We start from the raw sequence: 230,686 nt of genomic DNA, 5'->3' as shown, positions 1-230,686 counted from the left end.
GATTCAAGCTTGAAAAATCTCCTCCTCGATTCATATTTTAAAGAGATTGTGGAGAACTATCAGACTTCATTGCGTGAAATTGTCGCTCATAGTGTGCAGACCGGAATTCCAGTACCATGCTTTTCCGCGGCACTAGCCTATTATGACAGCTACCGGACGGCGGTACTTCCGGCTAATCTGCTTCAGGCACAGCGCGATTATTTCGGTGCCCATACGTACCAGCGCACAGACCGCGAAGGGATTTTTCATACCAACTGGCTTGATTAAATTTAAGGCTCAACTAATAGATTACATATTTCCAAATTTAAAAACCTCTGAATATTTCAGAGGTTTTTTGCTGTAAGCAATTGGGCATTGCTTCTGGAAGAGGCGAGACCCGCCCCGCTGTTTAATTACAGTTTGATTCCACTTCAAGCTCTGAAATCGGCCACCAGTAATACCCGTCCTTGGCGAGAAGAATATCGCTTTCCTTTGGTCCTACCGTGCCTGACTCATAGTTAGGGAAATGAGCAATCGAGCTCTCCCATACATGAGAAATATTATCGACAAAATTCCATGATAATGCCACTTCATCCCAATGAGTAAAATTCGTGGCATCACCGTGCATGCAGTCATAGAGCAATCGTTCATAGGACTCCGGTGTATTGTAGCCGTTGATCCCGCTATTAGCATAGCTGAGTTTTACCGGAGTAGCATTTATACCTTGCCCGGTTTTTTTCGCATTTAAATGCAGCGTAATTCCTTCTTCAGGCTGAACATGAATAACGAGCAAATTCGGATTTAACTGCTGCTCCGCGTTATAGTACAAATTCATCGGGATATCTTTAAACTGGATGACAATTTTCGTTGATTTCGTCCGCATTCTTTTACCCGTCCGGATATAGAAAGGAACGCCAGCCCAGCGGAAATTATCAATTAACAGCCTGCCTGCTACGAATGTTTCCGTATTAGAATTTGGATCCACCATTGGCTCATTGCGATAAGCCGGAATTGCTTCTCCATTGATCTTTCCGGCACCATACTGCCCGCGGATAAAATATTTATGTACCTTGTTTCCCTGAATCGGCCGCAAGGCACGCAGCACCTTGACCTTCTCGGAACGAATTTCCCGCGGTTCCAGCTTGATCGGCGGTTCCATCGCTAATAATGCCACAATCTGGAGAATGTGATTTTGCACCATATCACGCAAGGCTCCGCTTGTTTCGTAATAACGTCCGCGTTCCTCGACGCCAAGCACTTCGCTGGAAGTGATTTGAATATTCGAGATATAACGGTTATTCCAAAGCGGTTCAAAAATCGCATTGGCAAAACGGATAACTTCAATATTTTGCACCATTTCCTTGCCAAGATAATGGTCAATCCGGTAAATATCCTCCTCATCAAAAGCCGTCCGAATTTGCTGATTTAACTCCTTTGCAGAATCCAAATCGCGTCCGAATGGTTTTTCAATGATGAGCCGTTTAAAACCCTTTACATCCGTAAGACCGTCTTGTTTTAAGTGGACGGCAATGGTGCCGAAAAATTCAGGGGCCATCGCCAGGTAAAACAGGCGGTTTCCTTCTGTACCGTATTGCTGGTCGAATCCATTTGCTAAATCATTTAATACCATATATGAATTCGAATCGGACACATCATGGGAATGATAATAAAAATGAGAAGTAAATTCATCTAATTTGCTGTTCTTACCGTTGGCATTCCCGATGGATTTTTTCACCTTTTCCTGAAACTGTTCGTTCGTTAATGCTCGTCTTGCCACCCCGATCACAACAAAATGCTCAGATAGCTGATTTTTTTCATATAGCTGATAAAGAGAGGGGAAGAGTTTTCTGTTCGCTAAATCTCCGGTTGCACCAAAAATCATGATCAGTACTTTAGGCTTTTCAGTGTGTTTCACAATATATGTACCTCACTTTGCAGGAATAAATTTATCGTAAAAATGACATTCTGGTGAGAATTGAATTTTAGCCCTTTTACGCTGTTTGCGCAAATATTTTGTTTGTCACGCCCCATGGATAACAGTTTCATCACTTCACTTTTTTATTTTTGTCAAATATAACAGAACTATCCTGTCATTTTAAAAGTTCCTTTTCTTCTCATGTCAATGTTCGCTATAATTAGCTTAATGTGTTTTGCTTGAAAGGAGAAGATTTATGGAGGTATTTTTTTTAGGAACAGGAGCAGGCATTCCGTCCAAAGGAAGAAATGTAACGGCGATTGCCTTAAAGCTGCTGGAAGAACGGGGCGCCATTTGGCTGTTTGACTGCGGCGAAGCGACGCAGCATCAAATTTTACATACATCGATTAAACCGGGGCGGATTGAAAAAATCTTTATCACCCATTTGCACGGAGACCATATTTACGGGCTGCCGGGGCTGCTCGCAAGCCGCTCATTCCAAGGCGGTGAATCGGCTTTAACGGTATACGGCCCTGCCGGAATTAAAGAGTATATCGAGACAAGCCTGCGGGTGAGCGGTACCTATTTGAAATATCCATTGGAAATTAAAGAGATAACCGAGAAACTTCTGTTTGAGGACGGGCAGTTTACCGTAGAGGCCCGTGAATTGGAGCACGGAATTCAGTCATTCGGCTTTCGCGTTGTGGAAAAAGATCGGCCTGGAACATTGCTGGTCGACAGGCTAAAGGAACTTGGGATTAAACCCGGACCGCAGTATCGGCAAATTAAGGAAGGCACTCCGGTTACACTGGAAGATGGAACCGTGCTTGAGGCACATCATTTTCTTGGTCCGCGTCAATTGGGGCGAATTGTGGCGATCCTAGGTGATACGAGGAAATGTGAAGCAGCCCTGGAATTGGCGCAGGAAGCGGATCTGCTTGTACATGAAGCAACTTTTGCTGCTAATGACAGCGCGATGGCCTATGATTATTTTCATTCGACAACAGAACATGCAGCCCAAACGGCGAAAGAGGCCGGAGTGAAAAAGCTTTGTCTGACTCATATCAGTTCCCGCTATGACCGCGATGCAGCTCTGGAATTGCTGCTGGAAGCGCGGAAGATTATTCCCGAAACCGAAATCGCGGAAGATTTCAAAAGTATTATCGTTCCTCGAATTTAAGAGACCGTTTTACGCCTCTTGCTGTTAGCGGTTACCTCTTGGCAGATACGATAGAATAGATGAAATGACTCCGGCACAAGACCGGAGTCATTTAATCCCTGTTTGATCCAAGCAGCTTCCTCATATCATTTTCTCTTCTCAAAGTACCTTTCTCCAAGAATTTCCTTCATTTCATAACTGCCTGGTGTTAATTCTTTTTCGATTAATGTTTGTATTTCTGATTTATCAAGATCGTACATCACTTCAATTTCTTTTGAAAAGAGCAGTTTTTCTTGTTCAAGCAGAACGGAAAGTGATGGCTGCGGTTTTGGCTGCAGATCTTCCTCATTTAACACTTGCTTTAATCCGGTAACATAATAGTCAAATGGGCGGCCGCCAACCACTTTGACGCCTTTATTTTCTTCATTCATGATAATGACCGTTGGAAAACCCCTGACACCCAGTTTTCTTGCCAAATTAAAATCTTCATTTAATAATTGCTGTCCGCTTGGTTGTTCGGCTTCTTTGACGATGGCTTCTCCATCAAGACCAAGTTGATTCACAATGTCAATCATCACGGATGGCTCCGAAATGTTTCGATTAAAAGCGAAAAGAGCTTCTCTGGCACGGCGTAAATATTCATAGGCCATTGCATGGTTATGATGTTTTTGAATCACTTTAAATACACGGGATGGAGGAAAAGACGATTGAACGGGATTGTCAATCATGAGTGACCCATCAATCGGCATGCGGGAGTATTCACCAACTTCTCTCCAGTGACCAGCAACGTCAGCAGGTTTATAAATGCCGTTAGCGGGATCAATAGGGCCGTCATGCCATTTTTCGAGCAATCCACCCATAACGGTATGAAAGTGAAAGTAGTGGCCATACTGCTCTTTAAAGCGGCGTAGAACGGGTTCAATCGCCCAGCAATGAGAACAAATGGGGTCGGTCACATAATAAAGATCGATTGCTTTCTTCGCTGAATTAAAATCAATCATCTCCATTTCTTCCTCTTCAGCTGGTCCGCATACACCTGTTTCTAAATCGCAAATCATAGGATTATTTTTCATCATTTTCATTTTCCTCGCTTTCGTTTGGAGTCTCACATTCCACATGTAAGTATTGAATGGCCCATTCCTGAATTGATTTTAAACTTTCAGCCAGGGCTGCGCCTTTTTCTGTTAATGAATAAGAAATCGCAACAGGTGAAGTGTTTGTTACATTTTTTTCGAGTAATCCAATTTCGATTAGTTCGGAAAGTCTCATGGATAATGCTTTCGGTGTAATTCCAGATACGTCTTTTTTAAGATCTGAAAAATGCGCGCTTTGATTCTCGCATAAAGATAAATAATGAATTAATTGCCCATTCCACTTTTTACCGATTATTTCAAAGGAAGCTTCAATATAAGGACAAATTTTCGTACTCAACCTTTGTCACACCTCCAATACAAATAATATATCAGATATAAAAAATATATCAACTATAAATATTATATCTTTATACAAGCTCCTTTTTAAAAACTAAACTGACTTTCTCATAATCCATTTTTGTTTCATAGAAACGGTGGGCATCTGCGCGATGCAGTCCGGATGATAAAGCGACACAGGTATAGCCGTTTTCCTTTGCCCATTCCTCCACATACTGTAAGAGTTTTTCCCCATAGCCCTGCGAGCGTTTACCTGCATCCGTCACCAAATCACAAACCCAGATAAAGCGTCCGTAATATAAGGTAGTCATCGACATGAATCCGATAACGGCAGCTAGTTCATTCTGATCATAAAGGGCCAATATACGATAGTGTTCCTTTTCCTGTGCCTCCCGGACGAACTCCAGGTACGCTGAGAGAGTGAGATGAGGGCGCAGCTGCCTCATAATAGGAAATGCATCTGTCCATTCTTTTTCATTCGTAAGCTCTTTGATATGAATCACTTGGGAAATTCCTCCTTTTTCTTTGATTTTATCAATGGGCTGGCATCGTTAAAAGTGCCAGTTATGGTATAATTTATCGGGCCAGTTTTTCGAAAGGATGATAGAAATTGTACGAGCTTACTCCTTTACTCGATCAGGAAAAAGAAGAGCCATTATACATACAGCTGTATCAATATTTTAAAGATGAAATCCAGAGTGGCAGGCTGGAAGCGGGTGTTAAGCTGCCCTCGAAAAGAAGACTGTCACAGCATCTTGGGATCAGCCAAAATACCGTGGAAAATGCCTATGGACAGCTGCAAGCCGAAGGATACATTCACTCAGAGCCGCGAAAAGGAATTTATGTGAAGAAACTGGAAGGGGATCTTTATCCCTATCACAGCGGAATCCCACTAAAGAGCGAAAGAGTCATGGAAAAGCATGACGAGGAAGAGATGATTGATTTCAGCCATGGGCAAGTAGATCTGGCGCATTTTCCTTATGCGGTCTGGCGGAAGCTCTCGATGCAGGCTTTATATGAAGAGGAAAGCGTCCTTTTTTTGAATGGGGATCCGCAGGGAGAACTTGAACTTCGGCAGGAAATTACTCATTATCTATTTCAATCAAGAGGTGTTAGGTGCAAAGCGGAGCAAATTGTCATCGGAGCAGGGACACAGTACTTAATTGGTCTGCTGACCATGATCATTGGAGAGAGAGCGGTCTATGCTGTGGAAAATCCCGGTTTTCACCGCACAAGGGCAGTACTGGAGGATCGTGGGTTCCACCCTGTTTCTCTTGCACTTGATGAGGATGGAGTGTCTCTAAAGGATTTAGAGGCCAGTGGGGCGAATGTGATCTATGTGACCCCGTCACACCAGTTTCCGCTTGGCATGATTATGCCAATTTCGCGCAGAAGAGGGCTGTTAAAATGGGCGGAAAAAGAGGGGCGATATATCATTGAGGATGATTATGACGGTGAGTTCCGTTATAAAGGAAAGCCTATCCCGTCTCTGCAGGGATTGGATTCTGCAGGGAGAGTGATTTACTTAGGAACTTTTTCGAAGTCATTGATTCCTTCGCTGCGAATAAGTTATCTGGTGCTCCCGCCGCTGCTGCTTGAAAACTATCAGCAATCCTTTACGCTTTATAAACAAACGGTATCACGACTTCATCAACACACTCTTGCACAATTTATGAAAAATGGACATTGGAGCCGCCATTTAAATAAAATGCGGGGGATTTATCGAAAGAAACAAAAGACTTTGCTTTTGGCGATTGCAGAATATCTGGGAGAACATGTTCAGGTCATTGGTGAAAAATCAGGGCTGCATATTCTCTTGCAGGTGAATAATCAAATGTCTGAGGCAGAACTGATAGAGACGGCAAAGAAGAATAAAGTAAAGGTTTATCCTGCTTCCATTTATTATGAAAAGAGTACGAAGCAACATCCGCCAATGATTCTATTAGGTTTTGGCGCTTTAGCAGAAGAAGATATAAAGGAAGGCATTGCATTATTAGCGCATGCCTGGTTAAGGCGATGAAATGCGCAGTCCATTGCGGGCTGCGCATTTGTATGATTTTCTATGCTAATCTTTACACATTCCAGCCGCGTTCATACTGCACCGGCGCTTCAATGCTGAGCCGCAGTTCTTTGGCAGCAGTTCTTGCCCAATATGGATCGCGCAAGAGTTCACGGCCAAGGATAATCACATCAGCACGGTCGCTTTGGAGGATTTCTTCTGCCTGCAAACCAGTCGTGATTAAGCCGACTGCACCTGTGGCAATCTTAGCACCATGTTTGATTTTGTCTGAATATGGCACCTGATAGCACGGATAAACATTGATTTTCGCCGGAATCACCGCACCTGTACTGACATCAATGAGATCCACGCCCTGTTCTTTCATGTAAGAAGCGTATTGGATATAATCCTCTACATGCAGCCCTTCCTTATGATAATCTTCAGCTGAGATCCGGACGAAGAGCGGACCGTCCCATACTGTTTTCACCGCTTCAATAATTTCTTTTAGGAAGCGGTAGCGGTTTTCTGCACTGCCGCCGTATTCATCCTGGCGGTGATTGGCAAGCGGGGAAAGAAACTGATTAATTAAATAGCCGTGTGCACCATGAAGTTCAATGACATCAAACCCGGCTTTTTTTGCCCGTTCTGCGCCTAGTTTGAAGGCGTCAATGGCATGGTGGAGATCTTCAACCGTCATTTCCTTCGGAGTTTTGAACTGGTCGTTAAAAGCAACAGCGGAAGGGGCAACGATTTCTCCTTCTAATTGAGCTTTACGACCTGCATGCCCTAACTGGATGCCGGTTTTGCAGCCATAAGCTTTAATTTGCTCGGTTAATTGCTTCAGTCCTTCGATATGTGCATCATCCCAAATGCCTAAGTCTTTTGCTGAAATGCGGCCTTCTGGCGCAACCGCTGTTGCTTCTTGAATAATTAATCCGGTTTGTCCGACAGCACGGCTCACGTAGTGTGTGATATGAAAGGGCGTGACGATGCCGTCTTCCGCAGCGGAATACATGCACATCGGTGCCATAACAATCCGGTTCTTTAAAGTAAGATTTTTAATCGTATATGGTGAAAATAGTTTTGCTTCCATTTTTATCAAGTCATCTCCCTTTGCAGCTTTTCAAGATTTATTATAGCAGTTTTCACGAAAAATAATGAAAAAGAGGCACCACAAATGTGTATACTAGCATTTGTGGTGCCCCTTTTTTATGGCAACTTCGCTTCTATTTCTTCACTGATTACTTTTCCCATTGATTTGGATTTCTCCGCTGCCGTTTTAATGCACTCCATCACGGCTTTGTCTACTTCATGCTCAGCCAGTATGTTTAATCCGGCTTCGGTTGTACCGCCGGGACTTGTTACTTCCTTACGCAGCTGGGAGGCGGATTTTGTTGATGTGGCGAGCATTTCCGCTGCTCCCATTAATGTCTGCACGATAAAATCCTTCGCCAAATCTGCTTCCAACCCAAGATCAACGGCACTTTTCTCCATTGCTTCAAAAAGATAATAGATATAGGCTGGTCCGCTTCCAGACAGCCCGGTAACGGCATCCAGCTGTTCCTCCTGAACAAGTCTGGCAATCCCTGCTGTTTGCAATATTTTCTGTACCAATTCAATTTGTTCCGCTGAAACGTGCTCGTTCACGGCAAAGCCTGTCGCTGATTTTCCGATTGCCGCGGATGTATTTGGCATTGCCCGTACAATCGGCATCGCTTTTCCTACTAATTTTTCCATGCTCACAAGCGACACACCGGCAAGGACGGAAATAAGCATCGTTCGGTCCGACAACAAATGTTTAATCGCAGTCAAGGACTGTGCTGCATCCTTCGGTTTCATCGCCAGCAGTACAGCATCGACCTCCTTCAGCATATCCGCTGTATCATAGGAGGTGGAAACACCGTATTTTGTTTTTAATTCGTTCAGTCTTTCCTCGTTGCTGCGGTTCGTCACCCAAATATTTTGCGGCTCCAGCAATTTGTTTTCCACCATGCCTGAAATTAAGGCTTCTGCCATCGAACCGGCACCAATGAACGCTAATTTTTTCATCTAATCGCTCCTTCTTGAATCTTATGTAGATAATAGTATTGCACATATTTGACAATAGCGAAGTGAAACTTTTATTCTCATTATGTACCTCATATACGAATGCGTGAGGCAACCCTATTAGTATAAGATACTTTTGCGAGTTTTTTAACAGATTTAGCTGAATATTATGTCCATGACAAGCCATTCCTTAGAAGGATATGGAGTTAGAGTAGAGGGTGAATCAATTTGGCAGCAGAAAATTTGAAAAATAAAAACATCATTATTACCGGTGCTTCAGGCGGGATCGGCCTCTCCGTTGCGCAACAATGTGCCGCACGCGGGGCAAACCTAGTACTTCTCGCAAGGCGCCTGGAAAGGCTGGAGGAAATCAAGCAGGATTTACAGGAGCAGTTTAACATTAAGGTGCATATCTATCAACTTGATGTCTCTAAGACAGAGGAAATCAAGCAGGTTTTTTCTAAAATTATCGCCAAGCTTGGCAGAATTGATGTATTGCTCAATAATGCCGGCTATGGCATCTTCCGCTATGCCCATGAAACAGCAATCGATGAAGTGAAGGGTATGTTCAGCGTTAATGTTGTCGGCTTAATGGCCTGCACGAGCATGGTGCTGCCGGTGATGAAGCAGCAAAGATGCGGTCACATTATCAATATTGCTTCCATGGCGGGGAAAATTGCGACTCCGAAATCGAGCGTGTACTCGGCGACAAAACATGCTGTACTGGGCTATTCCAACAGTCTGCGGTTAGAATTGGCCGATGACCAAGTATTTGTGACAACGGTGAATCCTGGTCCGATTGCCACGAATTTTTTTGACATCGCTGATGAACAGGGGACGTATGTGAAAAGTGTTCAGCGCTATATGCTGCAGCCGGAATTTGTCGCAAAAAAGATTACCGATGCGATGTTAACGAAAACGAGGGAAATTAATTTGCCGCGCTGGATGAATGCCGGAAGCATCTTTTTTGCTCTGTTTCCTAACCTGTTTGAAAAAGCCGGTAAAAAGGCATTTAATAAAAAATAAGGAGTCAAAGGGGTGAGACTTATTGGAGTTTCATTCCTTTTTTATTATTCAAATGAACATTTGAATAATAACTGCATATGATCTATACTATATTCAAATCGATATTTGAATAAGAAAGGGGGGTGGACATGAGTCAAAAGGATACTTGCGATATTTATTGTTATGACGAAGAAAAAGTGAAGCGAATACAGGGGGATTTGCAGAAAGTAGACATCGTTAAAACGGCGCGGGTCTTTAAGGCATTGGCGGATGAAAACCGGGCGAAAATCACTTATTCCTTATGCATGGATGAAGAGCTGTGTGTCTGCGATGTCGCCAATATCATCGGCTCCACCGTTGCGACTGCCTCCCATCATTTGCGCACCCTGCATAAACAGGGGATCGTCAAGTATCGCAAAGAAGGAAAATTGGCTTTTTATTCGTTAGATGATGCACATGTTAAACAATTAATTGAAATTGCGCTTGCACATGCTGCGGAGGTGAAGGTGAATGACTGACATGCAGGCTAAAATAGAAGAACAAGAAGCAAAAACATACCGCGTGCAGGGCTTTTCCTGAGCAGGCTGTGCCAAAACATTCGAGGAGAATGTGAAACGCCTGGATGGCGTTGTTGATGCCCGGGTCAACTTCGGTGCTGCAAAAATTACGGTATATGGGGAAACCTCGATTGAAGCACTGGAAAAAGCAGGGGCTTTTGAAAACTTAAAATTGCGTGGAGAAAAAGAACAAAAAATGGAGGCTATTCCATTTTGGAAGCAAAAGGAAACGATTAAAGTCTATCTTTCCGCCCTATTGCTGCTCTTCAGTTGGTTATTAGGCAGAACATTCGGGGAAGAACATCTTACTCCTATCATCGGATACGGAGTAGCGATTGTTATTGGCGGTTATTCCTTATTTTTAAAAGGATTTAAAAATCTGATCCGATTCAAGTTTGATATGAGCACCTTGATGACGATTGCCATTATCGGTGCGGCATTAATTGGCGAATGGAGCGAAGGGGCGACGGTTGTCATCCTTTTTGCCATCAGTGAAGCGTTGGAGCGCTTTTCGATGGATAAGGCACGCCAGTCGATCGAGTCGTTAATGGATATTGCTCCGAAAGAAGCATTAGTTGTACGAAACGGACAGGAGTTTACAATCCCTGTTGAGGCAATCGAAATTGACGACATCATGATCGTCAAACCGGGACAGAAACTGGCAATGGACGGGGTTGTGGTAAAAGGAACCTCGGCTTTAAATCAGGCGGCGATTACCGGAGAATCCGTCCCTGTCACAAAATCACCGGGTGATGAAGTATATGCCGGGACGTTAAACGAAGAAGGACTGTTGGAAGTACAAGTAACGAAATTGGTTGAGGATACGACTCTGGCAAAAATCATCCATTTAGTCGAAGAAGCCCAGGCAGAACGGGCACCATCACAGGCTTTTGTCGACAAGTTCGCCAAATATTATACTCCTGTCATCGTCGCACTTGCCCTTTTGATTGCCGTTGTGCCGCCATTATTCGGCGGGGATTGGAGCGAATGGATTTACCAAGGACTGTCTGTATTAGTCGTCGGCTGTCCCTGCGCCTTAGTCGTTTCGACTCCGGTATCGGTTGTCACGGCAATTGGCAATGCCGCAAGAAACGGGGTCTTAATCAAAGGCGGGATTCATCTGGAAGCAGCCGGGTCCTTAAAGGTTATTGCTTTTGATAAAACAGGGACGCTGACAAAAGGGGTGCCCGCTGTCACCGATATCGTTTCATTTGACAGAAATGAACGGGAATTGCTGGCGGTCACCGCGGCATTAGAAAAAGGGTCGCAGCATCCGCTTGCTTCCGCCATTATAACGAAAGCAGAAGAAATGGACATCCGTTTCGAAAGTACTGCTGTGCTTGATTTTCAATCGCTGACAGGCAAGGGAGTAAAGGCAAATGTCAATGGCGAAATCTACTATGCCGGCAGCCCGAATCTGTTTCAAGAGCTTCTGCCGCAAAAAATGGATGGGGAGCTGAGGGAACGGATTGAAAGCCTGCAAAGGGAAGGAAAAACGGTTATGATCCTTGGCACGATCAATCAAATTCTGCTCTTGATTGCGGCGGCTGATCAAATCAGAGAAAGCTCCCGTGAGGTGATTCAAAAGCTGCACAAGCTTGGTATCGGAAAAACAGTGATGCTGACTGGAGATAACAAACGAACAGCAGAGGCGATTGGGAAATCTGCCGGAGTGTCTGACATCAAAGCGGAATTGCTTCCCGAAGATAAATTAAACGCTGTAAAAGAGCTTCGCCGCCTCCATCACAGCGTTGCCATGGTCGGAGACGGAGTGAATGATGCGCCGGCACTTGCTGCATCGACGGTAGGTGTGGCGATGGGCGGAGCGGGAACGGATACAGCCCTGGAAACAGCGGATATTGCCTTAATGTCCGATGATCTCAACAAGCTGCCATTTACAATTCAATTAAGCCGAAAAGCACTATGGACCATTAAGCAAAATATTACGTTTTCTTTAGTAGTAAAGGCCATCGCTTTACTGCTTGTGATCCCTGGCTGGCTGACTCTTTGGATTGCCATTTTTGCCGATATGGGCGCGACTCTTCTGGTGACATTAAACAGCTTGAGATTGTTAAAGGTAAAAGAGTAGTGGAGCATGGGTATGTAACAAAATAAGGCAGGCATATTTATGCCTGCCTTATTTTGTTACATCACAGAAAGATCATACTGAAAGAATATGCACTGTTAGGTTAAAGTAGGCATTCTAAACAAGTCTTTCAGCCATCGGGCAATATGGCCGGCAAAGAATGCCGTTTTCATGCCCATAATCATGAGAGTTGAGAGAAAAGCAGATAGAATATTCAAAGTATTTCCCTCCGTATCTGAATTTGTGTTGGGAACGAACACGAATGTTACTATGGTTTGAACAGCCAATTTATTCATTCGCTCTTGGGCAGCTTCTTATCCCTTTTTCCTTTGCTGTTTTCCGATGGAGATATGATCCGGCAGCTGTGGAAATGGCTGTTCACCGGGGGTTGACCCGGGCCCTGTAAGGGTATTTCGCTGATCGAGGACTTTTCCTGAATATTCAACAGGTCTTCTTGTTGCCATCATTTCACCTCCATTTTATTAGCATGGTTCGAAAAAAAGAGTCCATAACAGGTAAATTAAGAAAAATCGTTTTCGCATAAAAAAAATCATGCAACAAATACTGAATGTACGAGCGTTTGCGCAGAGGGATGATGCAGTGCACCATTCCGTGAACAGACGGCCAAAAATATGAAAGGTGATGACCATGAATAAAGCACAATTCAATTTTGCTAATTTATCTCAAAGTGACTTGGAGCAGATTAGCATGCTGGAAAAATCGCTAAGCCAAAAAAAAGGAGAAGAAGTCATCCTTGTAGCTTATCAGGATAAGCAAAAACACTAACTCTGTCTATTTTTATTGGGAGTGAATGAATGAGGCCATATGACATTACAGCTATGATTATTGATGACGGTTTTGCTGGTGAAGAATACGTAACGGCTGATTTTACGAGTCAGAACGAGGATTACAGCATTACATTTAAAAAAGCGGACCTCGAAATCATCAATTCCTGGGTTTTCAAAAATGGGACATCGCTTCCTGCGAATTTGCCGGATCAGCTGATCGAGTCGATACGCGAGGATATTAAAATGAAAATAGAGTAAAAGGGGCTGCTATTTATCAGCCCCTTTTACATATTTTGCTGAAAAAAGCTTAGGGAAGAAGTCTCTAAGCTTTTTTCATTATTTATTAAAAGTCAAATTCTGCGCCGTTGTTTTGTCTGTGCTGCATAAATAAAATACAGGGCTAAGGCAATCATGGATAAGAGGACCCCTGAAATATAAGGCAGTCCGATCGAGATGCCGTAAAGTGTGCCGCCGATTGGCGGTCCGGCGATTCTGCCAAGCGAATCGAAGGAGGACAGGAGTCCTGTGGTACTGCCATGCCCGGAGTCTGCTGCCTTCGTTAGTAAAGCCGAAACAGCCGGACGGATAACGCCGTTGCCCATCCCGAAAATCGATAAATAAACGGCGGCAGTGGTAAAGCTGTCAACGAGCAGGATCAGCCCGAAGCCAATGGCGGAAATGACAATCCCTGCTTTGATAACGAGCCCTTCGCCATATCTTTTTGCTGCTTTTCCCATCACACCGCCCTGAATAAAGGCGCTAACCAGACCCATGATCATAAAAACATAACCAAGCTGCACCGTTTCTAACCCTGCCCTTTTTGCCGCAAAATAGGCAAAGGTTGTTTCCAAGCCGGCTAATGACAAGGAGATAAATAACTGCAGAAAGAAGAGGAGCGATTGTGAACCCTTAAAGGATTGCCACATGGAGGACTTTTCCTTTGCAGCCTGTCCTCTGGATTCCTTTGATAATGACTCCTTGAGGAAGAACAGCACAAGGAAAAAGGTAAATAGAGAACATCCTCCGGCAACAAAAAACGGGACACTTAAGTCTATTTTCGAAAATATGCCGCCGATAGCCGGTCCAAAAACAAAACCTAATCCGGTAGCGGCACCGATGATCCCCATGCCTTTACTGCGGTTAGCCGGTGTCGTAATATCGGCAACATAGGCCATCGCCGTCGGCATATTTGCTGCAGATAACGCTCCGCCGACAATTCGTGCCACAAACAGCATACCGAGTGTGTCAGATGCCCCTGTAAGGAAAAAAGAAAAGGCTAGGCCGAGAATTCCAATCATAATGACAGGTTTCCGCCCGATTCGATCTGATATCCGTCCCCACATTGGGGCAAAAAGCAGCTGCATCAGCGAATATACTGCCATGAGATATCCTAGTTCAGTTGGTGAGGCACCAATATTTTCCGCATAAAAGGGCAGAACTGGGATGATGATGCCAAAACCGGCCATGACCAAAAACATAATCGCAAATAATATAGGCAATGCCCTTTTCGTATCGATCATTACATTCACTCCATTTCCCGATTATTATAATGATTATATATATTCAGAGTCAATTTTGATCATCTCTATTTTTGGACAAAGTCTGAAAAGCCTTTCATATCCGTATATAAAGGAAAGGAAAATATTTGTTTCACATAATAAATCCTTGAAAGTACAAAATAATGTAATTCTCTGCGTTAATGTTATAGTAATATTCTAAAGATTTAAATGATATTTTGGGGCTATGCTGAAAAAGGCAGATGTGATATCTTATTACTGTAGTAAAGTGTTAACGTAATAATATTTTAAAATAAAGGTGGTTATCCTTGTTCATGAAACGTTTTACCATGATGTTAATGATAGTGGTATCCTTATTTGTTATTCTAATAGGATGTTCGAGTGGAGCGTCTGATTCCAAGTCAGAGGCAGGTTCCGATACAGAAAAAACGAAAGAAAAGGAAACATTGATTGTTGGAATTGATGATGCCTTTGCGCCAATGGGATTCCGTGATGAAAAGAATGAAATTGTTGGTTTTGACATTGACATGGCAAAAGCAGCTGCTGAAAAAATGGGTGTAGAAGTGAAAATTCAGCCAATCGATTGGAAAACAAAGGAAAATGAGCTAAACAGCGGACGGATTGATTTGATCTGGAATGGCTACACTATTACGGATGAGCGTAAAGAAAAAGTATTATTTACAAAACCTTATCTAAAGAATTCACAGGTGGTTGTCACATTAGCTGATTCTAATCTTTCCAAGCTGGATGATTTAGCTGGCAAAAAGATCGGGATTCAGGCGCTTTCTTCTGCAGTTGATGCTTTAAATGCTAATCCGATAAAAGATAAAATTGACTCAACCACTGAGTATGATACAAATGTACTTGCTTTGACTGATTTAAAGGCAGGCCGCACAGATGCTGTTGTCATTGACGAAGTAGTTATCAACTATTACATGACAAAAGAAAAGGGAACTTTTAAGCTTCTTGATGAATCACTTGCCCCTGAGGAGTACGCAGTCGGCGTGAAAAAAGGCAATCAAGAGCTGCTTGACAAACTTCAACCAGCTCTTGATGAAATGAATGAAGACGGCACGGCCGCTGACATTTCAACCAAATGGTTCGGAGAAGATAAAGTCTTAAAATAAACCATCGGAACAAATATTATGAAGCAAAGGGCTGTCCTAAAAGAAAAGGTATCAGATACCACGAGAGAAATTCCGCTATCTATTAGGAAACATTGATAACGGTGTTCCAGAGTGGATGTCAAATATCTTTCAGGGCAGCTCTTTTGCTTTTTTGGAGGATTCCATCGTATGTCAGGAGACTATTTTATTTCCATATTGAAGCCAATGTTCGAAGGGGCACAAACCACAATTCTGCTGTTTCTCATTGCGATTGTGGTATCCATTCCGTTAGGCTTTCTATTAACATTGGCGGTAAAAAGCCGATTTAGGCCGATATCCTGGATCGCGCAAGTCTATATTTATGTGATGCGCGGTACCCCGCTCTTGCTCCAGCTTTTGGTGATCACTTTCGGGCTGCCGATGATCCCGGTGATCGGCGAATACTTAATTCTCGATCGGTTTGTCGCTGCATGTCTAGGTTTTATCCTTAACTATGCTGCTTACTTTGCTGAAATCTTCCGAGGGGGTCTGCTGGCGATTGATAAAGGTCAATATGAAGCCGCGAAGGTGCTTGGTTTTAATAAATGGCAGACCACAATGAAAATTATCCTGCCGCAAATGTTTCGCATTGCTCTTCCTTCCGTTGCCAATGAGTCCGTTACACTCGTGAAAGATACTGCATTGCTGTATGCTGTTGCCGTTCCGGAACTGCTGCACTTTGCCCAAACTGCTGTTAATCGTGACTTTACCATCATGCCATTCTTTGTCGCAGGTGTGATTTACCTGCTCATGACAATGGTATTAACGTTTGTTTTTAAATGGCTGGAAAAACGATTCAAATTTGAATAGATGGGGGGAGAAAATGTGGCGCTTATTGAAGTAACGAACTTAAAAAAATCATTCGGACAGATAGAAGTGTTGAAACAGATTACCTTCGAGGTGAATAAAAATGATGTCGTGGCCGTGATCGGTCCATCCGGTTCCGGGAAAAGCACGATGCTCCGCAGTCTTGTTCATTTGGAGGAGATTAACGGCGGCAGTATCTGTGTCTCAGGCGACTATTTAGTGAAGGACGGTATCTATGCCAATCCGCAGAAGCTGAAACGGATTACCGGAAAAATGGGAATGGTCTTTCAGCATTTCAATCTCTTCCCGCATCTTACTGTGAAGGAAAATCTTGAGCTGGCTCCAAAAATGGTGAAGAAGGAGGCAGCAGCGGTTGTGGCACAGCGCAGCAAGGAGCTTATGGAAAAAATCGGTTTGACCGAAAGAGCTTCGGCCTATCCGGCCAATCTGTCTGGCGGTCAGAAGCAGCGCGTGGCGATTGCCCGGGCCTTGATGATGAATCCGGAAATTATGCTGTTTGACGAACCAACTTCAGCGCTCGATCCGGAGCTGACCGGTGAAGTGCTTCAGGTCATGAAAAATTTGGCAAAGGAGCATATGACGATGATCGTTGTCACGCATGAGATGGAGTTTGCCCGTGAAGTGGCCAACCGGGTTATGTTCATGGATGGCGGGGAAATCGTTGAGTCCAGTCCACCAGAGGAAATTTTTACGAATCCGAAGTTTGAACGAACGAAGGCTTTTTTAAACCGGAGCTTAAAATAATATAGGTCAAAAGAACCCGGCAAGGCGTTTGCTTCCTGCCGGATTTTTTTGTGGGAAAAACATCTCTTAAATGTCTGGTCTGGGAGGTGTTTTTTTCTTGCAAAATAACAGGTCGGTCTTAAGTCTTACAGGAAATTCAATCCAGAGCTCCTACGTCATATAAGGAAATAAATGTTAATATAAAAAAAGGACTTGTTCATAATACGCAGAACTTCTTCTAACATATTCCGAGATTAAAAGAATAAGGAGATCATAGAATGGAGAGAAAGGTCTATCTGATTTTGACGGATACGGGCACGTTTTTTACCAGAATGATTAAGCTCTATACGAAAAAACCATACAATCATGCCTCCCTTTCCTTTGATCCCCATTTTTCTGAAATCTACAGCTTTGGCAGGAAGAAGCCAAGAAATCCGTTCATCGGGGGATTTGTGAAGGAATGTATCTACACAGGTTTACTAAAGCAGGCCGACTGTGCCATTTACAGCTGCTGTATTTCTGAACAGCAGTACCAAAAAATGCTGCATTTTATTAAGGAAATAGAGGAAAAAAAAGAACAGTACCGCTATAATTTTCTTGGTTTATTGGCGATTCCTTTTCATAAAACGGTTCATAGGGAACATGCCTACTTTTGTTCCCAGTTTGTCGCTGCAGTTTTAACAGAAGGAAACGTGATTCAATGTTCGAAACAGCTTTCTCATATGACTCCACATGATCTGCAGCAGGTGGCATCTTTTCATTTACTTTATCAGGGAACAGTAGAAGGCTTTATTAAGAAAAATAGTTTGATGAGGAAGGTACGGACAGAGATGAAGACACACGCTGCATTGGGGAAGCTGCGGCAAAAGATCGCAAGTGCCTGCGTATTCTTTTTTTGGTATTGACAAGCTTCATCGCTATGTTGCAGCACTGACCCTTAACCAAACAAGCCAGCAAATGGAACGATTCCTGAAAGACCAGAAACTGGTAACCCAGCCTGGTCTCTTTTTCTGTCTAAAAGATTGACAAGAAAGACACAAATGATTAAAGTTATACACATGAATAGTTCAACTATTTAACTATTAAACGATAGAATCTTTTGAAAGGAGGGGAAATAGAATTGTGTGAGCAGACGCTGAAGGACTTAGTTGATCGGTATACCGCCGTATCGTTTTCGGTTACGACGCTGGCCGGCTCACTGGTAAAAGAAGAAATCGGCAGTGAAATCACGAGCGACCAATATTATACGCTCAAGACGATCTATCAAACCGGTTCCTGTACCTCAACCCATCTGGCTGAAGTTTTTGCCGTGAAAAAAAGTGCCATCACCGCGATTATTAACCGGATGTGGGACAAGGGACTGATCAAACGCACCCGTGACGAAAACGATCGCCGCATCGTGTATTTAACGTTAACGGAGCAGGGAGAAGAGATCTATTTCATGTTGGAAAGGCGAATTTACAAATTGGTAGAATCGTTCATTTCCAAATTTGATGAAGCGGAAATCTCTCAGTTTTTAAAGACTTATGAAAAATTGAATGAAGTTTTAATAGAGATAAAGGAAAACAAGGTGGAGAAACAATCGTGAATTTTATTATCAAACGTAAATGGTTTGTTATGATTGCCTGGTTTGTTGTTGTCGCTGGACTATTCCTGATGGCTCCGAATATGGCCGATCTTGTCCGCGAAAAGGGGCAGATCACCGTGCCGGACGAGTACTCCTCAACGATGGCCTCTAAAATCCTCGCGGATGCCGAAGAGGACGGAGATGGCGATGCGGCAGAGACCGCATTAGTTTTTTACAATGAGAATAAATTAACGAATGCTGAAATCAAGGAGGCCGAGAGAGCAGTTCGGCTTCTGGAAAAGAATAAAAACGAACTTGGCATCAACGAAATTCTGACTCATTTTAATGAAAAAAGCTTACAGGATCAGCTCGTGTCAAAAGACGGGAAAGCGATTCTCGTTTCGGTCAGCGCTTCTTGGAACGGACGCGAAGCAGGCGAGCTGAGTCAGGACCTTTATCAGGCGATTAAGGATGTCAAAGTCGATCATTACTATACAAGCTCCTGGATGATTAGCGAGGATTTAATTCAGACCTCACAGGACGGAGTCAAAAAAACAGAAGGAATTACGGTTGTTTTTATCCTTATCGTGCTCCTTGCCGTGTTCCGATCTTTCGTGGCACCGATCATTCCTCTCTTGACGGTGGGCTTTAGTTATTTGGCGTCACAGTCGATTGTATCGATTTTAGTTGATAAAGTGGATTTTCCGCTTTCGACGTATACACAAATCTTCTTAGTGGTTGTTCTGTTTGGAATTGGCACGGACTATTGTATTTTGCTGCTAAGCCGTTTTAAAGAAGAGCTTGCCCTGCATGAAACGACAGCGGAGGCGATTGTCGCTGCCTACCGCAATGCCGGGCGGACGGTCATCTTCAGCGGGATTACGGTCCTGTTCGGATTTTCGGCGATTGGCTTTTCACAGTTTATCCTCTATCAGTCCGCTGTAGCTGTCGCCATTGGGGTTGCGATTTTGCTGCTTGCTTTATTTACGATTGTTCCGTTCTTTATGGCAGTGCTCGGCAATCAATTATTCTGGCCATCCAAGGCAAAAGCAGAGCATGGCGACAGCAAAATCTGGGGTGTTGTCGGGAAATTCTCCTTGGCACGCCCTGTCCTGTCGCTGTTGCTTGTAGCCGCGGTCTGTACCCCGTTCCTCATCACCTATAACGGGGAGCTTTCTTTCAATTCATTAGAGGAAATGAGTGACGATGTTCATTCGATCAAAGCTTTTAATGCTATTGCCGGAAGCTTCAGCCCTGGCGAATCGATGCCGACAAAGGTCGTTATCGAAAATGACGAAGCGATGGATTCAGTGGAATATATCGACCTAGCTGAAAAAATCAGCCGTGAACTGGAGCAGGTTAAATTAGTCTCCGCGGTTCGATCTGTGACAAGACCGGCAGGAGAGCCGATTGAAGACTTCCTGATCGCCAAACAGGCTGAGAAGCTTCACGAAGGACTTGGTGAGGGAAAAGACGGTCTTAATCAAATCAAGGACGGCTTAAATACAGCCAGTACGGAATTAAAGAACTCAGAACCTGAATTGAAAAATGCCACAGCAGGAATCAATGACTTGATTTCCGGCACGGATGAGATTCACAGCGGGTTAAACGAAGTCGGCACGAATCTCGCCAAGATTGAAGCTGGAATCCGTCAGGGCTCAGCTGGTTCCGATCAAATGAAAGCAGGGCTGGTGGAAGCGGAAAAAGGAGCCGAAGAATTACTCCTCGGCTACACAGAACTTCAAGGCGGATACGTCGCAATGCAAGGCAAAATTCCACAGCTGCTCACAGGTTATCAGCAGATCGCAGGCAGCACTGCTGGTCTTGCCGACAGCATCAATCAAGCTAATGGCGCATTGTACGGCTATGTCGAGCAGAAATATACGGACCTTTTAGCAGATCCAACCTATCTGGCGATGAAGGGGAATGCGGATAGTCTGCAGGGGCAATTTGCTTCTTTGGTGCAAGGATTGAATGAATTAAATAATGGTCTATCAGCTATTAATGACGGGTTGAGCACGGCGAATGCCCATTTTGAACAGGCCTTAGCCGGGCAGGCGAATCTTGTTTCCGGTTTGCAGCAATTAATTGCCGGCATTGAAGCGCAGCAGGCCGGTTTGAATCAGTTAGCTGACGGTCAGGGGCAACTAGCCGGAGCTATCCCTGAGCTTTCAAATGGGGTCGCGCAAGTAAATGGCGGTCAGGAACAGCTGCTTGAAGGATTTTCCGATTTAGGAGGACAAATCACACAATTATCTGATGGCCTTGACCAGAGTGTTGATGGCTTAAACAAAGTGTCAGAAGGTTTAGGATCGGCACAGGATTATTTATCAGGACTTTCACAATCAGATAGGAGCGCCGGTTTCTATCTGCCGCAGGAAGTGCTGCAAAGTGAAGATTTTGCCAAGGTACTTGATGTTTATTTATCAGATAACCGCAAAGTGATGACACTTGATGTCGTACTCGAGGAAAATCCTTATTCCAGTGAAGCAATGGCTCAGATTCCAGAATTGAAAAAAGCGGTCGAACGGGCTGTGAAGGATACAAAACTGGAAAATGCTCATATTGCTTTTGGCGGGGTTTCCAGCATGAATGCCGATTTAGACACGATGTCAGGGAATGATTTCTCGCGCACGGCGATTCTGATGCTTGTCGGAATTACGCTGATTTTATTCTTCTTATTCCGCTCGCTCATCATGCCGCTGTACATTATCGGTTCGCTGATCGTGACCTATTACACGTCGCTTGCTGTTAATGAAATGATTTTCGTTCATATCATGGGTTACTCAGGCATCTCCTGGGCTGTACCGTTCTTTGCCTTTGTTATTCTGATCGCGCTTGGAGTGGATTACAGTATCTTCCTGATGGACCGCTTTAATGAATACAAAAGCTTGTCAGTTACGGATGCGATGCTCCTGGCAATGAAGAAAATGGGCACGGTAATTCTCTCGGCTGCTCTCATTCTTGGAGGAACATTTGCTGCTATGATTCCGTCAGGGATGCTTTCCTTAGTGCAGATTTCAACCATTGTTGTCGTTGGACTTCTGCTCTATGCTGTCATTATCCTGCCGTTATTTATTCCGGTCATGGTAAAAGTCTTTGGCAAAGCCAACTGGTGGCCGTTCAGAAAATCACAAATGGAATAAGTTTATATGTCAAAGGCTGTCCTTACAAGGGCAGTCTTTTCTAATCCGTGCCAGGCACCGTAAAAATACAAATGTGTTTCTGGAAGAGACAGCATCTTTCTTATCGCAGCCAGTCTTGCCCATGGTTATTTTTGCAGGAAAAAATTGTCGCAAAAAACTCATTGAATCAGAACGTATATTCGTTTAAAATAAGAATATACTAAAGAAGAACAAGTGTTTGAATTTGTGATTTGCGGGGGTTTATCTTTATGATTGATTACAGCAGAATGCCGCAACAGCAAATTTTATGTATTGACATGAAAAGCTTTTATGCAAGCTGCTCTGCAGTGATGGCGGGACTCGATCCGCTGGAATGCTATTTAGTCGTCGTCGGTGATAAGGAGCGTGAAGGCAGCGTTGTCCTCGCTGCATCGCCGAAGATGAAAAAGGAATTCGGCATTAAAACGGGGGCACGTCAATTTGATATCCCGGAAGATCCGCGGATCCATGTTGTCGAACCGAAAATGGGCACCTATGTCCGAATTTCAATGGAGATTCTCCGTGTCTTTCACCGCTATGTGCCGAAAGAGGCGATTCATGCCTACAGCATCGATGAAAGCTTTCTCAAGGTAGATGGGGCTGATAAGCTTTGGGGCGATGCGGAAACAATTGCCTGGAAAATCAAGCGGGATCTGGAGCGGGAATTTCAGCTCCCTAGCGCTGTTGGGATTGGTCCTAATATGCTGATGGCAAAGCTTTGTCTCGATTTGGAGGCGAAAAAACACGGCATCGCCCGCTGGAGATATGAAGATATCCCTGAGAAACTATGGCCGGTATCGCCGCTTCGCGATATGTGGGGCATTGGGCGCCGCTTGGAGAAAAAATTAAATGGCATGGGGATTTTCACCATCGGTCAGCTCGCCCATTATCCTTTAACCGAACTCGAGAAGAAATTCGGTATTATGGGCAATCAGCTGTACCACCATGCCTGGGGGATTGACCTTTCTGAAATGGGAGCACCGATCATGGACGGTCAAATCAGCTTCGGTAAAGGGCAGGTGCTTTTGCGCGATTACAAGGAAGAGGAAGAAATCAAAAGCGTCATACTTGAGATGTGTGAAGAGGTGGCTAGAAGGGCGCGCGTACACCGCAAAGCAGGAAGAACGATCAGCTTTGGTGTCAGCTACAGCGAGGATGAATTTGGCGGTGGCTTTTACCGTTCGCATACAGTTGAACATCCGACCAATCGAACGATGGATATATACCGGGTGTGCCTTGAGCTTTTCCGCGAGCATTATGAAGGAAAAACTGTCCGAAAAATAAATATCGCCCTCGGAAATGTTGTTGACGATACAGCATTTCAACTGGATTTGTTCGATTTGGATAGCTGGAAAAAGCATGAACTAGGCTATACGGTCGATAAAATCCGCCGTCGTTTTGGCTCTGATTCGCTGCTGCGCGCCGTCTCTTATACGGCTGCCGGCACCGCGAGACAGCGGGCGAAACTGGTCGGCGGACATAAAGCATAAATCACGTGCTTAAAAAAGCAGGGATAGCTGCCCTGTCTTTTGCGATAGAAAGGGGGTAATGAAAACATGATTCGTGACAGAGGGCGGATGAAGTGGGTATCGATGATGCTGCCTGAGCATGTAAAGGTGCTGCGCGAATGGGCCGAGGAAGATTCATATAAAGTAAGAAAAGAACTGGATGAACAGCAGCTCGAACTGATGGATGGAATCATCGCTGAAGCGATGCAGTTGGGGCGTGGTGTGACGGTAACTTATTATCGCAATAAACACTACGAATTATTTACAGGCTGGATTGAGAACTGGGATGCCCTGACAGGCTGTCTCCAGCTGACAGACGCCTCCGGCGGGGAGCACTGCCTTCAGCTGCAGGATATCATGGATATCCAATGGGCAGATAAATAGAATATCTTCTCATGAAAGAAAGCACGCTGCTAACCGCAAAAACCGGCGGGACATCTCCCAAGCCGGCACATCTCTTATTTTTTTTCCAGAGAAACAAATTCTGTTAAAAATTCATCAACTGCCGCCACGTATAATTCTTTGTTCTGATTCAGCGACTGGGCATGCCCACCCTTAGGTGCCAAGAATAGTTTTTTCGGCCCTGTTTTTTTTTCATAAAGGTCCTTTGACATCTGCGGCAGAATATAATCATCTTCCATGCTATGGATAAACAGCACCGGTTTCTTAATCTGCTGAATAACGGAAATCGGTGAAATATCGCGGAGAGAATATTTTTCCCGTATCCGCAGAAAGATGTTTGCGACAGGAATCAGAGGACGTGCCGGCAGCTTCATGTCCTTTTTAAGCAAATAGGATAGCTGCTCGCTGAAATCGGAAAATGGGCAATCGGCGATATAAAAATCAGCTCCGTCTTCGACCATACCGGCATACAGCAGCATTGTCGCGGCCCCCATTGACTCGCCGTGGATCCCTAACAGTAAATCCGGTTCTTTTTCTTTTTTTAACCAATGAACGATCGTCTTTAAATCAAACTTCTCATAATAGCCGTAACTGGTTGTCTTGCCGCCTGACTCACCGTGCCGCCGGTGATCGTACAAAACGGCATTAAAGCCTCTTTCCAGGAAAAGATTCATATATTTAACGGAATTGATTTTGTTTTCCGTTACACCGTGGGAAAAAATCATATAGCGGTTCGTGGAATGGGGTTCAACAAGAACAATGGTTAAATCATAGTCAAAAGGAGAGGGAATCGTCACTTTCCGATTCGGAATATGGTGGAAATCGTCGGGATTATAGCGACCGGCTTCCTTTTCCCTTTTGAGAATAACCTGATCATCCTTTTTCTTGATGTACATCATTCGGTTTGTAAAATAAACACCAAAAGATGTTAAGAAAAAAATGAAGGAAAAGAGAAAACGAAATATTTTTCTTAACCTGTTCACATTGTGATCCCTCCGAATAATCATAATCAAAGCGTTGCTTTCAACTTTATTTTATCACTGTCAAATTGTAAAACAAAGGAAAAACCGCTTGCTAAGAAGCGGTTTATTGCTTGGCGTTCTGTCTCTTTGTCGGATGGATCGCTGTTTCCAAATCTTCCGCAGCAATGACTGGCTTCACCGTATCTGCAGACGGTTTTCCTTTTTGGCTGTAGCCCTTGTCTCGTTTTTGGCTCATAAAGATTCCTCCTTGTCTACAACAATAAATCCTACAAATCATAAGATGACACAATGGGGAGGAGAATATACGGCCATGTTCAAGAATGATCCTGGAGATTGATTTCTGGTATAATAGATTATTATCACTAAAAAGAGGGATTTGGATGAAAAAGAAACAAGTTAAAAAAGCTGCAGCAGATAAACCGGTAACCCTTGGAGATCTTCTCAATAGCGACCTTGTTAACGAGTTGAAGGAACGAAAAAAAGAAATGGAAAAACAAGAGGAAGCAAAAAAGCTTGCTGAAGAAGAACGAAAACGCGAAGAACGCAGATTAAAAGACAAAAATAAATCATTCGAAGAATTACTTAATGAAAGCAGTTTTAACTGGAAGGATTTTAAATAAAGAGGTAAGAAAGGGTGAACCCATGCCGGGCTTCACCCTTTTCCATTTCAGCGGTGCGCATCATAAAAAGAGGGCGTGCATTTCTGATGATCCCGCAGCAATTCTTTTACAAACTGGTAGTCCTTTGTACAATCCTTCAGCTTTTCTTGAATTTCCCAAACCTTTCCTGATAAGAGCAGTCCGGTCCCGCCGTAATATATCTTCATCATCTTTTCCTCCCAATAGAGTATGATAAAATGTATGAGCATACGAAAATCGATTAGAACAGGAGTGTTCGAAAAAATGAGTTCTCTCGAAGAAAAAACAATTGCGACGGAAAAAATATTTGAAGGACGGGTGATCAGCCTGCAGGTAGACGAGGTGGAACTGCCCAATGGGAATAAGACGAAACGCGAATTAGTTAAACATCCCGGTGCTGTAGCAATAATTGCCCTAACGGATGATAAAAAACTTGTGATGGTGGAACAATACCGTAAAGCACTGGAAAAAACGATCGTTGAAATTCCTGCCGGGAAGCTGGAAAAGGGCGAAACGCCGGATGTTTGTGCCAAAAGGGAGCTGGAGGAAGAAACCGGCTATGATTGTGCCAAGTTGAAGCTGCTTACTTCTTTTTACACATCTCCCGGATTTGCCGATGAAATCGTTCATGTCTATCTCGCAACGGGCTTGTCGAAAAAGGAAAATGCCGCCGGGCTTGACGAAGATGAATTTGTCAATTTGCTGGAACTGACATTAGACGAAGCTCTTCATGCCATCACTGAGAAAAAGATTTATGATGCGAAAACGATCTTTGCAGTGCAATACATACAACTACAAGAGGCGTTGAAAAAATAAATGAATTTCTACTATACCGATTTACACATTCATATCGGCCGCACAAAGAGCGGCAGAGCCGTGAAAATCACGGGAGCGAAATCGTTAACTTTCTCCAATATTATTGCCCATGCAAGAGATCAAAAGGGGCTTCATATCATTGGAATTATTGATTGCCATTCACCGGAAGTCATTATGGAAATGGAAGAACTAATGGAGAGAGGTGAACTAGAGCAATTAGAGGACGGGGGGCTCCGCTACGGCGGACTAACGATCATTCCGGGCTCCGAGCTCGAAATCTATGATGAAAGCTGCCAAGGACCGATCCATGTTCTAAGTTTCTTCCCCAGCCTGCCCATCCTGAAGGAATTCTCGAACTGGCTTTCAGGGCATTTAAAAAACATTCATCTCAGCTCGCAGCGAATTTATGTAAGCGGCAGAGAATTGCAGCGGAAAACAAAGGAGCTCCAGGGAATCTTTATTCCTGCCCATGTCTTTACGCCGTATAAAAGCTTATATGGCAAGGGTGTGCAGCAAACGCTTGCGGAAGTATTGGATCCAGAACTCATCGATGCCGTTGAACTGGGATTAAGTTCCGATACGTATATGGCGGACGGCATCAAGGAACTTCACTCCTATACATTTGTCTCAGATTCAGACGCTCATTCGCTTGGGAAAATTGCCAGGGAGTACCAAACGATTCAGATGCAGGAACCCACGTTTTCTGAGTTGAAAAAGGCCCTCGCCAACGAAGACGGGAGGAGGATCACGGCCAATTACGGTTTGGATCCGCTGCTTGGCAAATATCATCAAACCGTTTGTGAAAAATGTCTTGATCCCTTTGATCCAGCGGCAGGTCAATGTGAAAACTGCGGTCACGGAAAATATGTTAAAGGGGTAGCGGACCGGATTGCCGAACTATCGGAGGCAGAAGGATCGGCTCCCGAAAGACCGCCCTATATTTATCAGATTCCGCTCGAATTTATTCCCGGTCTGGGACCAAAGCTAAAAGAAAAACTATTAAATCACTTTGGCACGGAAATGGCCATTCTTCATGATGTAAGCTTTGAACATTTACAAGAGGTCGTCCCGCTTAAAATAGCCGAACTTATCGCTGCAGCCCGTATAGGAGAACTAAAGCTCCATGCAGGAGGCGGAGGAAAATACGGAAAAGTGGCCCAGAAGGACAAGGACAAATAAAGCAAAAAGCCGGCAGATTCGCTTAAATGCCGGCTTTTTGCTATTCAAGAAACTCAGGTGACCCCGCGCTTTGCTGAATTCCCCGCGCTCGAAAAATCATCCTTCCTCAACCGGCATCGCCCTAATGTTTCTAGCAATATCCCGACAAATCTAGCAAATCACCGTCATACATCCAATCCTCCTGCATAAAATGTAGTACCAGATCAATCCAATTGTTCATTTATATACACCTAACTAAAAGGGAGTAACTGAAAATCAGGAGGAAGAACAAATGAAGAAAAAGATGTACCAGAACATTGCCGCCGCACATCTCCGTGAACATTCCTCAATCTATTTATTTGTAATTGTCCTGTTTTTAATGGGAGTCATCTTTGGCGCAGTGGTGGTGAATAGTTTAAGCTTTACACAAAAAGAAGACCTGTATTATTACTTAACGCAATTTTTTGGACAAGTGGCCAATGAAAAAATTGCGACTCCGAATGATGTATTCAAGCAGAGCTTTTTACACAATGGTAAATTCATCGGCTTAATGGGTCTATTGGGGATCTCAGTGATTGGTCTTCCGCTTATCTTAATCTTTTTATTTATGAAAGGAATGGTGGTCGGCTTTACTGTCGGATTTTTAGTGAATCAAATGGGATGGAGTGGTTTTCTGCTCTCGTTTGTCTCGGTTCTGCCGCAGAATTTCATAATTATCCCTGTGTTCATTATCATTACGACGTTGGCCGTCAATATTTCATTGAAAATGGTACGGCGCCAATTTATGAAAAAAATCAGCGACCCTATTCTGCCGCTCTTAGGGAAATATCTCATCAGCCTGTGTATCGCGATGCTCTTTCTTGCCGGAGCCGCTGCGATTGAAGCTTATCTATCGCCGTCCCTTATGAAAGCCGTCATTGATTCGATTAATTGAAAATAAGAATGAGTATTTAAAAAAAATAATTATAAGTGACTATTTATAATCATTTTAGTTTGACTCTATCCTCCCATCTGATATAATGAGAATGAAATGAGAATGAGAAATATAAGATGTGGTGCAGGAGGACTTTCGGTATGGAAACGAGAATTGAGCGAGTAAAAAAGCAACTGCATTCTTCCAGCTATAAATTAACCCCGCAGAGGGAAGCGACAGTTCGTGTGCTGCTAGAACATGAAGAAGACCATCTGAGTGCTGAAGATGTCTACCTCCTAGTAAAAGAAAAATCGCCTGAGATTGGTTTAGCAACCGTTTATAGAACACTAGAATTACTGACGGAACTAAAAATTGTCGATAAAATTAATTTTGGAGACGGCGTTTCCCGTTATGATCTTCGCACAGAGGGCGCTGATCATTTCCATCATCACCTGGTATGTATTGAATGTGGCACGGTTGATGAAATCCAAAAAGATCTATTAGAAGATGTAGAAGATGTTGTGGAAAAAGAGTGGAACTTCAAGATTAAAGACCATCGCCTTACCTTTCATGGCGTCTGCCATCGCTGCCAGCAAAAGCAGCTTCAAGAAAGTAAATAGTGATATAACCTTTTCTATTTATTGTTAATAGAAGAGGTTTTTTATTTTTCCAAGATGTATAAAACCTGTCCAATTTGGCATATGTATAACTAATACAAACAAGAAAGGTTGTACGCTTGCGCCTTTCTTTGGAGGCAGAAGGAAAAATGAAGAATCTATTTTCAACTCTTTTGAAAACAATCAAGGTGTTTATTCTGTTCACAGGATGCACAATCCTTTTTTATTATGGCATTATGTGGTTAAATGAAGAGTATACAGACTATCACCGTTATGATGAGCCCAAGGGCTCAGCCATCAAAGTGACAGCGACAGGAGAGGATCAGGATTCAGCCTGGCTGAATCGCTTAATCTTGTTTTATTTAGATGGGGAGTAGATTTGAATGGAAGATGAATTGAAAGATTTTACCCATTATTTAATCGTCGAAAAAGGCTTAGCTTCTAACACGATTGTTTCATACGAGCGGGATTTAAAAAGCTATATGAAGTATTTGCAAAATGTAGAAACGATGAAGAGCTTTAACGAGGTTCAGCGCGTTCATATCGTGCATTTTTTAGCCCATTTGAAGGAGCAGGGAAAGTCATCACGGACATTAGCCCGCCATGTAGCATCTGTCCGCTCATTCCATCAATTTTTACTGCGGGAAAAAGCAGCGGACCACGATCCGTCCGTTCATATTGAACCGCCGCAGTTGGAGAAAACGCTGCCAAAAGTCTTAAGCCTAGAAGAAGTGGAAACGCTGCTCGACTCTCCCGATGATAGTACGCATTACGGTATCCGCGATAAAGCGATGCTTGAATTATTATATGCAACGGGAATCCGGGTTAGTGAGTTGATTGGCTTAAAAGCAGGCGATGTTCATTTATCGATGGGATTTGTCCGCTGTATCGGAAAAGGAAATAAAGAGCGGATCATTCCGATTGGACATACCGCTATTGAGGCAATAGAGAAATACATACAAAAGGGGAGACCCGCCTTTGTTTCGAAAAAAAATCATGATGATGCTCTGTTTTTGAATCATCATGGCAAAGGACTGACGCGGCAAGGCTTTTGGAAAATACTAAAAGGGCTGGCACGAGACGCCGGTATTCAAAAAGAATTAACGCCCCACACCTTAAGGCATTCCTTTGCGACGCATTTATTGGAAAATGGAGCGGATTTGCGTGCCGTACAGGAAATGCTCGGACATGCTGATATCTCAACGACACAAATCTATACGCATGTGACGAAAACGAGGCTGAAGGATGTGTACAAGCAGTTTCATCCGCGTGCCTAAAAGACTCATGAGTCAATCCTTCGTCAGGAGGTCAAAACAGCTAGGGAATCTTCTTCCCTGGCTGTTTTTTTGTCCAAAAAAGCGGACGCCAATTCGATGGGGTGAATTTCTACAAGCATCAAAAATATAACGAAAAAATATTCATTTTGATCCTGTATAAATTTACCTGATTAGGAAAAAATGAAAAACGATAGAAAGAATGGAGGGTTTTGTGATGAAGCGACTTGTTTCTATAGTACTTACAGCATTCTTGTCTGCCGCCTATATGATACCCCATGTATTCGCTGAGGAAGAAAAAGGGACGCAATTAACAGAAAATGTTAAGTCTGCGATATTAATCGAACGCGATACAGGTGAAGTATTATATGAAAAAAACAGTGAGGAACAGCTGCCGCCGGCGAGTATGACAAAGATTATGACGATGCTTTTAATTATGGAAGCATTGGATGAAGGAAAGCTAACGATGAAGGAAAAAGTACGTGCCAGTGAATATGCCGCCTCAATGGGAGGATCACAAATCTTTCTTGAGCCTGGTGAGGAAATGACCGTGGAAGAGATGCTCAAGGGGATTGCGATTGGTTCAGGAAATGATGCATCCGTTGCGATGGCAGAAAGAATCGCCGGCTCTGAAGAAAACTTTGTTTCCATGATGAATAAAAAGGCAAAAGAACTTGGCCTGAAAAATACAAAGTTTCAAAATACAACCGGTCTGCCCGTGGAGGATCATTACAGTACAGCCCATGATATGGCCATTATGGCCAAGGAATTATTAAAGTATGAAGATATCACAAAATTTACGGGCACCTATGAAGCTTATTTACGAGAAAATACAGATAAAAAATTCTGGCTCGTGAATACGAATAAGCTCGTCCGTTTCTATCCGGGTGTAGACGGATTAAAAACCGGGTTCACGAAAGAAGCAATGTACTGCTTAACTGCAACCGCACAGAAAGACGGCATGCGGGTGGTTGCTGTTGTTTTTGGTGCACCAACTTCAAAGGAAAGAAATGCACAAGTTACCAAAATGCTTGACTATGCCTTCAATCAATATAAAACAAGCCCGTTATTTGAAAGAAACCATGTACTAGGAAATGCCAAAGTAGGCAAAGGGGCTAAGAAAACAGTTGAAGTCGTAACAAGTGAAAGAATCTCCTTATTAACGAAAAAAGGGGAAAACATTGAAGGCATTAAACAAAAAGTTGCCATTCATAAAAATTTAAAGGCACCAATCAAAAAAGGCGACCAGATTGGAACTTTAACGGTTGAGAAACAGGGTGAAACATTAATTAAGAGCCCTCTCTTAGCAAAAGAGGATATTGCAGCAGCTGGCTGGTGGACATTGTATAAGCGTTCCATAGGAATGTTTACAAAAACGAAATAATATACAGGCATGATGAACTTCATCTTATATGCTGATTCTAAAGTCTACTAGTATTTCAACAGCTGCATGAGCAGTTGCTTGCTGGTTGTCGAAAGGAAATAAAATGATCATTATTTTTAGCGAATGAACACTAGTTTTGTTTTGATGAAGGAAATTGCAAAAACACTATCGAATAGACTCACTACAAAGAGCCAATCATGAATCTGTTTCACAGGAATTTTTCCGGCTGCAAACGAGGAGAAATTCATGTGTACCCATGCGCAAAAAGGAAAAGGATTCGTGTAAAAGCCCGGAAAGACCATTTCGGGACATGAAACAAGGAGGCTGTCGAGTAGTGAGTCTGCATATTGAGATGGAAGTAAAACAAGATGTTCTATGTATTCGGTTGTCAGGAGAACTGGATCACCACTCTGCTGACGGACTGCGGGACCAGGCAGCAACAGCGATTGAAAAGAAAAAAATTCACCATATTATCTTAAATTTAGAAAATCTATCTTTTATGGACAGTTCAGGTTTAGGGGTCATTTTGGGTCGTTATAAACAAATCAAGCAGCTTGGCGGCGAGATGATCGTCTGTGCCATTTCCCCACCAATTCAAAGACTATTTGAAATGTCAGGTTTATTTAAAATTATTCGTCTTGAACTGACAGAAGAATATGCTTTGCAAAGTCTGGGGGTTGCCTAATATGAAGAATGAAATGAAGCTGGAATTTAAAGCGCTTAGTCAAAATGAATCATTTGCCCGTGTCACCGTGGCTGCTTTTGTCGCGCAGCTCGATCCGACAATGGATGAATTAACCGAAATCAAAACGGTCATTTCTGAGGCTGTCACGAATGCCATTATTCATGGTTATGACAGCGACCCGGACGGCATTGTCAACATTATAGTGACAATTGATAATGGTTTGGTTGAAATCACGATTATAGATAAGGGAAAAGGAATTCTGGATGTAGAGGAAGCGCGCACACCCCTCTATACCACAAAACCTGAATTGGAAAGGTCCGGGATGGGTTTTACGATTATGGAAAACTTTATGGATGACATTGAAGTTCTTTCAAAGCCGGATAAAGGTACCGTGGTCCGTTTAAGAAAGCATTTATCAACGAGCAAAATGATATGCAATTAAGGAGCCATGCCGATGGATGTGGAGGTTAAATCAGATAAGAATCAATCTTATTTAAAAGACCATGAAGTCAAGGAACTGATTAAACAAAGTCAAGAAGGCGATCAAGACGCGCGGGATTTAATTGTTCAGAAAAATATGCGTCTAGTCTGGTCAGTTGTGCAGCGTTTTTTAAATCGGGGCTACGAACCAGATGATCTATTTCAAATTGGTTGTATTGGATTGCTGAAATCAGTTGATAAATTCGATTTATCTTACGATGTAAAGTTTTCCACCTACGCAGTTCCGATGATCATCGGCGAAATCCAGCGATTTATCCGTGACGACGGGACCGTGAAGGTGAGTAGATCATTAAAGGAAATGGGAAATAAAATCCGCAAAGCGCGGGATGAACTGTCAAAAACACTTTGCCGCATTCCAACTGTAGGCGAGCTGTCGGAATATCTGGAAATTCCGCCGGAAGATATCATCATGGCCCAGGAAGCAAGCCGCACTCCTTCATCCATCCATGAAACAGTGTATGAAAATGATGGAGATCCGATCACATTGCTTGATCAAATCGATGACGGCAATGAAGGAAAATGGTTTGATAAAATTGCCTTAAAAGAAGCGATCCGGGAATTAGAAGACAGGGAAAGGCTCATTGTCTACCTGCGCTACTATAAAGATCAAACGCAGTCAGAGGTAGCCGTAAGACTCGGTATCTCCCAAGTACAGGTATCCCGTCTTGAAAAAAAAATACTGCAGCAAATGAAAGACCGTATGGACATTTAGTCCCATGCGGTTTTTTCTATTATGAGCTTTTTATTCAGCAAATATTCTTTGTTTTTTTTCACTATCCATTTATTGGATTTCATGAAGTGATTCTTCTTTAGAAATACTAGCAATACAAGGAAATCACTGTGTAGGATGTGAACATATTGGAAAATACAGCCTATATTCGCCTGCACCATCGTGTCCTGGTTCAACCGAACCAAAAAATCTATCTTCATGACATCGCACAGATTATTGTAGATCCCGAGGTGAAAGAACCATTAAGCAAGCTGATCATTTATGAAGCGTCGGAATCAGACCGAAATATTATCATTATAGATGTCATTCAAGTGGTCCAAGAAATTTCCCGGCATTTTCCTAAGCTTGGAATCGAAATGCTTGGTCCGACGCAAACTATTGTAGAAGTTGTCTACAAAAAGAAGAAATATTCTTTGCCCTTATTTTTCATAACTTGGTTGTTATTATTTTTTGGAGCGGCCCTGACGATTATGAATTTTCATGAGGACGTCGGAATGGAAGCGGTACATCAAAAGATTTATGAAATAATGACTGGGCGGAAGAATGAAAAACCTCTTCTTTTTCAAATTCCGTACTCCATCGGCTTAGGTGTCGGTATGATCCTATTTTTTAATCATGTATTTAAAAAGCGTCTCAACGAGGAGCCAAGCCCGCTTGAAGTGGAAATGTTTAATTATCAGCAAGATCTCGATCAGTATGTCATTATGCATGAAAATAAAGAAAGTATGAAAAAAATTGATGGTCATTAATCTTATATTTGTCATCTTTCTCGGCTTTGCCGGAGGAGTGTCAGTAGGTGCCGGTTATGTGGCATTTTTGACGGTCCTTGGGATTATCCCAAGGTTGACACAACTGACAAAAACGATGAAAATGATTCATTTATATGAATGGGGAATTGTTCTCGGGACTTGTTCCGGTACCATCCTAATGATTGAGGAACCTCATTTTCAACTGCTCCCGGTTGTTATTGTGGTTTTAGGGTTAGCGGGAGGTATTTTTGTCGGCATGATGGCGGCAGCTTTGACAGAAGTCTTAAATGTGTGGCCGATTTTAGCGAAGCGGGTGGGAGTTGATCGGAAAATTGTCATCCTGCTGATGGCGCTTGTATTTGGCAAAATCGTTGGTTCATTATTTCACTGGATCTATTTTGTTGATATCAGCAAATAAGCTATGGACACAGAAAGGGTATGGAAGAATGAATGAGGCGAGACGGATTATCTTAATTACTGATGGTGATGATTACGCACGAAAAGCATTAGAAATCACAGCAAAACAAATTGGCGGAACATGTCTTTCCCTTTCGCATGGAAATCCAACAAACTTAACTGGTCCTCAACTGGTGAAACTGATTAAGAAAGCAGAAAAAGATCCCGTCTTCGTGATGTTTGATGACAGCGGTATCATTGGGGAAGGTCCGGGGGAAAAGGCAATGTTATATGTAGCGAATCATCCGGAAATCGAGGTACTTGGCGTGATCGCTGTGGCCTCCAGAACAAGGAAGGAAGAGTGGACGAGAGTGGATGTATCCATTGATCGGGATGGGGTGTTGACTGCCAATGGGGTGGATAAATATGGGATCCAGGAATTGGAACCCGGCAGATTGTATGGCGATACGGTGTACAGTCTCGATCAGTTGAAAGTACCGCTGATCGTCGGAATCGGTGATATTGGGAAAATGGCTGGAAAGGACCATTTTGAGAAAGGCTCCCCGATAACGAAACAGGCAGTTGAACTTATTTTAGAAAGGAGCGGATATTATGACAACAAGTAAGAAAGAAAAAGAAAAAATCCCGTTGCCGAAATCAGTTCATGAAATTGAAGAATTGATGAAAAAAAGGGTTGGTCTTGGTGTAAGTTTTGATTTAGGCGTTAGAAAATTAACCATTCTTCGTAAAGATGTTCACATTTATTATGTCAATGGTTTATGCGACTCCAGCTACATTATTGAACTGCTTGAAGAATTGGTCCGGATTAATGACCATGAAAAAATCTCGGCCAATTTGCACAGCATCATTGAGAACCGGCTCGTTAATCAATCAGTAAACCCTTTAAAGACGCTGGATGAATTAGTGGATCAAGTCCTTTCCGGTCTGATTGCCATTGTGATCGATGGCTGTGAAACAGGCTTTCTTGTTGATGTGCGCGGCTATCCTGGTCGTTCTCCAGAGGAACCGGATACAGAAAAAGTAGTGCGGGGTTCAAGGGATGGATTTGTGGAAAATATTATCCTGAATACAGCCTTGACAAGACGCAGAATCCGCGATGAGCGGCTTCGCTTTGAAATGATGCGTGTCGGTGAGAGGGGGAAAACTGATATTTCCATCGCTTATATCGAAGGATTAGCAAATCCGGATTTGATTGATGTCGTTCGCAAAGAATTGGAAGGCATAAAAATTGACGGGTTAACAATGGCAGATAAGACGGTGGAAGAATTTTTGCTGAAGCAAGGTTATAATCCATACCCGCTGGTCCGCTATACGGAACGGGCGGATGTCGCGGCGACCCATTTGCTTGAAGGTCATGTTTTGATTTATGTAGACACATCGCCAAGTGTCATTATTACCCCGGCAACGTTGTTTCACCATATGCAGCATGTGGAAGAGTTCCGTCAGTCTCCTGCGGTTGGTACTTTTATCCGCTGGGTCCGTTTTATCGGGATTATCTCTTCACTGTTCCTGCTGCCTTTATGGTTTTTATTTATTCAGGAACCGGATCTGCTGCCGAAAAAATTGGAATTTATCGGTCCGAATGATAGAACCAATATCCCGATCGTAGTGCAGATATTCCTTGCTGATATTGGAATTGAGTTTCTTCGCTTGGCCGCCATTCATACGCCGACGGCACTCTCAAATGCTATGGGTCTAGTTGCAGCCGTTTTAATTGGCCAGATTGCTATCGATGTCGGCTTGTTTGTCCCTGAAGTCATTTTGTACACGGCTGTAGTCGCAATTGGAAATTTTGCGACACCAAGCTATGAACTGGGGATTGCCAATAAAATTGCCCGACTCGTTCTTCTTGTTTTGGTCGCTGCTTTCCATGTACCTGGATTAGTAATCGGAATAACCGCATACATTATTTTTCTGGCCAGTATTCATTCCTTAAATACTCCTTATTTATGGCCGTTTATACCGTTTGCCCCAAAAGCATTTATGCAAATTCTAGTTAGGAGAGCGATTCCAGGATCACAGTTAAGACCGCAGATTATGAATACGAAAAATAGAGTGAGACAGCCTCAGCAATAAACAGAAGCAGCCTGCTTCTGTTTTTTCTATAATATATAGTAGAACGGAAAAATGTTGGAACGAGATTCGTTAATGTATGATTGGACATTGCGCAATAAATAAGGTTATGATAAAGTATTTCTACATTAGTCAAAATTGTTAACGAAATACTATTCTTGATTTAAATAGAGGAACGAGGGAAACAAATGTATTATTATGGAACGACCGCGGTAAATGATAAAGGTCATTTGGAAATCGGCGGTGTGGACACAGTTGAATTAGTTCGTGAATATGGTACACCGCTCTATGTATATGATGTAGCGCTGATCAGACAACGGGCCAGAAGTTTTAAAGCAACATTTGAAAAATATGGAGTGAAAGCACAAGTATCTTTTGCCAGCAAAGCCTTCTCTTCTGTAGCAATGGTGCAGCTGGCAGATGAAGAAGGTTTATCTCTTGATGTAGTGTCTGGCGGAGAGCTGTATACAGCGATTGCCGCAGGTTTTCCGATGGAACGCGTTCATTTCCATGGAAACAATAAAAGCAGAGAAGAACTCAACATGGCTTTAGATCATAAAATTGGCTATATCGTTGTAGATAATTTCTATGAATTGGAGCTTTTAGAGGCTTTATGTGCCCAAAGAGAGCAGCAGATAGATGTCGTATTGCGAATTACTCCGGGTATTGAGGCTCATACTCATGATTATATCATGACTGGGCAAGCAGATTCTAAGTTTGGCTTTGATTTGCAAAATGGACAGGCGGAAAAGGCATTGCAGCAAGCGATGCAATCATCTTGGCTTTCCATGAGCGGGATTCATTGTCATATTGGATCACAAATTTTTGAAACGACAGGTTTTACGATTGCCGTGCAAAAAATATTTGAAAAGCTTTATCAATGGAAAGAAAGCTTTTCTTTTAAAGCATCTGTGTTAAATCTTGGCGGTGGCTTCGGGATTCGTTATACGAGTGAAGATGATCCAAAGCCTGCTTCTGAGTATGTGGCTGAAATTATTGCTGAAGTGAAAAAACAGGCCGCACATTATGATTTGAGTATTCCGGAAATTGGCATTGAACCGGGTCGCTCATTAGTCGGTGATGCGGGAATTACTCTATACAAAATTGGATCGAGCAAAGAAGTACCGGAAGTACGCAAATATCTTGCTATCGATGGCGGTATGACGGACAATATCAGACCGGCACTGTACCAGGCGAAATATGAGGCTGTATTAGCCAATAAGCCGCTGGAACAAACAACAGAGGTTGTATCCATTGCAGGAAAATGCTGTGAATCAGGAGATATGCTGATTTGGGATCTACCGCTGCCAGAGGCCGGGGATCAGGATATACTGGCCGTCTTCTGCACGGGAGCATATGGTTATTCCATGGCAAATAATTATAACAGGATTCCTCGCCCGCCAGTTGTCTTTGTTGAAAATGGAGAAACGAGACTCGTGATCAAACGCGAAACATATGAAGACCTTGTTCGTTTGGATTTTCCCTTAAGAGAAACAGCAGAAGCTAAGCATCAATAATCGATGCTTAGCTTTTTTTTTGTCCAGCTCCAGCGCCTAGCGACTAGTGTACTTCACTCTTCCTCCCTACGATAAGTCAACATCGAATCGCACTACGTGCTCTTCGTGTTTCCTTTATCTCAGTCCGGAGTGCTCCAGTCCATACGTCGCTGACCAAGGCGCTTCCGCTTTTCTTATTATTTTGCAAACAGTCCCTTAATCCAATCAAACAAGCTGATAAAGAGTTGTTTGATCGATTCAAGAAATCCCTGGCCTTCTTCGCTGCCAAGGTAATCGGCAATCTTATCCTTTGCCGCCTGGAGTTGACCGTTGACCTGATTCCAGTCGATATTTAAATCCTTCAGTTTGTTAAAGAGATCGATTAAGCCTTGAATTTGTTCCTCTGTCAGCGTTAGACCTAAGTCTTTTGCGGCATTTTCCACTATTATGCGTATTTCTTCGATCGTTTGCGGCGGATTTTTTGCCATTTCTTCTTTTATTTTTGTCATTAAAGCTGAGGCATTTTCCGTTCCAATTGCATCTCCGAGCTGCGCGGATTTGACCATTTCCTCATTTGCCGCCTGTTTTACATCCTCCGGTATCACTTCATCAGTCGAAACTTCATATGCTTTAATGAGACCGGTTAATGCGGCCGTACCTGACACCTCGAAAGGAGCGGTAATGTATATTTTTGCATCTTTCACACCTGCTGTGCTCAGCGCATTAATATACATTTCATCGGTTACCCAATTGATATTTTTCGATTCAACCTCTAAACCTGAGTTTTTTTCCGCAATGGTTATTGCTGAAGAAGAGATCGCCTTTGTGCCGATTAGTGATTTGGCCACATACTTGCCGAGATATTGATGCTCCTCGGCGTTTGAGACCGTAATAATTTGGGCATCTTCAGGCGCGTTCATTTCGGATAATAGGGCATTCTTTTGTTCTTCCGATAAATTTTCGCCAAGGGTGATAATCATATCCCCTGCTGCAGCATCTGCTAGAGCTGCCAATGGCAGAATGAAGAGCGACGATAATAATAGAATAATAATTTTTACATTCTTCATGTTGTATCCTCCTTCTGTTTATCAAATAACTAAGCTTAAAGTGGAAAAGTTTCTCTCTATATCTTCTTTTTTTCCTGAGTTACAATATATATGATAACCAGCGAAAAGGAAAGTCACACGATTTTGTGAAAGTTTGGGGAAATGTCGTAATAAAAATAAGTTTAATGGAATAATTTTGCATATTCGTGTAAAATAATGTCGTAGAATGAATATGAAACTAGTTTTTAAGCGGCGGGAGGAGAATGAAGGAAAATAATGAAGTGCTGTTCGTGCTAATGTTGCACCTGTCATCTGGCAGGAAAGCATTTTATGGCACATTCATGCATAATATTCAAGATTGAAAGATAATGATAGATTATGTATGATGATGATAATGTGTTAGTAACGAAATGATATGAGCAGATCATCGAATACTTCAGTTTAAAATTCTTTTGAAACGTTAAAACTAGATTTAATGTTTTACTAATGAGGGATTAATCATGCTAATACGGTACAAAAAAACTTTTGAAAAAATTGCCATGGGTTTATTGTCTTTTATGCCTAGTGAAAAGGATTTAAAAAGATTACTGCAGACCATCAAGCAATATGAAACAGAAGAGAAGTGGCAATTATTCTTATGGAAAGTGGATGAGGATATTATCGGGCTGCTCGGCGGTGTCTGGGTCGATAATCAAACCTTTCAAATTCAGCATATATCGGTAAATCCATCACATCGTCAGCTGGGTGTTGGGAAAAATATGGTAAAGGCTTGTAAGGAGCTGTTTCCTGAAAATGAAGTGACGGCGAATGACACGATAAAAGCATTTTTAAATAAATGTGACAGGGAAGAGGCTGACTCATAAGGTGTCCGACTCCCAACGAATGTTTGTATCTAGATGGAAGTTTAGATAGATTTTGTTGGGGCTTACTCCTTTTTTTCCGAGTTAGTCTCTTTTATTTGTCTTTTCTTGATTGCCAGGTTTCTCTCTTCTATCACCTGTGTCCGGTCTCTTTCCTTGTGGCGGTGAACCAGAGCGGAATCTGATACATCACTGCGGCTGCCCCATACCATGTTTAATTCCCGGCTGCGCTGCATGCACTTTTTTCTTAAATCATATGATAGGATAGGAAGGCAGATGCTCTCATAGCTTTGGTGCTGTTCTATTTTCTGCAGCAGTTCTTTGAGCTGTTGTGTAAGAGCGGCATGATCGATTCCCAGCCGCGATACAGCTGCTTGATCTAATAAGAAAATTTGCAGTGATTTCTGCAGTGTTTTAAAAGCCCCTTTTAGATTGCCTCTGCGATAATGGTATTGGGCGACTGCCAGCTGGATAAAACCAACCCAGATCGACTGTTTATGATCAAGGTCTGTCCGCTTCCAATATTCTTCTAATATTTCATGGCATTCAAAATAATCCCGGTTCCCATGAAAATGAACCAAAAACTCAATATATTCCTGGGGATATGTCATTAGAAAGGTCTCCTTTCTTTATTAACACGATTGTTTTTTAGCAGTTAACCTATTGTAACAAAAATATTAAAAGTTTTGGTGGAATGTATGCAATATAATGTAAAGATTGATGCCTTTGAAGGACCGCTCGATTTGCTCCTTCATTTAATTAATCATCTTGAAATAGATATTTATGATATACCGATGGCGGAAATTACGGAACAATATGTAAGCTTTATCCATACAATGAAAGAACTTCAGCTAGATGTAGCCAGTGAGTTTTTGGTCATGGCAGCAACACTGTTAGCGATCAAAAGCAAAATGCTCCTGCCCGTTCATGATGCAGAGTCACTGGAAGAGGATATTTCCCTGGAAACGGACGAGGATCCGCGCGAGGAGCTTGTGGAACGGCTGATTGAATACCGGAAATACAAAGAGGTAGCACATGATTTAAAATCTTTGGAGCAGGAACGGGGATTAATGTTCACAAAGCCGCCAAGCGACCTCGCGGAATATGCAAAAGAAGCTGATGTTGAAAAAACAAGAGCTTCGGATGTTTCACTTTATGATATGCTGGGAGCCTTGCAAAAGCTTTTACGCAGGAAAAAATTACAAAAGCCGATGTTAACGAAAATTGCGCGGCAGGAAATTCCGATTGAACAAAGAATGACTGAAATTATGGTTAATTTGAAAAAAACAACACGCCGGGTGCGCTTTGAGGATCTTTTTCCTATTCCCAATAAAGAGTATATTGTTGTCACTTTTCTGGCTGTGCTGGAACTCATGAAGCGTCGGGAGATTACCGTCATACAAGAAGGCAATTTCGCTGATATTTTTGTATCAGCAATGGGAGGTGCAGACAACAGTGGGAATCGTTAATTGGAAAGGAATCGTGGAGAGTCTTTTATTTGCTGCAGGTGATGAAGGTTTGTCTCTAAAGCAGATAGCGGAAGTGTTGGAAATCGATTCTATTATCGCCGAGAGCGTATTAAAGGATTTACTTGCGGAATATAATGAGAATGAAGAGAGGGGGATTACGATTGTTGCATTGGCAGGGACTTATCAGCTGGCAACGAAAAAGGAATTCTCCCCTTATTTAAAAAAATTAGTCGAATCACCACATACTTCAGCACTTTCACAGGCTGCTTTAGAAACATTAGCGATCATTGCCTATAAACAACCGATTACAAGGGCGGAAATAGAGGAAATCCGCGGCGTGAAAACTGAAGGACCGCTTCATACATTAATGGCCAAGGCGCTGATTAAAGAGGCCGGTCGTGCCGAAGGAGCCGGACGAGCTAAATTTTACGGCACAACAAAGGAATTCCTCGATTATTTTGGTTTAAAGAGCATTGAAGAACTTCCGGAACTTCCGGAAAAAGTCGATGATGAATACGTGCAGGAAGAAGCGGATTTATTTTTTGACCGTTTTTAATTTCTATTTCTGACAAGTGGCGGGGATCTATGGTAAAATAGAGAGAATTTCACACTGCCTTTTTTTGATACATAAATTTCCCGTCGCTCATTATTGAGCCCGCAGAGGATTTACACGAAACTGACTAATTTATGGGGTGAATTTATATGGGGAACACACTTGTTCATACGCAAATGGAGGATGTAAAGTCGTTTCTAGAAAAATCAGTCACTGAATTTGAAACTTTTCTCAATCAGACAACCTTAAGCAGCCTCGTTCAGGAAAAAACAAGCGGCTCTGATTACTATAAAATATTGTTATCTTCCCTAAGAAAACTTTTGGTTTATTGTGAAGAAGGGCTGGATTCCTGCCAAGTCATTTTGAAGAATGATCCATTTGTGAAAGGGGCAGCAGAAAAAATTCTCTATCGCATTTACCATCAATGTATTGAAGAATTCTTTTCACCAAGCAGTGATGTTTGGTACGAAGACAGCCGATCGGCATATACAGGAAGAAATTCAATTAAATTCCGCCAGGACGTTCCTGACAGTGTGAAGGCAGTATTCAAAAACCTCGAAAGTTCGTTTCAACAGATCCGTGAAGAACTGGAATATTATGAAACCGATTATCGGACGAAAATGATTCAATCGAAATAATGATTATTTAGGGTCTGATTCTAGATGACAAATCCGCTATGCTTCAGCTTGAGGCAGCTCGGCGTTGTACTTCTGAATCAGACCCTTTTTGCTTTTTTCGCCCGGATTAATGCTCGCTTTTCAGGCAAGATTCCTATTTCGCTCTCATAAGATAGTGACGAAATGGAAATGAGCAAGAGTCCGGGAGGAGATGTGCGTGAACAAGTTCTATGACTATGTAAAAGACGTGTCAAAATGGAATGATGACTTGAAACATTTTCTTGAATCCGAGAATGTAGACGAAAATGACGAGCTTTGGTCCCGATTAAATCAGTTGACGAATATTATGGACGGAATTCAAAGAAAAAACCTGAACGAGGAAGATATTCAGCAAATTCAATTCGAGGTTGAGGAGCTTCATGACAATATGGAGCAATATTTCTCCCGGCGGCAGCAGGTGGGAATGGTGTTTCAACAGGCCCCGTTTGTCCCGATTGGAGGTCATCAACTGCCACAGCTGCCCTATGCGTACGATGCCCTTGAGCCGTATATATCAGAGGAAATCATGAGGCTGCATCATACAAAACATCACCAATCCTATGTCGATGGGCTTAATAAAGCAGAAAAGGAGCTTGAAAAGGCAAGAGATAAAGGTGATTTTTCCCTTGTGAAGCATTGGTCGCGGGAATTAGCTTTTCACGGGTCCGGTCATTATCTGCATACGATTTTTTGGAATAATATGGTCCCAAAAGGCGGCGGCAGCCCAAAGGGTGCATTGTTAAGGGAAATGGAAAAATATTTTGGCAGCTTTGCTTCTTTCAAAAAACATTTTACAGAAGCAGCAAAAGCGGTGGAAGGTGTTGGCTGGACCGTTCTTGTCTGGTCACCGAGATCGCATCATCTTGAAATTCTTCAGTCTGAGCGGCATATGCTCCTGACCCAATGGGATACTATCCCGCTCCTTGTGCTGGATGTTTGGGAGCATGCCTACTATCTGCAATACAAAAACAATCGCGCTGACTATATTAACAATTGGTGGAATGTAGTGAACTGGAACAATGCCGCGGATCGCTTCAATCAGGCTGTTCACTTAAAATGGAAAATGGAATAGTGAAATAGAAAGGCTGTTTCAATTTTGAAGCAGTCTTTTTGTCATAACGGGTTTTCCTTCGCATAGACTTGTACAAACCCATTATTGAGAAGAGGGATTTCTCCATGAATGTAATAAGGCTTTTGATTATTTTTATCCTCATCATTTCATCCATTGTCCTGTATCTTCCCCTGAAAACGGAGGCAGGCGTCAATGTAAGTGCCGGCAGTGCCATATTAATGGAGCAGCAGTCAGGCAGAGTCCTGTATGAAAAAGAGGCCTACAAAAAGCGAAGAATTGCCAGTATTACAAAAATCATGACCGCTATTTTGGCGATAGAATCAGGGAAATTAGATAAAACGGTGACAGTCAGTGCCAATGCCGTAAGAGCTGAAGGGTCTTCTATCTATTTAAAACCTGGGGAAAAAATAAAATTGGAGGATTTGGTCTATGGCTTAATGCTTCGTTCCGGAAATGACGCAGCCGTAGCCATAGCTGAATATGTAGGAGGCAGTCTGGATGGCTTTGTTTATTTAATGAACCAAAAGGCAGAGGAAATCGGCATGAAACATACAAACTTCGCCAATCCGCATGGACTGGACGACCATGAAAACCATTATTCAACCGCTTACGATATGGCGCTCTTAACGAGATATGCGATGACAGATGATACATACAGGAAGATTGCCTCTACAAAAGTTCATCGTGCGCCAAACCCAACGGAAAAGTGGGACAGGGTTTGGAAAAACAAAAACCGCCTTCTGACAGAGTTATATGACAATACAACAGGGGGGAAAACGGGATATACCAAGCGCGCTAAGAGGACGTTAGTAACCACTGCATCGAAGGATGGTCTTGATTTAATTGCGGTGACCTTAAACGGACCGGATGACTGGAACGACCATATTAATATGTATGAGGAGGGTTTTAAGCACTATCAACTCGTAAAGGTGTTAAAGAAAGGAATCATGAAGGATTTAGAAGCTGACGAGTTTTACAAGAAAAAGGTTTATATAGAGCAGGACTTTTATTACCCCGCAGCCAGCAATGAACGGGATGAATTTAAGGTTGAAATAAAACTTCAAGAACCGAAAAATGAATGGCGAAACGATGAGGCTGTTCCGAATCACATCGGCAAGGCCATCGTTTATTTTGAGCATCAGCCGGTCAAAGAGATACCGCTTATATATAAGCATCCACAAAACAAAAAAGATCGCTCTTTCCTTGAGCTGCTCCGTGATCTCTTTTTCATCCAAATTGGTGTGAAAAGCGATGGTTAATATTATTTGGGTCTGTTTGGCAGTCATAGGCATCATTTTTGCGATGTTTAACGGCACAATGGAGGAAGTGAATGAAGCGGTATTTAACGGGGCAAAAGAAGCTGTTACTTTATGTTTTGGCTTAATCAGTGTGCTGGTCTTCTGGCTGGGAATGATGAAAATTGCGGAAGATGCAGGCCTTTTGCAAAGACTCGCACTGCTGTTTCGTCCGCTTGTCAAAAAAATCTTTCCAGAGGTACCGGGTGATCATCCTGCTATGGGTTATATTCTCTCCAATATGATGGCCAATCTCTTTGGTCTTGGTAATGCCGCTACACCGCTCGGGATCAAGGCAATGGAACAGCTAAAAGAACTGAATGGCGGCAAAATAGAAGCGAGCCGCTCCATGATCACTTTTTTGGCGGTCAACACTTCGAGCATCACGTTAATCCCAACCACGGTCATTGCCATTCGCATGAATTATCATGCCGCTTCTCCGACCGATATTGTCGGACCGACGCTCTTGGCCACCTGTATTTCCGCGGTTGGGGGTATTTTAATTGACCGCTGGTTTTATTACCGCCGAACACGGAAAGGAAAAGGATGATGTGTAATGGAAATCGTATCAATTATTTCCTTATGGTTTATTCCTGTCCTAATTGCCTTCATTTTACTTTACGGTACATATAAAAAAGTACCAACTTATGAACGCTTTGTTGAAGGAGGAAAAGAAGGCATTAAAATTGCCTTTGATATTATTCCTTTTCTTGTCGGGATGCTAGTAGCGATTACCGTCTTCCGAGCTTCCGGTGCATTGGAATTTGTTATGAGTCTCATCAGACCGTGGCTCGAGGCAATCGGAGTGCCTGCCGAGATCGCTCCGCTGGCCATTATCCGTCCTATTTCCGGAACAGCTGCACTTGGTATGACGAGTGATTTAATTGCTTCACACGGACCTGATTCTTATATCGGCCGGCTGGCATCTGTTCTCCAAGGGAGTACAGATACCACTCTTTATGTTCTGACCGTCTATTTTGGAGCCGTTGGAATTCGCAAAATGGGTGATGCCTTAAAGGTCGGTTTACTGGCCGATGTTGTGGGAATTATTGCAGCCATTGTTGTCGTTTTGCTTATATGGTAAATGAAAGAGTCCGTTTTTAGCGGACTCTTTTTTGTATCTAAAAAGACATTTTGCATATGACTCCTTAAGAGCAACTTTTATTTTGAAAACGGCGTAACTTGTGTCATAATTCAAGAGGAGTAATTTGTGAAAAACGGGAAAGGATTCATTGAGGTGATAGATATGGAAAGATTGCAAAAAGTGATTGCTCATGCCGGCATCGCGTCGCGAAGAAAGGCAGAGGAATTAATTCTTGCCGGGAAAGTAATGGTTAACGGAAAAGTTGTAAAAGAATTGGGAGTGAAGGTGTCCTCCTCCGATAGGGTGGAAGTAGAAGGAATTCCTGTAGAAAGCGAGGTTCCGGTCTATTTTCTTTTTTATAAGCCGCGCGGCGTAATCTCGAGTGTAAAGGATGAAAAAGGGAGAAAAGCCGTAACGGATTACTTCCCGGAAATCGAACAGCGGATTTATCCGGTTGGACGCCTCGATTATGATACATCAGGGCTATTGCTGCTCACAAATGACGGCGAATTTGCCAACCTGTTAATGCATCCTTCAAGTGAGATTGAAAAGGTGTATATCGCCAAAATAAAAGGAATTCCAACACGGGAACAACTGCGCAGTCTGGAAAAGGGAATACAGCTGGAGGATGGAAAAACAGCGCCGGCCCGGGCCAAAATGCTTTCCCTTGATAAAAGGAAAGGATCGGCCATTATCGAATTGACCATTCATGAAGGGCGAAACAGGCAGGTAAGGAGAATGTTTGAAGCGATCGGGTATCCTGTCATGAAACTGCGCAGGGAGCAATATGCCTTCCTTACGCTGCATGGTTTAAAGTCTGGAGATGCTAGAGAGCTAACCACACATGAGGTAAAGCAATTAAGAGCACTTGCTCTTACAAAAAAGTCATAGAAGATTCACAATTCCTGTGCGATATTAAACAATACGAAAATATTGCTAATGATATAATAAGGGCAAAAAGGGTCTGGCAGGAAAATAATCAGGATAGAAAAATTGTCATGACTCCAAGAAAAGATGTTTTGTTTGATATCACAACGTAGTTTCATGCAATACACAGCTAGGGGGAGTATATGGTGAAAAAAAGGCGTTTGCTTATCCGTACGGTTATTTTAGTCATTTTGCTTGCCGCTGTCGGCTATACGCTCTATGCAAATTTTACAAAAGATGAGGGGCAAAAGGTGGCCATTGGTGAAAAGGCCCCTGATTTTGAACTAGTCGATCTAAATGGTGAAACGCACCGTCTTTCCGATTATGAAGGTCAAGGTGTGTTCTTGAATTTCTGGGGAACGTACTGTAAACCATGTGAAAAAGAAATGCCTTATATGGAAGAGCAATATCAGCAATTTAAGGATAAAGGAGTTCAGGTCCTGGCAGTCAATGTCGGCGAGTCTGAGTTTGCCGTCAAAAAATTTGCCGAAAGACATCAATTAACTTTTCCAATCGTCATCGATTCAGAAAATGATGTTCAATCAGCTTATGGAATTAATCCATTGCCCATTACGTTTCTGATCGATAAGGATGGAACGGTTATTAAGTCCTTCACAGGTTCATTAACAAGTGAGAAAGTAGAGCAGTTTATGAAGGAAATACAACCTTGAGAAAACGGGGAGAAGATAAATGGAAGCGGTAAAATGTGAATGTGGACATGTGAACCCGCATGGAACGGTACTATGTGAATCCTGCGGCAAGGTTCTGGAGGAATCAGAGGATAATGCTCTTTTAGTGGATATGAGATATGAAGGCAGTGCACGCCGGTCGCAAACCTATAATAAAACAATTATCGATAAAATATGGAATTTTTTCTCATCGGTAAAAGTTGGAGTAGCACTCATTGTCATTACACTGATTGCTTCGGCGCTTGGAACGGTTTTTCCGCAGGAGATGTATATCCCGTCCAATGTCCTGCCGGTTGAATTTTACGAGGATCAGTATGGTTTTCTGGGCAAACTTTATTATGAACTCGGCTTTCATAACTTATACGGCTCATGGTGGTATTTATTATTAATTGCTTCCATTGGGATATCCCTTGTGATCTGCAGTCTTGACCGCGTCGTGCCGCTCTATCGGGCACTGAGGAATCAACAAGTAACGCGGCATGAAGGATTTTTAAAGCGTCAAAGATTATTTGGCGCGACAGCTGTAAACGAGTTCGATGGCGATTTCCAGAAGGTCAAGGAAAAACTAAAGGCAAAGCACTACCGCATCAGGGTAGAAGACGGGAATATCCTCGCTGAAAAGGGACGTTTTTCCCGCTGGGGTCCTTATGTCAATCATATCGGTCTGATTATCTTTTTAATTGGCGGGATGCTCCGTTTCGTTCCCGGTATGTATGTCGATAAATTGCTTTGGATTCGGGAAGGTGAAACAAAGGTTGTTCCGGAAACTAACGGGGAATATTACTTGACCAATAATGAATTTATTTTAGATATCTATAATAAAGATAAGGATAATCCTGCTTTCGGAATGGCGATTGAAAAGGCGGGGGGAATGGTTCCGAAAAACTACCAATCTAACGTTACTCTTTCGAAAAAGGTCAGCGATACCGTTGCCGGTCAAGAGAGGAAATTGGAAAAGGTCGAGGATTATGGCATTAAAGTCAATCATCCGCTAAAATTTGAAAATTTTGCTGTCTATCAATCGCAGTACAAACTGAATGAATTAAGTAAAATGACATTTGCTTTGACCAATAAGGCAACACAAGAGACCTATGGCGAAATGACCATCGATTTAAATAATCCTCAATCAACATATGAAATAGCGCAGGGTTATTCGGTTGAACTCATTAGTTATTATCCTGATGTGAAATTTAATGACAACGGAGAACCGACGACGATTTCCAAGGTTCCAAACAACCCGGCCTTTATTTTTAAAATGCGGACACCGGATAAACCTGATGGAGAAGTCAGTTTTACCGCTATCCGGCAAACGCTTGAGCCATACGGGGACAATATTTATAAAATGCAGTTTAAGAATGTCGAAACAAGACATGTCTCGGGTCTGACCATCAGAAAGGATTTAACGATTGGTGTGCTGATCTTTGGCGGAATCATTTTTATGATCGGGGTCGCTCAGGGGGCCTATTGGAACCATCGGCGTATCTGGCTTCGCAAGGTTAATGGAGAAATCTGGGTTGCGGGTCATACGAATAAAAACTGGTATGGATTAAAACGCGAAATCTCCGGTATTTTAGAAGGAACCGGCATTAATGAACCATATGATCAATTAGATGGAGAGAAGAATGGATAAGGGGGATTTTGGTTGGTTAGCTTAAGCAGTAATTTATTATATACAGCCTTTATTCTTTATTTAGTTGCCGTGCTTGTGTTCGGAGGCGCCATTAGGCAAAAGAAAGGGATAGAGTATAACAAATCCGGATTAAATGCGTGGTCGAAGGTGGGAATCGCGATCACGATCATTGGATTTATAAGCCAGCTGGGCTATTTTATCACTCGCTGGATTGCATCGGGACATGCTCCTGTCAGCAACTTGTTTGAGTTTACGACATTCTTTGGCATGGCACTCGTTGGAGCATTTATCGTGATCTTCTTTATTTACAAAACACCGGTTTTAGGATTATTTACCCTGCCGGTTGCGCTCTTAGTCATCGCCTATGCCAGTATGTTTTCGCGTGATATTTCGCCGCTCATTCCTTCATTACAAAGTGACTGGCTTCATATCCACGTAACCACAGCGGCACTTGGACAAGCGATACTTGCCATCAGTTTCGCTGCTGCGTTAATCTATCTCGTTAAAGCTATTGATCAACAGCAGAGAAGTAATAAAACAACCTGGCTTGAAGTGATTATGTATGCCCTTATCAGTACACTAGGATTTATCCTTGTTACCAGTACGTTTTCTTTTATGGATTACAAGGCTGATTTTAACTGGGTAGATAAGAACGATAATCCGGCACAGATTCAGTACGTGATGCCGGCATTAATCGGTCCGAACGAAGGAGAACTGCTGACTGAGGGGAAATTTGAACCACTCATGGAAGTGCCTGGAATCATCAATGCGAAAAAGCTGAATACGGTTGTTTGGTCCGTTAGTACGGGGCTCGTTTTATACATCCTTATGAGGCTTATTTTTAGAAAACGTATTGGAGCATTGCTAAAACCGCTCACGAAAAATATTAATTTGGATTTAGTCGACGAAATCAGCTATCGTTCTGTCTTAATCGGATTTCCGGTTTTTACGTTAGGTGCATTAATATTTGCCATGATCTGGGCGCAGATTGCTTGGACCCGTTTTTGGGGCTGGGATCCAAAGGAAGTATGGGCATTGATTACTTGGCTGTTTTATGCGGCATTTTTACACCTGCGCCTGGCAAAAGGCTGGCATGGTGAGAAATCAGCCTGGCTTGCGGTCATCGGCTTTGCCATTATGATGTTTAATTTAATATTCGTTAATTTAGTCATTGCCGGTTTGCACTCATATGCCGGCTGATCATTCTTTTTTACGTCGGTCTTATGAACGGGGGCTGCTCGAAAATGAATCAATACTGTCACTTTTCGGAATGCATCCCTGCTTAAGACCGGCGTCCTGCATTTTATGCATCCGTTTTACTAGGAAAGTACTTGTAAACAGGAGCTGGAAGGAAACCTCTAGTAAAATGGTATAGTATTTTGTTAAAATATCTACTAGGAGGGAAGATTATGGACAACGATGTAAAAGTATTAGTAGTGGATGATGAAGAAAGAATCAGACGTTTATTAAAAATGTACTTAGAGAGGGAAGGATACATAATTGAAGAAGCGGAAGACGGCAATGAAGCATTAGCTAAAGCGCTTGCAAACGATTATGATGTGATTCTGCTTGACTTAATGATGCCTGGCAAGGACGGGATTGAGGTTTGTCGTGAATTGCGTGAGAAAAAGGCTACTCCTGTCGTCATGCTGACAGCAAAAGGCGAGGAAGTAAACAGAGTTCAAGGATTTGAAGTAGGTACTGATGACTATATTGTGAAGCCGTTCAGTCCGCGTGAAGTTGTATTGCGTGTAAAAGCTTTGCTGCGCCGTTCTTCAAAAACAAGCTTTTTACAAACGGAAACAACAACGAAAGATGTGATTGTCTTCCCGCATTTAACCATTGATAATGATGCCCACCGTGTTTTGGCCGATGGAAAAGAAGTAAGTTTAACTCCGAAGGAATATGAATTGTTATTCTTCCTTGCAAAATCCCCGGATAAAGTATTTGACCGCGAACAGCTGCTGAAGGAAGTATGGCATTATGAGTTTTTTGGAGACCTGCGTACGGTCGATACCCATGTAAAAAGGCTGCGGGAAAAATTAAATAAAGTTTCTGAATCTGCTGCTAAAATGATTATCACCGTTTGGGGTGTCGGCTATAAATTTGAGGTAATCAATGAATGATGTTCTGGCGAAGTGTAGTTGTTAAGCTTTGGTTTACCATTCTGCTGCTTGTTTCGTTTATCCTTTTTATCGTTTCCATCACCATCCTGGAATTTTTGCAAAATAATTCACAGGAAAAAAACGAAGCGGTTTTACAGGGCACTGCTGAAAAGATCGCTGCTATTGTAGAACAGCATGAACTCGATACGGCATTGGAAATATCATGGGAATTAATCAATGATGTATCCAGTGTATCGATTATGTTAAGCCCGTCGGAGTACTATTCTTCCCCGGATAAGAAAAATATGAAGGAGCTGCCAATTTCTTATTTTATGAAGGACAGGGAGCTCTCAAAAGTTTATACAGAAGGGGTAACGAAGAAGGTAGTTGATACGTTTACAAAGGATGGACAGAATGAAGATCCGCAACTGCTGATTATTGGAGTTCCGATCGAAAATGTAAATGGTAAAACCGGAGCGGTATATATATATCAGTCATTAAGTGCAGGCGAAGAAACGACGAAGGAAACAACGAAATTTATTCTTCTTGCAGCCGGTGTCGCAATTATTTTAACAACCTTTTTTGCCTTCTTTTTGTCGACAAGAATTAATGCCCCATTAAGGAAAATGAAGGAAGCCGCTTTTGAAGTGGCAAGGGGAAAATTTGATACAAAAGTTCCCATTCTGACGAAGGATGAAATTGGGGAATTGGCAACAGCTTTTAACCAGATGGGAAGGCAGTTGAAATTCAACCTAAATGCTTTAAATCAGGAAAAAGAACTGCTTTCAAGTATCTTAAGCGGGATGGCGGATGGTGTCATCACCTTTAACCAGGATGGAATTATCCTTATTACGAATCCGCCTGCAGAAATCTTCCTGCAGAACTGGTATTTTGAGACAAAGGATCAGGATAAAAATGTGGAGGCTATTCCATCGAAAGTAATGGAATTGTTTGAACAGGCAGTCAGCACGGAAAAAGAACAAATCGGGGAAATTTCCCTCCAGGGTCATCATTGGGTGATGATTGTCAGCCCATTGTACTCCCAGCAAACGATTCGCGGAGCAGTCGCTGTTGTCCGTGATATGACAGAGGAACGAAAGCTTGATAAGATGAGAAGTGATTTTATTGCCAATGTTTCTCACGAGCTGCGAACTCCGATTGCTATGCTTCAGGGCTACAGCGAGGCGATTGTCGATGACATTGCCCAAACAGATGAAGAGAAGAAGGAAATGGCTTCGGTTATCTATGATGAATCGCTCAGAATGGGGCGGCTTGTCAATGAACTGCTTGACTTGGCAAGAATGGAATCAGGCTATTTTAATCTATCCATTCATGAAGTAGAATTGCCGCCTTTCCTGCAGAAAATAACGCGGAAATTCCAGGTCCTTTCAAAAGAAAAGGATGTGGTTGTTTCTTGTGAAAGCGACATGGCAGAAGACTTCTTTACTTTTGATGCCGACCGGATTGAGCAGGTTTTAACCAATCTGATCGATAACGCGATCCGTCATACCGCTGCAGGTGGTTCTGTGGCGCTGAAGGTTGATAGTGTACCAGAAAAGGGACTTTATTTTTCAGTAACCGACACAGGTTCAGGGATTCCGGAGGAGGATTTGCCGTTTGTATTTGAACGGTTTTACAAGGCCGATAAGGCAAGAACACGCGGCCGCTCCGGAACCGGTCTCGGATTGGCCATTGCCAAAAATATCGTCGAAGCACACAAAGGAACCCTTCATGTTCAAAGTAAGCTAGGCGAGGGAACAACCTTTGCCTTTTTCCTGCCGCGAAATGTGGTCAACAGTCTGATTGAATAGCATGCAAAGAAGGGTCTGGTTCCTAAACAACTTTTGTTGTACAAGGAGCACAGGCCCTTTTTCTCATCCAGCTGCAGTGCCTTTTTCTGATTCTAACGGTATAAAACAAGTGAATTTGATCCATTCTAGTAAATGTGTTTTTTGTACTGTCCGAATGCATCTAAAGTGGAGCTGATGGTCACTCTTGTCTAGCATGGAAACAGTTCTATTTAGAAATGGACATTCATAGTGTGAAAAGAGGTACAAGAACAAGGAGGAAAAAAATGCAGGATTATTTACGCCGCTTTTTAATTGCCGGTATTATGGCTGTTTGTGTCGGTTTATTATTTTTAGGGGTCAAGAATGTTCAAGCAGAAAGCCCCCCTATTCATGAACTGACATCAGAATGGATGTGGCCTTCCGAAGGAGTCTTAACAGATTCCTTTGGAACCAGAAATGGTGATCATAAAGGAATTGATATTGCTGCACCTATTGGTTCCCCTGTGTATGCAGTTGACGAGGGAATCGTCACAAAATCCTATTATTCTGATACATACGGCAATGTTGTGTTTGTGAAACATGATTATGGGATGGAGACCGTATATGCTCACTTGCAGGAAAGAATCGTTCAGGAAGGAGTAAAAGTAGCTCAAGGAGATATCATCGGCAAAATGGGAAATACCGGAGACTCATCAGGGGTTCATTTGCATTTTGAAGTACATACGAAGGAATGGACTTTTGACAAAAAAAACGCTGTTAACCCTATGACCGCCTTGGGTTATGTTGAAGTTGGACAGGCAATAGCCGCTGCTTCGCACAAGCAGCAAAAGGCAATAGAAACATCAGCTCGGCCTCATTTCGCGGAAGTAAAGACCTATATCGTGCAGCAGGGGGAGACATTATTCTCGATTGCTAGAGAAAATGGGATGAGTGTCACTGAATTAACAGAGCTTAACAACCTAAATGACAGCCTGATAAAACCGGGGCAAAAATTGCTGTTAAAGAAATAAATGAATTAGGATAAAAAACGGGACAAAAATACTGCAAATAGGGAAATTTGTAGTGTTTTTCACGAAAAACTGTTCACAGCAAATTACGCTTTATGTATAATAGGGTTATAACAAAATATGGTCTATCTTCGGGGCGGGGTGAAATTCCCCACCGGCGGTGATGAGAAACAAAATCTATTTGTTCTCTCTCAGCCCGCGAGCCTGATTTACAGGCAGGATTTGGTGCGATTCCAAAGCCGACAGTATAGTCTGGATGGGAGAAGATGGAGGTTTGGCACGTTCTTTGGCGACATGGAACGTTTATTAAGCAATCCTTCGAATAATACTCCCTCAAGTATGAAGCTTGAGGTTTTTTTAATGGAATTCTTTGAGGGATTTAAAGGCTGAACTTCCCTTCTTAGGTGAGATGGATCCTAGAAAGGGAGAGAATAGGATGAAGAAAAGTAAAGTAAAAGTTTTAGTAACCATTGCCATGCTGAGCAGTATTTCCTACATTTTAATGTTATTGAATTTCCCAATTCCGCCGTTTCCGTCCTTTTTAATGATTGATTTTAGTGATTTACCTGCATTAATCGGAGCTTTAATCTTTGGACCGGCGGCTGGTATTTTAGTAGAATTATTTAAAAATGCTTTAGATTATTTAATAACTGGCAGTGACACGGGGATTCCAATCGGTCATATGGCTAATTTTGTCGCAGGTATTGTCTTTATTCTGCCGGCATATTATATCTACAGTAAATTAAAAACGAAAAAAGGAATGACATTTGCCTTAGTTGCCGGTTCTGTCATAATGGCAGTCATTATGAGTATTCTCAACTATTTCGTCCTGATCCCGGCCTATTCCTTTTTCTTAAATTGGCCGGCAATGAGCGGTGCTGAAATGCGTCAATATATTGTTACAGGAATTCTTCCGTTTAATATTATTAAAGGTTTAATCATGTCGATTGTCTTTCTGCTTTTATTTACAAAATTACGTCCTTGGTTAAACAAAAAAGCAGCGCTGCAAATGAAAGAATCGGGTTATACCACTCTTTCTAAATAAAAATGAAAAGCACCCCTTTGGGGGTGCTTTTCATTTTGACAGCTGCCGGCAAAAATAAAAAGAGGCTAACCATTAGGTTTAGCCTCTTTTTATTCAAATGTGGATTATTCAAATTTATTTGGATTGCCATCGAAAGCTTCGTCAGCTACTTTAATGGAATCAGTTGGACAACCGTCAAATGCATCCATCATATCATCGATTAAAACTTCAGGAATTTCAGCAACTCCTTGGTTTTCATCGATTGTTACGAATGCTAGTCCTTCATCATCATAATCATAGATGTCTGGTGCTGCAGCTCCGCAAGCACCACATGCGATGCAAGTTTCTTTGTCTACGATAGTATATTTTGCCATGTAAAAAAACCTCCCGAAATAAGTCAGCAATTTATTTTATCGTCTTAACGAATTTAAGCGATAAACGTTTCCACAATTCCTATTGTAATAGTGTCTGGTTAACTTTTCAATAGAAAATATTCATGAGAATGTTTATCAGTGTAATGAGGTATCAATAAACATGGAAATTTTTGAAATATAAATCCATATTCCATGTTTCATGATATGATTAGCATAAGCAATTGTACATAATCATTGCATACTTATTTTTTCCAAACTATCCAGTCAAGGCAGAAGATAAAATGGTGATCATGATGAATGTTTCTTTTAGACAAATAATCCTTTTATATTGTTTGCAAAAATTAAACGGTGAACGGACGATTTATTCGATTTATCACTTATTGCAGGGAAAAAAATCTTCGCAAACCATTCAAGACGCCCATTTATTTCAGCTGAGCGCTTTTTTTCATACGGACACGAACATCACGCGGCAGCAAATCGCTGATCACGCACATGAACTAAAAAGGAACTCCCTCATTGCTGAAACACTAGATCAGCACTTCATCCTGACTGCGGAAGGGGAAAGGGTGCTCAAGAGAGGTCTTTCGATTTCTCCGGTGCCGTCATACTTAAACGGCTGGAAATATGGACGGGCGGGCTTGCTTTTATGGGAGAGGCTGTCCCTAGCGGTACAGGTGCTCTCACATTTGCAGCATCGGGAAACGAAATACATACCTGTTCAAAGAAGGCCGGAGACTTTATTATGGGTCAAAGAATTTGTCCAAACGTACGGCTTAAACCGCAAGGACCTTTCAGAGAATTTATATACAGAATTAACATCCTTGCTGGAAAGCGGGTTGAATATCGATCCCAATCTTCTTGTCGTACGCTTAAGTGGCTGCGGCAGGATTGGTTTGACAGAAATTCAGGCAGCGCAGGAAATGAAGATGGACCCAGTACATTATCATTATCAATTTTTAAATATTATCCATTATCTTGCTTTAAGAATAGAGGAAGACCATTTTCCGATTATGTCTGCTTTTCTTGAGCGGGAGACGGATATATTGTTAACGAAATCAACAGAAAAAACGTATACGCTTCTAAAAGATGGCCATTCGCTTGACGATATTATCCATATACGCCGCTTAAAACCAAGCACGATTGAGGATCATATAGTCGAACTAGCGTTAAATATTCCGCAGTTTTCCATTGCCGAATATGTTAATGCCAAGAAACAAAGGCAGATTAAAGAGGCCATAAAAGCGGCAAATACAAAGCAATTAAGAGAAATCCGCAAATATGCGCCAGAGGCAAGTTATTTCGAAATTCGAATAGTCTTGGCGAAGTTTGGTGATAACAGTTGAACTTAGAAGAATTATTACATAAATATTTTCATTTCCCCTCCTTCCGCCAGGGTCAGAAGGAAGTGATTCAATCGATTTTAGCGGGGGTTCATACGATGGCGATGCTTCCAACCGGCACAGGCAAATCACTTTGCTATCAGCTTCCGGGATATTTGCTGGAGGGACAGGTGCTTATTGTTTCCCCTCTCTTATCTTTGATGCAGGATCAAGTAGAGCAAATGAAAATGAACGGGGAAAAACGGGTGACCGCCATTAATTCCTTCCTCACAGGAGCAGAAAGAAGAAGAGTGTTGCAGCATTTAACTCAGTATAAATTTATCTTTATTTCACCGGAAATGCTCACCAATGATTCGATGCTCACCCTTTTTAAAAAATTAAAGCCGGCACTATTTGTCATTGATGAAGCACACTGCATCTCCCAGTGGGGTTATGATTTTCGCCCTGATTATTTAAAGCTCGGTGAGATCCGCGCACATCTCGGCGAACCGCTTACGCTGGCATTAACCGCTACGGCGACCAAAGAAGTGGTCCGTGATATCATTACCTCTTTGAAACTCAAGTCTTGCCGTCAACACCTTTATTCGGTCGATCGTCCTAATATTGCTTTAGCGATTGAACGCGTTGAAGACCATCGGGATAAGCTGAAAATCTTGTATCGTTATGTGTCCCAACTGGATGGACCGGGCATCGTTTATTTTTCCAGTAAAAAAATGGCTGAGCAGGCCGCGCACTTTTTACTGGGAAATGGAGTGAAACGGGTTATGGCTTATCACGGGGGCATGGATCAGGAATCGCGAATCTTGATTCAGCAGCAGTTTCTCTACGGGCAGCTGAATATCATCTGCGCCACAAGTGCATTTGGCATGGGAATCAATAAAGACAATATCCGTTTTGTGATTCACTATCATATGCCACAGCAGATGGAGTCCTATCTTCAGGAAATAGGCCGGTCCGGCAGGGATGGGAAGCCTAGCATAGCGGTATTGCTCTATGCGCCAGGCGATGAACAAATTGCTTATCGATTAGCCGAAGCGGAAATTCCGGCAAATGAACAGTTGGACTTACTTGCAGCCGCACTCACAGAGACAAACATTGCGCTCGAACAAATGGATGACGAAGAATGGATGAGAATCTGCGGCTTTACGGATATTCAATGGCGGATTGTATCGGAACACTTGCTGAAAAATGCCGATAGAAAAGCAAAATGGAATACTATTGTCGAAGAGCTAAAACGAGATCTCGATCAGAGAAGAAAGTTGAAACAGAGAAAAATTGCTTTTATGACTGACTGGTGCCGTACAGACCAGTGCAGGAGGGAACCGATCCTTCGTTACTTTGATGAAGAACAGGAGCCGGTGAAACCTAAAAATTGCTGTGATGTCTGCGGCATTGATCAAATCAATTACAAGCGGGGACAGACCGAGAAGAGGGAAGGGACTGAGTATAACTGGAGGCAGCAACTGGCCAATTTGCTATTAAAAGAGAGCGTAAACAATGAAGAAAAACTATTTTGAACTTATTAAAGAAATCCCTGATAAAGAATTGTTAAAATCTTTATACGTGACACAAATTTTACTTTTAACGATTGCTTTATTATTAGGTGTATTTTTATTTGACAGCTTTCAAGCATTTGTCGACTTAATTAACACTGCGGATCCCAGCATTCTTCTTTTCGGGGCTGGGGGAGGTCTTGCCGTTGTCATCGTGGATGTGATCCTGATGAAATTGCTGCCCGCCAAATGGTATGACGATGGCGGATTAAATGAGCGGATTTTTCAAAAAAGGTCATTTATTGAGATTGCCGTGATTGCTGTTTTCGTCGCAGCAGGAGAAGAGATTTTGTTCCGCGGCGTGATCCAGACTCATTTTGGACTAGTTCCTGCAAGCCTTTTATTTGCTCTTGTACATTATCGCTATTTATTTCAGGTTTTTCTTTTTATAAATGTGACTGGGCTAAGTTTCTTTATCGGCTTTATTTACCTTCAGACAGAAAACCTAGCCGTACCGATTGTTATGCATTTTATTATCGATTTTTTATTAGGCTGCTTGATTAAAATCAAATATGAAAAGAACAAAAAAGAATAGGAAGGGAAATTCGATGAATAAAGAAGATCCTTATAGAGACCAGGCAGAGAAATTAAGGAAAAAAATAGAAAAGTCAACATTTGCAGAGGGACAGAGGGTAGAGAGGGAAGATCTTCCGCCGCGAAGCGCAGTCCACCAAAAGGGCAGGAAAAGGAAAACAAAGTTAAAGGTTAAATATCCTCTTATCCGCCTTCTTGCGCTGTTCTTTATCCTCCTTCCGATTACTGTTATCAGCATCTATTCCACGATTGCCAAAGATAAGATCAGTGGCATTAAAGAGACGATTAGTGAATCGACGGAAGAGTTTGAAACGATTGAAATCGAAGATAAAGAGAATCAAATCACGGAAGATGAAGAAGCAGTGCCGGAGAAAAACCCGGAGGTCCAAAGCGAAGATTCATCGGAAAACACACAGTCAAGTATCGATAAAGGATCAGATTTAAGCGCAGCGGACCGCCATACGGCAGCTGCTCCGTTAACTGTGCATGAAAAAGATATCATTTATCATAAGGTAAAACGGGGAGAAACCATTTACAAGATTTCCATGAAATATTATAAATCAAAAGCAGGAATTGACATGATAAAAGCGGCCAATAATCTGACCAGTAATGAAATATTAGCCGGTCAGGTATTGACGATTCCATTAAACAAATAAACCGGTGTGAGAACCGGTTTTTATTCATATTCAACCGGACAAGTTCATACATTGGTATGGGGGTGTCAGAAGGCAATGGAATCACCAATCCTGATGTTAGATGGACGGACCGATCAAGCGACAAAGAAAATGCTCTTAAAGGTTGTAGAGCGAAAGCAAAAGTATGACCAATTAACAAACAGACATTTGCTTTTGATGTGGAGTACGATTTTCATTACCTTTTGTTATTTTCTTTATCTTTACTATTTTCTTTTTGTCCCATACTCCTATTCATTTGCCGCCGTGTTTTCCGTATTCGTTGGCAAGTCTTGGAATGTTTTTCTCCTTATGCTGGTCATTGGCTTGTATGGCTGGATGAATATCCTGCGTGAGAAACGGGATAAAGCTGAAAAGGAATTCCATGCTCTTCGCTGTGAAATTATCGATAAAAGCAAAGATTTATGGAAAAAGGAAGATCAATGGCAAAATAGGCATCTTGTGTTCGATATGATGAAAAAGAATTTTGACATCAATTTATTTCACGAAAACAAATAAGAGTATTAGCTGTGAAGCTAATACTCTTATTTGTCTCTCACCTGCTGCGTCTTTAAAAAAACTTTTTCTGATCCCGTTCGTCTTTGAGAATCTCTACTGCCTCGCGGAAACGCTGGGAATGGATAATTTCCCTTTCCCTTAAGAAACGCAGGGAGTCGTTAATATCCGGGTCATCACTTAAATTGATCAGCCACTGATAAGTAGCCCTCGCCTTTTCTTCTGCTGCAATATCTTCATACAGATCGGCGATTGGGTCACCCTTTGCCGTGATGTAAGTTGCTGTCCACGGCACACCCGCAGCATTATGATAATATAGCGCTTTATCATGGTCGGCATAATGGCCTCCGAGTCCGGCCGCTTCCATTTGCTCCGGTGTGGCATCCTTCGTGAGCTTATACACCATAGTGGCAATCATTTCTAAATGTGCAAATTCTTCTGTTCCAATATCGGTTAATAAACCCATCACCTTATCGGGAATGGTATAACGCTGATTTAAGTAACGCAGAGCAGCAGCTAGTTCTCCGTCGGCGCCGCCATACTGCTCAATTAAGTATTTGGCTAAATGAGGATTACATTTACTGACTCTGACTGGATACTGCAATTTTTTTTCGTAAAACCACATGTATGTTCCGCCTCCTTTATACTTGCCATGGCCATGGTGAATCGTCCCAGTTCCACGGATAGCCGGAATAACTATTGCCAAATTGCTGCAACGGTCCGAATTTGCTTTCCATCAATTTCTTTAATTTCTTTCGCTCCCTGGCACAATGATTAAACTGCTTGATCGCATCGGCATCATCATTATGGGTATCGAGATAAAGGGCCAAATCCACCAGGACAAAATCGATCGCCTGCAGCTGTTCCAGCAATTGATAATATTCAGGAGGCATCTGCTTCATAGACTAGATCCCTCCCGTTGGTTTTTCATATGGACTGTAGTAGGGGTCATAAAAGACTTTCCAAAGGGTGCCGGCCCGTAATGCCTCTTGGGGAGAGAATTGTTCCAGATTCGACGGCTGAAACCCCAGGTATAAATGAGGCGGTGTAGAGAAGCTTTTAACTTGCATCGGCGGGCATGGATCAAACGGGCTTATATAGGGATGATATATTTTATATCTTGTATTCAAATGAATCCCTCCTAGGTGTTCGTCTTTACAGCATATGAATGGAAGATTATGAACATGTTATTTTTCTTCTTTTCTGAAATCTGTGGTATGATTTATTGAGATTAAATTGAGAACGTTTGAAGTGGATGGACGTCAATTGGGGGATTTATGGAAATTTTGTTCATTTTCGCTGCTTGTCTTCTGCTTGCAGCTTGTCTAATAACCTATATGTACAGAGAAGCCTTTACAAACAGGGTGATTTATCATGATTTAGAGTTTGCTGCTTTTCCAAAAAGCTTTGGCAAAGTTCGGATCTTTTTTATTTCAGATATTCACCGCCGCGAGGTTTCACATAAAGTCATTGAAAAAATAAAGGGGAAAGCCGATATTGTGATTATTGGCGGAGATTTAACAGAAAAAGGGGTGCCGTTCGAACGTGTGCAAGAAAATTTACAGGCGCTAAAAACTTTGGGACCTGTATTTTTTGTCTGGGGTAATAATGACTATGAGGTAGAGGCTCCCCTTTTAGATGCGCTGCTATTAAATCAAGGAGTGAAGGCCCTTTCCAACAGCTCTATTACCTTCGAATCCGAGACAGGGGATCGACTGTTTTTATTAGGGGTGGATGATATCAGCACAAATCGGGAGGACCTGGAAGAAGCCCTGAGTGAAACGAAAGAGGAAGGGTTTCGCCTATTTGTCAGCCATAATCCGCAAATCAGAAAGAGAATTCGTCCTGAGCATGGGATTCATCTAATGCTGTCAGGACATACCCACGGAGGACAAATCCGCCTATTTGGCTTTGGTCTTTATGAAAAAGGCGGGTTAATTTGGGAGCACGGGCGAACGATACTCATCAGCAATGGATATGGAACAACAGGAGTTCCGCTTCGCTTAGGAGCAAGGGCGGAAACACATCTTATAACACTTTCACATCCATCAGAAATAATATGAGACGAGTCACCAACGAGGCGGGCAGGTCATAAACTAAATTAAGAGTTTGCTCATGGCAGGGGGCTTTGTAATGCGATTAGAACGATTGAATTATAATAAGATAAAAATATTTCTTACACTAGATGATTTATTCGATAGAGGGTTAACGAAGGAAGACATCTGGAAGGATTCATTAAAGTGGCATCAGCTGTTTCACGATATGCTCGAAGAAGCAAGTGAAACGTTCGATGTAGATATACAAGGTTCAATTGCAGTCGAGATTTTTTCCATGCAAGCTCAGGGTATGGTGATGATTTTAACCATGGGTGAACAACAAGATGAAGTATTTGCGGACGGTTTTATAGATATGCAGGTTACTTTGGAGGGGAATACGGAAATCTTATTCGAAATGGATGATTTTGAACATGTTATCAGCCTAGCCAAGCGTCTAGCCATTATTGGATTCTTTGGGGGAAGTCTTTACTCATTGAATAACTCCTATTTTCTACTAATTGAAAACGTATGCCAGGATTCGCAAGTACAAATTGCGGCAATTATGGCTGAATTTGGAATACCAAGCTTTATTAGTAAATATATCTTAATGGAATATGGAAAAACCATTATAGAGGAACAAGCAGTTACTAAAATAATGACCTATTTTAAGTAGCTTATGGGATATGAAAGAAATCTCAATATTGAAATATGGAAAAAAATCTCCTATCATGAATGGATAAGGGGATTTTTTTAAGTAAAGATTCCATTCGGAACAGTGTGTTTAGGAGTGAACAAGATGAAACAAGAGGATGTAATAATTGTTGGCGGCGGTCCGTGCGGTTTAGCCGCAGCCATCTCACTGCAGGAAAAAGGAAAAAGTGCGCTCGTTATTGAAAAAGGAAATATCGTCAATGCGATTTATCATTACCCAACACATCAAACCTTTTTCAGCTCAAGTGACAGACTGGAAATTGGGGATATTGCTTTTATTACAGATAACCGAAAACCGAATCGGAGTCAGGCGCTTGCTTACTACAGAGAAGTCGTGAAAAGAAAGCATCTGCGCATCCAGGCGTTTGAAAAAGTAACAGAGATTAAAAAGATAGACCATGCTTATCTTGTTTTAACGGATAAAGGGCAATATCAGGCAAAAAATATTGTCATTGCCACGGGCTATTATGATCATCCAAATGAGATGAATGTACCGGGTGAAGCTTTGCCGAAGGTCAGTCACTATTTTAAAGAAGCCCATCCATATTTCGATAAAGATGTCGTCGTCGTTGGATTGAAAAACTCCGGTGTGGATACTGCGCTCGAATTAGTGAAGGCGGGAGCCCGTGTAACCGTTCTATACCGCGGCAGTGAATATTCACCTAAAATTAAGCCGTGGATTCTTCCAGAATTTGAAGGACATGTACGTAATGAACGTTTAGAAATGCATTTTGAAGCAATCGTGAAAGAAATTACAGAGGATACAGTAGTCTATGTGAAGGACGATAAGGAATATTCCATTAAAAATGACTTTGTTTTTGCGATGACCGGCTATCACCCGGAACATGAGTTTTTGCAGAAGATGGGTGTGCTGATTGATGCTGAAACAGGACGTCCGGTCCATGACGAAGAAACAATGGAAACCAATGTCAAAGGGATTTATATTGCTGGAGTAATCGCTGCCGGGAACAATGCCAACGAAATTTTTATTGAAAATGGCCGTTTTCATGGTGAAAAGATTGCTCAGTCCATCCTTGCAACAGAGGAAAATAGTGTGAAGTTGAAATAAGTCCTTTAACTTCAGTCAGCGTCTCGGTCTTTTCATGTAATGTTAAAAGAAAAACTTGTATACAATAAGATAGAAAGGGGTGGATGATTTGGTCAAAAAGGTTGCGTTAATGACGACTGGAGGCACGATTGCCAGCAAGGAAACGGCGCAGGGTTTATTAGAATCAGGAGCCATGACTGGTACTGAACTGGCCTCGTTATGCAAGCTTCCAGACGAGATAGAAATAAAGGTTGTGGATGTTCTGCAGGTGCCGAGCATGCACATTCACTTTCAATCGATGCTTCTCTTGCGCCAGGCCATATTGGATGAATTAAAGGATCCGTTGATTTGCGGAATTGTGGTAACCCACGGTACGGATACGCTGGAGGAAACTTCCTATTTCCTTGATTTAACCATTCACGATCATCGTCCGATTGTTGTAACAGGATCACAGCGCTCACCCCAGCAAATTGGAACGGATGTTTTTTCCAATCTGAGAAATTCGATTTTTACAGCTGTCGATGAGCGGTTACACGATGTGGGCGTTGTTGTCGTATTCAATGAAAGAATTTATTCGGCGAAATATGTAAAAAAAGTCCATGCATCGAATTTACAGGGCTTTGAATCCTTTGGTTATGGTTACTTAGGGATTATTGATAATGAGAATGTCAGCATTTATCAGAAGCCTGTGACGCGGGAGTGCTACTCGCTCAGCAAGGGGATTCCAAAGGTAGAGATTATTAAATGTTATACAGGCGCAGATGGAACATTTATTGATGCCGCCGTGGCGTGCGGTGCGAAAGGGATTATAATAGAAGGTGTGGGCAGAGGACAAGTCTCTCCCTTCATGATGGACTCGATCAAAAAAGCGCTTGAAAAAGGAGTGGTGATGATTGTGACCACCAGTGCGGAAGAAGGAAAGGTTTATCCTGCCTACAGCTACGTCGGCAGCGCCTTTGATTTGCTTAAGCAGGGGGTCATTCTCGGCGAGGACTATGACAGTAAAAAAGCAAGAATCAAATTGGCTGTCTTGCTGGCTTCCCAGGACCATATCAATCAAGAACTGTTTACATAGAAAAAGCATTTTCTTTATTTATAGAACATGATAGGATTAAGGAAACAGGTAAAAAAGGAGACAGCGAATGCTGGGGATACTTTCTGCCGGGATAGCCCCCGGTTTAGCATTATTAAGTTATGTTTATCTCAAGGATCAATATGGCGCAGAGCCGATTTCTATGGTGAGCAGAACCTTTTTCTTCGGGGCTTTGCTTGTTTTTCCGATTATGTTTATTCAGTATGTGCTGGAAACGGAAAATATTATACAATCTCATTTATTAGATGCTTTTCTTTCTACTAGTCTGCTTGAGGAATTTGTTAAATGGTTTATTGTCTTTTATGTAGCCTACCAGCATGCTCATTTTGATGAACCGTATGATGGTGTGGTCTATGGTGCCTCTGTCTCACTTGGTTTTGCTTCCACAGAGAATATTCTTTATTTGATCGGTAATGGAGTTGAACACGCGCTCGGCCGCGCGCTGCTTCCGGTTTCCAGTCATGCTCTGTTTGGTGTGATCATGGGGTATTATTTTGGCAAAGGAAAATTCTCGCCTCATAAGCGTAAATGGCTGATTCTCTCTCTTCTCTTCCCGTTTCTATTACATGGAATATATGATTATATTTTAATCTCGCAGACCAATTGGCTTCTGATTATGGTGCCATTTATGGCGTTTCTTTGGTGGCTCGGTTTGAGAAAGGTAAAGAAAGCACGTCTATTAAGTGCTCAATATGCCGAAATGCAAAAAGAGGCTTTCCATTAATGTGACCAGTTGGTAAAAAGGATACAGGACAAACGATTCACTTCGTTTCTCCTGTATCCTTTTTCTTTTGGCAAAAACTTTCTGCTTTTTTGAAGATAAAACTCTTTTTGCATAAAAAGGGCACTTTTACAAAAAATAGGGTTAATGTGAAAAAGATTTACAATTGGGGGTCGCTTAACCATGAAAAGAAAATTATTTCATTTACAGCTTGTATGGATGTTCTTGATATGCTTACTTATGGTCACGCCGCCGCATTCGGCATCTGCTTTTTCCAATCAGGTCATCCAGCAGGGCGCTGTCGGCGATGACGTCATTGAACTGCAGTCTCGTCTGCAATATTTAGGCTTCTATAATGGCAAAATAGACGGAGTGTTCGGTTGGGGAACTTACTGGGCATTAAGGAATTTTCAGTATGAATTTGGCATGCCTGTGGACGGATTGGCCGGTGCCAATACAAAAGCAAAGCTTGTGAAAGCATCCAAATTCGACAAGGCACATGTCCATGAACAAATTAAAAAAGGGAATAAATTTACACACTATGGCGGCACAGATTTAAAAAAACAAACGAAGCCGGCTCCAAAAGGGAACGCAAATCAGCAGCAAACAGCTCCAAAACAGCAGGCACTAGCCGCCCCAACCGCTGCCAATATACCAAATGGTTTCTCGCAAAATGATATCCAATTAATGGCCAATGCCGTTCATGGCGAAGCAAGGGGAGAGCCGTATATCGGGCAGGTAGCCATTGCCGCAGTGATTTTAAATCGCGTGAACAGCTCATCGTTTCCGAATACTATTTCAGGTGTCATTTTTGAACCACGAGCCTTTACTGCTGTTGCAGATGGACAAATCTGGCTGGAACCGGATGAAAGTTCAAAGAAAGCGGTATTGGACGCGATAAATGGCTGGGATCCGACCGGTGAAGCACTTTACTATTTTAACCCGGATACGGCAACAAGCGGCTGGATTTGGGGCAGGCCGCAAATTAAACAAATCGGAAGGCATATATTCTGTAAATAAAAGAGGTGAGAGACATTGTTTAGAGGAATCTTAATCACGGTATTATCATTAGCGGTCACGGGGACAGCCTTGTGGGGCTATCAGGAACACCGCGAAAAAAATGCTGTCTTAATTAATGCTGAAAACAACTATCAAAGAGCATTTCATGAACTGACCTATCAAATTGATTTACTCCATGACAAAATTGGTACAACCCTGGCGATGAATTCTCGTGAATCGCTGTCTCCAACACTGGCAGAAGTGTGGAGAATTACATCTGAAGCACATAATGATGTCGGTCAACTCCCGTTAACGCTGCTTCCTTTTAATAAAACGGAGGAATTCCTCGCGAAAATTGGGGATTTTAGTTACCAGACGGCGGTTCGTGATTTAACTAAAGAGCCATTAAATGATCAGGAATATGAAACATTAAAGTCATTGTACGGTCAGGCTGAAGAAATTCAAGATGAATTACGCAATGTTCAGCATATGGCGATGAAAAATAACCTGCGCTGGATGGATGTAGAATTGGCCTTAGCGACAGGAAAGGAACAGACCGATAATTCAATTATCGATGGTTTTAAAACGGTGGAAAAAGCGGTTGAAGGCTACAGCGAAACGGACTTAGGGTCCACTTTCCTCAATCTGAAGTCCAACGATAATAACTATAACCATCTTGGCGGAAAAGAGATTACCAAAGAAGAAGCGGTGAAAATAGCACGAAAATATGCTGGTGTCGGAAAAGATGCCAGGATTGAGGTAACAGAAAATGGTAAAGGATCGGACTATGGTTTTTACAGCGTTTCCATGGAGAATAAGACCACAGGGTTGACATCCAATATGGATATCACGAAAAAAGGCGGTAAACCGCTTTGGTACGTTCTTTCAAGAGATGTGAAGGAACAGAAAATCAGTTTAAATGATGCGGGCACTAGAGCAAAGCAATTTTTGCTTGACAATAAATTTAAAGATATTGAGTTAATTGAAAGTACGCAATATGATAATATTGGTGTTTTTACCATCGTGAAATCGCTGGATGGTGTCCGGATTTATCCAAAATCGGTCAAGGTTAAAGTCGCTCTTGATAATGGGCAGATTATTGGCTTTGCCAATGATGATTACTTAAAAGCTGTTACATCTGAGACAGAGATTGCAAAACCCGGTATATCACTTGAAGAAGCCCGTAAGAAAATCAATCCACAGGTTAAGGTCCAGGAAGACCGGTTAGCGGTCATTATGAACGATATAAACAAGGTAGTTCTCTGCTATGAATTTATGGGAACGCTGGATCATGACACCTATCGTATTTTTATTAATGCAGAAACCGGCATGGAAGAAAAAGTGGAAAAAATGAAAAATGCCGAACCGATTTATGCCGACGTCATTTAAATAACCTGTAGATATTAGCGTGATGCACGGTGCACAAGCTGTTTTCGTCTGAAAAGCTCATGTGTCCATGCTCACGCATTTCTTTTTTTGCAAAAAATTACTTCGGTTTTCAAGATTGAGTCTGAAAACTTTTATTTCACATTTCCCTTGCCACATGGCATAATTTACATATGAATTCTGGGTATAAAGGACAGTGTTGTGAGTATGTTGACAATTGGGAATGTGTTGCTGCTTGAACCAAAAAATACCGTTCAGGCTGAAAAGTATAAATGCCGTCTTGTGGAGCAGAGAGGGGACATGCTTTATATTGATTACCCGATTAAACTCAGTACGAATAAAACGGCATTTCTGTTGGATGGGACTCAGCTAAAGGCTGTGTTTGTCCACGGGCATTCAGCATTTTCCTTTGACACGGAAGTGACGGGAAGGGTGAAGCAATCGATTCCTATGATGAAGCTTCATTTTCCTGGCGAGGAATATGTCATGAAAATTCAGCGGCGTCAATTTGTCCGCATTGATACAGCGGTGGATGTTGCGATTCACCCGCTGAATGAGGAATTTGAACCATTCACAGCGGTTACAGATGATTTTAGTGCCGGAGGAATGTTAGTTCACGTTCGTTCAGACAAGGGCGCAAAGCTTGATCAGGGAATGGATATAAAAGCGGTTCTTGTTCTGCCGATGCAAAGCGGCGATTATCATTATGTGCAGATTCACAGTAAGATTGTCCGAATCCTTCAAGATAATAAAACAGGCTTTTCAAAGTATTCGCTTCAATTTAAGGAAGTGGCACCGCGGGAGCGCCAGCAGCTCCTTAGGTTTACCTTTGAAAGACAGCTTGAAATGAAGAAAAAAGGATTGGACTATCTGGAATAATCCTTTTTCTTTTCTCCCATAATAGGATAGAAATACTATATTTAAGGACGAAGCAAAATGAGATTAATTGAAAGATGGTTAATAAAGATCATTATGATTCAAGTGATTCTGTTACTCTTGGTACAGCTTGTTTTTCATAAATGGAATATACTGCCTGAGCTGCAGCAAATCACACAGTATGAAGGGGTAGCAAATAACAGTTTTACAGAATTATTGGAGACATTTTCTAAAAAATAAAAAGGCTGATCTCTAACTTGTGTTAAACTATAATAGAAAAGAAGAATTTGGATGATACATCACGAAACTTTAGAGCGTCTTTCGTGAATGTAAGTTCAGGAGGAAATATGAAGGGGAAAATTTCTATCGCCATTGACGGACCTGCCGCGGCAGGAAAAAGTACAGTAGCAAAGATTGTTGCAGCAAAATTATCTTTTATTTATATCGACACTGGTGCCATGTACCGCGCGATTACATATAAAGCACTGCATCAGCAGGCTGAACTGGAAAATGAAGAGCAATTGGCCGAAATATTAGCACAAACACAAATTGATCTTGTACCGGGGCAGGGCGGTCAAGAAGTCTACCTGGATGGCAAGGATGTAACCAAGGAAATAAGACAAACTGAAGTAACTAATGTAGTATCAATCGTTTCCAAACACCGACTCGTGCGCGAGGAGATGCTCAAGAGGCAGCAAAGCTTTGCTGCAAGCGGTGGAATCGTCATGGACGGACGTGATATCGGGACCCATGTTCTGCCAAATGCCGAAGTAAAAGTATTTTTGCTTGCATCCGTAGAAGAGCGGGCCATGAGACGTCTCGCGGAAAATAAAGCGAGGGGCATCCCGTCCGATTTGGAAAAGCTTCAGGAGGAAATAGCCTTGAGGGACAAACTTGATTCAGAACGTGAATTCGCTCCATTAAGAAAAGCAGAGGATGCTGTAGAGATTGATACGACCAGTTTAACCATCGAGCAGGTAGTGGAGAAAATCATGGAATTGGCAAGAGAAAGGATTGGAACGCTTTGAATTTGTATCCGTTAGGCCGTGCAATATGCGGCATCGTTTTCTCTCCTATTTATCAATTTAAAGTGATGGGCAGGGAGCACTTTCCTGCAAAAGGCGGTGTGCTCCTTTGTGCCAATCATATTAGTAATTTTGATCCCGAAGTAGTTGGAATTACCGCACCTCGACCGATTTATTATATGGCAAAAGAGGAATTATTCTCCGTACCTGTACTGGGAAAAATCCTTCCCCATATCAATGCCTTTCCTGTCAAAAGGGGAATGAGCGACCGGGGAGCATTAAGAAAAGGACTTGAGATTCTGAAGGAAGGGAAGGTACTGGGTCTCTTTCCAGAAGGCACAAGAAGCAAGACAGGGGAAGTGGGGAAAGGGCTGGCCGGCGCCGGATTCTTTGCTCTCCGCTCCAATGTTCCTGTCGTTCCATGTGCCATCATTGGGCCGTATAAAGCTTTTAGAAGATTAAAGGTTGTGTTCGGCCAGCCGATTGATATGGATGAACTACGGAAAAATAAAGCCTCTGCAGAAGAGGTGACTGATATCATCATGAATGAAATCAAAAAGCTGATTGCAGAGCATCAATAATTCATCTTGCTTGACAAAAACCGTGGTTTATAAGAAGTTAATAAGAAGAGATTCATTTTGGAAAATTCTTTCGCTAGAATTTTTGCCTTTCGTTTGTGATGTCAAAACATCACAGTTGAATAATAAAACTCGAGAGCCTGTTGGGTGGATTAAGGAGGAATACATATGTCAGAAGAAATGAATCAAGTAGAAGTAAATAATTTTGAGGTTGGCGATATTGTAAAAGGTGTCGTTACGAAGGTTGAAGAAAAACAGGTGATTGTGGAAATTGCAGACAGTAAACTTGATGGAATTATCCCAATCAGTGAATTATCGAGTCTTCATATTGAAAAATCAAGCGATGCCGCGTCTGTTGGTGACCAGCTTGAACTGCAAGTGTTAAAAGTGGAAGATGAAGCTCTTATCTTATCCAAACGAAAAGTGGATGCTGAGAAATCATGGGATCAGCTTGCCATCAAATATGAAAACGGCGAAACGATTGAAGCTGAAATTAAAGATGTCGTAAAGGGCGGTTTAGTCGTTGATTTGGGAGTCCGCGGATTTGTCCCTGCTTCCTTAGTTGAACCACACTTTGTAGAAGATTTCTCTGATTATAAAGGCAGAATGCTTACTTTTAAAATCGTAGAAATTGATAAAGAGAAAAATCGCTTGATTTTATCACATCGTGCTGTTTTAGAAGAAGAGAAAAGCAAGCAAAAACATGACCTTCTTCATACCCTTGAAGCTGGTCAGGTGCTGGAAGGCACGGTGCAAAGATTAACTGATTTTGGTGCATTTGTTGATATTGGCGGCATCGACGGTCTTGTTCATATTTCGCAATTATCCTACCAGCATGTTGACAAACCATCTGATGTCGTGCAGGAAGGGCAGCAAGTAAAAGTGAAGGTTTTAAGTGTTGACCCGAACAATGAACGTATTTCATTATCGATTAAAGATACACTGCCCGGACCATGGGATCATATTGCTGAGAAAGCGCCAAAAGGCTCTGTGCTTGACGGTGTTGTCAAACGCATTGTGTCCTACGGTGCATTTGTAGAAGTATTCTCTGGTGTAGAAGGTCTTGTTCATATTTCGCAAATCTCACATAAACACATTGCAACACCACATGAAGTGTTAAAAGAGGGGCAGGCAGTGAGTGTTAAGGTTCTTGATGTGAATGAGGCAGATCAGCGCCTGTCATTAAGCATTAAAGAATTGGAAGAAAAAGAAGAAGAAGTAACTGAATTTGAGCTTCCTGAAGAAAGCAAAGGTTTTCAGTTAGGCGAAATACTTGGAGACCAACTAAAGAATCTGAAAAAATAATGGTGATTTAATGTGTCCAGAGCAAAAAGGAAATGGGATCATATTCAGCTTGCACTGGCGGCAGGGCAGGCAGGATTAACCGGTTTAGAGGATATTGCATTCATTCACCAAAGCTTACCTGATATCGGTATACAGCATATTTTATTAAATACTAAAATTGGCGGACTGGATTTAGGTTCGCCAATTTTTATCAATGCGATGACAGGCGGCGGCGGAGAAAAAACGATGCTGATTAACCAGGAATTAAGTATAACGGCAAGAGAAACCGGAATGGCTATGGCGGTCGGTTCTCAAATGTCAGCGATAAAAGATAAGACGGAAGAGAAAACATATCGAATTATCCGTGAAGAGAACCCTAGAGGTGTCGTGATTGCGAATCTTGGCGGCGAGGCAGCGCCCGACGAAGTAAAAATGGCCGTTGAGATGCTGGAAGCAGACGCTCTGCAAATTCATTTGAATGTCATTCAAGAACTTGTCATGCCTGAAGGTGACCGGGACTTTACGGGGACACTGAAACGCATCGAGAAGATCGTAAAGGAAATCGATCTCCCGGTTATTGTGAAAGAGGTCGGCTTCGGCATGAATAAAGAGACGGCTGCGCAGCTCGCTTCAGTTGGTGTGCAGGCCGTGGATGTCGGTGGATATGGAGGTACGAATTTTGCCCGTATCGAAAATAACCGCCGTGACAGGCTGCTGAATGTGTTTAATGAATGGGGAATCCCAACGGCTGTGTCCATTGTTGAAGCAAAAATGAGCGGCGGCAAAATGAATATCATCAGTTCAGGCGGGATCCAAACAAGTCTCGATATTGCCAAATCGCTTGCTCTCGGTGCCGATATGGTTGGAATTGCGGGGCACTTTTTGAAAATTCTCATCAAAGAGGGTCTGGAAGCTCTGATAAGTGAAGTGAGAATCATTCATGAAGAACTCACATTTATCATGACAGCGTTAGGAGCTAAGACGATACACGAACTGCAGCGGACACCACTGATTATTCAAGGGCAAACTCATCATTGGCTCACAGAACGCAACATTGATACAAAACAGTACAGCCAAAGAAGGATATATGATTAAAGAGAACGGGCTGACCCATTTTGGGTCAGCCCTATTTGTCTACGTACTTTGTTTCCCGTCATTTAACTTTCTTGCTTCAGCAGGACTTTGCAGCTTGGTGGAACCGGGGAAATGAAGCGCCTGGTCTCTGTCAGATTCCGTCCGTCTGCTTTTGCGTAATTTACTCTCTTGTCTGTCTCTTCCCATTTTGACACCTCCTCTCTTTAACATGGTAAATCTGGCGCAGATTATGCATGAATTGTATAAGGTCTTTACCTCAAGAGACTGCAAAGGATTAAAGTACATAAATTTTAGCCATAATGGAAAAGATAGGAGGTGACTGGAATTGGATGGTTTATTATTTTATTGGATATTTTGGCTTGGGTGGGTCATCACAACCTTCTTTTATCGAAGGGATCATCCGCATCGCCTGACTGTATCCGCCTGGATTCTGGGGGCAGTCATTTTGGCCTCTGTCACATTTAACATTCTTGGCTTGCAATGGAACGGGGCGGGCTTATTTTTCATCGTGACGGTTTACCTTTATATTGCCGGGTTACAAAGCAAACAGGCTTTATATTTCCTGCTATCCTCCTTTATCTTAATGGTATTGACCGTCAGTTTTCTGCTGTTTGAACTGTTCGATCCTGTCTGGATCATCATTGAGCGAAAGTGGCTGTTGGCGGTACTCGTTGTGTATGGCACACTTTTGCTTCATTCTGATAAAAATAAACGCATCCTGTCATTGTTATTTGGTATGGTTCACGGAGAAATTTTTTACGCCTATATTTTAAAAAAATTCACCTTTTCCTATCCAATTTCTAGTCCTGCATTTCTCGATGCTCTTGCATTAGCTTGTGTTCTCGTTCTGACCTGGAACAGCTTGGAACTGATTACAGCGTTTTTTAATAAATATTTTCAATCTGTCGAAAAGGGGAAACAAAAATACCATGAGTGAATATACTTATCCCATTATTTTGGGGATTACAGTCGGCACGCTGGCAAGAATATATATGCTTCGCACCGATTATCGTCAGTATCCAACTTATCTGCATGGGAAAATTATTCATATCGCGCTCGGGTTTATCGCGGCGGGATTGGGAACTGTAGCAGGACCATCGATTATGGAGGCTGATTTTACGGCGGTTACATTTTTAACTCTTGCGGCCTCACAGTTTCGCGAGGTACGTAATATGGAGCGGAATACCCTGACAGAATTGGATAATCTCGAAATGGTGCCGCGCGGCAAAACGTACATTGAAGGAATTGCCATTGCATTCGAGAGTCGAAATTATCTCGTGATTTTCACCTCTTTAGTCACCACGCATCTGTATTTGTTCTTTAATATCTGGGCCGCCATCGCCGGGGCCATCGCCTGTATATTAATCTGCCGCAAGTTGATGGCTGGCAGCAAACTAAAGCATATTGTCGAGATTGAATTTGTCCAGCCTAGATTCGAAGGTGCCGGACTGCTTGTTGATAATATTTATATCATGAATATTGGTCTGGAAAAGAGGCGGGAAGAGATCCTGAAGTATGGCATGGGCTTTATCTTAAAACCGCTCAATTTTAATGCACGGGAAACGATCGCTAATCTAGGGCAGCGGCAGGCTATTCTTCACGATGTTTCAACGGCAATGGGAGTGTATCGTGATTCCGGTACTCCCGCATTTGTACCGCTGGCGAAGCGGGACTTGGAAGACGGCAGAGTAGCGGTGTTTATCCTGCCAACAGAAAGGGATCCGCAAAAAGCGCATAAGATCATCGGCGAAGTACCTGTTTTGGAAAATGCGATACGGATGCCGAAAGAAAGAAAGCATCCGGAAACGGAAGAAGGTTTTAAACAATGAATATCGAAAAATTTATCTTGGCAGTTGTGACAACGAATCCGGCACGGGTACTAAACGGTGCAACTGTATTTGTCTGTGACGATAAAACGCAAATGGAAGAATACGCTGCCCATTTGGAGGCCATTTTGGACGGGATTGCCCATTCCTTATCAGAAGAAGTCTATATTATCGTCAAACATTGATATTCTCAGCACCCTTTGATAAACTTATTAAGTTAGACCCTTCTGCTGTATAGAAGGGTTTTATTACTGATTATTAAGGAAATTATTGGTGCTATAGCCAAAACTAAATAGATAGAGAGAGGTGCAGTACATGGCCAAACCAGTTATTGCCATTGTCGGAAGACCGAATGTAGGGAAATCTACAATCTTTAACCGTATCGTAGGAGAACGGATATCGATCGTTGAAGATATTCCCGGTGTTACAAGGGATAGAATTTATAGTTCAGCAGAGTGGCTGAATCATGATTTTAATATTATTGATACGGGCGGTATCGATATCGGGGATGAACCGTTTTTAGAACAAATCCGGCAACAGGCGGAAATTGCCATTGATGAAGCGGATGTCATTATTTTTCTTACCAATGGGAGAGAAGGGGTCACCGCAGCGGATGAAGAGGTAGCGAAAATTTTATATAAAGCGAAAAAGCCAGTCGTTTTGGCAGTGAATAAAATTGATAATCCGGAAATGCGCGATATGATTTACGATTTTTACACTCTCGGCTTTGGCGAGCCGTTTCCGATTTCCGGTTCCCATGGTCTTGGTCTCGGTGATTTATTGGATGAAGCAGCGAAGCATTTTCCAAAAGGAGAAAGTAAGGACTATGATGATGATGTCATTTGCTTTTCTCTTATTGGACGACCGAATGTGGGAAAATCCTCGCTTGTCAATGCGATTCTTGGTGAAGAGCGTGTCATTGTCAGTAACATTTCCGGCACAACAAGAGATGCGATTGACTCCACGTTGACCTATAACGGACAAAAATATGTCATTATCGATACAGCCGGTATGCGAAAAAAAGGCAAGGTATATGAAACAACTGAAAAATACAGCGTACTCCGTGCCTTAAGAGCAATTGAACGCTCTGATGTTGTCCTAGTCGTCCTTGACGGTGAGGAAGGAATCATCGAACAGGATAAAAAAATTGCCGGCTATGCTCATGAAGCCGGACGGGCTGTCGTCATTGTGGTCAATAAATGGGATGCGGTGGAAAAGGATGAGAAGACGATGAAGGAATTTGAGCAAAATATCCGCGAACATTTTCAGTACCTGGATTATGCTCCAATTGTCTTTTTATCGGCGAAAACGAAAAAACGAATTCATACACTGATGCCGATGCTTAATCTTGCCAGTGATAATCATTCCTTAAGAGTAGAGACGAGCGTTTTAAATGACGTGGTAATGGATGCGGTTGCGATGAATCCGACTCCGACTGACAAAGGGAAGCGTCTGAAAATTTACTATACGACACAGGTTGCCGTCAAACCGCCGACATTTGTTGTTTTTGTCAATGATCCAGCCCTCATGCATTTCTCATATGAGCGCTTTTTAGAAAATAGAATCAGAGACGCATTTGGTTTTGAGGGAACACCGATAAAGATTTATGCTAGAGAAAGAAAGTAATTTGTAAAAAGGTCGTGAAATCATGGAAGGGTTAAAGGAAACTGTCGCTGTAATAGGTGCTGGAAGCTGGGGAACAGCATTATCAATGGTGCTTGCTGATAACGGTCATGAGGTTCATCTGTGGAGTCATAATCCGGAACAGGTAAAGGAAATCAATGCAGAGCATACGAACGGCAAATATTTACCGGGGGTCGTGCTACAGGAAAATATTCATGCGTATTCTTCACTGGAAGAGACGCTCGCTGGATTGGAAATATGCGTGATGGCTGTTCCGACGAAGGCGATTCGCGAAGTGCTGGGGAAAATCAGGGGGATTCAGAAGGAACCTTTACTGATTGTTCATGTCAGCAAGGGAATTGAACCGGATACGTTATTGCGTATTTCCGAAATGATTGAAGAAGAAATGCCTGCGGAACTTGTTGACAGCATAGTTGTACTATCTGGACCAAGCCATGCCGAAGAAGTGTCATTGCGCCGTCCGACAACGGTTGCCGTCTCAGCGAAAAAGATCGAGGCGGCGGAGAGAATCCAGGATCTATTTATTAATGGTCATTTCCGTGTTTACACCAATCCTGATATTATCGGGGTTGAAATTGGAGGAGCGCTAAAAAATATCATTGCCTTAGCTGCGGGCATCTCGGACGGTCTCGGTTATGGGGACAATGCTAAAGCAGCCTTAATGACAAGAGGTCTGGCTGAAATATCCCGCCTCGGCACGAAAATGGGGGCTAATCCAATGACCTTTGCCGGACTGGCCGGTCTGGGGGATTTAATCGTTACCTGTACCAGTGTTCATTCACGTAATTGGCGCGCGGGGAATTTATTAGGGAAAGGGAAGAAACTCCAGGAAGTGCTCGATAATATGGGAATGGTCGTCGAAGGGGTACGAACGACAAAAGCAGCCTGGCAGCTGGCGAAAAAATATGAAGTGCAAATGCCGATCACGAATGCGCTCTTTGACGTTTTATTTCATGATGTCGATCCAAAGGATGCTGTTGATGCCTTAATGTCGCGTGGAAAAACCAATGAGATGGAGCAATTTAACGCTAATTTTGAGCAGGATTAAATAAAACTTGGAATTTATAGGCATTCGATGATGCGGCGGTAACACTATTTGCATACAATGCATACGAAGCAAACTGTTGGAATGAACAAGGACAATGGGATATTTAGTCATAATTTTATGCCCAGAATAAAGAATCTGCCCCTTCTTTATTCTGTTTTTTTGCCCGGAAAAGGGGCGGAGCTGTGAAAAATGCCGGCAGACGTATGGAAAAGTTTTATGATATAATACTCGCGAGCAAAGGAGAGGATGAAATGTCACCGGCATTAATGAAAATGTGGGTTTCACTGTCAGGAATGGGGTTTATGGTCATTTCAGTGGTATTGATTTATTTAAGCCGCTACAAGTTTAAAAATGGGGTATTGAAGACGATTACAGCTATTATTGCGTACATATTATTGCTGTTAGCGGGTTTAATTATTTTCTTTATTGTTTTGGCAGGACCAACAAATGAATAGTACTTTCATAGGCTTAAAGGAATGATAGAATGAGGAAAAAATATTTACAGCTGTTTATTATATTACTGGCTTTCATCTTATCAGGATGTATGTATCCGGAGGACAAGCTCGTACAAAACCAGACACCGTACATAGACCAGGTCCAATCCGTACAAACGGCAGTGACAAAATACAGGGAAGATAACGGCGGAATTCTTCCGATTAAAAATTCCGCAGAGAGCACGCCGATTTATCAGAAGTATAAGGTGGATTTCAAAAGGCTTGTTCCGGAATATTTGGCCGAGCCGCCGGGAAATGCCTATGAGTCAGGTGGGGTATTTCAATATGTTATTGTGGATGCAGAAGAAAATCCGACGGTTAAAATCTTTGACCTCAGGATAGCTGAAATTATTGGTGAAATCAAGCTTCGGATTACAACCCAAGGTTATCCGGCATTTAAGGAGAAAGTTGCCGACAATGTCTACACGCTCAATTTTAAGGAACTTGGCTATGCGGAAGAACCGTACGTTACCAGTCCATATACAAATAAAAATCTTTCCTTTGTCATTACCGGTGATGCTGAAGTTTTTGTCGATTACCGGTCGGACTTATATGAAATCATGAAAGATAACGATCTCAAGCTGAATCCTGGTGATGATATCAGGGATATTTTATGGCAGGATTCAATGTTTGTCCCAGCCTATTCCCTGCCATATACGATAGATGAAGAGAGCCGTGAACCGATCTTTTTAACGAATTAGTCATAACCCTTCTTTTACAAAATATATTGTAGGAGAAGGGTTTTTTATTTCCCTCTTTACTTAAAGGCGGCAGGAAAGGTATGACGTCCAGCTGAAAATCAACATAACCGCAAATGGAGAATCTAAAGTCTCCTTTACAGGGGAATGTAAAAATATGAACATGGAAAGTGCAGGACTTTTCCTTTAAGGAGGTAAAAAATTAGAAAATTGTCATAACGATATAGGACAACATCATATTTATAAAGTGTCACAAACCAGCAGAGTTAACTTTATTCAGCAGAGGCCTTCCACTTCTATAAGTGGTGGGTGAATATAGTAATTTTACTCATTCAGTGGGGTACAAATAACGGCTGAATAAAGTTAGCCTTCGGCGGATGCCTCGATTTTTCAAGGGAAACTTTTCGAGCAAGCGCGCGAGTATAGGGCGCAAATACGCCAAGGCGAATTTGATTAAATCCCACTAATGCAGGGAATCTGGAGGGGATCACTTGGAAAAGGTTGATATTTTTAAAGATATTGCCGAGAGAACCGGCGGCGATATATATTTGGGAGTGGTTGGAGCTGTACGTACCGGTAAATCGACTTTTATTAAAAAGTTTATGGAACTGGTCGTTTTACCAAACATGAATAATGAAGCCGAACGGGCTCGTACCCAAGATGAATTGCCTCAAAGTGCAGCAGGAAGAACGATTATGACCACAGAACCAAAATTTGTTCCAAATCAAGCTGCTACTATTCATGTCGATGATGGTTTGAATGTCAATATCAGACTGGTAGACTGTGTTGGCTATACCGTCCCTGGAGCAAAAGGATATGAGGACGAGAACGGTCCTCGTATGATTACAACGCCTTGGTATGAAGAGCCGATACCGTTTCATGAAGCGGCGGAAATCGGCACCCGTAAAGTGATTCAGGAGCATTCCACCATCGGGGTTGTCATTACAACAGACGGCTCGATTGGCGAAATCTCGCGCAGTAACTATTTAGAAGCTGAAGAACGGGTTATTAATGAATTAAAAGAAGTAGGAAAGCCCTTCATTATGATTATTAACAGCGTTCAGCCTCATCATCCGAATACAGAGGCGTTGAGAGTGGAGCTGAGCGAAAAATATGATATTCCGGTTCTTGCAATGAGCGTTGAGGGAATGAAGGAATCTGATGTGATAAGCGTCTTGCGGGAGGCCTTGTATGAATTCCCGGTGCTCGAAGTCAATGTCAACCTACCGAGCTGGGTCATGGTGCTGAAGGAGAACCATTGGCTGCGTGAAAGCTATCAGGAGGCGGTAAAGGAAACGGTGCAGGATATTAAGCGCCTTCGCGATGTTGACAGGGTTGTTCAGCATTTCAGCGACTTTGAATTCATTGACCGGGCAGGGCTTGCCGGAATCGAGATGGGGCAAGGGGTTGCAGAAATTGACCTTTTTGCACCAGATGATTTATATGATCAAATTTTAAAAGAGATCGTCGGTGTTGAAATTCGCGGCAAAGATCATTTACTTGAATTGATGCAGGACTTTGCCCATGCAAAAAAGGAATATGATCAAGTAGCGGATGCATTAAAAATGGTGAAACAAACTGGATATGGCATAGCGGCGCCGTCGCTAGCAGACATGAGTCTCGATGAACCGGAAATTATCCGCCAGGGGGCTCGATTCGGGGTCCGCTTAAAGGCAGTTGCTCCTTCCATTCATATGATCAAAGTAGATGTAGAGAGCGAATTTGCACCGATTATCGGGACAGAAAAACAAAGCGAAGAACTTGTGCGCTACTTAATGCAGGATTTTGAGGACGATCCATTATCCATCTGGAATTCAGATATCTTCGGCCGTTCTTTAAGTTCGCTTGTCAGAGAAGGCATACAGGCAAAATTATCCTTGATGCCTGAAAATGCCCGCTATAAATTAAAAGAAACCCTCGAGCGGATTATCAATGAAGGCTCAGGCGGACTCATTGCCATTATTCTCTGAACTCTCTTTAAGAGAGTTTTTTTGTTTTGCAAAGCAAAGAATCATATCGAATGATTCGGCATTATGAAATCTTCTGAAAGGACTGGATATAACAGTGGTTTTTCCCGGCAGGGGTGGAAATGTAGACTGAATATTCCAAGATTAAATGAAAAAAGGGAAATTTTCTTGATAACGAAATTTGATTATGATAATCTTTTAACAGAATCACTGCTATACATGCCTTAAACCCTTGAAAATAAAGGCTTTTTGACAAAAAACAGTTGAATTATCCTACTCTCTGTTTTAAGATAAGGCTTGTTACGAAAATTTTCTGCAGCGATGTATAGAATTTAAGAAATTTGTTTACAAATGTATGTAAGTATCCAATTTTCGAATGTTTAAGGAATTTTGGGAGGAGGTGAAAGGCATGAACAAAACAGAACTTATTAACGCAGTTGCGGAAGCAAGTGAACTTTCTAAAAAGGATGCAACAAAAGCAGTTGATGCCGTATTCGATTCCATCTTAAACGCTTTAAAAGATGGCGATAAAGTACAATTGATTGGTTTTGGGAACTTTGAGGTACGTGAGCGTGCTGCGCGTAAAGGACGCAATCCTCAAACAGGTGATGAAATTGAAATTGCAGCAAGTAAAGTCCCTGCATTTAAACCAGGTAAGGCACTAAAGGATGCAGTTAAATAATTACATAAAGTGCTTATAAACCGCGAGTAATCGCGGTTTTTTTATGAGAATATACACGGCAGGACAAAAAAGAGGTAAGCATCTGTTCTTCTTCCATTTTTACTTTTTGCCCGATTGAAAAAAAATATGCTAATATGGATAGGAAAGTTGAGACTGTCGCAGTGTATCTGCTGCAACGTTATATGTCAGAATTATTTTCTGGTCTCAAAAGGAATTTAAGGGTAAGCTCTTTATGGAGCAAGTTTAGGAGGTAATATACATGTCAAATGTGAATCGTGCCCAGATTGAAGAGGCGGTACGTTTAATTATAGAAGCAATCGGGGAGGATCCGAATCGTGAAGGTCTTTTGGATACGCCGAAACGGGTAGCGAAAATGTATGAAGAAGTGTTTAGCGGGTTGAATACGGATCCAAGGCAATATTTTAACACTGTATTTTCTGAAGATCATGAGGAATTAGTGTTAGTGAAAGATATTTCGTTTTACTCGATGTGTGAACATCATTTAGTACCTTTTTTTGGAAAAGCACACATTGCCTATATACCGAGAAATGGGCAAGTGACAGGCTTAAGCAAGCTGGCCAGAGCGGTTGAAGCGGTAGCAAGAAGACCGCAGCTCCAGGAACGAATTACCTCCACGATTGCAAACAGTATCATGGAGACACTTGAACCATTTGGCGTGATGGTGATTGTTGAAGCAGAGCATATGTGTATGACGATGCGCGGAGTAAAAAAACCGGGTTCCAAAACAGTCACTTCTGCGGTGCGGGGGATCTTTTTGAAAGATGTGTCAGCCCGTTCGGAAGTATTATCCTTAATAAAAAATAGTTGAGAAACAGATCAAGGAACTTTTCATTAAAGATTATAATCAAAATGGAATATGTAAATGGAAAGGAATGACTTCATTTCTTCCTTTCCATTTAAGAAATGCAGAAAGGATTTGAACATCTTGGAGGAAAATAATAAAGCGGTTACAAATGATTATGTTGTGATTAAGGCGAAGGAAGACGGGGTACATGTTATCGGTCTTACAAGGGGTTCAGATACCCGGTTCCACCATTCAGAGAAACTAGATAAGGGTGAGGTGATGATTGCCCAGTTTACCGAACACACTTCGGCCATTAAAATCCGGGGCAATGCCTTGATTAAAACGCATTATGGCGATGTAGAAAGCGAAGGAAAAAAATAGCCGGAAATGTCTTGAAGCAATGTCATAATGACTTTTTTATGATATAATTGTGTCTGTTTATTGTGTACTGATTAAAGTTAAAACATAAAAACATCTCAATGATTCATAATAAAGATAATAGGATTCCGGATGGAAGAAAGAATCAAAGCGCAAAGAAATTTTGGGGATACAAGGGTGATATGATTGTGTGAATATGAAAAAAAACTAGCAGAAATGAGGGAAAGGATCGAGAAGCAAGTGCTTCATCCTTATCTACGGCAATATATTGTTTCCCCAGTTATTGATGAAGACAAGATTCTTATCCTCGTTTCGATCTTAGACAAAATCGAACTGTCCCCCCGTGAAAAAGACACCTTTATCATTGCCATCATGCTCATGCAGGTCGCTCTTGATACCCATGATTTGGTGTCTGTTAAGCTGACAGATGAGTCCAGTATGAAGGTAAGACAGTTGACTGTACTCGCTGGCGATTATTACAGTGGATTATATTATAAATATTTAGCGGGAATCGGTGATATCCGTATGATCAGACAATTGTCTGAAAGTGTGAAGAATATCAATGAGCATAAAGTATTCGTCTATCATAAAGACCCGAATAGTATAGAGGGCTTAATGAACAGTATGAAAGTGATTGAATTTTCATTGTTTGGAGCACTGTTGGAATACGGTGGAGCAACTTATTGGAAGGAGTTAATTTCCAATCTCTTACTTGTTAAACGGCTGCATTCTGAAATGAAACAGTTTAAAGAAAAAGGCCGTTCTTTTGTCTTTGATGCATTGGAAAAAATCATTTTTGCGAAAAAGACACAGGAAAAATCTACTGAACAAAAAAATCATTTGCTGTCGGTTTGTGAGCGCTATATTGAATATGCTGAAAGTATAATTGAAAAAGAAATTCATAAATTTCCGCAGATCAATACTTGTTTAAAACAACGAATGCAAAAAGTCCTTTCTGTTCAACATTCGGGGGCAAAAACCTTGGCGGAAGAAGGGTATTAACATGCAGCAATCAAAAGAAGAACGAGTCCATCATGTTTTTGAGAAAATTTACGGATCTTACGATAAAATGAATTCTGTCATAAGCTTTCAGCAGCATGTAAGATGGCGCAAAGATACGATGAAACGAATGAATGTAGAAAAAGGATCCAAGGCACTGGATGTTTGCTGCGGTACAGCAGACTGGACCATTGCGCTGGCTGACGCTGTTGGGAAAGATGGAGAAGTTGTTGGTTTGGATTTCAGTAAAAATATGCTGAAAATAGGCGAGGAAAAGGTAAAGAACTATAAGCAGGTTAAATTGATTCATGGAAATGCGATGGAACTGCCATTTCCTGACAATACCTTTGATTATGTCACGATTGGTTTCGGACTCCGAAATGTCCCTGATTACATGCAAGTATTAAGGGAAATGACACGGGTGGTGAAACCAGGGGGAAAGGTCGTTTGTCTCGAAACATCACAGCCTACGTTATTCGGTTACAGGCAAGTCTACTATTTTTACTTTCGCTTTATTATGCCGTTTTTTGGGAGACTTTTCGCAAAAAGCTATGAGGAATATTCTTGGCTTCAGGAATCAGCACGTGATTTTCCTGGCATGAAGGAGCTTTCCGCTATGTTTCAGAAAGCAGGATTAGAAAATGTCACGTATAAGCCATATACCGGCGGGGTTGCCGCCGTTCATATCGGTATTAAATAAAAATATATAGAGGTTTCTGTTTGTTGATCATATAGGAAAGTTAAGTTTGGCAGGCAGGGGTTTTAGCAAGGTGGATACGGTAATGAAATTTAAAATGATGTATTCATTTTTAAAGTCTGATTTAGATATCATCGAAAAAACATTGGAAGAGGCTGTCCAGGCAGATTCAGCACTGTTAAGACAGGCTTCTCTTCATCTGCTGCAGGCTGGAGGAAAACGGATTCGTCCAATTTTTGTTTTGCTCGCAGCTAAATTCGGAACTTACGATATCCATACCATTAAAAAGGTTGCAGTATCTCTCGAATTAATACACGCTGCTTCTTTAATTCACGATGATGTCATTGACGATGCTGACATTCGGAGAGGGAAGCCGACAGTAAAAGAAAAATGGGATAATCGTGTCGCCATGTACACAGGAGATTATATTTTTGCCCGCTCCCTTGAATTGATGACACAAATTAATAAACCAGAAGCACACCGTATATTGTCCAATACAATGGTTGAGTTATGTGTTGGAGAAATCAAGCAGATGGAAGATAAGTACCGCTTTGAGCAAAATATTAAAGATTATTTGCGCAGAATCAAAAGAAAAACAGCCCTGCTTATTGCTGCCAGCTGCCAGCTCGGGGCGATTGCCGCAGATGTAGAAAAAGATGTCCAGCAAAAGCTGGCACATTTTGGTTATTATGTGGGCATGTCGTACCAAATCATTGACGATATTCTTGATTTTACTGGTACAGAAAAGGAATTAGGCAAGCCGGCAGGGGGCGATTTGCTTCAGGGGAATATTACACTTCCTGTTTTATTTGCTATGGAGGACGAATCGATTCGCCGTGATATTCTCAAAGTTCATGAAAATATGCCAAGGGAAGAAATCGATAGTCTAATCATAAAAATCAAACAATCACCAGCAATTGAACAGGCCCGGAAGGTAAGCGGTAATTATTTAACTAAAGCCTTGAACATTTTAGAAGAATTGCCAAAGAATAAAGCCAATACGTCTCTAAAAAATATTGCGGCATATATTGGAAATCGAAAATTTTGAGTTGTTGCGAAAATTTTGAAAAAATGGTACTATTTCCATGGACTATTATTTGTAGAAGATTGGCAAGAAGGTTGCAACTCTTTGGCAAAGAGTCTGTTTATACATAACATTCAGTTATAGGGGTTGAATTCATGGAAAAAACATTTTTAATGGTAAAACCAGATGGTGTGCAACGCAATTTAATTGGTGAAATCGTTTCCCGCTTCGAAAAGAGGGGATTTCGTCTTGTTGGCGCTAAATTAATGAGCATTTCACCAGAATTAGCCGGTGAACATTATGGTGAACACAAAGAGCGTCCGTTCTTTGGGGAATTAGTGGATTTTATCACTTCTGGTCCTGTTTTTGCGATGGTATGGGAAGGAGAAAACGTGATTGCCACTGCACGTCAAATGATGGGTTCAACGAATCCAAAAGATGCTGCACCTGGTACAATCCGCGGTGATTTTGGCATAACAGTCGGCAAAAATGTCATTCACGGTTCTGATTCTCCAGAAAGTGCTGTTCGTGAAATCGGCTTATTCTTCAATGAAGACCAACTAGTTGCATATGACAAATTAATCAATCAATGGATATATTAATTTAAAGTCAGCTAAAGGGACACTTGCATTCGCAAGTGTTTTTTTATAGGCTCTACTATATTTTTCGCTATTTTTCGCAAATTTATCACCAATTTCTTTATTTTTCGCTATACTATAGTTATCTTACTAGAGGAGTATCAGCATGTGTTCAGATGATTACGCAAATTTTATCAGCGGAATAAAGAAAATAACGGGGATTGATCTATTCCTTTATAAAGAAGCACAGATGAAAAGGAGAATGACTTCTCTCTATGAGAAAAGAGGTTTTACCTCCTTCCGGGAATATTATAAAGCGCTGGTTCAGAATAACGAGCTGTTGAATGAATTTCTGGATCGAATGACGATTAATGTTTCTGAATTTTACCGCAATAGGAACCGCTGGGATGTACTGGAAAACAAAATAGTACCAGAGCTGCTGCAGCGGACAAAAAGACCGAAAATCTGGAGCGCAGCCTGCTCCACAGGTGAAGAACCCTATACCATTGCCATGATCTTGTCCAAATTTATGCCCCTGTCACAGATAGATATACTGGCCACGGATATTGATGAAAATGTCCTGTCACGGGCGAAATGGGGGATTTATCCGGAACGCGCTCTAAATGAAGTGCCGCCTGAGTTGAAAAGGGAATTTTTTACACTGGATGGGAATATGTACAAAATTTCCTCAGAAATCATCCGCGCGGTAACCTTTCGCAAACATAATTTACTGTCGGATCCGTTTGACGGTCCATTTGACTTAATCGTTTGCCGAAATGTGCTCATTTATTTTACTGAAGAAGCAAAAGTCATTCTATATGATAAATTTTCCAAGGCAATGAATGTGGAAGGGATCTTTTTTGTCGGCAGTACAGAGCAGATTTTTAATCCGGGAACTTACGGTTTAAAACCAATTGATACTTTTTTTTATAAGAAAACTAATGAGAAAAAATAGTAAGGATAAGCTAAATTTTAAATGGATACGTATCGTGTAATAAAATTTTATTAAAGTAATTTTTAAAAAGTTACTATTCTATTTTTTAATCGTATGTTATATTGATACATAATCCTTTAACGCTTTGAAGGGAGAAAGAAAAGATGAGATATTTAACAGCAGGGGAATCACACGGACCCCAATTAACAACAATTATTGAGGGATTGCCTGCGGGAATGCCCCTATTAAAAGAAGACATTAATGAACAATTGGCAAGAAGACAAAAAGGACACGGCCGTGGCCGTAGAATGCAGATTGAAACAGATACAGCAGCTATCACGAGCGGGGTAAGACATGGATTAACCCTTGGCTCTCCGGTTGCTCTTGTCGTTGAAAATAACGATTGGAAGCATTGGACAAAAATTATGGGTGCTGATCCTTATGAAGGAAATGAAGAAGAAGTACAAAGACAAATTTCACGTCCCCGCCCGGGTCATGCTGATTTAAACGGTGCTTTGAAATACGGACATCGTGATATGCGAAACGTCCTAGAGCGTTCTTCCGCAAGGGAAACAACAGTTCGTGTTGCGGCAGGAGCAGTAGCAAAAAAATTATTGAAATTATTAGGAATTGAAGTGGCATCGCATGTAATAGAAATAGGCGGTGTTCAAGCCAAACCAATCGGATATGAATCTATTCAAAAGCTGCAGGAAATCACAGAAGCTTCACCGGTGCGCTGTCTTGATCCGGAAGCGGAAAAAGAAATGATGCAGGCGATCGATACGGCGAAGGAAAATGGCGATTCCATCGGAGGGATTGTCGAAGTAGTGGTCGAAGGCATGCCAGCAGGGGTTGGCAGCTATGTTCATTATGATCGCAAGCTTGATGCGAAGCTTGCCGCGGCGATTGTCAGCATTAACGCTTTTAAAGGGGTTGAAATCGGTATTGGCTTTGAAGCAGCCCATATCCCTGGCAGCCAAGTGCATGACGAAATTGCCTGGGATGCCGAACAAGGTTATTACAGAAAAACGAATCGCTTAGGCGGTCTTGAAGGCGGTATGACAACAGGAATGCCATTAATTATCAGAGGCGTAATGAAGCCGATTCCGACGTTGTATAAGCCGCTGCAAAGCGTTGATATTGAAACAAAAGAGCCGTTTTCAGCAAGCATTGAGCGCTCTGACAGTTGTGCCGTACCAGCTGCAGCCGTCGTAGCAGAAAGCGCTGTGGCATGGGAATTAGCCGCAGCCATTGTAGATCAATTTTATGCAGATCGCTTTGATACGTTAAAAGCCTCCATCGAAGAGCAACGTCAATATGTGAGGGGATTTTAATGGTTGAGTTAACGGTGCAAACTCCTTTAAAAACGTATCCCGTATACGTTGGCACAGGGGTTATAAGCCGCCTGCCGGAAATCATTAGGAATAAATTGCCAAAGTTAACCAAAATTTTCATCATTACAGATGAAATGGTCGGTCCTCTTTATTTAAAAATGCTGAAAGACACTCTATCCGGCTTTACTCTGGAGCAGTTTATCGTTCCAAGCGGGGAAAAGGCAAAAACTTTTGCTGTGTACTATGAGTGCTTAACAGCAGCTTTGGAGAATAAACTTGATCGTCATTCGCTGATTCTCGCATTGGGCGGCGGTGCCGTCGGTGATCTTTCAGGCTTTGTCGCTGCTACCTTTATGCGCGGCATTCCCTTTATGCAAATTCCGACTACGATACTCGCCCATGACAGTGCTGTCGGAGGAAAAGTAGCGATTAATCATCCCGCCGGAAAGAATATGGTAGGTGCATTTTATCAGCCGGAAGCAGTTGTATACGATATGCAGTTTTTAACTAGTCTAAGCCTTAGTGAAAGACGATCCGGTTTTGCCGAAGTGATTAAACACGGACTGATTCAGGATGAAGCCTTTTATCAATGGCTGCTGGAAAACATCAAGTCTTTAGAACAGCTGAATGAAGCCGCTTTGATTCACTTTTTAGCGAGAGGAATTGAAATTAAAAGCGCAATCGTTTCCCAGGATGAGAAAGAAACGGGCGTCAGGGCCTATCTAAATTTCGGTCATACACTTGGTCATGCCATTGAAGCGGAAATGGGATACGGCAGAATGACGCATGGAGAGGGCGTTACCATCGGTATGCTATTTGCCTTAAAACTAAGCATCAAGTATGCAGGACTTTCCTTTGACATGGAGCCTCTTGTTCAATGGCTAAAGGAGTTAGGCTATCAGACGGAGATTCCTGGTGGGCTTGCAGCAGAAAAACTGGTGCGGTGGATGAAGGGCGACAAAAAATCAGTTGGACAGCAAATTAGAATGGTGCTGTTAGAACAGATCGGCACGCCTATTCTCCATGAGATGACAGAAGAAGAGATTCTGCAAGAATTAGCAGCGTTTTAAGTTTTAACTTCATTCAGCAGAAGTCCTCCACTTCTGTAAGTGGGTACGAATGCAAATAAGTTTTCCAATTCAGTGGGGGCTTAAACCCTGGCTGAATGGAGTTAAGCCTCGGGCGGATGCCTCGATTTTTCAAAGGGGATTTTTCGAGCGGGCTCGAAAAAAATCGGGCGCAAATTCGTCGGGGCGAATTTGATTAAGGGAGGGGATTCTGTGTTTCGCGGTGTACGAGGAGCCATTACAATCCAAGAGAATACAGAACAAGGTGTTCTGCAAGCAACAGATAGATTATTTACACAACTAATATCAGAAAACGGGATCGAGCCGGAACAAGTCGCGTCTGTGTTTATCTCTGTGACAGATGACATCACAACGGAGGCCTTCCCTGCGAGAGCGATGCGGACAATGGAAGGCTGGGAGTATGTACCGGTTATGTGCATGAAAGAAATCGATGTGAAGGGTGCATTGGAAAAATGCATCCGCGTCATGATGCATATCAACACGGACAAAGACCAGAGGGAAATCAAGCACGTTTATTTAGAAGGGGCTCAAGTGTTAAGGCCAGACTTACAAAGCTAAATCAATTTTTAGTATAAGAGGTGTTTCAACGATGAAATGGAAAGAACAAATTTTAGATCTTCCTCCTTATAAACCGGGGAAACATATGGATGCGGTGAAAAGAGAATACGGACTTGAGAAAATCGTGAAACTTGCTTCCAATGAAAACCCATTTGGCTGTTCACCAAGTGTGAGGGAAGCCCTAAGCAAAAATGGATTCGAACGCTATCCGGACGGCTATGCAACGGTTATTAGAAGTGAATTGGCGCAATTTTTGCAGGTAGAAGAAAATCAATTAATTTTTGGAAATGGTGCAGATAATTTAATACAAATTATCTCTCGTTCTTTATTATTTCCTGGACGTAATACGGTCATGGCTTCACCTTCATTCTCTCAATACAAGCATAATGCTGTTATTGAAGGGGCGGAAGCAAGGGAAATTCCGCTGCTTGAAGACGGGCAGCATGATTTAGATTCGATGATCGCGGCAATTGATGCAAACACAGCAGTTGTCTGGGTTTGCAGTCCAAATAATCCTACAGGAAATCATATTCCGAACGATAAATTAACTGCTTTTATTGATAAGGTACCTGAGGATGTCCTAGTCGTCATTGACGAAGCATATCATGATTATGTTGTAGCGGATGATTATCATCATTCTCTGGAATTGTTAAAGAAATACAAGAACTTAATTGTTTTAAGAACATTTTCAAAAATATACGGTATTGCAGCGCTGCGCGTAGGGTACGGTATTGCTCAGGCTGACACGATTCATGCCCTCGAGCCTGTCAGAGAACCATTTAATGTCAGTACATTAGCGCAAATTGCAGCTGTAGCAGCGCTTCACGATCAGGACTATGTAAAAGACTGCCGCGAAAAAAATCGTAAAGGTATGGCGCAATTTGAGGCTTTCTGTACTTCGAACCAATTGAACTTCTTCCCGTCCCAGGCCAATTTCATTTTAATTGATTTCGGAACGAGCGGAGATGAAGTATTTCAATATTTGATTGAAAGAGGCTATATTGTCCGTTCCGGAAATGCATTAGGCTTCCCAACATCTGTACGGGTAACAGTTGGCTCGAAGGAAGAAAACAGTGAATTAATCGAGATCATGGAGCAGTATTTACAAGAGAAAAAATTGCTATCAAAATAAATCAGTCATACTCATGATAAATATTGGAACAAAAAGGGTTAAATTAAGAAAATTTTAGGCGGTGATCCGATTTGAAAGGCCGTGTTTTTGTCATTGGATTGGGTCTGATTGGCGGTTCGCTCGCATTATGTGTGAAAGGGCAGCATCGTGACTGTAAAGTAATCGGCTTCGATGTTTACGAGGAGCAGGGGAAACTGGCGAAGATGCTTGGCGTTGTTGATGAAGTGGCAGATAGTATTGAAGATAGTGCCAAGGATGCGGATTTAATTCTGATTGCCACACCTGTACAGGAAACTGAAAGAATATTGGCGCTGCTGGCAAATATTCCGTTGAAGGAAAATGTGATTATTTCTGATACCGGAAGTACGAAGGCTGCGATTGTCAGCAAGGCTCAAACGCTGATTCGTAAAGGTGTGGCATTTATTGGAGGGCATCCGATGGCAGGCTCCCATAAAAGCGGTGTGGCTGCTGCCAGGGAATTGCTCTTTGAAAATGCTTTTTATCTCCTGACCCCTCCTGCAGGGGTTGCGGAGGAAAAAGTGAACCTGTTAAAAGAATGGCTGAAGGGGACAAAGGCCAAGTTTATTACGATTTCTCCGGAGGAACACGATTATTTAACAGGGGTCATCAGTCATTTTCCTCATGTCATTGCCGCCTCACTTGTTCATCAAGCGGAAAAAACAAGCCATGAGCAGGAACTGGTGACGAGACTTGCAGCGGGCGGGTTTCGTGACATCACGAGAATTGCTTCCAGCAGTCCGGCCATGTGGAGAGATATTCTGTTACATAATAAAGCAGTCCTGCTGCAATTATTAAATGAATGGCAGCAGGAGATGGCTGAAGTAGCTTCCATGATAAAGGACGAGGATAGTGAGAAAATCTATCACTTTTTTTCCGATGCTAAGCAATTTCGTGATGAGCTTCCGCAAAAGGAAAAAGGTGCCATCCCTTCCTTTTACGACTTGTTTGTCGAAGTGCCGGACTATCCAGGGGTTATTTCAGAAGTTACCGGATATTTGGCTAAGGAAGAAATCAGCATCACCAATATCCAAATACGGGAGACAAGAGAAGATATTATCGGAGTGCTTGTCATCAGCTTTCAAACAGAGGCAGATCGCAATCGCGCCATTAAATGTCTAGACCATTATACAAACTTTGAAACTTCGACAGGTCCGTGACAACTAGTCAGGGCTAGAATGAGGAGGAGCAGATTGAAAACTTATCCGTTACAAACAAATGTGAATGGTTTACAAGGAGATATTACTGTTCCCGGCGATAAATCGATTTCTCACCGCTCGGTCATGTTTGGTGCTGTTGCACAAGGCAAAACAACGGTGACTGGCTTTTTAATGGGCGAGGATTGTTTAAGTACGGTAGCCTGCTTCAAACAGCTGGGTGTTAAAATCGAACAGAATGAAGAGAAGATGGTTATTTACGGGAATGGCTGGGACGGTCTTCAAGAGCCTTGTGAAGTATTGAATGTCGGCAATTCAGGTACGACTATCCGCCTGATGATGGGGATTTTGGCCGGTCGTGATTTTCACACGACTTTAATTGGAGATTCTTCCATTGGGAAAAGGCCAATGACAAGGGTAACGATCCCTCTTTCACAAATGGGCGCCAAAATTGAAGGAAGACAGAATGGTGAATACACGCCGCTTTCCATTCGCGGCGGTGGAATCCACGGGATTACATATAAAGCGCCAGTTGCCAGTGCCCAAGTGAAATCATCCATTTTACTAGCCGGGCTTCAAGCTGAAGGGACTACAACTGTCATAGAACCGGAAAAGTCCAGAGATCATACTGAGAGGATGATTCGTCAGTTCGGCGGTATTGTGGAGGAAGACGGTCTCGCAGTTTCTGTCCGCGGCGGACAGCCTTTAAGAGGTACAGATGTTCATGTTCCCGGTGATATTTCCTCTGCAGCGTTTTTCCTAGTTGCAGGTGCGATTGTACCAAACAGTATAATCCGATTAAAAAATGTCGGCTTAAATCCGACGAGAACGGGCATTATTGATGTGATGCAGGAAATGGGTGCGGATATAACCATTACCATGCAGGAAGACTCACTGACTGAACCGATCGGTGACATGACGATCAAAGCATCGGCATTAAAAGGAACTGTCATTGGCGGCGATGTTATCCCGCGCTTGATCGACGAAATTCCGATTATCGCCCTGCTCGCTACTCAGGCAGAAGGAACAACGATTATCAAGGATGCAGCAGAACTAAAGGTAAAAGAAACAAATCGAATTGATACCGTCGTAAATGAATTAGCGAAACTAGGGGCTGCCATAGAAGCAACAGAAGACGGAATGATTATTCATGGAAAACAGGCACTCTCTGGCGGAACCGTATCAAGCCATGGCGATCACCGCATCGGAATGATGCTGGCTGTTGCGGCATTAATCTGCAAAGAAGAGGTCGCGCTTGAAGGGAAGGATGCTATTTCTGTGTCCTATCCGCAATTTTTTGATCATTTAGCAAGCTTACTATAATATCTGTTTAAAAAACTGCAAAAACCTTGCAGTTTTTTATTTTTTACCTGATATGGTATAATTTATATTTTCTATCATTGTTTTTTTCAATGGAACCTAAAGTAAAGGGTCATCCATTTTGTAGAATTTTTAGTATGAGAAAGGGATAAAAAAATGGAAACAATAAATACTATCGTGACACTATTGGAAACCGGTCGCCATGAACAGGCACTAAAAGCTTATGAGCAGATTCTGCTCCAAGGTTCAAATGATGAACGATATTTCCTTGCAGAAGCGTTATTCAACTTCGGTTTTCTTGAGGAAGCTAGAAAACTCTATCAATGTCTCTTGGCAATCTTTCCGAATGAAGGGGAGCTCATTGTTCTCCTAGCGGAAGTATTGATGGAGCTTGGCGAGGAAGAACAGGCCATTTTGGAGCTTGAGAAAATCCATGAGGACGATCCCGCTTTCGCTGAGTCCATGCTGCTTTTAGCTGATCTCTATCAAATGGAAGGACTCTATGAAGTCAGTGAGAAAAAGTTACTGCAGGCCAAGTCCTTATTGCCAGATGAAGTAGTGATTGATTTCGCCTTGGGTGAGTTGTACGCCGAGGAAGGGAAATTTATCCAGGCCATTGACTGCTACGAAAAGGTGCTGAAGAAAGAAGATGAAATAGCCGGTGTCAATGTGAATCTGCGCATGGCAGATTGCTTAAGTGGCGGTGGAGCGTTTGAAGAGGCTTTGAGTTTTTATGAAAAGGCCTTAGAAAAGAAATTGGAGATCAATACTCTTTTTCATTATGGATTTACTGCACTGCAAGCAGGGTATAATCGAAAGGCGATTGAAAAGTTTCTCGAATTAAAAGAACTAGACCCGGATTATACCTCGATGTATGTCTATTTAGCACGTGCTTACGAGCGAGAGGAGGAATCTGAAAAAGGATTCGAAGTGATAAAAGAAGGCTTAAAGTATGATGAATTTAATAAAGATTTATATGTCTACGGCGGGAAGCTTGCTCTGAAAACAGGTAATGAGCAGGAGGCCGAAACACTTTTCCGGGAAGCGCTCGCTATTGATCCTGAAATGACCGAGGCGGCATTAACGCTTAATAAACTCCTTCTGCACCAGGAACGATATGAGGATGTTCTCGAGGTTGTGAACATGATGGAGGGAGCCGGTGAAACAGAGCCGCAGTTTAAGTGGGATGCCGCTATCAGCTATCAAAAACTTGAAGAATATTCACAGGCATTAAACCGATACGAGAGTGCATATACTTACTACAAAGACACAACAGACTTTTTAGTGGATTATGGATATTTTTTAATGGAGGAAGGAAAAAGGGAAGGCGCTGTCGAAGTGTTTAATAAGTTGTTAGAACAAGACCCTAGCAATGAAGAATTTCTGGATATCAGGCAAAGATTGTTGGATGACGGTTACTAATCTCACTAAAATTAGTTGAAAGCAGAGGAGGGAATACAATATGAACGCCCCTGTATCTGTCAATGAGAAAAAAGATTTTATTCGTTGGTTTCTCAATCACTATCAATTAAAAAGACGTGAATGTGTCTGGATTTTAAACTATTTAATGAGCCATGATAAGTTAATGGAAAAGGTGCACTTTGTTGAACAAGCACAGTATTGCCCTCGCGGAATTGTCATGTCCACACATTGTGTAGATGAAGTTCCCTTCCGTTTTTACAAAGCAAATGTGATGACAACAGATGCGGAGAAATCGTTTCATGACATTCGCTTAAACCGTGAAGAAGATATTTACATTCAATTAAACTTCCATGCATCCTTCCAGGCTCCGCAGTTTGCAGCCGTTTTAGAAGAAAATCCGTACATGCCGAAAAATCTGCAAATCAGTGATAAGGACCGGCAGATTGCCGAGCAGTTTCTATCCTCAAGTATTGATAAGTTTCAGAGAGAAAAGCTCATTCAGCAAATAGATGAAGCTCTTGACAGGCATGATGAAGAAACCTTTATCAGGCTGACGGATCTACTTAAACAATTATAACAAGAATAGACAGGCCTGCCGTAAAGCAGGCTTTTTGTTTTTTTATACAAATAGCGGCAAATAATCTGTTTCACTATTGGACAGGCGGAATGGTTTTTTGCACTTATTCTTGCCTATCTTTCCCATCATGTTAAAATAAAGAAAAGTGAAAAGTGATGGAGTGAACATAATGAAATGGAATCAAGAAGATATGGACATGTATTTGAAAGCCCGTGAGTATGTCGATACGATCGTCCTCCCGCTGTTCCCGGTTTCTTTTGCTGAAAAAATGAAGCAAAGTGCGGGAATGTCTGAATTCGTTCAGCTTTTATCCCTGCAATTAGAAAGAAAATTCAAGGGCCGCCTGCTTTTACTCCCTGGTTTCATTTATGCAAAAACAGCTGGAGAAAATGAAGATGTGGTGGGCGCAAATCTGCTGAAATGGGAGAAAGAATTCTTTGAAAATGGCTTCAAATATGTTTATTATTTAACTTCAGATATCGACTGTAAAAAGGTGGAAAATGTTATACAAGGATCATTAATTTGGCTCCCGTCTCTGCCGCTTGCGCAAATGGATGAACGCACCCGTAACACAGTTTTCGAAGATCAGGTCGCACAATTAGTTGAAATATTTGTACAAAAATGGAAAGCTGCCGAATAAGTGAGATTTATGTCACTATTATTTTCAGATTTTATTGACCTAAAGAAAATATTGAGATATTATTGGTATGTCCTAGTATTTTGGATTTTTTGGGTATTTTATGTTCAATTCTTAGAGATAAGGGGGGAGAAGTATGAGCAAAAAACATGTATCTAGACGTCAATTTCTAAATTATACATTGACAGGTGTAGGCGGTTTCATGGCTGCAGGAATGTTAATGCCAATGGTTCGATTTGCCGTTGATCCAGTGCTGCAAAAGGAAGCAGGCGGTGATTTCATTGCTACACCGCAAAAAGTTGCTGAAATTACAGAAGTGCCGACTCGTGTAGACTTTTCTTTTACACAAAAAGATGCATGGTACGAGTCAGAAATGACAAATTCAGCTTGGGTTTATAAAAATGCGAACGGTGAGATTGTTGCTTTATCACCAACTTGTAAGCATTTAGGCTGTACTGTCGACTGGAATTCGGATAAGGCCAATCCAGAGCATTTCTATTGTCCTTGTCACGGAGGATTGTATAAGAAAGATGGAACGAATGTTCCGGGTACTCCACCGACTGCACCATTGGATGTATATCCTATCAAAGAAAAAGACGGTTTACTATATTTAGGTAAAGCTGAACCGCGTAAGAAGGAGGCGTAAAAAATGTTAAATAAGCTGTACGATTGGGTTGATGAGCGCTTAGACATTACGCCTTTGTGGCGGGATATAGCGGATCACGAAGTTCCTGAACATGTTAACCCGGCTCATCATTTCTCGGCATTTGTCTATTGCTTTGGTGGTTTAACCTTTTTTATTACAGTTATTCAAATTTTATCAGGAATGTTCTTAACCATGTATTATGTGCCAGATATCAAAAATGCATGGGAATCTGTTTATTATTTACAAAATGAAGTCGCTTTCGGGCAAATCGTCCGCGGTATGCACCACTGGGGCGCAAGTTTAGTTATTGTTATGATGTTTTTACATACACTGCGTGTATTCTTCCAAGGAGCCTACAAGAAACCTAGAGAGTTAAACTGGATCGTCGGCGTATTGATTTTCTTTATCATGCTTGCTCTTGGTTTAACAGGTTATTTATTGCCATGGGATATGAAAGCGCTATTTGCGACAAAAGTAACCATCACCATTATTGAATCTGTACCGTTTATCGGAGAATATCTGAAGATTTTACTTGCCGGCAGTTCTGATATTGTTGGTGCGCAAACGATTTCACGCTTCTTCGCGATCCATGTGTTCTTCCTGCCTGCGGCTTTATTCGCTTTAATGGCAGCCCATTTCATGATGATTCGTAAACAAGGTATCTCAGGTCCATTGTAATACTCTAGTTTAAATACTATTTAATAAAGGAGGGAGACTATTCATGCATCGTGGAAAAGGGATGAAATTTGTCGGGGACTCACGCGTTCCTGCTGATAACAGAATGCCTAATATTCCAAAAGATTACTCTGAATATCCAGGGAAAACGGAAGCCTTCTGGCCAAACTTTTTGCTGAAGGAATGGATGGTTGGAGCTGTCTTTCTTGTTGGATTTCTATGTTTAACCGTTGCCCATCCGTCTCCGTTAGAAAAAATAGCCGATCCGAGTGATACAGCATATATTCCGATGCCGGACTGGTATTTCTTATTCTTGTATCAAATGTTAAAGTATACTTATGCATCAGGTCCTTATAATCTAATTGGAGCACTTGTTATTCCAGGTTTAGCATTTGGTGCGCTATTGCTGGCACCGTTTATTGACCGCGGGAAAGAGCGCCGTCCGTCTAAACGACCATTTGCTACTGGATTTATGCTGCTGGCCATTGCGGCGATTTCCTACTTAACTTGGGAATCGGTTGTAAACCATGACTGGGAGGCTGCGGCTAAGCAAGGGAAGATTGTAGCAGAGGCAGATATTGATACAGAATCTGAAGGCTACAAAATTTTCCAAGCACAAGGTTGTGTGAGCTGTCACGGAGACAATCTTCAAGGCGGTGCAGCGGCACCTGCTTTAGTTGATACTCAAAGAACAGCTGAAGAGATTGCCGATATTGCGAAAAATGGTTCTGCAAACGGAAAAATGCCTCCTGGACTATTTAAAGGTACAGATGAGGAGTTAACAAAACTCGCAGAATTTATTGACAGCGTTGAAAGTAAATAATGGAAAACTTTAGCCGGTGAGTGATTTCGCCGGCTTTTTCATGCTTTATAAAATGAAAAAACAGTGGCAAATATAGTAAGATGGATTAGTAAGTTAACTTCATGATAGAGATGAGGGAGAATAATGAGATGGTTATACCCTGTTTTAGGGAACCGGCAGTTTTTATGGCTGCTGCTGATCGTAAATATACTCGGGACGATATACGGCTACATTTGGTATGGGTGGCAGCTGCGGGAGACCCCTGCTATTTTTCTTCCCTTTGTTCCGGACAGCCCGACCGCTAGTTTATTTTTTGTTTTTGTCCTGATCGCCTTTTTGCTTGGAAAAAACTGGCCGCTTTTAGAAGCGTTGGCGATCGTGACCCTGATGAAGTATGGAATATGGGCAGTAGTGATGAACTTTCTCGTCTTTTTCGAGACAGGAGAGCAGCAGCTTACCGCTTGGATGCTCATTTTCTCTCATGCTGCCATGGCAGTTGAAGGCCTCTTATATGCCCCTTTTTACCGGATAAAAGGCTGGCATTTAGCAGCTGCAGCAATTTGGACCTTACATAACGATGTGATAGACTATGTCTTTTTTATGCTTCCTCGTTACAGTATGCTCGATCAAATAACGCCGCAAATCGGCTATTTTACGTTTTGGCTCAGTATTGCTTCCCTTTTGCTGACTTATTATTTTTGTTTAAGAGAGCGCCGCTTCGAATTAAAGATTCGGCAATAATTTGGTCTATCTTCATCCCCCCTTTCATAAATTGGTATAAATAGAGGGGGGACAAGCATGAGGTTCACGATTTGGATAGCTGCTCTTATATGTTTATTATTCATACCTTTACCCATTGTTGCTGCACAGGATCTTTCGCCAATCGATCAGTTAAGTCATATGTCTGATGAAGCGCTTCAGTTAACCAAGTCGCAAAGGTATGAAGATGCGAAGAAAATATTAGATTCTTTTTCAGATAAATTTTCAACTGCGGCATTAAGGGAGCAATCGTTTACGATGGATGAAGTTAGAATTGTCACGATTGCTCATAATGAGGCTGTTGAAGCAATGACAAATTCCGAAATGAATTTCGATGAAAGAATCAACATAGTGACAAAATTCCGTTTAGTCATAGATGCCATTTCTTCAACAAAGGAACCCCTTTGGACAGAAATGAGGGAACCGATCTTAGAGGTATTCAATGAGGCCAAAGAAGCTGCGTTAAACGGAGAAAAAACAGTGTTTTACGCGAAGCTCAATTCGTTTTTATCTTTATATGAAATGATTTATCCAAGCATGAAAATTGATGTGCCGGTAGAAAGAATTCAAAAGCTCAATACAAGAGTTCGTTTTGTCGATGAATACCGGTCGGAAATATTAACGGAGCAAACGTCCGTCCAGGAGCTGTTTGCCTTAGAAACCGATCTGCAAACCATTTTTGACGGTGTTCTGGAGGATGAAGCAGACCCTTCGCTCTGGTGGGTGATCATATCTACCGGAAGTATTATTGTTCTGACCTTATCCTATGTGGGCTGGCGCAAGTTCAAGGGGGAACGTGAACGAAGAAAAACTCCGTCAAGGTAACGGGGCTTCTCGTTTTCCCCTGGTTAAACACAGAGTGAAACTTCACTTTATTTGACATAGTTCTTCTCTTTTTCTTACAATAAGATTATCACAACACGAACAAATGGAGGAAATCATGTATTTTATCTATTTTGCCATCATCATTCTCGTTCCGATTTGGGCGCAGATTAAGGTGAAAAGAGCCTATTCGAAATATTCCCATGTACCTTCTTCTTCAAATTTGATGGGAGCAGAAGTAGCGCGGAAAATATTGGATGCTAATGGTCTTTACCATGTCAATATTGAAGAAGTCAGAGGTGTACTATCCGATCATTATGACCCGCGGACAAAAACAGTGCGTCTATCATCCGGTAACTTCCATGGCCGCTCAATTGCGGCTGCCGCTGTTTCGGCACATGAATGTGGACACGCGATTCAGGACGAAGAGGCTTATGCATTTCTCCGCCTGAGGCATACGCTTGTACCAGTTGCCAATATCGGCTCGAATTTCTCCTGGATATTAATTATTATCGGCATGATCGCTGGAATGAGCGGTCTGTTGCTTTTAGGAATTATTTTTATGGCTGCGGCCGTATTGTTCCAGCTTGTGACACTGCCGGTAGAATTTAATGCTTCTTCCCGGGCGATGGATCAATGTGTTGCCGTTGGCGTCATACGAAATGATGAAGAACGGGAAACAAGAAAAGTATTAAATGCCGCTGCATTAACCTATGTAGCTGCCGCCGCAGTAGCTGTGTTGGAATTGGTCCGTTTAATTCTAATTTATACTGGCATGCAAAGTGACGATTAACGAAAAAAGTTTAGACTGCGGTCTAAACTTTTTTCCTTTCAATGTACAATTGGTTTTTTATTTTCGTCCAGTGTGAAGCCTTCTCCCATGACATCATGAACGAAGCTGACCGACACGAAGGCATGCGGGTCGACAGAAGTAATAACGCTTTTAAGACTGACAATCTCATTTTTAGGGACAACACAATAAAGTACTTCCCGATCGCGCTTCGTATAGGAGCCATACCCTTTCAGCACCGTGACCCCCCGATTCATTTCCTTTAGAATACGCTCGGCTATTGCTTCGTTTTGATCGGAAATGATCAAAGCCCCCCTTGCGGAATAAGCGCCTTCCTGCATAAAATCAATCACTCTTGCTCCGATAAAGACAGCAACAAGTGTATACATCGCTTCACGATAGGATAAATAAAAAATTAATGACAGTACTATTACGCATGCATCAAACAAAAACATCGTTTTCCCCATGCTCCAGCCGTAAAACTTATTCATGAGGCGGGCAATGATATCGACACCGCCGGTTGTGCCTCCAAAACGAAAAATGATACCAAGGCCGATCCCGATTGCGCTTCCGGCAAATAAAGCAGCAAGAGTCAAGTCATCCTTTAAAGGCATATCAATCTGGTAACGCTGAAAAATCCAAAGGAATATAGAGACGCTAACGGTACCAATCACCGTATATAAGAAGGCATTTTTGCCAAGCACCTTCCAGCCAATAAAAAAAAGCGGGACATTTAAAATAAGGTTTACATAAGAAGGATCCCAATGAAAAAGGAAGAAGAAGAGAAGTGTAATTCCTGTAAATCCGCCTTCGGATAAATTATTCTGCATGTTAAAATGAACAATACCAAAGGAAAAAATAGCTGCACCAATCAGGATAAAGAAAATGTTTTTTGCCCGGATAGTTTGTAACATATGACTACCTCCAATTCCATGGATGCTTTCCAAACTCTTTCAATTAAGTTTAACAAAAGTAGGTGGATTCATTCAAAGTCAAAAACGCTCAATTTCCTGACAAAGCTATTGAAATGATGAAAAACATTTGTAAAAGTTGTCTTGATTAGCTAACATGGTAAATGTATAACATTCATATGGTCATTTTAGAGGTGATAACAGTGGAGAAGGGAAAATCCATGAAAGAGCTTCAGCGAGAAGTGGATGCCTATATCAGCCAATTTAAAGAAGGATATTTCAGTCCGTTGGCGATGACAGCAAGGTTGACAGAGGAACTGGGAGAGCTTGCCAGGGAAGTGAACCATTATTATGGTGAAAAACCAAAAAAGGGCACAGAAGATGAAAAAACGATTGAGGAAGAATTGGGCGATCTGTTATTTGTCCTTATCTGTTTTGCAAATTCCTTACATATCGACCTGGAAGGAGCACATGACCGGGTCATGAATAAATTTAATACAAGAGATAAAGATCGCTGGACAAGGATTGAGGAATAGGGGAGAAAAACAAAACAATGGGAAATACAAAAATTGTCATAGCAGGACCGCGCGGCCGAATGGGCTCTGAGGCCGTAAAACTTGTTGAACGAACGGAAAATTTTGAACTAGCTGCGGTTATAGACCACAAACATAACGGCAAATTATTAAGTGAACTTGGGGTATCAACATTAGCTGTACCTGTTTATAGTGATATTATAGAATGTTTGAACGTAGTGAAGCCGGACGTATTGATTGATTTAACGACTCCGGAAGTCGGTATGTACCATACAAAAACGGCTTTATCGCTTGGAGTTCGTCCAGTCGTAGGCACAACAGGCTTCACAAAAGAAAATTTAGCTGAGCTAGAAACCTTATGCCGCGAAAGAGAATTGGGCTGTGTTATTGCGCCAAATTTTGCGCTTGGTGCCGTTTTAATGATGAAATTCGCTCAAGTTGCGGGTAAATACTTTCCTGATGTGGAAATTATTGAACTGCATCACGATAAAAAGTTAGATGCACCATCTGGAACATCGCTTAAAACAGCAGAAATGATTGCCGAAGTAAGAGAAGAAAAGAAGCAGGGACATCCAAACGAGAAAGAGACACTGCCAGGTGCAAGAGGTGCAGATTTTGCCGGCATGCATATTCATTCAGTTCGGCTTCCAGGATTAATTGCCCACGAGCAGGTCATGTTTGGTGCAGAAGGGCAATCCTTATCCATCCGTCATGATTCATATGATCGCGTTTCCTTTATGTCTGGTGTAAAACTGGCAGTAGATACGGTCATGAAACTTAATACATTCGTTTACGGCTTAGAAAATATTATTGACTAAAGTGGAGGAAGTAAAATGAATATAGCATTAATTGCTCACGATAAGAAAAAGGACGATATGATTCGTTTTGCTACTGCGTATAAACCCGTTTTTGAACATCATACATTATATGCCACTGGAACAACAGGGTTGAAAATTATGGAAGCAACCGGTCTTGAGGTTCATCGATTTCAATCCGGACCATTTGGCGGTGATCAGGAAATCGGAGCGATGATTGCCAATAATAAAATGGATATGGTCTTCTTTTTCCGTGATCCACTAACGGCTCAGCCGCATGAGCCGGACGTAACTGCATTAATCCGTCTTTGTGATGTATATGCGGTTCCGCTGGCGACTAATATGGGAACAGGTGAAGTATTGGTTAAAGGTTTAGAACGTGGCGATATCTCTTGGCGTGATATTATCCGTGGCAGAACTCCTTCTAAAGAGTCGCTGTAACCAGTAGTCTCACATGCAGTAAGAAGGAGATTTTTTTTGGATGAGAAATAAATTGAAAATTGGCATAACATGCTATCCAACCGTGGGGGGATCTGGAGTCGTAGCCACGGAACTAGGCAAAATGCTGGCGGAAATCGGACATGAAATCCACTTTATTTCCTCGAGCATGCCTTTTCGTTTAAAAAGAATGTATCATAATATCTATTACCATCAGGTAGAAGTCAATCAATATTCCGTTTTCCAATATCCTCCATATGATATAGCGCTCGCCAGTAAAATGGCAGAAGTGATTAATCGGGAGAAACTGGATGTCCTTCATGTGCATTATGCCATACCGCATGCCGTATGTGCAATCTTAGCGAAGCAAATGAGCGGAAGGGATATTAAAATCGTGACAACATTGCATGGCACCGATATTACGGTGCTGGGTTATGATGAGTCCTTAACCGCTGCGATTAAATTCGGCATTGAAGGTTCTGATGCCGTGACGGCTGTATCTCAATCATTAATCTCGCAAACATACGAGCTGATCCATACGGAAAAGCGGATTCAAGCGATCTATAATTTTATTGATGATCGCATTTACAAAAGGATTCCTTCTTCCGTCCATTTGAGGGGAGAATACAATATCCGCTCATACGAAAAGGTGATTATTCACGTTTCCAATTTCCGCAAAGTCAAACGAGTACGGGATGTGATCAAAACATTTGCTGAAATTGTAAAAAATGTTCCGGCAAAACTGCTGCTCATTGGCGACGGACCGGAAATGGGGATCGTAAGCAGGATGGTAAATGAACGAAAGTTGAATGAATATGTACTATTCCTCGGAAAACAGGATAATCTGGAAGAACTATATTCAATCAGCGACCTGCTGCTTCTTTTATCGGAAAAGGAAAGCTTCGGTCTTGTGGCCCTGGAGGCCATGGCATGCGGGGTTCCTTGTATCGGAACCAGGGTTGGCGGAATTCCGGAGGTTATCCTTGATCGGGAAACGGGATTTATTTGCAACCTTGGCGATATTGAGGAAATTGCCCGGAAAGCAGTTCAACTCCTGACGAATGAACAGCTTCACCGTCAGTTTTCGCAGCATGCGGTTAAAGTTGTGCAGGAGAATTTTCATTGTGAAAAAATAGTTAGTCAGTATGAAGAGATTTATTATCAGTTAGTGAAATGTGGTGAAGGATAAATGATGCCGATTTTTCTCTCAGCTGTCCCTGTTCTTAAGAAAATGGAAGATGCCGGTTTTGAAGCGTATTTTGTCGGAGGGTCTGTCCGAGATTTCGTGCTTGGAAAAGAAGTTGCCGATGTTGATATTGCGACATCGGCAACACCGCAGGAGGTTAAGCAGATTTTTCCTAAAACCGTTGATGTCGGGATTGAACATGGGACCGTTGTGGTGATTTGGGGGAAAGATACATACGAAGTGACAACCTTCCGTACGGAAAGCGAATATATTGATTTCCGCAGGCCTGCGGAAGTTACCTTTATTCGTTCGCTTGAAGAAGACTTAAAGCGGCGTGACTTTACGATGAACAGCATGGCTATGGACAAGGAAGGCCGGCTGATTGACCCTTTTAGCGGGCGGGAAGCGATTCAGAACAAAATCATTGAGACAGTTGGATCTGCTTCAGAGCGCTTTCATGAGGATGCCCTTCGCATGATGCGGGCTGCTCGTTTTGTCAGTCAATTATCATTTACGGTCGAAAGGAACACTTATCAGGCTTTAATTGAGAACGCGCCCATGCTTGCGAAAATTGCTGTCGAAAGAATAACCGCTGAATTCGAAAAATTACTCCTGGGTGAAAACCGTTGTCCTGCCCTTAAGCTGCTCATTGATACCGGTCTGTATCAGTACCTTCCACACTTGCGGGAAAACAAAGCGCCATTGACAAAACTCCTCGAACTGGAGCTGGGATCGCTCTCATTAATAGAAATGTGGACCCTTCTCCTGTATATTCTCGGGATCAAGCAGGAAGAAGCAGAGGTATTCCTGAAGCAATGGAAGCTGCCGGTAAAAAAAATAAAAGCTGTGAAAGGCATTCTTTCCTGGCTTCGTTTCCGCTTGCAATCAGCATGGTCACTGGAATCAGTGTATGAAGCCAAGCTTGCTCAAGCCATCCATGCAGAAAAACTGTATAACACGGTGAAAGGTCAGCCTGCAGCCCTTTCCATTGAAGCATTAAAGCAGCTGTACGATACATTAGTGATTAAAGACCGCCAGGAACTAAAGGTAGGCGGATACGATTTAATGGAATGGGAAAAGAGAAGAGGCGGTCTGTGGGTGAAGGAAAAACTAGACTCCATTGAAAAGGCTGTTTTAAACGGTGAAGTGCAAAATGAAAAAGAAACGATAAGGGAGTGGCTCTACAAGTGCAATCAGAATTGAGAAAACGATTGCTTGAGGCATTCACAGAGAATGAAAGTGAATATCTCTCGGGACAGTATTTGGCAGATTTAATTGGCTGTTCCAGAACAGCTGTCTGGAAGCATATCGAAGAATTACGCAAAGAAGGCTTTGAACTCGAAGCAGTACGGAGCAAGGGATATCGCATTATTACCATACCGGAGAAAATTACCGCAAATGAAATTGCCCTCGGACTGAAAACAACGACACTCGGATCTCACATCCATTACGAGGAAACGGTCGATTCTACGCAAAAAATCGCCCTCCGTCTGAGTCTGGAAGGGGCTCCGGAAGGAACAACCGTTATTGCCGAAGAACAGACAGGCGGCCGGGGCAGAATGGGACGGCAGTTTTATTCTCCCAAATATTCAGGCGTCTGGATGAGTATTATCCTGAGACCGAAGCTCCCGCCGCAAAAGGCACCGCAATTGACCCTAATTACGGCTGTTGCTGTTGTCCAGGCCATCGAAGAAGTAACTGGATTGAATCCACAGATTAAATGGCCGAATGATATCTTAATCGACGGTAAGAAAGTGACGGGGATTCTGACGGAGATGCAGGCGGAAAGCGATCGGATTGATTCGGTCATCATTGGCATCGGGTTAAATGTGAATCAGGAAATAGAGGACTATCCTGAAGAACTCCGTTCCATTGCGACCTCCCTTTTCATCGAGTCTGGAAAAAAAGTCAACCGTGCGGAGCTGACAAGACAATTGCTGCTAAACCTGGAAAACTTGTATTTTCTCTATCTTAAAGAGGGTTTCTATCCAATCAAACTACTATGGGAAAGCTATGCGGTCAGCATCGGGAAAATGATTACGGCGAGAATGCTTCAGGGAAGTCTCTATGGCAAGGCGCTCGGGATTACAGAAGACGGTGTTCTATTAATGGAAGATGAGACAGGAAAGGTTCATCAAATTTATTCTGCTGATATTGAACTTGAAAAAAGGAAGTAATTTGTCTGAAATTTTATGACAATATTATAGTCACATTTCGCTGTTTCTGTTATAATTCTGTCTAACGGGCGGTATCATTGTCGTGAACTGCACCATTCTGTATCAATTTGACAATAACTATATCTGCCTAGATCCTAAAAATGGACCAGGACAGAGGGATATAACAGCGAAATGAGAACCCAATCCTTCTGTGCTTAACAGAAGGATTTTTTATGTTTAAATCTGTTATGACCTCTTCCTTACAGGAGGAAATGAAATGAAACAGACAACTGATTTTTTAAAAATGAAAAAAGAAGGCAATCGCATCGCCATGTTAACGGCGTATGATTACCCATCAGCGAAACAAGCGGAACAATCTGATGTGGATATTATTCTAGTAGGTGATTCCCTGGCGAATGTCGTTCTCGGTTATGAGTCGACCATCCCTGTCACACTTGAGGATATGATTCACCATACAAAGGCTGTAAGACGCGGGGCTATTGATACATTTGTCTTAGTTGATCTCCCTTTTATGAGCTATCATTTATCGATTCGAGATACATTATTAGCAGGGGCGAAAGTGATGCAGGAGGCAGGCGCACACGGCTTAAAGCTTGAAGGTGCAGATGGAGTGCTTGAACATATTTCTGCATTAGTCCATGCAGGAGTTCCGGTTTGTTCCCATCTTGGCTTAACCCCGCAATCTGTTGCCGTCATGGGCGGCTATAAGGTCCAGGGCAGAGATGCGCTTGCTGCGAAAAAGCTGATTGAGGACGCAAAAAAATGTGAAGAAGCTGGAGCCTTTATGCTTGTGTTAGAATGTGTACCAAAACAAATAGCGGAAGAAATCAGCCGTCAGCTTACGATTCCAACGATTGGCATTGGAGCCGGCAACGGTACAGACGGTCAGGTGCTCGTCTATCATGACGTTCTTGGCTATGGTGTTGAAAAAGTGGCAAAGTTTGTCAAACGTTTCGGAACTGTGGATGAAATAATGATTAATAGTGTTAAAGAATATGTGAAAGAAGTAAAAACAGGGGAATTCCCGGCTGAAGAGCACAGTTATTCGATGAAAGAAGAAGAATTGCACAGTCTTTACGGAGGTAAATGATGAACATAATTACGACCATCGATGAATTACAAAAAGTAATTAAAGAAATGAAAACGCAAAATAAACAGATTGGATTTGTCCCTACAATGGGCTATCTTCATGAAGGGCACCGCGCATTAATGAAAAAAGCCCGCGAAGAAAATGATGTTGTCGTTCTAAGCATCTTTGTGAACCCGCTGCAATTTGGACCGAATGAAGACTTGGAAAGTTATCCGCGCGATTTTGTCCGTGACCAAGATGCCGCTAGCGCTGAGGGGGTCGATATCATTTTCTATCCAACACCAGCTGAAATGTATCCGGAAGAGCTTTCTGTTACGATTCAGGTAAGAAAACGAACAGATGCGCTTTGCGGGGCCTCAAGACCGGGGCATTTTGATGGTGTCGCCACGGTCTTAACGAAATTATTTCATCTTGTTCAGCCTGACCGTGCCTACTTTGGCAAGAAGGATGCCCAGCAGGCAGCAGTTGTTGAGGGACTGGTTAAGGACTTTAATTTCCCGCTGCAAGTAGTTCCTGTGGATACAGTGCGTGAGCCTGATGGTTTGGCGAAAAGCTCCCGTAATGTTTATTTATCAGAAAAGGAACGCAAAGAGGCACCTGCCCTATACCGCAGTCTTCAGTTGGGAGAAGAATTGATAGATTCGGGTGAAACAAACCCAGAGACGGTTATTTCGGCAATAAAAGATAAGATTTTAACAGAAACATCTGGTGAAATCGATTATGTGAATTTGTTATCCTATCCGAATTTAGAAAATATGGATACCATTCAAGGCACCTGTATTATAGCCTTGGCGGTTAAATTTTCTAAGGCTCGATTAATCGATAACATCATTTTAACTAGAGAACAGGAGGAAGCCTGATGTTTCGCACAATGATGAATGGGAAAATTCACCGTGCCACGGTTACAGAGGCAAATTTAAATTACGTTGGAAGTATTACAATAGATGAAGAGATTCTTGATGCAGTAGGCATGGTGGGAAATGAAAAGGTACAAATTGTCAACAATAATAACGGCGCCCGCTTCGAAACCTACATTATTCCAGGAGAAAGAGGAAAGGGCACGATTTGTCTGAATGGGGCTGCCGCCCGCTTGGTGCAGCCTGGAGATACGGTCATTATTATTTCTTATGCATTGGTTTCACAGGACAAGCTCGCTGAACATTATCCAAAAGTAGCGATTATGGATGAACAGAACCGAATTAAAGAAATCATCAACTATGAACCGGAAATGACCATTATGTAATGAAAAAAAAGCTGACTCCATACAGGGTCAGCTTTTCCTATATTAACTCATTTCTTTTCTCTAGCTGCACTCATTTATTTCCTTGGCGGGAAAGAGAATGATTTGCAATTGAAAGATTGGTTATTTCAAGACTTTTCCTTTATCATATTTTATGTTACCGTTTGTAATGATAAAGGTATAACACATTCACGCATGTAAAAAAAAGCGGAATGTTTGAGGAGTATTTACATGAGCAATAAATATGTCGTAATTGACCTAGAAACAACCGGAAACTCTCCGAAAAAAGGCGATAAAATTATTCAATTTGCGGCGGTGGTGATTCAAAATGGCTGCGTGATCGAGGAATATTCTTCCTTGGTGTATCCGGAACAGCCGATACCGGCTTTTATTGAGGAATTGACAGGGTTATCAGATGAGATGGTAAAGGATTCACCCCTATTCGCCGACATTGCCCCTAAAGTGGTCAAACTGCTTAAGGATGCATATTTTGTCGCTCATAATGTCTTATTTGATTTAACCTTTTTGCAGGAAGAGCTAATTATGGCCGGCTTTGAGGGCTTCCACGGTCCAGTATTGGATACAGTAGAAATGGCCAGAATTCTCATGCCTGGAAGCGATAGCTTTACATTGTCTGATTTAGCTGTCCAGGAAGGACTGAGCCACGACCGGCCGCACCAGGCAGACAGTGATGCCTATGTAACAGGAGAGCTCCTCCTGATTCTCTTTAAGCGGCTGCATCGTCTTCCTTTAGCGACAATCCGCCAGCTGCATAAACTTTCATACAGCCTGAAAAGTGATTTAGATGAAATTTTAGCGGAAATCATGCTGCAGAAACAAAAAAGCCTTGAAGAATTGCCGGATCAACTCGAACAGTTTCGCGGTATTACTTTAAAAAAAGAACAGCGGAATATTTCCAGAGACGGAGAAAAGGAAATGATCTATCCTGCCGGTGATAGAGATAAAGAAATGCTGCTGAAAAAGGTATTTCCTTTCTATGAAAAAAGGAGCGGACAATTCCGTATGATGGACCTTGTCCATGATACATTCCAACAAGAACACCATTCTATGATTGAAGCCGGGACCGGAGTAGGTAAATCGATCGCCTATTTATTTCCGGCACTAATAGAGGCTGTTCGCAGCAGAAAGCCTGTAGTGATCAGCACTTTTACCACTCAGCTTCAGGAACAATTGCTCACTAAGGATATCCCCCTGCTGCAAAAAATGGTGGAATTTCCCTTCCATACCGTTCTATTAAAAGGAAAAAACCATTACATCAGTCTGGAGAAATTTGAAAGGACCTTACGGGAACCAGAGAATAACTACGATACGGCTTTAACGAAAATGCAGCTCCTCGTCTGGTTGACGGAAACCTCTACAGGTGATCGGGATGAACTTCATTTATCAAGCGGCGGACAGATGTATTGGAATAAAGTGAAGCATGATGTGACAGATCAAATGACAAACCATGCATGGAGCAGCCGTGAATTTTATAACCGTATGAAAAGAGATGCGCAATCCGCCCATTTAATCATTACCAATCATAGCTTTTTATTATCAGACTTAATCGCTGAACGGGGAATTCTCCCTGAATTTGACTGCCTGATTATTGACGAAGGTCATCACTTTGAAAAAACGAGCCGAAAATTTTTGGGGCAAAAGCTGGATTACGCCCATGTACGTTATTTTCTTCAGCATATGGGTTTGTACGAACAGAAACAGATGGCGTACAGAATGGTGCAAACCATGGAAAAGTTCTGCATAGAAGCTGAAGCCGGGACACAATATGCGGCATGGAATAAAATAATGGCAGACCTGAGTTTCGAGATGGATGAATTGTTTAAAGTCGTTTCATTCATTGTGAAGAAGCATATAAAAAATAAACATAATGGCTGGGTGAACTGCAGGCTGGATAACAGGCAGACCCGGGAATTGAACATGCTGACAGCCGCTGCCGAGCGCTTTTTATTTTTACTTAAGGAATATAACAAGGCCATGTCAGACTGGTATGAAATGATGCAGCAAAAAGGCGGAAAACAAAATGAAAAGCTAAACATGCTGTTAAGTGAGCTGGTTTCCTGGATGAATGAAGGAGAAAAAATCATGCAAAGCATTCGCGAAATATTGCTGCAGCCCCTAGGGGAGCATGTCCACTGGATTGAAATGGACACACGCGCGATGCAAAATAAAACAACGATTTATGCTCAGCCAGTATCCGTTTCAAGCCAGTTAAATAAGTTAGTTTTCCAGAAAAAGAAGAGTGTGGTCGTTACATCTGCCACGATGACGGTTAAGGGGAATTTTACCTATATGCTGAATGAGCTTGGGCTTGAACCATCACAGGTATATTTGGAGCAAATTACATCACCGTTTCGCTATGATAAGCAAGTCCAGTTCGTCATTTCAAATGATCTGCCGGAGGTTAATTCAGTTTCACTGGCGGAATATGCCGCAGCAATTGGAGAGCATATCATATCGATTGCCGAAGCAACGAAGGGACGCATGCTCATCCTTTTTACTTCCTATGAAATGCTGCGCAAAACCTATGAGCTGTTAAAAGAAAGCGGTTTTTTGCACGAATATACCATGCTGGCACAAGGGATCACAAGCGGCAGCAGAACAAGACTAACGCGAAATTTTCTCCGCTTTGAAAAAGCAATCCTGCTCGGAACGAATAGTTTTTGGGAGGGTATCGATATACCCGGGGAAGATCTGTCATGCTTAATTATGGTCAGACTGCCGTTTTCACCCCCGGATGAACCGCATACGGAAGCGAAATGCTTAGAGGTAAAAGAAAAGGGAGGCAATCCTTTTTATGATTATTCGCTTCCGGAGGCTGTCATTCGCTTTAAGCAAGGCTTCGGAAGGCTGATCAGAACTAGTACGGATAAAGGATTAATGGTGGTTTTCGATCGGCGGGTTATTTCAACGCGCTATGGCAAGGCCTTTCTGGATTCCATTCCCAGTGTAAAAGCTCAGGAAATGAATATTGATCAGCTTACCGATCTGATTAAGCGCTGGCTTTGAAATAATCGGGAGGGAACATGAGTATTTCTCCCTCCCCTAACATATTCTATCTATATGGGATTAACGGAAAATTTGGGCATTTATTTGCAATTATAATAAAAAATTTGAACTAATTTTTATATAAGCTGTTATAATGTTTCATGGGACTAAACAATAGGATATGATGATTAGTATATGGTAAGAGAATGTTCTTGCTAAACAATCGAAAAAGCGGGATTAGAATGAAAAAATGGATCACAATCATTAGTATAGCTGTGCTTGTATTGATTTTGCTGTCAATTAAGTTTTATATGAATGCTCTTGAGCCTGTAAAAGCAGCTGAAAAAAAGGCCATAACCATGGCAAAAGAAGAATCGGCTCTCACCACCATTAATGACTTTTATGTATTTTATGGTGAAGAAGCTTATGCTGTCGTCCAGGGGAAAGACAAAAAAGGAACGAAGTGGATTGTCTGGGTTCCGGAAAAAAAAGGAGAAGTCATCTCTAGAAAAGCATTATCCGGAATGACTCAGCAGGAAGCGGTAGCTAAATTATTGAAAGAAAAAAATCCAAGCGAAATTATTTCGGTCAAGCTCGGAATGGAAAACAACCGCCCATTATGGGAAATTCATTATCGTGCCAATGGGAATTCGCTAAATTATTATTATGTAGATTTTAAAACGGGCGAAAAGCTAAGGAAAATTGAGAATTTATAAGGGGAAAATCTGTATACGTACAGATCATTTATAGATATTTGCTACAGAAGGAGTAGAAAAGAATGGAAATACAACTTGCAGGAAGAGTGAAAACATTAACGCCATCTACAACATTAGCGATTACAGCAAAAGCAAAAGAATTAAAAGCTGCAGGTCATGATGTTATCGGATTAGGTGCGGGTGAACCTGATTTTAATACACCGCAGCATATCATCGATGCCGCCACTCGTTCCATGAATGAAGGCCATACAAAATATACACCGTCTGCGGGGCTTCCTGCACTAAAAGAAGAAATCGCCAAGAAATTCAAACGCGATCAAGGACTGGATTTTGAACTAAGCGAAATCATGGTTGGAAGCGGTGCAAAGCATGTTCTTTACACTTTATTCCAAGTGCTTCTTGACGATGGCGATGAGGTCATCATTCCCATTCCATACTGGGTAAGCTATCCTGAACAGGTAAAATTAGCGGGCGGCGTTCCAGTATTTGTTGAAGGTCCTGAAAGCAATCAATTTAAAATTACACCTGAACAGCTGCGGAATGCGATTACTGACAAGACGAAAGCTGTTATCATCAATTCGCCAAGCAATCCTACAGGGATGATTTATACAAAAGAGGAACTATCGGCACTTGGTCAAGTGTGTCTGGAAAAGGATGTCCTTATTGTTTCTGACGAAATATATGAAAAACTAATTTACGGCGAAAACGAGCATGTATCAATCGCTCAGCTTTCTCCGCAATTAAAAGAGCAAACGCTCATTATTAACGGTGTATCCAAATCTCATTCTATGACTGGATGGAGAATTGGTTATGCAGCCGGCAATAAAGAGATCATCAAAGCGATGACAAACCTTGCCAGCCATAGTACATCAAATCCTACCACTACGGCACAGTACGGTGCGATTGCCGCTTATGCCGGTTCTCAAGATGAAGTGGAAGTCATGAGAAAAGCATTTGAGGAACGATTAAATACCATTTATGAAGAATTGATTCAAGTTCCCGGCTTAACATGCATCAAGCCTCAGGGCGCTTTCTATTTGTTCCCGAATGCACAGAAGGCTGCTGCAATGACGGGATTTAATTCAGTCGATGAATTTGCAACTGCATTATTGGAAGAAGCGAAAGTGGCCGTTATTCCCGGCTCCGGTTTTGGTGCTCCAGAAAACATCCGTTTGTCTTATGCAACATCATTGGAACTATTGGAAAAAGCAGTGGCACGAATCAAAGAATTTGTGGAAAAGAACACAAAATAATAGTCTTGTGATTGGCGGAAAGCAAAAAAGCTTTTCGCTTTTTTTCTTGGTAAAAAAAAGTATAATAAAAAGACAAACTATTTTTTTCAGCTTGGCAATGGTTAAAAGATCCGTTGTTTTCCTAAATTTTCATTTACTTTTGTTCAGTGTTATAATGACAACGGTATAGTGGATTCGTTTCTCTAGTCTAGTGGAGGAGGTAAGAAATCGTGATCAAAACGACGATAGCTGAAGTACATAAATATGTCGATCAGGAAGTAAAATTGGGAGCTTGGGTGGCAAATAAACGTTCAAGCGGTAAAATTGCCTTTTTACAGCTTCGCGATGGTACGGGCTTTATTCAGGGTGTCATTGTTAAGAGTGATGTACCAGAGGAATTATTTCAAACAGCAAAATCACTGACGCAAGAAACCTCTTTATTTGTCATAGGGATTGTGCAAAAGGATGAACGTTCACCTATAGGTTATGAGCTGCTTGTCAATGGGATCGAAGTGATACACCGTGCAGTTGACTATCCGATCACTCCGAAGGAGCATGGCACTGAGTTTTTAATGGATCATCGTCATCTTTGGCTCCGTTCCCGCCGTCAGCATGCTGTGATGAAGATCCGTAATGAAATCATCCGTGCTACCTATGAATTTTTTAACGATAATGGATTTGTTAAAGTGGACCCGCCAATTTTAACCGGCAGTGCTCCTGAGGGGACCACAGAATTATTTGCAACAAAATATTTTGATGAGGATGCTTATTTGTCACAAAGCGGGCAATTATATATGGAAGCAGCAGCGATGGCCTTAGGCAGGGTATTTTCCTTTGGTCCAACGTTCCGCGCTGAAAAATCAAAAACACGCCGCCATCTCATTGAATTTTGGATGATTGAACCTGAGATGGCTTTTGTCGAATTTGCAGAAAATTTAACGGTTCAGGAAGACTATGTCGCTTACATTGTTCAATCAGTGCTGAAGAACTGCCCGATTGAATTAAAGACGCTCGGCAGGGATACAACGAAACTGGAGAAGATTACCGCCCCGTTTCCGCGTATCACCTATGATGATGCCATTGAATGTCTTCATGAAAAAGGATTTAATGATATTCAGTGGGGCGATGACTTTGGGGCACCGCATGAAACAGCCATTGCGGAAGATTACGAGAAGCCAGTGTTTATCACCCATTTTCCAACTAGCTTAAAGCCGTTCTACATGCAGCCGGATCCAAATCGTGCAGATGTGGTCCTCTGCGCTGACTTAATTGCTCCGGAAGGCTACGGTGAAATTATCGGCGGTTCAGAGCGTGTCTACGATGAAGAACTGCTGAAAAGCCGTTTGCAGGAGCATCATTTAGAATTAAGTGCCTATAAGTGGTATTTAGAATTGCGCCAATACGGTTCCGTACCGCATTCAGGGTTTGGACTCGGTCTGGAAAGAACGGTTGCATGGATTAGCGGGGTCGAGCATGTCCGTGAAACGATCCCATTCCCGCGTCTGTTAAATCGTCTATATCCTTAATTTAATGTCCAAAACTAGAGGATCCGCCGCAATCAGGCGGGTCTCTTTATTTGGTAATAGTGCCTTTTATTTACATACTCACAGGAATGTCTAATGTTATACTAATAGAAGGGGGGTATATTTCGCATGAGTAAAAAAAGTTTATTACGCTGGCTGAAAGAAGGGCAGATTAACATTCCTGCTGTTCTTTTATCTCAATATAAAGACATGAAAATAAATGAATCCGAGCTCGTACTGCTGCTCCATGTGATGTCATTTATTGAAAAAGGAAATGATTTTCCTACACCCGTTGAACTTTCCTCAACGATGACGATTACAGCGGCTGAGTGTACAAACATATTGCGAAGATTAATACAAATGGGCTTTATCGAGATCATCGATGGTTATTCAAATGACGGGATTCGGTTTGAAAAATATTCCCTTGATCCATTGTGGGAGAAATTAATCAGCTCCTTCCTGCTGCAGGAAAAGCAAACTGAGACCAACGTACAGCGTCAAGAGGAGAAGGATATTTACACCTGTTTTGAACAGGAGTTTGGCCGGCCGCTGTCACCGTTTGAATGTGAAACACTTGCGATGTGGATGGATGAGGATCAGCATGGTACCGTCATTATAAAAGCAGCTTTAAGAGAAGCCGTGATTTCCGGTAAATTAAATTTTCGTTATATCGATCGGATTCTGTTTGAATGGAAGAAAAATGGCATTAAAACGCTTGAACAGGCGAAAAATCACGGCAGGAAATTCAGACAGTATCAAAAGGGAAGACCGAAAGAGGAGCAAGGGAATTCCGAACCGCTGCCATTCTATAATTGGCTGGACAAGTAGGTAAAGATCAAAGGGAAAGAAGCGGAAGAGGGTTAAGTATGTTAAAAAAGACTGAGATAAGATATTGTTTAGATAAAATGGGGGAAATGTTTCCAGAGGCCCACTGTGAATTAATTCATTCGAATCCGTTTGAATTAGTTATTGCGGTTGCCTTATCAGCACAATGTACGGACGTATTAGTAAACAAAGTAACAAAGGACTTATTTCAAAAATATCAAACACCTGAAGATTATTTAGCGGTGCCATTGGAAGAACTGCAGCAGGATATCCGCTCGATAGGATTGTATCGCAACAAGGCAAAAAACATCCAAAAGCTCTGCCAAATGCTGATAGAGCAATATAACGGGCAGGTTCCAAATGACCGGGATGAATTGGTGAAATTACCGGGTGTCGGCAGAAAAACGGCGAATGTGGTGGTTTCAGTTGCCTTTCATATTCCTGCTATAGCTGTTGATACCCATGTGGAAAGAGTGAGTAAACGGCTCGGATTTTGCCGCTGGAAGGATTCTGTACTAGAGGTTGAAAAAGCATTAATGAAAAAAGTGCCGGAAGATGAATGGTCCATTACGCATCACCGAATGATTTTCTTCGGAAGATATCATTGTAAAGCACAAAATCCCCAGTGTCCATTATGTCCTTTACTCCCATTGTGCCGTGAAGGTAAAAAAAGAATGAAGGGGAGGGAGTAATGATGAAGGAGCAGCGGATAACCTTTTTTTTGGATGAATGGGAGAAAGTAAAAGATGAATTGCACGGGAGGTTTTCCAAGCGCGAGCAGAATGATGTTCCCGAGTTGATGAAAAAAGGAATAGCCCTTTTTTACGAGATGATATTTTGGTGTAATAAAGGGTCAGTTGAATTTAGCAGAGAGGAGCTTGAGCAGCTAGACCTTAAACCTATCAATGCCGTAGAAAGACTTTCATTTATCACATCGCGCCCTTCTAATTATCATTCCTATGTTCAGTTAACGGAGTTATTTATTGAATTGGAGAAAATTTTTTCAAAGGAACAGATCATGAAAAAAGCGTCAAAGCCGTAAGCTTTAGACGCTTTTTTCATTAGTAACTGAAGGAAGTGGCATTATTGCGGGCTGTTGTTATTGTTTTGCCCCGTATTCCCGTTGTTTTGCGGCTGGGTCCCAGTTTCCTCTGTATCTCCGCCAGCGCTGCCAGTCCCATTATCAGCACCTGCACCGGGAGTGGTGCCGTCATTTTGAGCCCCGTTCCCATTATTGCTGTTTTGATCCGTGCCATTGCCCGAATTATCACCATTTCCATTGCCGTTATTATTGTTATTGCCGGTTTCATTTCCGTTTCCTTCATTGCCTGTATTATTTTCATCTTCAGCCGAAGGACCTGAAACAGTCACAGTTGCAACAGCAGCATTACTATTCTGACCATCGGTTATAGCCACTACCTTAAAGGTATAGCTTCCCGGTTCAGTAACCGGCATTTTTAATCCTGTCTGCGTTGTCGTTGTTAACGTTTGTTCTGCGCCTCCATCTTTGGATACCGTAACAAGGAATTGTGTACCTTCAGCAGCTTCATTGAACTGCCACGATAATGTAATATCATTTGTACTTTCATCATAGATGGCAGACAATCCGGAAGGACCCTGTGGTTTTGTATATTTTTCAGAAACAGCACTTGGCGCATTTCCTTTTACGGCCCATTCGTATATAACCATGCTATCCGGTGTATATGGACCCGCTAGTTTTGCCGGATTGGATCCTTTTTCAACCTTTATCTTCGTAACGGTTTTGGGCACGGTAAAGTCAACCGTCTTAACGTCTTCTGATACATACTGCATCAGGTTTTTAAAGATCTTCATAGCAATTTGCTGATCCCTTGTTGTATCAAGTGCGTATTTCCTTTGCTCATATCCTGTCCAAATAGAAGCGGTATAATTGGTCGTGTATCCGGTAAACCAGGCATCAGGTACCGCACCACTCGCATGACCGTATTTTCTTAATTCCTCACTGGAATAGTTGGTTGTACCTGTTTTTCCGGCCATTGGAAGACCTGGTACATTGGCGATTCTCCCGGTTCCATAGCCAGAGTTTACAACGCTTTTTAGCATATCTGTTATCATAAAAGCTGTGTAGTCGCTCATCGCAACGATTGTTTCCGGCTTCATATTGATTTTCGTTCCATCACGAAGTTCTATTTCATTCACTGCATGAGGCTCAGTATAGTAGCCGTTATTGCCAAAGGCACTGTATGCTCCGGCCATTTGCAGCGGAGTTGTTTCCAAGGCACCGATGGAGTAAGATTCTAACACTTCGTCTAAATCAAACCCAAGTCCGTTGGCAAACTCTCTGGCATTTTCCAAGCCGGCTGCCTTCAGCGCTTTAAGGGCAGGAACGTTTCTTGAACGTGCCAGGGCTTCGCGCATGGAGAGCGGCCCCATATGCCTGTTATCCCAGTTATTAATCGTTTGACCGGTGGAATACTTATAGGGTTCATCGACAATTGTTTGATAGGTTCCCCATTTTAAATATTCAATTGCCGGTCCGTAATCAAGAATCGGTTTAATGGTTGAACCCGGCTGGCGCGGTACAGAGGTAGCAAAATTCAGCCCAAAATCAACCTCTTTGTTCCGGTTTCCGCCCAGTGCGCGAAGTTCTCCTGTTTTCGTATCTAAGAGGGTGATGCCTGCTTGTAATTTTTCATCAGGGAAAGGGACAATTTCCCCTTCATACATAATTTTGTCCACATAATCTTGCGCTTTTGTATCAAGACCGGTATAAACTTTCAATCCGTCTGTATAAACGTTCAACTCGGGATATTTGTTTTCAATTTCCTTTATGACCTGTCCGATATAAGAATCATATGCGATGTCTTCGCCATGCTGAGCTCGTTTTGCTTCCGGAACTAGTGACGCGGTAATAGGTATTCCTTGAGCTTCCTTCATTTCAGCTTCCGTAATATAGCCATGCTGCTGCATAAGTGAGAGAACGACATTACGGCGCTTTTCCGCCTTTTCTGGATTATTGAAAGGATTATAGTTATTTGGGCTTTGCGGCATCCCTGCAATTAAAGCAGCTTCAGCAAGGTTTAATTCACTCAAAGGTTTGCCGAAATATACTTCAGAAGCAGTGGCAATTCCTACTGTTCTTTCAGACATAAATACTTTATTGACATAAAGCTCAAAAATCTCTTCTTTTGAATATTTTCGTTCTAATTGAATCGACAGCCAGGCTTCCTGTGCTTTCCGCGATAATGTTTTTTCGGGAGTCAGGAAATTCAATTTGACAACCTGTTGTGTTATCGTACTAGCTCCCTCAGAGCCGAATCCATGCGTAAAGTTGGCGATGACAGCTGCACCGAGACGAATGGGATCGACTCCGTGATGTTTAAAAAATCGCGAGTCCTCGGTCGCGATAATCGCATTTCTTACTAATTCAGGTATATCTTTATATTCGACATAATCAAGCTTCTGTGTCCCTACTTCAGCCACAGTTTGACCATCGATATCGATAATCTCTGATGGAATAGCAGCCTTAAGCGCCTCAGCGTCGAGTTTTGGCGTGTCCTTTACCATATATGCGAAGATCGCAGCACCGGTCATAATCCCAATGATCCCCAAAGCTACAAGAGCAAGAAAAATACGTTTTATAATGGAGCCTTTTTTTCCTTTTTTCTTGCCCTTATTTTTTGCTTTTTGAGCTTCAAGTTGTTTTCGGCGCTCCTCTCTCGTTTGATATTTCTCTGACATATTCTTTTCCTTCCTTTCTAACAACCCGGATGACCCATTTTAAGTTCACTATGTTTCGATAAAACGGATTCCCTTAATCTTCATGAAATGGATAAATATCATTAATTATTTTTATAAAATCAATTCTAGGCTGAATCGTGAGCGGGATCAAGTACCCGTTTGCCACTATTTCTTCTTTTGTAATCGACTTTCTTCCTCCATTCAGCATTCTGTCCCAGAATGTTAAAAGATGAACAGCTTCCAAGAAGAAAACCTCCTCAGTTAAAGAGAAACGAATCACCACAAAACAAATTCCATTTTGCTTTAATACCTTTTTCATATGATCAATTTGATGTTCATGAAAGTTCTTTAAAGGAAAGGATGATGGCAGCTTGGTTTCCTTTGCTTCAAAATCAAGATACTTGCCTTTATATACTCCATTATAATCTGTCGTTGATGCTTGTTTAAAATAGGCCTCCTTAATCACTGCTGCACTTCGTTTCGGGTAGTCCACGTTGACAATTTGAACAGGTGTGGGCTTTTTATGTATGACAGCAATGCCTTTATCTAAATAATATTGATTCGTTTGATTGATATCCTCCTCAAGAGTCATCCCTCTTTTGCCATAAGACCATTTTTTGAGATCTTGCCTTTTGACAGGGGATGAAGTTTGTTTCGTTTCAATATAGCGCTTGCCATTTGGATAATGGAAAGTCATTCGCATTCACCTCGCATGCTATTACCTATCATACCAAATATCCAGGTGTCATTGTTGAATAAAAAGTGCTAAATCATGAGGAATCTTTTCAACTAAACATAACGATAATATAGCAGCAAAATAAAAAGAGCTGTCCCAAAGGTAAAGGTGTCAGGCGCTACGATCAAGTATCTAGTATCACTTTGGAAAATAAAGCACTGGATATAGATAAATGGCGGGTGCCTGACCTCTTATGGGACAGCCCTTGTTGTTTCTATTAAAATGTCTGTGTTCTTTACGTGGATGGACGATCCGGTCCTTCCAGCTTTTTATCACCGTAGCCGGGTTTCGTGTCGGTTTGATTTTTAGACTGGACACTATTTTGTTTTGGTTTTTGTTTCATGATCAACACCTCCATTTATAGTGTGAGCAAAAGAACTATTTTCATTCTATAATTATGTCGAATCGGTGTATCTATATGAGAATAACTTCTTTCTTTGACGAATCGGTTCTAGTTTTGTCAAGGAGGAAGGGATGAGGGTTCCAAGAGAGAATATTTTTAATATACATTTGACCTTATTGCCTTTGGATGATTGCGATAATAATAGGAGGGCTCAAAATGGGAACAACCGTACTGCGAAAAGAAGAATTAATGGCGATGCTTCAGTCCATCAGTAGTCAGCTTGATCAATTGGAAAAGTCAATAGAGACTATTATCCCGAAAAAACAAATAGAGTGGCAAATGGAACAGAATATGCAGATTGAACAATGCGCCAAACAACTGGATGAGCTGGAGATAAAAATTTCATCCATAGACGAAAATAAAGATGCAGACCATTCCACAACAGCATTAAGGATAAATCAAAGTTTTGAAGAGAATCATTTACTTTTTAGTTAGTTCATGAAAAAATGCTTTAATAAATATGAAAAGGGAGTTCCATAACGGATCTCCCTTTAGTCTGCTCCAATGGGAACAGTTATAATTGCATTTTATTTTTTACCCCTTTTACTTCATATCAATTGTCAACTGACAATGACTCAATAATGAATCTCCGGGAGAACAGCTCCCAAATCTTCTAAATCTCGTACAAGCCCCCGGTAATCATAGAGCGAAATTTGGTCGTAAATATAGGCTTTCTTTGAAAAGTCCAATAATTCATTAACATCATCAGTGATATACTCACGAAGTTGAAGAAACATTAACCTAAGTTCGTGAATTGACATGAATAATTCCCCCTTAGCCCTTTGACACTATTTTATCACATATCTAAATTGTTTTTTGTTTTTGAAAAATTTAGATTTCCGACACAAACCCTCATGATTAGACAAAGTGCTAGGCATTGTCACCATCACGTTTGTGGACTCATATTCTATCATGATGAATCATAGAGGAGGTTTAACTGCTATGTATGGACAGATGTACAACCACTATTATTACGATGGGTATCAAATCATGCCTATTCAGCCGAATGCAGTCCCCCCATATAGTCAACAGCCCTATCCTGTTGCAAATAGACAGAATGGATTTCACAGACCTCAGGTTTTACCGTACGTCAATACACTTCCGTTCCCAAACTATCCGCCGGCGCCTGAAATGAATCCTCATTATCTTCAAGGAATAAACGGATTTCAGCAGGAATCGATTTATCAGCAGCAAAATGGAACTCAGGCACAGCATGTATTTCAAAATCCCCTTAACCCGTCCACACAAAATGCTGTGCATCCGCAGCAGCAGATGGGGAGTAATCCCTATATGAACCCTTATCCAAAGGGCTCTGTTATGGCGAAACAGCCTTCGGGGATGAAAACTGTACTGAATTCCTTTAAATCTCAGGATGGGTCGCTTGATATCAATAAAATGGTCGATACTGCCGGACAAATGATCAATGCTGTTAGTCAAGTGTCCTCTGTTGTAAAAGGCTTTGGCGGAATGTTTAAAGCATAGGCAAAAACGGTCTTCTATAAGGCCGTTTTGCTGTGTTTCATTAGTAAAAATACATAATTGGAAGGACAGCTATTCGTTGAATTTTACCATAATAAGAAAAAGTTTGAACACTTTGTGACGGTGGCAAGGGTGAAAATTTGAACATTTTATGACAGTGATAATAGAGTGATGTAAATCACAGGATGTCCAAGCAAATGCCGTTAAAATGGCAATAGATTACGGGAAAGAGGGGATTTATTAGATGTTTTGCTATCAATGTGAACAAACACCGTCTGGTGGATGTAAAGTAATGGGAGTTTGCGGTAAAGATGAAACAATTGCGAGTTTACAAGACACTATCATTTTTGGTTTGAAGGGTATTGCAGCTTACCGTACCCATGCAAACCAATTAGGGTATACAGATTCATTTGTTGATGCGACAACACATGAAGCATTGTATATGACTCTGACAAATTCAAATTTTAATGTTCAAGAACATATTGAAATGGCCATGAAGGTAGGTCAATCCGCTGTCCGGATTATGGAAGTACTGGACGAAGCACATACAAATCTTCTTGGAATTCCACAGCCTGTGCGTGTTTCCCAAAATAAAATCGAAGGTAAATGCATCGTTGTTACTGGACATAACCTTTTTGCATTAGAACAATTACTTAAGCAGACAGAAGGCAAAGGAATCAATATTTATACACACTCTGAAATGCTTCCTGCACACGGATATCCGGAATTAAAGAAATATCCGCATCTTAAAGGAAATATCGGTAAAGCTTGGTATGACCAACGCCGTCTGTTTGAAGAATTCCCAGGAGCTATTTTAGCGACAACAAACTGTGTCATGCCGATCAAAGGAACCTATGCAGACCGCATGTTCTCTTATGAAGTAGCAGGACTTGAAAACGTAGAAAAAATCACAGGCGATGACTTCAGCCCGCTCATTAACCGTGCTTTAGAGTTACCTGAAGCAAATATTGAATCAGATGAAACTTTACTAACAGGATTCCACCATGAAACCGTTCTTGGCTTGGCTCCTGAAGTAATCCAGGCTGTAAAAGACGGCAAAATCAAACGCTTCTTTGTTATTGCCGGCTGTGATGCACCAGGAAAAGGCGGAGAATACTACCGTGAATTAGCAACTTCTTTACCTCCTGAAACAGTCATCTTAACGACATCCTGTGGTAAGTTCCGGTTTAATGATGTTGATTATGGTACTGTACCGGGTACAGAGATTCCACGCTATATTGACTTGGGTCAATGTAATAACTCCGGTTCAACGATTAAAATCGCAAAAGCATTAGCTGATGCCTTTGAATGCGAAGTCAATGAACTTCCTGTCAGCATCGTTCTTTCTTGGTTTGAACAAAAAGCGGTTGCGATTTTACTTGGCTTATTCAGCTTGGGCATTCAAGATATCCGCATTGGGCCAAAACCGCCTGAATTTATTTCAGCAGGCGTGATGGATGTACTGCAAAATACATTTAACTTAAAATTAATCGGTACTGCACAAGAAGATATGAAAGCAATGCTTTCTCTATAATACTGGTTTCTTGTTGCAAATGACAGCCAAAAGAAAAAGCTGACTCTATGGATGAGTCAGCTTTTTTGCTTTTATTTATGACAGTAATTCCTCCGATAAAGTGGCAGAATCAAAGATTAAGTTGCCGCTGGAATCGGTTTCAATTAGTTCTTCCTTTTTCAGTTTTGTCAGTGTCCGACTGACTGTCTCTCTTGTCGTGCCGATCATATTAGCTAAATCACGGTTTGTAAATTCACTATGCAGCAGGATTCTTCCGTCATTTAATTGTTGCCCGTGGATTTTACCAAGGCGAACAAGCAATTTAATAATTTGTTGGTACGTGTTATTTAGGATTTGTGATTCGAGCCGTTCCTGCAGATCGACAATTTTTTCTCCAAGGACTTTAAACACTTTAATACATAATTCGGGATTTTCGATTAAAACCTTTTCAAATGCAGCAATCGGAACAACAACTAAAGTGGCATTTCTCATTACTTCTGAAAATGCCGGGTAGCCGCCTTTACGGAAGAAACCAATATGCGGAAACATATCTCCTTCTTTTAAAAAAGAAACAATTTGTTCTTTGCCTGACATATCTGTTTTATAGATTTTAATTTTCCCTTTGTAAATAAAATAAACATTTTCTAACGGTTCATCCTGCAAAAAAACATGGCTGCCTTTTTTCCACTCTCTTGAGATTGAAATATCGACAATATTATATATTTCTGTATCACTTAATTCACGAAAAAGAGTAAACTCAGATAATACCTTTTTTATTTCTTCTTTATTCACTATGCCGCCTCCCCGTAAATAACCCAATTACTTTACTATTATAACAAAAAAACAGGATTAAAAAAGTATTTAGAATACATGTTCACAGCTTCCAGTAAAAAATAAATGAAACCTCTTTTAACTCGAACGCTTATTCGCTAAAATAAGGAATATGAGGTGAAAAACCATGAATGTACGAAAAAACTTGCAAGATATGATAACAGAGTTTAAGAATGCTGAAGAATACAAGGAAAATATCATTCATTGGCATACGTTAGAAGCAAAAGAAGCGAGTGTGGCTGAATTTCCCGAATCAATTCATCCTATATTAAAAGAATCATTGCAGAAAAGGGGCATAAATACCCTTTATACGCATCAGAAACAAGCCTATGAGGCGGTCATGCAAAAGAAAAGTATTGTCGCCGTTACGCCAACCGCATCCGGAAAAACCTTATGTTATAATCTTCCCGTTATCCAGTCTATTATACAGGATTCCAATTCACGTGCCCTGTATATGTTCCCGACAAAGGCGCTGGCACAGGATCAAAAAAGTGAAATTAATGAACTGTTACAAGAAGGGAATTTAGCGATAAATTGTTATACGTATGATGGAGATACACCTGCGAATATCAGGCAGAAGGTAAGAAAAGCCGGACATATTGTGATCACAAACCCGGATATGCTTCATTCCGCGATCTTGCCGCATCATACCAAATGGGTATCTTTGTTTGAAAACTTGCGTTATGTTATCATCGACGAGCTTCATATTTACCGCGGCGTTTTTGGCAGCCATGTCGCAAATGTAATCAGGCGCTTACGGAGAATTTGTTCGTTTTACGGCAGTGATCCGATTTTTATCTGTACTTCGGCTACAATTGCGAATCCGCTTGAACTGGCCGAGAAATTAACTGAAAAGCAGGTGTTTTTAATTGATCGTAACGGAGCACCAAGCGGTGAAAAGCATTTCGTTTTTTATAACCCGCCGATTGTGAACAAACCGTTAAACATCCGCCGCAGTGCCACACTGGAAGTAAAAGAACTTGCAGGGGCCTTTTTAAAAAATAAAATCCAAACGATTGTCTTTGCCCGCAGCAGAGTCCGGGTTGAAATCCTCCTAACCTATTTGAAGGAGCTGGTAAAATTCCAGTTTGGACCTAAATCCATCAGGGGATATCGCGGCGGATATCTGCCGACTGAGCGCCGGGAAATTGAGAAAGGACTGCGAAACGGTTCCATTTATGGAGTAGTGAGTACGAATGCTTTGGAGCTTGGCGTCGATATCGGGCAGTTACAGGTGTGTATCATGACCGGTTATCCTGGTACGATAGCAAGTAGTTGGCAGCAGGCGGGGAGAGCCGGGAGACGCCACGGTGTAGCGCTCGTCATCATGGTAGCCAGTTCCAATCCGCTTGATCAGTATATCATTGGCAATCCGGATTATTTTTTCAAGCGCAGTCCGGAAACAGCGCGGATTAATCCCGATAATTTAATCATTGCCATCGACCATATTAAATGTGCCGCCTACGAGCTTCCTTTCAAAGCAGGAGAAGATTTTGGCAGCTTTGAAACGGAAGAGGTTCTTGAATATTTAACCGATGAAAGAATTTTGTTTCAAAACGGGGATAAGTGGCATTGGATGAATGATTCCTTTCCGGCTCATAATATCTCACTCCGTTCGGCTTCCCAGGAAAATGTCGTGATCATCGACTACTCAGAAACAGCGACGGTAAAGGTGCTGGGGGAAATGGACCGTTTCTCCGCCATGACGCTGCTGCATGAAGAAGCGATTTATTTGCATCAGGGAATTCAATATCAGGTAGAAAAGCTTGATTGGGAAGAAAAAAAGGCATTCGTCCGTGAGGTGGCAGTTGACTATTATACCGATGCTAATTTGGCGGTGGAGTTAAAGGTGCTCGAAGAGGATAAACTTCGAATGTTACATGATGTGGAAATAGGATATGGTGATGTCAGTGTGCTGGCAATGGCTACTATTTTTAAAAAAATAAAATTTGAAACCCATGAAAATATCGGCTCTGGTCCGATATCGCTGCCAGAGGAAGAATTGCATACCAGTGCAGCCTGGATCTCCTTAAACAGGGATTCGTGCGGTCTGAGTGAAGAAAGGCTCGATCGGGGGCTGATGGGCATGGCACATGCCCTAAAGTCTATTGCTCCGTTATTTGTTATGTGTGACTCTGGGGATATTCATGTTGTACCACAAGTAAAGGCAACGCATAATGAAAAACCAACCATTTTTTTCTATGACCGTTATCCAGGCGGTATCGGACTAAGTGAGAAAATATATGAAGGGATTGAAACCATTTTACGGGAAGCTGAGAAAATGGTGAAGGGCTGTTCCTGTGAAACGGGCTGTCCGTCCTGTATCGGTGCAGAAACTGCAGCAGAAAGTGCTAAACGTGACGTATACAGGCTGCTTTCATTATTTCAGACAAAATCAGGTATGATAGGTGAAATGGATCATGTCGATTAAGAAAAAATTAAACCGTCTAAAACCACATCTTTCCGGAATAAAGGCTGAAAAAAATGAAGTCTCAGATCCACCGGTAAAAAAGGCAGCTGCAGAAGTGCCGTTTGCCGAAGTTTGGCAGCAAAATGGAGTCCGGCCCTATTACGTGGAGGATGACTTTTGTCTTGTGAGAAAAGCAGCCTATCCGTTGGATGCGAAGCATGGCAAATATTCATTTTCCGAATTTCGCAAGGCTGTTGCGGCGTGGAATGAAAGTGAATACCATCATCCACTGTCTGCGGTCAACCATCGGCCGGAAGATTTATTTTTCTTTGATACAGAAACGACTGGCCTCGGGGGAGGGGCAGGGAATACGATTTTCCTCCTTGGACATGCCAGTGTAACGGAAAACGAAGTTGTTTTAACACAGCATATTCTTCCCCGGCCCGGGTCCGAAGTACCGCTGTACCAAAGCTTTTTAGAAGCAATCGATTATACAAAAATGGTGACATATAATGGGAAAAGTTTCGACTGGCCTGTGGTAAAATCAAGGCATACCTTAATTAGAGAGCATGTACCGAAACTGCCCCCATTTGGTCATTTTGATTTATATCATGCGGCACGCCGCCTCTGGAAACACCGTCTCGAACGGCTAAAGCTGTCTATAGTCGAAAAGGAAATCCTCGAGTTTGAACGCAAGGACGATATCCCGGGATTTTTAGCTCCCATGATCTATTTTGATTATGTCGAGCGGCAGGATCCGGAAGGAATGCTTGGGGTTCTGAAACATAATGAATTCGACATTTTGTCACTCATTTCATTATACACGCATCTCTCTTATCAGCTGCTGCGGCAGAGCGCCGGACAGACTGCACAGGAAACGTTTGAAGTAGGACGCTGGTATTCCTATATTGGTGAGTCTGAGACGGCAGAAAAGGTATTTTCAGAGCTTTCGGAAGGGAATGGAGCAGAGGCCGTGCAAGCACGTCATGCCCTTGCCTTCCAGGCGAAAAAGAAAAAGGATTGGCAGCGGGCCGCTCAGCTGTGGGAAAATGTAGCGAAACACGCAAGGGGGCGGATCCAATTCGAAGCTTGTATTGAACTGACCAAAATTTATGAACATCGTTTAAAGGAATTTGAACAAGCATTAGAATATGCTGAACAGGCCCTTACGATTGAATTACAAAATTTTGATCCAGCTGCGTTAAGGAAACGAATCAGCCGTCTCGAAAATAAAATCACTGTCAGCTTGAAGGGATAAATGTGTCTAAAAAGTGTCATTTGCAATTTTTGTCGAATTATTTGTTATTTCCTTGTTGTCTGTACCTATAGTTGAAGGTAAAATATTTAATTGTATGGGAATTCATTAGGAGTCTTTTGAGAGGCGGATAAAGGATAAAATGTATAAAGCGATTTTGTATTTGTTCTTTGTTGTAGTTTGTTTAACGGCGGTTGTTTTCACGAGCTTTAAAAATAGTTTTTACACGCTGCTGTAAAGCCGCGTTATAGATAAAAAAATAGGTTATTTCCTTAGTACAAGACGCCCTTTGTCATCATAGGTTATAAGTGTAAAGAAACTTATGATGAGAGGAGATAAAAGTATGTTTTGTAGACCTAATTGCTGCCCTACAGTGGTTGCACCCGCTGTAGTCTGCCCAACAAAATGCTGTGTGAATCATACATGTGAAAACATTATTGTTCCGCATGTACACCCTTCGCACACAACGACGGTGAACCACATTAACTACCAGCATCAGCATCATTTCCCGCATACGAATTCTGTCGTGAATCAGGTGACAAGCACTGATATTGGTGCTGTGCCAGGACCTCCGCCGCCACCAACAGGAGGATTCGGCGCAGGAGGCTTTGGACCGGGAGCTGGTCCTGGATTTGGACCTGGATTTGGTCCCGGGTTTGGACCTGGATTTGGACCGGGTGTAAGACCAAGACCTGGATTTTATTAATAAGCAATGATTAGGGTTTGACTCACAAACCTCATGGGTATACCCCCTGACTTTGTGAGTCAGCCTTTTATTTTTATCGCAATTATATGTATAATAGAAAGATAAATTGACAAAATAGCATATTTTTGAAAAAATATATATTGATGATTGGTAATTATTGAGGTGAAAATGATGCTGTCTGATAAAGTGAAATTAACGGCAAAGGATATATTAGAGAAAGAATTCAAAACGGCAATGCGCGGATATAAACAAGAAGATGTCGATAAGTTTCTTGATTATATTATAAAAGACTATGAAACGTTTCATCAGGAAATGGAAGAACTGCAGCAGGAAAATATGCGTTTAAAAAAGCAAATTGAAGAAGCATCGAGGCGGCCTGTAACACAAACTGCCGGTACAACGAATTTTGATATTTTAAAACGGCTTTCCAATTTAGAAAAACATGTTTTTGGCAGCAAATTGTACGAATAACGTTAATTGGTGCTAATTCAAAGAATTGCTATTGCTATTCGTGCTGAGATTCACTATAATGATCATTGTCATCATTAATAGCGTTCGGGTAATCGCTGTATGCTTGTCATGCAGAGGAAAGTCCATGCTCGCACAGGCTGAGATGCCTGTAGTGTTCGTGCCTGGTCAAAAAATAAGCCAGGGCAGCTGATACCAGCTGACGGCAGGGAAAATACCTAAGTCCGTCATCGGATATGGTATGACTACCTTGAAAGTGCCACAGTGACGGAGCCTTTTCAGAAATGAAAAGGGTGGAACGAGGTAAACCCCGCGAGCGAGAAACCCAAATTATGGTAGGGGCACTTTCTCAGAGGAAATGAACAAAGAGAAGGACAGATGAGTAAAACATCTGTAGATAGATGATTACCACCTGAGTACGAGACTAAGGGTCGTTTGCAGTACAAAGGAACAAAACATGGCTTACAGAGCGTTATTAATGTCTGATAAATGATGATGAACATCCGGGCTGACTCCTGTGACATTGAGTCGGCTTTTTTCATGTATAAAGAAAATGGAAGATAAACGATAAGGGTGAAAACATGACAAATTATGATTTAATTGCAACAGCCGCCATGGGGATGGAAGCACTTGTAGCAAAGGAAGTTCGGGCATTAGGATACCAATGTGAGGTTGAAAATGGAAGAATCAGCTTTAAAGGTGACGAATCAGCAATTGCCCGCTGCAACCTGTGGTTAAGGACTGCGGAACGGATAAAAATAAAGGTAGGAGAATTTAAAGCGACAAGTTTTGATGAGTTATTTGAAAAAACAAAGGCGCTGCCATGGGAGCGTTTTTTGCCGGAAAATGCGGAGTTTCCGGTATCCGGAAAATCAGTTAAATCAAAGCTATTTAGTATTTCAGACTGCCAGGCAATCGTGAAAAAGGCAATTGTCGAAAGGCTGAAGAGCCAGTATAAAAAAACGACATGGTTTGAGGAAAATGGCTCGTTTTTTAAAATTGAAGTGTCGCTCCATAAAGATATTGCATTACTTACGATCGATACAGGCGGTGCTCTGCACAAAAGAGGTTATCGCGTATCACAGGGGGAAGCACCGCTGAGGGAAACTATGGCGGCTGCTTTAGTGATGCTGACGAACTGGCATCCGGACAAACCGTTCGTCGATCCATTCTGCGGCTCAGGAACGATTCCGATTGAAGCAGCGCTGATCGGACAAAATATAGCACCCGGCTTTAACCGTGATTTTGTTTCTGAATCATGGGACTGGATGGATGCGAAAGTGTGGGAGCAGGCAAGAGCTGAGGCTGAGGACCTAGCCAATTACGACCAGCCGCTGGATATTACCGGCTCGGATATTGACCACCGCCTTGTGAAAATCGCCCAGGAGAATGCTTCTGAAGCCGGATTTGGTGACGTGATTACCTTTAAACAGATGCAGGTAAAGGATTTTACAACGAGGAAGGAATATGGTGTGATCGTAGGGAACCCGCCTTATGGAGAGCGTCTTGGAGAAAAAGAAGCGGTACGGGAAATGTACCGCGAGATGGGACAGGCATTTGCCAGTCTGGATACATGGTCGATCTATATTTTGACATCTGAAGAAGAATTTGAAACTTATTATGGCAAAAAAGCAACGAAAAAACGGAAACTATTTAATGGATTTATCCGCACCGATTATTATCAATACTGGGGAAAAAGACCTCCGCGTGAAAAATGATGCCCCTTCAGGCATCATTTTTTCAAACCTCCAAATCTAATTGGATTTCTGCCGCTTCTTATTTTTGCTATATCAATATAATGTAATGGAAGTGAATTTGTATTCTTTTTGGAGGGAATACCATGTTTGAGTTTTATCAATTTGTCATAATCCCCATCATCATCGGTATTGTGGAGGTTGTCAAAAGGGCGGGTCTGCCATGTAAATTCAGTCCGTTAGTTTCATTAGCACTAGGCTTATTTTTTGGCTTTGTCTTCTTAGATACATTTAAAGAAAGTATAATCATCGGATTTATCGTTGGACTGTCTGCCACTGGATTATACAGCGGAAGTAAAAATCTAAATGAGGCGGTCAGAAAAAAGCCGCAATGAAACTAAGAGAGCTTTATCGTAGAACATTTTTGTTTAGTCGATTATTTTAATCGAAATATATGCATTTCTTATCGCACGTCTGGTATAATAATACAGTTGTGGTAAAGAGCGTCTTTCTAGAGAAAGACGCTTTCGTTTTGCTTAACTTTATTCAGCAGAAGTCCCCCGCTTCTATAAATTGTGGGATGAATGCAAAAAAGTTAACCAATCCAGGGGGGGGTTAAACCCCGGCCAAATAAAGTTAAAGCCTCCGGCGGATGCCACGATTTTTTAAAGGGAATTTTTCGAGCAAGCTCGAAAAAAATCGGGCGCAAATACGCCAAGGCGAATTTGATATTATAATGAGGGATACAGTAGCTGCTAAATGGAGGGATTTGCTTGAGTAATCGTTTGCCATTTGAATTAACCAAAACAGAGTCATTTTTTGACCGTTTAGGTGAATGGATCGGGGATGTGTTTTATGATTTACTCCCGGAGGCCGGTTTTGAACTAAGAGATGAACAAATATATATGGCGTATCAGCTTGAAAATGCCTTTAAAGAAAAGAAGGTCATGTTTGCTGAGGCAGGCGTTGGTACAGGAAAAACGATTGTTTATCTTTTATATGCAGTCTGTTTCGCGAGATACACGAATAGGCCGGCTGTCATCGCCTGCGCTGATGAGACATTAATTGAGCAGCTCGTGAAAAAAGAAGGGGATATTGCTAAATTAGAAACTGCGCTGAATTTAAATATTGATGTGCGGTTAGCTAAGTCAAGAGATCAATATTTATGTTTAAATAAATTGGACAAGCTTATTTCCTTCAGTGATGAAGAGCATTTTCATCAAATCTATGATGCTCTCCCTGACTTTATTTATGGTAATCAATCGCTGCAAACATTTGAGAGATTTGGAGACCGAAAAGATTATCCGGTGCTGACTGATGAACAATGGAAACAGATTGGCTGGGACTCCTTTGAGGATTGCTTTACATGTGAAAGAAGACATCGCTGCGGACAGACACTTCATCGTGATTGGTACCGGAAGTCGCATGATATTATTATTTGCTCGCATGACTTCTATATGGAGCATATTTGGACAAAGGATTCACGGAAGCGTGAAGGGCAGCTGCCCTTACTGCCGGAACATTCCTCTGTTGTCTTTGATGAGGGTCATCTGTTAGAGTTTGCTAGTCAAAAGGCCATGACCTATCGTTTCAGTGAGACCATCCTCGATAGACTGCTGGCTAAATTAATGACCAATGATGTAAGGGAAAAAACCTTGCTTTTAATTGAGGATGTGTTGTACCAAAATGAACTATTTTTCTATGAATTGAAAGAGTCATCATTCTCAAATAAGGGTTCTGATAAATTAACCGTGAACAAATCGGAGAAATTGAAAGGATCAGGCAAGAAGCTCTTGCATCTTATCAGTTCACTTGAGGAGGAACTTGTCTTTGAGAGTGAGATGTTTTCGATTAATGGCTATGATTTAAAAATTGTCGAGGAATATCTAGAACAGATTTCCTATTCCCTGTCTTTATTCTTAAAGGAAATAAAAGGGATTACCTGGTTTGAAGAACGTGATGGAGAAAGAACTTTAGTAATTATGCCGCGGTTGGTTCAGGAGATTATGAAGGATAAAGTCTTTTCCAATAAAAAGCCGTATATCTTTTCATCCGCAACGCTGTCGGAGTCCAAAACCTTCACGTACATGGCCAAATCTCTTGGGATCGAGGATTATTTATCTTTTTCCGTTGCTTCTCCATTTGCCTATGATGAAAATATGGTTATCGAAATGCCGGCTTTTGCCGATCAGGACATAGCAGCAAAAATGGCTTATACTGTGGAGCAATTAAAGAAAACAAACGGACGGACGCTGGTTTTATTCTCTTCACAACATGATTTAACGGCATTTAAGCAATATTGTGAGTCCGGTCTGTCTTTCCCAATCTATTTTGAAGGAGATGCCGAGATCAGCACTCTTGTTTCCTGTTTTCAAAATGAAGTGGAGTCGGTTTTATGTTCTGTCCATTTATGGGAAGGTTTGGATATCCCGGGAAGCTCACTTGAAAATGTGATTATCTTTTCCCTGCCGTTTCCGCCGAATGATCCCGTGTTTACGGCGAAAAGAGATGCCGCCAAGGACCCGTTTGCCGAGGTGGATATGCCGTATATGCTCTTAAGACTGCGTCAAGGAATCGGACGTTTAATCAGGACACGGGAGGACCAAGGGAAAGTACATATCTTAATCAATAAAATGGAAGAAAAACATGTAATTGAATCTGTGCTATCGATTTTGCCGACACGGGTTAACAGTGTCCATAAGTAAGAGCAAAATCACAGTAAAGTTGTGATGGTTATCACGATGTTATTCCTAAAAAGCGGATAAACTATGGGTAACAAATTAAAGGGGGAGTTAATGTGAGAACATTTACTGCAACTGTTAAAGCACCAGATTATCCGCCGCGTGAAAAACATCCAACAATTTTCAATACATTTGATTCATTAAATTCCGGCGAAGCCATGCAGTTGATTAATGACCATGATCCGAAGCCGTTGTTTTATCAATTCATGATGGAAAGAACGGATCAATTTACATGGGAATATTTAGAAGAGGGTCCGGAAATCTGGAAGGTAGCGATTAGCAAAAAATAAATCAACGCTTCCCTTCTTGCAAATGGGACAACAGTGTGAGCTGTTGTCTTTTTTCTTGATGTTTATGTATCCCTGCCTTAAGATTGAGATACAATGGAAAAAGTATGAATCAATGGAGGGATAGGGTTGAGTCGATCAATTTTGCAAATGGAAAAAGAATTTGTAAACTATACGAAGAAGATCACTGCTTATAATGAGGCTCTTGCATTGATTTATTGGGATTTACGGACCGGAGCACCTAGACAGGGGACAGGCCAGCGCGCGGAAGTAATCGGGATTTTATCTAGTGAGGTTTATGACCTGTCCGTATCAGAAGCTATGGCTGCATACATAGCAAACCTGTCCAGCTTGGAAGCGCAAAATATCATAGCGGAAACAACGAAAACATTAATCGAAGAATGCAAAAAGGAATACGATTATAAACGGAAAATTCCTGCAGAAGAATATAAAGAGTACACTATTCTCTTATCTCAGGCCGAAACGGTGTGGGAAGAAGCAAGAGAAAAATCTGATTTTGCTCTATTCAAACCCTATTTAGAGAAAATTGTAACGATGACAAAACGGTTTATTACTTATTGGGGATCTGAAGGGAATAAATATAATACCCTGCTTGATTTATATGAACCGGGTATGACAACGCACGTTTTAGATCGGGTATTCAGCGACCTCCGTGCCAGCATCGTCCCGCTGGTGCAAAAAATCGCTGCAGCGGATAATAAACCGAAAACTGACTTCTTATTTCAAACCTTCCCCAAAACATCTCAGCGTGCCTTTAGTATCGAAGTATTAAAGCAAATGGGATATAACTTCGAGGCAGGCCGACTTGATGAAACGGTACATCCATTTGCCACAGGGATTAACCGTGGAGATGTCCGGATTACAACAAGATATGATGAATCAGATTTCCGCATGGCTGTATTTGGGACGATACATGAGGGAGGACATGCTCTGTACGAACAGAATATTCGAGAGGATTTAACAGGAACCCCTCTATGCAGCGGAGCTTCCATGGGGATACACGAATCACAATCGCTGTTCTATGAGAATTTCGTCGCCCGGGACCTCTCCTTTTGGAAAAAGAATTATGAACTGCTGAAGCAATTTACAAGCGGTCATTTCGATCACGTTCCAGTAGAAAAATTCTATCGTGCTATTAATGAATCAAAGCCGTCGTTAATCCGCATTGAAGCCGATGAATTAACTTATCCGCTTCATGTGATGATCCGCTACGAAATTGAAAAAGGACTGTTCAATGATGAAATCAAAGTAGAGGATCTGCCTTCGGTTTGGAATGATAAATATGAGGAATACTTAGGCGTCCGGCCAAGCAATGATAAAGAAGGGGTCCTGCAGGATGTACATTGGGCAGGCGGAAGTTTCGGCTATTTTCCATCCTATGCCCTTGGGCTTATGTATGCTGCGCAATTTAAGCAGGCGATGCTGGTAAGTTTGCCAAATTATGCGCAATTACTCGAAGAAGGAAATTTACAGCCAATTAAAGAGTGGCTCACCACCCGTATCCATCAATTTGGCAAACTGAAAAAACCGCTGCAAATTTTACAGGACGCGACCGGTGAAGGCTTAAATGCAGAATATTTAATCGAATATTTAACGGAGAAATATAGCGGCATTTACCAGCTGTAAATGTACCTTTAGCAGGCAAAAAAAGAACTCTGCCGAGAGACAGAGTTCTTTTCGTAAAATGCTACCACAATTTGAATCCCTTTGAAGGTGCTGGAGCATTTTGAATGATATCAATAAATGGAATGGTGTAAGCGAATAGAATTAATAATGCTGTAATTCCAAGCCATAATTTCCAGTTTTCATAAACAAGTGGTGTTGGTTCAGCGTCTGCATCAACTTCGCCAACAAGGAATTCTTGCTCACCTTTTGGTGCAAAGAAAGCAAGGTTAATGAAAATGCAAACCATCACGATAATTGAGATGAATAGGATGGAACCGCCAACTGCTTGCGCAATTTGGTATGGAATCCATTCAGCCGCTTGTGCAGCGCCGCCATATTCAGAAAATGCAGAACGGCGTGGGGCACCTAGAAGACCTGCAGCATGCATTGCGCCTGACATAAATGTCATGCCGACCGCCCATAGAATCCCTTGAACAAGCGCTAATTTATTCATTTTTTTCGTTAATACGCGCCCGGTTAAATGCGGTACAAGCCAGAATGAAACTCCAAAGAATGTTAAGAGTACGGCTGTTCCAACTGTTAAATGGAAGTGACCTGTTACCCAGATAGTGTTATGGACAACTTGGTTCATTTGGTGGGAAGCGTTAACGATACCACCGGCACCAGCTGGAATAAAGGCTAACATCCCAATGAATGGAACGGTAAAGCGGGCATCGCCCCAAGGTAACTTTTTCAACCAGCCAAACAGGCTTTTTGCACCAATTTGCCGACCATGTTTTTCAAATGTAGCAAATAATGCGAAAGCAGTCATAAACGATGGAATAACAACTAAGAAGGTTAAGACAACCTGTAAGAACTTCCATGCTGGATCAATACCTGGTTCTAATAATTGATGGTGGAATCCAACTGGAATTGAGAATAAAATAAATAGAATGAAAGACATACGTGCCAATGAATCAGAGAAAATCTTTGCACCAATAACTTTTGGAATAACAACATACCATGCCATATAAGCTGGCAGTAACCAGAAGTATACGAGCGGATGTCCGAAATACCAGAATAGGGTACGGCTGGCAAGAATATTAATACCGTCAACCATTCCTAAAGACCAAGGCAATAATTGAAGCAATACTTCTACGGCAACACCTAATGTACATACATACCACATGACAGAGTTAACAACTGACATAAATGTTAACAGCGGGCTAGGTTTTCCTGGGTTTGCTTTTTTCCATCTTCTATAGCCGATAATAATGGCTGCGCCGCCCATCCAGCTGCCTACAATTACAAGGGTTAGACCAAGATAATAAAGTGCATGTGCCTGTAATGGTGCATAGAATGTGTATAATACAGAAGCTTTATTTGTTAAAATCATCGCAGCTGCCATTGCAGTACCGATTAACATGAGCCAAAAACCAATCCAGCCAAGTCTGCGCTGGGCATTAGAATATGCACCTGCTGTGAAGCTGACTGTGGCTTGCATAAATCCCATGATAAAGAATGTGGTTACGACAAGAGCAAGAATAACACCATGAACAGTAAGAATTTGATAATACCCAATACCAGCCGGTAATGTTACTTTACCGGAACGAACGAGAACTTGTAATAAACCGGCAAGACCACCGACCAAGAGACAGGTAAATACGACATACATATGTGCCATTACTAATTTAGCATCGCGGCGGTCTAATTTCTTCATTGCACCTGGAGTGTTCATTGTTTAACCACCTCGATTTTTGATGTCATTAAGTGGTGACCTGCACCGCAATATTCGTTACAAAGGATTAAATATTCGCCCTCTTTGTCAAAAGTAGTAACGATTTCACTGATATATCCTGGTTCAAGCATCATATTGATATTTGTACCAGCAACTTCAAAACCGTGGATAACGTCTTTAGTAGTAGCCATCACTTTTACTTTTGCTCCAAGCGGTACTTGTACTGATGCTGGATTGTAAGAAAACGCAGATGCTACAAATACTAATTCATAATCCCATTCTTTTCCTTCAACCTTGTTAAGTCCAGGCTTATCAAATGGTGCTGTTGTATCTACCTTTTCTGGATTAATAGTTGTTAAACAACTTGGCGGCTGATTACCTAAGTAGAAAGCACTTACTCCTAAGACGGTTAGGAAGACAATAAGTGCTGCTACCCCAAAAGTAAGCCAGGCCTTTTCAAACTTATGCATATGCATGGCTTCGTTCCCCCTTTAATTTTCTTAAAAACGATCTAAATAGACAAAGTAAACGCTTACCCAAGTGGCTACAATGATAGCGCCGACAAGAAAAACAGATACTAATGTTCCTTTTAAGTTTGCGTTTTCATCAGCAGTAGCCTTTCCGTCAGTTTTATGCTTAAGTTGTGCCATTTTCTCTCACTCCCCTCAGTGGATTGGAAAAAGTAAATGATTACAATTTCATAATACTAGACAATTGCGAAGATTCCACACTGTTTAGAGCAATTCACAAATTATTCATATTTTGCTTTATTACCATGTGAGTAGTGTAAAGTTGATTGGATGGTGATTTATGTCACCTTGAAAGACTTTTAAATATGAATAAAGTGTGAACTTTGAGAATAGAAATGGACAAGCTTTGTTGAATTTTGTCATTCTTTAGCGGATGATGTACTTTGTTATATAAGGTAATATGGTTAATTGAACTGAAAGTGAAGAATGTCACTTGGGCATGTTCCAGTCAATCTAACATAGCTTTTTCAGTCTAAGTGATCAAACCGATTGACAAATGATGAATCTTGCTAAGAGTGGTGCAAAAACAAAATAATAAGAAAAATGGTTGAAAATAGAAGTACATAAATCCGAAGATTTCATTCCAGTAAGAAAGAACTTAAATAGCCTATCACGCAAGAATAAGCTGATTAGATCATAAGAAGGAGCCGTCCAAGGACAGCTCCTTTTAATTTCTATCATTCATCAAACAGTATAAGCAGCACAAGATTCCCTGCATTTTCGATCATAATTGACAGGCGGTAGACCTTTTCAAACCCATATAGTTTGGTATCGCCAACGAGCACGGTCGGCGGGGTAATGTCCATATTAAAACCAAAAGCAGCTAGGCTTGTTGATAATTTTCCTCCGAACATATTGCCTAATTCACCAGCAAAGGACTTTAGCAGTTCACCCTCAATCGACATTCCAAACATTCCTTTGCCAATGGAGCAAAATGTCTCCTCGTTGCCGTTAATGATTAATCTGCCTTTGATATCTCCGGTGATTCCAATTAATACTCCAATAGAATGCTGCTGATAGGGTTGTGTGAGTATGGAAGGTTTATCTGGATGAATCGCAAAAGGGAGAACTTCCTTGACAGATTGCAGTGTATTTTCTAATAAAAAAACAGCAGTATTTTTTGTTTTCACATTCATCCCCCTGACCAAAGTCCGTATATGTAACATTCTAGCATAGTTAAATAGTCATATGTGTAAAGAATTGATAAATTTTACTGGCTGATGTTTTCAGAATAGATTTGTGAAGAAAGTAGTGTGTTGCCTAATTGTTATTGAAATTCATTCTCAATAATGCTATGATATGGAAAAATAAATGAATACTATCAATAAATTTTTCAGGAGAGTGATTGCGCATGGCCTTTGTTTTCATCGCCATAACGGTGATCATTTATGCCTTTGTATTAAAATATGTTTTGAACCGCATATCCAAACCTCATCACAATTAGTCAGACATGACATACTTGAATCCTGTTATCGGCTGCCGAACATGTTATCAGCCTTAAAGGGTGAAAATCCTTTGTTTGAAACGAATACGAAATAGAGCCGGACTTTATCAATATGAAATCCGGCTTTTTTTGCTAATTCCCTGATTCACTTTTATCCAAAGCCACTTTTAAATCGTCTTTCACACTTGTTTCTGCAAGCGGTACACGCGAGCGGTAAGCTGAACGGCAAATCATATGGGCTGAAACAGGCGCTGTTAGAAAAACGAAGAAAATTCCAAGCAAGAGCCGGATGCTGAAATAATATTCTGTAATAAGGAAAAATAGGAAAGTACCTGTCAAGATACAAAGGACTCCGAGGGTGGAGCTTTTTGACGCTGCATGTGACCGGGTATAGACATCGGGCAGCCGTAATATTCCAATGGCACTTAAAAAGCTAAAGCAGGTTCCAATCAAAATCAGGATGGCGGCAATGATTTCACTTGATACGTTTGCGTTCAATGACAACACCACTTTCAATAAATCTGGCAAAAGCAATCGTACCGACAAAAGAAAGGATCCCCAGAAGCAGGATAATATCTAGAAAGGCATGCGTTCTCAAGTAAATAGACACAATCGCCACACCGGCGATCAAATGAATACCGATAAAATCCAGTGCTTGGACGCGGTCGGGTACAGAAGGACCTTTGATCAATCGGTAAATGATCACCAGTATGGAAAGGGTAATAAAGAATAAAGCAGTTATTAATATCGTATTAAACATAACGCGTCACATCCTTAATCGCTTTTTCAAAAATCTTCACCGACTTTTTAACAGCATCGCTTGATTCTGGGATGTCCATGGCATGTACATATAAAATCTTGTTATTTGGTGCCAGCTCCATGACCACTGAACCAGGCGTTAGGGTGATTAAGAGCGAAAGTAAAGTAATCTCTATATCACCTTCCAACTCTGTCTCTAATTTGAAAATGCCCGGTGTCACATTGATTTTCGGACGTGTAACCTGTTTGATAACAAGGATGCTTGATGTAATTAATTCATGTGTGAACACAAGCAATAACCTAAAAACAGCTAAAATGGTCCATAAATAAAACCGATGATTGAAAAAGCGGCGCAGACTGAATACAATGATGATACCCACTATATATCCGCTGAAAAAAGCCAAGATCCTCCATTCATCCTGGAGAAACATCCACAAAAAAGCGATAAATAAATTAATCAGTAATTGGAAAGGCAAGCCATTCACCTCATTTCATCATTTGACTTTGTTAAGGTACTCGTTGTCCCTTGAAGATCGCGTCGATGTACAAATCAGGATTTAATAATTGTACCGCTGCTGTTTGCACATATTCGGCCACTTCTTCAGCTCCCACACCTAATAAAACAGTTGCTGCGGTTAACGGTACCATTGGCAGCATCAGCCCCCTTGTCGTTCCCTTTTCCATTTCATCACTTAATGTGGTTTCTCCCCAAAAGACATTCATAAAAATCTTCATAACAGAATACAAGACCATTAAGCTAGTCATGAGCCCGATAGCGCCTAACCAATAATAGCCGCTGTAGAATGTTCCTTTTGTAATTAATACTTTCCCAAGCAGACCGCTAAAAGGGGGGATTCCGGAAACGGAAAGGGCAGCGATAAAGAAGATCCAGCCTAAATAGGGATGGGTGCGGATCAGCCCGCTGATTTCTTTGATTTTACTTGTTCCGGTCAGAAAAATAATCGTTCCTCCTAAAAGGAATAACAGAGATTTAATAATCATGTCATGGATGAAATAATAGATCATTCCAGTAAAGGCGTCTTCGGTAAAGGCTGCAAGACTCGCGAGGACTAATCCTGCGCCAATAATGACGTTATAGGTAAGAATTTTTTTAATATCGTTGAAGGCGACGGCACCGATAGCTCCTAGGAGCATCGTCAGCCCGGCTAATATCCCGATCATCAAATGCGTGATTTGCGTCTCATGATAAAAGATAAGGGTAAACATGCGAATAATGGCATAAATCCCCACCTTTGTTAATAGGGCTGCAAATATCGCAGCGATTGCTGTTGGAGGGGAACTGTAGGAACCCGGCAGCCAAAAGAACAAAAACAGTCCGGCTTTCATGCCAAATACAATGATAAATAACAGTGCCACCGTGGTGATTAGTCCATCCTGCCCGGCTTCGGCAACCCTTAGAGAGAGATGGGCTAAATTTAACGTACCTGTAATGGAATACAGATAGGCAATCGCCACAAGGAACAGAAAGGAAGAAACGACATTCACAAGAATATACTTAAAGGCTTCACGCAGCTGAATTTTCGTTCCCCCGTGAACAATCAGCACATAGGAGGATATTAACATCACTTCAAAACAAACATATAAATTGAACAAATCACCTGTTAAAAAGGAACCATTCACCCCTGTGATTAAAAATAAAAACAAAGGATAAAAGAAATACTTTTCCCGCTCTCTTCCAATCGAACGAAAGGCATACAATAAACAGCAAAGAGAGACAGCACTCGTGGTGATAAGGAGTAAGACAGAAAACATATCAGCCGTCATGCCTACGCCAAAAGGTGCATCCCATCCGCCTAGCTGCAACGTCTGAATCCCCTCATGGTTCACTTGAGCAAGCAGAATGATAGAGCAAATTCCTGCGCCAAGCACTGCCAGCATACTCCCCATTCGCTGCAGTACAAGATGATGACGAAAAAGAACTAAAATCATCCCCACTGTCAAAGGGATGAGAATCGGCATTAAGACTAAGTTATTCATCGGCATTTCCCCTTAATTGTTCAATATTATCTGTTCCATATATTTTATAGATACGATAACTCAAGACTAATAATAGTGCTGTGACAGCAAAATTAATGACAATCGCTGTCAGGATTAATGCTTGCGGGAGGGCGTCCGTAAAAACATGAACCTTTTCACTTAGCAATGGGGGAGAACCGGTCTTTAGTCCGCCCATTGTCATAATCAATAAATTGATGCCATGGCTGATAACAGAGGTACCTAAAATGATCCGCTGCATATTTTTTGACAGGATTAAGTAAGTACCAATCATAAAAAACAAACCGACAAGAAGTGACATCACTGTTTCCATTATGAGCGATCCTCACTTATCGTTAAAATAATCGTGACGGCTGTACCAATGACAGCCAGGGCGACACCTGTATCGAATAGGAGAGCGGTTGCCAGCTCAGTACTCCCGAAGAAAGGAAGATCGAAATAGCCGAAGGTCTGTGATAAAAAGGGTGCATCGAAAAATAGACTGCCTGCACCGGTTAAGATGGCAATCAATACACCGAAGGCGGCCACTTTCGTAAAATCATAAGGGATATTTTCCCTTAGTGTTTCAATATCGAACGACAGCAGTAACAGGGTGATCCCAGATGCGGCGGTTAAACCGCCGATAAAGCCGCCTCCGGGATTATGGTGTCCGCCGTAAAACAGATAAATGGAAAAGGTAAAGATGATGACAACGGCAAGTTTCGTCACCGTTTGTAAAATAATATCATTTGGTTTCATTTTTCTCTCCTCCCAGTTTCAGTTTAATTAATGTGTAGACACCTAATCCGGCAATACATAAAACGGATATCTCCAGCATCGTATCGATTCCGCGGAAGTCAACAAGGATGGCATTGACAATATTCTTTGCTCCGGCAAGTTTATAGGCATTTTCAAAATAATGGACAATGGGAGGAAACATCCGATTTCCATTTGCCGCTAAGGCGAGTATCGTAACAATGATCCCGACTCCAAGTGAAATAATGAAATTGACTGCTTTAAATGACAGTCCGCCCATCCTTTTACCGAAGTCCGGCAGGTGATAGAAGCAGAGTAAAAAAAGGGAAGTTGTGACCGTTTCAACGACCAATTGGGTCAAAGCTAAATCAGGTGCCCTAAAGATGACGAAAAACATCGCAACAATAAATCCAAGAGCACCGACTGCAATAAGTGAAACCATCCTTGTTTTGGCAAACATTACCGCAAAGGCAGCAATGACCATGCATGTAATAAGAGCGGCCTCATAGAAATTAATCGGTGCATCTTGGGTAGTATCAAAAGAAATCCCATTTAGTATAAGACTGGCTCCTCCCATAACGATGATAAAAAAGACAAGGATATAGATTAAATAATGGCGGATAGAGCCTGTCATATATCGATTGGTCCATTTCATCGAAAAGCTTTCCGACTTTTCAAGCCATCTGTCATAGAAGTTATTAAGGGTAAGAAAGGACGGATAGTTTCTGAAAATCCGTACCCATTTTTTAAAGGTTCGATATAAGATGACACCGAAAACGAAAACACCCATTGTCATGAATAATTCTGCTGTAAAGCCATGCCACGGGCTAATGGTTATCTGAAATCCCCCGTTTTCGGCAATAGATGGCAGAACGGCATTGAAAGCTGGCATGATCAGGTATTCGGCGGCTGTATTCGGAATAAAGAATAGGACAATGACCAGCGCGGCAAGAATAGCCGGAGGGATGAGCATTCCGACAGCAGGCTCATGTGGTTTTTTGTCTAATTCGATCCGTCTGCGTTTTCCAGTAAAGGTCTTAAAAACAAGGATCATACAGTAAACAAATGTAAAGACACTTGCTACCCAGGCGATAACCGGAAACAAGATTCCCCATGTTTCCAGCTGTAACACATTCAATTGTGAGATGCTTAACATATTGGTAAAGAACATTTCCTTGCTCAGAAATCCGTTAAACGGAGGGATCCCTGCCATAGAAAAACTGCCAATTACAGCAAGCGTGAAAGAGATGGGCATATAATGCAGCAAGCCGCCTAAACGGCGAATATCACGAGTACCGGTTTCGTGGTCAATGATCCCGACAACCATAAACAAGCTTCCCTTGAAAGTGGAGTGATTGATCAAATGAAAGATGGCAGCAAAAACGGCTGCAGCATAAACCGATGACTCATCACCCATACCTGTATACATTGAAACAGAACCTAAACCTAAGAGACTCATAATTAAGCCTAATTGACTAATCGTTGAATAGGCTAAGAGCGCCTTCAGATCCGTTTGCTTTACAGCGTTGAGGGAACCGTAAACAAGAGTAATGGTCCCCGTAATGGAAATAATCCAAAACCATTCTGCGTTACCGCCAAACACCGGAGTAAAACGTGCTACAAGAAAAATCCCTGCTTTGACCATTGTGGCCGAGTGCAGGAAGGCACTGATCGGAGTAGGCGCCTCCATCGCATCAGGAAGCCAAATACTAAAAGGAAATTGAGCAGACTTTGTAAAAGCGCCGAAAAGAATGCAAATCATGGCCGGCAGGAATAAGGAATCTGCCCCAATTGTCTCCGCCTTCTGGACCATTTCCCGAATACTGTAGGTTCCGCTTATTAATGAAAGCATAAGAAATCCTGCGAGCATGGCAAGTCCGCCAAACACTGTAATTATTAAAGATTTTTGTGCGCCATAGCGGGACTTCCTCCGTTGATACCAATAGGCGATTAATAAAAAAGAAGAAATACTTGTTAATTCCCAAAAAACATATAATACGAACGCATTATCTGAAAAAACGACACCAAGCATAGCCCCCATGAACAATAATAAATAGACATAGAAGTTATGGAGAGCTTCACGCTGCTTCGATAAATAATAAATAGAGTAAAGGATAACCAGTGAGCCAACCCCTGATATCAATAAAGCAAAAACAAGACTAAGTCCGTCAACTACCGCTGTAAAATATATATTGAATGTCGGAATCCATGGAAGAGTATAGATAAAAACCTTTCCGTTAGAGACATCCGCGATGTATCGGCATAAATAGAGAAAAATAATGATCGGAACCGGAAGTACAAACCAGCCTGTATGAATCCGTGGTGTGAAATAGCGATATAAAAATGGAACAACAATAGAAAAGATAAAAGGTATGAAAATCATAAATTGCAGTAAGGACATAGGCCGCCTCCTTTGATTAAAAACATCATGATTCATTTTTTTTGGTAAAATATGGTTTTTTCTATTATGAAGAATGACATTCATCTCGATTAGGCAGAATGCGAATTTTGGCTTAAGATTGACGGAAAAGGGGCCATCAGTTATATTCATACATAGCTTGATAGAATCATACAGGTTTTCACATCAATATTGAGGTGACTAATATTATGAAAAAGGTAAAAGGCCGCATGGACGAAAGCATCCTCGTCTGCGTACATTACGGTCCCAATGGTCAAAGGCTGATTGAGCGCGGCTGTAAAATTGCCAGTATGCTTGACTGCCCGCTATATATCTTGACCATTGATCCAAAGCCTTTTGATGAATTGGATGCAGAAAAATCGTATTACATTAGCAATTGGCAGAAATTAGCGCAAGAGCATAACGTCGAAGAATTTATGATCATGGATAATGAGAGACGCCCTGTTTCAAAAGTCATTGCCGAAGTGGCTAGAGAGAAAAATGTCACGCAAATTATCCTCGGGCAGACGGCACAAAGCCGCTGGGAACAAATGACAAAGGGCTCTGTCATCAATTCGCTGCTTATGGAAATTCCGTTTGTTGATCTTCATCTTGTTTCCGTATCCCGTTCAGTCCGTAATCATGAAGGTCAATTTGAAAAAGGTGTCCGTGCTTTCCTGATCAAAGACAACAATCAATACCGACTCCAGTTTAAATATGCTAAAGAGGTTCAATTTGAAGGGATCTTTTTCAAAGAGATTGGAACTGATTTTAACAATGGGTTGTTTAAATTTATGAAAGATCGGGAAACATTGTATGTTCAGGTAAAAGAAGACTGTGTGACAGATTTAACAAATGTAAACATGACCGTCCCCTACGAAGAGCAGGACAACTAAATACCTATTTGCGAACCTCCTCCACATGTTGATTTTATGTGGAGATTTTTTGTTTAAAGCAAATTCGCTTCGTCAAATGGAGTGAAATTAAAGATTGACATCAATTTTGACGATATGTTCCTCGTGTCTATCGATTCCAATATAATGCAATGTTTCTGCCGGGGAATGGTGCTGATAAATTCCCATAATGATAGAAATGGAGATTCCTTTGCGATATGCATGGTAGCCAAACGTTTTCCTTAATGTATGGGTTCCGATATTTCCCTCAATTCCTGCTTCTTGAGCAGCATGGTTAATGATACGGTAGGCTTGCTGCCGTGTGATCGGCATGTTGTTTTTTTGTGATTTAAAAAGATAATCATTTTTTTGAAAAGTGATACTAGATAAGTAAGATTCAAGGGTGGTATTCACACTGCTATTTAAATAATAGGCTTTTTTCTCTCCTGTTTTTTTATCTGTGAGATATAGAAATTCTTTCATTTCCTCCTTATCCCAAACATCCTCAACCTTTAATGAAAGGAGATCGCTGATTTTGATCCCTGTGTTGATCCCCAATACGAAAAATAAAAGGTCACGTTTTGAATGACTGCTTAAAATATCCTTCATCGTATTAATCTGTTCGATCTCTTTTATCGGTTCCACGTATTCCAAAGGAATTCCTCCTGCAGTTAATGTTACTTAATTATATAATATTAAAAATTATGTAACATTTCAACTGATAAATCTTCATAAATGGTATAATCATGCAAAGGATGTTTAGGAAAAGTATTTGATCATTTCATCTATATTCAGTTTTTTTATATAGGAAATAGATTAAAAATCGTTTAAAATAGTTTGTATATTGAAAAAACAAGGGGAAATACATTCATGATTAATACGCAAATACATCGAGATGCAGCAATGCTTAAAGGCCAGATAGCGGCACTATATGAGATTTTTAAAAATGAAACCAATCAACAAACAGCAGAAAGAGCACAGGACTTGGCACTAAAACTTGAAAGACAGGAATATTCTATTGCATTTTGCGGTCATTTCTCAGCTGGAAAATCCAGTATGATTAATGCGCTGATGGGTGAGAATATTTTACCGTCCAGTCCGATTCCGACAAGTGCCAACCTTGTCAAAATCAAAGCGGGTGAGGATTATGCCAAAGTATTTTTTAAAGACGAGCGCCCGCTCAAATTCCCGGCACCATACGATTATGAGAAAGTGAAATCCTATGCGAAAGACGGAGACTCAATCCAATCGATTGAAATCAGCTATTCCAAAACATCGATTCCGGAGCATACCATCATTATGGATACTCCCGGCATCGATTCAACCGATGACGCGCATAGAATCGCCACGGAATCAGCCTTGCATTTAGCCGATATCGTGTTCTATGTGATGGATTATAACCATGTGCAAAGTGAATTGAATTTCTTATTTACAAAAGAACTGACAGAGGCGGGGAAAGAGGTTTATTTAGTAATCAATCAAATTGATAAGCATCGTGAAGAGGAATTGAGTTTTATCTCATTCCAGGATAGTGTGAAACATTCTTTTGCTTCTTGGGGAGTTCAACCGGCGAAAATATTTTATACAACTTTGAAAAAACCGGACCACCCTCATAACCAATATCCTGCTTTAAAGCAGTTTATCGAGGAAAAGATAAGCGAGCGGTTCGCGGTTCTTCCTGAATCTGTTTATCATTCCCTGAAAAGACTTGGAGAGGAGCATATTCACTTTTTAAGCGCAAGTATTGCGGAACTAGTGAATGGTCTGAATGAAAAATTGGAGGAGCTTTCGGAAGAAGAAAGACAGGGTCTCATTGAAACGTTCAGCGATTTGTCGGAGCAGCTGGAGGAATTGAAGGCTTCATTAAAGAAAAAAGAAATTCAGTTGTATGAAAGTATTGATAAAGTACTTGATAATGCTTATTTAATGCCTTTTTCGACAAGGGATTTAGCAGAACAATATCTTGCGGCAAGACAGCCGGATTTTAAAATGGGCTTATTTTTTGCCAAACAAAAAACAGAACAGGAACGCCAGGCAAGATTAGAGCGCTTCTACAGTGACTTGGCAGAAAAAGTGACTTCACAGATTGATTGGCATATAAAGGAATTAATAACCAGAACCCTGCGCGAAAGTGAAATCGAGGAGCCACAGCTGCTAGCTTCGGTACAGAATTTCACTGTTTCTTTCGGCAAGGAGCTTCTCGTTGAAACCGTGAAGCCTGGGGCAGGACTTACCGGTGATTATGTATTAAATTATACAAATGATGTTGCCAATATGATTAAGAGAAAGACAAAGGAACAGCTGGCAGCCTTTATTTCCGGTTATCTCGAGCAATGGAAAAGAAAACAGTCAGCCGGAGAGCAGAAACTCGCCCGTGAATTGGCACGATTGAAGGGTTATGTCGATGCAAGTCAGCAATTAGACCAGCTTGATGAACAAATAACAGCTGCTCAAATTAAACTGGAACAAATTTTAACCGGGCATATGGATTTAACTCCGTATCAAGATAAGTTTGCAGCATTAGCTGTTGATGAAACTGCTGAAGCCCAAATCGTCTATTATGAGTCTGCTGAAGAGGATGCGGAAAGTGTGAAACCAGTAAGGGAGCGCGGGTCACGCCCTGTAGAGCGAAACGACAGCAGAAAAGGGACGGAAATTGCTCCATTTATTGCAGCATTGAAAGATGCTTCCCTCCAAGTGAAGGATGTACCTGGTTTTAAGAAAATATCAGAAGAATTAATGCAAAAAGCGGATCGGCTGGAGAATCAATCCTTTACCGTGGCTTTATTTGGGGCCTTCAGTGCCGGAAAGTCATCGTTTGCCAATGCCTTAATCGGTCATAACTTACTGCCGGTATCACCCAATCCGACTACGGCGGCAATCAATAAAATCATGCCGGTTGATGCTGGACATCCACATGGTACGGTGCTGGTGAAATTGAAAAGCCAGGAAACCTTAATGGCAGATGTTAACCGTTCCCTATCAGCCTTTGCCCTCCAGGCTGCGGGATTGGATGAAGCGGTTCGCGCAGCCAATAAGGCGGCCGCTGATGTGAAAGATGTGGATGCTTATGAAAAGACACACCTTGCTTTCTTGCATGCCTTTGTCCGCGGCATTGATAACTACCGGGCTCAGCTTGGCGAGGTTATTGGCACGGATCTGGAACAGTTTACCGGTTTTGTGGCCAATGAAGAGCAGTCATGTCTCGTAGAATGGATCGAAGTATACTACGACTGTGAACTGACGAAAAAAGGGATTACCTTAGTGGATACTCCGGGAGCAGATTCCATTAATGCCCGTCATACCGGTGTAGCCTTTGATTATATTAAAAATTCGGATGCCATTTTGTTTGTCACTTACTATAATCATGCCTTTTCAAAGGCAGACCGGGAATTTTTAATCCAGCTGGGGCGTGTGAAAGATACCTTCGCCCTTGATAAAATGTTCTTTATTGTTAATGCGGTGGATTTAGCCCATGATGAAGATGAACTTCATGATGTTCTTGATTATGTAGAGGGTCAGCTTGTGACTTACGGAATCAGACAGCCGCACCTGTATCCCGTTTCGAGTCTCTTGGCATTAAAAGAAAAGCTTGCCGGAGAAACGGAGTCACCATCGGGGATCACCCTCTTTGAAGAGAAATTTTATGACTTTATTGAACATGATTTACGGGAAATTGCGGTTGCGGCGGCGAAAATGGAATGGCAGCGCATGATAGCCCAATTGCACAGCTTTATTCATTCCGCTGAGGAAGATCAAGAGACAAAAGCGCAAAAGCGGGAACATCTGGCAGCAGAAAAAGCAGATATGCTGGCTCGCATCATTGAGCAAAATAGTTCCTTCCTGCAGCAAAGATTGAAGCAGGAAACAGACGAGCTTGTCTTCTATATTAAACAGCGTGTATTCCTGCGCTATAACGACTTCCTTAAGGAATCCTTCAATCCAGCGCTGTTGAAGGACGACGGGAGAAACTTAAAGAAGGCATTGCAGCAGGCGCTGGAAAACTTCCTGACGGATTTTGGCTATGATTTTGCCCAAGAGCTGCGTGCTACAACCCTTAGGGTGGAAGCCTTTATCGGGAAGCTGTTAACACAATCAGAGCAGTCCATTATCAGCTCGCTTCATGAACTAAATGAGGAAGCTTCATTTAGTGCCTATGAATTGAACAGACTGGACAGCCCTGAGTTTGAAACAGCCTTTGGGTCGCTTAATAGAGGCATATTTAAAACGGCCTTATCCTGTTTTAAAAACCCTAAGTCATTTTTTGAAAAGAATGAGCGCAAACTATTGGGAGATGAATTGGAAAATAATCTGCAGGAGCCGTCAGATGAATATTTAACTCAAGGCAAAAACAAGCTGAAAAGTCATTATTCCGGGCTGCTCGAAACAGAATTCAACGCATTGCTCGCTCACTTAACGGAACAAGCGGAGGAATTCTACGAAGGAGCACTGGCATCCCTATCCAACGAAGTGCCAATTGACGAATTGAAGAAAATCGCCAGCAATCTGGAGCGAAACTAACTCGGTGCCAGGCACCAAAAAAAGACAAAACCTCAATATTTGTCCATGTATAAAGGACAGATATTGGGGTTTTGCCTTCATACGCCGCTCTCTTTAAGCTGGACTTTAACGTAAAGAGGCTGAAGTCTTATGGAAGAATGGTTAAAGGAACTGGAATTCATATATAACATAGATATTCTCTTTGCGGCTGAAACGGGAAGCCGGGCATGGGGAGGTGCAACCGAACAATCAGATTATGATGTTCGGTTTATTTTTCAGCATCGTGATGTGAAGACGTATTTATCGCTGCAAAAGGCAGCAGAAACGCATACGTTTCAAACTCCGTATGATGCCCAGGGGTGGGATATTTTCAAGGTGTTATCACTCTTGGAAAAGTCCAATCCTAATTTGCTGGAATGGTCACTTTCCCCGATCATTTACCGCGACTCGGGGGGCTTTTCGCGAAATTTATATCGCTGTATCGAAGAAAGTTATTCACTTTATTCCCTGTACCAGCATTATATCCATCTTAGTGCCAGGAATATAAAAGATGTATTAGGAAAAGATTTCACCCGTCAAAGCCAGAAAAAGCTGATTCAGGCTGTCCGTGCCTTTTTGCTGGCAAAAACCATTATCATCACAGAAGCAGTGCCGCATTCGGCGCTTTATTCTCATTTTCAAGGTATTTTTGCTACGGATGAGACCGGTTTAACCACTTTTTATCATGAATTAATGGCAGCGAAAAAGCGGGGAATGCTTGTTTCAGCTCAGAACGTAAAACAAGGAATGGAAATAATGGAAAAAGAGCGGATCCAGTTGGATAAGCAATGTGAAGCACTGCCGCGGGGGGGAAATATCAGGGATAGGCTGAATCAATGGATATGGGACCTTTTGCGTATTTGATGAATCCACAGAGAGTTAATAGGTCTTTTGCCGTTTATCCTATCTGGTAAAGGATTACAGGGACGATTCTCTATGTGACATGATATAATAGATTTTATGAATAAAGGGAGTGTGTCATAAATGGAATTCAATAATAGACCTTCATTAATGATCGTCGATGGAATGGCTTTATTGTTCCGTGCATTTTATGCGACATCTGTGTCAGGGCAGTTTATGTATAATTCCGATGGAGTGCCGACAAATGCGGTCAATGGCTTTGTAAAGCATTTCTTCACAGCTGTAGCTAATTTTAAACCAAGCCATGTAGCCGTTTGCTGGGATATGGGCAGTAAAACGTTCCGCAATGAGTTATTTCCGGCTTATAAAGCAAATCGAGGCGAAGCACCGGAAGAGCTGATCCCGCAATTTGACTTGGTGAAAGAAGTTGTCGCGTCCTTTGATGTTCCCAATATTGGTTTAGCAGGCTATGAAGCAGATGACTGCATCGGGACAATCGCTGTCCATGCAGCAAAAAACGAGACTGATGTCTCGATTTTAACGGGTGATCAGGATATCCTGCAGCTGATTGATGACCGGATTTCAGTCGTTCTGCTGAAAAAAGGATTTGGCAACTACGTCGTACACAATCAAGAGTCATTCTTCGAGGAAAAAGGCATTATGCCGAAGCAAATGATTGACTTAAAAGCCTTTATGGGGGATTCGAGTGACAATTACCCTGGTGTGAAAGGGATTGGCGAAAAAACAGCCATCAAGCTGCTGCAGCAGTTTGAACATGTAGATGGGGTTGTCGCGAATCTTGAGCAATTAACGAAGGCGCAAAAGGCCAAAATTGAAGCCGATTTAGAGATGCTCTACTTAAGCAGAAAACTAGCCGAAATCAAAACAGATGTCCCGATTGAATATGATTTAAATCAAGCGATGTTTCAATTTAATAAAGAAAAAGCGCTGGACAAATTTGCCCAGGTCGGCATGAGAGGCTTGGAACGATTTATCGATATAGAAAAAGCATGGGCATAAACATGTAAAAGTGTCCTCTGAGAAAAGACAGATCCTCGCGATCTGTCTTTTTTTGGTGCCAGGCACCTATTTTGTATTTTTTTTCTTTGCTGCGTTTTCCAGTTTGCTTTTTGGTTCTTCAGCGAATTCAGCATCTTGTCCGTAGCCCTGTGGATTTACTCCGGGTGCCTTTGTGCCGCGGTTGCTTCCTAGTTTTTTGCCCATGTTCCATCACCTCCGTGTATAGTATTACCAACAAGAATAAATCCAATCTAAATACTTCACACTAACTAGCAGGTGGTGAAGATATGAATAAAGGGGTATATGCTGCGTTAATCAGCATAATCTTAGCACAGGCATTAAAAATTCCGCTTCATTTTTTTAAGGCAGGGAAATGGAAGCCTGATTTATTTTTTCAAACAGGGGGGATGCCCAGCTCCCATTCCGCGGGAGTTTCATCCTTAACGACCTTTGTAGCATTGAAACGGGGAATACCATCGATTGATTTTGCTCTTTCTCTTATCTATGGGCTTATCGTGATGTATGATGCACAAGGGATCCGCCGCCAAACCGGTGAATTAACCTTAAAAGTAAATGATATGGAAGAATTAGTCGACAAAATTCATCATAAAGAAAGTGTGGCATTTAAACAGAAAACGCCTGCAAAACTAAAGGAAATGCTCGGGCACGAGCCGGAGGAAGTTGTTGGTGGTGCAGTATTCGGAATGATGGTTGGAGCAATTTGTTATATTTTTTCGAAAAAAAGATAGAAATTTGTCGCAATTTAAAGTAATATGATATTTGGGTTAAAAATAGGAGAGGAATGAAAATTACATTGAAAACGGTAGGACAATACGTAGATTTTCTAAAAGAAAAGGGATTTATGTTAAAGGACGATGCTATCGGATTTATTTCCTTTGGCAAGCAGACGACAAATGCGACAGATGAGATTACGATTACCGCTATCGAGTTGACATTAAAAACACAAAAAGAATTTGATGGCAGCTACTTCATCTCACTATTGGAAACGCTAGTAAAAGGTAAAGTGAAAAATCGCGGGGCTGCTATCCGTTTTGTTAAAGAACGCGAGTTAATAGCCATCTAAAACCAGCTTACATTACATGAAATAAGTCAAACTGTTTGCATGCAAATAGTTTTTATCAGGAAAAGGCGTTATCACATGCCTTTTCCCTTTTGTGTACTTATTAGAACGAGCCATGGTCATTTACTTCAGACTTATGTTTGCTTTGCAGAAAATGCTTATTTGCGGGGAGTTCTGAAAATACCATACCGGATAAAATCAGGAAACAACCGGCAATGGCGCTGAACGAAAGACGATCATCAGCCCAAATAAATCCGGTAATGGCTGCGAAAACAGGCTCAGTTGCGAAAATTAGTGCTACCCGGGTCGGTGTTGTGTATTTTTGCACAGATGTCTGGATGAAAAAAGCAAACGCTGTAGCAAAAACAGAGGTCACAATTAAAGCCGTTACAACCTCAGGCGCATAAATTACTGCGCTTTTAACCATCACATGCCAATCTTCAAAGAAAAATGCACCCATTAGCGAAAGAAACGCCACCGTAAAAATTTGGATAACCGTCAAAAGCAAGGCTGGATAGTTCCTGCTGTATTTTCCTGTGTAAATAATCTGCAGGGCAAAACCGATCGCACAGACAAATACCAGCCCGTCGCCAATATTAAGCGGGGCGGAATCGGTCATCGTTAATAAATACAACCCTGCCGTAGCAATAATAATGCCCAAAATTGCATGCTGTGAGGGTTTATGTTTTAATAAAAAGTAAGAAAAAACAGGTACCAGGACTACGCTTAATCCGGTAATAAAACCGGCCTTTGCGGAAGTAGTATAGATTAATCCTGCCGTTTGCGCAGCATATCCGACAAACAGCCAAAATCCGATTAATATACCGGAAAGCAAAATCCGCCGCTCAAGCTTTCGCAGTTGCTTACGTTCAAATAGTAAAAGCCAGGTTAACAGGAGAAGACCGGCAATCGTAAAACGGATCCCGTTAAAAGTAAATGGTTCCAAAAGAAAAAGCGCGTTTTGGACAATGACAAAGGTTGCCCCCCAGACAAGGGCAACAAGCAGCAGGGATATATCTGCGATAATAGATACTCGATTCAAAATATTTATCAAACCTTTCATGATGTTCTTACACTTAGGCTGTTAACGCGGTTGGTGAATGGCAGCTCTTGCTAATTCGTCCGCGTTTTTATTCTCTTTACTCGGTATCCATTTCAGGAAAAACAACTCAAATTCTGCGATCAATTTCAATGCCTTTTCCAGCAATGGAGCAAAGGCAGGGTTTTTCACAAATTTCTTTTCAACGGCTCTGTTCACCAGCTCGGAGTCCGTACGGAAAGAGACTGTTTGATATCCTTTATCCCGGCAAATCTTTAAAGCAAAGAGAAAGGCATGAAATTCGGCTTCATGGTTACTCATTATCTCTAAAGGAATGGAATGACGCTCCACTTTTCCATTTTCATTTATAAAAATACCGGCACCGCTCGAACCCGGATTTCCAGCACTGGCACCATCAAAATATACTTCAATCAATTGAACCGTCCTCCTCATGAATAGAAAATCACAAAAAAATCCTTCCAGAGCATTTCCTCAATGAAAAAAGTATAAACTAAATAACAATATCATGAAAGATAAAAATCCAAAGGAAAGATAATCCTGCACGTTTTGTGCTCCTGCAGGCATCATCATATACACTTCCATAGAAGAAAGGGTGAGGTTGTTGAAATATAAAGTGGAATGGTTATACAAGCTGAAAGGAACAGATGGAGTTTATTTTACTTCAGATTGGATCGATGGCGATCAGGCGATCCTTTATGGTGAGGATATAGAAAAACAAAATAGGACAAGTGAACTAATTTTTTATGATGAGATGGGGCAATCATGGAAATTAAAAGAACTAAAAAAGCTGAATACGGAAGTCGAAGAAGAACCGCATGATGTCATGATTTATTTTGACGGCGGGTATAACAGGGACAGCCTGCATTCGGGCTTAGGAGCGGTTGTGTATTATCGTCAGGGGAAAAAGAAATTTCGCCTGAGAGCCAATGAGTCGATTGACGAGTTAGAAAATAATAATGAAGCAGAATATGCAGCGCTGATGTTTGCTTTAAACTTGCTCGAGGAAATTGGCGTGCATCAGCTTCCTTGTGATATTAAGGGGGATGCACAAGGGGTTTTGAAGCAGCTGGCAGGAGAATGGCCGTGCTATGAGGAAAACTTAAACAAATGGCTTGACCGGATAGAAGAAAAAATAAATATTTTAGGACTAAAGCCGCGTTATCAACCGATTCCAAGAAACGATAATAAAGAAGCGCATAAACTGGCATCACAGGCACTTGAGGGAAAAAATATTTACAGTAAAATGCAGCTTCTCTGAAGGTTAAAAAGGTAACAGAATAGAATCAATGAATATTCAAACAGAAGGATGGGAACGAAAATGGATCGTAAGGACATCTATAATGAAGTGGAAGGGATTTTAAACCAATACTGTAACGGCTGCTTCCTCTATAAGCAGAACCGCAAAGATAAAGGCCGTGCCTACGCTCATAAATTTTGTATTTCTGCTTGTACGGTCGGAGAGAAAATCAGAATGTGTGGAGAAAAGCTTACTCAAGCGGCTGTTAATAAAAAAGGCTGACGAATAATCGCCAGCCCTATGTTTATTTTAAATTAGTATAATTACAGTTTCACAACGTTAGAAGCTTGTGGTCCGCGGTTTCCTTCAACGATTTCGAAAGAAACTTCTTGACCTTCTTCTAAAGATTTGAATCCATCACCTTGGATAGCTGTGAAGTGTACGAATACATCGTCTCCACCTTCAACTTCGATAAAACCGAAACCTTTTTCGTTATTAAACCATTTTACTTTACCGTTTTGCATATTAACATTTCCTCCTAAGCCTTTCAAGACACTCAAAATGTCTAAAAAAATAAATATTATCAAATTACAAATATAGCAGCTAATTACAATTAACGGAAATATATTCTGTAATATGATGACTTAAATATATCATTAATAAACGTTTACAGTCAAGGAATTCAAGCTTAATTTGCAAAATAGACAAAGCTATGAAATAACGTTGTTTACAATCGCTGAGTGCCAAATATATTCCATTGTCATATCGTGTATAATGGTTGTTGGACATCATAAATGAATTTGTCGAAACGCGGTTTATGAAGGGGGATTCTGAGTGGTTAAAGTGATTTTAGCCGAAAAGCCATCCGTAGCAAAAAATATTGCAGAGGCATTAAAAATACGCGGCAGAAATGACGGCTATTATGAAGGAAACGGCTACATCATCACATGGGCCTTTGGTCATTTGCTGCAGCTCTACGATGCAAAAGATTATGATGAAAAAATGGCGGTATGGAAAATGGAAAACTTTCCATTTATTCCTCAAGCGTTTAAATACAAAGTGAAATGTGATGCGAAAAACAGGGATAAGTTGGATTCAGGTGCGCAAAAACAATTGAAAACGATCAAGTTTTTAATGAAACGGGACGATATTGACGGGATCATTTCAGCATGTGATTTTGATCGGGAGGGTCAATTGATTGGAGATAGTATTATTTACACGATAAAAACAGATAAGCCTGTTTACCGTCTCCTTTTAAATGAATGGACGCCTGCTGAAGTGCTGCGGGGGTTAGAAAATATCCAGCCAAATATCGAACTCAGACCATTATTAGATGCCGGAGTCAGCCGTCAATGGGCAGACTGGGCTATCGGGATCAACTTAACATCCGTGGCTACCCTTAAATATCAAAAAGGGAAGGGCAAGGCTTTAAATATTGGCCGGGTACTACTTCCAACCTTAAAGATCATTTACGATCGTGATAAAGAAATCGAGAGTTTTGTTCCGGAGAATTATTATAAACTGCAGGCCATCTTTAAAACAAAAGATGAACAGGAATATGAAGGAACCTATATCGAGGGAAAAGAAGAAAAATTTAAGAGTAAGGAAACTTTAGAGACCATTCAACAATCTTTAATCGATAAATCAGCATTTGTCAGTGATAAGCAAGTACAGAAGAAAAACGAGTATCCCCCATATTTATTCAATCTTTCTAATTTGCAAGGTTATATTACGAACAAATACAAAGGCTGGACGTCTGATAAAGTTTTAAAAGTAGCTCAAACTTTGTACGAGAAAAAGTTTATCACCTATCCCCGCACCGCGAGTGCAGCTTTAGAGGAGAGCCTTGTTGGAAAAACTGCTAAGGTATTGGAAACTCTCTCCAAGGACCTTCCGTATAAAGATGAAATCAAGTTTGTGAAGTCGAAAAGAATATTTGATAACTCTAAAGTCGAAAGCCATAGTGCCATTGTTCCGACTTATTTAATTCCTAAACAGTTATCAGCAGATGAAGCGCAAGTCTATCAAGCGATTAAGAATCGATTCATCATGCAGTTTATGCCTGTTGCAGAATATGAAGAAACAAGAATTGAAACAAAAATAAATAACATCGATTTGAAAGGTCTATTTATTTCTAAAGGCAAAGTGCAGCTGGTCGAGGGATGGAAAAAGGTAGAAAACATCCAATCGAAGGATACTCTGTTACCATTAGTCCAGGTTCAGGATCAGGTGGAGTTGGTCAAGCATGAAATCATATCCCAAGTGACAAAGCCCCCTAAGCATCATACGGAAAAAACATTACTGCGGGTAATGGAAACCTGTGGGAAAAACTATGAGGGTGATGGCGAAAGCGAAGAAGATGTGTTTGCTATTTTGAGCGGGTTTAGCATTGGAACTCCGGCTACACGTGCAGAAACGATAAAAAAATTAAAAGATGTTGGCTATATTGAGATGCAAAATAAAAATCTATTATGTACAGATCTGGGTAGAAGGCTTGTCGATACATTTCCTGTTAAAGATTTATTCAATCTGGAGTTTACGGGACGCCTTGAAAAGTCATTATTTGATATAGAGAAAAGAAACTTTAGTAAAAAGGATTTTTTACAACTGATCTTTGATTTCACGGCAAAATCAGTGGAAACCATAAAAAATGAAAAGGATATTATAATAAATGAAGTATCGACTCAAGTGAAGACAAAAGAATCACTTGGAAAATGTCCTTTATGCGGACATGCAGTCATTGAAGGACAAAAAGGTTTTGGCTGCAGTAATTGGAAAAATGGCTGTAAATATGTGATTTGGAAGAATGATAAGTACTTAGCGGCGATGAAGAAAAAGCCGACAAAAACAATGGTAAAAGCTCTATTGAAAAATGGTGTGGCATCGGTTAAGGGTTTAACAAGCAAAAAGGGAAATAAATTTGATGCGCTATTAAGGTATGAAAAAAATCCGGATAATGAGTATTTTAGCTGGAAGATGGAATTTGCTAACAATGAACAACAGAAGCCGGTAAACAGTGAGAAAGCCGATGGTGCAGCAAACACAGCCAATTAGATTGGTTTCATATTATCAAACAAAGTACTTGTATTTGTCGGCAATGATTGATATTTTACAAAAGTAAGAAAAAATTTGCTTGTAGATAATGAACAAAGGATAAATGATGAAAACAGGGGGAATATTTTAATGAAACATTTAACAGCAGAAGAAGTGCAGCAGAAACTTAAAAGCGGGGAAGCATTAAATTTAATCGATGTCCGTGAAGAGGATGAAGTGGCACAAGGAAAGATTCCAGGAGTCGTCCACATTCCACTTGGAATGATCCAATCACGGATGGGAGAGTTAGATAAGGATAAAGAGTATATTCTTGTCTGCCGTTCCGGCGGTAGGAGTACTTTTGCCGGAAATTTTTTAGAAAGTCAAGGTTTTAAAGTGACCAATATGGATGGCGGCATGCTGACCTGGACGGGTGAAGTAGAATAATATTAAAGCGAATAATGGAAAGAGGGATTGCTAATAGGCAATCCCTTTTTTGTACCAATTGTTTCCCGTTCTATTAAAAGATTGTTAATAGTTTATTCATATTTCCTCCGTATGATGTAGGTAAGAAAAAAACAAACCAAAATGAACATATAGAACATGAATAATAGGGGGAAAAGGAAATGAGTGACTTAAACGAACAAATAATAACACCAGAAGAAGTAAAGAGACCGCGCAGACCGAAACCGCCGTGGGTGAACAGCCTGATGACGGCTGTTGCCGGCGGACTGGTCGGTTCTATGCTTACCATTACTGTTTTACCGCATGTTGATTATTTTACCGGGCAAGTGACCAGTCAAATTACTGAGTCCGGCCATCATGGAAATGGTCCCGGGGCAGTGACGGTGCAAAAAACCGCGGCGTCTTCTGATTCTGACTCTGTTGCCGACATGGTGGAAAAAGCCTCGAAAGCCATTGTCGGCATCGTGAATATGCAGACACAAACACAGTGGCGGAACTTCCCCGATTCAGCTGCTAAAAGGGATTCTGAGACTGTCGAGAGCGGCAGCGGAACCGGGGTCATATTTAAGATTGACGGCAGCAATGCCTTTATTGTCACGAATAATCATGTCATTGAAGGTGCGAAGGAACTTGAAATCACCGTAGCGGGCGGTGAGAAAACAAAAGCAGAACTTATTGGTGCTGATCCTTTGTCCGATCTAGCTGTATTGAAAATTGATGCCAAATATGCAGCATCAGCACTAGATTTTGGCGATTCCCGTTCTTTACGGGCAGGTGATCCTGTACTAGCCATCGGAAACCCGCTAGGTCTTGATTTATCCAATACGGTGACACGAGGAATCGTTAGTGCAGTGGATAGAACCGTGCCGGTCTCCACATCTGCCGGAAAATGGGACTTAAATGTGATTCAAACAGATGCCGCCATCAATCCTGGTAACAGCGGCGGTGCTTTAATGAATACATCAGGACAGGTGATGGGCATCAACAGCTTAAAGATTGCTGAAGATAATGTAGAAGGATTAGGGTTTGCCATTCCAAGTAATGATGTAGTTGCCATCATTAATGAAATTATGGAAAAAGGCCATGTTGAGCGTCCTTATATCGGGGTTGGGCTGGCAAATCTTGAGGAAGTTTCGCAAAGATATTTACAAGATCTGCCGTTAAATGTGGAAGGCGGTGCCATCGTTACAAGTGTCGATCCTACTTCAGCCGCGGTCAAAGCGGGCTTAGAGGTTCAGGATATCATTACAGCCATTAATGGTCAGAAAATCAACAGTTCAGATGATTTAAGAAAATATCTCTACACTGAGCTTAAAGCTGGGGACAAAGTGACCCTGGATATTTACCGTGGAAGTAAACAAATGAAAGTGGAACTAACCCTGACAAGCACTGGAAATACAATAGAATAGAGTACCAGATTGCGTGGATTATACACAGTTCATTACATCTTTATGGCTTAATCTGATAACATAGAAAGTGTTATCAGGTTATTTTTTTGTTTAGGAGATGTAGGAACGATGAAAGTTTTAGTGATAGAAGATAATGAAAGTGTTGCCTCCATGCTGGAGTTGTTTTTTATGAAAGAAGAGATAGAAGGAGAGTTTATCGCTGATGGACTGCAAGGATTTCAAAAAAGCCTGTCAAGCGAATGGGATGTGATTATCATTGATTGGATGCTGCCGGGCATGGATGGCGTGACGATTTGCCGCAAAATAAGAGAGGCAAAAAATACCGTTCCGATTATTATGTTGACAGCGAAGGACAGCGAATCAGATCAGGTGCTTGGCCTGGAAATGGGCGCAGATGATTATGTGACAAAACCATTCAGTCCGCTTGCGCTGATGGCCAGAATCAAAGCCGTGACCCGGCGTTATCAAAACGTAAATAAAGGCAGTCAGGAAGATAAAGGGATTCTCAAAACGCAGCATTTTCAAATTAATAAAAATACAAGGGAAGTATTTCTAAATGGGGAACTCATTGCCAATTTAACGCCAAAGGAATTCGATTTATTATCTTATTTCGCCCAGCATCCAAAACAGGTGTTTTCTAGGGAACAGCTTCTTGAACAAGTATGGGGTTATGAGTTTTACGGAGATGAACGGACAGTTGATGTTCATATCAAAAGGCTGAGGAAAAAAGCAGGAGTAGAGAATCAGCCTTTCTTTCATACCGTTTGGGGCGTTGGCTATAAATTTGATGAGGAATCATAAATGAAAATCAGATACATTTATCAGCAAATCATCAGCCATATCAGTATCATTATCGTCGCCTTTCTCGTCCTAAGTTTATTGTTTGCCCACTATGTTGAAACACTTGTCTATACAAATAAGGCAGAGGAATTAATCGATTACGGAGAAAATATTATCTACAATTTAGAACGGAGCACTGATAGCGGGGAGCAGGTATTAAGCCAGTACAGCCGGGTGTTAAGCGGCAGAAATATCCATTATATGATTTTTGCAGAGGATCGGAGAATCATTTACCCGACAAACGGCCGTATTTTTTTGAAGGATGAGGAATGGAAGAGAATTCAATCAGGTCAGACTGTTATTGTAAAACAAGACTTAAATCGATTTGAACAGGCCGTCACATTTGTCCTGCTGCCATATATGCAGCGGGGGGAATTCATCGGGGGATTATTGCTTACCTCACCGATTCAGGGTTCCCGGGAAATGATTTCGCAAATCAACCGCTATTTATGGTATGCCGTCATTATTGCGCTTGCTGTGGCATTGCTCTTGAGCTGGCTTCTGTCTAAAATTCATGTAAACCGGATCAAGCGTCTGCGGGAGGCAACATCTATAGTTTCTGCAGGGGATTATTCGGTTCGCATCCCCTCTACCAATTATGATGAGATTGGAGAATTGGCACAGGACTTTAATAATATGGTACAAAAATTATCTGATTCTAACGAAGAGATAAAGAGACTGGAAAAAAGGCGCAGACAATTTATCGCGGATGTGTCCCACGAGCTGCGCACGCCGCTGACGACGATGAACGGGGTGATAAAAGGCTTAAGAAATAACATGATTCCCGAAGCAGAAAAAGAGAAAGGAATGCAGTTAGTCAGTAAAGAAACGAATCGTCTGATTCGCCTTGTAAATGAAAATCTCGATTATGAAAAAATCAGATCCAATCAGGTCAAATTGATGAAACAGAATATTGCTCTCGTTGAAGTGCTCGAAATCATTAAAGATCAACTGGAAGTATTAGCACGAGAAAAAAATGATGCGATCATTGTTGTCGCAGCAGAGGATATTAATATTTATGCTGACTACGATCGACTTGTACAGATTCTGATTAATATTACGAAGAATAGCATCCAGTTTACAGAAAATGGAACGATTCATTTACGGGGGAAAGCGGGCAATAAAGAAACGATAATTGAAATTGAAGATACAGGAATCGGCATTGACCCGGAAGATGTTGAAAATATTTGGCGCCGTTTCTATAAAGCGGATTTATCGCGAACAACCAATCCATACGGCGAATTTGGACTTGGTCTTTCGATTGTCAAACAGCTCGTCCTGCTGCACGATGGCGAAATTGCCGTATTTAGTGAGAAAGGAAAGGGGACAAAATTTGTCATCCGCTTCCCTCAGCGAGCTTGATGATGAAATTCTAGCGCCGACATGGAAACTGCTTGTGACTTATCCGGCAGTTTTTTTCCTTTCGAGAAGGAATTGTCATTTTTTACAGTTTGTTCATATTTTGTTTGTCATTTTTGGGCACTCTATCATCTGTAAACAGATATACATCATAGGAGGTTATTCAGATGAAAAAGTGGTCGCTCGTTTTTTTTATTACAGGTCTGTTGTTTTTAGGAACAAGTCTTGGTTTAAGTGAAACAAAAGCAGAGGAAAAGCTAACAGAAGAGATAAGAAAAGGGGACATCAGCAGACATAAAGAATTAATTGAAAAAAGTGCAGAAGAATTGGGCGTTGACATCAAAGGGAAGGATACGAAAACCCTGGCACGGGAAATCAGAGCGGCTTATCTAAAAAAACGAGCTGAAGAACTAGGAATTAACACCGAGGGGAAGGACGCTGATACGCTGGCGAAGGAAGTAAGGGAAGCAAATATAAAAAACAAAGCAAAAGAACTGGGAGTTTCGATTGAAGGCAAAGGGATCGATGAGCTGGCAAAAGAAGTGAAGGAAGCCCATATCAAACAGAAAGCTAAGGAGTTTGGCATTGAAACAGAAGGGAAAGATATTCGCATACTTGCTGCTGAAGTAAAAGAAGCGTCGATCAAAGCAGCGGCAAAGGAATTGGGCATCACTGTGGAAGGAAAGGAATTACGCGTTGTAGCTCATGAAATAAGAGAGAAGAAAATTAGGCAAACAGCTGAAAAATTGGGCATAAATACGGCAGGAAAATCCATTCATGAGTTAATGGGAGAAATTATGATCAACCATCGCGAAGATGCCAAGGAACAGAAATTATTCCCATTCGATGGGGACATGCATTTCATGTGGGGCGAGCATCATAAAAGTTCGCCCGATTAATTAGAACAGGAAAAACCGGACAAAAAAGAATAGAATGGACGTCCGCTTTATGATGATGAAGAACAGGCTGGCGTAACAATGACAGTATCAGAGTCTGACATTCTTTAGGGTGTCAGACTCTTTTTGTTGTAAACGGGATTATGTCCTTAAAAATCATAGGCTGCTTGGCCTTTTAAGCAAAAGTTATTGCCTTGTTTCAATGACATTTCTATAGTAATATTTAAATAAAGTGATGAGTATCATATTTGAGTATGGTGTTTTTTAAGGGGGGAAACAGATGCCGACACCGAGTATGGAAGATTATATAGAACAAATATACATACTAATCGAAGAAAAGGGTTATGCCCGTGTTTCTGATATTGCAGAAAACCTATCTGTTCATCCCTCTTCTGTAACAAAGATGGTTCAAAAGCTTGATAAAGATGAGTATCTAATCTATGAAAAATACAGAGGTCTTGTTTTAACGTCAAAGGGAAAGAAAGTCGGGAAAAGATTAGTGTATCGTCATGAACTGCTGGAGCAGTTTTTGCGGGTAATCGGTGTAAAAGAAGAGAATATCTATGGGGATGTTGAGGGGATTGAACATCATTTAAGCTGGGATTCTCTTGAACGAATTGTGGATTTGGTGCAATATTTTGAAGAAGATAAGGATCGGATCACAGAGCTGCGCAAAGTTCAGCAAAACCACAGAACTCTTAAATAAACTAATCATTTCTACATAAAGAAAGGCCGATCTGTCTAAGATCAGCCTCTTTCCAATTCCTGTTATTCATTCTTTTTCTCATTATCCAATTCTTTCTCCTTTTGCAACAGCTGTACATCCTTCATATCAATTTTTCCATCACCATTTAAATCAGGTATAGTGTCGGATGCTGATGGGGAGGAAGGACTTGCTGCTTGGGCAGGTTTGCGGATGAAGACATAGGTGAAAAGCATCAAAAAGATAATCAGGAGTACGGCAATACCATCAATGATATAGAATAGAGTTTTATAATCCGACCAGAGGATTTTGCTTTCGTCTATTTTATTTTGTGAATTGGCGATATAATCCTTCACTTCGGAATGATTAGGATAAATTCTTGCCACCGCCTCAAATTTTTCCAGTGCATTTTTGTAATAACCGCCCCAATATAATTCCAATCCTTCCTTGTAAAGCTTATCGGTTCGGCTGCTTTTGTTCTTGGCTCCTGCCTGATTGACAAATTCCTTTACTGTATTGACAGGTACGGCGAAATTAAAGCCTTGTACCTCAACCCCATTCACGGTATCACCGCGAAACGTTAATAAGCCAATGATATCTCCTTTTTCATTAATGACGGGACCGCCGCTATTGCCGTGAGTAGCAGCTGCATCAATTTGAATCACAGGACTGCCGCCTTGCTCCAATGTTTTTGAGGCAGATGAAACCTGACCCGCATTCATCGAGGATTCCAACAATGAATCTGTGGAAAATAAATCTGATTCAGCGGCAGCCGGATAGCCGATAACCCAAATATTATTTTGATTTCCCACTGTTTCAGAGTTTCCCAGCTTCAGAGTCGGTAAATCCTTCCCTTCTATTTTTAGCACGGCAACATCTTTCCCTTGCGTAACAGGGGCCCCATAGCTTTTAACCTCGCCATCCAAAACTTCTCCGCCCGGTAATACGACTTTTAGAACTCTTGTTACGCCGGAAAATTCTGCATATGTCCACATGTATTCATAGGCTGTTTGATAATCGACCTGAAAATAATCAGCGACAATGGAAGCAAGCTGTTCGAGTCCTCTTGTGGCCAATTCCGCATCCTCAAGCTGTGTACCTTCAACAACATGAGCGTTTGTCACAATATATCCGTCAGAGCTAATGACAGCCCCGGAGCCGGATCCTCCGACATAGGTTTGATAATTCATTCCTGCTAAAAGCGCATCTACCTCGTATCCAACATCACTAAATAAATCATAAAAATTCCAATCAATTACCGCGTATTCGACAATGCGTACAACTGCAGGTTTAGAATACTCTGACAGCTTTTGTGCCTGTGAAATCTTTGACGTTTCAGGCTTAATATTCATGAGCAAAAATGAAGCAACAATGACAGCGATTAGTAAAATACTGATCGGTACGGTGAAAATAGCTCTTTTTTTCAGAATCATCACCTCTTGTCATCTTGATGGCGAAACATTCGATCAAATCCAATATATTCCCCTATAAAGAAAAATAAATTTTGTACGAAAAAATAAATAAGCTGTGATGAAGATGCAAAAAGGGCTTAGAGAAATCTCTAAAACCCGTTAATGATTCAAATGAATGAATCCTGCTATATAGATTCTTTTTGAATAGCAAAAGGGACAAGCTAAATTTGTTAAGTTTGTGAAAAAAATAAAAGCTGCTCTATAAGAGAGACAGCTTTTGGTTCTTTCAATTCCATTCAAATGGTGTTGCCTGATACACGTAATAATTCAACCAATTGGAAAATAAGAGATGCGCATGGCAACGCCAGCGGTTTAACGCTGGATTTTCCGGATTATTATCGGGGAAATAATTAACCGGGATTTGTGTCGCAAGCCCTTTATTAAAATCACGCCAATATTCCTCAGCCAATGTTTGCGCTTCGTATTCTAAATGCCCGGTTATCATGATTTGTCTGCCGCCATTTGCATACATAATAAAAGCTCCAGCCTCTTCTGATGAAGACAAAATCTTAAGATCCGGGCACTTTTCGATATCTTCCATGACAACATCAGTATGTCGTGAATGCGGGGCAAGATAGATATCATCAAATCCTCGCAGTAATTTTTCCGAACGATCATTGACAATATGGGAAAAAATTCCGAAGCATTTTTCAGGCAGTTCATATTTATGAATCCCAAAATGATGGTACAAAGCCGCCTGTGCTCCCCAGCATATATGAAGCGTGGAGGTCACGTTTGTTTTTGTCCAGTTCATGATCTCGACAAGCTCTTCCCAGTATTCAACCTGTTCAAACGGCATGTTTTCAACAGGCGCACCAGTAATGATCATGCCGTCAAATTTTTTCTCCTTTATTTCCTTAAATGTCGTGTAAAATTGTTCTAAATGATAAGGGCTCGTATTCTTTGATTCGTAGGTGGCCGTTTTAAGGAAATGAATATTTACCTGTAAAGGAGTATTTCCCAAAAGCCGCAGTAAATGGGCCTCGGTTTTTTCTTTTTCCGGCATCAAATTTAAGATCAAAATATTTAACGGGCGGATATCTTGCTGGCTTGCCCTTTCATCGTCCATAATAAATATATTTTCTTTCTCCAGAATATCCCTCGCTGGAAGAAGCTTCGGTAATTTAATAGGCAAAGTATCATCTCCTTGAATGAACTCATAATAAAACATTATAATAACCTTTCTCACTTGTAGCAATGATATAAATACAGGTAACAAAATAATATCACAAATAGTAGAGTAACAATGATAAAATGAAACAGATAAATTGGTAAAATTTATGGGGGGACTTTCATGGGTGTAAAAACAATGGTGAAATCTGATATTGAAATCGCACAGCAATCGCATATTAACCCGATTAAGGAAATAGCAGAAACGATTGGTCTGACAGAAGATGATTTAGAGTTTTACGGAAAATATAAAGCAAAATTATCGTTTGAAACATTAAAAAAGCTGCAAACGAAGGAAAGCGGAAAAATAATTTTAGTCACAGCGATTAACCCAACACCGGCGGGGGAAGGAAAATCTACCGTTACCGTTGGTCTAGGTGACGCATTTAAAAAAATCGGTAAAAAAGTGGTCATTGCTCTTCGTGAACCTTCTCTCGGTCCAGTCATGGGGATTAAAGGGGGAGCAACGGGAGGAGGTTATTCCCAGGTGCTTCCAATGGAAGAGATCAATCTGCATTTTACAGGAGATTTTCATGCGATTACCACAGCGAATAATGCACTTGCAGCACTGCTCGATAATCATCTGCAGCAGGGAAATCAGCTGCAGATCGACCAAAGACGAATCGTCTGGAAACGTTCTATGGACCTAAACGACCGTGCTTTAAGAAAGGTTGTTGTCGGTTTGGGAGGTCCGGTTCAGGGGGTACCGCGTGAAGATGGCTTTGATATTACTGTTGCATCGGAAATCATGGCCGTTTTATGCCTCGCATCCGGACTGCAGGATTTGAAAAAACGCCTGGCGCGGATCGTTGTTGCGTACAATATCAACAAACAGCCGGTAACCGTTGGTGACCTCGGTGTTGAAGGGGCTTTGACTCTTTTCTTAAAGGATGCAGTAAAACCGAATTTGGTGCAAACGATTGAACATACGCCAGCACTTATACATGGCGGTCCGTTTGCCAATATCGCTCATGGCTGTAACAGTGTCATGGCAACAAAAGCAGCATCCAAACTGGGCGATTATGTGATTACGGAAGCCGGTTTTGGAGCTGATTTAGGTGCGGAGAAATTTTTAAATATTAAAGCAAGAAGCGCTAATTTAAAGCCAGAGGCTGTCGTGATTGTCACTACCATTCGTGCGCTGAAAATGCATGGAGGAGTAGCAAAGTCTGATTTAGGTCAGGAAAATATTGCAGCTCTCGAAGCCGGTTTTGCTAATGTGGAGAAGCATGCTGAAACGATTTCCAGCTTCGGGCTGCCGCTGGTAATTGCCGTCAATAAATTTGTTACCGATACGGAACAGGAAGTAAAAGCTCTGCTGGTCTTATGTGAAAAGAAGAATCTTCCAGTGGCTTTAACCGAAGTATGGGAAAAGGGCGGTGCCGGCGGAGTTGATCTGGCAAATAAATTGTTAGAAGTGATGGAAAAAGGAGAGTCTAATTATCATCCTTTGTACGAGCTTAGTGACAGCATTGAAGAAAAAGTACGTACAGTTGTCCAAAAAGTATATGGCGGCAAAGATGTAGAGTTCTCAACAAAGGCCAGAAAACAGTTAGTAGAGTTTGAAAAATTTGGCTGGGGAAATCTGCCGGTTTGTATGGCGAAAACTCAGTATTCCCTGTCTGATGATCCAGGCAAGCTAGGTCGTCCTGAGAATTTTACCATTACTGTCCGCGAGTTTAAACCTTCCATCGGCGCTGGTTTTATCGTGGCCTTAACCGGTGACGTGATGACAATGCCAGGGCTGCCGAAGGTTCCTGCTGCGTTAAAAATGGACGTCGATGAAAATGGGAATGCTGTAGGGCTATTTTAATGTTTGATCCAACCGCATTTGAAAATATGAGAGTGGTCATGGATGGGATCTTTTATGATAAGGATTTAAGCGGAGAGATTATCATCACGGATCGGAATGATATCATGAACACTGCGAAACTGTCCCGGTCCTATGATCTTTCTTTTCAATTACCTTCGGCAGAACAGGAAAGCGTAACATGTAAATTTACTTTATCGGCAGGTTTAGAAAATTTTACAGCAGAAATGCTCCGGCTTTCAGATGAACTTGCCGGATGTATAGTTGTGATTGAATTTACTTTGAAACATGAATACAGCGAACCATTGTTTTTGCAAATAGAAGAAATGCTGACATCCATATGGGGCAGTAAAAGAGCGATCAAATTGACGGTTTGCCGGGATTCGATTAAAGCGCGGAAAAAAGCTTATTATACAGGGATTGTTTCTTTTAACCGCATCATTCATGAAGAACAGATAGATGATTTGACGGAAATGACGGATTACATGCTTTTGACGCTTGAAAAGCTGGAAGGAATCACACTATCTTAATTCGAGGAACCGTTCCATATTATTACTATTCCGAAAAAGGCTGACTCCTATACGACAGAGTCAGCCTTTTTCTATGCAATAATGAAATTTTAGCTTCAGCTTCAGCAGTAAACTTATGTTATAAGATGTAATTACACCTTTTAAACGAACGATATTAATTAATACGTTCTTTATAGGGAAAATTAAATATTTGTTACAATTTATCGAAAATAGTCGAATAAAGTAGTTTTTGAAATATAAATGTAATATTTCTATTACAGAACTGACAAAATGTGATGGTATACTACCACTAGTTGAGTTTCCAAAGACTGCTAAAAATCAGCCATAATCGATACTCAATCGGGAATATCGTTTTCTACTACATAATAAAGATTAAAAAATATCATAAGTTTTGTCGAATGACAACGAAGTTTGAACTATTTAAGGAACCTGATACACAAGAGGTATTGCCTTAGGATACAGGGAGGATTTAGTTTTGAAAAAGAAAATCATTACACTTAGTACAACGATCATGCTTGGAATGGGGGGTATTTTGACAATACCAGGAATAAATGCGCATGCAAATATTCAAACCAGTATCAATGAGGCTCAGCAGGAATTAAGCAGCCTACAGGCTAAAAAAGCGGAGATTGAAGCACAAATCGCTAAAATGGAACAAGCAATTAAAGATAATAATACTAAGATTGAAGAAACAAATGCTCAACTTGGTCAGGCACAGGCGGAAATTGAAACTCTTAATACAGAAATCGCTGCGGTTCAGGAACGAATTTCACAGAGAATGGGAATTTTAAAAGAGAGAGCGGTTTCATATCAGGAATCAGGCGGACAGATTGGTTATATGGATGTTATTTTTTCGGCTACCAGCTTTGGTGAATTTATTGACCGGGTTGGAGCAGTTGCTACTATTTTTGAAGCAGATTCAGAAATTATGAAAAAACTTGAAGAAGATCAGAATACATTAAAAACAAAACAAGAAACGGTTGAAAAGAAATTAACCGATTTAAATAGTATGAAGCAGGAATTAGAAGGCATGCAGTCAGAAATAGCAGAGCAAAAGTCGCAAAACGAAGCGCTTAAAAACCAATTAGCAACAGATGCAGCGAAAAGTATGGCTGAAATTGCCAGCCTTAAAGAGCAGCAGCAGCAGGAACTCAGCAGAGCTGTTACTTCATTTACAAAAAATACAGCAACAAACACGAACTCCGGCACAGCAGTAAGTATCAACACAACGAATACGAATGTTGGTTCCGGAAGTATTGCAACGGTTATTAATGCCGGCAATAAATATATCGGAAACTCTGTCTATGTATTCGGCGGCGGCAGATCGGCATCTGATATCGCAGCAGGCCGTTTTGACTGTTCCGGATTCGTGGCATGGGCATTTTCTCAGGCAGGTGTGAAAGTAGCAGCCAGCACGGACAGCTTAAAAAATACAGGAACCAGAGTATCTGCAGCTAATATGCAGCCTGGAGATATGGTGTTCTTTAACACGTATAAAACAGACGGTCATGTTGGGATTTACTTAGGCGGCGGGAAGTTTATCGGTTCCCAAAGTTCTACAGGTGTCGCAGTCGCCAATATGACAAGCGGTTATTGGGCAAACACTTTTAATGGCCGCGTTATGCGGGTCATAAATTAATAGTTTACTATTTTAAAAGGCAGGAGCAATCCTGCCTTTTGTGCTGTCTGGAAGAAAACGAATGACGGAGATCCATTTTCACTCATTCTTCGCCAGTTTATTTATTCCTGTGATTTAACTGCTATAATAGAAGATACGTGACAAGGGCACAGTTTACTTTTTATGAATGGAATGGTTTTGATGAAAATAATTTCGATTGAACATGTGACAAAATCTTATGGAGATAAGACATTATTTCGTGATTTATCTTTTACGATTACCGAAAAAGAGCGTGTCGGATTAATCGGCGTAAATGGAACAGGAAAATCCTCTTTATTAAAAATTATCGCCGGCATTGATCAGCCGGATGAGGGAGAAATCATTTTCCCAAGGGATTACAGCATTTCTTACTCGGCACAAAAACCGGATTTGAACCCTGAATTTACTATTTTAGAACAGATTTTTGCCGGTGATGCTCCTGTCTTTAGGCTTTTAAGGGAATATGAAAAAACCTTATCGATGCTGCATAAGGACCCGGAAAATCAAGCATTACAGGACATGCTTTTTCAGCAGCAGAAGGAAATGGATGCGTTAAATGCTTGGGATGTCAGCACAAATGCAAAGACGATTTTAACAAAACTGGGAATAGAAGATTTTGAGCAATTTATTGGTCATTTATCAGGCGGTCAGAAAAAGCGAGTAGCTCTGGCCCAAGTATTAATTCAATCCCCTGATTTGCTCATTTTAGATGAGCCGACCAACCATCTTGATTACGAATCGGTAAAATGGCTGGAAGATTACTTAAGCCGTTATGCAGGTTCGATTTTGCTTGTCACCCATGATCGCTATTTCCTTGACCGTGTCACAAACCGTGTCTTTGAACTCGACGGAGGGAATCTTTACAGCTATAAAGGCAATTATTCAGCGTTTCTCAAAGCAAAAGCACTTCGGGAGGAACAGGAAGCCGCAACCGTTGAAAAACAAAAGAATCTTTTCCGCCGCGAACTGGAGTGGATCCGCAGAGGAGCGCAAGCGCGTTCCACCAAGCAAAAGGCAAGAATTCAGCGTTTTGAACAATTGGATGAGAAGCTTTCCTCCGTTAAAACAAAAGAAAATCTCGATATGTCTTTAAGAGGAAGCAGACTCGGTAAGCAGGTTTTTGAACTGAAGGATGCCTCGAAAAGGTTTGACAATCAGGTGATATTAGAACAGTTTAACCTTCTGGTGAAACCCGGAGACCGGATCGGGATTATCGGTAAAAATGGGACAGGAAAGTCAACCCTGTTAAATATCCTTGCCGGGAAAATAGCGCTTGATTCCGGCGAGCGGATTATCGGGCAAACGGTAAAGGTTGCTTTTTATACGCAGGAAAGTGAAGATATGGATGAAAACAAGCGCATGATTGAATATTTAAAAGAAGCGGCAGAAGTGGTGGAGACATCGGATGGTAAAACAATCTCTGCAGCGCAAATGCTGGAGCGTTTCTTATTTCCTCCTTCTACCCATGGTACACCTATCCGTAAATTATCCGGCGGTGAAAAACGACGTCTGTATTTATTGAAGATCTTGATGCACGAGCCAAATGTCCTATTGCTGGATGAACCGACAAATGATCTCGATACACAGACATTGACCGTGCTGGAGGATTATTTAGAAGATTTTTCCGGTGTCGTTATTACCGTATCACATGATCGTTATTTCCTTGACAAAGTGGCAGAGCAGCTTCTTGTCTTAAATGGCGGAGGTCAAACTGATTTATTTTATGGCAATTATACGGAATTTCTTGAAAAACAGGTCCATACTCTAGCGGAGATCAAGAAAGAAGAGGTAAAAAAGCCTGCTTCCTCTCAGGAAAAAACAAAGAAAAAGAGAATGACGTATAAAGAGCAAAAGGAATTTGAGACGATCGAAGATGATATCGCAGCGGCTGAAGCAAGACTGGAAGAAATAGCAGTGGAATTAAATCGGACAGGCAGCGATTTTGAGAAAGCCCAGAAGCTGGCAGAGGAAGAACAGGAGTTAAATGGAAAACTTGAATATATGATTGAACGCTGGACCTATTTAACAGAGTTGTCAGAGCAAGGATGACAAAATAATAATATTGCACCATAACTACGATTTATAGTATGCTTATGTTGAAAACCACCGAGGGGAGGAGAATTCAACATGTCAATGGCATACGAAGATTATATGAAACAATTAGTAAAACCGATGCGTGAAGAATTAGTGCAATCCGGTTTTAAAGAATTAATCAGCGTAGAAGATGTAGAACAATATATGGAAAATGCGCAGGGCACCACACTTGTAGTGGTTAATTCAGTTTGCGGTTGTGCAGCGGGTTTGGCACGTCCTGCAGCGGCCGAAGCCGTAAAATACAATGAGAATAAACCAGAACATCTTGTGACGGTATTTGCCGGTCAGGATAAAGAGGCGACCGCAAAAATGCGTGAATACTTCGGTGATATCCCGCCATCATCACCATCTATGGCCTTATTAAATGGAAAAGAAGTTGTTCATTTCGTTCACCGCCATGATATTGAAGGTCAAACGCTTGATCATATTATGGGGAATTTAATGACAGCCTTTGATCAAAACTGCTAAATGAAAAAGGGTGCCTGCGGCATCCTTTTTCATTTGCCTTCTATTCCACTAATCTGTACATGCTAACCACACATAATAGCCCATCAAAAGCAGACAGCCTGTGACAATTGACCATTCCATTTCCCTTCCCCCTTTTTTTAAAAAATATTAAAATTCCTAGTAAGTGATGTTTAAGTCTATTAATATATTTATTAAGGAAAATGAAAAATATGAAACCTTTTTTTATTTTATACGTAAAAAGAAGTATACTGTTTTTAATAGATGAATAACAGCGTACATCACTTACAGGAAAATGTGTGAATAAACCATAATTAAGTTATGTAAACTTCATTTATGCCCTGTACTAGAGGAGTTGAGGGTATTGCCAAAATGGCTTCGAAAATCATTAGTAATTCTAGTGACCGTCATTACGTTTGGTATGGTGACACCGCAGGTCCTTTCGAACAATCCTAATGAAGCCAATAAACAAGAAAAAAGGAATATGATTGAGGCGCTTCCGCTAGTGGCTGAAGCGACGAATCATTCGCCGGCGGCATTAGCAGAACGGGATGCCTTTATTCAGGAAATGGTTAAACAAGCCGAATCCCAAGCCTATCTCAAGTTTGGCGCAAAAATTAAACCGGTGATTGAAGATGAATTTAGGGAGATTATTTTGCCAAATATAGAGAAAGCAATCGAAGAAATTGCTTTACAATTTCCAGAAGATGATTTAAGCCACCTTTCGGTAACGGAAATGCCTGGGGGAGGTCAATCAGAGAAAATATTTCATATTATGAATCAAAAAACGAAACAGGATGTCATCCGCTTCCACGTGAGAAGAGACCATCCCCCTCAAGAAGGCTTTACTTTTAATTTCCATTACCATACGGTACATGACCAATTTCAATTGCACCATGAATTGGGGGTCATTTATTGGGATAAAAATACCCCGCCTAAATGGATGAGTTGATATTTTTTGCCGTAACAGGCAAAATATACTAAGGTAAGAACAGGGGATAAACCCTTTCTAAAAAAAGAATTCTATAACGGAGGTAATGAATATGGCAATCAGTTTATCAAAAGGACAAAAGGTTGATTTAACGAAGACGAATCCCGGATTAACGAAAGTCATTGTAGGTCTTGGCTGGGACACCAATAAATATGATGGAGGAAAAGATTTTGACCTCGATACTTCCGTTTTTCTATTAGGTGAAAATGGAAAAGTAGGATCAGACAGCGATTTTGTCTTTTACAATAATACAACCGGAGGAAATGGTTCTGTCGTACATACAGGTGATAATCGCACCGGAGAAGGTTCAGGTGATGACGAACAAATCAGCGTGGCATTAACACAAGTCCCTGCAGGCACACAGCGAATTGCCTTTGCGATTACCATCCATGAAGCCGAAGAACGGAATCAGAATTTCGGGCAGGTATCTAATGCCTATGTACGAATCGTGAATGCTGCGACAAATGAAGAATTAGTCCGCTTTGATTTAGGGGAGGATTTTTCAATTGAAACAGCACTTGTCGTAGGTGAAATGTACAGGCATAATGGAGAATGGAAGTTTAATGCAATCGGAAGCGGTTTTCAAGGCGGGCTTGCTGCTTTGGCAACAAACTTCGGATTGCAGGTAGGTTAACTACATTCAGCAGAAGGCATCTATTTCAATAGTTAAGGGATGAATGCAAATAAACTCTCTAATTCAGTTGAGATTCAATCCCTAGCTGAATGAAGTTAAGCCTCCGGCGGATGCCCCGGATTTTTAAAGGAAATTTTTCGAGCGGGCTCGAAAAAATCCGAGGCACAAATTCGACGGGCGAATTTGATTATTTATGAAAGACCCGCACTTTGGATGCGGGTCTTTCTCAATCAACAGTCTTAGGAGGAACATTTTGAATGTTAGAAGGAGTTATTGATACGTATGCCCAGTTTTTTGATTGGGGGATGTGGGTCGAAGTATTATCTGATCCGGTCAGCTGGGGATTAATTGGTTCACTTGTCATTTTGGAAGGCCTGCTCTCTGCTGATAATGCCCTTGTATTAGCCGTAATGGTTCGCCATCTGCCTGAGAAGCAAAGGAAAAAAGCACTGTTTTATGGTTTAATAGGCGCATATAGCTTCCGTTTTATCGCCATTGGGATCGGTGTTTTCCTGATTAAACTATGGTGGGTGAAAGTACTTGGTGCCGCCTATTTAGCCTGGCTGGCTGTCCGCTATTTCCTTGATCGGAAAAAAGAACCGTCAGCTGATGAATCAGGAACAAAAGAAATGAGTAAGAATAGTCTGCTTATCCGGATGTTCGGTAATTTCTGGGGAACGGTCGCATCAGTAGAATTAATGGATATTGCCTTTTCTGTCGACAGTGTCCTTGCTGCATTTGGGATTAGTGAAAAAGTGTGGATCCTGCTATTGGGCGGTATGCTGGGTGTCCTAATGATGAGGGGGGTAGCCGGTGTGTTTCTTAAATTAATCGATCGGATACCCGAATTGGAAACAGCAGCGTATGTCCTGATCATGATTATAGCGGTGAAGATGTTCCTCAGCGTCTTTGATATTGAAGTCAGCCATGAGTTATTCTTTATTCTTATCTTAGTTACCTTTGGCGCAACTATTATTATTCATATGAGGAATAAGAAAAAAGGATTTCAATCCTAGCAAAGAAAAGAGAACGGACAATGGTCTGTTCTCTTTTTCACCTATTGCGTCCCATCCTTGAGCCATTTTTTCAGCAGAAGGTAGATGCTTACACCAAATAGATAAAAACCGATAAAAATCAAAATCGATATTTTAATAGAATGGTGGACAGACAAAGTAAACATGGAAAGAAACAGCCCGCAAAAAAATAAATCAATCAGGATAAAATAAACAGAATTGACAACGTCTTCTAGCATTTTGAAATGAGTTTGAAGTTCTTCCTCGGGCACCCGTTTATGCAAAAATCTCATGCTATTCACCCTTAACGACTAGTAATAAGCGTTGTTACCTTTTTGAAACCGATATCATAATGAAGAATGTATCTTTGTCAGATCTCTTCACCCCATCTGTATTCAAGAACATGCAGGAAGGTGAAAAGTTTTTGAACGCATTATTTTGAAACCTTTTGCCATTCCCTTCGTATATTGATTAAACGACAGTGACCTGTGATATGATGATAAAGAGAGTTCATGAAAAAGTGCATTTGCAAGATTTGTATCATCCTTCGTGAAACTATCTTTCGCTTGTAAAGGGAAGTGATCTACATGAATCAACCTATTCGGCAGATAATCAATCATATTTTGCCTTTGTCTTATGAAAATTGGCTTGCAACGGTACAGAAACCCATCCATTCCCGCCCGCAATTTATGGTGGAAGAAGGGATTCTCCATATTGGTCAGGCAGCAGCGCGATTTCTTGGTGTCCCGCTTGATGAAGACGAGTATTATAACAGATTATATGATCTCGTTCATCAAGACATTCCCGGAGTCTTGCTTATTAGCCAAGATCATTTAGACAAAACCATTGAAAATAAACAATTTCAATCGATTCAACGGGTGCTTAATATAAGTAAGGAACAGCATCTTTCAGTTAATCGCTTTACGGCATTTCTTGATGGTGAGCTGCTGCTGCTTAAATCTTCCAATCCAGCTATACACCGGAAGATTCGAGAAGCTTTTATCACGATGCTTACTATCTTTACCGAGAAAGAAAAGGACGGATTGAAAAGTCCTGATTTGCAGCGGGTATTAGTAGATGTCATAAAATGGTCTTTTAATCACCTAAGTGAAGCCATCGATCAGATAAATCCGGATATCTCGATGCCGAAGCTGATTTGGTACGGAAATACGAAGAAAAGTCATCAATATTTTTTAACATTTTTACTCTATCTGGGCTGTGATGTTTTACTTTTTAATCCAAGCGGCGAGGATCCTTTTTTCCTGCTTGATGAAGAACAGCACTTAACATTTATTCATAAATATCCCGAAACACATGCCCCGGAGCCTTTTCCGGCAGAAAAGAGAAATCGAAAATCAACCGTAGCGTATCGGGCGTCGCGGGAAATAGAAACCATCTTAAATCATGAAGAATCTCATTTTTTCAAGCCATGGCAGTTGAGAGATTATACTCCTTCGTCCATCACACTGAAAACGACATATGATGAACTGTTTCTTTTGACAAAAGAAAAGGCGCTGATCCGGCCTGATTTTGCCGTACAAAACGGAAAGGTCAAAATCCCAGCTATATTTGCCAAGATTCAAGGGGTAAGCCGAAATCGCAAGGAATATTGGGAACGTCTCCATGCTCTTACAGAATGGGAAAATAGCCTTCTTATTAAGGAATTTCCTTTGACACGCTCGATCAATAATGATTTTCGCTTCCACTATCGCAATGCGATTGACCGGGAAGGGGAACTGAGCATAGAAAAAATGATCGAGGCTAATTATTGGAAGTACAGCCAGCTTCCAATAGGGCTGCAGCAAGGGATTGCAGCAGCGATAAAAAATATGTGTGCTAAACCGCGGTTAAAGGCTTTGCATCATGAAAAGGAAGTAGATGTGAAAATCTATTTATTTACCCATGGGATGCAGATTCCGTCTGAGATCGTGAGAATGATGCAGAAGTTCGATTATTCACAAGAAGTGCCCAAGCTTATTCTATTTAATAATGGAATAAGCGGAATTCTGTCACGTTCGGATGCGGTCTTACTCCTGTTATTAAATCAATTCGGATTTGATCTGATCCTTTATAACCCGCCGGGACAAAATGATGTTGAAAATTATATCGATGATAAATTATATGATACGCACTGGCTCGAGGATTTGGTATTTGAACAGGAATATCGGGAACCATCACCATTAAGGAAATTTACGATAAGCGGTTTCTTGAAAAATTTGAGGGGAGAGCAATAAATGAATAATGAAGGGCAGCAAATGAATCCAACACTTACAGGAGCAGATGATAAGCTTTCAGAATCAAAGGTGTCAGAGATGAAACTGGCACTGCGGAATGATCCGGAAGTACAAAATCTCGTTCGTTCCATTGATGAACGGGATCAAATTCAAATACTGGAATTCGGTAAAGAACCAGCTGTGCAAATCTCCCGTTTTTCCGATCAAATCCTGCATAATATGCGGACAACAAAGGTAGAAGATTCAGGTGAACTATTAAAACAGCTGGGTCGCATCATGGATAAATTTGATAAAAAAGATTTTGAAAAGGGCTCTGGCGGTATTTTAGGCAAGCTGTTTAAAAAAAGCGAGAAGATAGTGGAAAGGCTGTTTGGTAAATACCAGACGATGGGGAAGGAAATTGATAAAGTCTATGTCGAAATTTCGCAATATCAAAGTGAAATGACACAATCCACAAACATGCTGGAAAATATGTATGAGCAAAACTATCAATACTATCTGGAGCTGGAGAAATATGCAGTGGCCGGTCAAATGAAGGCAGATGAAATAAAAATGCAGCAGCTGCCGCAGCTGGAAGCTCGGGCTGCGGGGGGAGATCAAATTGCAGGGATGCAGCTAGATTCACTACGGAATGCCGTTGAATTGCTTGAGACTCGGGTTTATGATTTGGAAATGGCGAAAATGGTTTCCTTGCAAACTGCGCCGCAAATCCGCCTGCTGCAGCGAGGAAATACGAAGCTGATTGGAAAAATTAATTCTGCTTTTGTCACCACTATTCCAATCTTTAAAAACGGTCTCATACAAGCGATGGCGGCAAAAAGGCAGAAATTGGTGGCGGATTCGATGAGTGAGCTTGATCGCCGAACAAATGAAATGCTCCTCCGGAATGCCCAGAATATATCTCAGCAAAGCGCGGATATTGCTAGACTGGCCGGAGGCCCAAGCATAAAAATTGAAACGATTGAGGAATCCTGGGATATCATTATAAAAGGGATGCAGGAAACAAAGGCCATCGAAGAGGAAAATAAACGACTCCGTGAAGAAGGAACAAAACGATTAGAACAGCTGCAGGAAAATTTCAAAAAAATGAAACAAAGCTGAAGCAGCAAAATACCCCTCATTGCATCATAATCGGGAAATCTAATTATTTGTGTGTTTATCATTGATTTTATATAGATACTGTTTTTAAATAAACGAATGAGGTGATTGATTTGGCAATTAGCTTGCAAAAAGGGCAGCGCGTTGATTTAACAAAAGGGAATCCGGGATTATCCAGAATTATGGTAGGTCTTGGCTGGGATCCGGTGGATGCCCGCGGCGGTAAGGGATTTTTCGGCTCGCTTTTTGGCGGTGGAAATGCGGCACCGAATGTTGACTGTGATGCTTCTGTTCTGCTTTTATCTGAAAACGAGAAACTGACCAACCAAAAAGACGTCGTTTATTTCGGAAATCTGACAAGCACGGATGGCAGTGTCGAGCATTCCGGGGACAATTTAACAGGTGACGGCGACGGTGATGATGAACAAATTTTTATCGAATTAACTCATATTCCAGCTAATATTCATAAAATCGTATTTGTCGTAAATATTTATGATTGTGTGAAAAGAAAACAGCATTTTGGCATGATTAAGAATGCCTATATCCGAATTGTTAATCCTTCAACTCGCGCGGATTTAATCAAATATAATTTATCAGATGACTATAGCGGGAAAACTTCACTCATTGTAGGGGAAATCTACCGTAATGGTTCTGACTGGAAATTTGCCGCCATCGGGAACGGGACATCGGCAACAGGATTATCTGAACTCGTTCGTTCTTATACGTAATCGCATTTGCTGAAGCACGAAAGGTCTGACTTCCGGATCTCCAGGGAGCAAGACCTTTTCCTTTTTCCATTATAAACCACCCATATAGATTAGATGGCTGCCGCATTTGCAATCTGAGGCGCCGAACCCCTTAACGGGAATACTCCCATCCACTTCCTTCCTTATTTTGTCAGCAAGACCACACTCTGTGAAACTAGTATCATATGTTATAATTTTAGTAATGGTTCCATATGGTCTGAGATAGTCAAAATGCCAATGGTATTTTTTTTCAATCTCTTTATGGCGCTTGATTCGGTGCAGAATATTCTTCTTTGCACTCCCTACGTAGATATAAATCCCCTTTTGAAAATGAAAATTTCCAAGCTTTCCAATTGAAATATTTTGCGCATCGTTTAATTGCAGATAAATGGTATATAACGAATGTCCGGGATTAATAGATTCATACATATGAAAACCTCCTAGAAAATACATTGTAAGGGCTGAAATTGATGAGAAAAAAGATCATAGTACTTGGTTCTATTTTATTGGCGTTGACTCTGATGGGAAATTCCCATGCGAATGATAGCGGGATCCAATTAAAAAATTATCCCGAATCTGCACAACTATGGGAAATGCTTCAATTAAAATCAGAAACTGAGCTGGGAGAGATTGTCATCCTGCCGCATGCCCCATTTAATCAGAAGGAGGCAGCAGGCATCATATCACGACTCGATCAGCTTCCTGTTTCGATATTAAAGAAGACAAACGAAGCAGGGATTAGGATTAAATTATTTACGGGTAAATTAACAGAAAATCCAACAGCCTCCCATCTTGCCGGCATCATGCCCCGGGGGTATACGAAGACAACATGGGATGATGTTCCGGGGATTGGGGGCAGTAAAACGGTGCTGATCAAAATTGGCGCCAGTCAGAAAGGAAACGGTCATAGTTCCGTTAATTTGGAACTTCATGAATTGGCGCATTCCATCGATCGTTATGTATTGGATGAATTTCGCTATAACCCGGATTTTATTCAAATTTGGCATAAAGAAAGTGGCCGTCTTTTCCCTGGGCAGCCCTACTTTTTAACCTACCCCGAAGAATATTTTGCCGAATGCTTTGCCTACTATTATTTGGGTGGAAAGTTACAAGAAGAATTGAAAAGGAAAGCTCCGCTAACCTTTCAGTTAATACAAGACGTATCCTAACGAGACTAATTTTACTATTAGTCTTTTTTTGATACAATGAGGTTAATGTATCAATTATAGTACGCGGTATTACCAGTCTGGTGATAGGGCTATTACTGAAAGGAGCAGCAGCAATTCATGGAGCATCAGGAATATGAATATTTAAACATGTGCCGTCATGTTTTAGAAAACGGCAATCAAAAAGGGGATCGGACGGGTACAGGCACTCTTTCTGTTTTTGGCTATCAGATGAGATTCGACCTGCAGCAAGGGTTCCCGTTATTGACGACAAAACGGGTTCCGTTCAAGTTAATCGCAAGTGAATTGCTCTGGTTTATTAAAGGCGATACAAATATTCGCTATTTATTGCAGCATAATAACCATATTTGGGATGAATGGGCATTTAAAAACTGGGTGGAAAGTGACGAGTATCAAGGCCCGGATATGACAGATTTTGGCTTGCGCAGCCAGCAGGACGAAGAGTTTCGCTGCAAGTATGAAGCAGAGATGGCTAAATTTATTGATAAAATCCTTAGTGATGAAGGCTTTGCCAACAAGTACGGTGAACTAGGTCCTGTGTACGGGAAGCAATGGCGGGCATGGGAAACGACCACCGGTGGAAAAATTGACCAATTAACGGGTTTAATCGAACAAATTAAAATGAATCCAAACTCAAGACGGTTGATTTTATCTTCCTGGTCGCCTGAGTTTACCCCGCAGATGGCTTTGCCGCCATGTCATTCGCTGTTTCAATTCTATGTGCATGATGGCCGCTTAAGCTGTCAATTGTACCAGCGAAGTGGGGATATCTTTCTTGGGATTCCGTTTAATATTGCCAGCTATGCCTTGTTGACCCATTTAATTGCGCATGAATGCGGCCTGCAAGCGGGAGAGTTTGTGCATACAATTGGCGACGCACATATTTATGTTAATCATTTTCAGCAAATTGAAATGCAGCTGCAACGGGAGCCACGTCCGTTTCCAGTATTAAAATTAAATGAGCAGAAGAAGTCACTGTTTGATTTTGAAATGGAGGATATCTCGATAGAGGGGTATGATCCCCATCCTGCCATTAAAGCGCCTGTAGCAGTCTGATTTGAGTCTTTGCAGATGTTTTGCAAATGATTGTATGGAAAGGGAGATTAAAGATGATTTCATTTATTGTAGCGATGGATAAAAACAGAGTGATTGGCAAAGATAATCAGCTGCCATGGCATCTGCCTGCGGATTTAAAATTTTTTAAAAAGACAACAATGGGACATCCGATTGTGATGGGCAGGAAAACGCATGAATCGATTGGAAAACCGCTTCCCGGAAGAGAAAATATCATTGTGACACGGAATGAATATTATCACCCGGAAGGCTGTACGGTGATTCATTCCCCTGCGGAACTAAAAAGCCTTGAAGCAGAAAAACAGGAAGAAGTATTTGTCATTGGCGGTGCAGAAGTTTTTAATACAGTATTTCCCATTGCCGATCGTCTGTATATTACGGTGATTGAGCATGAATTTGCGGGGGATACCAATTTTCCAGAATTCGATGAATCTGACTGGACCTTGGTCTCATCAGAAAAGGGCGAGACAGACGAGAAAAATCCTTATGAATATTCTTTTAATATCTATGAACGGATGCAAAATAAATAAAAAAGAAAGCGGAACTCCGCTTTCTTTTTTCAGCTTACTTAATAATACGTAAATAAGCGAGACCGGTATCTGTAATATATGTGTGACGATCCTCGTATACCATATATTCGATCACAGAGTTCACCTTTTCATCCTGTAAATCCTCGATGGTAATGCCGGCCATCTTTTTGATTAATGTATTTTGCTCATATGGACGGTATGGATTTTCTTCTGAAAGATAAATCCAGTTGAATGCTTCTTCAAAATTGCGGAAATATGTCGCAGCTTCGACAACATAACCAACGTTTAAACCAACCATATCAGCTACTTTTTCCATCGTTTCTAACTTACTCATGTTTACAAACCCCTTTTCACTTAAATTATTGTTATGATAGTTGCTGAATCAACTACATAACAAAAGAGAGAATCGTTCCGAATGGATGCTTCTGCATTTTCTATTCGGATCATTCTGAAATTTTCTTTCTTGCAGGACCTATTTCCCTTATTATACTATTAATTTCAACTATATATAACGTATAAAAGGTAAATATTATATAATATTTATATCATATTCTATCAATTTTCACCATTAGATTTACCTTGAAAAAATTCCTTGCAAAATCCTTCCATTTTGCCGAAAATAATAATAGTCAATTTGAAATATATACCAAAGAAGTGTTTAGCGGGTGGACAATTGAAAATCAGCAGATTAGTGGTATAATGTACTGATATAATATTGGAAATGAATTGAATTGAGGGTGAAGATATGGAACAGAAGATTATGAAGAAAAAATGGCTGCAGTTGGAGGATATTCTAATTGCATACCAGCATCTGAAAGATATCGTTACCCATACGCCATTGCAAAAAAACGAGCGATTATCTGAAAAATATAATTGTAACGTTTATTTAAAAAGAGAAGATTTACAAGTGGTCCGATCTTTTAAATTACGCGGAGCTTATTACTGTATGAAAATGCTTCCTCAAGAAAAGCTTACAAACGGCGTTATTTGTGCAAGTGCAGGGAACCATGCTCAAGGTGTTGCCTATTCTTGCAGAGCATTGCAGGTACATGGAAAGATTTACATGCCGACTACAACTCCAAGTCAAAAAATTAAACAAGTTGAAATGCACGGCAGAGAATTTGTGGAAATTGTACTGGCTGGAGATACGTTTGATGATTCCTATAATCAGGCTGTTCTTTGTGCGGAAAAGGAAGGCAGAACCTTCATTCATCCGTTTGATGATGAGATGGTTATGGCTGGTCAAGGAACTGTCGCGGTTGAAGTTTTAAATGATTGTGAAGAAAAAATCGATTATGTATTTGCCAGCATTGGCGGCGGCGGATTGGTTTCTGGTTTAAGCACCTTTATCAAAAGCGTTTCACCGGACACCAAAATGGTTGGAGTTGAGCCGGAAGGTGCAGCATCCATGAAAGCCTCATTGGCTAAACAAATCGTCACACCGCTGGACAGCATTGATGGATTCGTTGATGGTGCGGCGGTAAAATGTGTCGGAGAAAAGACTTTTTCCATCTGTGAGAAATTAGTGGACGATATCGTAGTGGTCCCTGAAGGGAAAGCATGTACAACCATTTTAGAGCTTTACAATGAACATGCCATTGTTGTAGAACCAGCAGGGGTGCTGCCTGTATCGGCACTTGATTATTATAAAGATCAAATTAAAGGGAAAACGGTCGTATGCATCATCAGCGGCGGAAATAATGATATTGGAAGAATGGCGGAAATAAAGGAAAGATCTTTGCTTCATGAAGGATTACTGCATTATTTTCTTGTCCACTTCCCGCAGCGTGCAGGCGCATTGCGCGAATTTTTAGATGAAGTGCTCGGGCCAAATGATGATATTACCCGTTTCGAATATACAAAGAAAACAAATAAAGAAAACGGACCTGCCTTGGTCGGAATTGAATTAAAGAAAAAAGAAGATTACAAAGATTTAATCGTTCGGATGAATAAAAAAGGGTTTCACTATAAAGAGATTAATAAGGATAGCAGTCTGTTTCAATTTCTAATTTAAGGGGTTCGGCAGAGCCAAACAGGATGTAGAATGAAATGATTATTATCACATTGTAAAAAAATCTTGTATTTCATGTGAACTTTGTATGACGTTTTTATTGCGAATTCCAAATTGGTTCTGAAACGTACTATAATCAAGGTAGATTTACAAGCAACTGCTAAGGGAGATGTTCATTATGTTATCAAACATCGGGATTCCTGGTTTAATCTTGATTCTTGTATTGGCACTTATCATTTTTGGACCAAAAAAATTGCCTGAAATCGGTCGTGCTTTTGGACAAACACTTCGTGAATTCAAAAAATCTACCAGAGAGTTAACAAGCGATGTGGTAGAGGAAATTGATGAGGTTAAGAAGGAAGTAAAGGAAGTTACTAAATAAGGTGTGAGATTTTTCTTACGCCTTTTTTTCTTGACAAAAGCCTTCTAATTTAGTAATAGATTAGTTATGTGTTATAAACAAAGTGATAATATAAGTAAATATTTAATGAAATAATGGCAGGGGAAATAGATGGAAGATAAAGAATTAAATGTTGTGGATCATTTAGATGAATTAAGAAAAAGGCTCATCGTTACGGTTGCCGCCTTTTTAATCTTGTTTGTTGTCGGGTTCATCTATGTCGAGGACATATACAAATGGTTTGTCAGAGACCTGGATGTAAAACTAATTGTTTTAGGACCGAGTGACATTATTTGGATTTACTTTATGATCGCAACGGTAATTGCAGTTGCCGGTACAATACCCGTGCTTGCGACGGAAATATGGCTTTTTGTTAAACCGGCACTTAAGCCAATTGAGAAAAAAGTGACACTTTCCTATATACCGGCATTATTTATTCTATTTCTTGTCGGGCTTGCTTTCGGTTATTTTGTCATTTTTCCTACAATTATGAACTTCGTTATTGAACTTGGCGGGGATATGGTCGCAACCAATTTTACGGCTGAAAAATATTTTCGCTTCATTTTCAACATGACGATTCCTTTCGGTGTTTTGTTTGAACTGCCTGTGGTGCTGATGTTTTTAACATCACTCGGAATCATTAATCCTTATCAGCTGCAAAAGATTCGAAAGTATGCCTATTTCATTCTAATTATTATCGGTGTTGTCGTATCACCGCCGGATATTATGTCAGATACTCTTGTTGCAGTCCCATTACTCTTCTTATATGAAATCAGTGTCAACCTTTCAAAAATTGTTTATAAGCGTAAATTGAAAAAGGGAAAACAATGGGAAGAAGAGTTTTATACCGAAGACCAGGAAGAAGACCTGGAAAAAAGTGAATAAGGGTGATTAGGGGCTGTCCTAAGCAATAGGACAGCCCCTTTTTTGATCACAAAAAAAATCTCCTTTTTTCCTAATAGAGTACATAGAGAATTTATTATTTCCATCATTTTTATGTTCCTTTGCCATTTAAGGACAATCAGTTACAATTTTTTGAATTGCAAGCCCCATTTTGTATTTTTATGCTACATTTACTCCAGATATACATATTTTTTTATAAATTTGGGAAGGGGAACCCAGTTATGAAAAGACAAACAGTATTTGAAACGGCAATGGAACGCGGCGTTTCAAGAAGAGATTTTCTTAAAATGTGTACGGCATTGGCTGCGGCACTCGGTCTAGACTATACCCAGTCAGATAAAGTGGTACAAGCTATGGAAACAAATTCTCGTGTCCCAGTTGTGTGGCTGCAATTCCAGGATTGTACAGGATGTTCAGAATCGTTCATTCGCTCTACACATCCAACTGCTGAAAGCGTTTTATTCGATTTTATTTCTCTGGAGTACACCGAAGTACTCTCTGCAGCTTCTGGCTTTCAGGCAGAAACAGCGATGAAACAAGTGCTCGAAAAATATAAAGGAGAGTATGTATTGGCTGTCGAGGGAAGTATCCCTGATGGGGAAGGGTTTACGAATGTTGGCGGTATTGATGTGAAAGAAACAATCAAGGAAATGGCGGCAGGAGCAATGGCGGTTATTTCTTATGGAAGCTGTGCTTCATGGGGTGGGATAGCTGCTGCCGAGCCGAATCCGACAGGAGCAAAGCCGATTTCCAGTTATGTAAGTAACACACCTGTCATTCTTGTTCCCGGCTGCCCTCCGATTTCTGAGGTCATGACGGGTGTTATCGCCCATATGATCACCTTTGGTGCTATTCCTGAATTAGATTCTCAGGGAAGACCAAAAGCATTTTACCGTCATCGTATCCATGACAAATGTAACAGACGTGCTTATTTTGATGCCGGCTTATTTGTTGAATCTTTCGATGATGAAGGAGCTAAGCAAGGGTATTGTCTTTATAAACTGGGCTGTAAAGGTCCTACAACCTATAATGCATGTGCGGAAATGCGCTGGAATGGCGGAGTCAGTTACCCAATCCAATCTGGTAATCCGTGTATCGGATGTTCTGAAAAGGGATTTTGGGATAATGGTCCTTTCTTTGTCAGACATGCCAAGATTCCAGCCTCTCAAACAACAGCAAATATTGATAAGATTGGACTCGCTGTAACCGGCGTTGTCGCAGCAGGGGTGGCTGTCCATGCAGTTGGTACGTCATTCAAGAAAAAAAGTGAAGATCGCCGGGGTGATGAATAATGGCTGAACGTATTGTAGTAGATCCCATTACAAGAATTGAAGGACATCTTCGTGTTGAGGCAGATATAGATGATAATGGTGTCATTCGGGATGCCTACAGCTCCGGTACATCTGTCCGGGGAATTGAATTAATTGTAAAGAATAGGGATCCGCGCGATGTATGGGCATTTGTGCAGCGGATTTGCGGTGTGTGTACCACCACCCATGCATTGGCATCCGTGCGTTCTGTAGAAGATGCACTAAAAATTAAGATTCCGAAAAATGCCAGTTTCATCCGAAATATCATGAATGAAGCCTTATTTGTTCATGACCATGTGGTGCACTTTTATCATTTACATGCACTAGACTGGGTAGATGTGGTTAGTGCTTTAAATGCAGATCCAAATGAAACTTCAAAAATTGCCCAGTCCATTTCGAATTGGCCTAAGTCCTCTCCCGGATATTTTAAAGATGTGCAAAATAAAGTGAAAAAAGTAGCCGACAGTGGACAGCTTGGCATATTTGCAAACGGCTATTGGGGTCATCCCGCCTATAAATTACCTGCGGAAGTGAATTTGCTTGCAGTTGCGCACTATCTCGAAGCGCTGGATTGGCAAAAAGAAATTGTTAAAATTCATACGATACTTGGCGGTAAAAATCCGCATCCGCACTATGTTGTCGGTGGGATGGCTACACCGATTGATATTAATAGTGATAACGGAATTCATGCGGAACGATTCATGCATATTTCCAAACTCATCGATGAAGCCCGAACCTTCGTCAATGAAGTCTATATTCCGGATTTATTAGCTATTGGTTCTTATTACAAGGATTGGAATTATGGCGGTGGCATTAATAACTATATGACATATGGCGACTTTTCTACCGGAGATCTAAACGAGACGAATCTTTACCGTATGCCGCGCGGTATCATCTTAAATGGTGATTTGAAAGAAATTCATGAGCTTGATTTAAAGGATCCATCGCATATCCAGGAGTTTATCGATCGTTCATGGTACACCTATGGCGGAAAAGACAATAGCACAGAAGGTCTCCATCCTTGGGAAGGTGAAACGGCATTAAATTATACCGGACCTAAAGCCCCGTACGATCATTTGCAAACCGATAAAGCATACAGCTGGGTGAAAGCACCGCGCTGGAAAGGGCAACCGATGGAAGTAGGACCGTTAGCACGTGTAATGGTGGCCTATGCTGCCGGCAAAGAAGATGTCGTGAATCTGGTTAACGATACATTGAAAAAATTAGATCTGCCGATTTCTGCACTGCACTCGGCACTTGGCCGGACAGTTGCACGCGGCCTTGAAACCACTTTAATTGCCGACTGGCTGCGTGATGATATGGATGCACTATTAAAGAATATCAAAAGCGGGGATCAAGTGACATTTGATCGTTCAAAATGGGAGCCTGATTCCTGGCCGGAAATAGCTCAGGGTGTTGGCTGGATTGAAGCACCTCGTGGAGCCTTGGCGCACTGGATTCAAATTGAAAATGGCAAAACAGCAAACTATCAAGCAGTGGTACCAACTACATGGAATGCTTCACCGAGAGATGCCAAGTATACCGGGGCATATGAAGCATCGTTAAAAGGAACGCCGCTGTTAGTTAAGGATCAGCCGCTTGAAATCATTCGTGTTATTCACTCTTTTGACCCTTGTTTAGCCTGTGCTGTCCATTTAACTGACCTGGATAGTAAATCTACGACGGAAATCCGAATTGGCTAGGAGGAGTGTAAAATGGAAATCGCTAAACCAGTACAATCACCTAGATCGGAGACAAATAAAAATAAGAGAGGGCCTAAGGTTAGAACAGTCAACTATGAAGTGGTGAAGGTCTATGTTTGGGAGCTGCCGATTCGTGTATTTCACTGGTTGAATGCAATAGCCATAGTTCTGTTAATCGTTACAGGTATTTTTATTGGCAATCCATTCCTTAGTGCAGCTACTCCGGAAGAAGCCTATTACTCTTATGTGATGGGATGGGTAAGGTATATTCATTTCTTCGCTGCTTTTCTCTTTACGCTAAATTTAGTTGTTCGTTTATATTGGACAATTAAAGGAAATAAGTATACAACGGTGAACCCATTTAGGGCTGCTTTTTGGAAAGAAACCATTGAAACGATTAAGTACTATTTATTTATGAAAAATAAAAAGCCGCATTATGTCGGTCACAATCCATTGGCACAATTAAGCTATTTAATCACCATTGGCTTAGGTTCCCTCATTATGGTATTAACAGGATTTTATCTCTATACCGAACCGCAGCCAGAGTCCTTCTGGGGACAAATGTTGGCATGGGTACCGGTTCTTTTTGGCGATACGAGCTTTGCCATTCGCTCCTGGCATCACATTGTTGCTTGGTTTTTCATTATTTTTCTGGTCGTTCATGTATATATGGCGATACGTGATGATTATATGCAGCGAAACGGTACTTTATCGTCCATCTTTACCGGATATAAAACAGAAGCAAAGGACGCAGTAAACGACGGTGAGCAACATGACTGAAAACCAACATCTAGATAAGATCATCATCCTGGGGATCGGCAACACACTATATCAAGATGAGGGGCTGGGCATCCATGCCCTGCCTCTCATTGAAGAAATGCTTAAAAACGCAGAGAATATTGAAATGATTGATGGCACTACGGATGGTATGCGTCTGTTGGCACCAGTAGAAGATACCGATTATTTAATTGTGATCGATGCCATTAATGCAGGAAAACCGGGCGGGACTATTATTACCCTGAAAGGGGAGGATATTCCTGCCTACTTTGGTATTAAAATGTCTATCCACCAGCTTGGGTTTCAGGAGGTATTAATGGCGGCAAAAATCAGGGAGAGGTATCCCAAAAATATCGTCATGATCGGAATGCAGCCAAGCAGTCTGGAATTAGGTGTTGAGTTATCTGAAACCAATCAAGGTAAATTGCATGAACTGGCTGCACTAGTGGTGATGCAGGTAGAGGATTGGAGAAGTCAGCATGAACCGGCTTGATTTTTTAAAAGAGATGAAAGTCGGTTTATGGAAGACAGCGGCTTCCATTTATGAACCATTTATGGATGGGGACATTGAAAAAGTTCATCGGGTTTCCGATCAATTATTCGGCGTGAAATGGTATTTTCTTACAAATGAAATATCAGAGACTGGTAGAATTGTTCAAAAGCGGATCAATGGGCGTCCATATATTATCGTTCATCAAGAGAGGCAATTAAAAGTATTCAGCGGCATATGCGCCTCTTGTTCCCAGCTGCTGTTTATATCTGCTGCGAATGCTGCCTGTAAATGTTTCACCTGTGGAGAGGAAGTCATTTTATCTAATCATGACAGTTTTAACAGTAAAATAATACTAGAATGCCCTGTAAAAAGAGAAAAAGACGGGTATTATATTGGTCTCAAAAAAAATACACAGGATGGTCAATATGCATGAAATGGCCCTTATGGGAGATATTTTAAACCTTGTCCAAGAGGATGCTTTGCCAAGAAACATCAAAAGACTGAAAATGATTGAGTTAATGGTCGGTGAACTGGCAAATGCCATGCCGGATGCATTGAGAATGGCATTTGCGATTTATAAAGAGCAGAATCAAGCTTTATTTACTGAAGATGCGGAACTTAGGATTGTGATTGAAGATGCCGAAGCAGAATGTATTTTTTGTCATACGAAATATCATCCGGACATGAAAATAACGATTTGCCCAACATGCCGGATGCCATCAGGAAAAATAATAACAGGAGAAACATTTCAAGTTTTGTCGTATGAAGGAGAGGAGCACGAATGAAAGTCACACTAAGAACAGATGTATTAACGAATAATAACAAGGCTGCAGAATTTAATCGGGAATTATTTACAGATTCGAAGACCCTTGTCATCAATTTAATGAGTTCACCAGGTGCTGGAAAAACGACTCTATTAGAAGCAACCGTACGTTCATTATCAGGGCGTTATGCTATTGGTGTGATTGAAGGTGATTTAGCAACTGAAATGGATGCCAACAGAATCCGTGCCATGGGCGCACAGGCGGTGCAAATCAATACACATGGCGGCTGCCATTTAGATGCGCGCATGGTGGCAGCCAGTCTGGCTGAATTCGATCTGGATGAAATTGACCTGTTATTTATTGAAAATGTTGGAAATCTAGTTTGCCCATCTGGATATGATTTAGGGCAGAATCACAAAGTGACCGTTTTAAGTGTTCCGGAAGGAAATGATAAAATTCCAAAGTATCCGCAAATGTTTATGAGAACAGAACTTGTTCTCCTGAACAAGATAGATTTACTTCCATATTTGGATTTTGATGTACCGAACGCGATACGTGATTTAGAGGCGATAAATCCGGAGTCCCGCTTGATTTCAGTTTCGGCAAAAACAAAAGAAGGCCTCGATCAATGGTTTTCTTGGATTGATGAGGCGTACGGCAAATGGACAAAGCAAGAAAAGTAATTGTCCGCGGCAGAGTCCAGGGTGTTGGTTTTCGCCCATTTGTTTTTCAATTAGCTGAAAAATGGCATCTCTTGGGTACGGTTCAAAACAATATGGATGGGGTTCGTATTCATATCGAAGGAAAAGGCGATCATATCGAATCTTTTCTTGATGATTTAAGAAATAATGCCCCTCGTTTAGCAAGGATTGATGAAGTGCTGATCGAACCATCTGAGCTGGAAGATGCGAAAGCATTTACGATCATTGAAAGTGAACGAAAGGGAACTTCCAGACTTGTGCTTCCGGTTGATTCGGCGGTTTGTGATGATTGTCTGAGAGAAATGAATAATCCGCAAGATTTTCGCTATCATTATCCATTAATAAACTGTACTCAGTGCGGACCCCGTTATACGATCATTAGTGAGCTGCCATATGATCGCCCATATACATCGATGGCGCCTTATAAATTTTGTCCTCAATGTGAGAGGGAATATCTGGATCCGGTAAATCGCAGACATCATGCCCAGCCCATTGCCTGTTCGGAATGCGGACCGCTTGTCAAGTTATTAACGATAACGGGGGCGGAAATTGCTTGTCCCGATCCGATCGATTTAGCGGCATCCTTAATTAAAAATGGTCATATTCTGGCGATTAAGGGAATTGGCGGCTATCATCTTTGCTGCGATGCGACGAACAGTGAGTCCGTCCGCATGTTAAGGAAAAGAAAAGGGCGGCCAGTCAGACCGCTGGCACTGATGAGTGTGAGTATAGACGAAATTAGACGCTATGCTTTTCTTACTCCAGAAGAAGAAAAGATGCTTCGAAGTCCCGAAGCCCCAATCGTTGTGGTTTCAAAGCAGAAAAATAAAATCATAGCAGATGAAGTGGCCCCGGGAATGAATACGCTTGGTGTCATGCTGCCCTATACACCGCTGCATCATTTACTGTTTCATGGAAAAAAAATTACTTCTGTCGTTATGACGAGTGCTAATCTTTCAGGTTTGCCCATTATGTATAAAGATGAAGATGCAATCCATGATCTACAGGGAATTTCTGATTATATACTGCTGCATAAACGGGAAATCCTGCATCCGCTTGACGATTCTGTTCTGCAGATTACCGGCGGCAGGACTGATTTATTCAGACGCTCTAGAGGCTTTGTGCCTGATGCATTTATAACCGATAAACAGGTGCATGGAATAGCAGCATTTGGCGGGCAGCAAAAATCAACCTTTACGATCGGCCGCAATGAGCAAGTGTTTATCGGTCCTCATATCGGCGACTTAGAAAATATCGAAACGATGGACCACTTTAAGCGTGAATTGGATCACTTACTAAAATGGATCGATATTCCACTCGAAACGGCTGTGTTGGACATGCATCCATCCTATCATGTACGCAAGATTGCTAAAGAATATCCTTTTAAGGAAGTGCTTGAAATTCAGCACCACCATGCCCATATGGCATCCTGTATGGCGGACAATCAATTGGAAGACCAAGTATTCGCTGTTATCCTTGATGGAACAGGATATGGAACTGACGGGGATATTTGGGGCTTTGAGGTATTTTATGGTGACTATAAAGATTTTCAGCGTTTAGCCCATTTAACCTACACTCCTCTGCCAGGCGGAGAAAAAAGTATTCGCGAGCCCTGGAGAAATGCGGTCGGAATGATGCTGCATCTACTAGGTGAACAAGGAAAAGAAATTTGTTTAGAACGTTTTCCAAAACGCACAGATGATATTCCTGTTTTACAGGCCATGCTAGAGCACAATGTAAACACAGTAATGGCAGGGACATGCGGCAGACTATTTGATGCGGTTAGTGCGCTAGTGGGTCTCTGCAGCATATCTACTTATGACGGTGAGGCTGCGATTAAACTTTCTGAATTTGCCGCTGAGACTTTCGCAGTGAAAGGTTATTCCTATCAAATTCATTCGGCTAATAATTTGCTGGAATTTGATTTTACAAACATGCTCGAAGAAATCAGCATGGATCTGAAACAACGACGGGATATCCGCGAGATCAGCACCTCATTTCATGAAACGCTTGTCGAGGCCATCACAGCCTGTCTTGTGCAGCTTTCCGAGCAGCATCCGAAATTCTCACAGCGGGTTGTCTTATCGGGAGGCAGTTTTCATAATCGCTATTTGAAAAAACGATTATTGGAAGAATTAGAGAAAAAGGGTTTTAAAGGCTATACACATCAAAAGGTACCGTGCAATGACGGCGGGTTGTCATACGGTCAAATGATGGCAGCAGCCGCGAAAAGGGAGGAAATATAAATGTGTGTTGGCGTGCCGGCAAAGATTATTGAAAAACATGGATACAGTGCCGTTGTCGATGTGATGGGATCGCAGACAACGGTCGGCATTATTTTTGTCCCTGAAGCAGAAGTGGGTGATTATGTTATTGTACATGCCGGGCAGGCGATGTCTATTATCGATGAAGGATATGCAAAAGAAAGTATGGAAGAATGGAGGCAGTTTTCATATGCTCGAAATGCAAGCTCAATCCTCTAAACCGGAAATCTGTTTGTCCATCCTAGGAGCAGTGCAGGAACTCGCGGAAAAATTTAAACAGAAATATCACAGACTCCCCGTGTTTATGGAAGTTTGCGGATCGCATACAATGGCACTAGCGAAATCAGGGGTAAAACAGGCGTTAAAGGAACAAGTCAAGCTGATCTCTGGTCCCGGCTGTCCGGTGTGTGTAACGGATCAAGCATCGATTGACAGTATGATTGCCTTGGCAGGAGAAGAAAACCGCATTATTTGTACATTTGGTGATATGATGCGTGTACCGGGATCTGAACGTTCTCTCATGGATGAAAAAACAGCCGGGAAAGACATCAGGGTCTTATATTCGCCTATTGAAGCGATTACGATAGCGGAAGAAAATCCGGATAAAGAAATCATCTTTCTAGGAATTGGTTTTGAAACAACGATCCCTATTCTCGCATTATTAATAAGAGAAGCTGAAAGAAAAAATTTAGTCAATTTCTCGATGTGGATGACAACCAAGCTGATTGAACCCATTTTACGATATTTACTGGATGCAGGAGAAGTTCAGCTCGATGGGTTTATCTTGCCGGGTCATGTTTCCATTGTGCTTGGAGAAGAATCATACCAATATTTGTCAAGTGAATACAGCATCAGCGGTTGTATTACTGGATTTGAACCGGCACAGCTATTGAGCGGCATTTACAAATTAATTGAGCTTGCTTATGAGCAAAAAAAGGCTGTGATCAATGATCATCCTGCTGTTGTTACACAAAAAGGGAATCAAACAGCGCAGCATTTAATGACCCATTATTTTCATGAATGTGATGAGGCATGGCGGGGCATCGGGATCATACCTGCCAGCGGTCTTGATTTAAAGCCGGAATTTTCCCGTTTTAATGCGAAGAAGAAATATCATATCGAGACACCTGCACCGAAAAAAACAAAGTGCCGCTGCGGCGAAGTGATCAGAGGGCTTACCTCTCCAAGTGATTGTCCATTATTTTCCAAGGCTTGTCATCCATTGAAACCGATCGGTCCATGCATGGTATCATCCGAAGGCAGCTGTTCAGCATACTATCAATACATGAGGGAGAGTTTATAAATGGGAAAAGTGATTAGCCTTGCACACGGAGACGGCGGAGAATTAAGCCACAGGTTGATTCAAGATCTGTTTGTGAAAGACTTTGGGCATCACAAAGAAGCGATGTTCGATGCTTCTATTTTAGATTTACATTCAAACAGGATTGCTGTAACGACAGATTCCTTCGTCATCAAGCCGATTTTTTTTCCAGGCGGAACGATTGGAAAGCTATCGGTTGCCGGCACCGTCAATGATCTGGCTGTCAGCGGAGCTAAGCCGTTATATTTGACGTGCGGATTTGTGATTGAGGAGGGATTCCCGCTGTCCGATTTACAAATCATTGTTGCCGATATGAGCAAAGAAGCAAAAAAAGCCGGTGTTTCCATCATTGCCGGTGACACAAAAGTAGTGGAACGGGGCGGCTGTGACGGCGTATATATCAATACAACCGGTATAGGCCTGGTTGAAAATCAAAAAGTGATGCCAGCTTTCCAGCCGGGGGATGCTGTAATCGTCTCTGGAACATTAGGAGATCACGGTCTTGCCATTCTTGCGGCACGTGGAGAATTGGGAATTCAAATACCGGTAAATAGTGATTGTGCTTCATTAAATGCCATGCTGTCAGATGTGACCGCGGCGGTAGATGAAGTCCGCATTATGCGTGATCCGACCCGCGGCGGCTTGGCTACGGCTTTAGTGGAAATTGCGGAGGATTTTTCGCTCCAAATTATCATTAAAGAGAGCCTGATTCCGATCAAATCTCAAGTAGCAGGTGCATGCGATCTGCTCGGTTTCGATCCCCTTTATATTGCGAATGAGGGGAAAGCAATCATCATCGTGCCTGATCAGAGCAAAGAAGAAGTGCTGCGCGTGCTGCGCACTTTTGCAGAAGGAAAGGATGCCGAGTGTATTGGAACGATCGCCCAAATTAATTGTGATGCTGGAAGATTGCTGTTAGAAACACCTCTTGGTACGAAAAGAATATTAACGAGATTGGCTGGAACCATGCTGCCGCGTATTTGCTAAAGAACATGAATCGTATTCGATGAAAAAGACCATCTTACCAGGTGGTTTTTTGTTTTTAGATAGGAATCAAACACGCAAAAGCAGCATAATCCAGATTAATTTATAAAATATTCACATTCTTGAAGGATTTTGGAAAAGATTGTCGAACTTAAACATTCAGACCTTCAAAACCTCCAAATTTGTATTGCTTTTGGTGAATGGCATACTTTCTTCGGTTATTCCGCAGTGATTCATCCAATTTACGATAGAAATAAAGGGTTGATACTCATTAAAGGAACTGGTGAATGCTCGATGAAATATTTTTTCAGGAATATTCCTTTGTATAGAAAAATATTACTCTTCTCTTTTTTTATCTCATTTGTTATTATTGCCATTACGGCTTTTGGCAGTTATCAGCTGCAGTCTAGACAGGTTAAAGAACAATTGTCCAGCCATGCCCTTGATGTCGCCTCATTATGGAGTACAACGATTGATCCGGTAAAAGTTGAATCGATCATTTCTACTAAAGATGAAAATGATTTGGATTATATTCAGGTAAAGCAAAGTTTATCCGTATTTACTGAGGGAAATACGATCTATTTGAATAGTTTTATTCTTGATAATGAAGTAAACAAAGATAATGAGATATTTATCGCGGCTTCCGTGCAGAATAATAAGAAAATTGGCAGGTTGTCTCTTTCAAATTATAAAGCCAGTAAGGAGTTTATGGCAGGATACAAAAAAGTATTGCTCACAGGAAAACCAGCAAATAGTAATATTTACCAGGATTCAAGCGGAACGTGGATTACAGCTTTTGCCCCGATTAAAAAAATGGATGGCGAAATCATCGCATTGTTAGGGATTGATATTAGCGCAGCTGCTATTCAAGCATTACAAAAAAAATATACGATGATTCTTTTATTAGCGCTTCTCATTATAACACCGTGCGTCTATATCATCTTGCGAAAATGGATCTTGAAAGTACTTGAGCCTGTAAATGAACTGATATATGGAATCAATGAAGTAAGCAATGGAAATTTTAATGTGAATCTAAAAGTGGAAGATCATTCAGATTTAGGAATGTTATCTGAACGTTTTAATATCATGACGAAACAACTCTCTGTCCTTTTTGAAAAACTATCGGCAACATCCGAGCATTTGAGTACAGAACCAAGGAATTTAATTTTACATAACTTTGAAGAAGCCTTAGATGAAATGGAAAATATCATGGAAAAATCGAAATTGCACCGTGAGCTGCAGCGTGCGGAGAAAATGAATGCGATTGGGCAGCTGGCTGCATCGGTTGCTCATGAAATTCGCAATCCGATGACGGTGGTAAAAGGGTTTCTGCAAATCTTTCTCGCAAAGGAGCAAATGAGCGAGGAAGAACGGATGTATATTCGCTTGATGATTGATGAAATGAATCGTGCTGAGACCATTATTAATGACTATCTTTCACTGGCAAAACCGGATTTAGAACACACAGAGAGTATTCCGGGAAATGAACTAGCGGAAAAAGTAATGGATTTGATGAATTCCTATGCGATGATGTCGAAGAGTATTACGATCGAGACCCCTGTATTAGAGCGAGTTGCCGTCAAAGGAAATAAAGGTGAACTGCAGCAAGTTTTGATTAATATTCTGAAAAATGGTATTGAAGCGATGAAGGATGGCGGTAAGCTTTCATTAAGTTTTTATCGAGAAGAAGATTACGGTGTATTTAAAGTGACGGACACGGGCATTGGTATGACCCAGAAAGAAATAGACCGGCTGGGAACGGCTTTTTACTCACTAAAAGAAAAAGGAACAGGTATGGGTCTTACGGTATGTTATCAAATTGTTGAGAGAATGAAAGGCCGGATTGAAGTTGAAAGTGACAAGGGAGAAGGAACGACGTTCAGAATTTATATCCCTGTTTGGGAATATAATTAGTATCCTCTGATAATGTTTACAAATTGGACAAATAACCAGCTTCCTTCTCAATCGAACATTTGCTAGAATAATAACGATATTCAAATATTTCATGTTTTAGTGTAAACAAGGATAAAGAGAGACCAGTGAATACTGATGACTGGCAATGGAGGTAAACAGCAATAGGGGGTGATGGCATGAAGATGAAACAGGTTTTAATATTAATGATTATAGCTATATTCATTTTATCTGCATGCGGACAAAAGGGAATTAAGGATGCGAAAAATTGGCCTGTAGGTGATTTTACTTATACGGATCAAAATGGACAACCTTTTGGCTTAAAGGACTTGGAAGGGAAAGTTTGGGTGGCCAATTTTATTTTTACCAATTGTGTTGATGTATGTCTGCCTATGACAGCTAATATGAAAAAACTTCAGGACTTAGCAGAAAAGGAAGGAATTGAAAATATTCAATTTGTTTCTTTTAGTGTGGATCCTACGGTAGATTCTCCTGAAGTGTTGACTGAATTTGGCAAGCAATTTAATGTAGATTTCAAGAACTGGCATTTTCTCACAGGTTATGAGCAAAAAGAAATCGAAAATTTCGCATTGACAACCTTTAAAACAATCGTGAAAAAACCTGAAACCGGAGATCAGGTCTTGCATGGGACTGATTTTTATTTAATGGACGGTAATGGAAAGATTATGAAATACTATTCAGGATTAGCGGATATTCCCTTAGATGACATCATGAAAGATATTAAAAGCATTCAATAGGCCTTTAAAGGTCTATTTTTTTGCAAAAAATGGTTACATATAGATAGGAGGAGGTTGGAATTGTGCTGAAGCATCATTGGAAAAGGCTGTTCTTCCTGCTGTTGGGGCTAAATCTTATGGTGATGGTTATCTTGCTTATTCTATTCAATCTGCCAATAGAGGATCGAGCGATACCGGACCAAGGAATATCGGAAGAGGAAAGCATATCATTAGCAATTAAAACAAACAAAAAAGATATTAATAAACTGATTGACCATTATATCAGAAAGGAATCAGGGGACTTTGATTATAAAGTATACCTGGACGAGAGTGAGGTTGTCTTATTAGGAGAGATCCCTATCTTGGGCATGATGATCGATATGAAAATGACCTTCGAACCCTCTGTATTAAAAAATGGGGATCTGTTACTGGAGCAAAGGCAATTTTCTCTGGGGCGGTTTCATCTTCCTGTACCTATTCTGTTAAAAATCATGCAGGAAAGCTACTCGTTTCCAGAATGGATCACGATTCAGCCAAAACAACAACAGATTTACGTAGCTTTGAATCAGATGAAGCTGAAAAGTGACAGCAGGCTGAAAGTCAAAAAGTTTGATTTAAATAAAGACCAATTTGAATTTATCTATGAAGTACCTTTAAAGTAAAATGGAGCTTTGCTTTTTACATTCTCTATGGTGTAAATTATAATGATGATACAATAGGAGAATGTAAAGGGGTGTGAACAAGTTGGAAGAAAACTTTGAATTAGCGACCTTTGCCGGAGGCTGCTTTTGGTGTATGGTCAAACCCTTTGACGAGCAGCCTGGAATTCTAAAAGTCGTTTCAGGCTATACAGGAGGTACAAAGGAAAACCCTACCTATCAAGAGGTCTGTGGCGGCAATACCGGTCATTATGAAGCGGTACAAATAACATTTGATCCATTGATTTATTCTTATAAAAAACTGCTGGAGATTTTTTGGCAGCAGATCGATCCAATGGATGCCGGCGGACAGTTTTATGATCGGGGACAATCCTACCAAACGGCTATTTTTTATCATAGTGAAGAGCAAAGGAAAGCTGCGGAGCAATCAAAATCTGAACTTGAAACCAGCGGAAGATTCAATCGGTCAATTGCAACTGAAATACTTCCGGCGCTAGCCTTTTATGAAGCGGAAGAGTATCACCAGCATTATTACAAAAAGAATCCTGTGCATTATGAACGATATCAAGCAGGTTCAGGACGGAAGAGTTTTATCGAAAGGCATTGGGGGATAGATGATGAATAACAAAGAAGAATTAAAGAAAAAATTATCACCGATGCAATACGAAGTGACGCAAAACAATGCAACGGAACCGCCGTTTCACAATGAGTATTGGAATGAATTTCGTGAGGGAATTTATGTGGATATCGTATCCGGAAAACCGTTGTTCAGTTCAAAAGATAAATTTGATGCCGGCTGCGGCTGGCCAAGTTTCTCAAAACCGCTGGCAGAGGAGGAAATGGTAGAAAAAACGGATTTAACCCATTTTATGGTGCGGACTGAGGTAAGAAGTAAAAGTGCGGATTCCCATTTGGGTCATGTCTTTCCTGATGGTCCCGGACCATCAGGGCTGCGCTATTGCATTAATTCAGCCTCGATAAGATTTATTGCCAAAGAAAAATTAGCAGACGAGGGTTATGAGGAGTTTCTTGGACTATTTAAGTAATCATAAGCTCTTCTGGAAAAAGGGATGGTTAACTATCCCTTTTTTTTATTTACAGCGAATTCAATTCAGAATTGGTTAACAGCAGGTAAAGAAGGGTTCCCAAAAGAAAATGGGCGGATGCACAGTCAGGTCAAGCACCCAGTACATAAAGTGGTAAAGAACATGACCCAGTTAAGGAGAGATGAAAAATGTATTACGGACAATATGGTTGTTGTGATCCATGCCAATTTGGTTACGCTTATCCTGTAGCAGGAGCTTACGGCGGCTGTCAAAATTGGTTTGCTTTGATAGTTGTGCTGTTTATTTTATTAATCATCATCGGTGCTAGCTGCTACTGTAAATAGCAAAAACAAATGAATCTTTCTGTATACTGTCCTATTGGGCAGTTTTTGTTTTTTGTGAAACAGTACAATGTCACATTGAATTTCCAGCTCTTTGGAAGTGTAAATATCTTATTCAGAACATTTATTTTTCGTCCTATTTCGCGATAAAATAAGGTGAGACAATCATTTGGAGGGGAAATAAATGTTTGCACAAAACTTACAACCAGGAGACGAAATACGGGTGATTGCTCCATCAGCCAGTATGGCCATTGTCAAAGAAAAGCAGCTGGAAATAGCGGAAAACAGGATGAGGCAGCTCGGCTTTCGTGTGACATATGGTAAAAATGTACATAACCATGATGAATTTTACAGCACTTCGATCGAGGACAGAATCCAGGATTTACATGAAGCCTTTCTCGAACCAAAGGTCAAAGCTATCTTAACAGCCATTGGCGGTTATAATGCCAATCAGCTGTTAGGGGAAATCGACTATGATTTGATCAGGAAGAATCCGAAGATCTTTTGCGGCTATGGAGACACAACTGCGTTAAATCTTGCTATTTATCAGAAAACAGGACTTGTCACGTATTCAGGACCGCATTTTTCCACCTTTGGCGTGAAACACGGCATGGAGTACAGCCTGGAAATGTTTCTTAATGCGGTGACCAATGATGCACTGTATGAAATTTACCCTTCATCGCACTGGAGTGATGATCCGTGGTACAAGGATCAAGACAACAGAGAATGGATTAAGCAGGATGGATATCTTGTGTTACAGACAGGTGAGGCGGAAGGAAGAGTGGTCGGGGGGAATCTTAGTACTTTGAATTTGCTTCAAGGTACTGAATTTATGCCCTCGTTAAAAGACACGCTTCTTTTTATCGAAGAGGACAGTGAATCACATCCGCAGGACTTTGAAAGAAAACTGCAATCTCTCTTGCAGCAGTCTGATGCGAAAGAGATAAAAGCGATTTTAATCGGGCGCTTTCAAAAAGAATCCAATATGACGGAACAGGCTTTGCGGAAAATTATCGCAACGAAGAGGGATATTGCCCATCTGCCTGTCATAGCCAATGTCAATTATGGTCACGTACATCCAATGGTTACCCTGCCGCTTGGCGCCCGTGCCGCGGTTACGGCTGCTGCGGATGGCTGTGAAATTTTTGTTGAGCATAAAGAATAGTTGGACTGCCTGTTGTAAGCAAAATTGAATCCATGAAAAAAGTGTAAAGAAATTAACGTTCTTTACACTTTTTTTGTGGAAAACAGCTAAATTGACAAATGCGAAAAGGAGAATATAACGTGATCGTGTAATGTTTTATAACATTTAAATTTCAGAAAGTATTGACAACACGATTATTTTTGCTAAAATTAAAAACATCAAAACGGTGTTAACATTCCTAACATCGTTGAATAATATAACTTAACATAAAAGAGAGGGAGTATGAAGATGGATCCAATTTTTTTAATGAACAGTTTGTGGGTCATGGTTTCAGCGGTATTAGTCATTTTGATGATTGGCGGCTTTATTTTACTTGAGGCAGGTTCCACAAGAATGAAAAATGCCGGACATATTGCCGGTAAAACCATTTTCACCTTTGGTTTGGCATCTTTAGTATTCTGGGCTGTGGGGTATGGATTTATCTTTGGCAGTGATGCTAATTTCTTCGTTGGGATGAGTGATTTCTTTTATTCTGGAACACAAATTGAAGATGCGAACCTGGCAACGGCTGTATTCTTTGTTTTCCAATTAGCCTTTGCCGGTATCTCCATTACCATTGCGTTAGGAGGCTTTGCCGAGCGGGCTAAATTTTCGGCATATGTTATTTTTACGATACTATTTGGCGCTGTTGTTTATCCGGTTATCGCCCACTGGATTTGGGGCGGCGGCTGGCTGGCGGAGCATGGCAAGCAGGACTTTGCCGGCTCAACGGTGGTCCACTTAACCGGTGCGATGGCAGCCTTGGCAGCATCCATGCTATTGAAACCTAGAATTGGCAAATACAACAAAGATGGTTCTGCTAATAATATCGCCGGTCATAACCAAGTTTACACGGCATTGGCTGTTTTGATTCTGTGGGTTGGCTGGTTTGGCTTTAATGCAGGCAGTACAGTGGCAGTGGATGAAGGATTCTTCGGCTTTGTTGCTTTAAATACGAACCTGGCAGCAGGTGCCGGTGCGGTGGCCGCTACATTGATTTCTTGGCTGGTCTTGGGGAAGTCAGATATCGTAACGATTTTAAATGGGGCATTAGCCGGACTGGTCGCTATCACAGCATCTTGTGCATTTGTTGATACATGGGCGGCAGTAGTGATTGGTTTTATTGCTGGAATTCTAGTATTCTATAGTGCTAAATTTTTTGAAAAGAAAAAAATTGATGACCCAATCTTTGCCTTATCTGTTCACGGTACTGCAGGGGTATGGGGAACCTTATCCACTGGGTTCTTTGCTACACCGGAACTGGCAACAGTTGGTCAGGCTGGGCTATTCTACGGCGGCGGCTTCACCCAGCTGGGTGTACAATTAATGGGTGTTGTAACTTGCGGGCTTTTCGCATTCGTGGTCTCTTTTGCTATCCTATATATCATGAAAAAATTAGTTGGAATTCGTGTTACGGAAGAAGAAGAAATTATGGGATTAGATATGAGTGAGCACGGCAGCTATGGCTATCCGGAGCAATTTGCTGACAGCCATGCCAAAATAGATGCAAAAATAGATGCTTAATAGAATCCTATTGTATCGCAGCATTTTTCCAAAAGTCATTCGATCATGATAAGATGATCAGGCAAGAGCCTCTGGCGTCAGAGGCTTTTGCTTTTTAACTATTTTTTTACAAGGATGTGTAGCCATGGCAAATGGTTTTGAGTCCTATGATGAAATCAGGCAATGGAAGGAAGAGCGTATTTCTCAATTTCACTCAAATACCCTTACATTGAATGCATTCCATGATTCGATCATGAAAGAGGTATTTCAATTAGCGGTTATTCGCCTAAATAAGGGCGAGCCGCCATGTCGTTACTGTTGGTTTATAACTGGCAGCGGAGGACGATTTGAACAAGGTACTATCAGCGATCAGGATCATGGATTGGTTTTTGAACAGGACAACAAGGAATATGAAAAGTATTTTTTAGCATTAGGCAAGGAACTGGCAGATGGACTGGATATGGTCGGCTATCCTTATTGCAATGGAAACGTTATGAGTTCAAATCCCATGTGGTGTAAAGCTTTAGAAGAATGGAAAGCACAATTATTTACCTGGATGGAAGATGGCAATTTGGAGTCTATTCGAAATCTGCAAATCTTCTATGATGCCAGATGTATAGCAGGTAATAGAAAGTTTGTCGATACATTAAGATCCTCTATTTTTGCTTATCAAAAACATCATCCGCAGCTTTTAAAGCGTTTTATGGAAAGTGTCATGCATATAAAAAAGGCTATCAATCCACTTGGCGCACTGCTTGTCATCGATTCTGGAAAGCACAAAGGAGCTATCGATTTAAAGTATTCGGCCTATATTCCTTATGTGAATGCCATTCGCTTATTATCCATCAAAGAAAAAGTATCGGTGACATCTACGTTGGAACGGATTGACGCTTTAATGCATATTAAGCTAAACGACTGTGATTGGCCGATTATACGAAATCATTTCATGATCCTATTAAACTTGCGTCTCTCCTTATCAAAGGCTGCTTCCTATGAAGAGACTCATTATTTATCGATGCAAAATCTCACAAAGCAGGAAAAAAAGGAATTCAAAAGGATCCTAAAGGATGGAAGAAAACTGCATCTAAATGTTTGCCGACTGATTGAAAAAGGGGGTTAATCATGGCATTTGAACCATTTTTCCATTTTGTAAAAGGTCTTCAAAGCCGGTTAAATAACAGCGGCTCGAGTGGCACTTATTATGGCCAGAGCCAGCAGCAAATGGCTTATTTAAGAAGTTTGGAAAAAGATAAAAAACAGCGGGAGGCATTGTATGTTCCGCTGAATCAATTGGAGGCTGTGGTTTTTGACATAGAAACAAGCGGATTCTTTCCGGAAAAAGGAGATGAAATGCTTTCCTTAGGGGCTGTAAAAGTGTGCGGCGGAGTGATTCAGAAAGAGCAGCTCTTTTATTCTTTAGTTCACTACGAAAAACCGCTTTCCCCTGAAATTGCTAGTTTAACGAATCTTTCCGGCAGCCAGCTGAAGGATGCCCCGCCGCTTGGAGAAGTGCTGAGCAAGTTTCTCAACTTTGTCCAGGGTTCCACTCTGGTAGCACACCATGCAAATCATGAAAAAAGTTTCCTGCAAAGCGCAAGCAGAAGAATTTTTCGTGCTCCTTTCAAGCACCGCATTGTTGATACGTCCTTTCTTTACCGTATTGCAGAACCGAAGTTGAATATGGTCAGATTAGATGAATTTTGTGAGCATCATGATATTCCGATTATCAACCGTCATCATGCGCTTGGTGATGCTATTTTAACTGCCAAGCTCTGGACGATTTATATAGAAATGGTGCAAAGACTTGGGTGCAAAACACTGCATGATGTATATGAACGAGTGGCTAGATTATAAAACAGTTCCATGATTTTTGTCATGTCCTCTATACTGGAGCTGCCCTCTGAATGGGGAAAAATTTAATTTTTCTAAAGAAGAGAATATATGAAAGATTTTACTGATATAATCATACAATTTATCAATGGCATTACACACATGTATTTGTTCTAGACATGAGGAACAGAGGTGGGTGGATGAAAGGGTCAAAATTAATTAAACCACTGCTGGATGAACCCTATCCCGTCATTGATTATGGGAAAGGTATTTTCTTGTATGATACTGCTGGAAATGAGTATTTAGATGCTTCTTCCGGAGCAGTTACAGCCAATATCGGTCATGGCGTAAAAGAAATAGCCTCAGCGATGAAAAAGCAAGCGGATAAAGTATCGTTTGTCTATCGCTCGCAGTTTACAAGTGAGGCTGCTGAAATGCTGGCGGAAAAGATAGCGCAACTTGCCGGCAGCAGTTTGAACTGGAGCTTTTTTGTCAACAGCGGTTCTGAAGCGACGGAAACCGCAATGAAAATTGCCATACAGTATTGGCAGGAAAAAGGTGTAAAGACGAAATACAAAGTATTATCCCGCTGGCTCAGTTATCATGGAATCACCCTCGGAGCCTTATCCATGTCAGGTCATGCTGCAAGAAGGGCAAGATTTGTGCCGCTCCTTGATGATTTTCCTGCCATACATTCTCCTTATTGCTACCGTTGTCCCTATCACCTTTCTGCTCCTGAATGCGGCATGGTTTGTGCAGAGGAATTAGATACAGCGATTAAAAGAATTGGGCCGGAGCATATTGCGGCGTTCATAGCTGAACCAGTCATCGGTGCTGCTGGCGCTGCTATTTCACCACCTCCCGACTACTATAAAAAAATCAAAAAAATATGTGAAGAAAATCAAATATTATTTATTGCCGATGAAGTCATGACTGGCTTCGGCAGAACCGGTAAAATGCTGGCAAGTGAGCACTGGGGAGTCGTTCCGGATATTGCCGCACTTGGAAAAGGAATGGGTGCCGGCTATGCCCCGATTGCCGCCGCACTTGTCAGTGATCATGTAATGGAGCCGATACTTGCTGGTTCGAAAGTTGTGATGAGCGGGCATACGTTAAGTGCAAATCCGCAAAGCTGTGCCGTTTCACTGGCTGTGATTGAGTATATGGAAAAAAACCAGTTAATGCAAAAGGCGTCTAAAACAAGCGGTTATCTTTTTACCCAGCTTCAGAAGCTTCAGAAAAAATTCGCAATGATTGGCGACGTCCGCGGAAAAGGATTGTTAATCGGTTTAGAATTTGTCAGGGATAGGAGGACAAAAGAACCTTTTCCGCGTCATGATAACGTAACCGCGAAAGCAGTCAAAACAGCGGCGCAACACGGTTTGCTGCTCTACCCGGCCGGAGCAGGTACGGATGGAATAAATGGGGATGCGGTGATCATCGCTCCGCCTCTGACGATAACCAATAAAGAAATTGATGAACTAATGAAACGGCTAACGGCTTCTTTTCACGACTTGACAGGGCTGATTCAATCAGGGGGTACAGCCGGGAATGGATAATCCTTTTGCAAAAATCAAGACACTTGCTGAGGTTATGAAAAATTTCTCTCATGGAATGACGATCATGTTTGGCGGTTTTGGCGGCGTAGGATCTCCGCCCACCATCATTGATGCCATCATCGACAAAGATTTGCGTGACTTAATTTTAATTGGCAATGACGCCGGTTTTCCGCAAATTGGAATTGGGAAAATCGTGAGCAGCGGAAGAGCAAAAAAAATGATTGTTTCCCATATCGGATCCAATCCCATTGCCGGAAAACTGATGACAGAAGGAAAGTTAGAGATTGAATTTTCCCCGCAGGGAACGCTCGTTGAACGGATCCGGGCAGGGGGAGCGGGTCTGGCCGCAATCGTAACCGATATTGGCATGGATAATGAAATGGTTACCCGAAATAAAGATACCTGTTCCATCAATGGGAAAACCTTTTTGATTGAACCGGCATTAACAGCAGACATTTCCATTGTTTACGCGAAAAAGGCCGATGCATTTGGCAATTTAATTTTTGATAAAAGCGCGCGGAATACAAACCCTCTTGTGGCAATGGCGGGGAATTTGACCATTGTCGAAGCGGAAGAGATTGCTCCCCTCGGAACATTGGAACCGGAAGAGATCATTACACCGGGAGTGTTTATCGATTACGTGATCCCATCAAAAGGGGTGAATTGGAAATGGGCATGGGAGTAAAAGAGAGGGAGAAAATGGCGAAAAGAGCGGCTGCAGAAATAAAACCGGGAATGGTCGTCAACTTAGGAATAGGGATCCCCTCTTTAGTCCCGAATTTTCTTCCGCTTCATGTTTCTGTCATGTTTCAGGCTGAAAACGGTTTGGTTGGCATCGGTCCGAGCCCGAAGAATGGTGAAGAGGATGTAAATCTCTGCAATGCCGGGGGATTGCCGATAACGATCGTCCCCGGTGCTTCTTATAGTGATAGTACTGTTTCCTTTGCCATGATCAGGCGCGGGCGCGTCGATATGACGATTCTCGGAGCTTTGCAGGTCAGTGAAAAAGGAGATTTAGCGAATTGGATTGTCCCTGGTAAAAAGGTTCCGGGAATGGGCGGTGCTATGGAGCTGGCACAAAAGGCGAAAAAAGTCATTGTCTTAATGAACCATACGGATAAGCACGGTCATGCCAAAATCGTGCGCAACTGCACCCTGCCGCTTACGTCACGGGGCTGTGTCGATCTGATTATTACGGAAATGGCTGTTTTCCAAGTGGAAAAGGATGGGCTCATTCTAAGTGAATTAGCAGAGGGTTGTACGCTTGAAGCGATTAAGCGGGTGACAGCTTGTCCTTTTTCAGTAAAAGATAATCTAAAAGTGATTCCAAGGGAATAAGGGTCAAACCTATTTTCTAGAACTTCTTCTAATCAATGTGGGGAAGGAGAGTTCATATGGAAAAGATTGAAGAAATTAACGAATGGCTAAAGAATAATCGCTTAAAAGGGATAAAATTTCTCCAGCTGCTGGTTCAGGAGCGAAGTACTCGTGGAGAGGAAAGTAGGGCACAGGCGATCATTGTCGAGAAACTGCGGGAACTCGGATTGCAGCTGGACATTTGGGAAATAGGAAACGAAGGCTTGAAAAGCCACCCACATTATTGCAGCGACCGGGATAACTACAACGGCAATCCAAATGTTGTCGGTGTCTTAAAGGGAACGGGCGGGGGCAGGTCCATCATCTTAAATGGGCATATCGATGTTGTTCCCGAGGGGGACCTAACGAAATGGGAGCATGACCCTTACAGCGGTGTGATCAAAAAAGGCCGGCTTTACGGAAGAGGTGCAACGGATATGAAGGGGGGCACTGTTTCACTTCTAATGGCCATTGAGGCCATTCAAAGCTTGGGCATCAAATTGAAAGGAGATGTTATTTTTCAAAGTGTGATAGAGGAAGAAAGCGGCGGGGCCGGGACACTGGCGGCTGTATTGCGCGGTTATAGAGCAGATGGAGCTATCATTCCCGAGCCGACGAATATGAAACTGTTTCCAAAACAGCAAGGTTCGATGTGGTTCCGGATTACCGTAAAAGGGAGAGCCGCACATGGAGGAACAAGATATGAGGGGATCAGCGCAATTGAAAAAATGATCATCGTGGTGGAACAATTGAAAAAGTTAGAAGAAAAACGAAATGAAGGGATTACAGACCCATTGTATGCCGCAGCACCGATCCCTATTCCAATCAATATCGGCAAGTTTTACAGCGGAGAGTGGCCGTCATCTGTACCCGATATAGCCGTGATTGAAGGGAGGATCGGGATTGCCCCGAATGAAACGATAAGGGAAGCAGAAAAGGCAATGGAGTCTTTCTTAATGAGTTTAGGAGGTTTAGACGATTGGTTTATTAATCATCCTCCGGAAATTGAATGGTTTGGCGGCAGATGGCTTCCGGGAAACTTAGATTCCGGACATGAACTAATGGAGATAATTTCGGCATCATTTCAACAGGTAATGAAAAAAGAGCCGAGAATCGAAGCATCGCCATGGGGAACAGATGGCGGGATTCTTTCGAATGTTGGAAAAATCCCGGTTGTGGTTTTTGGGCCAGGTGTCACAGGATCCGCCCATGAGACCAATGAATATATCGTTTTAGAGGATATGATCAGCACAGCGCAAATTATCGCCCTTTCGCTATTGAAATGGTGCGGGTCTGATGATGACAGGGGGTGAAGGTGATAGGCGGAATAAGGATCAAAACAGTGATTCCCGGACCAATTGCCAAAGGATTATTAGCAAGAAAGCTGGAATCTATCCCGCGCGGTCCGTTTAATACGGTGCAGACCTTCGCGGCAAAAGGGGAAGGGGCTCTTTTAACGGATGTCGATGGGAATACATTTATTGATTTTGCCGGGGCAATCGGCACTTTGAATGTGGGTCATTGTCCCTCAAGGGTGATGGAAGCATTACGGGAGCAATTGGATCATTATTTGCACCCCTGCTTTCATGTCATGATGTATGAACCCTATATCAAGCTTGCTGAAGCATTAAATGATCTGACCCCCGGGGATGCAAAAAAGAAGACCTTTTTTCTTTCGAGCGGTGCCGAAGCGGTAGAGAATGCGGTGAAAATCGCCAGAAAATATACAGGCCGCAAAGGAATCATTTCATTTGAACGAGGATTTCATGGCAGAACCTATATGTCTTTGTCTCTAACAAGCAAGGTGAAGCCTTATAAATACGAATTTGGTCCGTTTGTACCTGAGACCTATAAATGGTCCTATCCCTATTATTACCGTTCAGCTTTAAGTGCTAAAGAATTAGATGATGCCCTGATCAAGCAGATTGAGACTTTCTTTTTAAGCGAAGTACCACCGGAGGAAATCGCCGCAGTGATCCTCGAACCGGTTCAGGGGGAGGGCGGTTTTGTCATCCCGTCGAAGAATTTTGTTCAGCAGATAAAATTTATTTGTGAAAAACATGGGATCCTGTTTATTGCCGATGAAATTCAAACTGGATTTGGCCGCACCGGAAAAATGTTTGCCATCGAGCACTTTGAAGTTGTCCCGGATATCATCACCATGTCTAAATCGCTCGGAGCCGGAATCCCGATTAGTGCAGTGACAGGAAGAGCTGACATCATGGATGCCCCCAATCCTGGTGAAATCGGCGGAACCTATGGGGGAAGTCCGCTTGGCTGTGTGGCAGCCTTGGCTGTGATTCAAACCATTGAGGAAGAAAAATTACTGCAAAAAGCGGTCTTAATCGGGAAAAGATTCGCAAAGAGATTTACAATGCTGCAGGAAAAATGCTGCCAAATCGGGGAAGTCCGTCATTTAGGGGCGATGTGCGCCTTAGAATTTGTGAAAGATGCCCAGACGAAGGAACCCGATAAAAACTTAGCGTCAGAGATCATCACAAAGGCACATCAAAAAGGGATTATCGTGATGAGCGCTGGTCTTTATGGCAATATCATCCGTCTCTTAATCCCATTGGTGATAAGTGACGAACAACTTGAAGAAGGTTTTACGATTTTAGAAGAGACCATTTTGGAAAGCTGCGGACAAAAGTAACACAAGGGACAAGAGAATGAAGCTCATCGTAGCGAAGACTGAACCATTTTGCAGCGTGTAAGCTGTATTGAATAAGTAAGGGCTGACTCAGGTTTTGGGAGTCGGTCTTTTTTAGCAGGAAAGGATGATAAAAGGTGACACAACAACATGCCAATCGTCAAAGTATTTCCAGTGACCATTTCATGATGGAAGTTTATCTCGATCCTTATAACAAACGGGTAAGGGTCGACGATTATCGCGGGAATATTTCGCAGATGATTGAAAAAGCGGAAGAGCAAGCCGCGCTGCTTCAGGCTGAAAAATTAATTGTCATTGGGCGCCGTGAAGATTTTTCTGCGTTTTTAGAACATGGTTATCTATGTGAAGCAATGGTAGACCGCTTTTTCCACGGTTCCGACGCTTACTATTTTACAAAATATTTTGTTGAAGCAAGGAAGTTGTCCCACCAATGGCTCAAGGAAGATGCTATTGTCAGAAATGTGGGCGCATTGACTAGAAACTCTGTCACCATCACTCCGCCGCAAGAATATGATTTAGTAAAAGTCAATCAGGCGGATGCGGAGAATTTAGCTGTCCTTTACAAAAAGGTGTTTCAAATATACCCTGTACCCCTGCACGATCCGGACTATATCAGAAAAACAATGGAACAAGGAACGATCTACTATGCCTATCTATTAAAGGGAAATGTCGTCAGCGCAGCGTCTGCAGAAATTAATTCGAGGTACTATCATGCAGAAATGACGGATTGTGCTACGCTTTTAGAGCACCGTAAGTTCGGTCTAATGAAGCAGCTGCTGATTAAATTGATAGAGGAGCTAGTTGAACAAGGGATATTTTGCGCCTATTCGATCGCGAGAGCACAATCGTTTGGGATGAATGCCGTATTGCATCAGCTAGGATTTGAGTATCGCGGCAGATTGCTGAATAACTGCTATATATATGACAAACTAGAGAACATGAATATGTGGATAAAGGATCTTTCATCATGCCATGGACAAAAATAAGGGGGAATTTCCGTGAAATCGTTTCTATATAAACCAGACCGCCCATGGAAGGAGATAGAATTATGGAAAAACGTAACAGAAACTGAATGGAATGATTGGATCTGGCAGTTGACCAATACGATTCGTACATTGGAAGATCTGAAAAAAGTTATCCATTTAACACCTGACGAAGAAGAAGGTGTTCGTATTTCCACAAAAACCATCCCTTTAAATATCACTCCCTATTATGCTTCATTAATGAATCCCAATCATCCAAACTGTCCAATCAGAATGCAGTCTGTACCTGTGTCAAATGAACTCTATAAAACAAAATATGACCTCGAAGACCCGCTTTATGAAGATGAGGACTCTCCCGTACCGGGATTGACCCATCGTTACCCGGACCGAGTCCTTTTTCTCGTAACCAATCAATGTTCCATGTATTGCCGCTACTGTACACGGCGCCGTTTTTCCGGCCAAATCGGCATGGGGGTGCCAAAAAAACAGTTAGATGCTGCGATTGGGTATATCCGTTCGACACCTGAGGTGCGGGATGTGTTGATTTCCGGAGGTGACGGTCTCCTCATCAACGATCAAATTTTAGAGTATATTTTACGAAATCTTCGTTCCATCGATCATGTAGAAATCATCCGTATCGGCACTAGGGCTCCTGTCGTTTTCCCGCAGCGAATCACAAAAGCTCTTTGTGCAATTTTAAAAAAGTATCATCCGGTCTGGTTAAATACCCATTTTAATACATCGATTGAAATAACAGAAGATTCGAAGAGGGCCTGTGAAATGCTGGCAGATGCCGGAGTTCCGGTAGGGAATCAATCGGTCATTTTAGCCGGCATTAATGACAGTGTTCCGATTATGAAGAGACTGATGCATGATTTAGTCAAAATCCGCGTGAGACCTTATTATATTTATCAATGTGATTTATCTGAGGGAATCAGCCATTTCCGCGCCCCCGTTGCAAAAGGATTAGAAATCATCGAAGGTCTGCGCGGACACACAAGCGGATATGCCTGTCCAACTTTTGTCATCGATGCTCCTGGAGGCGGCGGAAAGATTGCCCTGCAGCCAAACTATCTCATTTCACAAAGCGCCGAAAAGGTGGTTCTGCGTAACTTTGAGGGGGTGATCACAACCTATCCGGAACCGGAACATTATGTACCTGGAAGGGCAGAAGAGTATTTTAAAACTATTTATCCTGATCTGGATGAAAAACGTCCTGTTGTCGGAATCGCTTCCTTAATGAATGACAGTCAGTTTAATTTAGTACCGGAAGGATTGGCACGACTAAACCGCCGCGAGCAATATCAGCAAAATCCTGCGCATCAAACCTTAAAGAATAAACGAGAAAAGCGGGATGAATTAAAGGAAAAGAAATTTCAAGCACAGCAGAAAAAGAATTCACCGCCGCTAAAGGGAGATGAATAGCATGGATATTTGTCCATGGTGTGAGATTGAAAAGCTTGAATCAGTAACCGATTCGGTTTATTGGGAACTTCCCGATGGAACGAGAGCAATTGAGATTACTGATACTCCATCATACTATTGCGATAATTGCCGTGCTCTGTTTCAAAGTGATGAAGTGGTAAAAGGAATCGAAGATCAATTGTTTCTCATTGACACGAGACAGCTGGGTAATCAGACCTCTTATGATGAGCTTATGAAGATAAAACGGCTGTTGAAGCGAAATTATTTTGATTTTTGAAGGTAAAAAATGTATTCTTGCAAACATTGGGGAGGCCATCGCAGAAGCGGTGGCTTTGCGAGTTCCCCATCTAAGCTTTGAAGATGTCTGAATAAAATAACATAAATACAGCAAAATAGAGTTATCGACATGCGGAGGTAAAATGGAATGACAGTATATGTTTACCAAACATTTGACATTAAACAGGATAAATTTAAAGAAGGGATCGAAAACCTGCAGGAAATCAAAAAATATCGTAATGAAAACTATAACCATCAGGTAGATATATTAAGCCCTGTTTCCGGTCGTGATCATACATACGCACTTTTGGCCGTTTACGAAGGACTAGCCGAAATGGAATTGCAGAACAAAAAAATGTTCGAAGATGAAGAATACACGAAATTAATCAGTGAATTTTTTCTTGAAACCATTGTTCAAGGGAGTATGAATACACAGCTTTACCGTTCGATGAATGACAAAAAGGATAAGAAAGAGAAGAAAAAAGAATGAAACAGTCCTTTAATAGAAGATACAAGCCGCAATGGTTTCAGGTCCATTGCGGCTTAATTTTTTGCTGTTAATAGAAAAAAGGTTATCCGCTTCATTTCCAGACCTTTTTCTGCATAATGATGGCAGCAAGTCCGATCAGAGCTGTAAACAGCAGGCTCACAAAAAAGCCCATGCGAATACTTTCTTCCATTAATGTACCGCTGACGGCAGCCAGAATAAGGATAATTCCACTAAATGCCAGCAGCTTTCCTCCAATATTTATGGTTAAAATCTTGAGAGCGGAAATCACAATAAAGGTCCAATTGAACAAAATTAATATTCCTGCTGCAGTTGTAATGTACTCATAAATTTTCCCGGGTAACAGCAGTGCTGTTACGATGGAGGCCATTAAGCCAATGACTGCCAAAATCAATGATGTAAGCGGAAGATCCTTAAATTTCTTCAGTTTTTTCGCAAAAAGCTTTGGAGCATCACCGCTGTCGGCTAAGGTTACCAGGAGTGTTGTAACGCCAAATAAGGATGCCGTCATCGTTGAAAAACCGGCTAAAATGATTGCTGCATTAAATACATGAGGAAAAAAGGTAAATTGGTATGGGGCCAATGCTGTCACAAAAGGACTTTCCTTCGCGGAAAAAGTGCCATGTGAAGCCATAAAAACAGCAAATCCTAATGAAGAAACATAGATAACGACCAGGACGATGAGCATAATAATCCCTGCTTTAGGAGCATCTTCTTTCTTTTTCAGCCTCATGGCCATCAGCCCGATTACCTCAATTCCGCCGTAAGCATAAAAGGCATAAATCAAGGAGGACCAAAATCCTTTCCACTTTTCAGCAAACCAGGAATTTGCCCCATCAGGGATCCCGGCATGTTGAATATCTCCGTGCAGCCAACCGAACACCGCAGCAAATGCGATAATAATAAACATCACAATAGCCGCTGTTTTAATGATGGCGAGTAAATTCTCCACTTTATCAAAACCTTTGCTGCCTGTTATGACCACAATAATGGACATAATGGCATATCCGGAGGCAAAAAGCCAAAGCGGGATGTTTGGGAACCAAAATTTTGATAGAATCGAGAGGGCGGTAAGCTGGCTTCCCATAATCAGGATATTTGAACTCCAATAATTCCAGCCGCAGCTGAAGCCTGCCCAGCGGCCATAGGCCTTGCTGGCATAGTAACAGAAGGAACCGTCTTGCGGATCTTCTGCCGTCATTTGCGCCAATAAATTGTAAACAATATAGGTTCCGATGGCGGCTAATACAAAGGAAAGCACAATCGATGGACCTGTTATTTTAATTCCAATCGCTGAGCCGAGAAAGAATCCTGTACCAATTGTACAGCCGACGCCGATTAGCGACAATTGCCACCATGCTAAATTTCCCTCATCACCGCCTTTTCCTTTACTTAAAGGCATAAAAAAATCCATATCATACCTCCTCGTATCTGTTCATTATCATTCGAAACACGATTGTATTTTATGTATAAGAAACTTTAACAGGCTAATGCCATTTTTAGATAAGGATAATTCTAAGCAGAACGGTTCATATTAAAGTTGTTGTGATTTCTAAAGTCCTATCGGGTTTCAGAATAGAATAAATAAAAAGGCGTGTCAGCGATGGAACATATTGAAAACATATTACCTGTCAAGTCTCAAAAAAGTGCAAAAAGTAATTCCAAAAATAAGCCAAGCAATCAGAAATGGGCCGTTTTGTCTATTTCATCGATTCCCCTGGTTATGACACTTGGAAATTCTATGTTAATTCCAGTTTTGACCATGATGGAGGAACAACTGGGGATTACTTCTTTTCAGGCGAGTATGATCATCACTGTCTATTCGGTGGTTGCCATCTTTTTTATTCCAATTGCCGGATTATTATCGGATCATATTGGAAGGAAAAAAGTCATAATTCCTAGTTTAATCATTACAGGACTTGGAGGGCTCATGTCAGGATGGGCCGGCTGGAAAATGGATGATCCTTATTGGATGATCTTAATAGGGAGGGTGCTGCAGGGCATAGGAGCTGCGGGAGCATTCCCGATCGTTTTACCGCTTATAGGGGATATGTTTAAGACGGACGAGGAAGTGAGCAGTTCTTTAGGGCTTATTGAAACATCGAATACGTTAGGCAAAGTCCTAAGTCCAATATTGGGATCGTTTTTGGCGGGATTCATTTGGTTTATCCCTTTTCTGTCCATTCCCATTTTTTGTTTTATTTCTATTATACTCATGTTTTTCTTAGTGAAAACTCCGAACAAAAGGGAAGAGCCGATTCCGTTTAAAACTTTTTTACAAAGTATAAAGAAAATATTTAAACATAACTGGAAATGGCTGTCCGCTGTATTCATGGTGGGCATCATTTTAATGTTTGTCCTGTTCGCAGTATTATTTTACTTGTCTGATGTATTAGAAAAAGTCTATCATATAAAAAACGTGAAAAAAGGTCTTTTACTGGCGATCCCGCTGGGCGGGCTTTGTCTTGCTTCCTATATGACAGGTAAATTGATTAAAGAAAATAAAGTACTTATGAAATGGCTGACCTTTGGCGGAATCATGGTGTTAGCCGCCTCTATTGCCACATTGAGTTTTTCTCGAGCCATGTGGTTTATGCTTACGTTGTTTGTTTTAGGCGGGATAGGGATCGGGGTAGGACTGCCGTGCCTGGATGCCCTTATTACCTCAGGAATTGAAAAAGAGCAAAGGGGTACCGTATCTTCTATTTACAGTTCTATGCGCTTTGTTGGTGTGGCTGCAGGGCCGCCTGTGATGGCCGTTATGATGAAAAATATGGATAAATCCATTTTTTATGTTTTAACCGCCCTAAGCCTATTAGCCGCTATTGGTACATTAAAAGCAATAAAGCCTGAAGAAGGATAAGCTGTTCCTCTTATGCTGCTATGTTATTCTGTTTCGCTTTTAGCTTGAAAATAACACTTTTGCGGCCTGCATGGCAAAATAAACCCCAAACCCAATGAGTGACAACCCTGATAATCTGGAGATGATGATCAGGGTTGGTTTGGTTAAGATCCTGCGAAAAGTACTGGAGACTAATGCCATAGAAAAATCCCAGCAGAGAATGCCGATAAAAATGGCCAGGCTGTAGAAAACAATATGATAAAAATCGTATTTTGCTGCCGTGTTTGCTAGAATCGATCCATAAATTCCGAGCCAGAACAAGATCGTTAATGGGTTTGATATGGACATCACAAAACCTGATATAAAGGAGGAAAGTGGGGACTCCCGCGCGTATCTTACATCTAAATCTAATTTTCCTGCATTGACCATTCCCTCTATTCCCGTGTAGGTCAGCACAAAAAAGCCAAAAAGCCATAAAAAGGTTTTCATAAAGGGAATTTCCAAGAAATGAACCACTCCAAAAAAGACAAGAAGCATATAGACGGCATCTGCGGCTAAGGCACCCCAGCCCAAAATCCAGGCATGCCAAAACCCCTGCTTAATCCCTTTATCAAGCTGTGCTGCATTTATAGGGCCGATAGGTGCCGCAAGTGACAAACCTAAAAAGATATAGCTCAAGAAAATGCTCAATCCCTGCTCCCCTCTCTGTTGGATTCTTTTTTAAATGTATTCACACAGATAAACTTGTACTACTATTTTCTATGCTAAATTTCATTCTTATAAAAAGCACAGAAACTTCTATCCTAAATATCTCTGCTTTAGAAGCTTAGGAATATTATTCTAATAATCGCACAACCTAACAATGTTCTACCTTAAGAATTAAGTCGTATGAGGTGTCAGGATTGCTTCCACAAAAAAGAAGAAAAGAGCGGCGGCTAATCGTTTTGGCTTTGTTCGCCATTGCCATATTTGTCTCCCCCTTATTTATTCTTGGGGAAAATGCCCATATTCGGGTCCATGATAATTTGGATTCCAATTTATCCTGGTACAAAGTATTGGCAGACAGCGGTCAATTAGCCGGGCCGATAAATGCAACGATTGAACAGATCATGAATGGGAACTTATCCCGTAATGCTTTTGGAACGGAGTTTAGTTTAATTGTTTGGCTCTATGCCCTTTTCCCAACCATGACAGCCTATGCTTTAAGCCAAACGATAACAAGAGTTACCGCATTTTTTGGGATGTATCTCCTGCTGAAAACGCATTTCCTCAAAGGGGAGGGCTGGGAGTTTGTCAATATCAGTACAGCGCTCGCTCTGGCATTTACGCCATTCTGGCCTTCCGGAATGCTGAGTACACTTGGAATGCCTCTGGCCTTATGGGCATTCTTAAATATCCGTAATGGGAAAAAAGCATGGAAAAATTACCTGGTATTGACTCTCTTGCCATTCTATTCAAGTATCGTGCTGGGTTTTTTCTTTTTCCTTAGTGCGATGGGGATATTTTGGCTTAGCGGATGTTTAAGGGGCAAAGGGTGGAACCTGCGCTTTCTAATCTCTATTGCCTATATGACAATAGTCTATTTTATGGTTGAATACAGGCTTGTCTATTCCTTTTTATTTGACGATGAGCCAAACAGCAGGGATGAATATTTTCATGCCCGCCTAACGTTTGAACACTCGTTGCGGCTGACGTTAAAAAATTTTATCTGGGGGCATCATCATGCAGCGACGATTCATACAATGGTCATTCTTCCAGTCATTCTACTCGCGTTTTATCTGATTATAAGGAAAAACCTTTGGAGGCAGGAGCACCGTTTTGTCTTTTTATTTATTCTTAATTTTGTTTTATCGCTATGGTATGCTTTTTGGTTTTATAAAGGCTGGCTGCCGTTGACAGAGCGTTACCATTTTCTCGATACCTTTAACTTGGCACGATATCACTTTTTAAGGCCGCTTATCATCTATATCTTGTTTGCGTTAGCATTGAAAACTTTTTTCACGCAAGGGAATTTATGGAGAAAAGCAGTTCCAATCTTAGCAGTATCACAAATAATTATCGTTTCTTTTTATAATGAAGAAATTTTGTTCCGAAATAAACCAACTGTAAAGCAGTTTTATGCTGAGGAACAGTTTCTAGAAATTAAAAATTATATTTCACTTCCGCAGAAAGAATATCGTGTAGCAAGCATCGGCCTCCATCCGTCCATATCCCAATATAACGGGTTCTATACATTGGATACCTATAATAATTTTTATCCGTTAAGTTATAAATACCAATTCAGGAAAATAATCGCCAAAGAATTAGAAAAAAATAAAACCATTCGCACCTATTTTGATGAATGGGGCGGGCGCTGTTATCTTTTTTCAGCTGAATTAGGCAAACATTATATGTTTAAGAAAAACACCAAGAAGAGGCTGGAAAATCTTGAATTAAATATGGAGGCTTTCAAAGAAATGGGGGGGCGCTATATTTTTTCAAGTGTGCCGATTGACAACGCTGCTGAAAACAGTCTGATTTTGGATCATATATTCGAATCAGACAGCTCCGTATGGAAAATCTACCTTTATCAAACGATCTAGCATCCAGGAGGAAAACATCATGGAAAATCCAGTGCTAACAATTGTCGTTCCCTGTTACAACGAAGAAGAAGTACTCCCGGAAACGATTTTGCAGTTAACGCATTTTTTAAGTGGGCTTAGAGATGAGGGCCTCGTTTCTAAGAAAAGTAAAATTCTTTTTGTCGATGACGGCAGCAGAGATCAAACATGGCACATTATTTACAAAAAAAGTTTAAATGAGGAAATGGTCCGCGGATTGAAACTATCAAGAAATGTTGGACATCAGAACGCTTTGCTGGCAGGTTTATCTACAGCAAAGGGAGCGTCCGATTGCGTGATTTCAATCGATGCCGACCTTCAGGATGATATCCAAGCAATGAGGGAATTTATTTTGAAATTCCGCGAAGGTTATGAAATTGTTTACGGTGTCAGGAGAAAGCGGGATCGTGACACCATGTTCAAAAAGTATACGGCACAAGGCTTTTATTTATTAATGCAAAAAATGGGAGTAAACCTGGTCTATAATCATGCAGATTTTCGCCTGATGAGTAAAAGGGCGCTTGCGGAGTTAGAACGTTTTGAAGAAGTAAATCTCTTTTTACGCGGAATCGTTCCATTGATCGGCTTTAGATCGACAAGTATTTACTATGATAGAAAGGAAAGAATGGCAGGTGCAACTAAATATCCATTAAAAAAGATGCTTGCTTTTTCCTTTGAAGGCATCACTTCCTTTTCTGTTACACCCATTCGTTGTGTACTGCTGCTGGGTTTTCTATCCTTTTTTATAAGTCTGTTATTTGGTTCCTATTTCCTTGGGTTAAAATTCCTCGGACATACGGAGATTGGCTGGACATCTATCATTACTTCGATTTGGCTCATTGGCGGTTTGCAGCTAATCGCGATTGGTCTTGTCGGGGAATACATAGGAAAAATATATAAAGAGACAAAACGCCGTCCAAAATATGTGATCGACTTGGATACCTTCAATCTGCCAGTGCCCCGTCCTATCATCCATGCAGGAGGCAGTGAAATGGAACTCTATCACAGGGATATGGGAAAATTATCAGAGACGAACTAATTCTTTTTTGCCCTTTTAATGAAAGAAATTCCAGGTGCCAAATTAATAGTAATGCATTTTTTTCCATAAAAAACAGTGCATTCATCACGAACGATCTGAGAATGATATACATGTGCTTTAATGAAAGGTGGCACCAATTTTATGAATATCATTAGGAGGATTACAATGGGTATCTTAAGTGGAAATCCAAAAGATGAACCGATGCATTACGGGGAAGTATTTGGAGCATGGTCCTATCTGTTAACGGTGAAAGGATTAATTGCAGGTTATCAAACTCAGTTGAATCATGCTGGTGATGAAGATTTACAAAAATTACTAATAGAAGCCATAGAAGGCGGGCAGCAGGAAGTTAGACAAATAGAAGCCTTGTTAAAGGAAAATGAAGTAGTGCTGCCTCCAACACCTCCTGAAAGGCCTAAAGCATGTTTAGATGAAATCCCGGCAGGGGCCAGGTTTCAGGATCCGGAAATTGCTGCTATCCTTTCCATGAATATTTCGTCTGGTTTAGTAGCCTGCAGTGCGATCATGGGGCAGTCTATTCGTGAAGATATTGCGATGATGTTTGGCCAGTTTCATTTAGCAAAAGCAACGCTTGGAGCTAAAGTTTTAAGGATGAACAAAGAAAAAGGCTGGCTCGTGCCTCCACCTCTGCATCTAAGTAAGGCAGGAGTATGCTAATATAGTTAGAAATGTAGGAGCTGGGTATACCCCTGCTCCTATTTTGCAGTAAGTTCACAAAAACTTCACACTTATTTCACAAAACCATTTCCTCCTATCTTTATAATGAAAACAAAGAGATAGAATTATTTGCACAACTAACAGGGGGATTTGAAAATGGAATTAGTTATTATGATCATGTTAGCGCTTGCCATGGTCGTTTTGTTTTTCTGTGGATATTATGCTGGAGTAATTAAAGAAAAGTATGGGAAAAACTGGATTTCCGCTGTACCAATTACAGTAGCTATTCTAATGTTTAATATTATTTGGGCACTTACTGAAATGGCAAAATCAGATCGTTTTCAATAATTTCTTTTTTTAGCAGCTCAGGCTTCTGGGTTGCTTTTTTTCTTGTTTTTTATCATAGTGGTACTATAAAAAAACGATAAAGTATCACAGCTTTACAAAGAAAAATTGTTTTGGTAATGGAGGAGGATAAGTATGGCAAAATCATTTTATCATTTTTTAATGAAATATCGTCACCCAGGAGCGAAAGATGAAATTAGTATGTTCGCCAATGAAGCCTATCTCGATCATGGATTTCCGAAAACAGCTTCAAACTATGATCAATTGAGCTCATACCTGGAGTTTAATGGCCACTATCTGCCCAATATGAGGATTTTTGATGATGTGTGGGAACTTTATTTACAGCATGAACGTTCTTGAAGATGAGGATACTTTCTATTTCTCTTCCATGTTGATACAGGTGAAAATTTCTTGCCTTGAAAATGTTATGTGTTCAGTCCGTATTGGCTTTCCATGCATATAATATCTCAACAACATTTCACGGCTTCGTCATTGGGGAGAGGGATGATATGGGAAGAAGGAAAAAGGCCAAATACAATATCGGAGACACAGTTGTCATTACCATTTATGGAACCGTTGGCAAAGTAACAGACGTTAATTTTCTATTTTTATTGGAAAGAAAATCTGGTATCATTCATGTAAAGAATAGGGGTGATACAGTATGGCATTAGCAGCTATTTACTTGCGATTATCAAGAAATGAAGAACAACTAAACATCGATGAAATTCTTACAAATCATCGAAGGGCTTTGATTAAACTCGCTGAACAACATAAACTCACGTATGACATTTATCAGGAAATTTCATCGGGGATTAAGACCGACAGACTGCAGCTAAATTCGCTTCTGAATAGTTTGGATGAATATGACTATTTACTGGTTATGGATATAGACAGAATTTCACGTGATAATGCATATGCTGAGCAGGTTAAGACTTTACTTATTGCTCATGACATCAAAATATTGACTCCACAAGGTGGAATTGATTTAACTCAAGAAAGTAACGAAATGCTGTACTCATTCCAGGCAATGTTGGCAAACTTTGAATACAAACAAATCCGTAAAAGGTTGGGCCGAGGTCGATTAGCAGCAGCGGAACAAGGCAGATGGGTAATGAGTAATAAAGCTCCGTTAGGATATGAAAAGGACGAAAATCAAAAGTTGATAGTAGTTGAAGAGGAAGCAAAAATAATTAGACAAATTTTTCAAAAGACAAAGGAAAGAGTTAGTGCAAATGAAATTGCTAAACAGCTAGACACATTAGGGTGGAGGAGTAGAAGCGGTAAAGTATTGACCACTTCTCATATTTCTGCCATCAGAAAAAATGTTGTTTATTACGGGGTAGTGCAGGCTTGTAGACGAGTAAATAAAAGAGTGGTTGATGAAGTATTTATTGAAAATGCTCATGAACCAATTGTAAGTAAACAGGATTTCCTAGAAGTACAGAAATTATTAGAGGAAAATAAGCAAGGTAATTATTTTAATAAAAAATCAGTTACAAGGAAGCTCCAGAACCTACTCTATTGTAATTGTTGTGGAAGAAAAAGATATCTTCAGCTAGATGGTAATGGGACAAATTACATCAAGTCTTGTTACTATAAAATCAGTAATAATACTTGTAGAGATAGGGGACACAAGTATCTCCCAGTGGAAGAATTTGTGATAAGTAAAGTAAAAGAGAGGAAAAAGGATTTTGAACATGTCTTAGAGAAGATGAAATCCTTAGATACGACAGATGAAGCAAATAAACTCATTAAACAGAATGATTCATTAGAGAAACAGTTAGAAAAGTTTTATAACAGACAAAAAAATCTGAAAATAATGAGGATGGATGGAGAAATAAATAAGAGCGAATTTCTTGAAATGAGTGAAGAAAACGAGGAGCAAATCAAAAAGGTTAAACAACAAATTGAATTAGTTAACATTCAATTAGAAAATTTGAATAGCAATGATGAAGTACAACGAAGATTAGAAATCAATATTAAAACATTAGAAGAGATAGAGACACTTGAGCCTGAAGATTGTAATACTTTCCTTAAGACATTTATAAAAAAAATCTGGTTCTCAACTAATACAGTAGCAAATCATAATACAAAAAGAGAAGCTCCTGACGTCACGATTGAAATTGATTGGCTCTAATCTGTTAAGATTTACATTACTGCGGGCAAACTATAAAAATACTATTCATATGAATATCATCAAAAGAACACTTCAAATATAAATAAAACAGGCTGTATAGATTACCTTTTAATAATCTAAAAGCCTGTTTTATTTTTTATAGCCTTTAGCCCTTATAAGAGTATATTTTCTGATGCCGTTTATGTCTTTAACTTATTTGTTTCGAACAGCTGTAAAGCATGTTAATTTGCCTTCTGCCGTATTTTTTCGGTCGGCCTTCCCGAAGTCCGGACTTTGTATTGCAACCGCCTTGCTCTATTGTGTATGTTTACTATCATATCTCTTTCGAACTATGCAAATGCAAACATAGCACTTAATATCAGCCACTCAATTGGAGTATCTTCTACTAGGCCTATATTCAATACATGAAACCTTTCTCTCTTTCTCGAATAGTTCTTTAATTGTGTTTATGCCGTCTGCTGTTGTCCAGGCAAATCGATCAAGCTAAGTGACAACTATTTGTGTCACCCGCTTTTAATACATTCAATAATAAAATCTTGTATGTTTGAAAAATTCGGGATTTTAATCAAACTATTTCACAGAAAGACCATCTCGTATGAAATGGTCTTTCTTAATCCGCTTATCTAATAACATCATAATCATGTATCCAACCAATATAATCTTTACCAGCATAATCAATTTCAACTTTATATCTTATAAATTCCAAATTTCCCATTGGATAATTTTTCACTTCTAATATTAAAGCATCCGTTGGTTGTGATACTGATAAAATAATATCTTCACTATTCCAAGACTTACTATGAATGGAGACATCCCCGACAAATTCCACTATTGATCCTTTTTTATTACCTTGCTTTGGATTAAAATACGTTTCAGAAAAATCTATATTCATTTCATAGTTGTTCAATGGAACCTTCTCATTTGCCTTTTCCCAATCCCCATAAGGTGCAAAGACACTTCGTGCCGCACTATATGTTTGTTTCATAGCATCATCTTCTCTATAAGCAAAAATTGTTATCGCATTTGGTTGACTATATTCATTGTAAATTATTTCAGTTGCAGCTTTAAGATTATTCTCCAGTTCTCCTTTAGATAATCCCAATGGAACCGTAATGTCTGCAACAATTCTTTCTGCTCCCGCAAGACTTACATCCCTTTTGTCAAAGAAGGAGAATACAGGAGTAAAATGATTTGGAACATAAAATATATTATATTCACTTTCATTTGTCTGCTGATTATTTAGTGTGTTAATAATTGTGTACTTATCGTTTTGTTTAACTAATTCTAAAGAATTTTGTTTAAAAGCACCCTCCCAAAAACTGGAGTTTGAAGTTCCTGAAAGAAATTTATCTACAGCATTCGTAAAGGCACTTGGAATGGTTTTAGTATGTGCTAGCCATATAACTACTTTTAAATAAGTTAGCATCATGCCTCTTTTTTCAAGTTCTTCATGATTTTCATCATCAAGATGAAAATCTGTATCCGGGCTATTCATATCCACTTCATAGGCTCCCTTCCAAGAATTCAAAAATCCATTCATAATGGCTTCGAATTCATTTGGAGTTACTAAAGGATCAGATAATATAGGATCCAATTCTAAAGACATAGCCATTGAGGTTCTAAAGCTATTATCATTTTTTAAATTGCTATAACTCATAGCCAAATAATAATAAAGTTCAGCATCCTTTTCTTGCCCAAGTGAAACAGCCTTATTTAATGCTTCAATAGTTTTTTCATATTCTTGGTTGTTAAAGTAAGTCAAACCTTTCTCCTTAAAAACCTCTGCTTTTTCTTTATTTAAGGAACTATCTATTGTTTCAGTTCCTACTTCTTCTGTTACTGTTCGACTTTCAGTAGATTCAATGAGAATAACCCCTAATACTACAATAATAAAACAGATCCCTGCTCCCTGAAATCTGTGTTTAGCCGTACCATCACGTTTAAATAAGCCTATAAAGGCCATTGTCAGAAGAAAAAGAGTAACTATTATTACTAATCCAAGGGTTCCTCTAATATTATCTTCTAAGAAATTATCTGGTAGAATTATAAGTAAAATTAATATTCCAGCCCATATAAATCTCTTTTTAGCTGTACCATTATGTTTAAATAATCCAATGATAGCCATTAATACTAAAACAAAAGTCGCTAAAGTAAATATCACATCGATTCTGCTCATTGTTTCCCCCCTATATATCCTGAGAACTATCAATAAATGAATTATAACAATAATTGTACTTTTCGAAAGATTTAATTTTGTAAAAGGAGTAGCTATCTGAGTATAAAATGATGTTGGCAACACCCATTAATTATCGAACATTTGGAATTGAACATGACCTAAAAATCATAGAAAATCAAAAAAAGGTGATACATATTTTTCTGTATAATATGTACCACCTTTTTATTTCTTGTTTGATAACCGCAAATCCTTGCTGCAAGATATGGCCCGGTTGGGGAATAGCATCCATATCACAACTCATATGTTATGACCAATAAAGTTTTGTAATAATAACACCATAGTTGATATTTACTAAATTATTTAGTAAATTATACTTGACGGAATAATCAAATAATTTGGTAAATAGATAACTAAAAGGAGGCAATAAGATATGCGGGTTCCTGAACATTTACAACATAAGCCAATAATAGGAGTGGATAACTATGAAGGGTTTGATGGTATGCACTCTAATATTACTGATGCAAAAGCACTGTCAATAGGTAAATCTCAATGGGATGAAAATGAGATGGCAGCAAAAGTATGGAGACACACAACAGGAGATGATACTGGTAAGTGGAGCAGACAAAGTGAAGAATTGCCTTTGCATAGAGTTCTCGATTTATCTATTTTGATTGCTTCAATTTATAGTATGGATGGTGAAACTTTTCCTGTAACTTCTTTAAATGAAGTCATCATAAATCCATCTGAATATAACAAGCTAAAGGAATTTCTTAATAAAAATAAAAGACATTTGCAACCAAGATTTAGTGAGCTAAAAAAGTTATTAGAAAAAATGGATATATAAATTACAGGGTATAGCCAACTTTATGGGGTTGATTGTACCCTTTTTACATATGTAGAATATGGTTCTATCGATGTTATCGAGATTGGTGCTGTATCTTAGGTTATAACCTCGATTACTTACAAAAAAAGCCGATTTCCAAAATAGGGAATCGGGCTTTTAAAAAATATTCTTCAACTAATGCTCCGTTATTTTAAATTATTTATTTACTCCTTTTTTAATTCGTTTTAAGTCAATGATAAGCCACACTATGATAGATATAAGTAGTACAACACCGATTGTTATTAATGTATTTTTTCTGAATTGTGCCTTCTTTTGTTGTTCCTGTTTATTTAAATATTCTTGATAAAATAAAATCGTCTGTACGATAGTGAGGTTGTTTTGTTCGGCTGTTTGCCGAATCAGTTCCTTTTCGTCTTCATCTAAGGTTTCCCAAATTAAATAAGCACTAAAGACATTTTCCTCATTAGGAAAATCATACTTTTGCCTATGACAATGATAACGGCCGGTTGAATGATCTGTATGACATCCGTTTGAATCTGTATTACCACTATGGGCAAAAACGAGAGTGACAGACGATAATAAAAAAATGAGAGAACTCAGTAATACCTTTACATTTCTCTTATTCATATATTATTACTATTTCCTTTTGTGAATTAAATATAATTATTTTTGTATCAATATCCAAAAGACTGTTAAACTTTTGTTCAGAAATTAGTGGCACTTTTCAGAAAGGCTTATTTGCTCGTTTGCTCTGTCAATGTGTATAGGCTTTGTTTTTACATAGTAAGAATTATGTCAGGAATTTGTTTGTTTATGATTATCAATGGTTGTACAGAAACTAATTTGGTATATTAAAGTTAGGTTAATTTACATATTACGGAATAACATCTCAGGAGGTTTCCATATGACTTTAAAAGCAGATATAAATTTCACATCTGATTTATTTGATGCAGCAAATAAACTTCGGGGCAGTGTGGCTCCATCACAATATAAAAACTTTGTACTACCGCTCATATTTCTTCGTTATCTTTCACTTCGTTATGAAAAACGTAGATCAGAACTTGAACAATTAGTAAGGGATCCAAAAAGTGATTGGTATATGGAAGATAAGGAAATGAGGGAAGTGATACTGGAGGATGAGGATCAGTACCGTTCTGAGCGGGTCTATATTCTTCCAAGCGAAGCACAATGGTCCCATATTGTTTCTAATGCAAAGCAGCCAACCATAAAGAAAATTTTAGACGATGCTATGAAGCTAATAGAAGATGCTAATCCGGAATTAGATGGTGTATTACCTCGGAACATATATCAAGCCAGTAATATTCCTGCGGAAAGTATAGCCGGTCTTATTGAGATTTTTTCAAGAGATGTATTTGGAGGGAGTTACTCCGATTCAGTCGATGTTTTAGGAGCAACGTACATATATTTTATTTCGGAGTTTGCCTCTAGTGAGGGACAAAGGGGTGGTGAGTTCTTTACACCTGCTTCCATTGTAAAACTCCTAGTTGCTATGCTAGAGCCAATTTCAGGTACATTGTTCGATCCCGCTTGCGGAAGTGGAGGAATGTTTGTTCAATCTGAGGATTACACTCCAAATAAACATTCTTTATCCTTTCATGGCCAAGAAAACGTGGATATGACATTACGTCTAGGAAAGATGAACGTGCTCATGCACGGAATAAATGCAGATATTAAGCTCGGTAACTCCTTACTTGATGACAAATTCCTAATCAAACATGAGGATGGTTCTTTCGAGCCGATGCAGTTCGATTATGTTATTGCAAATCCACCATTTAACCTAAAGGATTGGGGAGCAGACCGAATATCTAAACAGGATCCTCGTTTGATTGTCGAATATGATAAAGCATTAAACAATAGCAATGCAAACTATATGTGGATGCAACATTTCTTGTGGCACTTAGCACCAGGCGGTACAGCCGGATATGTTATGGCTAATGGTGCAATGACGACTAATACTTCAGGAGAAAAAGAAGTACGTCAGCAATTAATAGAAGATAATTATGTAGATTGTGTAGTTCAGCTTCCAGAAAAACTTTTTTATGGAACACCAATACCTTGTAGCTTGTTCTTTTTAAGTAAGAATAGAAAGGGAGAAAATGGGTACAGAGCTCGAGAAGATGAGTTTTTATTTATTGATGTACGGAAGAAAGGAACGTTGTTAAGTCGAAAACAGAAGATACTTATACAAGAAGAAATAATGGATAGGCTACACTTAACTGGACAGAAAAATTAAGGTGCAAGTAGACTAAGAGCCAAGTTTGGATATAATGCTAAACAGGCATAAAGGATCGAA

General features: G+C 41.2%; 245 protein-coding genes, 1 other RNA gene and 1 riboswitch (1 of these 247 cut by a window edge). Of the genes, 198 read left to right on the top strand and 48 right to left on the bottom strand.

Annotation, left to right across the window (positions count from 1 at the left end):
• A protein-coding gene (gene gndA, locus HNR53_RS06865; protein ID WP_184524200.1) for an NADP-dependent phosphogluconate dehydrogenase crosses the window boundary here: on the top strand, nucleotides 1-267 show its 3' portion. 1,143 nt of this gene lie to the left of the window's left edge; only the last 267 of its 1,410 coding nucleotides appear in the window; the start codon falls outside the window, past its left edge; it ends in the stop codon at nucleotides 265-267.
• Nucleotides 268-388: 121 nt separating this feature from the next.
• Here gndA and zwf read toward each other — a convergent pair whose 3' ends face one another.
• Complete coding sequence (gene zwf, locus HNR53_RS06860) at nucleotides 389-1,894, bottom strand: glucose-6-phosphate dehydrogenase (RefSeq protein WP_184524198.1); 1,506 nt, start codon at nucleotides 1,892-1,894, stop codon at nucleotides 389-391.
• 256 nt (nucleotides 1,895-2,150) lie between these two features.
• On the opposite strand from zwf, the gene rnz reads away from it, so the two are divergent.
• Nucleotides 2,151-3,074 (top strand): ribonuclease Z, encoded by a 924-nt coding sequence (gene rnz / locus HNR53_RS06855; RefSeq protein ID WP_184524196.1) that lies wholly within the window; start codon nucleotides 2,151-2,153, stop codon nucleotides 3,072-3,074.
• Nucleotides 3,075-3,199: 125 nt separating this feature from the next.
• On the opposite strand, the gene HNR53_RS06850 is transcribed toward rnz, so the two are convergent.
• The 3 genes from HNR53_RS06850 to HNR53_RS06840 form a co-directional block, all read right to left on the bottom strand.
• Nucleotides 3,200-4,126, bottom strand: coding sequence for a DsbA family protein (locus HNR53_RS06850; RefSeq protein ID WP_184524461.1), 927 nt, complete (start codon nucleotides 4,124-4,126; stop codon nucleotides 3,200-3,202).
• Nucleotides 4,116-4,484 carry a winged helix-turn-helix transcriptional regulator gene (locus HNR53_RS06845; RefSeq protein WP_184524194.1) on the bottom strand — a complete coding sequence of 123 codons (369 nt, stop codon included), beginning with the start codon at nucleotides 4,482-4,484 and terminating at the stop codon, nucleotides 4,116-4,118. Before HNR53_RS06845 ends, HNR53_RS06850 begins: the two co-directional genes overlap by 11 nt.
• A 70-nt stretch (nucleotides 4,485-4,554) precedes the next feature.
• Nucleotides 4,555-4,929: a GNAT family N-acetyltransferase gene (locus HNR53_RS06840; RefSeq protein ID WP_184524459.1), complete on the bottom strand. Its 375-nt coding sequence runs from the start codon at nucleotides 4,927-4,929 to the stop codon at nucleotides 4,555-4,557.
• Between the two features lie 164 nt (nucleotides 4,930-5,093).
• Here HNR53_RS06840 and pdxR point away from each other — a divergent pair, with 164 nt between their 5' ends.
• On the top strand, nucleotides 5,094-6,503 hold the full coding sequence (gene pdxR, locus HNR53_RS06835; RefSeq protein WP_184524193.1) for a MocR-like pyridoxine biosynthesis transcription factor PdxR: 1,410 nt from the start codon (nucleotides 5,094-5,096) through the stop codon (nucleotides 6,501-6,503).
• A 52-nt stretch (nucleotides 6,504-6,555) separates the two neighbouring features.
• Here the strand turns inward: pdxR and namA are convergent, their stop codons facing one another.
• Nucleotides 6,556-7,575 (bottom strand): NADPH dehydrogenase NamA, encoded by a 1,020-nt coding sequence (namA, locus tag HNR53_RS06830; protein WP_184524190.1) that lies wholly within the window; start codon nucleotides 7,573-7,575, stop codon nucleotides 6,556-6,558.
• A 116-nt stretch (nucleotides 7,576-7,691) separates the two neighbouring features.
• The gene (gene proC / locus HNR53_RS06825) at nucleotides 7,692-8,531 is read right to left on the bottom strand and encodes a pyrroline-5-carboxylate reductase (RefSeq protein WP_184524188.1); all 840 of its coding nucleotides are present in this window, start codon (nucleotides 8,529-8,531) and stop codon (nucleotides 7,692-7,694) included.
• Between the two features lie 225 nt (nucleotides 8,532-8,756).
• Here proC and HNR53_RS06820 point away from each other — a divergent pair, with 225 nt between their 5' ends.
• The 3 genes from HNR53_RS06820 to HNR53_RS06810 all read left to right on the top strand — a co-directional run bounded on the left by HNR53_RS06820 (nucleotide 8,757) and on the right by HNR53_RS06810 (nucleotide 12,179).
• Entirely contained in the window at nucleotides 8,757-9,554 is a 798-nt protein-coding gene (locus HNR53_RS06820) for an SDR family NAD(P)-dependent oxidoreductase (protein WP_184524186.1), read from the top strand.
• Nucleotides 9,555-9,682: 128 nt separating this feature from the next.
• Complete coding sequence (locus HNR53_RS06815) at nucleotides 9,683-10,051, top strand: ArsR/SmtB family transcription factor (protein WP_184524184.1); 369 nt, start codon at nucleotides 9,683-9,685, stop codon at nucleotides 10,049-10,051.
• Nucleotides 10,044-12,179 (top strand): heavy metal translocating P-type ATPase, encoded by a 2,136-nt coding sequence (locus HNR53_RS06810; protein ID WP_184524182.1) that lies wholly within the window; start codon nucleotides 10,044-10,046, stop codon nucleotides 12,177-12,179. Before HNR53_RS06815 ends, HNR53_RS06810 begins: the two co-directional genes overlap by 8 nt.
• Nucleotides 12,180-12,490: 311 nt before the next feature.
• Here HNR53_RS06810 and HNR53_RS06805 read toward each other — a convergent pair whose 3' ends face one another.
• Nucleotides 12,491-12,643: a hypothetical protein gene (locus HNR53_RS06805; protein WP_184524179.1), complete on the bottom strand. Its 153-nt coding sequence runs from the start codon at nucleotides 12,641-12,643 to the stop codon at nucleotides 12,491-12,493.
• 181 nt (nucleotides 12,644-12,824) lie between these two features.
• Between HNR53_RS06805 and HNR53_RS06800 the strand changes: the two genes are divergently transcribed.
• Together HNR53_RS06800 and HNR53_RS06795 are read left to right on the top strand one after the other, a co-directional pair.
• Nucleotides 12,825-12,962, top strand: a complete 138-nt coding sequence (locus tag HNR53_RS06800; RefSeq protein ID WP_184524177.1) for a hypothetical protein — start codon at nucleotides 12,825-12,827, stop codon at nucleotides 12,960-12,962.
• 29 nt (nucleotides 12,963-12,991) lie between these two features.
• A complete protein-coding gene (locus HNR53_RS06795; protein ID WP_184524175.1) occupies nucleotides 12,992-13,222 on the top strand; it encodes a hypothetical protein in 231 nt (76 codons plus the stop codon).
• A gap of 92 nt (nucleotides 13,223-13,314) precedes the next feature.
• Here HNR53_RS06795 and HNR53_RS06790 read toward each other — a convergent pair whose 3' ends face one another.
• Entirely contained in the window at nucleotides 13,315-14,481 is a 1,167-nt protein-coding gene (locus HNR53_RS06790) for an MFS transporter (protein WP_184524457.1), read from the bottom strand.
• A gap of 314 nt (nucleotides 14,482-14,795) precedes the next feature.
• Between HNR53_RS06790 and HNR53_RS06785 the strand changes: the two genes are divergently transcribed.
• The 8 genes from HNR53_RS06785 to HNR53_RS06750 all read left to right on the top strand — a co-directional run bounded on the left by HNR53_RS06785 (nucleotide 14,796) and on the right by HNR53_RS06750 (nucleotide 23,800).
• Nucleotides 14,796-15,608 (top strand): amino acid ABC transporter substrate-binding protein, encoded by an 813-nt coding sequence (locus HNR53_RS06785; protein WP_184524173.1) that lies wholly within the window; start codon nucleotides 14,796-14,798, stop codon nucleotides 15,606-15,608.
• 168 nt (nucleotides 15,609-15,776) lie between these two features.
• Nucleotides 15,777-16,436 (top strand): amino acid ABC transporter permease, encoded by a 660-nt coding sequence (locus HNR53_RS06780; protein WP_184524170.1) that lies wholly within the window; start codon nucleotides 15,777-15,779, stop codon nucleotides 16,434-16,436.
• Nucleotides 16,437-16,451: 15 nt separating this feature from the next.
• Nucleotides 16,452-17,198 (top strand): amino acid ABC transporter ATP-binding protein, encoded by a 747-nt coding sequence (locus HNR53_RS06775; protein WP_343065289.1) that lies wholly within the window; start codon nucleotides 16,452-16,454, stop codon nucleotides 17,196-17,198.
• A gap of 257 nt (nucleotides 17,199-17,455) precedes the next feature.
• Nucleotides 17,456-18,082, top strand: a complete 627-nt coding sequence (locus tag HNR53_RS06770) for a hypothetical protein (RefSeq protein WP_184524166.1) — start codon at nucleotides 17,456-17,458, stop codon at nucleotides 18,080-18,082.
• A 215-nt stretch (nucleotides 18,083-18,297) separates the two neighbouring features.
• Nucleotides 18,298-18,765 (top strand): MarR family winged helix-turn-helix transcriptional regulator, encoded by a 468-nt coding sequence (locus tag HNR53_RS06765; protein ID WP_184524164.1) that lies wholly within the window; start codon nucleotides 18,298-18,300, stop codon nucleotides 18,763-18,765.
• Nucleotides 18,762-21,890 (top strand): efflux RND transporter permease subunit, encoded by a 3,129-nt coding sequence (locus HNR53_RS06760; RefSeq protein ID WP_184524162.1) that lies wholly within the window; start codon nucleotides 18,762-18,764, stop codon nucleotides 21,888-21,890. Before HNR53_RS06765 ends, HNR53_RS06760 begins: the two co-directional genes overlap by 4 nt.
• Nucleotides 21,891-22,138: 248 nt before the next feature.
• Nucleotides 22,139-23,398 carry a Y-family DNA polymerase gene (locus HNR53_RS06755; protein WP_184524160.1) on the top strand — a complete coding sequence of 420 codons (1,260 nt, stop codon included), beginning with the start codon at nucleotides 22,139-22,141 and terminating at the stop codon, nucleotides 23,396-23,398.
• A gap of 66 nt (nucleotides 23,399-23,464) precedes the next feature.
• Nucleotides 23,465-23,800 (top strand): YolD-like family protein, encoded by a 336-nt coding sequence (locus HNR53_RS06750; protein ID WP_184524158.1) that lies wholly within the window; start codon nucleotides 23,465-23,467, stop codon nucleotides 23,798-23,800.
• A 74-nt stretch (nucleotides 23,801-23,874) separates the two neighbouring features.
• On the opposite strand, the gene HNR53_RS06745 is transcribed toward HNR53_RS06750, so the two are convergent.
• Both HNR53_RS06745 and HNR53_RS23385 read right to left on the bottom strand, forming a co-directional pair.
• Nucleotides 23,875-24,801: an alpha/beta hydrolase gene (locus HNR53_RS06745; RefSeq protein ID WP_343065288.1), complete on the bottom strand. Its 927-nt coding sequence runs from the start codon at nucleotides 24,799-24,801 to the stop codon at nucleotides 23,875-23,877.
• A 103-nt stretch (nucleotides 24,802-24,904) separates the two neighbouring features.
• Nucleotides 24,905-25,036, bottom strand: a complete 132-nt coding sequence (locus HNR53_RS23385) for a hypothetical protein (RefSeq protein ID WP_281391744.1) — start codon at nucleotides 25,034-25,036, stop codon at nucleotides 24,905-24,907.
• A 145-nt stretch (nucleotides 25,037-25,181) separates the two neighbouring features.
• On the opposite strand from HNR53_RS23385, the gene HNR53_RS06740 reads away from it, so the two are divergent.
• On the top strand, nucleotides 25,182-25,421 hold the full coding sequence (locus HNR53_RS06740; protein ID WP_184524155.1) for a YqkE family protein: 240 nt from the start codon (nucleotides 25,182-25,184) through the stop codon (nucleotides 25,419-25,421).
• A gap of 47 nt (nucleotides 25,422-25,468) precedes the next feature.
• Here HNR53_RS06740 and mciZ read toward each other — a convergent pair whose 3' ends face one another.
• Nucleotides 25,469-25,630, bottom strand: a complete 162-nt coding sequence (mciZ, locus tag HNR53_RS06735) for a Z-ring formation inhibitor MciZ (RefSeq protein WP_184524153.1) — start codon at nucleotides 25,628-25,630, stop codon at nucleotides 25,469-25,471.
• Between the two features lie 73 nt (nucleotides 25,631-25,703).
• On the opposite strand from mciZ, the gene HNR53_RS06730 reads away from it, so the two are divergent.
• From HNR53_RS06730 to lysA, 15 genes are all read left to right on the top strand, one after another.
• Nucleotides 25,704-26,255 (top strand): NUDIX hydrolase, encoded by a 552-nt coding sequence (locus HNR53_RS06730; protein WP_184524151.1) that lies wholly within the window; start codon nucleotides 25,704-25,706, stop codon nucleotides 26,253-26,255.
• Nucleotides 26,256-27,434 carry an endonuclease Q family protein gene (locus tag HNR53_RS06725; RefSeq protein ID WP_184524149.1) on the top strand — a complete coding sequence of 393 codons (1,179 nt, stop codon included), beginning with the start codon at nucleotides 26,256-26,258 and terminating at the stop codon, nucleotides 27,432-27,434.
• Between the two features lie 271 nt (nucleotides 27,435-27,705).
• Nucleotides 27,706-28,347 (top strand): stage II sporulation protein M, encoded by a 642-nt coding sequence (gene spoIIM / locus HNR53_RS06720; protein WP_184524147.1) that lies wholly within the window; start codon nucleotides 27,706-27,708, stop codon nucleotides 28,345-28,347.
• A gap of 140 nt (nucleotides 28,348-28,487) precedes the next feature.
• On the top strand, nucleotides 28,488-28,946 hold the full coding sequence (gene fur / locus HNR53_RS06715) for a ferric iron uptake transcriptional regulator (RefSeq protein ID WP_184524145.1): 459 nt from the start codon (nucleotides 28,488-28,490) through the stop codon (nucleotides 28,944-28,946).
• 146 nt (nucleotides 28,947-29,092) lie between these two features.
• On the top strand, nucleotides 29,093-29,320 hold the full coding sequence (locus HNR53_RS06710; protein ID WP_184524143.1) for a YqzK family protein: 228 nt from the start codon (nucleotides 29,093-29,095) through the stop codon (nucleotides 29,318-29,320).
• Nucleotides 29,321-29,326: 6 nt separating this feature from the next.
• The gene (gene xerD, locus HNR53_RS06705) at nucleotides 29,327-30,220 is read left to right on the top strand and encodes a site-specific tyrosine recombinase XerD (protein ID WP_184524140.1); all 894 of its coding nucleotides are present in this window, start codon (nucleotides 29,327-29,329) and stop codon (nucleotides 30,218-30,220) included.
• A 214-nt stretch (nucleotides 30,221-30,434) separates the two neighbouring features.
• Nucleotides 30,435-31,601 carry a D-alanyl-D-alanine carboxypeptidase family protein gene (locus HNR53_RS06700; RefSeq protein WP_184524138.1) on the top strand — a complete coding sequence of 389 codons (1,167 nt, stop codon included), beginning with the start codon at nucleotides 30,435-30,437 and terminating at the stop codon, nucleotides 31,599-31,601.
• Nucleotides 31,602-31,935: 334 nt separating this feature from the next.
• Nucleotides 31,936-32,286: an anti-sigma F factor antagonist gene (gene spoIIAA, locus HNR53_RS06695; protein ID WP_184524136.1), complete on the top strand. Its 351-nt coding sequence runs from the start codon at nucleotides 31,936-31,938 to the stop codon at nucleotides 32,284-32,286.
• Nucleotide 32,287: 1 nt separating this feature from the next.
• Nucleotides 32,288-32,728 carry an anti-sigma F factor gene (gene spoIIAB, locus HNR53_RS06690; protein WP_184524134.1) on the top strand — a complete coding sequence of 147 codons (441 nt, stop codon included), beginning with the start codon at nucleotides 32,288-32,290 and terminating at the stop codon, nucleotides 32,726-32,728.
• A gap of 12 nt (nucleotides 32,729-32,740) precedes the next feature.
• Nucleotides 32,741-33,499, top strand: a complete 759-nt coding sequence (gene sigF / locus HNR53_RS06685; protein ID WP_184524132.1) for an RNA polymerase sporulation sigma factor SigF — start codon at nucleotides 32,741-32,743, stop codon at nucleotides 33,497-33,499.
• Nucleotides 33,500-33,645: 146 nt separating this feature from the next.
• Nucleotides 33,646-34,266 (top strand): stage V sporulation protein AA, encoded by a 621-nt coding sequence (locus HNR53_RS06680; protein WP_184524130.1) that lies wholly within the window; start codon nucleotides 33,646-33,648, stop codon nucleotides 34,264-34,266.
• Nucleotides 34,256-34,684 (top strand): stage V sporulation protein AB, encoded by a 429-nt coding sequence (locus tag HNR53_RS06675; RefSeq protein ID WP_184524128.1) that lies wholly within the window; start codon nucleotides 34,256-34,258, stop codon nucleotides 34,682-34,684. The genes HNR53_RS06680 and HNR53_RS06675 overlap by 11 nt, the downstream gene beginning before the upstream one ends.
• 28 nt (nucleotides 34,685-34,712) lie before the next feature.
• Complete coding sequence (gene spoVAEA / locus HNR53_RS06670) at nucleotides 34,713-35,288, top strand: stage V sporulation protein SpoVABEA (protein WP_184524126.1); 576 nt, start codon at nucleotides 34,713-34,715, stop codon at nucleotides 35,286-35,288.
• Nucleotides 35,275-36,759 (top strand): spore germination protein, encoded by a 1,485-nt coding sequence (locus tag HNR53_RS06665; RefSeq protein WP_184524124.1) that lies wholly within the window; start codon nucleotides 35,275-35,277, stop codon nucleotides 36,757-36,759. The genes spoVAEA and HNR53_RS06665 overlap by 14 nt, the downstream gene beginning before the upstream one ends.
• A gap of 185 nt (nucleotides 36,760-36,944) precedes the next feature.
• Nucleotides 36,945-38,273 carry a diaminopimelate decarboxylase gene (lysA, locus tag HNR53_RS06660; RefSeq protein WP_184524122.1) on the top strand — a complete coding sequence of 443 codons (1,329 nt, stop codon included), beginning with the start codon at nucleotides 36,945-36,947 and terminating at the stop codon, nucleotides 38,271-38,273.
• A gap of 176 nt (nucleotides 38,274-38,449) precedes the next feature.
• Here lysA and HNR53_RS06655 read toward each other — a convergent pair whose 3' ends face one another.
• Nucleotides 38,450-39,319: a DUF1002 domain-containing protein gene (locus HNR53_RS06655; protein ID WP_184524120.1), complete on the bottom strand. Its 870-nt coding sequence runs from the start codon at nucleotides 39,317-39,319 to the stop codon at nucleotides 38,450-38,452.
• Between the two features lie 479 nt (nucleotides 39,320-39,798).
• Here HNR53_RS06655 and HNR53_RS06650 point away from each other — a divergent pair, with 479 nt between their 5' ends.
• Nucleotides 39,799-40,161: a GNAT family N-acetyltransferase gene (locus tag HNR53_RS06650; protein WP_184524118.1), complete on the top strand. Its 363-nt coding sequence runs from the start codon at nucleotides 39,799-39,801 to the stop codon at nucleotides 40,159-40,161.
• Between the two features lie 62 nt (nucleotides 40,162-40,223).
• Here HNR53_RS06650 and HNR53_RS06645 read toward each other — a convergent pair whose 3' ends face one another.
• Nucleotides 40,224-40,769 carry a DUF309 domain-containing protein gene (locus HNR53_RS06645; RefSeq protein WP_184524116.1) on the bottom strand — a complete coding sequence of 182 codons (546 nt, stop codon included), beginning with the start codon at nucleotides 40,767-40,769 and terminating at the stop codon, nucleotides 40,224-40,226.
• A gap of 87 nt (nucleotides 40,770-40,856) precedes the next feature.
• Here HNR53_RS06645 and HNR53_RS06640 point away from each other — a divergent pair, with 87 nt between their 5' ends.
• The 15 genes from HNR53_RS06640 (at nucleotide 40,857) to HNR53_RS06570 (ending at nucleotide 55,480) form a co-directional block, all read left to right on the top strand.
• Nucleotides 40,857-41,627, top strand: a complete 771-nt coding sequence (locus tag HNR53_RS06640; protein WP_184524114.1) for a segregation/condensation protein A — start codon at nucleotides 40,857-40,859, stop codon at nucleotides 41,625-41,627.
• Nucleotides 41,614-42,183: an SMC-Scp complex subunit ScpB gene (gene scpB, locus HNR53_RS06635; protein WP_184524112.1), complete on the top strand. Its 570-nt coding sequence runs from the start codon at nucleotides 41,614-41,616 to the stop codon at nucleotides 42,181-42,183. The genes HNR53_RS06640 and scpB overlap by 14 nt, the downstream gene beginning before the upstream one ends.
• 146 nt (nucleotides 42,184-42,329) lie before the next feature.
• Entirely contained in the window at nucleotides 42,330-42,818 is a 489-nt protein-coding gene (locus tag HNR53_RS06630; protein ID WP_184524110.1) for a YpuI family protein, read from the top strand.
• A gap of 196 nt (nucleotides 42,819-43,014) precedes the next feature.
• Nucleotides 43,015-43,908, top strand: coding sequence for a Fe-Mn family superoxide dismutase (locus HNR53_RS06625; protein ID WP_184524108.1), 894 nt, complete (start codon nucleotides 43,015-43,017; stop codon nucleotides 43,906-43,908).
• A gap of 104 nt (nucleotides 43,909-44,012) precedes the next feature.
• Complete coding sequence (locus tag HNR53_RS06620; RefSeq protein WP_184524105.1) at nucleotides 44,013-45,167, top strand: D-alanyl-D-alanine carboxypeptidase family protein; 1,155 nt, start codon at nucleotides 44,013-44,015, stop codon at nucleotides 45,165-45,167.
• Nucleotides 45,160-45,753, top strand: coding sequence for a nucleoside recognition domain-containing protein (locus tag HNR53_RS06615; RefSeq protein ID WP_184524103.1), 594 nt, complete (start codon nucleotides 45,160-45,162; stop codon nucleotides 45,751-45,753). The genes HNR53_RS06620 and HNR53_RS06615 overlap by 8 nt, the downstream gene beginning before the upstream one ends.
• A 6-nt stretch (nucleotides 45,754-45,759) precedes the next feature.
• The gene (locus tag HNR53_RS06610; protein ID WP_184524101.1) at nucleotides 45,760-46,287 is read left to right on the top strand and encodes a spore maturation protein; all 528 of its coding nucleotides are present in this window, start codon (nucleotides 45,760-45,762) and stop codon (nucleotides 46,285-46,287) included.
• Nucleotides 46,288-46,449: 162 nt separating this feature from the next.
• A complete protein-coding gene (rluB, locus tag HNR53_RS06605) occupies nucleotides 46,450-47,178 on the top strand; it encodes a 23S rRNA pseudouridine(2605) synthase RluB (RefSeq protein ID WP_184524453.1) in 729 nt (242 codons plus the stop codon).
• A 182-nt stretch (nucleotides 47,179-47,360) separates the two neighbouring features.
• The gene (gene resA, locus HNR53_RS06600; RefSeq protein ID WP_343065294.1) at nucleotides 47,361-47,885 is read left to right on the top strand and encodes a thiol-disulfide oxidoreductase ResA; all 525 of its coding nucleotides are present in this window, start codon (nucleotides 47,361-47,363) and stop codon (nucleotides 47,883-47,885) included.
• Nucleotides 47,886-47,904: 19 nt separating this feature from the next.
• A complete protein-coding gene (gene resB, locus HNR53_RS06595; protein WP_184524097.1) occupies nucleotides 47,905-49,533 on the top strand; it encodes a cytochrome c biogenesis protein ResB in 1,629 nt (542 codons plus the stop codon).
• Between the two features lie 12 nt (nucleotides 49,534-49,545).
• Nucleotides 49,546-50,733, top strand: a complete 1,188-nt coding sequence (gene ccsB, locus HNR53_RS06590; protein ID WP_184524095.1) for a c-type cytochrome biogenesis protein CcsB — start codon at nucleotides 49,546-49,548, stop codon at nucleotides 50,731-50,733.
• Nucleotides 50,734-50,942: 209 nt separating this feature from the next.
• Complete coding sequence (locus tag HNR53_RS06585) at nucleotides 50,943-51,659, top strand: response regulator transcription factor (RefSeq protein ID WP_184524093.1); 717 nt, start codon at nucleotides 50,943-50,945, stop codon at nucleotides 51,657-51,659.
• Nucleotides 51,656-53,449 (top strand): ATP-binding protein, encoded by a 1,794-nt coding sequence (locus HNR53_RS06580; protein ID WP_184524091.1) that lies wholly within the window; start codon nucleotides 51,656-51,658, stop codon nucleotides 53,447-53,449. The genes HNR53_RS06585 and HNR53_RS06580 overlap by 4 nt, the downstream gene beginning before the upstream one ends.
• Before the next feature lie 263 nt (nucleotides 53,450-53,712).
• Nucleotides 53,713-54,438, top strand: coding sequence for a peptidoglycan DD-metalloendopeptidase family protein (locus HNR53_RS06575; RefSeq protein WP_184524089.1), 726 nt, complete (start codon nucleotides 53,713-53,715; stop codon nucleotides 54,436-54,438).
• Between the two features lie 120 nt (nucleotides 54,439-54,558).
• Nucleotides 54,559-54,707, top strand: a riboswitch (FMN riboswitch).
• A gap of 164 nt (nucleotides 54,708-54,871) precedes the next feature.
• Complete coding sequence (locus HNR53_RS06570; RefSeq protein WP_184524087.1) at nucleotides 54,872-55,480, top strand: ECF transporter S component; 609 nt, start codon at nucleotides 54,872-54,874, stop codon at nucleotides 55,478-55,480.
• Nucleotides 55,481-55,584: 104 nt separating this feature from the next.
• Here HNR53_RS06570 and HNR53_RS06565 read toward each other — a convergent pair whose 3' ends face one another.
• Nucleotides 55,585-55,833: a ferredoxin gene (locus HNR53_RS06565; RefSeq protein ID WP_184524085.1), complete on the bottom strand. Its 249-nt coding sequence runs from the start codon at nucleotides 55,831-55,833 to the stop codon at nucleotides 55,585-55,587.
• Nucleotides 55,834-56,114: 281 nt separating this feature from the next.
• Here HNR53_RS06565 and HNR53_RS06560 point away from each other — a divergent pair, with 281 nt between their 5' ends.
• The 5 genes from HNR53_RS06560 (at nucleotide 56,115) to HNR53_RS06540 (ending at nucleotide 60,450) form a co-directional block, all read left to right on the top strand.
• On the top strand, nucleotides 56,115-57,176 hold the full coding sequence (locus HNR53_RS06560) for a YpbB family protein (RefSeq protein WP_246439367.1): 1,062 nt from the start codon (nucleotides 56,115-56,117) through the stop codon (nucleotides 57,174-57,176).
• Complete coding sequence (locus tag HNR53_RS06555; protein WP_184524083.1) at nucleotides 57,173-58,690, top strand: RecQ family ATP-dependent DNA helicase; 1,518 nt, start codon at nucleotides 57,173-57,175, stop codon at nucleotides 58,688-58,690. Before HNR53_RS06560 ends, HNR53_RS06555 begins: the two co-directional genes overlap by 4 nt.
• Nucleotides 58,671-59,261, top strand: coding sequence for a CPBP family intramembrane glutamic endopeptidase (locus HNR53_RS06550; RefSeq protein WP_184524081.1), 591 nt, complete (start codon nucleotides 58,671-58,673; stop codon nucleotides 59,259-59,261). Before HNR53_RS06555 ends, HNR53_RS06550 begins: the two co-directional genes overlap by 20 nt.
• Nucleotides 59,262-59,274: 13 nt before the next feature.
• The gene (locus HNR53_RS06545; protein ID WP_184524079.1) at nucleotides 59,275-59,916 is read left to right on the top strand and encodes a LysM peptidoglycan-binding domain-containing protein; all 642 of its coding nucleotides are present in this window, start codon (nucleotides 59,275-59,277) and stop codon (nucleotides 59,914-59,916) included.
• Nucleotides 59,917-59,991: 75 nt separating this feature from the next.
• Entirely contained in the window at nucleotides 59,992-60,450 is a 459-nt protein-coding gene (locus HNR53_RS06540; RefSeq protein WP_184524077.1) for a YpbF family protein, read from the top strand.
• 52 nt (nucleotides 60,451-60,502) lie between these two features.
• On the opposite strand, the gene HNR53_RS06535 is transcribed toward HNR53_RS06540, so the two are convergent.
• From HNR53_RS06535 to HNR53_RS06525, 3 genes are read right to left on the bottom strand one after another with little or no spacing between them, the layout of a single operon-like run.
• Nucleotides 60,503-61,072 carry a manganese catalase family protein gene (locus HNR53_RS06535; protein ID WP_184524074.1) on the bottom strand — a complete coding sequence of 190 codons (570 nt, stop codon included), beginning with the start codon at nucleotides 61,070-61,072 and terminating at the stop codon, nucleotides 60,503-60,505.
• Between the two features lie 16 nt (nucleotides 61,073-61,088).
• On the bottom strand, nucleotides 61,089-61,349 hold the full coding sequence (locus HNR53_RS06530; RefSeq protein WP_184524072.1) for a spore coat protein CotJB: 261 nt from the start codon (nucleotides 61,347-61,349) through the stop codon (nucleotides 61,089-61,091).
• A 3-nt stretch (nucleotides 61,350-61,352) separates the two neighbouring features.
• A complete protein-coding gene (locus HNR53_RS06525) occupies nucleotides 61,353-61,517 on the bottom strand; it encodes a spore coat associated protein CotJA (protein ID WP_221452250.1) in 165 nt (54 codons plus the stop codon).
• Between the two features lie 207 nt (nucleotides 61,518-61,724).
• Between HNR53_RS06525 and HNR53_RS06520 the strand changes: the two genes are divergently transcribed.
• From HNR53_RS06520 to fni, 13 genes are all read left to right on the top strand, one after another.
• Nucleotides 61,725-62,510 (top strand): metallophosphoesterase, encoded by a 786-nt coding sequence (locus HNR53_RS06520; RefSeq protein ID WP_184524068.1) that lies wholly within the window; start codon nucleotides 61,725-61,727, stop codon nucleotides 62,508-62,510.
• Between the two features lie 70 nt (nucleotides 62,511-62,580).
• Entirely contained in the window at nucleotides 62,581-63,156 is a 576-nt protein-coding gene (locus HNR53_RS06515) for a genetic competence negative regulator (RefSeq protein WP_184524066.1), read from the top strand.
• A gap of 123 nt (nucleotides 63,157-63,279) precedes the next feature.
• A complete protein-coding gene (locus tag HNR53_RS06510; protein WP_184524064.1) occupies nucleotides 63,280-64,263 on the top strand; it encodes a YpdA family putative bacillithiol disulfide reductase in 984 nt (327 codons plus the stop codon).
• Between the two features lie 109 nt (nucleotides 64,264-64,372).
• Nucleotides 64,373-65,317, top strand: a complete 945-nt coding sequence (locus HNR53_RS06505; RefSeq protein ID WP_184524449.1) for an asparaginase — start codon at nucleotides 64,373-64,375, stop codon at nucleotides 65,315-65,317.
• A 67-nt stretch (nucleotides 65,318-65,384) separates the two neighbouring features.
• Nucleotides 65,385-66,059, top strand: coding sequence for a glutamic-type intramembrane protease PrsW (prsW, locus tag HNR53_RS06500; RefSeq protein WP_184524062.1), 675 nt, complete (start codon nucleotides 65,385-65,387; stop codon nucleotides 66,057-66,059).
• A 216-nt stretch (nucleotides 66,060-66,275) separates the two neighbouring features.
• Nucleotides 66,276-67,076: a spore cortex-lytic enzyme gene (gene sleB / locus HNR53_RS06495; protein WP_377802112.1), complete on the top strand. Its 801-nt coding sequence runs from the start codon at nucleotides 66,276-66,278 to the stop codon at nucleotides 67,074-67,076.
• 15 nt (nucleotides 67,077-67,091) lie between these two features.
• Nucleotides 67,092-68,444, top strand: coding sequence for a germination protein YpeB (gene ypeB / locus HNR53_RS06490; RefSeq protein ID WP_184524058.1), 1,353 nt, complete (start codon nucleotides 67,092-67,094; stop codon nucleotides 68,442-68,444).
• A gap of 204 nt (nucleotides 68,445-68,648) precedes the next feature.
• Nucleotides 68,649-69,320 (top strand): flagellar brake protein, encoded by a 672-nt coding sequence (locus tag HNR53_RS06485; RefSeq protein ID WP_184524447.1) that lies wholly within the window; start codon nucleotides 68,649-68,651, stop codon nucleotides 69,318-69,320.
• A gap of 57 nt (nucleotides 69,321-69,377) precedes the next feature.
• The gene (locus HNR53_RS06480; protein ID WP_184524056.1) at nucleotides 69,378-69,557 is read left to right on the top strand and encodes a DUF5359 family protein; all 180 of its coding nucleotides are present in this window, start codon (nucleotides 69,378-69,380) and stop codon (nucleotides 69,555-69,557) included.
• A gap of 107 nt (nucleotides 69,558-69,664) precedes the next feature.
• On the top strand, nucleotides 69,665-70,345 hold the full coding sequence (gene cmk / locus HNR53_RS06475; protein WP_184524054.1) for a (d)CMP kinase: 681 nt from the start codon (nucleotides 69,665-69,667) through the stop codon (nucleotides 70,343-70,345).
• Nucleotides 70,342-70,923, top strand: coding sequence for a lysophospholipid acyltransferase family protein (locus HNR53_RS06470; RefSeq protein WP_246439365.1), 582 nt, complete (start codon nucleotides 70,342-70,344; stop codon nucleotides 70,921-70,923). Before cmk ends, HNR53_RS06470 begins: the two co-directional genes overlap by 4 nt.
• A 165-nt stretch (nucleotides 70,924-71,088) precedes the next feature.
• A complete protein-coding gene (gene rpsA / locus HNR53_RS06465; RefSeq protein WP_184524052.1) occupies nucleotides 71,089-72,225 on the top strand; it encodes a 30S ribosomal protein S1 in 1,137 nt (378 codons plus the stop codon).
• Nucleotides 72,226-72,237: 12 nt separating this feature from the next.
• Entirely contained in the window at nucleotides 72,238-73,299 is a 1,062-nt protein-coding gene (gene fni, locus HNR53_RS06460; protein WP_184524050.1) for a type 2 isopentenyl-diphosphate Delta-isomerase, read from the top strand.
• A gap of 39 nt (nucleotides 73,300-73,338) precedes the next feature.
• Here fni and HNR53_RS06455 read toward each other — a convergent pair whose 3' ends face one another.
• A complete protein-coding gene (locus HNR53_RS06455; protein WP_184524048.1) occupies nucleotides 73,339-73,485 on the bottom strand; it encodes a YpzI family protein in 147 nt (48 codons plus the stop codon).
• A gap of 139 nt (nucleotides 73,486-73,624) precedes the next feature.
• Here HNR53_RS06455 and HNR53_RS06450 point away from each other — a divergent pair, with 139 nt between their 5' ends.
• From HNR53_RS06450 to HNR53_RS06300, 31 genes are all read left to right on the top strand, one after another.
• On the top strand, nucleotides 73,625-74,236 hold the full coding sequence (locus HNR53_RS06450; protein ID WP_184524046.1) for a YphA family membrane protein: 612 nt from the start codon (nucleotides 73,625-73,627) through the stop codon (nucleotides 74,234-74,236).
• Nucleotides 74,229-75,128 carry a YIEGIA family protein gene (locus HNR53_RS06445; RefSeq protein WP_184524044.1) on the top strand — a complete coding sequence of 300 codons (900 nt, stop codon included), beginning with the start codon at nucleotides 74,229-74,231 and terminating at the stop codon, nucleotides 75,126-75,128. Before HNR53_RS06450 ends, HNR53_RS06445 begins: the two co-directional genes overlap by 8 nt.
• Complete coding sequence (locus HNR53_RS06440; RefSeq protein ID WP_184524042.1) at nucleotides 75,125-75,310, top strand: capping complex subunit for YIEGIA; 186 nt, start codon at nucleotides 75,125-75,127, stop codon at nucleotides 75,308-75,310. Before HNR53_RS06445 ends, HNR53_RS06440 begins: the two co-directional genes overlap by 4 nt.
• 130 nt (nucleotides 75,311-75,440) lie before the next feature.
• Nucleotides 75,441-76,751 (top strand): ribosome biogenesis GTPase Der, encoded by a 1,311-nt coding sequence (gene der, locus HNR53_RS06435; RefSeq protein WP_184524040.1) that lies wholly within the window; start codon nucleotides 75,441-75,443, stop codon nucleotides 76,749-76,751.
• 22 nt (nucleotides 76,752-76,773) lie between these two features.
• Nucleotides 76,774-77,817, top strand: coding sequence for an NAD(P)H-dependent glycerol-3-phosphate dehydrogenase (locus HNR53_RS06430; protein ID WP_184524037.1), 1,044 nt, complete (start codon nucleotides 76,774-76,776; stop codon nucleotides 77,815-77,817).
• 182 nt (nucleotides 77,818-77,999) lie between these two features.
• A complete protein-coding gene (locus tag HNR53_RS06425) occupies nucleotides 78,000-78,272 on the top strand; it encodes a DUF2768 domain-containing protein (protein ID WP_425488698.1) in 273 nt (90 codons plus the stop codon).
• A 29-nt stretch (nucleotides 78,273-78,301) separates the two neighbouring features.
• The gene (locus tag HNR53_RS06420; protein WP_184524035.1) at nucleotides 78,302-79,012 is read left to right on the top strand and encodes a hypothetical protein; all 711 of its coding nucleotides are present in this window, start codon (nucleotides 78,302-78,304) and stop codon (nucleotides 79,010-79,012) included.
• A gap of 488 nt (nucleotides 79,013-79,500) precedes the next feature.
• A complete protein-coding gene (spoIVA, locus tag HNR53_RS06415; protein ID WP_184524033.1) occupies nucleotides 79,501-80,979 on the top strand; it encodes a stage IV sporulation protein A in 1,479 nt (492 codons plus the stop codon).
• 406 nt (nucleotides 80,980-81,385) lie between these two features.
• On the top strand, nucleotides 81,386-81,658 hold the full coding sequence (locus HNR53_RS06410; protein WP_071395596.1) for an HU family DNA-binding protein: 273 nt from the start codon (nucleotides 81,386-81,388) through the stop codon (nucleotides 81,656-81,658).
• Nucleotides 81,659-81,917: 259 nt separating this feature from the next.
• Entirely contained in the window at nucleotides 81,918-82,487 is a 570-nt protein-coding gene (gene folE, locus HNR53_RS06405; protein ID WP_184524031.1) for a GTP cyclohydrolase I FolE, read from the top strand.
• Nucleotides 82,488-82,604: 117 nt separating this feature from the next.
• Nucleotides 82,605-82,844 (top strand): trp RNA-binding attenuation protein MtrB, encoded by a 240-nt coding sequence (gene mtrB, locus HNR53_RS06400; protein ID WP_184524029.1) that lies wholly within the window; start codon nucleotides 82,605-82,607, stop codon nucleotides 82,842-82,844.
• 183 nt (nucleotides 82,845-83,027) lie between these two features.
• Nucleotides 83,028-83,843 carry a heptaprenyl diphosphate synthase component 1 gene (locus tag HNR53_RS06395; protein ID WP_184524027.1) on the top strand — a complete coding sequence of 272 codons (816 nt, stop codon included), beginning with the start codon at nucleotides 83,028-83,030 and terminating at the stop codon, nucleotides 83,841-83,843.
• A 1-nt stretch (nucleotide 83,844) separates the two neighbouring features.
• Nucleotides 83,845-84,540, top strand: coding sequence for a demethylmenaquinone methyltransferase (locus HNR53_RS06390; protein ID WP_184524025.1), 696 nt, complete (start codon nucleotides 83,845-83,847; stop codon nucleotides 84,538-84,540).
• An 82-nt stretch (nucleotides 84,541-84,622) separates the two neighbouring features.
• A complete protein-coding gene (hepT, locus tag HNR53_RS06385; protein ID WP_184524023.1) occupies nucleotides 84,623-85,585 on the top strand; it encodes a heptaprenyl diphosphate synthase component II in 963 nt (320 codons plus the stop codon).
• Between the two features lie 131 nt (nucleotides 85,586-85,716).
• Nucleotides 85,717-86,163 (top strand): nucleoside-diphosphate kinase, encoded by a 447-nt coding sequence (gene ndk, locus HNR53_RS06380; RefSeq protein WP_184524021.1) that lies wholly within the window; start codon nucleotides 85,717-85,719, stop codon nucleotides 86,161-86,163.
• Nucleotides 86,164-86,305: 142 nt separating this feature from the next.
• Nucleotides 86,306-87,094 (top strand): CheR family methyltransferase, encoded by a 789-nt coding sequence (locus tag HNR53_RS06375; RefSeq protein ID WP_184524019.1) that lies wholly within the window; start codon nucleotides 86,306-86,308, stop codon nucleotides 87,092-87,094.
• A gap of 143 nt (nucleotides 87,095-87,237) precedes the next feature.
• Complete coding sequence (aroC, locus tag HNR53_RS06370; RefSeq protein WP_184524017.1) at nucleotides 87,238-88,407, top strand: chorismate synthase; 1,170 nt, start codon at nucleotides 87,238-87,240, stop codon at nucleotides 88,405-88,407.
• On the top strand, nucleotides 88,407-89,477 hold the full coding sequence (gene aroB, locus HNR53_RS06365; protein ID WP_184524015.1) for a 3-dehydroquinate synthase: 1,071 nt from the start codon (nucleotides 88,407-88,409) through the stop codon (nucleotides 89,475-89,477). Before aroC ends, aroB begins: the two co-directional genes overlap by 1 nt.
• 210 nt (nucleotides 89,478-89,687) lie before the next feature.
• Entirely contained in the window at nucleotides 89,688-90,053 is a 366-nt protein-coding gene (gene aroH / locus HNR53_RS06360; RefSeq protein ID WP_184524013.1) for a chorismate mutase, read from the top strand.
• Between the two features lie 31 nt (nucleotides 90,054-90,084).
• Nucleotides 90,085-91,185, top strand: coding sequence for a histidinol-phosphate transaminase (hisC, locus tag HNR53_RS06355; RefSeq protein WP_184524011.1), 1,101 nt, complete (start codon nucleotides 90,085-90,087; stop codon nucleotides 91,183-91,185).
• Between the two features lie 71 nt (nucleotides 91,186-91,256).
• Complete coding sequence (locus HNR53_RS06350) at nucleotides 91,257-92,363, top strand: prephenate dehydrogenase (protein ID WP_184524009.1); 1,107 nt, start codon at nucleotides 91,257-91,259, stop codon at nucleotides 92,361-92,363.
• A gap of 18 nt (nucleotides 92,364-92,381) precedes the next feature.
• Nucleotides 92,382-93,683 carry a 3-phosphoshikimate 1-carboxyvinyltransferase gene (gene aroA / locus HNR53_RS06345; RefSeq protein ID WP_184524007.1) on the top strand — a complete coding sequence of 434 codons (1,302 nt, stop codon included), beginning with the start codon at nucleotides 92,382-92,384 and terminating at the stop codon, nucleotides 93,681-93,683.
• 153 nt (nucleotides 93,684-93,836) lie between these two features.
• Nucleotides 93,837-95,102: a tetratricopeptide repeat protein gene (locus tag HNR53_RS06340; protein ID WP_184524005.1), complete on the top strand. Its 1,266-nt coding sequence runs from the start codon at nucleotides 93,837-93,839 to the stop codon at nucleotides 95,100-95,102.
• Nucleotides 95,103-95,142: 40 nt separating this feature from the next.
• Nucleotides 95,143-95,679, top strand: coding sequence for a ReoY family proteolytic degradation factor (locus HNR53_RS06335; RefSeq protein ID WP_184524003.1), 537 nt, complete (start codon nucleotides 95,143-95,145; stop codon nucleotides 95,677-95,679).
• 169 nt (nucleotides 95,680-95,848) lie between these two features.
• Entirely contained in the window at nucleotides 95,849-96,319 is a 471-nt protein-coding gene (locus HNR53_RS06330; protein ID WP_184524001.1) for a YpiF family protein, read from the top strand.
• Between the two features lie 133 nt (nucleotides 96,320-96,452).
• Nucleotides 96,453-96,962, top strand: coding sequence for a Rieske (2Fe-2S) protein (locus HNR53_RS06325; protein ID WP_184523999.1), 510 nt, complete (start codon nucleotides 96,453-96,455; stop codon nucleotides 96,960-96,962).
• Nucleotides 96,963-96,965: 3 nt separating this feature from the next.
• On the top strand, nucleotides 96,966-97,640 hold the full coding sequence (qcrB, locus tag HNR53_RS06320) for a menaquinol-cytochrome c reductase cytochrome b subunit (protein WP_184523997.1): 675 nt from the start codon (nucleotides 96,966-96,968) through the stop codon (nucleotides 97,638-97,640).
• Nucleotides 97,641-97,683: 43 nt separating this feature from the next.
• A complete protein-coding gene (locus HNR53_RS06315; RefSeq protein WP_184523995.1) occupies nucleotides 97,684-98,460 on the top strand; it encodes a menaquinol-cytochrome c reductase cytochrome b/c subunit in 777 nt (258 codons plus the stop codon).
• A gap of 123 nt (nucleotides 98,461-98,583) precedes the next feature.
• The gene (gene lhaT, locus HNR53_RS06310) at nucleotides 98,584-99,180 is read left to right on the top strand and encodes a lipoprotein heptaprenylglyceryl N-acetyltransferase LhaT (RefSeq protein ID WP_184523993.1); all 597 of its coding nucleotides are present in this window, start codon (nucleotides 98,584-98,586) and stop codon (nucleotides 99,178-99,180) included.
• 57 nt (nucleotides 99,181-99,237) lie between these two features.
• Nucleotides 99,238-100,023 carry a sporulation protein YpjB gene (gene ypjB / locus HNR53_RS06305; RefSeq protein WP_184523991.1) on the top strand — a complete coding sequence of 262 codons (786 nt, stop codon included), beginning with the start codon at nucleotides 99,238-99,240 and terminating at the stop codon, nucleotides 100,021-100,023.
• Nucleotides 100,024-100,138: 115 nt separating this feature from the next.
• Nucleotides 100,139-100,813 carry a zinc metallopeptidase gene (locus HNR53_RS06300; RefSeq protein WP_184523989.1) on the top strand — a complete coding sequence of 225 codons (675 nt, stop codon included), beginning with the start codon at nucleotides 100,139-100,141 and terminating at the stop codon, nucleotides 100,811-100,813.
• Nucleotides 100,814-100,851: 38 nt separating this feature from the next.
• On the opposite strand, the gene HNR53_RS06295 is transcribed toward HNR53_RS06300, so the two are convergent.
• A complete protein-coding gene (locus HNR53_RS06295; protein ID WP_184523987.1) occupies nucleotides 100,852-101,724 on the bottom strand; it encodes a YitT family protein in 873 nt (290 codons plus the stop codon).
• Between the two features lie 176 nt (nucleotides 101,725-101,900).
• On the opposite strand from HNR53_RS06295, the gene HNR53_RS06290 reads away from it, so the two are divergent.
• The 16 genes from HNR53_RS06290 (at nucleotide 101,901) to HNR53_RS06215 (ending at nucleotide 117,544) form a co-directional block, all read left to right on the top strand.
• Nucleotides 101,901-102,257, top strand: coding sequence for a nucleotide pyrophosphohydrolase (locus HNR53_RS06290; RefSeq protein WP_184524441.1), 357 nt, complete (start codon nucleotides 101,901-101,903; stop codon nucleotides 102,255-102,257).
• 17 nt (nucleotides 102,258-102,274) lie between these two features.
• On the top strand, nucleotides 102,275-103,072 hold the full coding sequence (gene dapB, locus HNR53_RS06285) for a 4-hydroxy-tetrahydrodipicolinate reductase (RefSeq protein WP_184523985.1): 798 nt from the start codon (nucleotides 102,275-102,277) through the stop codon (nucleotides 103,070-103,072).
• Between the two features lie 15 nt (nucleotides 103,073-103,087).
• The gene (mgsA, locus tag HNR53_RS06280; protein ID WP_184523983.1) at nucleotides 103,088-103,510 is read left to right on the top strand and encodes a methylglyoxal synthase; all 423 of its coding nucleotides are present in this window, start codon (nucleotides 103,088-103,090) and stop codon (nucleotides 103,508-103,510) included.
• A gap of 40 nt (nucleotides 103,511-103,550) precedes the next feature.
• Entirely contained in the window at nucleotides 103,551-104,696 is a 1,146-nt protein-coding gene (gene bshA / locus HNR53_RS06275; RefSeq protein WP_184523980.1) for an N-acetyl-alpha-D-glucosaminyl L-malate synthase BshA, read from the top strand.
• Nucleotides 104,697-105,896: a CCA tRNA nucleotidyltransferase gene (locus HNR53_RS06270; protein ID WP_184523978.1), complete on the top strand. Its 1,200-nt coding sequence runs from the start codon at nucleotides 104,697-104,699 to the stop codon at nucleotides 105,894-105,896.
• Entirely contained in the window at nucleotides 105,881-106,870 is a 990-nt protein-coding gene (locus HNR53_RS06265) for a biotin--[acetyl-CoA-carboxylase] ligase (protein ID WP_184523976.1), read from the top strand. Before HNR53_RS06270 ends, HNR53_RS06265 begins: the two co-directional genes overlap by 16 nt.
• A 256-nt stretch (nucleotides 106,871-107,126) precedes the next feature.
• On the top strand, nucleotides 107,127-107,960 hold the full coding sequence (gene panB / locus HNR53_RS06260; RefSeq protein ID WP_184523974.1) for a 3-methyl-2-oxobutanoate hydroxymethyltransferase: 834 nt from the start codon (nucleotides 107,127-107,129) through the stop codon (nucleotides 107,958-107,960).
• Nucleotides 107,960-108,820, top strand: a complete 861-nt coding sequence (gene panC / locus HNR53_RS06255; protein ID WP_184524439.1) for a pantoate--beta-alanine ligase — start codon at nucleotides 107,960-107,962, stop codon at nucleotides 108,818-108,820. The genes panB and panC overlap by 1 nt, the downstream gene beginning before the upstream one ends.
• Nucleotides 108,820-109,203 (top strand): aspartate 1-decarboxylase, encoded by a 384-nt coding sequence (gene panD, locus HNR53_RS06250; RefSeq protein ID WP_184523972.1) that lies wholly within the window; start codon nucleotides 108,820-108,822, stop codon nucleotides 109,201-109,203. The genes panC and panD overlap by 1 nt, the downstream gene beginning before the upstream one ends.
• 228 nt (nucleotides 109,204-109,431) lie before the next feature.
• On the top strand, nucleotides 109,432-112,227 hold the full coding sequence (dinG, locus tag HNR53_RS06245) for an ATP-dependent DNA helicase DinG (RefSeq protein WP_184523970.1): 2,796 nt from the start codon (nucleotides 109,432-109,434) through the stop codon (nucleotides 112,225-112,227).
• 221 nt (nucleotides 112,228-112,448) lie between these two features.
• Nucleotides 112,449-112,922 carry a cell wall elongation regulator TseB-like domain-containing protein gene (locus HNR53_RS06240; protein ID WP_184523968.1) on the top strand — a complete coding sequence of 158 codons (474 nt, stop codon included), beginning with the start codon at nucleotides 112,449-112,451 and terminating at the stop codon, nucleotides 112,920-112,922.
• A gap of 68 nt (nucleotides 112,923-112,990) precedes the next feature.
• Nucleotides 112,991-114,175: an aminotransferase class I/II-fold pyridoxal phosphate-dependent enzyme gene (locus tag HNR53_RS06235; RefSeq protein ID WP_184524437.1), complete on the top strand. Its 1,185-nt coding sequence runs from the start codon at nucleotides 112,991-112,993 to the stop codon at nucleotides 114,173-114,175.
• 212 nt (nucleotides 114,176-114,387) lie between these two features.
• Complete coding sequence (gene asnS / locus HNR53_RS06230) at nucleotides 114,388-115,680, top strand: asparagine--tRNA ligase (RefSeq protein ID WP_184524435.1); 1,293 nt, start codon at nucleotides 114,388-114,390, stop codon at nucleotides 115,678-115,680.
• 126 nt (nucleotides 115,681-115,806) lie between these two features.
• A complete protein-coding gene (locus HNR53_RS06225; RefSeq protein ID WP_184523966.1) occupies nucleotides 115,807-116,505 on the top strand; it encodes a DnaD domain-containing protein in 699 nt (232 codons plus the stop codon).
• A 38-nt stretch (nucleotides 116,506-116,543) separates the two neighbouring features.
• Entirely contained in the window at nucleotides 116,544-117,194 is a 651-nt protein-coding gene (gene nth / locus HNR53_RS06220) for an endonuclease III (protein ID WP_184523964.1), read from the top strand.
• Nucleotides 117,194-117,544: a YpoC family protein gene (locus HNR53_RS06215; RefSeq protein WP_184523962.1), complete on the top strand. Its 351-nt coding sequence runs from the start codon at nucleotides 117,194-117,196 to the stop codon at nucleotides 117,542-117,544. The genes nth and HNR53_RS06215 overlap by 1 nt, the downstream gene beginning before the upstream one ends.
• A gap of 41 nt (nucleotides 117,545-117,585) precedes the next feature.
• Here the strand turns inward: HNR53_RS06215 and HNR53_RS06210 are convergent, their stop codons facing one another.
• Both HNR53_RS06210 and recU read right to left on the bottom strand, forming a co-directional pair.
• A complete protein-coding gene (locus tag HNR53_RS06210; RefSeq protein ID WP_184523960.1) occupies nucleotides 117,586-120,222 on the bottom strand; it encodes a transglycosylase domain-containing protein in 2,637 nt (878 codons plus the stop codon).
• Between the two features lie 73 nt (nucleotides 120,223-120,295).
• Complete coding sequence (gene recU / locus HNR53_RS06205; RefSeq protein WP_184523958.1) at nucleotides 120,296-120,919, bottom strand: Holliday junction resolvase RecU; 624 nt, start codon at nucleotides 120,917-120,919, stop codon at nucleotides 120,296-120,298.
• Nucleotides 120,920-121,517: 598 nt separating this feature from the next.
• Between recU and HNR53_RS06200 the strand changes: the two genes are divergently transcribed.
• The gene (locus tag HNR53_RS06200) at nucleotides 121,518-121,796 is read left to right on the top strand and encodes a hypothetical protein (protein ID WP_184523956.1); all 279 of its coding nucleotides are present in this window, start codon (nucleotides 121,518-121,520) and stop codon (nucleotides 121,794-121,796) included.
• A 140-nt stretch (nucleotides 121,797-121,936) separates the two neighbouring features.
• Here HNR53_RS06200 and yppF read toward each other — a convergent pair whose 3' ends face one another.
• A complete protein-coding gene (gene yppF, locus HNR53_RS06195; protein ID WP_184523954.1) occupies nucleotides 121,937-122,122 on the bottom strand; it encodes a YppF family protein in 186 nt (61 codons plus the stop codon).
• 181 nt (nucleotides 122,123-122,303) lie between these two features.
• Between yppF and HNR53_RS06190 the strand changes: the two genes are divergently transcribed.
• Together HNR53_RS06190 and hcp are read left to right on the top strand one after the other, a co-directional pair.
• Nucleotides 122,304-122,843: a YppG family protein gene (locus tag HNR53_RS06190; RefSeq protein ID WP_246439362.1), complete on the top strand. Its 540-nt coding sequence runs from the start codon at nucleotides 122,304-122,306 to the stop codon at nucleotides 122,841-122,843.
• Nucleotides 122,844-123,084: 241 nt separating this feature from the next.
• Complete coding sequence (hcp, locus tag HNR53_RS06185) at nucleotides 123,085-124,374, top strand: hydroxylamine reductase (RefSeq protein WP_184523952.1); 1,290 nt, start codon at nucleotides 123,085-123,087, stop codon at nucleotides 124,372-124,374.
• Between the two features lie 75 nt (nucleotides 124,375-124,449).
• Here hcp and HNR53_RS06180 read toward each other — a convergent pair whose 3' ends face one another.
• Complete coding sequence (locus tag HNR53_RS06180) at nucleotides 124,450-125,145, bottom strand: cyclic nucleotide-binding domain-containing protein (RefSeq protein WP_184523950.1); 696 nt, start codon at nucleotides 125,143-125,145, stop codon at nucleotides 124,450-124,452.
• 166 nt (nucleotides 125,146-125,311) lie between these two features.
• Here HNR53_RS06180 and HNR53_RS06175 point away from each other — a divergent pair, with 166 nt between their 5' ends.
• The 10 genes from HNR53_RS06175 to HNR53_RS06130 all read left to right on the top strand — a co-directional run bounded on the left by HNR53_RS06175 (nucleotide 125,312) and on the right by HNR53_RS06130 (nucleotide 136,392).
• Nucleotides 125,312-127,615: a DEAD/DEAH box helicase gene (locus HNR53_RS06175; RefSeq protein WP_184523948.1), complete on the top strand. Its 2,304-nt coding sequence runs from the start codon at nucleotides 125,312-125,314 to the stop codon at nucleotides 127,613-127,615.
• Entirely contained in the window at nucleotides 127,605-128,852 is a 1,248-nt protein-coding gene (locus HNR53_RS06170; RefSeq protein ID WP_184523945.1) for a ribonuclease H-like domain-containing protein, read from the top strand. The genes HNR53_RS06175 and HNR53_RS06170 overlap by 11 nt, the downstream gene beginning before the upstream one ends.
• Before the next feature lie 340 nt (nucleotides 128,853-129,192).
• Nucleotides 129,193-129,555: a CotD family spore coat protein gene (locus HNR53_RS06165; RefSeq protein WP_184523943.1), complete on the top strand. Its 363-nt coding sequence runs from the start codon at nucleotides 129,193-129,195 to the stop codon at nucleotides 129,553-129,555.
• A gap of 171 nt (nucleotides 129,556-129,726) precedes the next feature.
• Complete coding sequence (gpsB, locus tag HNR53_RS06160; RefSeq protein WP_184524431.1) at nucleotides 129,727-130,026, top strand: cell division regulator GpsB; 300 nt, start codon at nucleotides 129,727-129,729, stop codon at nucleotides 130,024-130,026.
• Between the two features lie 80 nt (nucleotides 130,027-130,106).
• Nucleotides 130,107-130,493: RNase P RNA component class B (gene rnpB / locus HNR53_RS06155), an RNA gene on the top strand.
• Between the two features lie 111 nt (nucleotides 130,494-130,604).
• On the top strand, nucleotides 130,605-131,741 hold the full coding sequence (locus tag HNR53_RS06150; protein ID WP_184523941.1) for a THUMP domain-containing class I SAM-dependent RNA methyltransferase: 1,137 nt from the start codon (nucleotides 130,605-130,607) through the stop codon (nucleotides 131,739-131,741).
• 122 nt (nucleotides 131,742-131,863) lie between these two features.
• The gene (locus HNR53_RS06145; protein ID WP_184523939.1) at nucleotides 131,864-132,112 is read left to right on the top strand and encodes a hypothetical protein; all 249 of its coding nucleotides are present in this window, start codon (nucleotides 131,864-131,866) and stop codon (nucleotides 132,110-132,112) included.
• Between the two features lie 378 nt (nucleotides 132,113-132,490).
• Nucleotides 132,491-134,422, top strand: a complete 1,932-nt coding sequence (locus tag HNR53_RS06140; protein WP_184523937.1) for an ATP-dependent DNA helicase — start codon at nucleotides 132,491-132,493, stop codon at nucleotides 134,420-134,422.
• 92 nt (nucleotides 134,423-134,514) lie between these two features.
• Nucleotides 134,515-134,748 carry a DUF2249 domain-containing protein gene (locus HNR53_RS06135; RefSeq protein ID WP_184523935.1) on the top strand — a complete coding sequence of 78 codons (234 nt, stop codon included), beginning with the start codon at nucleotides 134,515-134,517 and terminating at the stop codon, nucleotides 134,746-134,748.
• Between the two features lie 126 nt (nucleotides 134,749-134,874).
• Nucleotides 134,875-136,392, top strand: coding sequence for a carboxypeptidase M32 (locus HNR53_RS06130; protein WP_184523933.1), 1,518 nt, complete (start codon nucleotides 134,875-134,877; stop codon nucleotides 136,390-136,392).
• Nucleotides 136,393-136,453: 61 nt separating this feature from the next.
• Here the strand turns inward: HNR53_RS06130 and HNR53_RS06125 are convergent, their stop codons facing one another.
• The 11 genes from HNR53_RS06125 to HNR53_RS06075 form a co-directional block, all read right to left on the bottom strand.
• Complete coding sequence (locus tag HNR53_RS06125) at nucleotides 136,454-138,109, bottom strand: b(o/a)3-type cytochrome-c oxidase subunit 1 (RefSeq protein WP_184523931.1); 1,656 nt, start codon at nucleotides 138,107-138,109, stop codon at nucleotides 136,454-136,456.
• Nucleotides 138,106-138,585 (bottom strand): cytochrome c oxidase subunit II, encoded by a 480-nt coding sequence (locus HNR53_RS06120; protein WP_184523930.1) that lies wholly within the window; start codon nucleotides 138,583-138,585, stop codon nucleotides 138,106-138,108. Before HNR53_RS06120 ends, HNR53_RS06125 begins: the two co-directional genes overlap by 4 nt.
• 24 nt (nucleotides 138,586-138,609) lie before the next feature.
• Nucleotides 138,610-138,759 carry a cytochrome c oxidase subunit 2A gene (locus tag HNR53_RS06115; protein ID WP_184523929.1) on the bottom strand — a complete coding sequence of 50 codons (150 nt, stop codon included), beginning with the start codon at nucleotides 138,757-138,759 and terminating at the stop codon, nucleotides 138,610-138,612.
• A 557-nt stretch (nucleotides 138,760-139,316) separates the two neighbouring features.
• A complete protein-coding gene (locus HNR53_RS06110) occupies nucleotides 139,317-139,769 on the bottom strand; it encodes a chemotaxis protein CheX (protein ID WP_377802108.1) in 453 nt (150 codons plus the stop codon).
• A 446-nt stretch (nucleotides 139,770-140,215) separates the two neighbouring features.
• Nucleotides 140,216-140,581, bottom strand: coding sequence for a monovalent cation/H(+) antiporter subunit G (mnhG, locus tag HNR53_RS06105; protein WP_184523926.1), 366 nt, complete (start codon nucleotides 140,579-140,581; stop codon nucleotides 140,216-140,218).
• Nucleotides 140,559-140,843, bottom strand: a complete 285-nt coding sequence (locus tag HNR53_RS06100) for a Na(+)/H(+) antiporter subunit F1 (RefSeq protein WP_184523924.1) — start codon at nucleotides 140,841-140,843, stop codon at nucleotides 140,559-140,561. The genes mnhG and HNR53_RS06100 overlap by 23 nt, the downstream gene beginning before the upstream one ends.
• Nucleotides 140,836-141,318, bottom strand: coding sequence for a Na+/H+ antiporter subunit E (locus tag HNR53_RS06095; RefSeq protein WP_184523922.1), 483 nt, complete (start codon nucleotides 141,316-141,318; stop codon nucleotides 140,836-140,838). Before HNR53_RS06095 ends, HNR53_RS06100 begins: the two co-directional genes overlap by 8 nt.
• A 31-nt stretch (nucleotides 141,319-141,349) precedes the next feature.
• Nucleotides 141,350-142,840: a Na+/H+ antiporter subunit D gene (locus HNR53_RS06090; RefSeq protein ID WP_184523920.1), complete on the bottom strand. Its 1,491-nt coding sequence runs from the start codon at nucleotides 142,838-142,840 to the stop codon at nucleotides 141,350-141,352.
• Nucleotides 142,833-143,171, bottom strand: a complete 339-nt coding sequence (locus HNR53_RS06085; protein ID WP_184523918.1) for a Na(+)/H(+) antiporter subunit C — start codon at nucleotides 143,169-143,171, stop codon at nucleotides 142,833-142,835. The genes HNR53_RS06090 and HNR53_RS06085 overlap by 8 nt, the downstream gene beginning before the upstream one ends.
• Nucleotides 143,171-143,596, bottom strand: coding sequence for a Na(+)/H(+) antiporter subunit B (locus tag HNR53_RS06080; protein ID WP_184523916.1), 426 nt, complete (start codon nucleotides 143,594-143,596; stop codon nucleotides 143,171-143,173). The genes HNR53_RS06085 and HNR53_RS06080 overlap by 1 nt, the downstream gene beginning before the upstream one ends.
• Nucleotides 143,583-145,994, bottom strand: coding sequence for a Na+/H+ antiporter subunit A (locus tag HNR53_RS06075; RefSeq protein ID WP_184523914.1), 2,412 nt, complete (start codon nucleotides 145,992-145,994; stop codon nucleotides 143,583-143,585). The genes HNR53_RS06080 and HNR53_RS06075 overlap by 14 nt, the downstream gene beginning before the upstream one ends.
• Before the next feature lie 206 nt (nucleotides 145,995-146,200).
• Here HNR53_RS06075 and HNR53_RS06070 point away from each other — a divergent pair, with 206 nt between their 5' ends.
• On the top strand, nucleotides 146,201-146,887 hold the full coding sequence (locus HNR53_RS06070) for a universal stress protein (protein WP_184523912.1): 687 nt from the start codon (nucleotides 146,201-146,203) through the stop codon (nucleotides 146,885-146,887).
• Between the two features lie 87 nt (nucleotides 146,888-146,974).
• On the opposite strand, the gene HNR53_RS06065 is transcribed toward HNR53_RS06070, so the two are convergent.
• A complete protein-coding gene (locus HNR53_RS06065) occupies nucleotides 146,975-147,538 on the bottom strand; it encodes a tyrosine-type recombinase/integrase (protein WP_184523910.1) in 564 nt (187 codons plus the stop codon).
• Nucleotides 147,539-147,754: 216 nt separating this feature from the next.
• Between HNR53_RS06065 and HNR53_RS06060 the strand changes: the two genes are divergently transcribed.
• The 3 genes from HNR53_RS06060 to HNR53_RS06050 all read left to right on the top strand — a co-directional run bounded on the left by HNR53_RS06060 (nucleotide 147,755) and on the right by HNR53_RS06050 (nucleotide 153,304).
• Nucleotides 147,755-151,405, top strand: coding sequence for a dynamin family protein (locus HNR53_RS06060; protein WP_184523907.1), 3,651 nt, complete (start codon nucleotides 147,755-147,757; stop codon nucleotides 151,403-151,405).
• Between the two features lie 129 nt (nucleotides 151,406-151,534).
• Complete coding sequence (locus HNR53_RS06055; protein WP_184523905.1) at nucleotides 151,535-152,287, top strand: nucleotidyltransferase domain-containing protein; 753 nt, start codon at nucleotides 151,535-151,537, stop codon at nucleotides 152,285-152,287.
• A 120-nt stretch (nucleotides 152,288-152,407) separates the two neighbouring features.
• Nucleotides 152,408-153,304 (top strand): 5'-3' exonuclease, encoded by an 897-nt coding sequence (locus HNR53_RS06050; RefSeq protein WP_184523903.1) that lies wholly within the window; start codon nucleotides 152,408-152,410, stop codon nucleotides 153,302-153,304.
• A gap of 66 nt (nucleotides 153,305-153,370) precedes the next feature.
• Here the strand turns inward: HNR53_RS06050 and sspL are convergent, their stop codons facing one another.
• A complete protein-coding gene (sspL, locus tag HNR53_RS06045; RefSeq protein WP_184523901.1) occupies nucleotides 153,371-153,508 on the bottom strand; it encodes a small, acid-soluble spore protein L in 138 nt (45 codons plus the stop codon).
• A gap of 83 nt (nucleotides 153,509-153,591) precedes the next feature.
• On the opposite strand from sspL, the gene HNR53_RS06040 reads away from it, so the two are divergent.
• On the top strand, nucleotides 153,592-154,053 hold the full coding sequence (locus HNR53_RS06040; protein ID WP_184523899.1) for a divergent PAP2 family protein: 462 nt from the start codon (nucleotides 153,592-153,594) through the stop codon (nucleotides 154,051-154,053).
• Between the two features lie 53 nt (nucleotides 154,054-154,106).
• A complete protein-coding gene (locus HNR53_RS06035; protein WP_184523896.1) occupies nucleotides 154,107-154,388 on the top strand; it encodes a DUF6123 family protein in 282 nt (93 codons plus the stop codon).
• Between the two features lie 100 nt (nucleotides 154,389-154,488).
• Here the strand turns inward: HNR53_RS06035 and HNR53_RS06030 are convergent, their stop codons facing one another.
• Both HNR53_RS06030 and HNR53_RS06025 read right to left on the bottom strand, forming a co-directional pair.
• Nucleotides 154,489-155,448, bottom strand: a complete 960-nt coding sequence (locus tag HNR53_RS06030; protein WP_184523894.1) for a DMT family transporter — start codon at nucleotides 155,446-155,448, stop codon at nucleotides 154,489-154,491.
• A 21-nt stretch (nucleotides 155,449-155,469) separates the two neighbouring features.
• Entirely contained in the window at nucleotides 155,470-155,859 is a 390-nt protein-coding gene (locus HNR53_RS06025) for a reverse transcriptase-like protein (protein ID WP_184523892.1), read from the bottom strand.
• A gap of 187 nt (nucleotides 155,860-156,046) precedes the next feature.
• Between HNR53_RS06025 and HNR53_RS06020 the strand changes: the two genes are divergently transcribed.
• A complete protein-coding gene (locus HNR53_RS06020) occupies nucleotides 156,047-156,703 on the top strand; it encodes a reverse transcriptase-like protein (RefSeq protein WP_184523890.1) in 657 nt (218 codons plus the stop codon).
• Between the two features lie 60 nt (nucleotides 156,704-156,763).
• Nucleotides 156,764-156,964 (top strand): zinc-finger domain-containing protein, encoded by a 201-nt coding sequence (locus HNR53_RS06015; RefSeq protein WP_184523888.1) that lies wholly within the window; start codon nucleotides 156,764-156,766, stop codon nucleotides 156,962-156,964.
• 41 nt (nucleotides 156,965-157,005) lie between these two features.
• Here the strand turns inward: HNR53_RS06015 and cspD are convergent, their stop codons facing one another.
• On the bottom strand, nucleotides 157,006-157,206 hold the full coding sequence (gene cspD, locus HNR53_RS06010) for a cold-shock protein CspD (protein ID WP_019155915.1): 201 nt from the start codon (nucleotides 157,204-157,206) through the stop codon (nucleotides 157,006-157,008).
• A 310-nt stretch (nucleotides 157,207-157,516) separates the two neighbouring features.
• Here cspD and HNR53_RS06005 point away from each other — a divergent pair, with 310 nt between their 5' ends.
• From HNR53_RS06005 to mntR, 7 genes are all read left to right on the top strand, one after another.
• Entirely contained in the window at nucleotides 157,517-159,736 is a 2,220-nt protein-coding gene (locus HNR53_RS06005) for a DNA topoisomerase (RefSeq protein WP_184523886.1), read from the top strand.
• Nucleotides 159,737-159,865: 129 nt separating this feature from the next.
• A complete protein-coding gene (locus tag HNR53_RS06000) occupies nucleotides 159,866-160,162 on the top strand; it encodes a rhodanese-like domain-containing protein (protein ID WP_184523884.1) in 297 nt (98 codons plus the stop codon).
• Between the two features lie 179 nt (nucleotides 160,163-160,341).
• Nucleotides 160,342-161,589, top strand: coding sequence for a S1C family serine protease (locus tag HNR53_RS05995; RefSeq protein WP_184523882.1), 1,248 nt, complete (start codon nucleotides 160,342-160,344; stop codon nucleotides 161,587-161,589).
• Nucleotides 161,590-161,697: 108 nt separating this feature from the next.
• Complete coding sequence (locus HNR53_RS05990) at nucleotides 161,698-162,390, top strand: response regulator transcription factor (RefSeq protein ID WP_184523880.1); 693 nt, start codon at nucleotides 161,698-161,700, stop codon at nucleotides 162,388-162,390.
• Nucleotides 162,391-163,791, top strand: coding sequence for a sensor histidine kinase (locus HNR53_RS05985; RefSeq protein ID WP_184523878.1), 1,401 nt, complete (start codon nucleotides 162,391-162,393; stop codon nucleotides 163,789-163,791).
• Nucleotides 163,792-163,955: 164 nt separating this feature from the next.
• Nucleotides 163,956-164,687: a hypothetical protein gene (locus HNR53_RS05980; RefSeq protein ID WP_184523876.1), complete on the top strand. Its 732-nt coding sequence runs from the start codon at nucleotides 163,956-163,958 to the stop codon at nucleotides 164,685-164,687.
• Between the two features lie 277 nt (nucleotides 164,688-164,964).
• Nucleotides 164,965-165,390, top strand: a complete 426-nt coding sequence (gene mntR / locus HNR53_RS05975; RefSeq protein ID WP_184523874.1) for a transcriptional regulator MntR — start codon at nucleotides 164,965-164,967, stop codon at nucleotides 165,388-165,390.
• A gap of 62 nt (nucleotides 165,391-165,452) precedes the next feature.
• On the opposite strand, the gene HNR53_RS05970 is transcribed toward mntR, so the two are convergent.
• Together HNR53_RS05970 and metA are read right to left on the bottom strand one after the other, a co-directional pair.
• A complete protein-coding gene (locus HNR53_RS05970; RefSeq protein ID WP_184523872.1) occupies nucleotides 165,453-166,820 on the bottom strand; it encodes a trypsin-like peptidase domain-containing protein in 1,368 nt (455 codons plus the stop codon).
• A 265-nt stretch (nucleotides 166,821-167,085) separates the two neighbouring features.
• Nucleotides 167,086-167,994: a homoserine O-acetyltransferase MetA gene (metA, locus tag HNR53_RS05965; RefSeq protein WP_184523870.1), complete on the bottom strand. Its 909-nt coding sequence runs from the start codon at nucleotides 167,992-167,994 to the stop codon at nucleotides 167,086-167,088.
• A gap of 159 nt (nucleotides 167,995-168,153) precedes the next feature.
• Here metA and HNR53_RS05960 point away from each other — a divergent pair, with 159 nt between their 5' ends.
• The 8 genes from HNR53_RS05960 to HNR53_RS05925 all read left to right on the top strand — a co-directional run bounded on the left by HNR53_RS05960 (nucleotide 168,154) and on the right by HNR53_RS05925 (nucleotide 177,226).
• Nucleotides 168,154-169,842 carry a formate--tetrahydrofolate ligase gene (locus tag HNR53_RS05960; protein ID WP_184523868.1) on the top strand — a complete coding sequence of 563 codons (1,689 nt, stop codon included), beginning with the start codon at nucleotides 168,154-168,156 and terminating at the stop codon, nucleotides 169,840-169,842.
• A complete protein-coding gene (locus HNR53_RS05955; protein ID WP_184523866.1) occupies nucleotides 169,842-170,369 on the top strand; it encodes a hypothetical protein in 528 nt (175 codons plus the stop codon). Before HNR53_RS05960 ends, HNR53_RS05955 begins: the two co-directional genes overlap by 1 nt.
• 475 nt (nucleotides 170,370-170,844) lie before the next feature.
• Nucleotides 170,845-172,008 carry a coiled-coil domain-containing protein gene (locus HNR53_RS05950; protein ID WP_246439360.1) on the top strand — a complete coding sequence of 388 codons (1,164 nt, stop codon included), beginning with the start codon at nucleotides 170,845-170,847 and terminating at the stop codon, nucleotides 172,006-172,008.
• A 180-nt stretch (nucleotides 172,009-172,188) separates the two neighbouring features.
• Nucleotides 172,189-174,075 carry an ABC-F family ATP-binding cassette domain-containing protein gene (locus tag HNR53_RS05945; RefSeq protein WP_184523864.1) on the top strand — a complete coding sequence of 629 codons (1,887 nt, stop codon included), beginning with the start codon at nucleotides 172,189-172,191 and terminating at the stop codon, nucleotides 174,073-174,075.
• 78 nt (nucleotides 174,076-174,153) lie between these two features.
• Nucleotides 174,154-174,588 carry a BrxA/BrxB family bacilliredoxin gene (locus tag HNR53_RS05940; protein ID WP_184523862.1) on the top strand — a complete coding sequence of 145 codons (435 nt, stop codon included), beginning with the start codon at nucleotides 174,154-174,156 and terminating at the stop codon, nucleotides 174,586-174,588.
• 361 nt (nucleotides 174,589-174,949) lie between these two features.
• Nucleotides 174,950-175,537, top strand: coding sequence for a YpjP family protein (locus HNR53_RS05935; protein WP_184523860.1), 588 nt, complete (start codon nucleotides 174,950-174,952; stop codon nucleotides 175,535-175,537).
• Between the two features lie 91 nt (nucleotides 175,538-175,628).
• Nucleotides 175,629-176,210 (top strand): TerD family protein, encoded by a 582-nt coding sequence (locus tag HNR53_RS05930; RefSeq protein ID WP_184523858.1) that lies wholly within the window; start codon nucleotides 175,629-175,631, stop codon nucleotides 176,208-176,210.
• A 257-nt stretch (nucleotides 176,211-176,467) separates the two neighbouring features.
• The gene (locus HNR53_RS05925) at nucleotides 176,468-177,226 is read left to right on the top strand and encodes a TerC family protein (protein WP_184523856.1); all 759 of its coding nucleotides are present in this window, start codon (nucleotides 176,468-176,470) and stop codon (nucleotides 177,224-177,226) included.
• Between the two features lie 41 nt (nucleotides 177,227-177,267).
• On the opposite strand, the gene HNR53_RS05920 is transcribed toward HNR53_RS05925, so the two are convergent.
• A complete protein-coding gene (locus HNR53_RS05920) occupies nucleotides 177,268-177,516 on the bottom strand; it encodes a hypothetical protein (RefSeq protein ID WP_184523854.1) in 249 nt (82 codons plus the stop codon).
• 294 nt (nucleotides 177,517-177,810) lie between these two features.
• Here HNR53_RS05920 and HNR53_RS05915 point away from each other — a divergent pair, with 294 nt between their 5' ends.
• From HNR53_RS05915 to HNR53_RS05905, 3 genes are all read left to right on the top strand, one after another.
• Nucleotides 177,811-179,457 carry a YceG family protein gene (locus HNR53_RS05915; RefSeq protein ID WP_184523852.1) on the top strand — a complete coding sequence of 549 codons (1,647 nt, stop codon included), beginning with the start codon at nucleotides 177,811-177,813 and terminating at the stop codon, nucleotides 179,455-179,457.
• Nucleotides 179,458-180,558, top strand: coding sequence for a toxic anion resistance protein (locus HNR53_RS05910; RefSeq protein WP_184523850.1), 1,101 nt, complete (start codon nucleotides 179,458-179,460; stop codon nucleotides 180,556-180,558).
• 110 nt (nucleotides 180,559-180,668) lie between these two features.
• Complete coding sequence (locus HNR53_RS05905) at nucleotides 180,669-181,283, top strand: TerD family protein (RefSeq protein ID WP_184523848.1); 615 nt, start codon at nucleotides 180,669-180,671, stop codon at nucleotides 181,281-181,283.
• A 69-nt stretch (nucleotides 181,284-181,352) separates the two neighbouring features.
• On the opposite strand, the gene HNR53_RS05900 is transcribed toward HNR53_RS05905, so the two are convergent.
• On the bottom strand, nucleotides 181,353-181,730 hold the full coding sequence (locus tag HNR53_RS05900; RefSeq protein WP_184523846.1) for a GIY-YIG nuclease family protein: 378 nt from the start codon (nucleotides 181,728-181,730) through the stop codon (nucleotides 181,353-181,355).
• Nucleotides 181,731-181,771: 41 nt separating this feature from the next.
• On the opposite strand from HNR53_RS05900, the gene HNR53_RS05895 reads away from it, so the two are divergent.
• From HNR53_RS05895 to HNR53_RS05885, 3 genes are all read left to right on the top strand, one after another.
• The gene (locus tag HNR53_RS05895) at nucleotides 181,772-182,470 is read left to right on the top strand and encodes an anthrax toxin lethal factor-related metalloendopeptidase (protein ID WP_184523844.1); all 699 of its coding nucleotides are present in this window, start codon (nucleotides 181,772-181,774) and stop codon (nucleotides 182,468-182,470) included.
• A 117-nt stretch (nucleotides 182,471-182,587) separates the two neighbouring features.
• Nucleotides 182,588-183,544 carry a thymidylate synthase gene (locus HNR53_RS05890; RefSeq protein WP_184523842.1) on the top strand — a complete coding sequence of 319 codons (957 nt, stop codon included), beginning with the start codon at nucleotides 182,588-182,590 and terminating at the stop codon, nucleotides 183,542-183,544.
• A gap of 53 nt (nucleotides 183,545-183,597) precedes the next feature.
• Nucleotides 183,598-184,092, top strand: coding sequence for a dihydrofolate reductase (locus tag HNR53_RS05885; protein ID WP_184523840.1), 495 nt, complete (start codon nucleotides 183,598-183,600; stop codon nucleotides 184,090-184,092).
• A 34-nt stretch (nucleotides 184,093-184,126) separates the two neighbouring features.
• On the opposite strand, the gene HNR53_RS05880 is transcribed toward HNR53_RS05885, so the two are convergent.
• Nucleotides 184,127-184,426, bottom strand: a complete 300-nt coding sequence (locus HNR53_RS05880) for a hypothetical protein (protein ID WP_184523838.1) — start codon at nucleotides 184,424-184,426, stop codon at nucleotides 184,127-184,129.
• Nucleotides 184,427-184,837: 411 nt separating this feature from the next.
• Here HNR53_RS05880 and ilvA point away from each other — a divergent pair, with 411 nt between their 5' ends.
• From ilvA to HNR53_RS05715, 33 genes are all read left to right on the top strand, one after another.
• Nucleotides 184,838-186,106: a threonine ammonia-lyase IlvA gene (ilvA, locus tag HNR53_RS05875; RefSeq protein ID WP_184523836.1), complete on the top strand. Its 1,269-nt coding sequence runs from the start codon at nucleotides 184,838-184,840 to the stop codon at nucleotides 186,104-186,106.
• Nucleotides 186,107-186,281: 175 nt separating this feature from the next.
• Complete coding sequence (locus HNR53_RS05870) at nucleotides 186,282-186,485, top strand: twin-arginine translocase TatA/TatE family subunit (protein WP_184523834.1); 204 nt, start codon at nucleotides 186,282-186,284, stop codon at nucleotides 186,483-186,485.
• Nucleotides 186,486-186,614: 129 nt separating this feature from the next.
• A complete protein-coding gene (gene tatC, locus HNR53_RS05865; protein WP_184523832.1) occupies nucleotides 186,615-187,388 on the top strand; it encodes a twin-arginine translocase subunit TatC in 774 nt (257 codons plus the stop codon).
• 239 nt (nucleotides 187,389-187,627) lie between these two features.
• Nucleotides 187,628-188,698 (top strand): hydrogenase small subunit, encoded by a 1,071-nt coding sequence (locus tag HNR53_RS05860; RefSeq protein WP_184523830.1) that lies wholly within the window; start codon nucleotides 187,628-187,630, stop codon nucleotides 188,696-188,698.
• Nucleotides 188,698-190,419: a nickel-dependent hydrogenase large subunit gene (locus HNR53_RS05855; RefSeq protein ID WP_184523828.1), complete on the top strand. Its 1,722-nt coding sequence runs from the start codon at nucleotides 188,698-188,700 to the stop codon at nucleotides 190,417-190,419. Before HNR53_RS05860 ends, HNR53_RS05855 begins: the two co-directional genes overlap by 1 nt.
• A gap of 12 nt (nucleotides 190,420-190,431) precedes the next feature.
• Nucleotides 190,432-191,199, top strand: a complete 768-nt coding sequence (gene cybH, locus HNR53_RS05850; RefSeq protein ID WP_184523825.1) for a Ni/Fe-hydrogenase, b-type cytochrome subunit — start codon at nucleotides 190,432-190,434, stop codon at nucleotides 191,197-191,199.
• A complete protein-coding gene (locus HNR53_RS05845) occupies nucleotides 191,192-191,689 on the top strand; it encodes a HyaD/HybD family hydrogenase maturation endopeptidase (RefSeq protein WP_184523823.1) in 498 nt (165 codons plus the stop codon). The genes cybH and HNR53_RS05845 overlap by 8 nt, the downstream gene beginning before the upstream one ends.
• Nucleotides 191,676-192,122 carry a hypothetical protein gene (locus HNR53_RS05840; RefSeq protein WP_184523821.1) on the top strand — a complete coding sequence of 149 codons (447 nt, stop codon included), beginning with the start codon at nucleotides 191,676-191,678 and terminating at the stop codon, nucleotides 192,120-192,122. The genes HNR53_RS05845 and HNR53_RS05840 overlap by 14 nt, the downstream gene beginning before the upstream one ends.
• On the top strand, nucleotides 192,115-192,474 hold the full coding sequence (locus tag HNR53_RS05835; protein WP_184523819.1) for a hydrogenase maturation nickel metallochaperone HypA/HybF: 360 nt from the start codon (nucleotides 192,115-192,117) through the stop codon (nucleotides 192,472-192,474). Before HNR53_RS05840 ends, HNR53_RS05835 begins: the two co-directional genes overlap by 8 nt.
• Nucleotides 192,471-193,136 (top strand): hydrogenase nickel incorporation protein HypB, encoded by a 666-nt coding sequence (gene hypB / locus HNR53_RS05830; RefSeq protein WP_184523817.1) that lies wholly within the window; start codon nucleotides 192,471-192,473, stop codon nucleotides 193,134-193,136. Before HNR53_RS05835 ends, hypB begins: the two co-directional genes overlap by 4 nt.
• Nucleotides 193,115-195,400: a carbamoyltransferase HypF gene (gene hypF, locus HNR53_RS05825; protein WP_184523815.1), complete on the top strand. Its 2,286-nt coding sequence runs from the start codon at nucleotides 193,115-193,117 to the stop codon at nucleotides 195,398-195,400. The genes hypB and hypF overlap by 22 nt, the downstream gene beginning before the upstream one ends.
• Nucleotides 195,401-195,637, top strand: coding sequence for a HypC/HybG/HupF family hydrogenase formation chaperone (locus tag HNR53_RS05820; protein WP_184523812.1), 237 nt, complete (start codon nucleotides 195,401-195,403; stop codon nucleotides 195,635-195,637).
• Nucleotides 195,609-196,721 (top strand): hydrogenase formation protein HypD, encoded by a 1,113-nt coding sequence (gene hypD, locus HNR53_RS05815; RefSeq protein ID WP_184523810.1) that lies wholly within the window; start codon nucleotides 195,609-195,611, stop codon nucleotides 196,719-196,721. The genes HNR53_RS05820 and hypD overlap by 29 nt, the downstream gene beginning before the upstream one ends.
• Nucleotides 196,722-197,726: a hydrogenase expression/formation protein HypE gene (hypE, locus tag HNR53_RS05810; protein WP_184523808.1), complete on the top strand. Its 1,005-nt coding sequence runs from the start codon at nucleotides 196,722-196,724 to the stop codon at nucleotides 197,724-197,726. It begins immediately after the preceding gene.
• A 291-nt stretch (nucleotides 197,727-198,017) separates the two neighbouring features.
• Nucleotides 198,018-199,637 carry an ATP-binding protein gene (locus HNR53_RS05805; RefSeq protein ID WP_184523806.1) on the top strand — a complete coding sequence of 540 codons (1,620 nt, stop codon included), beginning with the start codon at nucleotides 198,018-198,020 and terminating at the stop codon, nucleotides 199,635-199,637.
• Between the two features lie 182 nt (nucleotides 199,638-199,819).
• Nucleotides 199,820-200,392 carry an SCO family protein gene (locus tag HNR53_RS05800; protein ID WP_184524427.1) on the top strand — a complete coding sequence of 191 codons (573 nt, stop codon included), beginning with the start codon at nucleotides 199,820-199,822 and terminating at the stop codon, nucleotides 200,390-200,392.
• Nucleotides 200,393-200,454: 62 nt separating this feature from the next.
• Entirely contained in the window at nucleotides 200,455-201,033 is a 579-nt protein-coding gene (locus HNR53_RS05795) for a DUF2140 family protein (RefSeq protein WP_184523804.1), read from the top strand.
• Between the two features lie 82 nt (nucleotides 201,034-201,115).
• Nucleotides 201,116-201,655 carry a peptide-methionine (S)-S-oxide reductase MsrA gene (gene msrA / locus HNR53_RS05790; protein ID WP_184524425.1) on the top strand — a complete coding sequence of 180 codons (540 nt, stop codon included), beginning with the start codon at nucleotides 201,116-201,118 and terminating at the stop codon, nucleotides 201,653-201,655.
• Nucleotides 201,645-202,076: a peptide-methionine (R)-S-oxide reductase MsrB gene (gene msrB, locus HNR53_RS05785; protein WP_377802111.1), complete on the top strand. Its 432-nt coding sequence runs from the start codon at nucleotides 201,645-201,647 to the stop codon at nucleotides 202,074-202,076. Before msrA ends, msrB begins: the two co-directional genes overlap by 11 nt.
• Before the next feature lie 188 nt (nucleotides 202,077-202,264).
• Nucleotides 202,265-202,420, top strand: coding sequence for a YjcZ family sporulation protein (locus tag HNR53_RS23085; RefSeq protein WP_221452237.1), 156 nt, complete (start codon nucleotides 202,265-202,267; stop codon nucleotides 202,418-202,420).
• Between the two features lie 181 nt (nucleotides 202,421-202,601).
• The gene (locus tag HNR53_RS05775; protein WP_184523802.1) at nucleotides 202,602-203,582 is read left to right on the top strand and encodes a S66 family peptidase; all 981 of its coding nucleotides are present in this window, start codon (nucleotides 202,602-202,604) and stop codon (nucleotides 203,580-203,582) included.
• A gap of 267 nt (nucleotides 203,583-203,849) precedes the next feature.
• Nucleotides 203,850-205,124: an ammonium transporter gene (locus HNR53_RS05770; protein WP_184523800.1), complete on the top strand. Its 1,275-nt coding sequence runs from the start codon at nucleotides 203,850-203,852 to the stop codon at nucleotides 205,122-205,124.
• Between the two features lie 124 nt (nucleotides 205,125-205,248).
• Complete coding sequence (locus HNR53_RS05765) at nucleotides 205,249-206,223, top strand: DUF294 nucleotidyltransferase-like domain-containing protein (protein WP_184523798.1); 975 nt, start codon at nucleotides 205,249-205,251, stop codon at nucleotides 206,221-206,223.
• Nucleotides 206,224-206,225: 2 nt separating this feature from the next.
• Nucleotides 206,226-206,957 (top strand): exonuclease domain-containing protein, encoded by a 732-nt coding sequence (locus HNR53_RS05760; protein WP_184523796.1) that lies wholly within the window; start codon nucleotides 206,226-206,228, stop codon nucleotides 206,955-206,957.
• Between the two features lie 176 nt (nucleotides 206,958-207,133).
• Entirely contained in the window at nucleotides 207,134-208,492 is a 1,359-nt protein-coding gene (locus HNR53_RS05755; RefSeq protein ID WP_184523794.1) for an aspartate aminotransferase family protein, read from the top strand.
• Nucleotides 208,485-209,177, top strand: a complete 693-nt coding sequence (locus tag HNR53_RS05750) for a CoA transferase subunit A (RefSeq protein WP_184523792.1) — start codon at nucleotides 208,485-208,487, stop codon at nucleotides 209,175-209,177. The genes HNR53_RS05755 and HNR53_RS05750 overlap by 8 nt, the downstream gene beginning before the upstream one ends.
• The gene (locus HNR53_RS05745; RefSeq protein WP_184523790.1) at nucleotides 209,162-209,830 is read left to right on the top strand and encodes a 3-oxoacid CoA-transferase subunit B; all 669 of its coding nucleotides are present in this window, start codon (nucleotides 209,162-209,164) and stop codon (nucleotides 209,828-209,830) included. The genes HNR53_RS05750 and HNR53_RS05745 overlap by 16 nt, the downstream gene beginning before the upstream one ends.
• Before the next feature lie 56 nt (nucleotides 209,831-209,886).
• Complete coding sequence (locus HNR53_RS05740) at nucleotides 209,887-211,161, top strand: peptidase (RefSeq protein WP_184523788.1); 1,275 nt, start codon at nucleotides 209,887-209,889, stop codon at nucleotides 211,159-211,161.
• A gap of 2 nt (nucleotides 211,162-211,163) precedes the next feature.
• Nucleotides 211,164-212,501: a 4-aminobutyrate--2-oxoglutarate transaminase gene (gene gabT, locus HNR53_RS05735; protein ID WP_343065284.1), complete on the top strand. Its 1,338-nt coding sequence runs from the start codon at nucleotides 211,164-211,166 to the stop codon at nucleotides 212,499-212,501.
• Nucleotides 212,502-212,635: 134 nt separating this feature from the next.
• A complete protein-coding gene (ablB, locus tag HNR53_RS05730; RefSeq protein WP_343065283.1) occupies nucleotides 212,636-213,505 on the top strand; it encodes a putative beta-lysine N-acetyltransferase in 870 nt (289 codons plus the stop codon).
• A 12-nt stretch (nucleotides 213,506-213,517) separates the two neighbouring features.
• A complete protein-coding gene (kamA, locus tag HNR53_RS05725) occupies nucleotides 213,518-214,927 on the top strand; it encodes a lysine 2,3-aminomutase (RefSeq protein WP_184523786.1) in 1,410 nt (469 codons plus the stop codon).
• A gap of 1 nt (nucleotide 214,928) precedes the next feature.
• Complete coding sequence (locus HNR53_RS05720; RefSeq protein ID WP_184523784.1) at nucleotides 214,929-215,204, top strand: YokU family protein; 276 nt, start codon at nucleotides 214,929-214,931, stop codon at nucleotides 215,202-215,204.
• 147 nt (nucleotides 215,205-215,351) lie between these two features.
• Complete coding sequence (locus tag HNR53_RS05715; protein ID WP_184523782.1) at nucleotides 215,352-215,693, top strand: hypothetical protein; 342 nt, start codon at nucleotides 215,352-215,354, stop codon at nucleotides 215,691-215,693.
• 91 nt (nucleotides 215,694-215,784) lie between these two features.
• On the opposite strand, the gene HNR53_RS05710 is transcribed toward HNR53_RS05715, so the two are convergent.
• Nucleotides 215,785-217,125 carry an amino acid permease gene (locus tag HNR53_RS05710; RefSeq protein WP_184523780.1) on the bottom strand — a complete coding sequence of 447 codons (1,341 nt, stop codon included), beginning with the start codon at nucleotides 217,123-217,125 and terminating at the stop codon, nucleotides 215,785-215,787.
• Between the two features lie 189 nt (nucleotides 217,126-217,314).
• Between HNR53_RS05710 and bcbE the strand changes: the two genes are divergently transcribed.
• Nucleotides 217,315-218,574, top strand: a complete 1,260-nt coding sequence (gene bcbE, locus HNR53_RS05705) for a bacillibactin exporter BcbE (RefSeq protein ID WP_184523778.1) — start codon at nucleotides 217,315-217,317, stop codon at nucleotides 218,572-218,574.
• Between the two features lie 39 nt (nucleotides 218,575-218,613).
• Here bcbE and HNR53_RS05700 read toward each other — a convergent pair whose 3' ends face one another.
• Nucleotides 218,614-219,243, bottom strand: a complete 630-nt coding sequence (locus tag HNR53_RS05700; RefSeq protein ID WP_184523776.1) for a LysE family transporter — start codon at nucleotides 219,241-219,243, stop codon at nucleotides 218,614-218,616.
• A 212-nt stretch (nucleotides 219,244-219,455) separates the two neighbouring features.
• Here HNR53_RS05700 and HNR53_RS05695 point away from each other — a divergent pair, with 212 nt between their 5' ends.
• The 7 genes from HNR53_RS05695 to HNR53_RS05665 all read left to right on the top strand — a co-directional run bounded on the left by HNR53_RS05695 (nucleotide 219,456) and on the right by HNR53_RS05665 (nucleotide 225,352).
• Nucleotides 219,456-221,135 carry a DUF6044 family protein gene (locus HNR53_RS05695; RefSeq protein ID WP_184523774.1) on the top strand — a complete coding sequence of 560 codons (1,680 nt, stop codon included), beginning with the start codon at nucleotides 219,456-219,458 and terminating at the stop codon, nucleotides 221,133-221,135.
• 19 nt (nucleotides 221,136-221,154) lie between these two features.
• Nucleotides 221,155-222,192 (top strand): glycosyltransferase family 2 protein, encoded by a 1,038-nt coding sequence (locus tag HNR53_RS05690; protein WP_184523772.1) that lies wholly within the window; start codon nucleotides 221,155-221,157, stop codon nucleotides 222,190-222,192.
• Between the two features lie 165 nt (nucleotides 222,193-222,357).
• Nucleotides 222,358-222,870: a DUF3231 family protein gene (locus HNR53_RS05685; RefSeq protein ID WP_184523770.1), complete on the top strand. Its 513-nt coding sequence runs from the start codon at nucleotides 222,358-222,360 to the stop codon at nucleotides 222,868-222,870.
• A 156-nt stretch (nucleotides 222,871-223,026) separates the two neighbouring features.
• Nucleotides 223,027-223,218, top strand: coding sequence for a hypothetical protein (locus tag HNR53_RS05680; protein ID WP_184523768.1), 192 nt, complete (start codon nucleotides 223,027-223,029; stop codon nucleotides 223,216-223,218).
• Nucleotides 223,219-223,350: 132 nt separating this feature from the next.
• Nucleotides 223,351-223,575 carry a YozE family protein gene (locus HNR53_RS05675; protein WP_184523766.1) on the top strand — a complete coding sequence of 75 codons (225 nt, stop codon included), beginning with the start codon at nucleotides 223,351-223,353 and terminating at the stop codon, nucleotides 223,573-223,575.
• A 149-nt stretch (nucleotides 223,576-223,724) separates the two neighbouring features.
• Nucleotides 223,725-223,886 (top strand): hypothetical protein, encoded by a 162-nt coding sequence (locus tag HNR53_RS05670; protein ID WP_184523764.1) that lies wholly within the window; start codon nucleotides 223,725-223,727, stop codon nucleotides 223,884-223,886.
• Complete coding sequence (locus HNR53_RS05665) at nucleotides 223,877-225,352, top strand: recombinase family protein (RefSeq protein WP_184523762.1); 1,476 nt, start codon at nucleotides 223,877-223,879, stop codon at nucleotides 225,350-225,352. The genes HNR53_RS05670 and HNR53_RS05665 overlap by 10 nt, the downstream gene beginning before the upstream one ends.
• 619 nt (nucleotides 225,353-225,971) lie before the next feature.
• Here HNR53_RS05665 and HNR53_RS05660 read toward each other — a convergent pair.
• On the bottom strand, nucleotides 225,972-227,528 hold the full coding sequence (locus tag HNR53_RS05660) for a tetratricopeptide repeat protein (RefSeq protein WP_184523760.1): 1,557 nt from the start codon (nucleotides 227,526-227,528) through the stop codon (nucleotides 225,972-225,974).
• A 430-nt stretch (nucleotides 227,529-227,958) separates the two neighbouring features.
• On the opposite strand from HNR53_RS05660, the gene HNR53_RS05655 reads away from it, so the two are divergent.
• Entirely contained in the window at nucleotides 227,959-228,372 is a 414-nt protein-coding gene (locus HNR53_RS05655; protein WP_184523758.1) for a DUF6530 family protein, read from the top strand.
• A 195-nt stretch (nucleotides 228,373-228,567) separates the two neighbouring features.
• Here HNR53_RS05655 and HNR53_RS05650 read toward each other — a convergent pair whose 3' ends face one another.
• On the bottom strand, nucleotides 228,568-228,999 hold the full coding sequence (locus HNR53_RS05650) for a YHYH domain-containing protein (protein ID WP_184523756.1): 432 nt from the start codon (nucleotides 228,997-228,999) through the stop codon (nucleotides 228,568-228,570).
• Between the two features lie 277 nt (nucleotides 229,000-229,276).
• Between HNR53_RS05650 and HNR53_RS05645 the strand changes: the two genes are divergently transcribed.
• Nucleotides 229,277-230,626: a type I restriction-modification system subunit M gene (locus tag HNR53_RS05645; protein WP_184523754.1), complete on the top strand. Its 1,350-nt coding sequence runs from the start codon at nucleotides 229,277-229,279 to the stop codon at nucleotides 230,624-230,626.
• Nucleotides 230,627-230,686 lie beyond the last annotated feature (60 nt).

The organism is Bacillus benzoevorans (genome assembly GCF_014207535.1).
Lineage (GTDB): Bacteria > Bacillota > Bacilli > Bacillales > Cytobacillaceae > Bacillus_BD > Bacillus_BD benzoevorans.
Note: the sequence above shows the minus strand (reverse complement) of the source record. Positions and strands in the feature narration are given on the sequence as shown.

What these genes read in the sequence shown, in the direction of transcription:
- HNR53_RS06580 (WP_184524091.1), top strand. Translation starts at nt 51,656, where the DNA reads ATGATGTTCTGGCGAAGTGTAGTTGTTAAGCTTTGGTTTACCATTCTG.
- recU (WP_184523958.1), bottom strand. Translation starts at nt 120,919, where the DNA reads ATGACTTTCCATTATCCAAATGGCAAGCGCTATATTGAAACGAAACAA.
- HNR53_RS06640 (WP_184524114.1), top strand. Translation starts at nt 40,857, where the DNA reads ATGCAATATAATGTAAAGATTGATGCCTTTGAAGGACCGCTCGATTTG.
- HNR53_RS23085 (WP_221452237.1), top strand. Translation starts at nt 202,265, where the DNA reads ATGTATTACGGACAATATGGTTGTTGTGATCCATGCCAATTTGGTTAC.
- panC (WP_184524439.1), top strand. Translation starts at nt 107,960, where the DNA reads ATGAACATAATTACGACCATCGATGAATTACAAAAAGTAATTAAAGAA.
- HNR53_RS06175 (WP_184523948.1), top strand. Translation starts at nt 125,312, where the DNA reads ATGAATGTACGAAAAAACTTGCAAGATATGATAACAGAGTTTAAGAAT.
- HNR53_RS05990 (WP_184523880.1), top strand. Translation starts at nt 161,698, where the DNA reads ATGAAAGTTTTAGTGATAGAAGATAATGAAAGTGTTGCCTCCATGCTG.
- sigF (WP_184524132.1), top strand. Translation starts at nt 32,741, where the DNA reads ATGGATGTGGAGGTTAAATCAGATAAGAATCAATCTTATTTAAAAGAC.
- tatC (WP_184523832.1), top strand. Translation starts at nt 186,615, where the DNA reads ATGGAAGATAAAGAATTAAATGTTGTGGATCATTTAGATGAATTAAGA.
- HNR53_RS05920 (WP_184523854.1), bottom strand. Translation starts at nt 177,516, where the DNA reads ATGAGATTTTTGCATAAACGGGTGCCCGAGGAAGAACTTCAAACTCAT.
- HNR53_RS05870 (WP_184523834.1), top strand. Translation starts at nt 186,282, where the DNA reads ATGTTATCAAACATCGGGATTCCTGGTTTAATCTTGATTCTTGTATTG.
- HNR53_RS06120 (WP_184523930.1), bottom strand. Translation starts at nt 138,585, where the DNA reads ATGCATATGCATAAGTTTGAAAAGGCCTGGCTTACTTTTGGGGTAGCA.
- HNR53_RS06210 (WP_184523960.1), bottom strand. Translation starts at nt 120,222, where the DNA reads ATGTCAGAGAAATATCAAACGAGAGAGGAGCGCCGAAAACAACTTGAA.
- HNR53_RS05650 (WP_184523756.1), bottom strand. Translation starts at nt 228,999, where the DNA reads ATGAATAAGAGAAATGTAAAGGTATTACTGAGTTCTCTCATTTTTTTA.
- mciZ (WP_184524153.1), bottom strand. Translation starts at nt 25,630, where the DNA reads ATGATGAAGATATATTACGGCGGGACCGGACTGCTCTTATCAGGAAAG.
- HNR53_RS05900 (WP_184523846.1), bottom strand. Translation starts at nt 181,730, where the DNA reads ATGTATGAATCTATTAATCCCGGACATTCGTTATATACCATTTATCTG.
- HNR53_RS05915 (WP_184523852.1), top strand. Translation starts at nt 177,811, where the DNA reads ATGAATCAACCTATTCGGCAGATAATCAATCATATTTTGCCTTTGTCT.
- HNR53_RS05740 (WP_184523788.1), top strand. Translation starts at nt 209,887, where the DNA reads ATGGAAAAGATTGAAGAAATTAACGAATGGCTAAAGAATAATCGCTTA.
- HNR53_RS06445 (WP_184524044.1), top strand. Translation starts at nt 74,229, where the DNA reads ATGAGTGAATATACTTATCCCATTATTTTGGGGATTACAGTCGGCACG.
- HNR53_RS06035 (WP_184523896.1), top strand. Translation starts at nt 154,107, where the DNA reads ATGAAAATTACATTGAAAACGGTAGGACAATACGTAGATTTTCTAAAA.
- HNR53_RS06430 (WP_184524037.1), top strand. Translation starts at nt 76,774, where the DNA reads ATGGAAGGGTTAAAGGAAACTGTCGCTGTAATAGGTGCTGGAAGCTGG.
- hypD (WP_184523810.1), top strand. Translation starts at nt 195,609, where the DNA reads ATGCTCGAAATGCAAGCTCAATCCTCTAAACCGGAAATCTGTTTGTCC.
- HNR53_RS05910 (WP_184523850.1), top strand. Translation starts at nt 179,458, where the DNA reads ATGAATAATGAAGGGCAGCAAATGAATCCAACACTTACAGGAGCAGAT.
- HNR53_RS05955 (WP_184523866.1), top strand. Translation starts at nt 169,842, where the DNA reads ATGTTTGATCCAACCGCATTTGAAAATATGAGAGTGGTCATGGATGGG.
- ndk (WP_184524021.1), top strand. Translation starts at nt 85,717, where the DNA reads ATGGAAAAAACATTTTTAATGGTAAAACCAGATGGTGTGCAACGCAAT.
- HNR53_RS06545 (WP_184524079.1), top strand. Translation starts at nt 59,275, where the DNA reads ATGAATAAAGAAGATCCTTATAGAGACCAGGCAGAGAAATTAAGGAAA.
- HNR53_RS05745 (WP_184523790.1), top strand. Translation starts at nt 209,162, where the DNA reads ATGGGCATGGGAGTAAAAGAGAGGGAGAAAATGGCGAAAAGAGCGGCT.
- HNR53_RS06200 (WP_184523956.1), top strand. Translation starts at nt 121,518, where the DNA reads ATGGGAACAACCGTACTGCGAAAAGAAGAATTAATGGCGATGCTTCAG.
- HNR53_RS06785 (WP_184524173.1), top strand. Translation starts at nt 14,796, where the DNA reads ATGAAACGTTTTACCATGATGTTAATGATAGTGGTATCCTTATTTGTT.
- sleB (WP_377802112.1), top strand. Translation starts at nt 66,276, where the DNA reads ATGTTCTTGATATGCTTACTTATGGTCACGCCGCCGCATTCGGCATCT.
- HNR53_RS06750 (WP_184524158.1), top strand. Translation starts at nt 23,465, where the DNA reads ATGATTCGTGACAGAGGGCGGATGAAGTGGGTATCGATGATGCTGCCT.
- rnz (WP_184524196.1), top strand. Translation starts at nt 2,151, where the DNA reads ATGGAGGTATTTTTTTTAGGAACAGGAGCAGGCATTCCGTCCAAAGGA.
- rpsA (WP_184524052.1), top strand. Translation starts at nt 71,089, where the DNA reads ATGTCAGAAGAAATGAATCAAGTAGAAGTAAATAATTTTGAGGTTGGC.
- HNR53_RS06730 (WP_184524151.1), top strand. Translation starts at nt 25,704, where the DNA reads ATGAGTTCTCTCGAAGAAAAAACAATTGCGACGGAAAAAATATTTGAA.
- HNR53_RS06340 (WP_184524005.1), top strand. Translation starts at nt 93,837, where the DNA reads ATGGAAACAATAAATACTATCGTGACACTATTGGAAACCGGTCGCCAT.
- HNR53_RS05930 (WP_184523858.1), top strand. Translation starts at nt 175,629, where the DNA reads ATGGCAATCAGTTTATCAAAAGGACAAAAGGTTGATTTAACGAAGACG.
- aroB (WP_184524015.1), top strand. Translation starts at nt 88,407, where the DNA reads ATGGTTGAGTTAACGGTGCAAACTCCTTTAAAAACGTATCCCGTATAC.
- HNR53_RS06585 (WP_184524093.1), top strand. Translation starts at nt 50,943, where the DNA reads ATGGACAACGATGTAAAAGTATTAGTAGTGGATGATGAAGAAAGAATC.
- HNR53_RS06410 (WP_071395596.1), top strand. Translation starts at nt 81,386, where the DNA reads ATGAACAAAACAGAACTTATTAACGCAGTTGCGGAAGCAAGTGAACTT.
- HNR53_RS06850 (WP_184524461.1), bottom strand. Translation starts at nt 4,126, where the DNA reads ATGAAAAATAATCCTATGATTTGCGATTTAGAAACAGGTGTATGCGGA.
- HNR53_RS06710 (WP_184524143.1), top strand. Translation starts at nt 29,093, where the DNA reads ATGAAGAATCTATTTTCAACTCTTTTGAAAACAATCAAGGTGTTTATT.
- HNR53_RS06805 (WP_184524179.1), bottom strand. Translation starts at nt 12,643, where the DNA reads ATGATGGCAACAAGAAGACCTGTTGAATATTCAGGAAAAGTCCTCGAT.
- HNR53_RS05945 (WP_184523864.1), top strand. Translation starts at nt 172,189, where the DNA reads ATGAAAATAATTTCGATTGAACATGTGACAAAATCTTATGGAGATAAG.
- lhaT (WP_184523993.1), top strand. Translation starts at nt 98,584, where the DNA reads ATGAGATGGTTATACCCTGTTTTAGGGAACCGGCAGTTTTTATGGCTG.
- HNR53_RS05980 (WP_184523876.1), top strand. Translation starts at nt 163,956, where the DNA reads ATGAAAAAGTGGTCGCTCGTTTTTTTTATTACAGGTCTGTTGTTTTTA.
- HNR53_RS06240 (WP_184523968.1), top strand. Translation starts at nt 112,449, where the DNA reads ATGAAAAAATGGATCACAATCATTAGTATAGCTGTGCTTGTATTGATT.
- HNR53_RS05855 (WP_184523828.1), top strand. Translation starts at nt 188,698, where the DNA reads ATGGCTGAACGTATTGTAGTAGATCCCATTACAAGAATTGAAGGACAT.
- HNR53_RS06325 (WP_184523999.1), top strand. Translation starts at nt 96,453, where the DNA reads ATGAGCAAAAAACATGTATCTAGACGTCAATTTCTAAATTATACATTG.
- HNR53_RS06390 (WP_184524025.1), top strand. Translation starts at nt 83,845, where the DNA reads ATGCAGCAATCAAAAGAAGAACGAGTCCATCATGTTTTTGAGAAAATT.
- HNR53_RS06815 (WP_184524184.1), top strand. Translation starts at nt 9,683, where the DNA reads ATGAGTCAAAAGGATACTTGCGATATTTATTGTTATGACGAAGAAAAA.
- HNR53_RS06650 (WP_184524118.1), top strand. Translation starts at nt 39,799, where the DNA reads ATGCTAATACGGTACAAAAAAACTTTTGAAAAAATTGCCATGGGTTTA.
- hisC (WP_184524011.1), top strand. Translation starts at nt 90,085, where the DNA reads ATGAAATGGAAAGAACAAATTTTAGATCTTCCTCCTTATAAACCGGGG.
- HNR53_RS05985 (WP_184523878.1), top strand. Translation starts at nt 162,391, where the DNA reads ATGAAAATCAGATACATTTATCAGCAAATCATCAGCCATATCAGTATC.
- HNR53_RS06575 (WP_184524089.1), top strand. Translation starts at nt 53,713, where the DNA reads ATGCAGGATTATTTACGCCGCTTTTTAATTGCCGGTATTATGGCTGTT.
- HNR53_RS06015 (WP_184523888.1), top strand. Translation starts at nt 156,764, where the DNA reads ATGGATCGTAAGGACATCTATAATGAAGTGGAAGGGATTTTAAACCAA.
- der (WP_184524040.1), top strand. Translation starts at nt 75,441, where the DNA reads ATGGCCAAACCAGTTATTGCCATTGTCGGAAGACCGAATGTAGGGAAA.
- HNR53_RS05960 (WP_184523868.1), top strand. Translation starts at nt 168,154, where the DNA reads ATGGGTGTAAAAACAATGGTGAAATCTGATATTGAAATCGCACAGCAA.
- HNR53_RS05715 (WP_184523782.1), top strand. Translation starts at nt 215,352, where the DNA reads ATGACAGTATATGTTTACCAAACATTTGACATTAAACAGGATAAATTT.
- HNR53_RS05680 (WP_184523768.1), top strand. Translation starts at nt 223,027, where the DNA reads ATGGAATTAGTTATTATGATCATGTTAGCGCTTGCCATGGTCGTTTTG.
- dinG (WP_184523970.1), top strand. Translation starts at nt 109,432, where the DNA reads ATGAGCAATAAATATGTCGTAATTGACCTAGAAACAACCGGAAACTCT.
- HNR53_RS06665 (WP_184524124.1), top strand. Translation starts at nt 35,275, where the DNA reads ATGACAACAAGTAAGAAAGAAAAAGAAAAAATCCCGTTGCCGAAATCA.
- HNR53_RS06780 (WP_184524170.1), top strand. Translation starts at nt 15,777, where the DNA reads ATGTCAGGAGACTATTTTATTTCCATATTGAAGCCAATGTTCGAAGGG.
- hcp (WP_184523952.1), top strand. Translation starts at nt 123,085, where the DNA reads ATGTTTTGCTATCAATGTGAACAAACACCGTCTGGTGGATGTAAAGTA.
- HNR53_RS06525 (WP_221452250.1), bottom strand. Translation starts at nt 61,517, where the DNA reads ATGCAAGTTAAAAGCTTCTCTACACCGCCTCATTTATACCTGGGGTTT.
- HNR53_RS06455 (WP_184524048.1), bottom strand. Translation starts at nt 73,485, where the DNA reads ATGGGAAGAGACAGACAAGAGAGTAAATTACGCAAAAGCAGACGGACG.
- HNR53_RS06295 (WP_184523987.1), bottom strand. Translation starts at nt 101,724, where the DNA reads ATGTTACAAACTATCCGGGCAAAAAACATTTTCTTTATCCTGATTGGT.
- HNR53_RS05685 (WP_184523770.1), top strand. Translation starts at nt 222,358, where the DNA reads ATGGGTATCTTAAGTGGAAATCCAAAAGATGAACCGATGCATTACGGG.
- HNR53_RS05675 (WP_184523766.1), top strand. Translation starts at nt 223,351, where the DNA reads ATGGCAAAATCATTTTATCATTTTTTAATGAAATATCGTCACCCAGGA.
- HNR53_RS05940 (WP_184523862.1), top strand. Translation starts at nt 174,154, where the DNA reads ATGTCAATGGCATACGAAGATTATATGAAACAATTAGTAAAACCGATG.
- HNR53_RS05755 (WP_184523794.1), top strand. Translation starts at nt 207,134, where the DNA reads ATGAAAGGGTCAAAATTAATTAAACCACTGCTGGATGAACCCTATCCC.
- HNR53_RS05765 (WP_184523798.1), top strand. Translation starts at nt 205,249, where the DNA reads ATGGCAAATGGTTTTGAGTCCTATGATGAAATCAGGCAATGGAAGGAA.
- ilvA (WP_184523836.1), top strand. Translation starts at nt 184,838, where the DNA reads ATGGAACAGAAGATTATGAAGAAAAAATGGCTGCAGTTGGAGGATATT.
- HNR53_RS05845 (WP_184523823.1), top strand. Translation starts at nt 191,192, where the DNA reads ATGACTGAAAACCAACATCTAGATAAGATCATCATCCTGGGGATCGGC.
- HNR53_RS05880 (WP_184523838.1), bottom strand. Translation starts at nt 184,426, where the DNA reads ATGAGTAAGTTAGAAACGATGGAAAAAGTAGCTGATATGGTTGGTTTA.
- HNR53_RS06085 (WP_184523918.1), bottom strand. Translation starts at nt 143,171, where the DNA reads ATGGAAACAGTGATGTCACTTCTTGTCGGTTTGTTTTTTATGATTGGT.
- HNR53_RS05750 (WP_184523792.1), top strand. Translation starts at nt 208,485, where the DNA reads ATGGATAATCCTTTTGCAAAAATCAAGACACTTGCTGAGGTTATGAAA.
- HNR53_RS05655 (WP_184523758.1), top strand. Translation starts at nt 227,959, where the DNA reads ATGCGGGTTCCTGAACATTTACAACATAAGCCAATAATAGGAGTGGAT.
- HNR53_RS06215 (WP_184523962.1), top strand. Translation starts at nt 117,194, where the DNA reads ATGATGAAGGAGCAGCGGATAACCTTTTTTTTGGATGAATGGGAGAAA.
- HNR53_RS05840 (WP_184523821.1), top strand. Translation starts at nt 191,676, where the DNA reads ATGAACCGGCTTGATTTTTTAAAAGAGATGAAAGTCGGTTTATGGAAG.
- HNR53_RS05860 (WP_184523830.1), top strand. Translation starts at nt 187,628, where the DNA reads ATGAAAAGACAAACAGTATTTGAAACGGCAATGGAACGCGGCGTTTCA.
- HNR53_RS06375 (WP_184524019.1), top strand. Translation starts at nt 86,306, where the DNA reads ATGTGTTCAGATGATTACGCAAATTTTATCAGCGGAATAAAGAAAATA.
- HNR53_RS06770 (WP_184524166.1), top strand. Translation starts at nt 17,456, where the DNA reads ATGGAGAGAAAGGTCTATCTGATTTTGACGGATACGGGCACGTTTTTT.
- HNR53_RS06055 (WP_184523905.1), top strand. Translation starts at nt 151,535, where the DNA reads ATGGAAGAATGGTTAAAGGAACTGGAATTCATATATAACATAGATATT.
- HNR53_RS06170 (WP_184523945.1), top strand. Translation starts at nt 127,605, where the DNA reads ATGTCGATTAAGAAAAAATTAAACCGTCTAAAACCACATCTTTCCGGA.
- hypE (WP_184523808.1), top strand. Translation starts at nt 196,722, where the DNA reads ATGGGAAAAGTGATTAGCCTTGCACACGGAGACGGCGGAGAATTAAGC.
- HNR53_RS05895 (WP_184523844.1), top strand. Translation starts at nt 181,772, where the DNA reads ATGAGAAAAAAGATCATAGTACTTGGTTCTATTTTATTGGCGTTGACT.
- HNR53_RS05775 (WP_184523802.1), top strand. Translation starts at nt 202,602, where the DNA reads ATGTTTGCACAAAACTTACAACCAGGAGACGAAATACGGGTGATTGCT.
- HNR53_RS06620 (WP_184524105.1), top strand. Translation starts at nt 44,013, where the DNA reads ATGAATGTAATAAGGCTTTTGATTATTTTTATCCTCATCATTTCATCC.
- proC (WP_184524188.1), bottom strand. Translation starts at nt 8,531, where the DNA reads ATGAAAAAATTAGCGTTCATTGGTGCCGGTTCGATGGCAGAAGCCTTA.
- gpsB (WP_184524431.1), top strand. Translation starts at nt 129,727, where the DNA reads ATGCTGTCTGATAAAGTGAAATTAACGGCAAAGGATATATTAGAGAAA.
- HNR53_RS06540 (WP_184524077.1), top strand. Translation starts at nt 59,992, where the DNA reads ATGGAATCACCAATCCTGATGTTAGATGGACGGACCGATCAAGCGACA.
- yppF (WP_184523954.1), bottom strand. Translation starts at nt 122,122, where the DNA reads ATGTCAATTCACGAACTTAGGTTAATGTTTCTTCAACTTCGTGAGTAT.
- cybH (WP_184523825.1), top strand. Translation starts at nt 190,432, where the DNA reads ATGGAAATCGCTAAACCAGTACAATCACCTAGATCGGAGACAAATAAA.
- bcbE (WP_184523778.1), top strand. Translation starts at nt 217,315, where the DNA reads ATGGAACATATTGAAAACATATTACCTGTCAAGTCTCAAAAAAGTGCA.
- HNR53_RS06060 (WP_184523907.1), top strand. Translation starts at nt 147,755, where the DNA reads ATGATTAATACGCAAATACATCGAGATGCAGCAATGCTTAAAGGCCAG.
- msrB (WP_377802111.1), top strand. Translation starts at nt 201,645, where the DNA reads ATGATGAATAACAAAGAAGAATTAAAGAAAAAATTATCACCGATGCAA.
- HNR53_RS05835 (WP_184523819.1), top strand. Translation starts at nt 192,115, where the DNA reads ATGCATGAAATGGCCCTTATGGGAGATATTTTAAACCTTGTCCAAGAG.
- panD (WP_184523972.1), top strand. Translation starts at nt 108,820, where the DNA reads ATGTTTCGCACAATGATGAATGGGAAAATTCACCGTGCCACGGTTACA.
- HNR53_RS05645 (WP_184523754.1), top strand. Translation starts at nt 229,277, where the DNA reads ATGACTTTAAAAGCAGATATAAATTTCACATCTGATTTATTTGATGCA.
- HNR53_RS05660 (WP_184523760.1), bottom strand. Translation starts at nt 227,528, where the DNA reads ATGAGCAGAATCGATGTGATATTTACTTTAGCGACTTTTGTTTTAGTA.
- HNR53_RS05890 (WP_184523842.1), top strand. Translation starts at nt 182,588, where the DNA reads ATGGAGCATCAGGAATATGAATATTTAAACATGTGCCGTCATGTTTTA.
- HNR53_RS06000 (WP_184523884.1), top strand. Translation starts at nt 159,866, where the DNA reads ATGAAACATTTAACAGCAGAAGAAGTGCAGCAGAAACTTAAAAGCGGG.
- HNR53_RS06070 (WP_184523912.1), top strand. Translation starts at nt 146,201, where the DNA reads ATGAAAAAGGTAAAAGGCCGCATGGACGAAAGCATCCTCGTCTGCGTA.
- mntR (WP_184523874.1), top strand. Translation starts at nt 164,965, where the DNA reads ATGCCGACACCGAGTATGGAAGATTATATAGAACAAATATACATACTA.
- HNR53_RS05925 (WP_184523856.1), top strand. Translation starts at nt 176,468, where the DNA reads ATGTTAGAAGGAGTTATTGATACGTATGCCCAGTTTTTTGATTGGGGG.
- HNR53_RS06570 (WP_184524087.1), top strand. Translation starts at nt 54,872, where the DNA reads ATGAAGAAAAGTAAAGTAAAAGTTTTAGTAACCATTGCCATGCTGAGC.
- HNR53_RS05800 (WP_184524427.1), top strand. Translation starts at nt 199,820, where the DNA reads ATGAAACAGGTTTTAATATTAATGATTATAGCTATATTCATTTTATCT.
- HNR53_RS06050 (WP_184523903.1), top strand. Translation starts at nt 152,408, where the DNA reads ATGGAATTCAATAATAGACCTTCATTAATGATCGTCGATGGAATGGCT.
- resB (WP_184524097.1), top strand. Translation starts at nt 47,905, where the DNA reads ATGGAAGCGGTAAAATGTGAATGTGGACATGTGAACCCGCATGGAACG.
- HNR53_RS06610 (WP_184524101.1), top strand. Translation starts at nt 45,760, where the DNA reads ATGGAAATCGTATCAATTATTTCCTTATGGTTTATTCCTGTCCTAATT.
- HNR53_RS06840 (WP_184524459.1), bottom strand. Translation starts at nt 4,929, where the DNA reads ATGAGGCAGCTGCGCCCTCATCTCACTCTCTCAGCGTACCTGGAGTTC.
- qcrB (WP_184523997.1), top strand. Translation starts at nt 96,966, where the DNA reads ATGTTAAATAAGCTGTACGATTGGGTTGATGAGCGCTTAGACATTACG.
- HNR53_RS05665 (WP_184523762.1), top strand. Translation starts at nt 223,877, where the DNA reads ATGGCATTAGCAGCTATTTACTTGCGATTATCAAGAAATGAAGAACAA.
- namA (WP_184524190.1), bottom strand. Translation starts at nt 7,575, where the DNA reads ATGGAAGCAAAACTATTTTCACCATATACGATTAAAAATCTTACTTTA.
- HNR53_RS06725 (WP_184524149.1), top strand. Translation starts at nt 26,256, where the DNA reads ATGAATTTCTACTATACCGATTTACACATTCATATCGGCCGCACAAAG.
- HNR53_RS06645 (WP_184524116.1), bottom strand. Translation starts at nt 40,769, where the DNA reads ATGACATATCCCCAGGAATATATTGAGTTTTTGGTTCATTTTCATGGG.
- prsW (WP_184524062.1), top strand. Translation starts at nt 65,385, where the DNA reads ATGCTGGGGATACTTTCTGCCGGGATAGCCCCCGGTTTAGCATTATTA.
- folE (WP_184524031.1), top strand. Translation starts at nt 81,918, where the DNA reads ATGTCAAATGTGAATCGTGCCCAGATTGAAGAGGCGGTACGTTTAATT.
- HNR53_RS05770 (WP_184523800.1), top strand. Translation starts at nt 203,850, where the DNA reads ATGGATCCAATTTTTTTAATGAACAGTTTGTGGGTCATGGTTTCAGCG.
- HNR53_RS06040 (WP_184523899.1), top strand. Translation starts at nt 153,592, where the DNA reads ATGAATAAAGGGGTATATGCTGCGTTAATCAGCATAATCTTAGCACAG.
- HNR53_RS06755 (WP_184524160.1), top strand. Translation starts at nt 22,139, where the DNA reads ATGATTGATTACAGCAGAATGCCGCAACAGCAAATTTTATGTATTGAC.
- cspD (WP_019155915.1), bottom strand. Translation starts at nt 157,206, where the DNA reads ATGCAAAACGGTAAAGTAAAATGGTTTAATAACGAAAAAGGTTTCGGT.
- HNR53_RS06165 (WP_184523943.1), top strand. Translation starts at nt 129,193, where the DNA reads ATGTTTTGTAGACCTAATTGCTGCCCTACAGTGGTTGCACCCGCTGTA.
- HNR53_RS05710 (WP_184523780.1), bottom strand. Translation starts at nt 217,125, where the DNA reads ATGGATTTTTTTATGCCTTTAAGTAAAGGAAAAGGCGGTGATGAGGGA.
- HNR53_RS06510 (WP_184524064.1), top strand. Translation starts at nt 63,280, where the DNA reads ATGAAACAAGAGGATGTAATAATTGTTGGCGGCGGTCCGTGCGGTTTA.
- HNR53_RS06115 (WP_184523929.1), bottom strand. Translation starts at nt 138,759, where the DNA reads ATGGCACAACTTAAGCATAAAACTGACGGAAAGGCTACTGCTGATGAA.
- spoVAEA (WP_184524126.1), top strand. Translation starts at nt 34,713, where the DNA reads ATGAATGAGGCGAGACGGATTATCTTAATTACTGATGGTGATGATTAC.
- rluB (WP_184524453.1), top strand. Translation starts at nt 46,450, where the DNA reads ATGGAAAGATTGCAAAAAGTGATTGCTCATGCCGGCATCGCGTCGCGA.
- HNR53_RS06535 (WP_184524074.1), bottom strand. Translation starts at nt 61,072, where the DNA reads ATGTGGTTTTACGAAAAAAAATTGCAGTATCCAGTCAGAGTCAGTAAA.
- HNR53_RS06505 (WP_184524449.1), top strand. Translation starts at nt 64,373, where the DNA reads ATGACGACTGGAGGCACGATTGCCAGCAAGGAAACGGCGCAGGGTTTA.
- HNR53_RS06440 (WP_184524042.1), top strand. Translation starts at nt 75,125, where the DNA reads ATGAATATCGAAAAATTTATCTTGGCAGTTGTGACAACGAATCCGGCA.
- HNR53_RS05760 (WP_184523796.1), top strand. Translation starts at nt 206,226, where the DNA reads ATGGCATTTGAACCATTTTTCCATTTTGTAAAAGGTCTTCAAAGCCGG.
- HNR53_RS06700 (WP_184524138.1), top strand. Translation starts at nt 30,435, where the DNA reads ATGAAGCGACTTGTTTCTATAGTACTTACAGCATTCTTGTCTGCCGCC.
- HNR53_RS06335 (WP_184524003.1), top strand. Translation starts at nt 95,143, where the DNA reads ATGAACGCCCCTGTATCTGTCAATGAGAAAAAAGATTTTATTCGTTGG.
- xerD (WP_184524140.1), top strand. Translation starts at nt 29,327, where the DNA reads ATGGAAGATGAATTGAAAGATTTTACCCATTATTTAATCGTCGAAAAA.
- ypjB (WP_184523991.1), top strand. Translation starts at nt 99,238, where the DNA reads ATGAGGTTCACGATTTGGATAGCTGCTCTTATATGTTTATTATTCATA.
- HNR53_RS06125 (WP_184523931.1), bottom strand. Translation starts at nt 138,109, where the DNA reads ATGAACACTCCAGGTGCAATGAAGAAATTAGACCGCCGCGATGCTAAA.
- HNR53_RS06550 (WP_184524081.1), top strand. Translation starts at nt 58,671, where the DNA reads ATGAAGAAAAACTATTTTGAACTTATTAAAGAAATCCCTGATAAAGAA.
- mgsA (WP_184523983.1), top strand. Translation starts at nt 103,088, where the DNA reads ATGAATATAGCATTAATTGCTCACGATAAGAAAAAGGACGATATGATT.
- HNR53_RS05805 (WP_184523806.1), top strand. Translation starts at nt 198,018, where the DNA reads ATGAAATATTTTTTCAGGAATATTCCTTTGTATAGAAAAATATTACTC.
- HNR53_RS06655 (WP_184524120.1), bottom strand. Translation starts at nt 39,319, where the DNA reads ATGAAGAATGTAAAAATTATTATTCTATTATTATCGTCGCTCTTCATT.
- HNR53_RS06225 (WP_184523966.1), top strand. Translation starts at nt 115,807, where the DNA reads ATGAGTAAAAAAAGTTTATTACGCTGGCTGAAAGAAGGGCAGATTAAC.
- spoIIM (WP_184524147.1), top strand. Translation starts at nt 27,706, where the DNA reads ATGAAGAAAAAGATGTACCAGAACATTGCCGCCGCACATCTCCGTGAA.
- HNR53_RS06075 (WP_184523914.1), bottom strand. Translation starts at nt 145,994, where the DNA reads ATGTCCTTACTGCAATTTATGATTTTCATACCTTTTATCTTTTCTATT.
- sspL (WP_184523901.1), bottom strand. Translation starts at nt 153,508, where the DNA reads ATGGGCAAAAAACTAGGAAGCAACCGCGGCACAAAGGCACCCGGAGTA.
- lysA (WP_184524122.1), top strand. Translation starts at nt 36,945, where the DNA reads ATGTATTATTATGGAACGACCGCGGTAAATGATAAAGGTCATTTGGAA.
- HNR53_RS06090 (WP_184523920.1), bottom strand. Translation starts at nt 142,840, where the DNA reads ATGAATAACTTAGTCTTAATGCCGATTCTCATCCCTTTGACAGTGGGG.
- dapB (WP_184523985.1), top strand. Translation starts at nt 102,275, where the DNA reads ATGGGAAATACAAAAATTGTCATAGCAGGACCGCGCGGCCGAATGGGC.
- HNR53_RS06420 (WP_184524035.1), top strand. Translation starts at nt 78,302, where the DNA reads ATGAGGAAAAAATATTTACAGCTGTTTATTATATTACTGGCTTTCATC.
- HNR53_RS05720 (WP_184523784.1), top strand. Translation starts at nt 214,929, where the DNA reads ATGGATATTTGTCCATGGTGTGAGATTGAAAAGCTTGAATCAGTAACC.
- HNR53_RS06190 (WP_246439362.1), top strand. Translation starts at nt 122,304, where the DNA reads ATGTATGGACAGATGTACAACCACTATTATTACGATGGGTATCAAATC.
- HNR53_RS06315 (WP_184523995.1), top strand. Translation starts at nt 97,684, where the DNA reads ATGCATCGTGGAAAAGGGATGAAATTTGTCGGGGACTCACGCGTTCCT.
- bshA (WP_184523980.1), top strand. Translation starts at nt 103,551, where the DNA reads ATGAGAAATAAATTGAAAATTGGCATAACATGCTATCCAACCGTGGGG.
- HNR53_RS05885 (WP_184523840.1), top strand. Translation starts at nt 183,598, where the DNA reads ATGATTTCATTTATTGTAGCGATGGATAAAAACAGAGTGATTGGCAAA.
- HNR53_RS05670 (WP_184523764.1), top strand. Translation starts at nt 223,725, where the DNA reads ATGGGAAGAAGGAAAAAGGCCAAATACAATATCGGAGACACAGTTGTC.
- HNR53_RS06300 (WP_184523989.1), top strand. Translation starts at nt 100,139, where the DNA reads ATGTATTTTATCTATTTTGCCATCATCATTCTCGTTCCGATTTGGGCG.
- HNR53_RS23385 (WP_281391744.1), bottom strand. Translation starts at nt 25,036, where the DNA reads ATGAGCCAAAAACGAGACAAGGGCTACAGCCAAAAAGGAAAACCGTCT.
- HNR53_RS06330 (WP_184524001.1), top strand. Translation starts at nt 95,849, where the DNA reads ATGAAATGGAATCAAGAAGATATGGACATGTATTTGAAAGCCCGTGAG.
- HNR53_RS06520 (WP_184524068.1), top strand. Translation starts at nt 61,725, where the DNA reads ATGGAAATTTTGTTCATTTTCGCTGCTTGTCTTCTGCTTGCAGCTTGT.
- HNR53_RS06530 (WP_184524072.1), bottom strand. Translation starts at nt 61,349, where the DNA reads ATGAAGCAGATGCCTCCTGAATATTATCAATTGCTGGAACAGCTGCAG.
- HNR53_RS05995 (WP_184523882.1), top strand. Translation starts at nt 160,342, where the DNA reads ATGAGTGACTTAAACGAACAAATAATAACACCAGAAGAAGTAAAGAGA.
- hypF (WP_184523815.1), top strand. Translation starts at nt 193,115, where the DNA reads ATGGACAAAGCAAGAAAAGTAATTGTCCGCGGCAGAGTCCAGGGTGTT.
- hepT (WP_184524023.1), top strand. Translation starts at nt 84,623, where the DNA reads ATGAAATTTAAAATGATGTATTCATTTTTAAAGTCTGATTTAGATATC.
- HNR53_RS06290 (WP_184524441.1), top strand. Translation starts at nt 101,901, where the DNA reads ATGGTCATTTTAGAGGTGATAACAGTGGAGAAGGGAAAATCCATGAAA.
- HNR53_RS06675 (WP_184524128.1), top strand. Translation starts at nt 34,256, where the DNA reads ATGGTCATTAATCTTATATTTGTCATCTTTCTCGGCTTTGCCGGAGGA.
- HNR53_RS05970 (WP_184523872.1), bottom strand. Translation starts at nt 166,820, where the DNA reads ATGATTCTGAAAAAAAGAGCTATTTTCACCGTACCGATCAGTATTTTA.
- HNR53_RS06080 (WP_184523916.1), bottom strand. Translation starts at nt 143,596, where the DNA reads ATGAAACCAAATGATATTATTTTACAAACGGTGACGAAACTTGCCGTT.
- HNR53_RS06100 (WP_184523924.1), bottom strand. Translation starts at nt 140,843, where the DNA reads ATGTTTAATACGATATTAATAACTGCTTTATTCTTTATTACCCTTTCC.
- HNR53_RS05690 (WP_184523772.1), top strand. Translation starts at nt 221,155, where the DNA reads ATGGAAAATCCAGTGCTAACAATTGTCGTTCCCTGTTACAACGAAGAA.
- spoIIAB (WP_184524134.1), top strand. Translation starts at nt 32,288, where the DNA reads ATGAAGAATGAAATGAAGCTGGAATTTAAAGCGCTTAGTCAAAATGAA.
- HNR53_RS06270 (WP_184523978.1), top strand. Translation starts at nt 104,697, where the DNA reads ATGATGCCGATTTTTCTCTCAGCTGTCCCTGTTCTTAAGAAAATGGAA.
- HNR53_RS06515 (WP_184524066.1), top strand. Translation starts at nt 62,581, where the DNA reads ATGCGATTAGAACGATTGAATTATAATAAGATAAAAATATTTCTTACA.
- HNR53_RS06615 (WP_184524103.1), top strand. Translation starts at nt 45,160, where the DNA reads ATGGTTAATATTATTTGGGTCTGTTTGGCAGTCATAGGCATCATTTTT.
- HNR53_RS06485 (WP_184524447.1), top strand. Translation starts at nt 68,649, where the DNA reads ATGTTGACAATTGGGAATGTGTTGCTGCTTGAACCAAAAAATACCGTT.
- HNR53_RS06150 (WP_184523941.1), top strand. Translation starts at nt 130,605, where the DNA reads ATGACAAATTATGATTTAATTGCAACAGCCGCCATGGGGATGGAAGCA.
- HNR53_RS06630 (WP_184524110.1), top strand. Translation starts at nt 42,330, where the DNA reads ATGGGGAACACACTTGTTCATACGCAAATGGAGGATGTAAAGTCGTTT.
- HNR53_RS06030 (WP_184523894.1), bottom strand. Translation starts at nt 155,448, where the DNA reads ATGAAAGGTTTGATAAATATTTTGAATCGAGTATCTATTATCGCAGAT.
- HNR53_RS06800 (WP_184524177.1), top strand. Translation starts at nt 12,825, where the DNA reads ATGAATAAAGCACAATTCAATTTTGCTAATTTATCTCAAAGTGACTTG.
- HNR53_RS06565 (WP_184524085.1), bottom strand. Translation starts at nt 55,833, where the DNA reads ATGGCAAAATATACTATCGTAGACAAAGAAACTTGCATCGCATGTGGT.
- HNR53_RS06480 (WP_184524056.1), top strand. Translation starts at nt 69,378, where the DNA reads ATGAGATTAATTGAAAGATGGTTAATAAAGATCATTATGATTCAAGTG.
- cmk (WP_184524054.1), top strand. Translation starts at nt 69,665, where the DNA reads ATGAAGGGGAAAATTTCTATCGCCATTGACGGACCTGCCGCGGCAGGA.
- nth (WP_184523964.1), top strand. Translation starts at nt 116,544, where the DNA reads ATGTTAAAAAAGACTGAGATAAGATATTGTTTAGATAAAATGGGGGAA.
- aroC (WP_184524017.1), top strand. Translation starts at nt 87,238, where the DNA reads ATGAGATATTTAACAGCAGGGGAATCACACGGACCCCAATTAACAACA.
- aroA (WP_184524007.1), top strand. Translation starts at nt 92,382, where the DNA reads ATGAGGAGGAGCAGATTGAAAACTTATCCGTTACAAACAAATGTGAAT.
- HNR53_RS06795 (WP_184524175.1), top strand. Translation starts at nt 12,992, where the DNA reads ATGAGGCCATATGACATTACAGCTATGATTATTGATGACGGTTTTGCT.
- hypB (WP_184523817.1), top strand. Translation starts at nt 192,471, where the DNA reads ATGAAAGTCACACTAAGAACAGATGTATTAACGAATAATAACAAGGCT.
- HNR53_RS06740 (WP_184524155.1), top strand. Translation starts at nt 25,182, where the DNA reads ATGAAAAAGAAACAAGTTAAAAAAGCTGCAGCAGATAAACCGGTAACC.
- panB (WP_184523974.1), top strand. Translation starts at nt 107,127, where the DNA reads ATGAAACAGACAACTGATTTTTTAAAAATGAAAAAAGAAGGCAATCGC.
- HNR53_RS06560 (WP_246439367.1), top strand. Translation starts at nt 56,115, where the DNA reads ATGGTGATCATGATGAATGTTTCTTTTAGACAAATAATCCTTTTATAT.
- HNR53_RS06145 (WP_184523939.1), top strand. Translation starts at nt 131,864, where the DNA reads ATGTTTGAGTTTTATCAATTTGTCATAATCCCCATCATCATCGGTATT.
- HNR53_RS05820 (WP_184523812.1), top strand. Translation starts at nt 195,401, where the DNA reads ATGTGTGTTGGCGTGCCGGCAAAGATTATTGAAAAACATGGATACAGT.
- fur (WP_184524145.1), top strand. Translation starts at nt 28,488, where the DNA reads ATGGAAACGAGAATTGAGCGAGTAAAAAAGCAACTGCATTCTTCCAGC.